The sequence below is a fragment of the Streptomyces sp. MspMP-M5 genome (assembly GCF_000373585.1).
Lineage (GTDB): Bacteria > Actinomycetota > Actinomycetes > Streptomycetales > Streptomycetaceae > Streptomyces.
Genome location: NZ_KB891853.1, coordinates 1 through 230686, shown reverse-complemented (window position 1 = coordinate 230686; position 230686 = coordinate 1). Strand labels below are relative to the sequence as shown.

The window sequence follows — 230686 nt, the reverse complement described above, 5'->3', positions numbered from 1 at the left end:
CAGGACAAGAAGATCGTCCTGCACTGCAAGACCGGCGTCCGCTCCGCCGAGGTCCTCGCGGTCCTGAAGTCCGCGGGCTTCGCCGACGCGGTGCACGTCGGCGGCGGCGTGATCGGCTGGGTCAACACCGTCGAGCCGGAGAAGCCCGTCTACTGAGCGGCGCAGCCGCCCCCTGACGCCCGAAGGCGCCGGTCCGCACGACGACGGACCGGCGCCTTCCCGTATACCGGCCGCGCCGGCGCCGGGCCGCCCTCAGATCTCGCCCTTGCGGGTCAGGAAGGTGAACGCCATCCAGCCCGGCAGCACCGGCAGCCAGAAGACCATCAGCCGGAACAGCAGCACCGCCGGCAGCGCCGTCTCGGCCGGCAGCCCGCCGAAGGTCAGCGCACCGATCAGCGCGGCCTCCACGGCGCCCACGCCGCCCGGGGTCGGGGCCGCCGAGCCGATCGCGTTGCCCGCCAGGAAGGCCACCGCGATACCGGCGTAGCTGATCTGGTCGCCGCCGCCGAACGCCCGGATCGAGGCGTCCAGGCACATCACGTTCGCCCCCGTCAGCAGCAGCATCCCGCCGATGCCGGTGACCAGCTTCCGCGGCCGCTGGAGGATGTCCAGCATCCGCGGCACCACCCCGGCGAACAGCGACCGCAGCCGGGTCACCACGAACTTGCGCAGCACCGGGACCGCGGTGACGACCAGGACCAGCACCGCCACCGTCAGCAGACCGGCGATCACCGTCCGGGACGGCGAGATCTGCGGGGCGTGCTCGGTGCCGGTCAGATAGCCGAACGCCAGCAGCAGCAGGATGTGGCTGCCCAGCCCGAACAGCTGGGACGCGCCGACGCTCGCCACCGCCAGCCCGGGACGGACCCCGGCCCGCTGGAGGAAGCGGGTGTTCAGCGCCACCCCGCCGATCGCCGTGGGCGCCACCAGCTTCACGAAGTCGCCCGCGACCTGCGCCAGCAGCGTCCGCAGGAAGGAGACCTTCTCGGTGACGAACCCCAGCAGGCTCATCGCCGCCGCGACGTACGTCAGCCCCGAGAAGAACGCCGCGACCAGCACCCACACCCACCGGGCCTGGTTGATCACGTCGCCGAGGTTGAAGTTGGTCAGCTGCGACAGCAGGACGTAGGCCGCGAACGCGCCGGCGATCCAGCTGATCAGGATGCGCGGGCTCAGCCGCTCCAGCTTCGCCGGCTCGATCACCGCGGTCGGGCGGATCAGCAGGACCTGCCGGCGGATCTGGGCGAGCAGATCCTCCTCCAGCGCCTCCTCCGACGCCTCCTCCAGGGCCCGCTTCTCGGCGGACTTCTCGGCGTTCCGCACCGCCCGCAGCGCCTTGCGGTCCTGGGGGCGGTGGGCCTCCCGGGCCTCCCGCGCCTCCTTCGCGGCCTGCGAGGCGGCCAGTACCGCCTCCCGCTCCCGTTTGGCCCGCTCCCTGGCCAGGTGGCGCAGGGTGGCCCGGGTGGTGCGGCTGAGCGCGATCGGCTGGAGCAGCGGCAGGCTGTCGGCCACCGCGTCCGGGCCGAGCACCTCGACGGCCGCGGCCACCGCCCGCTCGGCACCGACCCGCAGCCCGCAGGTGGCGAGCAGCTGGGCGATGTCCATCCGCAGCACCACATCGCCGGCCGCGATCTCACCGCCCCGCAGATCGGTCAGCACGATGTTGCCGGAACGATCCACCAGTAGGGCGTCCCCGACCAGCCGCCGGTGCGCGATCCGCCGCGACTGGAGCGCGGCCACCTGGCGCCAGGCGCTGTGCATCAGCTCGTCGGTGATCTCCTCGTCGGCGAGCGCGTCGAAGCTGCGGCCGCCGATGTGCTCGTAGACCAGCATCACCGCGTCGGGGCCCAGCTCGGAGGTGGCGATCAGCTTGGGGGCGTTGGCCCCGGCCGCGATCGCCGCGTAGGCCAGCAGCGCCTCCTGCTCCAGTGCCTGGCGCAGTGACTGCAGGCTGCGGCGCTGGTTGATCCCGCGCAGCGACAGCCGCCGCCACACCCGGTAGAAGAAGCCCTGCGCCTGCTGCTCGCGGTCGACGACCGTGACGTCGATGGGCGGGCCGTCCTCCAGGGCGACGAGGTAGCGGCGGCCCCGGTCGGCGTGCTCGGGGTTGCCGGGGTCCTCCGCGCGCATCGTGCTGACCGGCCGGAAGCCGACCCGGCGCAGGCCCGCGAGGAGGTTCTGGCCGGTGGGGCGGACGTTGGGGGAGCCCACGGCATAGAGCGTGCCGAAGGCGACGGTCCAGCCGATGAGGACGGTCACCACGATCGCGAACGGGGTGGTGTACCGCCCGATCAGCACCGCGAACGCGTCCAGCAACAGGACGCACCACATCGCCACCCGCCAACGGGGGCGCCGGGACATCCCCACCGCCGTCATATAGGCGATCACCGGCGCCAGATAGCTGTGCACCGGCGCGGAGAGCGCCCCGTTGGCCAGCGGCTGGGTGAGCGCGCTGCGGATCGAGGCGGGGGCGGCCTCGGCCACCCACAGGTCGGTGGCGAGCGACACCCCGTGCGCCAGCACGGCGGCCAGCACACCGTCCGCGATCCGCAGCCCGTCCCGTTTGATCAGGCGCTCCACGGCGTAGGCCACCGGCACGATCAGCACCAGGACGCTGGACGCCAGCCCCGCCAGGTTGATCAGCAGCGGCGGTGCCGCCCCGGCGCCCTGCCCGATGTCGTTCTTCAGGCCCTGGGTGGTGCCGTGCGCGAACGTCGCCAGCGCCAGCACCAGCGCGATCCCGGCGATGCCGAGCAGCAGCCGCAGCAGGTCGGCGGGGCGGTGCACCCGCGCGGGCAGCAGCGGCTCGTCCACTGCGAGCCGGTCGACATGGAAGTCGCCGGTGTCCTGGGGGACGCCCTCGGGGCGGCGCGCACCGGTGCGGGGCGCGCCGTCGGCGGTCTTGTGGTGCTCCAGCGGCTCGTCCGGCGGCTGGTCGCCCTGGTCGCTCACCGGGGTCCGCCCCACGGGCTCCTGCCGCTCGGGCGCCGTGGGCCGGCCCGGCCTCGCGGACGCCTCGGGTCGTTCGGCCTTCTCGATCGTGCTCGCCTTTTCGGTAGCGGAAGCCGTCGCCGGCGTCCGTTGCTGCTTCCCCTGATCCGCCGCCCGCGGCCCTTGCGGCTGCGCGGTCCCTGCGGTCGGTCCCGGGGCGGTGCCGGCTGCCAGCACATCAGGGGCGCCCGCCTCCCGCGGAGGCGCCGCACCCTGCTGTTCGGCCGTCTCTTCTTGATCTCGTATCACCAGTCACCGTCCGGAAGATGGTGGCACGGCCGTCCGGTCCGAGGAGGCATCAGGGTGCATTTGGGGGCCAGCGGAAACGGAACCGCGACCACCGCACACGGTCTCCGCACCCTCCGAGGCCGACCCGGCCGGTGCGGGACCAGGCGTCCAAGCCCATTGTCGGTGCTGTGCGGCAGGATGGGCCGAATGAAGGGGACCGGAGACACGGAGAGGGCCGGCGCCGCCGGCGACCGGGCCGCCCCGGACGGCCCGGCGGAGGCCGTCGTGGAGCTGCCCGACTACGCCGAGCGGGTCCTCGGCGTCGCCGAGCTGATCCCGCCCGGCAAGGTCATGACGTACGGGGACGTCGCCGAGTGGCTCAAGGACGAGGAGCACCCCCAGGGGCCGGCGCCCGGCGGCCCGCGGCAGGTGGGGCGGGTGATGGCCCTCTACGGCGGGGCCGTGCCCTGGTGGCGGGTGGTGCGCGCGGACGGCGTCCTGCTCCCCGGCAGCGAGCTGCGTGCCCTGGCCCACTACCGCGACGAGGGCACGCCGCTGAAGGGGGCGTCGGCGGCGGCGATCGATGGGGCCGCGGGGCCCCGGACGGAGTCCGGGGAAGCGTCGATGAGGGGCGGTGGTCGGGCGACGGGCGGGCGCATACCGAGGATCGACATGCGGCGGGCGCGCTGGGACGGCGGCGACGAAGGGCGGGGCGCGCCTTAGAGGCCGAGACGGGCGCCGGGGTTCGGGACCAGACCCTGACCCCTGGTGCGCCCCGGCGGTCCGGGGACGGCTCCCCGACCCGGTACGGTCGGAGACCGCCGTTCCGGACGCGGCCCGTCGCCGGTGCCCGGACGGCTCCGCCCCGACGCCCGACGGCCCGGCGGCCCCGCAGGCCCCGGCCGGCACCCGCACCACCACCCGCACCTCCCTCCCAGGACCGGCGATCCACGTGAGTTCCTCCCTTCCGGCCGTTCCGCCGGCGCAGCCCCGCGAAGGCGCGCGGCGGGACGCCCCCGGCGCGTACCGCCTGGTGCGCACCCCGCCGGAGCGGACCGCGCCGCCCGTCCTGGACGCCGGCCAGCGCGCCGTGGTGGCACACCGGGACGGCCCGCTGCTGGTCCTCGCCGGCCCCGGCACGGGCAAGACCACGACCCTGGTGGAGTCCGTGGTGCGCCGCATCCGGGACGGCGGCGACCCCGAGCGCATCCTCGTCCTCACCTTCAGCCGGAAGGCCGCGGTCGCCCTCCGCGACCGGCTGGCGGCCCGCCTGGCCGACCACGGGGGCGCCCCCGGGCCGTCCGCCGGGTGCCGGCCGGGCGTCCCCCAGGCCACCACCTTCCACTCCTTCTGCTACGCCCTGGTCCGCGCCCATCAGGACGCCGACCTCTTCGCCGACCCGCTGCGGCTGCTCTCCGGCCCCGAGCAGGACCTGGTCGTCCGCGAGCTCCTGGAAGGCCAGGCGGAGCTGGCCGGCGCCGGCCGCGCCCGGGCGGGCTGGCCGGACGAGCTGCGGGCCTGCCTGACCACCCGTGGCTTCGCCGACGAGGTCCGCGCGGTGCTGGCCCGCAGCCGGGAACTGGGCCTGGGTCCGGACGCGCTGGGCGCCTTCGCCCGCCGCACCGGCCGCCCCGACTGGCAGGCCGCAGCCGCCTTCCTCGCCGAGTACCTCGACGTCCTGGACGCCCAAGGGGTGCTGGACTACGCCGAGTTGGTGCACCGCGCGGTACTGCTGGCCGAGCGCCCGGAGGCCGCGGCCCGGCTGGCCGACACTTACGACGCGGTCTACGTCGACGAGTACCAGGACACCGACGCCGCCCAGGTACGGCTGCTGCAGGCGCTCGCCGGCCACCGGGGCGCACCGGCCGCCCCCGGTTCCCCGGGCCGTACGCTGCTCGCCTTCGGCGACCCGGACCAGTCGATCTACGCCTTCCGCGGCGCCGACGTCAACGGCATCCTCGACTTCCCGGAGACCTTCCGGCGCGCCGACGGCACCCCCGCCCCGGTGGCCGTGCTGCGCACCTCCCGCCGCTCTGGCGCCGACCTGCTCGCCGCCACCCGGCAGATCACCCGCCGGATGCCGCTCACCCGTCTCCCGGCAGACGCCGTGCGCGCCCACCGGGAGCCGGCGCCCGTCCAGGAGGGCGGCCGGGCCGAGGTCTACACGTACCCGACCCCGGGCGCGGAGCTGGACAACATCGCGGACCTGCTGCGCCGCGCCCACCTGGAGGAGGGGGTGCCCTGGCGCGAGATGGCCGTCCTGGTCCGCGCCGGCGGGCGCTCGATCCCCACCGTGCGCCGGGTGCTGACCGCCGCCGGGGTCCCGCTCGACATCGACGGCGACGACCTGCCGCTCCGCCACGAACCGGCGGTCGCCCCGCTGCTGACCGCCCTGCGGGTGGCCGCGGGGGCATCCGCCGTGCCCTCGGGCGCCCGCGCCACCCCCGCCGAGGCACCCGGCGCGCCGTATCCGCACGACGGGGACGGGGGCCCCGCCGCCCCGTTGGACGTCCCGGGCGATCACCTAGGCACTGACGCGGTGGACGCGGCGGACGAGGCCCCGGACGACACGGTGGACGACGCCCCGGACGCTGCCTCAGACGGCGCGGCCGCCCTCGCCATCGACCCCGAGACCGCCATCGACCTGCTGACCTCCCCCCTGGGCGGCATGGACGCCGCCGACCTGCGGCGGCTGGGCCGGGCGCTCCGCGAGGAGGAGCGGGCGGCCGGCCGGGCCCTGCCGCCGCCCTCCGACGAGCTGATCGCCCGCGCGCTGGCCGAGCCCGAGCGCCTGGTGGCCCACGACCCCCGCTACGCCCGCGGCGCCCAGCGGCTCGGCCTGCTGCTGCGCAAGGCCCGGGAGCTGCTCGCCGGCGGTGGGACGGCCGAGGAGGCGCTGTGGGAGCTGTGGGACGGCACCCCCTGGCCGGGCCGGCTGGAGCGGGCCGCCCGGCGCGGCGGGGCCGCCGGCCGCAACGCCGACCGCGATCTGGACGCGGTGGTCGCCCTGTTCGAGACGGCGGCCCGCGCCGAGGAGCGCACCGGCGGCCGCGGCGCCCGGAACTTCCTGGAGGAGCTGGACGCCCAGGACATCGCCGCCGACACCCTCACCCGCCGTACGGTCCGCCCCGACGCGGTGCGCCTGATGACGGCGCACCGCGCCAAGGGCCTGGAATGGCGCCTGGTGGTGGTCGCCGGAGTCCAGGAGGGCCTCTGGCCCGACCTGCGCCGGCGCGGCTCGCTCCTGGAGGCGGACCGGATCGGCCGGGACGGCCTGGCCGAACCGCTCACCCCGGGCGCCCTGCTCGCCGAGGAGCGCCGGCTGTTCTACGTGGCGGCGACCCGGGCCCGGGAGCGCCTGGTGGTCACGGCGGTGAAGGCCGCGGCCGACGACGGTGACCAGCCGTCCCGGTTCCTGACCGAGCTGGGCGTCACCCCCCAGGACGTCACCGGGCGCCCCCGCCGCCCCCTGACGGTCGCCGCGCTCGTCGCCGAGCTGCGGGCCACCACCGTCGACCCGGAGGCGTCGCCGGCGCTGCGCGACGCCGCCGCCCGGCGGCTGGCCAGACTGGCCGCCCTGCGCGACGACGACGGGTACCCCCTGGTGCCGGCCGCCCATCCGGACAGCTGGTGGGGCCTGCACGAGCCCACCCACAACGCCGTCCCGCTGCGCGACCGCGACCGCCCCGTACTGCTCTCCGGCAGCGCCCTCGGCCAACTCGCCGACGCCTGCGCCCTCCAGTGGTTCCTGGGCCGCGAGGTGAAGGCCGACGCCCCGGCCACCGCCGCCCAGGGCTTCGGCAACGTCGTCCACGTCCTCGCCGACGAGGTCGCCTCCGGCCGCACCCCGGCCGACCTGTCCGTCCTGATGGCACGGCTGGACTCGGTGTGGGACGCGCTCGCCTTCGACGCGCCCTGGAAGTCCCGCCAGGAGAAGGACAGCGCCCGCGCCGCCCTGGAGCGCTTTCTGCGCTGGCACGTCATGGAGCGCGAGACGCTCGGCCGGGACACCGTCGCCACCGAGCACGGCTTCGACGTCACCCTGGAGGCCGGCGCCTACGAGGTCCGCATCCGCGGCAGCATGGACCACGTCTCGCGGGACGCCCAGGGCCGCGCCTACGTCGTCGACTTCAAGACCGGCAAGCAGAAGCCCACCGGCCCCGAGGTCGCCCGCCATCCGCAGCTCGCCGTCTACCAGCTCGCGGTCCGCGAGGGCGCCCTCGACGACGCCTTCGGCGGCGACCGGCCGGAGCCGGGTGGCGCCGAACTGGTCCACCTGCGGCTGGGCGCGCCCCGCAAGGAGGGCGGCGACGCGCTGCCGGCCGTCCAGGCGCAGCCCCCGCTCGACGGCGACTGGGTCGGCGAGCTGCTCGCCACCGCCGCCGGCCGCGTCCTGGAGGAGCGCTTCACACCCACCACCGGCGCGCACTGCACCCACTGCGCTTTCCGGGCCTCGTGCAGCGCCCAGCCGGAGGGCCGGCAGATCGTGGAGTGACCGCCGTCCGCCCGTGCCCGCGCCGACCTGCGCGGACACCGCTCGCGCGGGCGTTGTCGGTGGCGGCCGTTACGGTGGCGGTTGTGTCAGCTCGTATCACCGACCCCGAGCAGCTCAAGGAGCTCCTCGGCATCCCGTTCACCCCGGAGCAGACGGCGTGCATCACGGCCCCGCCCGCCCCGCAGGTCATCGTGGCCGGAGCCGGTTCCGGCAAGACCACCGTGATGGCCGCGCGGGTGGTGTGGCTGGTCGGCACCGGCCAGGTCGCCCCGGAGCAGGTCCTCGGGCTGACGTTCACCAACAAGGCGGCCGGCGAGCTGGCCGAGCGCGTCCGCGCCGCCCTGCTGGCGGCCGGCGTCACCGACCCCGATCCGCTCCCCGAGGGGGCCGCGGGGGCCGCAGCCGCCGAGCCGCCCCTCGGCGAGCCGCGGATCTCCACGTACCACGCCTTCGCCGGCCAGCTCCTCAAGGACCACGGCCTGCGCATCGGCCTGGAGCCCAGCGCCCGGCTGCTCGCCGACGCCACCCGCTTCCAGCTCGCCGCCCGCACCCTGCGCGCCGCCCCCGGCCCCTACCCGTCGCTGACCACCTCGCTGCCCACCCTGGTGGAGGACCTCCTCGCGCTCGACGGCGAGCTGGCCGAGCACCTCGCCGAGCCGGCCGCCCTGCACGCCCACGACACCGCCCTGCTCGCCTCCCTGGAGGGCGCCAAGCTCAGCAACGCCGACCTCCGCAAGGTCCCCGAGGCCGCCCGCGGCCGGCTGGAGCTGCTCGACCTGGTCGGCGCCTACCGCCGCGAGAAGCGCCACCGCGACCTGCTGGACTTCGGCGACCAGATCGCCCTCGCGGCCACCCTGGCCACCACCCGCCCCGAGGTCGGCGCCCTGCTCCGCGACGAGTTCCGGGTCGTCCTCCTCGACGAGTACCAGGACACCTCCGTCGCCCAGCGGCTGCTGCTCTCCGGCCTCTTCGGCGCCGCCGGCACCGGGACCCCCACCGGGCACGCGGTCACCGCCGTCGGCGACCCCTGCCAGGCCATCTACGGCTGGCGCGGCGCCTCCGTCGCCAACCTCGACGACTTCCCCGCCCACTTCCCGTTCGCCGACGGCACCCCCGCCCGCCGCTTCGCCCTCAGCGAGAACCGCCGCAGCGGCGGCCGCCTACTGGACCTCGCCAACCGCCTCGCCGCCCCGCTGCGCGCCATGCACGCCGGCGTCGAGGCACTGCGCCCGGCCCCCGGCGCCGAGCGGGACGGCATGGTCCGCTGCGCCCTGCTGCCCACCCAGGCCGAAGAGCTCAGCTGGCTCGCCGACTCCGTCGCCCACCTCGTCCGCACCGGCACCCCGCCCGGCGGGATCGCGGTCCTGTGCCGCACCGCCGCCGACTTCGCCCGTATCCAGGGCGAGTTGGTCGCCCGGGACGTCCCGGTGGAGGTCGTCGGCCTCTCCGGGCTGCTCCACCTCCCCGAGATCGCCGACCTGGTCGCGGTCTGCGAGGTCCTCCAGGACCCGACGGCCAACGCCTCCCTGGTCCGCCTGCTGATCGGCCCCCGCTGGCGGATCGGCCCCCGCGACCTGGCCCTGCTGGGCCGCCGGGCCCGCGCGCTGGCCCGCACCTCCCGCGGCGGTTCCGCCGGGGACGACCCCGAGCGGCGGCTCGCCGAGGCCGTCGAGGGCGTCGACCCGGCCGAGACGGTCTCGCTCGCCGACGCGCTCGACACCTTCCTGGAGTCCGGCGGCACCGACGACGGCCTGCCGTTCTCCCCGGAGGCCCGGGTCCGCTTCGCCCGCCTGGCCACCGAACTCCGCGACCTGCGCCGCTCGCTCGCCGACCCGCTGATGGACGTGCTCCACCGGATCCTCGCCGTCACCGGCCTGGAGGTCGAGCTGTCCGCCTCGCCGCACGCCCTGGCCGCCCGCCGCCGGGAGACGCTGGGCGCCTTCCTCGACCTCGCCGCCGGGTTCGCCGCCAAGGAGGGCGGCGCCGCCCTCGACGGCGAGGCGACCCTGCTCGCCTTCCTCGGCTTCCTGCGCACCGCCGTCCAGTTCGAGAAGGGCCTGGACAGCTCGCTCCCGGGCGGCGAGAACACCGTCAAGGTGCTCACCGCCCACAAGTCCAAGGGGCTGGAGTGGGACGTCGTCGCGGTGCCCGGCCTGGTGAGCCGGCAGTTCCCCAGCGAGCAGGCCCGCGAGTCCTGGATCGGCCGCGCCAAGGTCCTGCCGCACGCCCTGCGCGGCGACGCCGCCACCCTGCCCGAGGTGGCGGAGTGGACCGCCCGCGGCGTCAAGGACTTCAAGGAGGCGATGAAGCAGCACCAGGAGACCGAGGAACTCCGCCTCGGCTATGTCACCTTCACCCGTCCCCGCTCCCTCCTCCTCGGCTCCGGCCACTGGTGGGGCCCCACCCAGAAGCGCCCCCGCGGCCCGTCCGCCTTCCTGACGGCGCTGCGCGAGCACTGCGAGGCCGGCCACGGCGAGATCGAGGTGTGGGCCGACCCGCCCGAGGAGGGCGCCGAGAATCCGGCCCTGGCCGAGTCCGCCGCCGAGCAGCCCTGGCCGCTGCCGCTGGACCCGGCCGCCATGGCCCGCCGCCGCCGGGCCGCCGCCACCGTCCGCGCCCACCTCGCCGCCCACGCTCCCGCCGCCTCGGCTCCGGCCCCCGCATACGACCCGGAGTGGCCGCCGCCCCCGGACGACGAGGACTGGTCCGCCGCCTACGAAGACGCGCCGTACGACGACCCGTTCGACGACCCGTTCCACGACGAGCCCCCGTATGCGGACGCCCCGTATGCCGAGCCCGCATACGGCGAGCCTCCGTATGACAAGCCCCCGTACGGCGAGCCTCCGCAGGACGGGACGCCCCAGGACGAGGCGCCCCAGGACGAGGCGCCCCACGACGACGTCCCCGCCGCCTCCGCCGCCTCAGCCCCGGCCCCCCGCCTCATCGCCCAGCGCTCCGCCGAGCCCGATCCGGCCGCTCTCGCCGCCGGCCCCGGCCTCGGTCCCGGCCTTGTCCCCGCCCCCGCCGCCCTGCCGGAGCAGGGGCCCTTGGCGCTGCTCCCCGAGGAGCGCCGCACGGCCGCGTCCTGGGACCGCGATCTGGAGGCGCTCGCCGCCGAGCTGCGCAGCTCCCGCGCCCGGGTCCGCGACGTCCCGCTGCCCGCCTCGCTCACCGCCACCCAGCTGCTCCACGTCGCCGCCGACCCGGACGGCTTCGCCCGCGAGCTGGCCCGCCCGATGCCGCGCCCGCCGCAGCCCGCGGCCCGCCGCGGCACCCGCTTCCACGCCTGGGTCCAGTCCCGCTTCGAGACGCTCCCGCTGCCGCTGCTCGGCCCTGATGAGCTCCCCGGCGCCGAGCCCGGCGAGGACGCGGAGATCACCGACGAGCAGGACCTGGCGGCCCTGAAGGAGGCGTTCGCCCGGACCCCGTACGCGCGCCGTACCCCGTTCCGGGTGGAGGTCCCGTTCCGGATGACGCTCGCCGGGCGGGTGATCCGCGGCCGGATCGACGCGGTCTACCGCGAGCCCGGCCCGGACGGCGACCGCTTCGAGATCGTCGACTGGAAGACCGGCCGCCACCTCCCCTCGGGCGCCGGCGGCGCGGACCCGCTCCAGCTGGCCGTCTACCGCCTGGCCTGGGCCGAGCAGCACGGCCTGGCCCCGTCCGAGGTCGGCGCCGCGTTCCTCTTCGTCCGCACCGGCGAGGTGGTCAGACCCGCCCGCCTGCCGGGCCGCGACGGCCTCGAACGGATCCTGCTGGGCGAGACCCCCGGCCGGTATCCCCCGGAAGGCCGATAGGCTCGGTCGTATGAGCCCCACCTCGGACAACGCCGTCCGCGCGTACATCACCACCCACCGCGACGCCTTCCTCGCCGACCTCGCGGAGTGGCTGCGCATCCCCTCCGTCTCCGCCGACCCCGGCCGCGCCGGCGAGGTGCGCCGCAGCGCCGAGTGGCTCGCCGGCAAGCTCGCGGAGACCGGCTTCCCGGTGACCGAGGTGTGGGAGACCGGGGGACTGCCCGCGGTCTTCGCCGAGTGGCCCGCCGGCGACCCGACCGCCCCGACGGTGCTCGTCTACGGCCACCACGACGTCCAGCCCGCCGCCCGCGAGGACGGCTGGCACACCGACCCGTTCGAGCCGGTGACCGTCGACGGCCGCCTCTACGCCCGCGGCGCCGCCGACGACAAGGGCCAGGTCTTCTTCCACACCCTGGGCGTCCGCGCCCACCTGGCGGCGACCGGCCGCACCGCCCCGGCCGTCAACCTCAAGCTGCTCATCGAGGGCGAGGAGGAGTCCGGCTCACCGAACTTCCCGGCCCTGGTCGCGCGCCACGCCGACCGCCTGGCCTGCGACGCGGTGATCGTCTCCGACACCGGGATGTGGTCCGAGGACACCCCCACCGTCTGCACCGGCATGCGCGGCCTGACGGACTGCCAGATCGACCTGTACGGCCCCGACCAGGACATCCACTCCGGCTCGTTCGGCGGCGCGGTGCCCAACCCGGCCACCGAGGCGGCCCGCCTCGCCGCCGCGCTCCACGACGACGACCGCCGGGTCGCCGTCCCCGGCTTCTACGACGGCGTGATCGAACTCACCGAGCGCGAGCGCGAACTCCTCGCCGAGCTGCCCTTCGACGAGGAGCGCTGGCTGCGCACCGCCCACTCGCACGCCACCCTCGGCGAGGCCGGCGCCACGACCCTGGAGCGCATCTGGGCCCGCCCCACCGCCGAGGTCAACGGCATCGGCGGCGGCTATCAGGGCCCCGGCGGCAAGACCATCGTCCCGGCCTCCGCCCAGCTGAAGCTCTCCTTCCGCCTGGTCGCCGGCCAGGACGCCGAGGCCGTCCAGCAGGCCGTCCGCGCCTGGGTCGCGGACCGGCTCCCGGCCGGCATCCGCCACGAGATCACCTTCTGGGGCGCCACCCGCCCCTGCCTGACCCCGCTCGACCACCCGGCGCTCCAGTCCGTCGTCCGCGCCATGGGCCGGGCCTTCGGCACAGAGATCCGCTTCACCCGCGAGGGCGGTTCGGGCCCGGCCGCCGACCTCCAGGACGTCCTCGGCGTCCCGGTCCTCTTCCTGGGCATCTCGGTGCCCTCCGACGGCTGGCACGCGCCGAACGAGAAGGTCGAACTCGACCTGCTGATGAAGGGCGTCGAGACCGCCGCGCACCTCTGGGGCGACCTGGCGGACACCTGGCGCCCGTCCTGACCGCGCGCACCGCCGTACCGCTCCGCGCTCGCAGGCCGCAATGCAGCAATCACCCACGCCACAGGGGGAGTTGGAAACAGCAGTGACCACCTGGACCGACCACACGGCCGACCGGCCGATCACCTTCAGCGCGCCGAGCGGAATCGACCGCTCCGCCCATCACCGCCTCGACGAGGCATGGCTGGCGGCGGCCTGGAGCCACCCGACGACGCGGGTCTTCGTCGTGTCCGGGGGGCAGGCGCTGATCGACGACACCCCCGACGGCCGCACCGAGCTGATCATGACGCCGTCCTTCGAGGCGCCGCTGACCGAGGCCCACCGCTACTACCTCGGCACCGACGAGGACGGCGTCAGCTACTTCGCCCTCCAGAAGGACTCACTGCCCGGCCGCATGGACCAGTCCGCCCGCGCCGCCGGCCTGCGCGAGGCCGGCCTGCTGCTCTCCCCCCGGGACGCCGGCCTGCTCGTCCACGCCGTGGCGCTGGAGAACTGGCAGCGGATGCACCGCTTCTGCTCCCGCTGCGGCGAGCGGACGGTCATCGCCGCGGCCGGCCACATCCGCCGCTGCCCGGCCTGCGGCGCCGAGCACTACCCGCGCACCGACCCGGCCGTGATCATGCTCGTCACCGACGACCAGGACCGCGCCCTCCTCGGCCGCCAGGTCCACTGGCCCGAGGGGCGCTTCTCGACCCTCGCCGGCTTCGTCGAGCCGGGCGAGTCCATCGAGCAGTCGGTCGCCCGCGAGGTCTACGAGGAGGCCGGGGTCGTCGTCGGGGACGTCGAGTACGTCGCCAGCCAGCCCTGGCCCTTCCCGTCCAGCCTGATGCTGGGCTTCATGGCCCGCGCCACCTCCGCCGAGATCCGGGTGGACGGCGAGGAGATCGAGGAGGCCCGGTGGTTCTCCCGGGACGACCTCGACGCCGCCTTCGCCTCCGGAGAGGTCCTCCCGCCCTACGGCATCTCCATCGCCGCCCGCCTCATCGAGAGGTGGTACGGCAAGCCGCTGCCCAGGCCGTGACCCCCGTGGCCCCGGGCAGGACAGGGCCGCCGGCCGGCTCCCTCACGGACCGGCCGACGGCCCGGCTCTGCGCGGTGCGCCGGGCCCTCAGGCCGCGGCCACCTTCTCCTTGACCTGAGCCAGGGACGGGTTGGTCAGCGTCGTGCCGTCGGCGAAGAGGACGGTCGGCACCGTCTGGTTGCCGCCGTTGGCCTTCTCCACGAACGCCGCGGACTCCGGGTCCTGCTCGATGTTGATCTCGGTGTAGGCGATGCCCTCGCGGTCCATCTGGCTCTTCAGCCGACGGCAGTAACCGCACCAGGTCGTGCTGTACATCGTCACAGTGCCCGCCATGCGTCCCAGGCTCCTTAGCTCGGTCTCGATCGTGATCATGTGCCACGCGCGTCGCTCCGACACCGTGGCACCAACCACCACAACGCCCACCCGGCCCGGACCATTCCCGGCGCCCGCCGCCCCGCACCGCCGTCCCCGTCCGGCAGCGGCCGCCCCCGCCGTCCCCAGCCGGGCACACCGGTACGACCGGTCCCCGGGCGGTGTGGACGGCTTTCCCGGCAACCCCGGCGAACCTGGCAGCATGGCGGGGTGACAGCAGCAACGGACGCCACCCTCTTCCCACAGGTCCCGGCGACGGCCGACGCGGTGCTCGACGGGCTCGACCCCGAGCAGCGCGAGGTCGCCACGGCCCTGCACGGACCGGTGTGCGTCCTGGCCGGCGCCGGCACCGGCAAGACCCGCGCCATCACCCACCGCATCGCCTACGGCGTCCGGGCCGGCATCCTCCAGCCCGGCAGTGTGCTCGCGGTCACCTTCACCGCCCGCGCGGCCGGCGAGATGCGCGGCCGGCTCCGGCAGCTCGGCGCGGCCGGCGTGCAGGCCCGCACCTTCCACTCCGCCGCCCTGCGCCAGCTGCAGTTCTTCTGGCCCCGGGCGGTCGGCGGCGAGCTGCCGCGGCTGCTGGACCGCAAGGGCCCGCTGGTCGCCGAGGCCGCCGCCCGCTGCCGCCTCCGCCTCGACCGCAACGAGCTGCGCGACGTCACCGGCGAGATCGAGTGGTCCAAGGTCACCCAGACGGTGCCGGCCGACTATCCGGCCGCGCTCGTCAAGGCCGGCCGCGAGGCCCCCCGCGACCCCGCCGAGACCGGCCAGATATACGCCACCTACGAACAGCTCAAGCGGGACCGCGGCACCATCGACTTCGAGGACGTGCTGCTGCTCACGGTCGGCGTGCTCCAGGACCGGCACGACATCGCCGAGCAGGTCCGCGCCCAGTACCAGCACTTCGTCGTCGACGAGTACCAGGACGTCAGCCCGCTCCAGCAGCGGCTGCTGGAGCTGTGGCTGGGCGACCGCGACAGCCTGTGCGTGGTCGGCGACGCCAGCCAGACGATCTACAGCTTCACCGGCGCCACCCCCGACCACCTCCTCGACTTCCGCATCCGCCATCCGCAGGCCACGGTCGTCAAGCTCGTCCGCGACTACCGCTCCACCCCCCAGGTCGTCCACCTCGCCAACGGCCTGCTCGCCGGTGCCCGGGGCCGCGCCGCCGAGCACCGCCTGGAGCTGGTCTCGCAGCGCGAGCCCGGCGCCGAGCCGGTGTTCACCGAGTACGCCGACGAGCCCGCCGAGGCCGAGGGCACCGCCCGCCGGATCCGCGACCTGATCGCCGCCGGCGTCCCGGCCGGCGAGATCGCGGTCCTCTTCCGCATCAACGCCCAGTCCGAGGTCTACGAGCAGGCCCTCGCCGACGCCGGCGTGCCCTACCAGCTGCGCGGCGCCGAGCGGTTCTTCGAGCGGCCCGAGGTCCGCGAGGCCGGCGTCAAACTGCGCGGCGCGGCCCGCTTCGGCGGCAACGACACCCTGCTCGCCGGCGCGGCCGGCCTGCCTTCCGAGGTCCGCGCGGTGCTCAGCGACATGGGCTGGACCGATCAGCCGCCGGCCGGGTCGGGCGCGGCGCGCGACCGCTGGGAGTCCCTGGCCGCCCTGGTGCGGCTCGCCGAGGACTTCGCCCGGGCCCGGCCGACGGCCACCCTCGCCGACCTCGTCGCCGAGCTCGACGAGCGGGCCGCCGCCCAGCACGCCCCGACCGTCGAGGGCGTCACCCTCGCCTCGCTGCACGCCGCCAAGGGCCTGGAGTGGGACGCGGTGTTCCTGGTCGGCCTCACCGAGGGCATGCTGCCGCTCCACCACGCCCGCACCGACGAGCAGATCGAGGAGGAGCGCCGGCTGCTCTACGTCGGCATCACCCGCGCCCGGCGCCATCTGGCGCTGTCCTGGTCGCTGGCCCGCTCGCCCGGTGGCCGGCCCTCGCGCGGGGCCAGCCGCTTCCTCGGCGGCCTCCGGCCCGGCTCCCGCGCGGCCGGGCACCGCCACGGCACGGGCGCGACCGGCGGCGTCGAGCGCGGCAGCGGCTCGGCGGCCCCCGGCCGGCCCCGCCGGACGCACCGCAGCCCGGCCCGCTGCCGGGTCTGCCACCGTACGCTGACCGACCCCGGCGAGATGAAGCTGATGCGCTGCGAGGACTGCCCCTCGGAGCTCGACGAGGCGCTCTACGAGCGGCTCCGGGACTGGCGTGCCGACCAGGCCGCCCGCACCCGCCAGCCCGCCTACTGCGTCTTCACCGACAAGACCCTGATGGCCATCGCCGAGGCGGTTCCGACGGCCGCCGAGGACCTCGCCGTCATCCCCGGCGTCGGCCGCCGCAAGCTCGACCGCTTCGGTGCCGACGTACTGGCGATCTGCGCCGGTGAGGAGCCTGACGGGGAGCCCGCAGGGGGCGCCGCGGGGGGCGTGGAGAGCGCCGCGGAAAACTCGTCGAAAAAATAGTTTGCGCCCGCGGAGCGCATCCCCATAGCCTTCGGAAGCAGCGGAGACAACGGAACTTCCGAGATCCGATGGATCCGTGCTGTACTTGAACACCCCGGACCGGGTATTCCCGGTCCCCCGAGACGCCGAGAGGAGGCGAGCCCAGTGATCAGCTTCATCGAGACCAACAAAATGACCGATCTCTCGGTCGTCGCCCCCTGCGCTCTCGGCATCTCGCTCCTTGGCACCGGTCTGTCCGGCTCCGGCCGTCCGTCCGGTACCGAGGTCGCGCGTCCCGACGCCCTCGCCGTCCCGACGGCGGGCGAGCGCATCGCGCGACCGACCGAGGCACCCGCGGCAGCGGTAGCGACGGCGGCGAACGCCCTTGCCTTCGCGACGGCGGCCAATGGTGCCGAATCCCGGAAGCAGTACCCGTCCCAGCACGCCATGTGGGCCTACCGCGGCCTCGAACCCTGGAGAGATCCAGCCTGATCGGCGATCAGGTCGGCACCTTCCAGGGCCGCGGAACCCACACCGGGATCCGCGGTCCTTTTGTTTTGCCCAACGCGCCCGCCACCAGCCGGGCCGGAACAGACGAGGAACACACCACCGTGCAACTCCAGACGCACACCCCGTCCGCCACCGACCTGATCCCTCCGCCTGACCTCCAGGAGAACCCCTTGTTGCCCCTCACCGAGCTCGACGACGAGATCGACCGCCTCGGCACCGCCGTACCCTGCCGCACCTACGACCCCGAGGTCTTCTTCGCCGAGTCCCCGGCCGACGTCGAGTACGCCAAGACGCTGTGCCAGACCTGCCCGGTGCGCGAGTCCTGCCTGGCCGGCGCCAAGGAGCGCCGCGAGCCCTGGGGCGTCTGGGGCGGCGAGCTCTTCGTCCAGGGTGTCGTCGTGCCCCGGAAGCGTCCGCGGGGCCGTCCGCGCAAGAACCCGGTCGTGGCATGAACACCGCGCGCACAGGAACGATCGACCGTCCCGTCACCCGGGACCCCCGGAAGCAGGACCCCACGATGAACCCGACTTTCACCGAGACCACCACCCCCGCGAACCCCGGCGCCCTCGCGTCGCGCCAGAACAGGAACCTCGCCATGCAACTCATGCCAGAAGCCCTGGCCCGGGCCCATGTGGAACAACGCCTGCAGGAGGCCGAGTCCGAACGCAGGGGGCATCGGCTCGCCGCCGCGCGGCGGATGCAGCGGCGCGCCGAGCGCGCGTCGCTGCGTGCCCGCCGGGCGCTGGCCATGGCCGTGATGCAGTGACCGGGCACACCCGCACCGCACACTGAGGCGCCGTCAGCACGGGGCCCGTCCGACCGGACGGGCCCCGTGCTGCGTTGCGTCCCGATTCACGACGGCTGCGGGGATATCGTCGGATGGTGGACCAGAAGACGCATCAACAGGCGGAGTTGGCCTCCGACGCCACGGTCTGCGCGCGCTGCGGCGCAGTGGCCGAGGACGCCCCACCGACCTGGACCTGCTCGGTCGAGAACGGCGAGCGCCGGTACTTCTGCGACCGCTGCGCCCGGGACAACATCCGTGCCATCGAGGGCCGGCTGGACTCCAGCTGGTGGTGAGGGTCAGGCCGGACTCCCCGCCGCGCTCCCGGCGGAGCTGTCCGCGCCCGGCTCCTCCCTGCCCGCTTCCTCCGGGGCCGGGTCCTCCTCGGCCGTGTCGGGCAGGAACCCCGGCATCCACGTCTCCAGCTCGTCGCGCAGCCGCACCGTGGCCCCCAGCTGGCACAGCACCCCGATGGTGCTCAAGGTCACACGGTGGATCAGGAGGTAGGCGGGCGGCAGATTGAGCTGCCTGCCCAACTGGTGTGCGGGGGAGCGCGGATCGCCGATCCGGGCCCCCTGCCGGCGCATCCAGCCCCGGGAGAAGGCGAACGCGTCCACCTGCGCGGGCTCGATGATCGGCAGCAGATACTCCAGCACCGCCTCCGGATCCAGCTCGACGGACTCCTTGACGAAGCCCTCCTCGCACAGCATGCGGTAGACCGCCTCCGCCTCGCCGTCCAGCGTCATCCGCAGCGCGGTGCCGATCGTCGGCGGCAGCCCGTCCGGCAGCCGGTCGACCGTGCCGAAGTCCAGCACACCCAGCCGCCACCCGGACACCGGACCGTCCGGCTCCGCCCCGGGCAGCAGCCGGAAGTTGCCCGGGTGCGGATCGGCGTGCAGCAGGCCGGTGCGCGCCGGACCGGAGAAGAGGAAGTGCGCCAGCAGCTGCCCGGCGCGGTCGCGCTGCTCCTCGGTGCCGTCGGCGATCACCTCGGACAGCGGCACCCCGTCCAGCCACTCCGTCACCAGCACCTGGTCGCTCTGGTGCACCACGGCCGGCACCACCACGTCCGGATCGCCGGCGAACTCCGCGGCGTGCGCCCGCTGGGCCTCGGCCTCCAGGGCGTAGTCCAGCTCCTCCGAGACCCGATCGCGCAGCTCGGTGATGAGCGGTTTGACGTCCATCCCCGGGATCAGCGGGCCGAGCAGCCGCGCGAACCGGCTGAGCTGCGCCAGATCCGACAGCAGCGCCGGACCCGCGCCCGGATACTGCACCTTGACGGCCACCTCCCGGCCGTCGTGCCACACCGCCCGGTGCACCTGCCCGATCGACGCCGCCGCGGCCGGCTTGTCCTCGAACTCCTCGAACAGCTCCCGCCAGTCCGCCCCGAGCCGCTCGGCCAGCACGGCGTGCACCGTGCTCGCCGGCAGCGGCGGCGCCGCCTCCTGAAGCTTCGTCAGCGCCGCCCGATACGGACCGGCGATCTCCTCGGGCAGCGCCGACTCGAAGACGGACAGTGCCTGGCCGAACTTCATCGCACCGCCCTTCAGCTCGCCGAGCACCTTGAAGAGCTGCTCCGCGGTGCGCTGTTGGAGCTCCCGGCCGACGATCTCGGCGGATCTGCCGCCGAGCCGTTTGCCCAGGCCCCAGGTGGCACGGCCGGCGAACCCCAGTGGCAGCGCGGCCAGCTTGACGGTCCGGGTGACCGCCTTGCGGGGAAGATCAGACATGCGCCCCTCCAACTCACACCGTCCCCTACCGGGGTTACCCCGTCATTGTTGCGTGTCGCGGCCGCGGAACCGAGGCGTCCACCGTGCCCCGTACGGCGGCGGCACCGCAGCAGCAGTCCGGATGCGGGGCGATCCGCACCGTCCGCACGCTCGCACACGGCAGCGGGAGCTCCATCCGCGCCCCCACGCAGGGCGGCGGCTCGCCGTCGAGGAACGCCAGCGCCTGGACGGCGGCGAGCCCGGCGACCGCCGTCGCCAGCGCGGCGTCGCAGGCCGGCACCGCCGGCGTACCGCGCCCCGAGCGCCACTGCGCGAGCAGCCGCGGCCAGGCCGGCTCGGCGTCCGTGCGCCGGAGTTCGTCGCAGCCGGCGCAGGCCGAGACACCGGGCACCACGAGCGGGCCCACCACTCCCGTGCCCTCCAAAACTCCCGCGTAGAGATGCGGGATGCCGGCGGTGAGGAGCGGTTCGGCGAGCACCGGATCGGGGGCGTAGGCACCGAGGCCGTCGCGCGGGGCGAGCACCATGAGGGAGACACCGGGCTCGCCGGACTCGGTGACGGGGCCGCCGGGGCGGCACCGGCGGCTCCACGGGGAGGACTCCCGGACCAGCCGCCGCGCGGCCTCGTCCCGCCGCTCGCCGATCTGACCGGCCGTCGGGCCGCCCGGGACGACGTCCCATGGCGCGACGGTGCCGCCGTCCACCACGTCCACCCGGCCTACCCCCGAGGCCGCCAGCAGCGCCGCGATCTGGGTGCCCACCCGTCCCGCGCCCTTCACCTTGACCCGGACCGTCCGGCGCACCCCTATCTGCGCGAGCGGCCCGGCGGCCGCCCCGGACTGGCGCACCGAGAGCGCGGCCAGATCCGCCCGCAGCCGTGCGACGGCCCGGTCGTCCGGCGGCGCGGCACCGCCCGCCGGCCCGCCCGCCGCCGGGGCCTCCAGCAACCCCGCCGCGCCGAGCCGCTCCACCACCCCACGCGCCCGCTCCGGCGTGACATCCAGTGCCGCGGCCTCGTCGAGCAGCTGCGGCAGCGAGCGGGTGCCGTCGAGCAGTTCGAGGAAATAGCCGGTCGCCACATCGACCGGACCGACCACCCGGGCATGGGCCGGCGTCACGCCGAACCGCACCGTCTCCCGGTCCCGCCAGCCGCGCCGCAGCGCGGGCTTGAGCATCGGATGCATCTCATCCGCCCCCGTTCGTTTCGTCCGGCCCCCAGCATGCGCCGGAACCGCGCCGGACACGGAAGTTATCCACAGGCCCCGGGCATTCGTCGTACAAACCCGTGCACGCCGGGGGCGTTCAGGTGGCGAACCATCCGAGGGTCGGGACTTCGCACAGCGCCAGCGGGTAACGTCGGGCGCGTGCCCGCCGACCCTTCCCCGCGCGGATCCGGGGAGACGCCCCTGCGCCGCGCCGCCGACCGCCCGCGCCGGGCCGACCCGAGCCCGCCGGCCCGCCCGGTCGAGGTGCGTCGCAGCACCCGGCGGCGCCGGACGGTCTCCGCGTACCGCGAGGGCGACCGCACGATCGTCCTGATCCCGGCCCGGATGTCGCAGGCCGAGGAGCAGCGCTGGGTCTCGGTCATGCTGGACAAGCTCGCCGCGCAGGAGAGCAAGCGGATGCTGGGCGACGGCGAACTGGCCGAGCGCGCCGAGCGGCTCTCCGCGCAGTACCTCGACGGGCGGGCTCGTCCGGAGACGGTCCGCTGGGTCACCAACCAGAACACCCGCTGGGGCTCGTGCACCCCGGCCGAGGGCAGCATCCGCCTCTCGCACCGCCTCCAGGGCATGCCCGAGTACGTCATCGACTACGTCCTGCTGCACGAGCTGGCGCACCTCCTCGTACCCGGCCACGGGCCCGAGTTCTGGCTGCTGCTGGAGCCGTATCCGCGCACCGAACGGGCGCGCGGCTATCTCGAAGGCGTGGTGGCCGCCGACCGGCTGCCGCATCTGCCCGCCGCCCGCCGGCGCTGACCGGACCCGGCCGTTCCCCGGCGCGCCCCGGGGCCGCCCGCCGCCGGCGTCAGCGGTTAGCCTGGCGTGGGTACGGACTTGACGCGAGCGGGGGAGGGGCGCAGCCCATGGCCAGGGAATTCCAGCGCGGCCACAAGGCCAGGCTTGCCGATCTGACGGCGGAACGGGACCTGTACGTCGGGGTGCGGATCGCCGGCCCCGGTTTGAGCTTCGACATCAGCTGCTTCGGACTGGACGGCGACGAGCGGCTCTCCGACGACCGCTACTTCGTCTTCTTCAACCAGCCCGTGACGCCCGAGGAGGCGGTCCGGCAGCTCGGTCCGCAGGACGGCGACACCGACTCCTTCCGCGTCGCCCTGGACCGCGTCCCGCCGCACATCCGGAAGCTGACCTTCACCGCCGCCCTCGACGGCGCGGGCCAGATGGCGCAGATCGGCCCCGGTTTCCTGCGCATCGTGGCCGGCGGCCAGGAGGTGGCCCGGTATCCCTTCACCGGCGGGGAGTTCAGCACCGAGCGCGCCGTGATGCTCGGCGACCTGTACCTCAAGGACGTCTGGCGGTTCGCCGCGGTCGGCCAGGGCTTCGACGGCGGACTGGAGGCGCTGCTGACGAACTTCGGCGGCGAGGTCCTGGAGGAGGGCGACGAGGCCGCCGAGCCGCCGGCGCCGCCCACCGCCGCGCAGGGCGCGCCCGACTTCCCGCTGCCGCCGCCGGCCCCGGCGCCCGCCCCGTCGGCCGCGCCGCCCGTCTCCGCCGCGCCCGCCGCCCCGGCTCCGCCGGTGCCCACCGCCCCGGACCCGCGCGCCCCCGCGCCGGCGCATCCGCAGCAGACCCCGCCCCCGGTGCCGCAGCCCGCCGCCGCGCAGATCCACAGCGCGCCCACGGTCGTGGCGCCGCTGGTGCCGCCCGGTGGCCCGGTGCCGCCGCCGGGCGTACCAGGTCCGCCGCCCCCGCCGCCCCCGGCACCGGGCATGCAGGGGCCGCCGCCCCCGCCCCCTTACGGCCACCAGCCGCCGCCGGCCCCCTACGGGCAGCAGCCGCCCCCGCCGCCGCAGTACGGTCAGCAGCCTCCGCCGCCGCCTCCGTACGGGCAGCAGCCGCCTCCGCCCCCGTACGGCCAGCAACCCCCGCCGCTTCCCGCTGGATACGCCGCGCCCCAGGGGCAGCCGGTGCCGCTCCCGCCGCCGCCCGCTCCGTACGGGCAGCCGGGGCAGCAGCAGCCGGGAGCCCCGTACGCCCCGTATCCGGGGCAGGGCGCGCCCCTCCCCGAGGAGCCGGGCACCCACGGCGCGCCACCGCAGGACGATCCCCGCCGGGACCGCTGACCGACGCGCCCGCATCCCCCGCACGGGAAGTCCCCCGCACAGGAAAACGGCGCCCGCCCCAACACGAGGGGCGGGCGCCGTTTGTGACGATGCGTCAGGAGTGCGCGGCCAGCAGTGCCCGGGTGTCCGCCACCAGGCGCACCACCGAGTCGTCGGCGACCGCGGGCACCTCGTCGTAGCCGAACCACCGCAGGTCCAGCGACTCGTCGCTGATCGCCGCCACCGCGTCCGCGGGCGCCAGCGCGGCGTACTGGACGTCGAGATGCTCTGCGCAGGGCGTCCGGTGGCGGTCCAGCCGCACCGGTGCGTCACCCAGCAGCGTCAGCCCGTGCGCGATTCCGGACTCCTCACGTGCCTCGCGCAGCGCCGCGTCGGCCAGCGAGGTGTCCTCGGGCTCGCAGTGGCCGCCCATCTGCAGCCACATCTCCAACTTGCGGTGCAGGGTGAGCAGTACGCGCCCGCCCACCGGGTCGATCACCAGCGCACTGGCCGTCAGGTGCCCGTCCTTGCACGGCTTCCACATGCCGTCCTGATGGGCCGCGAGATGGTCCAGATAGGCCAGCCGCAGCTGTTCCTGGCCGGGCGAGGGCGCGGGCCACTCCTTTAGCACCCGCGCCGCGTCCGCGTGCAGGCTCACCGGGTGCCGTCGCCCTTGCCCTCGTCCTCGGGGCCGCGCGGGCCGCCGTCGGCCGGGCCGGAACCCTCGGCGCCGGCGTCCCCGCCGCGCTTGGTGAGGTCCGGGCCGCCGCCGCTGGCCGCCTCGCCCAGCATCTTGTCGAGCTCGGAGAAGTCCGCGTGCTCGCGGTGGACGAAGCCGTCCGGGTCGTCCAGATCCCCCGCCGTCGGCAGCATGTCCGGGTGCTCCCACAGGCCGTCGCGGCCCTCCAGGCCCCGGGCGTCCGTCAGGGAGGCCCACAGCCGCGAGGCGTCCCGCAGGCGGCGCGGGCGCAGCTGGAGCCCGATCAGCGTGGAGAACGTCTGCTCGGCCGGACCGCCGGTGGCCCGGCGCCGCCGCAGCGTCTCGCGGAGCTTGTCCGCGGACGGCAGGTGCGGCTTGGCGGCGGCGTGCACCACCGCGTCCACCCAGCCCTCGACGAGCGCCAGCGCGGTCTCCAGACGGGCCAGCGCGGCCTTCTGCTCCGGGGTGTCCTCGGGCTGGAACATGCCGCCCTGGAGGGCGTTCTGCAGCTCCTCGGGGTGCTGCGGGTCGATCTGGCCGACCATGTCCTCCAGCTTGGTCGTGTCGACCTTGATGCCGCGCGCATAGCCCTCGACGGCACCGGACAGATGCGCGCGCAGCCACGGCACATGGGCGAAGAGCCGCTGGTGGGCGGCCTCGCGCAGGGCCAGATAGAGCCGCACCTCCTCCTCCGGGACGCCCAGTCCGGCGCCGAACGCCGTGACGTTCGCCGGCAGCAGCGCCGCCTTGCCGGCCGGGCCCAGCGGCAGCCCGACGTCGGTGGAACCGACGACCTCGGAGGCCAGCACACCCAGCGCCTGCCCGATCTGGGCGCCGAACATCGCGCCGCCCATGGAGCGCATCATCCCGAGCAGCGGGCCGGCCATGGCCTGCATCTCCTCGGGCAGCACCTCGCCCATCGCCGCCCCGACCCGCTCGGCGAGCGGATCGACCAGGTCCTTCCACACCGGCAGGGTCTCCTCGACCCACTCGGCGCGGCTCCAGGCCACCACCGAGCCGGAGCCCGACGGGAGCGACGTCACCCCGTCCAGCCACAGGTCCGCCAGGCGCACGGCCTCCTGGACCGCCGTCCGCTCACCGGAGGAGACGCTGGCGTCCTTGCTGCCGTCCTCGGCGCCCTGCGCGACGGTCTGCCGCGCGATGTCCTTGGCCATCTCCCAGTTCACCGGGCCGCCCTCGTAGGAGAGCATCTGGCCGAGCCGCTGGAAGGCGGCGCCGAGATCGCCGGGGTTCATCTGGCCGCCGGGTCCCCCCATGCCGCCGAAGAGCGCGGCGAACGGATTGTCCGCGGCGCCGCTCCCGCCGCCGAACCCGAAGGGGTTCGCGGGGCCCTGGCTACCTCCCTGGCCGCCCTTCTGCTTGCCGTTGTCGCCGTCCTCCGGCTCCTCCGGCGGAAGGCCGAATCCGAATGGGGTGTCACTCACGGGTTTCCTCGGCTCGTAGGGCCGCCGGCCCTACGCCGACGGCGGCTGCCCGACATCACCTCCAGCGTAGACACTCGCCCCGCCTCGGGGCTCGGTGCTTCGCTGTCCCGGTGGCTGCGGCAGGATGGATGCCACCTGGTGCGGATGCGTTCGACGCGCCCGCACTGAAGACAACCGCTGGAGACGCCCGGTGAGTTCCCCAGATCCGACCGTTCGCGCAGCGCGAAACGCTGCCGCCACAGCCGAACAGGCAGACCGCAGCCCGGCCGGCGCCGGCCGGCCGCTGCGCCGCCCCGTCGTCGCCGTCACCGGAGCCGCCTCCGGGGTCGGCGCGCTGCTCACCCGTGCCCTGGTCGCGTCCGACGAGGTCAAGGAGGTGGTGGCCATCGACGAACGGCCCGGTGACGTCGCCGAGGCCCAGTGGCACGTCCTGGACGTCCGCGATCCCGCCATCGCCGACAAACTCCGCGGAACGGACGTCGTCGTCCATCTCGCCCTCGACCTCGACCTGGAGACCGACGCCGCGGCCCGCACCGCCTACAACGTGCGCGGCACCCAGACCGTGCTGACCGCCGCCGCGGCCGCCGGCGTCCACCGGGTGGTGCTGTGCACCTCCGCCATGGTCTACGGGGCGCTGCCCGACAACGACGTCCCGCTCGCCGAGGACGCCGAGCTGCGCGCCACCGCGGACGCCACCGGGGTCGGCGACCTCCTGGAGATCGAGCATCTGGCGCGCCGCGCCCCGCGCGCCCACCCCGGCCTGAACGTCACCGTGCTGCGCCCCGCCGTCCTGGTAGGCGGTACCGACACCGCGCTCACCCGCTACTTCGAGTCGCCGCGCCTCCTGGTCGTCGCCGGCTCCCGCCCGGCCTGGCAGTTCTGCCACGTGGAGGACCTGGTCGGCGCCCTGGAGTACGCCGCGCTGGAGAAGGTCGAGGGCGAGCTGGCGGTGGGCTGCGACGGCTGGCTGGAGCAGGAGGAGGTCGAGGAGCTCTCCGGTATCCGGCGCATGGAGCTGCCGTCCTCGGTGGCGCTGGGGGCCGCCGCCCGGCTGCACCGGATCGGCCTGACGCCGTCGCCCGCCGGGGACCTCGCCTACACCATGCACCCCTGGGTGGTCAGCGGCAGCCGGCTGCACGACGCGGGCTGGCGGCCCCGGTGGACCAACGAGGAGGTCCTCGCCGAGCTGCTGGCGGAGGTCGCCGGCCGGCACACGGTCGCCGGCCGCCGGCTGGGCCGCAAGGACGCCACCGCCGCGGGCGCCGCCGGCGCCACCGTCGCGCTCCTCGGTACCGCGGCCCTGGTCCGCCGCGCCCGCAAGGCCCGCCGCCGCATCTGACGCCACCGGGCCACCGGCCGCCGGCGCGCCCCGACCGGACCGGCCCCGAGGCCCGACGCCTGTACGAGCCTCCATACGGGGCCTCGGACGCCCGGTGGAATCGGCCATTTCCCGGTGCCTGCCCGGTGCGGCACGATGGGACCATGTCTGGCACGCACTCCCGGCCCTCCACCGACCGCGACCACCCCGGCGAGCAGGGCGCCGCAGACCCGATCCGGCTCCTGGAGATCCGCGACACCCCCCTCTCCGTGGACGAGGTCTTCGCGGCCGTCGGGGACCGTGCCGCGGGCGGCACCGCCCTCTTCGTCGGCACCGTCCGCTCGCACGACGGCGGCGCGGACGTCGACGGCCTGGGGTACTCCGCGCACCCGTCCGCCGCGGCGGAGCTGCGCCGGGTCGCCGAGAAGGTCGTCGCCGACCACCCGGTCCGCGCGCTGGCCGCCGTCCACCGTGTGGGGGATCTGGCCATCGGCGATCTGGCCGTGGTCGTGGCGGTCTCCTGCCCGCACCGCGCCGAGGCGTTCGCGGCCTGCCGCACACTTATCGACGACCTCAAACACGAGGTGCCCATCTGGAAGCACCAGACCTTCTCGGACGGCACCGAGGAATGGGTGGGGGCGTAAGCGCCCCCTCTTCCGGGGGTGGTGGTCGGGCGACGGGAGGGCGGGTGGGGGCGTAAGCGCCCTCTTCTGGGGGTGGTGGCCGGGCGGCGGGAGGGCGGTTCGGGGCCTGACGGTCCGCGCCCCGCGACCGAACCGGTACCTCGGGTTCCGGTTGCGTAACCGGCTCCCCGGCACCAGCGTTGACGTGGCGGATGGTTAATCTGCTTATGTGTCGATTCGTGGGCGCGCAAGGTGTAGGGAGGTCCCCATGGGAGCGCTCCTCTGGCTGCTGATTCCGGTGCTGGCCGGACTGGTCGCCGCGCTGTGGAGCAGCTGGGCCATGCGCAACCGCCGGAGCGGGGACATCGCCGAGCTGGCCGGCTACGCACGGTTCCGCGCCGCGATGGAGAAGCAGCACCTCGCTCCCGCCCCCGCCGCGGCCGCCCCCGAGCACGCCTCGGATCCGGTCTGACGCCTCCAGCCCGGCGCGGCCCGGCGCCGATCCCCGTACGGACGGCCCCGCGGGCCGGTTGTCATACCCGTCCCGTACTGTCGTTCCATGCCACGCCGCACCGCGACGCTGCTCGCCTCGACCCTGATGCTGATCGCGCTGCTCTGCGCCGGGGTGCTGATTCCCGTCCCGTATGCCGAGATGTCGCCGGGGCCGACGGTCAACACCCTCGGTGACCACAACGGCGAGCCCGTCCTCCAGATCGGCGGCGGCCGGAAGACGTACCAGACCTCCGGCCATCTGAACATGACCACGGTCCGCGTCACCGGCCCGGACTACCGCATGAACCTCCTCGAGGCGGTCTACGGCTGGCTGGACCCGAGCAGCGCGGTGGTGCCGCACCGCACGCTCTACCCCGAGGGGCAGACGGCCCAGCAGGCCGACCAGCAGAACGCCGAGGAGTTCACCCAGTCCCAGGAGAGCGCCAAGGCCGCCGCCCTCCGGCAGCTGCACATCCCGGTCGCCAGTCAGACCGTCGTGGGCGCCGTCGTCAAGGACAAGCCGGCCGACGGGCTGCTGCACGCCGGCGACGTGATCAGGGCGGTGGACGGCAGGAAGGTCCAGCAGGCCGGCGACGTGGCCGCGTTCGTCACCCGGCACAAGCCGGGGCAGAAGGTGGTCTTCACCGTCATCCCCGCCAAGGAGGCGGCCGCCGCGGAGAAGCAGGGCAAGGAGCCCGAGGGCCCCGGCAAGCAGGTCGCGCTCACCACGGCGGCGGACGGCGGCCGGGCGGTCGTGGGCATCCAGGCCCAGGTGGACCACATCTTCCCGTTCCCCATCGACGTGAAGCTCGCCGACGTCGGCGGCCCCAGCGCCGGGCTGATGTTCGCGCTCGGCATCGTGGACAAGCTCACCCCCGGCGGCAATCTGACCGGCGGCCGGTTCGTGGCGGGCACGGGCACGATCGACGACCAGGGCAAGGTCGGCCCGATCGGCGGCATTTCGATGAAGACGATCGGCGCGCGGGACAAGGGCGCGGAGTTCTTCCTGACGCCCAAGGACAACTGCGCGGCCGCCGCGAAGGACACCCCCGCCGGACTCCGGCTGGTCAAGGTCGACACCATAGGGGACGCGGTGCGGGCGCTGGCGAAGATCCGCACGAACGACCTGGCCGGCCTGCCGAGTTGCAGCCCGGCAGGCCGGTAGCGGAAGCAGGAGCGGGAGCGGCGGGCCCGGCCGGCCCGCCGCGCGCTTACTCCTCCTCGAAGGTGGCCGCCAGCGCGTCCGCGAGGCCGGGGACCAGCGACCTGCCGGTCAGCACCTCGGAGGTGGAGTCCTTCGCGCGCAACCGCAGCGCCGACTCGCGGGAGCCGTCCCGGAGGACGGCCACCGTCATCCGCACCTCCTGGCGCTCGGGGTGCTCGGCGACCCACTTGGCGAGCTGCTGCTCGGTCATGCCCGCCGGCTCGGCATCCTCGGCGGACGGCGGCAGCATCAGGCGCTCCACGGTCAGCGCGCAGCCGACCACGGCGTCGGGCCAGGCGATGGTGGCGAGGAACTCGTCCAGCGGGGCGCCGGCCGGGATCTCGTCCTGTTCGATGGGGGTCAGGGAGGTGTCGGTGGACTCCTCGATGCCCAGCTGGGCGGCGAGCGAGGGCTCCTGTTCCCGGAGCTTCGCGGTGTCGACGAGGGCGAACAAACGGGCGGGCTGGTCCCAGCCGAGGCCGGCGGCGTACTCGTCGATCTCGAGTACCGCGCGGGTCAGCGGGTCGGCGGCCAGGGGGGTGCCGTCAACGGGGAGGTTGGTCATGCCCAACATCGTGCCTTGAACACCCCGGAAATCGGGAACCGAGTAAAGCCGTCGTAAGTTGCATCACTGGGTCCTAGTATCGCCGGGCCTGCTCTCCACACGACAGCAAACTTCGAGGTGCGCACCTTGGCTTTCCAGATGCCGGACCGCGGCGGAGGCCCTTCCGGGCCACGGATCAGAGTCGGCCGACCGTCGCGGCGGTTCAGGACCCTGCTCATGACGTTGGGCGTACTGGCCGTGCTGGCCATGCTCTTCGTGATGTTCTCGGGATTCTGGACCGACTGGCTCTGGTACCGCTCGGTCCACTTCTCGTCGGTCTTCACCACCACCCTGTGGACCAAGATCGGGCTCTTCTTCTCCTTCGGCGTCGTGATGGCGGTCGCCGTCGGCGTCAACATCTGGCTGGCGCACCGGCTGCGGCCGCCGCTCAGCGCGATGTCCATGGAGCAGCAGAGCCTGGACCGCTACCGCATGGGCATCGCCCCGTTCAAGAAGTGGGCGCTGGTCGCGATCACGGCGGTGATCGGGCTGATCGCCGGGGCCTCCGCCTCCGGTGAGTGGCGCACGTGGCTCCAGTGGATCAACGGCGTCCCGTTCGGCACCACGGACCCGCAGTTCCACAAGGACGTCTCGTTCTACGCCTTCGATCTGCCGTGGTACCGCTTCCTGTTGAGCTTCGGCTTCGCCTGCGCGGTGCTGTCCCTGGTGGCCGCCGTGCTCACCCACTACCTCTACGGCGGGCTGCGGCTGACCAGCCCCGGCTCGCGGGCGACCGCCGCGGCCACCGGTCACCTCTCGGTGCTGCTGGGCATCTTCGTCTCCCTGAAGGCGGTCGCGTACTGGCTCGACCGGTACGGCCTCGCGGTGAAGTCCAGCGGCCTGAAGTCGGCCGACAACTGGACCGGCCTGCGCTACGTCGACGCCAACGCCTACCTGCCGGCGAAGACCATCCTGTTCTTCATCGCGGCGATCTGCGCGGTGCTGTTCTTCGCCACCCTGTGGCGGCGCACCTGGCAGCTGCCGGTGATCGGCTTCGGCCTGATGGTGCTCTCCGCCGTCCTGATCGGCGGGCTGTACCCGGCGATCGTCCAGAAGTTCCAGGTCCAGCCGAACGAGCAGGCCAAGGAAGCGCCGTACATCAACAAGAACATCAAGGCGACCCGGGACGCGTACGGCATCCAGGACTCCGAGGTGACGCCCTACAAGGGCAACTACAAGCCGGCCTCCAAGGAGGACGCCCAGCGGCTGCGCGACGAGGCCGACAGCACCGCCAGCATGCGGCTGCTCGACCCGAACGTGGTCTCGCCGGCCTTCCAGCAACAGCAGCAGGTGCGGTCCTACTACCAGTTCCCGTCCACCCTGGACGTCGACCGGTACAAGGACAAGGACGGCAAGGAGCAGGACACCGTCATCGGCCTGCGCGAGCTGAACATCGCCGGCATCCCCGAGCGCAACTGGATCAACGACCACTTCAAGTACACCCACGGCTACGGCGCGGTCACCGCCAAGGGCACCGAGACCGCCGACGGCGGCGGCCCGCAGTACACCGAGTCCGACCTGCCGACCAAGGGCCAGCTCCCGACGTACGAACAGCGTGTCTACTACGGCGAGAAGACCACCCAGTACTCCATCGTGGGCGGGCCGCAGAAGGAGCTGGACTACTCCGACGACAGCGGCGAGAAGGGCTACCGCTACCAGGGCAAGAGTGGGGTGAGCCTGTCCAACCCGATCAACCGCGCCGCCTACGCGGTGGCGTTCGGGGAGCCGCAGATCCTCTACTCCGGCGCCATCGGGGACAAGTCGCGGATCCTGTACAACCGCACGCCCAAGGAGCGCGTCGAGTCCGTCGCCCCCTGGCTGACCATCGACGGCGACGCCTACCCGGCAGTGATCAACGGCCGGATCCAGTGGATCGTGGACGCGTACACCACCAGCAACGGCTACCCGTACGCCTCGCGCACCACCCTCGGGGACAGCACCGCCGACTCGCTCACCAACGGCCAGCGCGCGGTGGTGGCCCAGCAGAACCAGGTCAACTACATCCGCAACTCCGTCAAGGCCACGGTCGACGCGTACGACGGCACGGTCAAGCTCTACCAGTGGGACGACAAGGACCCGGTCCTCAAGACCTGGATGAAGGCGTTCCCCGGCACGGTCGAGAAGAAGAGCGAGATCAGCCCGGACCTGCTGTCCCACCTGCGGTACCCGCAGGACCTGTTCAAGGTGCAGCGCCAGCTGCTGACCACGTACCACGTCACCGACCCGGGCACCTTCTACACCGGTTCGGAGCGCTGGCAGATCCCCAGCGACCCGACCACCAAGTCGGGCAACGCGGTGCCGCCGTACTACCTCAGCATGAAGATGCCCGACCAGAAGGACCAGGCGTTCTCGCTGACGACGACCTTCACGCCCAACAAGAAGGACAACCTGGGCGCCTTCATGGCGGTCGACGCGGACGCGACGAGCCGCGACTACGGCCGGATCAGACTGCTGAAGCTGCCCGCGCAGACACCGGTGCCGGGCCCGCAGCTGGCCCAGTCGAAGTTCAACTCCGACCCCACGATCGCCAACGAGCTCAACATCCTCAAGAAGTTCGGCGACTCGGAGATCGAGTACGGCAACCTGCTGACGGTGCCCCTCAACGGCGGTCTGCTCTACGTCGAACCGGTCTATCTGCGCGGCGCCAACACCAACTACCCGCTCCTGAAGAAGGTGTTGGTGAGCTACGGCGACAACAAGCCGGTCCTGGAGAACAGCCTCAAGGACGCGCTCGACGTGGTCTTCGGCAAGAAGGCGCCGAGCACCGGCTCGCAGAACCCGCCGCCCGGCGGCGGGCAGACCGGTGAGCAGCCGCCGCCGGCCGACAAGACCGTGCAGCAGGCCCTGGCGGACGCCGAGAAGGCGTACGACGAGGGCGAGAAGGCGCGGGTGGCCGGCGACTGGGCCGCGTACGGCGAGGCCCAGAAGAAGCTGAAGGCCGCGCTGGACCAGGCGGCCAAGGCGTCCGAGAAGGGCGGCAAGTCGGGCGGCTGAGCCGCCGGCGCGGACCCCGTGGCCCGGTGGCCGCCGGCGTGAACCGGCGGCCACGGGGGCCGGGTGTCAACCGCGGTCCCCGCGACGTGATACGTTGGAGTCACAACGACGCGGGGTGGAGCAGCTCGGTAGCTCGCTGGGCTCATAACCCAGAGGTCGCAGGTTCAAATCCTGTCCCCGCTACTGAAGACCAAGGCCCGGATTCCTTGAATCCGGGCCTTCGTCATGCGTTCGGGTCAAAGCTGATCAGGGGCGGGTCGGACAACCCATGTGGGAAAGCTGTGTGCTTGAGTTTGGCATGTCGCCGTGTCGGGAAGTCGACAAACCGCTGAAGTGACCTCACTGGCTGCGGTATACCAGGTGTACGCGGGTTACAGGTGATGCGACGATGGTTCTTATGGGGGACAAGGCAAGGTTGTTGGAGACGGACCGGTTTGTGCAGGCGCCCGACGACGGGCGCGATTCCGAAATGTCGATGGACGCGATGGAGGCCGACGGCACGGCCGAGGCGTCCGACGCGGTGACCGAGTCCGGCTACCGCCGCGCCGCCGAGGCGGGCGACGCCGCCGCCATGAGCGCGCTGGGGGCGATGCTGCTGCGCCGCGCCGACCTCGACGGCGCCGAGCCGCACCTTCGTTCCGCGGCCGCCGCCGGTGACCGGGCCGCGGCCAACAACCTCGGCGTCCTCCTCCACCAGCGGGGCTACGCCGAGGAGGCCGCAGGCTGGTGGCGGATCGCCGCCGTCGCCGGCTCCGCCGCCGCCGCGCACGCCCTGGGCCGCCACTACCGCGAGCGCGGCGACGAGCCGGCTGCCGAGTACTGGCTGCGCCAGTCCGCCGAGTCCGGCCACTGCCTGGGCGCCTACGCCCTCGCCGACCTCCTGGAGCACCGCGGCGACATCGGCGCCGAGCGCTGGTTCCGGGCCGCCGCCGAGCGCGGCCACCGCGAGGCCGCCTACCGCCTCGCCCGGCTCATCGAGGACGGCCGCGACGCCGACCGCCGCACGACGCCCGCCTACGGGGAGCTGAAGCAGCAGGCCGAGGTCGAGCAGTGGTACCGCCAGGCCGCGGCCCGCGGGCACCGGCGGGCCGCGCTCCAGCTCGGCGCGCTACTGGAGGAGCGCGGCGACGTCCAGGAGGCCGGCCGCTGGTACCTCTCCGCGGCCAAGGACGGCGAGGCCCGCGCCGCCTGCGCGCTGGGATTCCTGCTCCGCGACGCCGGGGACGAGGAGAGCGCCGCGGAGTGGTGGCGGCGGGCCGCCCAGGACGGCGACGGCAACGCCGCCAACGCCCTCGGCGCGCTGCACGCGGACCGCGGCGAGCCGCAGACCGCCGAGCGCTGGTACCGCGCCGCCCTGGATGCCGGCGATGTCAACGGCGCCTACAACCTCGGCCTGCTCTGCACCGAGCAGGGCCGGCCCGGCCGGGGCGAGCAGTGGTACCGCCGCGCCGCCTACGCCGGGCACCGCGAGGCCGCCAACGCGCTGGCCATCCTGCTGCTCCAGCGCGGCGACGCGTCCGGGGCCGAGCCGTGGTTCTCCAAGGCGGCCGAGGCGGGCAGCGTGGACGCCGCGTTCAACCTCGGCATCCTGTTCACCGGCCGCGGCGAGGAGCGGCTGGCGCGCTCCTGGTACGAGCGGGCGGCCGCCGCCGGGCACACCGACGCGGCGCTCCAGGTCGCCATAGCGCAGCTGCGCGACGGCGACCTCCGGGAAGCGGAGGGCAACCTCCGCTGCGCGGCCGGCGGCGGCAGCACCGAGGCGGCGTTCCGGCTCGCCGATCTTCTCGACCGGCGGTCCGCGGAGGCGGACGGCGAGCGGTCCGAGGACGAGGAGAGCCGGCAGTGGTACGAGCGCGCGGCCCGGCAGGGGCACCGCCGCGCCCAGGTCCGGGTTGGCATGTTCGCGGCGGCCCGCGGTGACGCGGTCGAGGCGGCGACGTGGTACCGCGCGGCCGCCGAGGCCGGCAGCCGCAACGGCGCCTTCAACCTCGGCCTGCTGCTGGCCCGCGAGGGCAGCCTGCCCGAGGCCGCCCTGTGGTGGCAGCGCGCCGCCGAGAGCGGCCACGGCCGGGCGGCGCTGCGGCTGGCGCTGATCGCCGCCCGCCGCGGGGCGCTCACGGAGGCCCAGCGCTGGTGTGCGCGGGCGGTGGAGCTGGGCCCGCCCGAGGTGGCGGAGCGGGCGGCCCGGCTGCGGACGGCGCTCCAGGAGGAGCTGAGCGCATGACGGCCGGCCGGGGGCACTGATCCCGGCACCCGGGGCCCGGTCCACTGGACCGGGCCCCGGGCCGTCCGGAGCCGTCCGGAACGAATTTGCGCTGGTCGTCGGCGTGGGGTTAGAGTTGAGACACAACGACGCGGGGTGGAGCAGCTCGGTAGCTCGCTGGGCTCATAACCCAGAGGTCGCAGGTTCAAATCCTGTCCCCGCTACTGAAACCGAAGGCCCGGATCCTCAGGATCCGGGCCTTCGGCATATCCGGGCGGGCAGACGTGCGGCGAGGGCAGCAGCCCCCGGGCCGTAAGTGCGGCCGCGGGGGCTGGTGGCGTCGGCTGCGGCCCGGACGGGGGTCCGGGGCCCGGATCAGGACTGACCGCTGCAGTTGGGGCAGATGCCCCGGTACGTCACGGTGACCTCGGAGACCTGGAAGCCGTAGCGCTCCGGTTCGGGCAGCGCGGAGAGCGGGTCGCCGTGGAGGTGTACATCGCGGATCGTCCCGCAGCGCGAGCAGACCAGGTGCTGGTGGTCGTGGTGGGCGTTGGGGTCGTAGCGCTTGGCGCGGCCGTCGGTGCTCACCTCGATCACCTCACCGAGCGAGACCAGCTCGCCCAGGGTGTTGTAGACCGTCGCGCGGGAGATCTCGGGGAGCCGTTCGGACGCCTTGGCGTGCACCTCGTCGGCGGTGTAGTGGACGTGGTCCCCGTCCAGCACCTCGGCGACGACGCGGCGCTGCGCGGTCAGCCGCCAGCCGCGGCCCCGGAGTCGTTCCAGCAGGTCACTCATGCCAATCACCTATCAGTCAGATAGTCACCAGGGTAGCAGCGGTCGTCCATCGCCGGATCGGGTACGGGTTTCGGACTCTTCTTGACTTAGACAATGTCCAATGTAGGATCGGGTACGGCGCAAGGCCAAGGGCAGGTGTACGGACAAATCAGGAGGCGCACGTGTCGGTAGAGACCACCACCGGACCGCTGACCACGGAGGCCGGAGCCCCGGTCGCGGACAACCAGAACAGCGAGACGGCCGGCGTCGGCGGCCCCGGACTGATCCAGGACCAGCTCCTGATCGAGAAGCTCGCGCACTTCAACCGCGAGCGCATACCGGAGCGCATCGTCCACGCCCGTGGTGCCGGCGCCTACGGCACCTTCACGGTCACCGCGGACGTGACGAAGTACACCCGCGCGAAGTTCCTCTCCGAGATCGGCAAGCAGACCGAGGTGTTCCTGCGGTTCTCGACCGTCGCCGGCAGCCTCGGCGCGGCCGACGCGGTGCGTGATCCGCGCGGCTTCGCGCTGAAGTTCTACACCGAAGAGGGCAACTACGACCTCGTCGGCAACAACACCCCGGTGTTCTTCATCAAGGACGCCATCAAGTTCCCCGACTTCATCCACACCCAGAAGCGCGACCCGTACACCGGCTCGCAGGAGGCGGACAACGTCTGGGACTTCTGGGGCCTGTCGCCCGAGTCCACCCACCAGGTGACCTGGCTGTTCGGCGACCGCGGCATCCCCGCCTCGTACCGTCACATGGACGGCTTCGGCTCGCACACCTTCCAGTGGAACAACGACGCGGGCGAGGTCTTCTGGGTCAAGTACCACTTCAAGACCGACCAGGGCATCCGGAACCTCACCCAGGACGAAGCCAACCGGCTCGCCGGCGAGGACCCGGACAGCCACCAGCGCGACCTGCGCGAGTCCATCGAGCGCGGCGACTTCCCGACCTGGACCGTCCAGGTGCAGATCATGCCCGCGGCCGAGGCGGCCGGCTACCGCTTCAACCCGTTCGACCTGACCAAAGTCTGGCCGCACGCGGACTACCCGCCGATCGAGATCGGCAAGCTGGAGCTCAACCGCAACCCGGAGAACATCTTCGCCGAGGTCGAGCAGTCGGTCTTCGCCCCGCACCACTTCGTGCCGGGCATCGGCCCGTCCCCCGACAAGATGCTCCAGGGCCGCCTCTTCGCGTACGGCGACGCCCACCGCTACCGCGTCGGCATCAACGCCGACCACCTGCCGGTCAACCGCCCGCACGCCACCGAGGCGCGCAGCCACGGCCGGGACGGCGCGCTCTACGACGGCCGCCACGGACGACAGAAGAACTACGAGCCCAACAGCTTCGGCGGCCCGGCCCAGACCGGCCGGCCGCTGTGGCAGCCGCTCCCGGTCACCGGTGACACCGGCGAGACCGCGGCGCCCTCGCACGCCGAGGACGACGACTTCGTCCAGGCGGGCAACCTCTACCGCCTGATGTCGGACGCGGAGCAGCAGCGCCTGATCGACAACCTGGCGGGCTTCCTCGCCAAGGTCTCCCGCGACGAGATCGCCCAGCGCGCGATCGAGAACTTCCGCAAGGCGGACGCGGACTACGGCAAGCGACTGGAGGCTGCCGTCCAGGCTCTTCTTCGCGCCTGAGCCGGCGCCGCTTTCGCGGAGGTGGTTGATCTCCGTGGGGGTTGCTCAACTGGCGCTGCCGTAAAGGCCGGAGAGGCCGGATGCCAAGGGGCTCCGGCCTCTCTGTGCGCCTGCCCGCCGGTACGCCCGCGCGGGCGCCCCGGGGAGCGGTCACGCCGCCGCCGGTGTCCGTTCGGAGACGTCGGACCAGCAGCGCATGATGTCGCGGACCGAGACGATGCCGACCGGTTCGCGGTCGTCGAGGACGACGAGGTGGCGGAAGCCGCCGCGCACCATGGCGCCCGCCGCCTCGTCCAGGGTCCAGTTCGGGGTCGCGAAGACGACGTCGGTGGTGGTGTGGCTCTGGGCGGTCTCCCGGTCGGGGTTCTCGCCCGCGCCGAGGGAGTCGAGGATGTCGCGCTCGGTGAGGATGCCGATGCCGTAGGTGTCGCTGTCGAGGACCACGGCCGCGCCGATGCGGCGGGCCGCCATCAGTCGCGCCGCCTGGCGGAGGGTGTGAGCCGGCCCGATGGTGAGGACCATCGTGCTCATGGCGTCTTTGACGAGCATGGGCATGAAGGTGAGCCACCTCCTTGGACGTGCGTGAAATTGCGAAATGATTCACAAGTTCACAAACTGGGGGGTTCTCATGTTCACATGCCCCCGGTCGCACAACAAGGGGCAGATGCTGGACGCCAGTCCGAACATCTGCCCCTGTGCAGGTCGGCGGGGTTGTGCGGCGGGCCGGGCGGCCGTTTTTCGCCCGGTGGTGGTCAGCTCCGGTCGTCGCCGAGGTAGGCCAGCAGGTCCTCGTGGAGCAGGCCGTTGGAGGCCGCGGCGTTGCCGCTGTGCGGACCGGGCCGGCCGTCCAGACCGGTGAAGCGCCCGCCGGCCTCCTGGACGATCACCGCGCAGGCCGCCATGTCCCACAGCGACAGCTCCGGCTCCGCGCAGATGTCGACCGTCCCCTCGGCGACCATCATGTAGGGCCAGAAGTCGCCGTAGGCCCGGGTCCGCCAGCAGTCGCGGGACAGGTCGAGGAAGCCGGAGAGTCGGCCGCGCTCCTCCCAGCCGGTCAGCGAGGAGTAGGCGAACGACGCGTCCTGGATGCGGCCGACCTCGGAGGCGTGCAGCCGGGCCGCGGAGGTCAGGCTGCGGCCGGTGAAGGCGCCCAGGCCCTCGGCGGCCCACCAGCGGCGGTTCAGCGCGGGGGCGGAGACGAGCCCGACCACCGGCCGGTCGCCGCCCTCGCCGCGCTCCATCAGGGCGATCAGGGTCGCCCACACCGGCACCCCGCGGACGTAGTTCTTGGTGCCGTCGATCGGATCGATGATCCAGCGGCGCGGCCCCGAGCCCTCGCTGCCGAACTCCTCGCCCAGCACCGCGTCCCGCGGCCGGGCGCGCTGCAGCTGGGCGCGGATCAGCTCCTCGGCGGACTTGTCCGCCTCGCTGACCGGGGTCATGTCCGGTTTGGTCTCCACCTTGAGGTCGAGGGCCTTGAACCGTTCCATGGTGGCGGCGTCGGCGGCGTCCGCCAGGACGTGCGCCAGGCGGAGATCATCGTGATAGTCGGGCATGTGCGAACAGTATCCACTGGTATGCACGGGAGCCACAGGGCCATGCCGTGGCCTCCGGGTGGTCTCCGGCGGATGTCGGCCGGGGCCGCCGCCGAGCCGTCCCGGGGTGCCCGAGCGGGCCTTGACAGTCCCTGACGGCGCGTCAATTCTGTGATCTGGGCCACTGTTCAAGTGGAGCCAGGAGGTGGCCGATGCCCTCGGTGCGCGAGGCCCTGCTGGACGCGGCGTACGCGGCGCTGCTCACCCGGTCCTGGACGGCAGTCCGGATGGTGGAGGTGGCGGCCGCCGCCGGGGTGTCCCGGCAGACGCTCTACAACGAGTTCGGCAGCAAGGAGGGGCTGGCCCACGCCCTCGTCCGCCGGGAGACCGAGACGTATCTGGCCGGGGTGGAGCGGGCGCTGGCCGCCGACACTGCCGGCGCGGCGGCCGACGAGGGCGCCCGGGTCGCCGCCGCGGCCGCCTGGACGCTGCGGAGCGCGCGGACGAACCCGCTGGTCAGGGCCGCGTTGACGGGATGCTGGGGGGACCGGCTGCCGGCCGGTCAGGACGGGCCCGCCGAACTGCTCGGCCGGTTCCGCGACCGGGCGGTGGCGGCGCTGGCGCCCGGCCGGCCCCGGGAGGAACTGCCCGCCCTGGACGCCGCCTGCGAGACCGCGGCCCGTCTGGCGCTGTCGTGTGTGGTCGCCCCGGTGGAGCCCGCCGCGGTGCGGCCGCCGGCCGACGTGCGCATGGCGGTGCCCCGGCAGCGGAGCCGGCGGCGGGGGACGGAGGCCGAGAGCGAGGAGGTCGCCCGGCTGGTGCGGGGCGCCTTCGCCGGGCTCACGGGCGGTGCGGGCGCCCCGGGGGCGTCAGTGCGCCGAGCCGGACAACTGGAGCCCGATCACCCCGACGATCACCAGCGTGATGGAGACGATCTTCAGCGTGGAGACCAGGTCGCCGAGGAAGACCATGCCGTAGATCGCGGTGCCGGCCGCGCCGATGCCGGTCCAGACCGCGTACGCCGGGCCGACGTCGAGCTTGCGCAGCGCCATCGTCAGCAGGCCGAAGCTGCCCAGGGCGAAGGCCGCGAAGGCGAGGGTCGGGTAGAGGCGGGTGAAGCCGTGCGAGAGCTTGAGGCAGACCGCGAAGCCGGTCTCCAGCAGACCCGCCACCACGACCAGCAGCCACGCCATTTCCCATTGCCTCCGTCAGCTCGGTGACTGCTTCAGCCGGGCGACCTGTCACGACCGGATCGGACCGGAGGGGACCGGAGGGGACCGGTCCCGGTGTGAAGGTGATTATGCCCGTGCCCCGGACGGGCGGCAGGGGGATTGGCCCGATCAGTCGCCCTCGCGTCGCTCACGGGTGGACAGCAGCCGGCGCAGGGAATACAGGCGGGCCGGTTCGGCGTGCCCGCCGGCCACCCACGCGTCCAGCGCGCAGTCCGGCTCGTCGTGACTGCACGCCCGGGGGCACTCGGCGGTGCCGGGCTCCAGGTCCGGGAAGGCGTGGATGACCCGGGACGGATCGATGTGGGCCAGCCCGAAGGACCGCACGCCCGGGGTGTCGATGACCCAGCCGGCGTCGCCGGGCAGCGGCAGGGCCAGCGCCGACGTGGTGGTGTGCCGGCCGCGGCCGGTGACCGCGTTGACGTGGCCGGTGGCCCGGCGGCGCTCCGGCACCAGGGCGTTGACCAGGGTCGTCTTGCCCACCCCGGAGTGCCCCACGAACGCCGTCATCCGGCCGGTCAGCTGCTCCCGGACCCGCTCCGCGGCGCTGCCGTCGGCCAGCTCCTCGCGGTTGGTGACGACGTACGGCACGCCGAGCGCGCCGTAGGACTCCAGCAGCGCGTCCGGTGCGGCCAGGTCGGACTTGGTCAGCACCAGCAGCGGGTCCAGCCCGGCGTCGTAGGCGGCGACCAGGCAGCGGTCGATCAGCCGGGGCCGCGGCTCGGGGTCGGCGAGCGCGGTGACGATGGCGAGCTGGTCGGCGTTGGCGACCACCACCCGCTCGTACGGGTCGGTGTCGTCGGCGGTCCGGCGCAGCGTGGAGCTGCGCGGCTCGACCCGGACTATCCGGGCCAGGGTGTCCCTGGCGCCGCTGAGGTCGCCGACCACCGCGACCCGGTCGCCGACCACGGCGCTCTTGCGGCCCAGCTCGCGGGCCTTCATCGCGGTGACCTTGCGGTCGTCGATCAGGCACGTCAGACGGCCCCGGTCGACGGTCAGGACCAGGCCCTCGCGGGCGTCCTCGTGCTTGGGGCGGATGTTCGTCCGCGGCCGGTTGCCCTTGCGGTTGGGCCGGACGCGGACGTCGTCCTCATCGGGGTTCTTGCCGTAGCGGCGCATGGTGCGGCGGCCCTCACGCTCTCCGGGCGGGGGCGGACGCCGGATCGAGCATCTCCGTCCACAGTGCGGGGAAGTCGGGCAGGGTCTTGGCGGTGGTGGCGACGTTCTCCACCTCCACGCCCTCGACGGCCAGGCCGATGACCGCGGCGGCGGTGGCCAGCCGGTGGTCCTCGTAGGTGTGGAAGATCCCGCCGTGCAGCGGACGGGGCCGGATGTGCAGGCCGTCGGCGGTCTCGGTGACGTCGCCGCCGAGTTCGTTGAGCTCCTTGGTGAGCGCGGCCAGCCGGTCGGTCTCGTGCAGCCGCAGGTGCGCCACCCCGCGCAGCGTGGAGGGCGAGTCGGCGAGCGCGGCGACCGCGGCGATGCCCGGGGTCAGCTCGCCGACCTCGCCGAGATCGACGTCGATGCCGTGGATCCGGCCGCTGCCGGTGAGGGTCAGGCCGTCCTCGGTCAGCTCGCAGGAGCCGCCCATGGCCGTGAAGATCTCGCGCAGCGCGTCGCCGGGCTGGGTGGTGTGCTCGGGCCAGTCCGGGATGGTGACCCGGCCGCCGGTGACCAGCGCCGCGGCCAGGAACGGCTGGGCGTTGGAGAGGTCCGGCTCGACGACCAGGTCGCGGCCGAGCAGGGCGCCGGGGGTGACCCGCCAGACGTTCGGCTCGCCGCCCGCCTCGGGGGTGTCCACCTGGGCGCCGACGCTGCGCAGCATGTCGACGGTCATCCGGATGTGCGGCATCGAGGGCAGCGCCGCGCCGACGTGCCGGACCTCGACACCTTGGTTGAAGCGCGGCGCGGACAGCAGCAGGGCGCTGACGAACTGGGAGGACGAGGAGGCGTCGATCTCCACCGCGCCGCCCTCCAGGGCGCCGCCGCCGAACACCGTCATCGGCAGCGCGCCGCGGTTGTCGTCGTCGATCCGGGCGCCCAGGGCGCGCAGCGCGTCGATGACGCCGCCCAGCGGGCGCTCGTAGGAGCGCGGGTCGCCGTCGAAGCGGATCGGGCCGTCGGCGAGCGCGGCGACCGGCGGGAGGAAGCGCATGACCGTGCCGGCGTTGCCCACGTCGACGGTGGCCGGGCCGTGCAGGCCGGCGGGGATGATCCGCCACGCCTCGCCGCCGGAGGTGCCGGCGGAGCTGGAGGAGGCGGTCTCCTCGATGCCGACGCCCAGGGCGCGCAGCGCCTCGGCCATCAGCAGGGTGTCCCGGGAGCGCAGCGGGCGGCGCAGCCAGCCCGGTTCGGAGGACAGGGCGGCCAGGACCAGGCCGCGGTTCGTGACCGATTTGGAGCCGGGCACGGTGACGGTCGCATGGACCGCCCCGGGGGCGACGGGGGCAGGCCACAGGGCGGGGAGGGCGGGGCTCTCGGTCATGCCCTTACTTTAATGGCTGGACAAGGGTGCCGATCTTGATCAAAAGCGGCGCAACCTGTGCGAAACACGGCTCTCGTGGTGCAACCGCAGGCAGTGGGCCTCTCCGGGGCAACAGGGGCCACACCGACATACGGAATGTGGGTTACCGGATGCCACCGGTCCGGACATCCGCTCCTCATATGCCGAGCAGCCAGCGACCGCCGCCCATCAGGGAGCACACCGTCACCACATGGAAGAAGCCGAGCCAGACACCGGCCGGGACATGGGTGAGCCGCGCGAGCTGGTCCGGGTCCGAATCCACTGCTCCGCCGCGCCGCCGCTTCCCCTGGAGTTCGAACGGCGGCCGCACCCCGCCCAGCAGCAGGAACCACACCACCGCGTACGCGAACCCCGCCTGCACCTCGGGTGCCGTCAGCCACGACACCAGGAGGAAGGTGCCGCCCGCCAGCACGACGGTGAGCACGCCATAGGCGTTGCGGATCATCACCAGCATCGCCAGCAGCAGCGCGGTGGCCCCCCACAGCAGCGCCGTGGTGTGCCCGGCGGCCAGCAGCGCGGCGCCCGCCAGACCGAGCAGTGAGGGGGCGAGATAGCCGGCCGCGGCGGTCAGGACCATGCCCAGACCGTGCGGTTTGCCGCGCGAGACGGTCAGACCCGAGGTGTCCGAGTGCAGCCGGATGCCGTCCAGGCGGCGGCCGGTCAGCAGGGCGATCAGCCCGTGGCCGCCCTCGTGCGCGATGGTGACGGCGTTCCGCGACAGCCGCCAGGCGGTGTGCGGGACGACCGCGCCCAGGGCCAGCACGCCGGTGACGATCACCAGCCAGAGCGACGGGCCGGGCTGGGCCGAGAAGACCCGGTCCCAGACGTCGGTGTAGTGGTGGGTGTCCATGCTCTCCGCGTCTCCCTTCGGCGTGCATGGCAGTGTGGCATGCATGTGCGGTAGGTATGCGGCGAGCCGACAGGCCGAGGAACTGGTGGAGGATTTCGGTGTCCAGCACTGGGAGCCGGCCGAGACGTTGGCGCCCAACTGGAACATCGCCCCGACCGACAGCGTCCGGGTCGTACTGGAACGCCCCCTCAAGGGCGCGGCCGCCGCCTCCTTCCCGCCCGGCCCGGTGCGTCAGCTGCGGACGCTCAGGTGGGGACTGGTCCCGTCGTGGGCGAAATCGCCCGAGGGCGCCGCGCGGATGATCAACGCCCGGTCCGAGACGGTGCACGAGAAGCCGTCCTTCCGGCAGGCGTTCGGGGCCCGCCGCTGCCTGATCCCCGGGGACGGCTACTTCGAGTGGGTCACCGGCGCCGACGAGCGGCAGCTGGAGGAGCAGGGCCGGAGGAAGCGCCCCCGTAAACAGCCGTACTTCGTCACGCCCGCGGACGGCTCGGTGATGGCGATGGCCGGGCTCTACGAGTTCTGGCGCGACCGCACGCTGCCCGCCGACCACCCGCTGGCCTGGTGGGCGACCTGCACGGTCGTCACCGTCGAGGCCGAGACCACCCCGCTGGCCGGGGCCGACGGCGGCGAGGGCCCGCGGGCGCTCGCCGACATCCACCCGCGGATGCCGCTGGTGCTGCCGCCGGACCGCTGGGACGCCTGGCTCGACCCCTCCCGCACCGACCCCGACGAGCTCCGCGCGCTGCTGGCCCCGCCGCCGCCCGGGCTGATGCGGGCCTTCCCGGTCCCCACCGGCGTCAGCAACGTCCGCAACAACGGGCCGGAGCTGGTCACCGAACTCGACGGACCCGAGGTCGGCACGCTGTTCTGACCGGCCGGGCGGGCCGCGCTGCCGGCCCCGGCCCGCCCCGGGCAGGATGGGCGTATGAGTACGAGGGCGAACGAGAGCGAGACGGTCGCGACGCCGGCGGGCGAGGCCCGGATCTCCTGGTACCGCGACGCCGAGCCGGCCCGGGCCGTGGTCGCCGTGAGCCACGGCGCGGGCGGCGGCATCGAGGCCCGCGACCTGCGCGCCCTGGCGGCCGCGCTGCCGGCCCGCGGCTACACCGTGGCGCTGGTCGAGCAGCCGTGGCGGGTCGCCGGCAAGAAGGTGGCGCCCGCGCCGAAGACGCTGGACGCCGGGTGGACCGCGCTCTGGCCGGCGCTGGAGAAGCCCGGCCTGCCGGTGGTCGCGGGCGGCCGGAGCGCCGGTGCCCGGGTGGCCTGCCGGACGGCGCGCGAGCTGGGCGCGCACGCCGTGCTCGCGCTGAGCTTCCCGCTGCACCCGCCGGGGAAGCCGGAGAAGTCCCGGGCCGGGGAGCTGACCGGCGCCGGGGTGCCGACCCTGGTCGTCCAGGGCGGGCGGGACCCGTTCGGGCGGCCGGCGGAGTTCCCCGCGGGCACCGTGCTCACCGAGGTGGCCCACGGCGACCACGGCTTCGCGGTGCCGAAGTCGGCGGGGGTGAGCGAGGCGGAGTCGATGGCGGTGCTCACCGGCGCGGTGGTGGCGTGGCTGGACGGGATGTTCTGCTGACGGCGTCGAGGGGCCCGGCGAGCGGCGCGGACACGAGCGGCCCGGACGTGCGCGGAAATGGCCTGCCCGGCCGGGAATGATCCGGACCGGCGCCGCTGTTGTGCCAGGCGAAGGCAGTGGAGTACAGCCAGCGTGCACGAGGAATGGGAGTCCGCCGCATGGGAATCGCTTGCCCGGCCCGCCCGGCCACCGACCTGCAGTGGCCGCAGATGCAGGGGGCGCAGTCAGCCCTGGCTGGAGCGGCGGCGGCACCGGATCGTCGTCTATTCTCCGAATCGAGAGGGACCGCGGCGGCAGCCGCGGGATCCGCCACGGTGTTGGAGGAGGTGGGTCCGGTCACCGGAACCGACGCAGGTACCGACGGCTCGGCTGCGGAGCAGACCGGAGGCCGGACGGAGAGCGACGCCGAGCGCAGCGCGCGCTTCGAGCGGGACGCCCTCGTCTTCCTCGACCAGATGTACTCCGCCGGCCTGCGCATGACGCGCAATCCGGCCGACGCGGAGGACCTGGTGCAGGAGACGTATGCCAAGGCGTACGCGTCCTTCCACCAGTTCCGCGAGGGCACCAACCTCAAGGCATGGCTCTACCGGATCCTCACCAACACCTTCATCAACTCCTACCGCAAGAAGCAGCGTGAGCCGCAGCGCAGCGCCGCCGACGAGATCGAGGACTGGCAGCTCGCCCGCGCCGAGTCCCATATGTCGACGGGTCTGCGCTCCGCCGAGTCGCAGGCGCTGGACCACCTCCCCGACTCGGACGTGAAGGCCGCGCTCCAGGCGATCCCCGAGGAGTTCCGGATCGCCGTCTATCTCGCGGACGTCGAGGGCTTTGCGTACAAGGAGATCGCGGACATCATGGGGACACCCATCGGCACGGTGATGTCCCGTCTCCACCGCGGCCGGCGCCAACTGCGCGGCATGCTGGAGGACTACGCCCGCGAGCGCGGGCTGGTCCCGGCGGGGGCGTCCGCCCAGACGGAGACCGCGGGGACGCCGGAGTCGCACGACCGGAAAGGCTCAGGATCATGAGCTGCGGAGAGCCGCACGAGAAGGACTGCTCAGAGGTCCTTGACCACCTTTACGAGTATCTCGACCGGGAGATGCCGGCCGGGGAGTGCGCCGATTTCCAGGTCCATCTCGACGAGTGCTCGCCGTGCCTGGAGAAGTACGGCCTGGAGCAGGCGGTCAAGAAGCTCGTCAAGCGCTGCTGCGGACACGACGACGTGCCCGCGGACCTCCGGTCCAAGGTCATGGGCCGGATCGAGCTGATCCGGGCCGGCGAGACCGTGCCCGAGGTGAGCGTCCTGGACCAGGCCCGGCACGAACAGGCCCAGCGGGAGCGGGCGGCGGAGGCCCGGGACGCCGCCGGAGCGCCCTCGAAGGCCGACGCGGCCGGTACGGCCGGCAACACCGCGCACGCCGAGTAGGCGCCCGCACGGCTCCGTCTCCGTGCGGCGGCGCGCCCACGCGTCGAACGGGCGCGCGGTTCCCTCACTCCTCGGAGTGAGGGGCGGGGCGATCCGTCCCACTCGATCCGCTGATGCGCCTTCTCCGGCGCCCCGGCCCCTCTATTCTCGCCGGACCCCCGCGGTGCGCGGCCTCCCGCCGTGACGGCGGGTGCGTCGGGCTGGGGGCCTCCCCGCCCAGCGACGGCTCGGGGAGGGCGAGGAGGGCGCGATGCGGGAACTTCCGGCGGCCGCGCGGCTGTTCATCGGCTGTGCCGCCCTGGCCGCGGCGTTCTGCGCGGCCCCCGCGGTCCGGCTCGGCGCCGCCGCCCCCTGGACCGGCGCGCTGGCCCTCGGCGCCCTCCACGGCCTGTGCGAGCGGATGCGCCGCTGTCCGCTGACCGACGGCCCCGTGCGGCGCGACACCGGCCCCGACCCCGCGCCCGGGACGTTTCCCCCGGGCTGGGCCACCCCCGTCGTTCTTGCCGGATCCTTCCTGCTGCCGCCGCCGCTGGCCGCCCTGGCCGCCGTACCGGGCGCCCTGCTCGCCCCCGCCGCCCGGCCCTGGCCGGCCGCCCGCCGGGTCTGGCACACCGCCGAACTCGCCCTCGCCGCCTGGACGGCCGCCCAAGTCTTCCGGGCCGCCGGCCCCGCCGCACCGGCCGCGGCCCCCTTCCCGCAGCTGCTGGTGCCGGCGCTGGCCGCGGCCGGTGCCTTCTGCGCCGTGCTGATCGGGCTCCGCGGCGGGGTGCTGGTCCTCGCCGAACGGCATCCGGCGCACACCGCCTGGCGCGGCCCGGCGGCCCGGCTGCCGGTCCCGCACCTCGTCCACGGCCTGACCGGGCTGATGATGGCGGTGCTCTGGCACAGCGCGTACGGGCCGCCGGCGGCGCTGCTGGTGCTGCTGCCGGTGCACCTGTCCTGCTGGGCGTCCGCGCAGTACCAGCGCGAACGCGCCGCGCACCAGGCCACCGTCCGCGCCCTGGTGCAGGCCGTCGACATCAAGGACCGCTACACCCGCGGGCACAGTGAACGGGTCGGCCGGGCCTCGGTGCTGATCGCCCGGGAACTGGGCATGGCGGAGGACCGGCTGGAGGTGCTGCGGTTCGCCGGGATCCTGCACGACGTCGGCAAACTCGGCGTCCCCACCCGGGTGTTGCGCAAGGACGGGCCGCTGACCCCGGAGGAGCGCCGGGTCATCGAGCTGCACCCCGAGTACGGCCATGAGATCGTCCGCGGTATCGGCTTCCTGGGCGAGGCGCGGGCGGCGATCCTCCACCACCACGAGCGGATGGACGGCAGCGGCTACCCCTATGGCCTGACCGGACATCAAATTCCGGAGTGCGCACGGGTGGTGGCGGTCGCCGACGCCTTCGACGCGATGACCTCCACCCGCTCCTACCGGCGCGCCCGCCCGGTCCCCGCCGCGGTCGCCGAGCTCCGCCGGTGCGCCGGGACCCAGTTCGACCCGCGGATGGTCCGGGCGCTCGCCGCCGCCCTCGACCGGCACGGCTGGCGGCCGGAGCAGGTGACCGCGGGCGGGCAGCGGGCACCGGATCCGGTCCCGGCGGGGCGCGGAAACGTCCCTCCGGCCCGGGTCCGGCGGCCGGGCGCGGGCCGCGGCGCCGCCCGATGAGCCGCCGCGCGACCGCCTGGGTGCACGGGCCGGCCGCCGTACTCGCCTGCTGGGGCCTGGGCCACACCCTGTGGCACGGGATCACCGCGCCGCGCACCGCGCTGGCCTTCGGGGCGCTGATCGCGGCCGGCGAGGCGGTGCGCCGGATCCCCGCCCGCCCGGCCGCGGCGGCGCCGTGCCCCGGCCTGCGGGAGGGCGCCCCGCTCGGCGCCGCCGGGGCGCTCGGCTATGCGCTGCTCGACGCGGCCGGCGGCGGCCCGGCCGGGCACGGGGTCCCGCAGACCGTGGCGGTGGTGGTGGCCGCCGGGCTCGTCGGACTGGTCCCGTATCTGGCGCGCGGCGGCGGGCCGGCGTGGGACCCGCCGGCCCGCCGGGTGCTGACCGTCGGGTTCGCCGCCACCTGCTGCCAACCCCTGTGCCACACCGGCGCGTTGGACGGCTGGGGAGCCGCCGGCCCGCTCCGCCTGCTCTGGCTGGCCGTCCTGCTGGCGCTCACCGCGCTGTGCGACGCGGTGCTGGCGGCCGCGCTGGCCCGGGCCCGGACCGGCTGGCCGTACGGGCCGCTGCTGCGCGACGAGTTGCGGGCGCTGTCCGGCATCGGCACCGCCATCTGCGCCACCGGCGTGGTGATCGCGCTGGCCGTGGCCGCCGCCGGGCTGTGGGCGCTGCCGGTGTTCTGCCTGCCGCTGCTGCTCACCCAGATCGCCTTCCGCCGGTACGCGGCGGTGCGCGCCACCTACCGCCAGACCATCGCCTCCCTGGCCCGTGCCACCGAGATCGCCGGCTGCACCCCGCCCGGCCACGCCCGCCGGGTCGCCGCGCTCAGCCGCGAGGTCGGCCGTGAACTCGGGCTCGGCGGCCCGGACTTGGACGTCCTGGAACACGCCGCCCTGATGCACGACATCGGCCAGCTCTCGCTCGTCGACCCGGTGCCGGACGGTGCCACCGCACCGCTGCCGCCCGCCGAACAGCGCCGGATCGCGCTGCTGGGCGGCGCCGTGGCCCGGCAGACCGGCGCCCCGCCGGAGGTCGCGGTGATCGTCGAGCGGCAGGCCGATCCGTACCGCGAACAGCCGGTCACCGCCCGTATCGTCCGCACCGTCAACGCCTACGACGACCTCGTGGCGGCCGCCGCCGGGCCCGCCGGGCGGCTGCGCGCCCTGGAACGGCTGCGGCTGGCCACCGCCCGGGACCATGAGCCCGCGGTCGTCGCGGCGCTCGCCCGGGTGCTGGCGCGCGGCGGCCGGGCGGGCTGAGCGCGAGCGGTGCGCGCGCCGGGGCGCGGAACGGCTTCGCGCGCCCCGGTACGGGCTCCGTACACCCTTGCCGCGTGGTGTTCCCGGCCCGTCCACCGCCTGGGAACCCATGGGTAATGAGCGCCCCACGAGATGGGCATGGTTGGATGCGAAGGGAGCCCCCTGAAAGGGGGTTCAGGGGGTCGGCGCAGGGCATGAGCCGCACGGGGGCGCAGCACACCAGGCTGAGCCCGACGGCAATCTGTGGCAGGTTGTCGAGTGGGCCCCCAGAAGGCCCCGGGCGCCGCCCGGGACGCCTCCGGAGCGGCACAAGAGCAACCAGCAGGCGGGAATCGTGAAGATCTTCGGCAAGGTCCGGCACCGGCCCTCCGCCTCGTGGCGGCAGGCGACCGACCGCGCTTTCACGCTGATCGGCGACGGCCGTTACGAAGACGCGGGGGCGCTGCTGACCCGCGCGGCGGACATGGAGCCCTGGCTGTCGGAGTCCTGGTTCAACCTCGCGCTGCTGCACAAGTTCCGGCACGACTGGGAGCAGGCCAGGGCCGCCGGACTGCGCGCGGTGGCGCTGCTGGACCGCGAGACCGGGGCCCCCGACTGGTGGAACGTCGGCATCGCCGCCACCGCCCTCCAGGACTGGCCGCTGGCCCGCCGCGCCTGGCAGGCGTACGGCCTGAAGGTCCCCGGCGAGGGCTCGCCCACCGGGGAGCCGCGGGGCATGGCGCTGGGCAGCGCCGCGGTCCGGCTCTCGCCCGAGGGCGAGGCCGAGGTGGTCTGGGGCCGCCGTCTGGACCCGGCCCGCATCGAGGTGCTCTCCATCCCGCTGCCGTCCTCCGGGCGGCGCTGGGGCGAGGTGGTGCTGCACGACGGTGTCCCGCACGGCGAGCGGACCACCACCGGCGCCGACGGCGAGACCCGGACGTTCCCGGTCTTCGACGAGATCGAGCTGTGGGCGCCCTCGCCGGTGCCCACCTGGGTGGTGCTGCTGGAGGCCGCCACCGAGGCCGACCGGGACGCGCTGGAGCAGCTGGCGGCCGACGCCGGCTTCGCCGCGGAGGACTGGTCGTCGTCGGTGCGGCTGCTGTGCCGGATGTGCTCGGAGAGCCGGATGCCCAGCGACGAGGGCGACGGCGAGCACCTGGACCCGCACGACCACAGCGAGCCGGGCCATCCCGGCCCGCTCGGCCACCGCACCGCCGGCTCCGGGTCGCTCTGGGTCCCCGAGCGGGAGTGCGGCATCGCGGCGCCCGCGGCCCTGGTGCGCGGCCTCCTGGACGGCTGGGTCGCGGACAGCCCGGACACCCGCGAATGGCGCGATCTCGAAGAGGTCTGCTGACGTCCGGCCGCCGGGCCGGTGGCCGGTGGCGGCCCGGGGTGCGCCGGCCGGGCCCTGGCGGCGGCCGGGTCCCCGTAGGCTTGGGGCGTCACCCGAGGGTTTTGCAGGAAGGCATACGGCGGAGATGGCCCAGCAGGACAGCGATCAGCAGCAGAGCGTCGCGTTCGTCGACGACGTCACGGACGCCAAGGAGCGCGAGGCGGCCCACCGGGAGCGCGGCACCTCCCGTCCGATCACCGTGGTCGGCAACCCGGTCCTCCACAAGGAGTGCAAGGACGTCACGGAGTTCGACGACGAGCTGGCGCAGCTGATCGACGACATGTTCGCCAGCCAGCGCACCGCCGAGGGCGTCGGCCTGGCCGCCAACCAGATCGGCGTGGACCTCAAGGTCTTCGTCTACGACTGCCCGGACGACGAGGGCGTCCGGCACGTCGGCGCGGTCTGCAACCCCGTCCTGGACGAGCTGCCGGCCGCCCGCCGGGTGCTGGACGACTCCAACGAGGGCTGCCTGTCCGTCCCCGGCGCGTACGCCGAGCTGCCCCGCCCCGACTACGCGGTGGTCCGCGGGCAGAACGCCCAGGGCGAGCCGATCGTGGTCGAGGGCACCGGCTACTTCGCGCGCTGCCTCCAGCACGAGACCGACCACCTCTACGGCTACCTCTACATCGACCGGCTCTCCAAGCGGGACCGCAAGGACGCGCTGAAGCAGATGGCCGAGCGGGAGCCCCGCTACCCCGTCGTCCCCAACGACTGACGCGTCCGGGACGGACGGGGCGACCGGGGAGCCCGTCAGGCGGTGCCCTGGTAGGCGGCCCAGACCTGCGGCGGGAGCGAGGTGCCCAGCCCGGTGTCGGGGCCGCCGACGCCGTTCAGGGGCAGCAGCTGGGGGGCGCCCGGCTTGTTGCGGAACAGGGTGATCGCGGTGGTGGGCTCGGCGCCTTCCCCGTCGCCGGGAGCCTGCTCGGCGCGCACGCCGGAGCCGGCCCCGGCGCCCGGCCCGGGGCCCCAGTCGAGGGCGCCGGACCGCGGCGGGGTGCCGACGAACCACGCCGACTTCATCCGGTCCCCGGCCTCGGTGGACGCGGCCGCGACCGGCTGCCGCACCGGCTTGCCGCCGGGCCCGCCCAGCGCCCGCCAGCCCAGCCCCGACAGGGTGTTGGTCATCTCCTGCGCCACCGCCGGCGTCACCACCCGCCGGGGCTCGGGACGCTCGAATCCCGCCACGCTCCCGCCCTGGTAGGTCATCTTCGCGACCGCGTACGGCTCGGCGTGCAGCCCGCCGTCGGCGAAGGTGGTGTACGCGCTGGCCAGCCGGACGGCGCTGGGCGCCGAGGTGCCCAGCGGGAAGGTCTGCTCCAGCTGCGCCAGGCTCTCCTTGCGCAGCCCGAGGCCGAGCGCCAGGTCCCGGATCCGCGCCAGCCCGAGCTGCTTCCCGGCCTGGACGAACGGCACGTTCGCGCCCTGCATCAGGGCGCCGCGCAGCTCCTCGGCCCGGCTGGGGGCGTCCATCGGGCGCGGCTGGTCGCCGTACTGCTCGGCCTCCTGCTGGAGGGCCGCGGCCAGCACGAACGGCTTGAAGGCGGAGCCGGCCGGGACCGCCGTGGTGTCCGCGTTGTTGCTGAAGTGCCGGGTGGCGTCCGCGCCGCCGTAGAGTGCCACGATCGCGCCGTCGCCGGGGCGCACCGAGGCCGCGCCGAATTCCGCGTAGGTGTCCTCGGCGCGGTTCTTCGGGTCGAGGTTCTTTTCACGGACCTCGTCGACCGCCTTTTCCAGGCGGCGGGTGCGCTGTTTGTCGAAGGTGGTGTGGATGCGGTAGCCGCCGCGGGCCAGATCCTTGTCGGTCAGCCCGGTGGCGCTCTTCACGAACTTGTTGGCGATGTCGACGAGATAGCCGATCTGGCCGGCCTGGCTGGTGGGCTTGGCCACCGGGCGCGGCTCGGGGAATTCCCGGTACTCCGCCCGTTCCTCCTTGCTCATCGCGCCGGTGGCGACCAGCCGGTCGAGTATCCACTTCCAGCGGGCCTCCGCTCGCTGGTGGTTGGCCTTGCTCAGCCCCGGGTCGTACTGCTCGGCGCCCTTCAGTAGCGCGGCCAGCAGCGCCCCCTGACTGGGGTTCAGGTTCTTGGCGTCGATGCCGTAATAGGCGTGCGCGGCCGCCTGGATGCCGTTCGAACCGCGCCCGAACCAGCTGGTGTTGAGATAGCCGCGCAGGATCTCCGCCTTCGACTTCAGGTTGTTGACCTTCAGTGCGATGACGAATTCCTTCACCTTGCGGGTGGCGGTCTGGTCCGGCGAGAGATACGTGTTCTTCACGTATTGCTGGGTGATGGTCGAACCGCCCTGGGTGTCCCCGCCGGAGACCATGTTCACCGCGGCCCGGGCGATTCCCGTGAGCGAGACCCCGTGGTCCTCGTAGAAGGTGGCGTTCTCCGCCGCTATCACCGCGTTCTGGACGTGTTTCGGCACCTTGTCGAGGGAGATGTTCTGCCGGTTGACGGCGCCGACGCTCACCATCTGGCTGCCGTCCGCCCAGTAGTAGACGGTGGCCTCGCGGGCCGCCAGGGCATTCTCGTTGGGGATGTCGACCGTGGCGTAGACGAACGCGAACAGCCCCGCCAGACAGGCGAGGCCGAACGCGAACGTGCCCAGCCACAGGCGCCACGACGGCAGCCAGCGGCGCACCCCCTTGCGGCCCAGACGGGGGTAGTCGATGTACCGGCGACTGCTTTTCCTGCCCTCCATATCCGGGTAGATGTGGTGGGCAGGCTTCCGGTTGCCGCTCCGGCCGCCCGCTAATCGAACGCTCACATTCGGCGGGCGGCCGGAACGGCAGGTCCGGCGGCCGGGATCAGAAGTCGTCGTCGAACGAGACCGAGCCCTCGACGGCGACCTGGTAGGCCGAGGCGCGCCGCTCGAAGAAGTTGGTCAGCTCCTGGACGTTCTGCAGCTCCATGAAGGAGAACGGGTTCTCCGAGCCGAAGACGGGCGGGAAGCCCAGGCGGCGCAGCCGCTGGTCGGCGACGCACTGGAGGTACTCGCGCATCGACTCGGTGTTCATGCCGGGCAGGCCGTCACCGCACAGGTCGCGGGCGAACTGCAGCTCGGCCTCCACCGCCTCCTTCAGCATGTCGGTGACCTGCTGCTGGAGCGCGTCGTCGAAGAGGTCGGGCTCCTCCTCGCGGACGGTGTCCACCACGGAGAAGGCGAACTCCATGTGCATCGACTCGTCGCGGAACACCCAGTTGGTGCCGGTGGCCAGGCCGTGCAGCAGGCCGCGCGACCGGAACCAGTAGACGTACGCGAAGGCGCCGTAGAAGAAGAGGCCCTCGATGCACGCCGCGAAGCAGATGAGGTTGAGCAGGAAGCGGCGGCGGTCGGCCTTGGACTCCAGGCGGTCCAGCTTGTCCACCGAGTCCATCCACGTGAAGCAGAACTCGGCCTTCTCCCTGATGGACGGGATGTTCTCCACGGCCGCGAAGGCGGCGGCCCGGTCGTCCGGGTCGGGGAGGTAGGTGTCCAGCAGCGTCAGATAGAACTGGACGTGCACCGCCTCCTCGAAGAGCTGCCGGCTCAGGTAGAGCCGCGCCTCGGGGGAGTTGATGTGCTTGTACAGCGTCAGCACCAGGTTGTTGGCGACGATCGAGTCGCCGGTGGCGAAGAACGCCACCAGGCGGCCGATGAGGTGCTGCTCGCCCGGGGAGAGCTTGGCGAGGTCGGCCACGTCGGAGTGGAGGTCGACCTCCTCCACGGTCCAGGTGTTCTTGATCGCGTCGCGGTAGCGGTCGTAGAAGTCCGGGTACCGCATGGGACGCAGGGTCAGCTCGAAGCCCGGGTCGAGGAGGTTCTTCTTGCCGTCGGTGGTGGCGGTGTGCGCGGCCGCGGCGTTCTTTTCGGGGGAGGGGTGGGACATTACTGGCATGCCTCGCAGGACTCGGGGTTTTCCAGGGAGCAGGCGACCGCCTCGGGATCGGTCACCGGAAGCTGCGCGGGAACGGACGCGGCGCGGGCGGACTGGGCGATCCGGGTCGCCGGCCGCGAGCGCAGGTAGTAGGTGGTCTTGATGCCGCGCTTCCAGGCGTAGGCGTACATCGAGCTGAGCTTGCCGATGGTCGGCTGTGCCATGAAGAGGTTGAGCGACTGGCTCTGGTCCAGGAACGGCGTGCGGTCCGCGGCCATGTCGATCAGGGCGCGCTGCGGGATCTCCCAGGCGGTGCGGTAGCGGTGCCGCACGTCCTCGGGGATCCAGGCCAGCTCCTGGACGGAGCCGTTGGCCTCGCGGAGCGCGTCCCGGGTCCGCGCGTCCCACAGGCCCAGCTCCTTGAGCTCCGCGATCAGGTACGCGTTGACCTGAAGGAACTCGCCGGACAGCGTCTCGCGCTTGAAGAGGTTGGAGACCTGCGGCTCGATGCACTCGTAGACGCCGGCGATCGAGGCGATGGTGGCCGTCGGCGCGATGGCCAGCAACAGGGAGTTGCGCATACCGGTCGTGGCGATACGGGTGCGCAGCGCCGCCCAGCGGTCCGCCCACCGCGGTTCGGCGTTCGGGTAGTGGTCGGGGTGCAGCACACCGCGCGCCGTGCGGGTCGCGGACCAGTTCTCGTGCGGGCCGTGCCGCTCGGCGAGGTCGGCGGACGCCTCGTAGGCGGCGAGCATGATCCGCTCGGAGATGCGCGTCGACAGCTCCCGGGCCTCGGCCGAGTCGAACGGCAGCCGCAGCCGGAAGAAGACGTCCTGCAGGCCCATCAGGCCCAGACCCACCGGCCGCCAGCGGGAGTTGGAGGCGGCTGCCTGCTCGGTCGGGTAGAAGTTGATGTCCACGACCCGGTCGAGGAAGGTCACCGCGGTGCGGACGGTGGCGTCCAGCTTCTCCCAGTCCATCGCGCCGTCGGCACCGAGGTGCGCCGCCAGGTTGACCGACCCCAGGTTGCAGACCGCGGTCTCCCCGTCGTCGGTGACCTCCAGGATCTCCGTGCACAGGTTGGAGGAGTGCACGACCCGGCCGGGCTCGGCGGTCTGGTTGGCGGTGCGGTTGGCGGCGTCCTTGAACGTCATCCAGCCGTTGCCGGTCTGCGCCAGGGTGCGCATCATCCGGGAGTACAGCACCCGCGCCGGCACCTGCTTGAGGGCCTTGCCCGCGGCCTCCGCGGCCCGGTAGGCGGCGTCGAACTCCGCGCCCCACAGGTCGACCAGCTCGGGCACGTCCGAGGGGGAGAACAGCGACCAGTCCGCGTCCGCCTCCACCCGGCGCATGAACTCGTCCGGGATCCAGTGCGCGATGTTGAGGTTGTGGGTCCGGCGGGCCTCCTCGCCGGTGTTGTCCCGCAGCTCCAGGAACTCCTCGATGTCGGCGTGCCAGGTCTCCAGGTAGACGCAGGCCGCGCCCTTGCGACGGCCACCCTGGTTGACCGCCGCCACCGACGCGTCCAGGGTGCGCAGGAACGGCACGATGCCGTTGGAGTGCCCGTTGGTGCCGCGGATCAGCGAACCGCGGGCGCGGATCCGGGAGTACGACAGCCCGATGCCGCCGGCGTGCTTGGAGAGCCGGGCCACCTGGTGGTAGCGGCCGTAGATGGAGTCCAGCTCGTCCAGCGGGGAGTCCAGCAGATAGCAGGAGGACATCTGCGGGTGGCGGGTGCCGGAGTTGAAGAGCGTGGGGGAGGACGGCAGGTAGGACAGCGTGCTGGTCAGCCGGTACAGCTCGGCGACGTCCGCGAGCGCCCGCGCGGAGTCGTCCTCGGCCAGACCGCAGGCCACCCGCAGCAGGAAGTGCTGGGGCGTCTCGATCACCTTGCGGGTGGTGGGGTGGCGCAGCAGATAGCGCGAGTGCAGGGTGCGCAGCCCGAAGTACCCGAACCGGTCGTCGGCGCCGGCCGCCAGCGCCCCGTCCACCAGCGCGTCCAGCTCCGCGGCGTGCGTGCCGGCGAACTCGGCGGTGCGGTCCGCGATCAGGCCCTCCTGGTGGCCGACCGCGATCGACGCGGAGAAGGAGGTGGCGCCCTGCCCGGCGGCCTCCTCGGCGATGGCGAGGGTGAGCAGGCGGGCCGCGAGCCGGGAGTACTGCGGCTCGTCACCGATCAGCCCGGCCGCGGCCTCGATGGCCAGCGACCGCAGTTCGGCCTCGTCGGACCCGGGGTGCCGGCCGCGCAGCGCGGCGGCGGCCACCTTGCCGGGGTCGGTCGCGGTCAGGTCCGCGGTCAGCTCGGTCAGCGTGCGCAGCAGGGCGACGCCCGGGCCGTCCTCGTGCGCGGGAGGCGTGGCCACCACGGGCTGCACGACCTCGGCGTCTGACGCGGGCTCCGTTGGCGCGATGGTCACCTGATGCTCTCCCTCACTCGGCGGGGGCCGGGAGGGGCGGTGGCGCGACGGGAGCCGTGCGGGCAAGGGGGCACCCCACGGCGAACCGGGGGTGCGCGGGCCGGCCGCGCGGCGTCCAGTCGGCCCACCCCTCGGGGCCCGGACGTATCGACGCCGCACCGATGGCGGTGCGGGCGTACCGTCGGCAGGTCCTCGGACTCGGGAGCGGGGCGCCGGGCACGTGGGGACGGCCCGTGGATCACGCTCACACACCGTTGCGGGACAGTTCCGGATTCGCACCGGATTCCCCTGCGGCGACAGCGAGGACGAGCATACATCTTGTGTCGCTCCCCGCGTGCACCCCCACATCTTGTGTCGCCGCCTCATATCATTCCCACAGATGTGCGAGGCCCCGACCTGCCGGAGGCCCCCCGGAACGCCTCTGGAGGGCCCTCACAGCGCCCCTGGCGGGACCTCGCAACGCCCCTGGACGGCTTGGCTCTTCGAACCCCCCTCAGGCCAGCTCGCGGGCGAACGCCCACAGGGTGAGCCCGGGGACCGGCTCCCAGTCCCGCCCGGCCGCCCGCGCGAACCCCAGCCGCCCGTACAGCCGGTGCGCCGGCAGCAGCTGCCGCTGGCTCGACAGCACCATGCCCCGCAGCCCCAGCGCCCGCGCCCGGTCCAGGCAGGCCCGCACCAGCGCCTCCCCGATGCCGCGCCCGCGCCCCTCGGGACGCACCGCCAGCATCCGGAACTCGCCCTCCCCGGGCCCGGCCAGCTCCGCGTACGGACTCCCGTGCGCCGCGAACGTCACCGCGCCCAGCACCGTCCCGTCCGTCCCGTCCACCCCGTCCGTGGCCACCAGCACCTCGGCGTGCGCCGCCCGGTGCGCCACGTTCCGCAGCACCGCCGCGTACGGATCGTCCCCGCCGCGCAGCAGTCCGTCGGCCAGATACACCTACGTCACCAACTCCCCGACCGTCGCGAACTCCGCCTGGCGTATGGGCCTGATCGTGATGTCCATGGGACCAGTGTGGCGTGGGCAACGGGCGTGTGCGGACGCGGTGTTGAGCGCGAACGCCACTGTCAGCGGCCGTCGTTATGGTCGGTGATGGCTGTTGTTCCATCCGCCCGCTCTCCGGAAGGAGGAGGTTCCATGCCCCCGCCCGCCGATCGGCCGCTGCGCACACCCACCGAGCAATTCGAGGAGACGGCCCGGATACACGCCCGCGAGGAGCAGGGCGCATGGCTGGAGTTCGTCAACGGGCGGACGAGGCCCAAGGCCCGGACGGACGGAAACCGCGGAATCGCCGTCGAGTGGCTGACGCGCGGCGCTCTCGCGCACCGTCCCGAGCTGTGGCTCCACCCGGCCCAGGGGCTCAAGGCGCAGCCGTGCCGCAGCGATCGGGTCCGGGCGGACGGCGCGCTCGCCCCCGGCGAAGCCTTCGCCCGCCAGGGCGAATGGGTGGACCCGGAGCCGGTGTTGATGGTGGCCGAGATCACGGCGTACGACCCGGAGACCGACCGGTGCTCCCGAGAGGAGAAGCCCGCCGTGTACGCGGCGACCGGTATCCCGGTCTATCTCCTGGTCGACCGGGAGGCGCGGGAGTCGATCGTCCGCAGTCGACCGCGCGGCGCGCGGTACGCGGAGGTCCGCACCGTGCCGTTCGGCGAGCGGCTCTTCCTTCCGTCTCCCGTGGGTATGGCGTTCGACACCCGGCGGCTGAAGGACTGCGCCCCCCGGCCGCGCGCGTCCCCGTACAGCGCAGGGCCGCCGCGTCCCGCAGGGGAGTGCGGCGGCCCTGTTCGTGGGCGGTGGAGCGTCAGTGCCCCGCCGGTGCCCCCGCCGTCGCCGGGGGCAGGTCGGCGGTGACGCCCTTGTCGCCGAGGTCGGCGGTGTAGTCGTCGGGGGAGGTCTCGTCGGTGCCCTCGGGGGCCTTGAGGGCCTTCAGGACGAGCGTCAGGACGACCGTCACCACGACGTTCAGGACGAAGGCGGTGAGGCCGATGTAGCCGATCTGGCCGATGCCGGGGATCTCCGCGCTGGAGCCGCCGAAGTGCTTCTGGGTCGGGCTGGCCACCCCGTATGCCGCGAGGGTGCCGTAGACCATGCCGAGCGCCCAGCCGGCCAGCAGCGCCCAGCGGTGGAACCAGCGGGTGAAGAGGCCGCCGACCAGTGCCGGCATGGTCTGCAGGATCCAGATGCCGCCCAGCAGCTGGAAGTTGATGGCGACGGTCTTGTCCATGGTGAGGACGAAGGCCAGCGCCCCGACCTTGACCAGGAGGGAGACCAGCTTGGCGACCTTGTGCTCCTGCTCGGGCGTGGCGCCCGGCTTGAGGAAGTCCTTGTAGACGTTCCGGGTGAAGAGGTTGGCGGCGGCGATCGACATGATCGCGGCCGGCACCAGCGCGCCGATGCCGATCGCGGCGAACGCCACGCCTGCGAACCAGCTGGGGAACATGTCCGCGAAGAGCTGCGGGATCGCCAGCTGTGCGTTGCCCCGGGTGTCCGTCCCGGCCTTGAGCGCCATGAAGCCGAGCAGCGCGAGGAAGCCCAGCATCAGGGAATAGAGCGGGAGGATGGTGGTGTTGCGGCGGATGACGTTGCGGCTGCGCGAGGAGAGCGTCGCGGTGATCGAGTGCGGGTACATGAACAGCGCCAGCGCCGAGCCGAGCGCCAGCGTGGCGTACGCCCACTGGGCGTTGGGGCCGCTGGTCAGTTCGCCGCGCGGTTTGCCGGTCGGCCCGTGCTGGGCCAGGGCCTTGCCGGCCGTGTGGAAGATCTCGCCGAAGCCGCCCAGCTTGATCGGGATGTAGATGATCGCCACCCCGATGACGAGGTAGATCAGCCCGTCCTTGACGAACGCGATCAGCGCCGGCGCCCGCAGCCCCGAGGAGTAGGTGTACGCGGCCAGCACCGCGAACGCGATCAGCAGCGGCAGGTCCTTGACGAACCAGTTGGCGTGCTCGCCGCCGCCGACGCCCATGACGTCCAGGACGGCCTGGATGCCGACGAGTTGGAGCGCGATGTACGGCATCGTGGCGAGCAGCCCGGTGAGCGCCACCGCCAGCGACAGGCCCTTGGAGCCGAAGCGGCCGCGGACGAAGTCGGAGGTGGTGACGTACCCGTGCCGGTGCGAGACCGACCACAGCCGGGGCAGGAAGGTGAAGATCAGCGGGTAGACCAGGATGGTGTACGGGACGGCGAAGAAGCCGGACGCGCCCGCCGTGTAGATCGCCGCCGGCACCGCCACGAACGTGTAGGCGGTGTAGAGGTCGCCGCCGAGCAGGAACCACGTGACCCAGGTGCCGAAGCTGCGCCCGCCCAGGCCCCATTCGTCGAGGTTGGCGGACTGCTCGGCGCGGCGCCAGCGCGCGGCCAGGAAGCCCATGACCGTGACGGCGAGGAAGAAGAAGACGAAGACGGCGAGGGTCACGCCGTTGACGCCCCGGGAGGCGGCGGCGAGGGTCGTGACGGAGGTCGTCATCGGGCCGCACCGCCCTTGCGGGCGCGCTGCTCACGCCGGACGAGCCGGTAGGCCAGGGACGTCAGCGCCGTCGAGATCAGCACCCACGCCATCTGGTACCAGTAGAAGAACGGGACCCCGATCAGCGTCGGCTCGATCCGCGCGTACGAACTCACCCACAGCATCGCGACGAACGGAGCGAGCAGACACAATCCGGCCACCACGCGTGTGGGGGTGACGACCGGTCTGCGGTCCGGTGGTGCGGCGTTCTCGGCCATGACCGTGGCTCCCGTCCCTGGTGAACTCGGTGAATTCCGGTGGGTGATCGGCTGGAAATCTAAGCCAGGGCCGTGGCACGCGTCACTAGCCGTCCGCATATCGGTACGACACCGTTGCCGTCGGTACGACACCTCTGCCGTGGGGGAGTTGGGCCGGCCCGGCGCCCGGACGGGCCCGGTGGGAGGGCGCGGGCGGCTCAGTCCGCCGGTCGCTGGAGGCGGGCGACGAACTTGTAGCGGTCGCCGCGGTAGACCGAGCGCACCCACTCCACCGGCCGTCCCTGGGCGTCCAGGGAGTGCCGGGAGAGCATCAGCATCGGCAGCCCGACGTCGGTGCCCAGCAGACCGGCCTCGCGCGGGGTGGCCAGCGAGGTCTCGATGGTCTCCTCGGCCTCGGCCAGCCGCACGTCGTAGACCTCGGCCAGCGCGGTGTACAGGGACGTGTACTTGACGAGGTTGCGGCGGAGCGCGGGGAACCGCCGGGCCGACAGATGGGTGGTCTCGATCGCCATCGGCTCGCCGCTGGCCAGCCGCAGCCGCTCGATGCGCAGCACCCGGCCGCCGGCGGCGATGTCCAGCAGCCCGGCCAGCCGGTCGTCGGCGGTGACGTAGCCGATGTCCAGCAGCTGGGAGGTCGGCTCCAGGCCCTGGGCCCGCATGTCCTCCGTGTAGGAGGTCAGTTGCAGCGCCTGGGAGACCTTGGGCTTGGCGACGAAGGTGCCCTTGCCCTGGATGCGCTCCAGGCGGCCCTCGACGACCAGTTCCTGGAGGGCCTGGCGCACCGTGGTGCGGGAGGTGTCGAACTCCGCGGCGAGGGTGCGCTCGGGCGGCACCGGGGTGCCCGGCGGCAGGGTCTCGGTGATCTCCAGCAAATGCCGCTTGAGCCGGTAGTACTTGGGCACCCGGGCGGTCCGTGCGCCGCCGCCGTTCTCGGCGCTGCCCGCCTCGGTGTCCATGACCCGCCTCTCCGATGCCTGTCGTGCTGCCGTCACCGGCTCCTCCGTACGTAGCGGCTCACATCGTGGCACGGACGGGATGCCCATGCGCCGGCGCGGGTCCCGGCCCGTCAGATGTCGGTCCGGTAACGGACCTGACAGCGACTCTTATACACCCTTGACACCCCTAAAGGTCTAGGCCAAGCTGCGAGAACTGGTCTAAACCATTAAAGCCAAACCCGTCCTCGAGGGGGAGAGCGCGATGAAGCGTGGGCTCATAGCGGCGACCGCGGTCGCGGGAATGCTGGTGAGTGTCGCTGCCTGTGGGTCGAGCAGCGGAAATGCGGGTGCCGACGGTTTCAAGGGAAAGAAGCTGACCGTCTGGGTGATGTCCGGATCCAATCCGGCGCAATGGACGAAGCAGGTCTCCGAGCAATTCCAGAAGAAGACCGGCGCCACCGTGGAATTCAAGGTCCAGCAGTGGAACGGCATTCAGCAGAAACTGAGCACCGCGCTCTCCGAGGACACCCCGCCGGACGTCGTCGAGATCGGCAACACCCAGACCGCCGCCTACGCCAAGGCCGGTGCCCTGGCCGACCTCGGCGACCTGAAGAAGGAGATCGGCGCCGACTGGAACGACGCCTTCAACAAGGCCGCGACGGTGGACGGAAAGCAGTACGCGCTGCCGTGGTTCGCCGGCAACCGCGTGGTGATGTACAACAAGAAGATCTGGGCGAAGGCCGGTATCACCAAGACCCCGGCCACCCGCGCCGAGCTGTTCCACGACTTCGAGGCCATCAAGCAGAAGACCGACGCCGAGCCGCTCTACCTGCCCGGCCAGAACTGGTACTTCCTCGACGGCCTGACCATCGGCACCGGCGCCCAGCTGGTGAAGAAGGAAGGCGGCAAGTGGGTTTCCAATTTCGGTGACCCCAAGGTCGCCAAGGCCATGGACATCTACCGGCAGTACCAGGCGTTCAGCACCGCCCCGAAGAACAAGGACGAGGCCACCCCGCAGCAGGCCGAGATCTTCGCCAAGGGGAAGACCGGCGCCCTCATCGCCATGGGATACGAGGCCGCCACCGCCATCAAGACCAATCCGGCCATCAAGGACGACATCGGCTTCTTCACCATTCCGGGGGAGAGTGCCGGAAAGCCCGAGGGTGTCTTCCTCGGCGGCTCCAACTTCGCGGTCGCCGGAATGGGCAAGAACCAGGAACTCGCCAAGGAATTCCTCAAGGTCGCGCTCTCCAAGGACAACGACGCCCAGATGGTCAGGGAAGCCGGCTGGACGCCCAAGTCCCCGGCCCTGACCGGCGCCGCCAAGGGCAACCCGGCCGCCACGGCCGCCGCCCCGGCGGCCGAGAAGTCCGGCGGCACCACCCCGCTGATCCCGCAGTGGGCCGCGGTGGAGAACGTGCCCAACCCGATCAAGAACTACATGACCGCGGTCCTGAACGGTAAGGCCCCGGCCGACGCCGCCAAGGACATCGAGTCCGAGCTCAACGCCCGGCTCGCCAAGCAGTAGCCGGCCACCGGACGCGTACGGGCCCGGCCGGGCCGCCCGGCCCCCGCCCGTACGCCCGGACACCGGCCGCGGCCGCCGGCACCGCGCCGGGCCGGCACCGCGCCGGGCCGGCACCCCGCGGGGCCGGCGGCCGCCTCCACACGCACCACAGGCGCAACCACGGGAACGAGGGGACCACACGCTCATGGCAGTGCAGCTCGACGAAGCGGCGGGGAGGACCGCGCCGCGGACCGGCAAGGGCGGCGCACCGCCCGCCCGGCGCGGCCCCGGCGCCCGGCGGGCCGCCCGCGGCGCGCCCTACCTGCTGCTGCTCCCGGCCCTGCTCGCCACCGCGGTCTTCCTCGGCTGGCCCCTCGTCCGCAACCTGGTGCTCTCCTTCCAGAACCTCAACATGAAGGAGCTGATCCAGCACCTCACCGACTGGCAGGGGCTGGGCAACTACCAGGAGGTCCTGGGCAGCGGGCAGTTCTGGCGGGTCACCGTCCGCACCATCGCCTTCACCGCCGTCAACGTCGTCCTGATCATGGTGCTCGGCACCCTGCTCGGACTGCTGCTGGCCCGGCTCGGCACGAAGATGCGCCTGGTGCTGTCGGTGGCGCTGGTGCTGGCCTGGGCGATGCCGTCGATCGCCGCCACCACCGTCTTCCAGTGGCTCTTCGACTCCCGCTACGGCGTCGTCAACTGGCTGCTGGACAACCTCGGTTGGCACTCCATGGCCCGCTACGACTGGGTCGGCACGCAGCTGTCCACCTTCTTCGTCATCACCGTCCTGATCGTCTGGCAGTCGCTGCCGTTCGTGGCCCTCAACCTCTACGCGGCCACCACGACGATCCCCAAGGAGCTCTACGAGGCGGCCCGTATGGACGGCGCCGGCACCTGGAAGATCTTCACCTCCGTCACCTTCCCCTTCCTGCGGCCCTTCTTCCTGGCCACGACGTTCCTCGAAGTCATCTGGGTCTTCAAGGCGTTCCCGCAGATCTTCGCCATCAACCAGGGCGGCCCCGACCGGCTCACCGAGACGCTGCCGATCTACGCCTTCACCGAGGGCGTCGGCAACCTCCACTTCGGGATGGGCGCCGCGATCTCCGTCCTGACCATCGTCGTGCTGCTCGCCCTCACCGCGTACTACCTGCGCCTGACGCTCAAGCAAGAGGAGGACGCGCTGTGAAGCGCTCACTCGCCGGCCGGATCTGGCCCAACGCGACCGCCGCCGTCCTCGCGCTGCTCTTCGTCTTCCCCGTGTACTGGATGTTCGCCACGGCCTTCAAACCGGCCCGGGACATCCTCAGCGAGGACCCGGTGTGGGTCCCCTTCCACGGCACCCTCGAACACTTCGCGACCGCGGTGAACGCCCCCGACTTCTGGCGGCTGGTGGGGAACTCCGTCCTGGTGACCGTGCTCGCCGTCGGACTGTCGCTGGTGATCGCGCTGTGCGGCGCGTTCGCCCTGGCCCGGATGCGCTTCAAGGGCCGCAAAGGCATCCTGCTGACCTTCATGGTCGCCCAGATGGCACCCTGGGAGGTCATGGTCATCTCGATCTACCTGATCGTCCGGGACGCCGACCTGCTCAACAGCCTGCTGCCGCTCACCTTCTTCTACATGCTGATGGTGCTCCCCTTCACCCTCCTGACGCTGCGCGGCTATGTCGCCGCCGTCCCCAAGGAGCTGGAGGAGTCCGCGATGGTCGACGGCTGCTCGCGCCGCCAGGCGTTCGTCAGGGTCGTCCTGCCGCTGCTGGCCCCCGGCCTGATGGCCACCTCCCTCTTCGGCTTCATCACCGCCTGGAACGAGTTCCCGCTCGTGCTGGTGCTCAACAAGGAACCCGGCACCGGCACCCTGCCGCTGTGGCTCTCGCAGTTCCAGACGCAGTTCGGCGACGACTGGGGCGCCACCATGGCCGCCGCCTCCCTCTTCGCCCTCCCGATCCTCGTCCTCTTCCTGTTCCTGCAGCGCAAGGCCGTCGGCGGTCTCACCTCCGGCGCAGTGAAGGGATAGCCCATGGCCACCGTCGTCCGCTCCGCCGACACCCTCACCCGGGACGCGCTCGCCGTCCTCCAGCCCGGCTTCACCGGCACCACCGCACCGGACTGGCTGCTGCGCCGCCTCGACGAGGGCCTGGCGACCGTCGCCCTCTTCGGCCGCAATGTGCACACCCCCGCCCAACTCGCCACGCTCACCGGACAGTTGCGCGCGATCCGCGAGGACCTGCTGATCGCCATCGACGAGGAGGGCGGCGACGTCACCCGCCTCGAAGTGCGCGGCGGCTCCTCCTTCCCCGGCAACCTCGCGCTCGGTGCCGTCGACGACACCCGGCTGACCCGCGACGTCGCCCGCGAACTCGGCCGCCGGCTGGCCGACTGCGGCATCAACGTCAACTGGGCGCCCTCCGCCGACGTCAACTCCAACCCCGCCAACCCCGTCATCGGCGTCCGCTCCTTCGGCGCCGACCCCGAACTCGTCGCCCGGCACACCGCCGCCTACGTCGAGGGGCTGCAGTCCGCCGGCGTCGCCGCCTGCACCAAGCACTTCCCCGGCCACGGCGACACCGCCACCGACTCCCACCACGACCTCCCCCGCATCAACGCCGACCTGGCGACCCTTCAGGAACGCGAACTGGTGCCGTTCCGCGCCGCGGTGGCCGCCGGCACCCGCGCCGTGATGAGCGCCCACATCCTGCTGCCCGCCCTGGACGCCGAACGCCCCGCCACACTCAGCCCGGCCGCCCTGCACGGCCTGCTGCGCGCCCCCGTCACCGAGGGCGGCCTCGGTTTCGACGGCCTGATCATCACCGACGGCATGGAGATGCGGGCGATCTCCGCCACCTACGGCCTCGCCCGCGGCAGCGTCCTGGCCCTCGCGGCCGGGGCCGACGCGATCTGCGTCGGCGGCGGCCTGGCCGACGAGGGCACCGTGCTGCGGCTCCGCGACGCCCTGGTGCACGCCGTCCGGGAGGGCGAACTGCCCGAGGAACGGCTCGCCGACGCCGCGTCCCGCGTCCGCACCCTGGCCCGGTGGACCCGGAACGCCGCCACGGGGGAGGGCGCCGCGCCGGCCCCCGGAATCGGCCTGACCGCCGCCCGCCGCGCCCTCCGGCTGACCTCCACCACCCCGCACGAGCCGCTCACCGGCCCCGTGTACGTGGCCGCCTTCACCCCCCTCGCCAACATCGCCGTCGGGGACGAAACCCCCTGGGGCGTCGCCGCCGAACTGACCCGGCTCCTCCCCGGCACCCGGACCGCCGCCTACACGGCCGAGGACGCCGGGGCCGGCCCCCGCGCCCTCGTCGACACCCTGCTCACCACCGCCGGCGACCGCCCCGTCGTGGCCGTCGTCCGCGACCTGCACCGCCACCCGTGGATGGCCGACGCCCTGCACACCCTGCTGGCCGCCCGCCCCCGCACCGCCGTCGTCGAGATGGGCGTCCCCCAGGCCCCGCCCCAGGGCACCCCGCACCTCGCCACCCACGGCGCCGCCCGCGTCTGCGCCCAGGCCGCAGCAGAAGCCCTCACGGGCCAGGCGCCATAGGCGACGAACCGCCTCCGGCACCCCTGCCGACGCTTCCCCCGACATCAGATCCCGCCCGGACGGACTGCCCTCCGGCCCCTCGGCCCCCGCCCCGAGGGGCCGGCCCGCAACGTCAACTCCCCGCCCGGGCGGGCCAGTCCTCCGGCCTCGGTACCAGCCCCGTACGGGCCGGCCCGCAACACCAACTACCCGCCCGGAGGGGGACTGCCCTCCGGCCTCGGCCCCGCCCCGAGGGGCCGGCCCTTAGCCGTCGGCTGCCCGCCCCGGCAGAGCAGCAGCCCCCGACGCCGGCTCCCTGCCCGCGAAGGGGAACCCGATGAGGGCAGCCCCGAAGGGCAAGGCAGTCCCCGAAGGGCAGGGCAGCCCCCCGAGGCGGGCAACCACCCCCCCCGACAGGCAGCCGTTCCGGCGGGCCGTGCGTCCGCACCGGCTGCCCCCGACGGGCGTCGCGCCATGGCTGCGGGGCGCCGCCCGGCGGGGCGGGGCGACGAGGGCCCGCACCCGCGCCGCTCCCGCCAGGGCCCGGCACCGGTACGGGCCCTCGGGCCGCGGCGTCTCCCGTCAGAGCCCCTGCCACGCCGGCTTGGCGGCGTAGGTCGCGCGGAAGTACTCGGCCAGCTTCAGCTTGGAGGCCGCGGCCTCGTCGACGACCACCGTCGCATGCGGGTGGAGCTGCAGCGCCGAGGCCGGGACCAGCGCGGCGACCGGGCCCTCCACGGCCTGGGCCACGGCGTCGGCCTTGCCCTCGCCCGTGGCGAGCAGCACCAGATGGCGGGCCTCCAGGATGGTGCCGATGCCCTGGGTGATGACGTGCTGCGGTACCTCCTCCGGGCTGTCGAAGAAGCGGGCGTTGTCCTCCCGGGTCTGCCGGGTGAGGGTCTTGATGCGGGTCCGCGAAGCCAGCGACGAGCAGGGCTCGTTGAAGCCGATGTGCCCGTCGGTGCCGATGCCGAGCAGCTGGAGGTCCACCCCGCCGGCGTCGCGCAGCGCACTGTCGTACGCCTCGCAGGCGGCCTGGACGTCCTCCGCCGTGCCGTCCGGACCCATGAACGCGCTCTGGTCGAGCCCCAGCGGCTCCACCACCTCGCGCAGCACCACCGAGCGATACGACTCGGGGTGCCCGGCGGGCAGGCCCACATACTCGTCGAGCTGGCAGATCCGGGCCCGCGAGGCGTCCACCGCACCGGCCCGGACCTTCGCCGCCAGGGCCTCGTAGACGGGCAGCGGGGTCGAGCCGGTGGCCACGCCGAGCAGCGCCTCGGGCTTGCGGCGCACCAGGGCGGCGATGGCCTCCGCGATGAGCTCGCCGCCTGCGGCGGCGTCCGGGACGATGACAACTTCCACGCTTGGCCTGCCGTTCTGAAGAATGGGCTATGTGGTATAGACCAATCTAGCAGAGGCGGGCATACGCCACCCCGTGGCACCGCTGAACAAAAACGCACGTTTTCCCCACCGCACCCCGTCGCCCCGATGACCGGGCCAATGACCGGGCCGGTGACCGAGCGCGCCTGGTCCGGTGCGGGCGCCCGCATCGGGACCCGCCGGCGGGATGCCGCCCCGTCAGAGCAGCGCGCCGCCGCTGCCGTCTATCCACTGGCCCGTCACCCACCGGCTGTCGTCCGAGGCGAGGAACGCCACGATGTCGCCGATGTCGGTCGGGTCCGCCACCCGCCCCAGCGGGGAGCGCGCGCCGGTCGCCGTGCGCGCCGCGGCGTTGTCCTCGCCGCGCAGCCAGGCGGCGTTCATATCGGTGTCGACCGCGCCGGGGGCCACGGTGTTGACCGTGATGCCGCGGGGGCCGAGCTCCAGCGCCAGCGAACGGGTCAGCACGTCGACCCCGCCCTTGGACATCGCATAGGCGAGCAGGTCGGACTTGGCGGCGGTCTGCGTCAGTCCGGTGGAGACATTGACGATCCGTCCGCCGTCCCGCAGCCGGGACAGCCCCTGCTGGATCACGAAGAACGGCGCGGTGGCGTTGACCGCGAAGAGGTGCTCGAGGTCGTCGCGCGTGATCTCGCCGAAGGGGCGCAGCGTGCCGTCCAGCGCCTTGTTGATCCCGGCGTTGTTCACCAGGATGTCCAGTCCGTCGGCCTGTTCGTCGAACGCGGCCCACAGCGTCTCGGCGTCCCCGGGCACCCCCAGCTCCGCGCGCAGCGTGAACGCCTCGCCGCCCGCCGCCTCGATCGCCGTGACCGTCTCCTTCGCCGCCGTCGCATCGCTCCCGTAGTGCACGCCGACCCGTGCCCCGTCCCGTCCCAGCCGCTCCGAGATCGCCCGGCCGATTCCCCGGCCGCCGCCCGTCACCAGCGCCGTCCTGCCGCTCAGTGCACCCATCGCGAACCCTCCCCTTCGTCTGTGCGCCCGTGCGTCCGATCCGCACGCGCACTCGGTCGTCCGGCGAGCCATTTCTGTAGTGCTCGCTACAGAAAAACCGTAGCACGCGTTTCTTATCGACCGCTATAGAATTCACTCCATGGTGGCCAAGGAGACCAAGCAGCGCGGCCGGCCCCGGGCGTTCGACCGGGAGACGGCCTTGGAGAAGGCGATCCGCTCCTTCTGGGAGCACGGCTACGAATGCACGTCCATCGCCGACCTCACCCGTGAGATGGGGATCAGCGCCCCCAGCCTCTACGCCGCCTTCGGCGACAAGCGGGCCCTGTTCGACGAGGCGATCGCCGTGTACGGACAGCTGTATGGCGGCTTCATCTCCCGCGCGCTGGCCGAGGAGCCGACCGCCCGCCGCGGCGTCGAGCGGGCCCTGCGCGAGGCCGCGGCCGAGTACACCGTCCCGGACCGCCCGCGTGGCTGCATGGTCATCAGTGCCGCACTCAACACCGGGCCCGCCTCCGCCGAGGTCGCCGCGTCCCTGCGGGAGAAGCGGCAGGCCAACGTCCGGGAGATCGCGCAGGCGATCCGCGCCGACATCGCCGCCGGCCGGCTCCCCGTCGACGCGGACGCCACGGCGCTCGCCGAGTACGTGAGCGCGATCCTCGCGGGGATGTCGCAGTCCGCCCGGGACGGCACGGACCGCGCGACGCTGGAGGCGGTCGCCGAACTGGCGATGCACGCCTGGCCGTCCAAGGGGGAGGCGTCCAGGGCGGCGGCCCCGTAGGGGAAGCCCCCGAAACACCCGCGGGCCGCGGCGCCGGGACAGGACCCTCAACCTGTCCGGCACCGCAGCCCGGAGCTGACATCGGCCGGCCCCGTACTACGGGCGGGAGGTGCCCCCTGTGCGGTCGGGGGCACGGCCCCGCCCCGGGACCGGTCGATCGGAGGCCCGGGCGCAGTCAGGGCAGAGAGCGCCGTGGGCCTCGATCCGCCCTCCTGTGCGGGGAGAGCGGAAGCTTCTGCACTCCGGTTCCTCCCGGAGTGTGCCGCACCCCACATTCTGGACTAGACCATTCTTCTCTGTCCATGGCCGTGCAGGCACAACACATACCGTACGCCGGTAGGCTCCGAGGTGTGCCCTCGATGAACGATCTCGTACGCCAGCACGCCGCCCTGAGCGACTCCGACCTGGAGTGGCTCCATCTGCTGGTCTCGGAGTGGCAGCTGCTCTCCGACCTCTCCTTCGCCGACCTCGTCCTGTGGGTCCCCACCCTCGACGGCACCCGTTATGTCTCGGTCGCCCAGATGCGCCCCAACACCGGACCGACCTCCTACCAGGACGACATGGTCGGCCACCTCGTCCCCCGGGGCCGCCGCCCGATGCTGGACTCCGCCCTGGACGAGGGCCGCATCGTGCGCGAGGGCGACCCGGAGTGGCGCGAGGAGGTGCCGGTGCGGGTCGAGTCCATCCCGGTCCGCCGCGAGGGCCGGGTGCTCGGGGTGATCGCCCGCAACACCAATCTGCTGACCGTGCGGACCCCCAGCCGGCTGGAGCTCACCTACCTCCAGAGCGCCTCCGACCTGGCCCAGATGATCGCCGCCGGAACGTTTCCCTTCCCCGGCCAGCAGGTCGACATGGACGCCTCACCGCGCGCCGGCGACGGCCTGATCCGGCTCGACGCCGACGGCGTCGTCCAGTACGCCAGCCCCAACGCGCTCTCCGCCTACCACCGGCTCGGCCTCGCCGCCGACCTCGTCGGCCACCACCTCGGCCAGGCCACCGCCGAACTCGCCCCGGCCCGCGGCCCGGTGGACGAGGCACTGGTCAAACTGGCCAGCGGCTGGGCCCCGCGGGAATTCGAGGTCGAGGGAAACGACGGGGTGATCCAATTGCGGGCCATCCCCCTCAAACCCAAGGGCACGCATATCGGTTCGCTGGTTCTGCTGCGCGATGTGACCGAACTGCGGCGCCGCGAGCGGGAACTGATCACAAAGGACGCCACCATCCGGGAAATCCACCACCGGGTGAAGAACAATCTCCAGACCGTCGCCGCCCTGCTGCGGCTGCAGTCCCGCCGGATGGAATCCGCGCGGGGCCGCGAGGCACTCGACGAGGCCGTGCGCCGGGTCGGCTCGATCGCGATCGTGCACGAGACGCTCTCCCAGACGCTCGACGAACGCGTGGAGTTCGACGAGATCGCCGACCGGGTGCTCGCCATGGTCGCGGAGATCGCCCCGGGCAAGGTGACCCCCCGCCGTACCGGACGCTTCGGCATCCTGGACGCCGAGGTGGCCACCCCGCTGTCGATGGTGCTCACGGAGGTACTGCAGAACGCCCTGGAGCACGCCTTCGAGCAGGAGCAGCACGGCACGGTCGAGGTCGCCGCGGTCCGCGGCGGCAGCCGCACCGAGCCCCGGCTGCTGGTCACCGTCCAGGACAACGGCCGCGGCCTGCCCGAGGGTTTCGATCCGCACCGCGCCGGCAACCTGGGCCTGCAGATCGTACGGACCCTGGTGGAAGGGGAGTTGGGCGGCACGTTCGACATGGTCCGCCGCCCCGAGGGCGGCACCCGGGTGCTCCTCGACATCCCCGTACGCGCCGAGAAACAGCACTAGGGCGTTGCCCTGAGGGCCAGGGGCCAGGGGCCGCCCGCCGGGCGGGGTCCGGGAGGGCCCCGGACAGCAACAAGCCCCGGACCGACTTCGGTCCGGGGCTCAAAGCTATTGCGATGCGATTACGACCGGGTCTCAGCTCCGGGCAGGCATCGAAGGTACTGCGCGCTGCGGCTCTCGGGGGCCACGGGGCGGCTGGCTCAGGCGCTGGCGTTGCGCGCCCGGTTGCGAGCTGCACGGCGCTTCATCGCGCGGCGCTCGTCCTCGCTCAGACCACCCCAGACGCCCGAGTCCTGGCCGGACTCGAGCGCCCACTGCAGGCACTGCTCCATGACGGGGCAGCGGCGGCAGACGGCCTTGGCTTCCTCGATCTGCAGCAGCGCGGGACCGGTGTTGCCGATGGGGAAGAAGAGCTCGGGGTCTTCTTCGCGGCAAACGGCGCGGTGACGCCAGTCCATGGCTGCTCCATCTCCTCGTATGACGGGAACGTGCTTGTGAATGTGAACGCTTTCACGAATCCCTCCACAAGGGAAGGGCCGAAAGCCAGTCAAGGACTGGTGCGGTCCTGTGGGATGAGGAGGAGGATTCGGGCTCTCAAGGGGGCCGGTAGAGCGGCCGTCCCGATCGCCATGAAGAGACTCGCAAACCTCGGCGGCGGATACAACCCCTTCCGGAAACTTTTTTTTGATTCCTTGGTGTCGCCTAGCTCACAGCCGTCATTCCAGGGGGTGGAAGCCAGCCTAAACGTTCGAGTGAAAGGACTTTAGGCCCTACTGCTCACACAATCACACGCAGTGCACGGCGAACGCCTGTGAACGTCACACTCGTCCGCAGTCCCAGATGGTCACCGTCCATCTGAAACGGCAGTGGAACCTGCGAATGCAAGGTGAAGTCCGTCAGGTCGTGGAGGGAGAGGACGTGCTTGCCCCGTGGGCCGCGCTCCGGTGTCGACGCCAGGAGCTGGGAGGCATAACGGGTCACCGCCGGCACCGAGAACTTGTCCAGCGCGAAGAGGTCCAGCGCGGTGTCGAAGGACGCCTCGGGGGAGGGGTAGATGGGGCGGTTGCCCAGGTACGACCACGGGGCGGTGTTGCAGATTATGGACATCGTGAGGTTCTCGGTGACCTCTGTGGTGCCCGGCTCCGCACCCGGTCGTTCGAGCGTGATGGCGCCCCGGCGACGGTTGGCCTCGCCGAGGAACTGCCGGACGACCTGGCGCACGTACAGGGAGTGCGTGGACCGCTTGCCGCGCTCGCGCTGCTGCTCGACCCGGCCGACCACGCCCGCGTCGAAGCCGAAGCCGGCGCAGAAGGTGAACCAGCGGGCCGGCACCCCCTCGTCGGGGCTGCCCGGGGTGCCCGAGGCCAGGCCCAGGCCCACGGTGCGCTCGCTGCGGTCGCGCAGCGCGTCCAGCAGGGCGCCGGTGGCCTCCACGACGTCGTTGGGCAGGCCCAGGGCGCGGGCGAAGACGTTGGTGGAGCCGCCGGGGACCACCGCGAGCCGGGGGTGCGACTCGGGGTCGGGGCCGGTCGTCAGCAGGCCGTTGACGACCTCGTTGACCGTGCCGTCGCCGCCGAGCGCCACCACCAGGTCGGTCTCCCCGCCCTCGGCGGCCTCCCGGGCCAGGTCGCGGGCGTGCCCGCGGTACCGCGTCTCGGCGACCTCCAGCTTGAGATCGCTGGCCAGTGCGTGGGCGAGTACTTCACGGGTACGGGCACTCGTGGTGGTTGCAGCGGGATTGACCACGAGAAGTGCGCGCATGTGCAGCAGCGTACCTACCTGCCGGTACCGGCCTCACTCCCGTGCCGGGTGCGGGCGCGACCGGCGCGCGGGGCCCGGCGCTACCCTGCTGGGGTGACCAGTCAGCAGAAGCAGTCCCCGAAGCGAGCCGCCGGCGCCCCCGCGGTGCCCGAGCCGGACGGCCCGCGGCCCGCCCGGCTGAGCGCCGCCGCGGCGCTCACCGCCGTCGAGGGGCTGGCGCTGGCCGCCCTCGGCGCGTACATGCTGATCACCGGCCTGGTCGGGGCGCCGGACAGTCCGCAGCAGGCGGAGATGGGCGGGGTGACGATCCTGGCGCTGGCGGTGCTGCCGCTGGTCGCCGCGCGGGGGCTGTGGCTGCGCCGGCGGTGGAGCCGGGGGCCGTCGCTGATCACCCAGATCGTGGCGCTGCCGGTCGCCTGGACGCTCGTCAAGGGCGGCGGCGCGCTGATCGCCGGCGGGGCCGCGCTGGCGGTGGCGGCGGTGGTCGTACTCGTCCTGCTGGTCAACCCGACGGCGACGGCGGCCCTCGGCATCGGGCCGCGCGAGACGCCGTAGGACGCAGGACGCCTTAGGACAGGGGCGGCGGGCGGGGGAGGTCCGTAGGGGAGGGGCGAACGGATCCCGTAGGGGATGCGAGCGCCCCCTGTGGGGCCACAACGGGGCCGGGCGGCGGGATATTCCGCGGAGCCACGGAGCCGAAGGGGCGCGGAGTCGAAGGGCCGAGGAGCGGGGCGGCACGGTGCTCCCGGGTGGGGACGGGGTCCCCTGGGGGCGGGGACGCGGCCGGTGAGCGGGGGACGCGGCCGGTGAGCGGAGCGGAGAGCGTGCCCACGGGGAGGGCGCCGAGAGGGTTTCCGCAGGGTGGGGCGGAGAGGGTTCCCGTGCCCCACCAGGGGTGGGGGAACCTGCGCCCCACCGGGGCGGGTCACTCCTCTACGAGGAGTTTGTCGCGGAGTTGGGCCAGCGTGCGGGCCAGTAGGCGGGAGACGTGCATCTGGGAGATGCCGACCTCCTGGGCGATCTGCGACTGGGTCATGTTGCCGAAGAACCGCAGCAGCAGGATCTTCTTCTCGCGCGGCGGGAGGTCCTCCAGCAGCGGCTTGAGGGATTCGCGGTACTCCACGCCCTCGAGTGCCTCGTCCTCCGCGCCGAGGGTGTCGGCGACCGCGGGGGACTCGTCGTCGGTGTCCGGGACGTCGAGCGAGAGGGTGCTGTAGGCGTTCGCCGACTCCAGGCCCTCCAGCACCTCCTCCTCGGAGATGCCCAGGTGCTCGGCCAGCTCGTGGACCGTGGGCGCCCGGCCGTGCCGCTGGGACAGCTCGGCGGTCGCGGTGGTCAGTGACAGCCGCAGTTCCTGGAGGCGGCGCGGGACCCGGACCGCCCAGCCCTTGTCGCGGAAGTGCCGCTTGATCTCGCCGACAACGGTGGGCGTGGCGTAGGTGGAGAACTCCACGCCGCGCTCCGGGTCGAAGCGGTCGACCGACTTGATCAGGCCGATCGTGGCGACCTGGGTCAGGTCGTCGAGCGGTTCGCCGCGGTTGCGGAAGCGGCGGGCCAGGTGCTCGACCAGCGGCAGGTGCATGCGCACGAGGGTGTTGCGCAGCTCGGCGCGCTCCGGGGAGCCGTCGGGCAGCTTGCGCAGCTCGTAGAACATCGCCCGGGCGCCGCCGCGGTCGTGCGGATCCTCCGGCGCCGGGGAGTGCCGCTCCTCGGGCCGGTCGCCGGCAGCCGGCGGAACCTGCCGGTCCGCCTGCCGGCCCTGCTGCTCGCTCTGCTCCATATGGTCCGCCCGCTCTGCCTGCTCCGCCGCGTCCAACCGGCCGCCGTGGTCGTCCGCGCCCATCGGGTGCGGCTGGGCATGCTGCCCGGGGATGACCGCGCCCGCCGCCATCCTCGCGCCGCGTTCGAGATCTTTCACGGGGCCCCCTGTTCGGTCATGACGGTCCGGGACCGGCGCCGCGCTCCTTGTACAGACTGATGGTGACCGTGCGGTCCTCGGCGACGCTGGAGTCGACCTTGCCGGCCAGTGCCGAGAGCACCGTCCAGGCGAAGGTGTCGCGCTCCGGAGCGCGGCCGTCGGTCGTCGGGGCCGACACCGTCACCTGCAGCGCGTCGTCGATGAGCCGGAAGACGCAGCTGAGGACGCTTCCGGGGACGGCCTGTTGCAGCAGGATCGCGCAGGCTTCGTCGACCGCGATGCGCAGATCCTCGATTTCGTCGAGGGTGAAGTCCAAGCGGGCTGCGAGACCGGCGGTGGCCGTACGCAGCACGGACAGGTAGGCACCCGCAGCGGGCAGACGGACTTCCACGAAGTCCTGAGTCCCGGGCTCGCCTGCGATCTGGGACACCCTCACCTCCAAGGTGGCACAAGCTGGTAGAGCTGGAATGCGTGCCGAAGCTCTTGCGCTTCGGGTACTTCACGTACTTCGGGTGTCCGTGCCGGACGGCTCTCCCGCGAGGTGCAAGGAGAACGATCCGGCGCGGCTCGTGGTTCGGCTGTGACGCTATCGCGATCCGCGGGCCGGTGTCGCCCGGAAGGAGCAGGGCAGCCGTCCGGACGACGACCACCGGCTCGCCGACGGCGCGTCTGTTACAGAGTGTAAAACCTCGGGCACGGACAGTGGTAGGGGTCGATGCCTCCAAATCAAGGCCGATTACGCTCCGTTGGCGGGCGCGGTGTCCGCGAGCGCGTGCGGCGCATCTCCAGTGAGCCGGAAGACCGTCCATTCGTCCATGGGCTGGGCACCGATCGACCGGTAAAAACCGATGGAACGGTTCGTTCCAGTCCAGGACCGACCACTGATCTTTCCGTGCCGTGCACTGCGCAACCGCGCTGCACCGTGTGTCACGGCCCCCAGGGACTGGGGTCGATCACCTGGGCGCGAACGAAGCGGGAACCATGCCTCAATCGACACTCATCCGGCCGTCGTCCTCTACCTACGGCTTTCTCATGATTCGCATGTGTCCGATTCCCTGGAGGGCCAGGAGGCTGACTGTGTGCAGCGGGCCCGGGAGCTGGGCCCTCTCCGCCCCGAATCGCCGACCCGCCGCACTGTCTTGGGTGTCCCGCTGTACGTCACCAACGCCGTGACCGCCGGGATCGTGTGGGGACTTCCGCGCGACCGCGTGATGGTCGTCATGTGCGCCGGGACGTGACCCTAGGGCGCTTCTGACGGATCTGTCTCAGCAAGGCGTAAGGGAAAGGGAGCCGAATCCGCTGTGGGTTCGGCTCCCTCTTCGTCGTCTCGGCGACGACCACGGCCCGGCGACCCTTCAGGCTTTGTGCCGTTGGAATCACGCGCGGAAGTCCAGTGCGGAGGGCGCGGCGGCTCGGCGGAGACGGGTGTCCAGGCGGAGGCCGGAGGTCCGGCACCCCGGAGACTTGGGTTAGGGCGGTGCTGGGCAGCCGCTGGTCGCAGCAGCGCGAAGGGCGGCCCGGTCTTGTCGACCGTGGCCGCCCTCGCGTGCCGAATCAGCGGGCGAACTTGGCGTACTCGTCGAAGTCGATCTTCTTGTCGCCGTTCTCGTCGGCCATCCGCACGATCACCTTGACGTTCTCGTCCGAGACCTTCCCGCTGCCGTTCTGGAGAGACGCCTTGAATTCGTCAGCAGTGATGAATCCGTCTCCGTCGGTGTCGATCTTGTTGAAGTCTGCGCGCTTGTCGGCACTCATCTGGGGTCTCCCTCACATCGCAGATACTGGTCGTGGGTTAACGATCAACCGCACGTGGCAGGCACGGGCATATCGATCGGTGTTCGGGTGAACCGTGGCGGCTGGTCAGCGGACCTGGAAGCCGGGCTCCGAGAGGCGGCGTGCCGGCCCCTGGGCAGAGCCCCCTTTCAGTCTGGGCGGAATCCGAGGCGTGACAGCGGCTCGGAATCTGTACGGGTTCCAAGGTCGTCAGAGGGGACCGAGTGCACCACACTCGGCGGTTGACCTACGGAGATGCCTCACAAACGGCATGGCTCAAGCGCCACTGACGCAGGTTTCAGCCCAAGCCCGGAAGCCGGAAGAATTGCTGAGCCTGCCCAATGCGCCTTCCTGCGATTAGCCGACCTTGTCTCCCGAGCGGGCGAGCATGAGCCCTCGGTGCGTCTCAAGGTGTGTTGCGAACCGGGGCAATGTGGCGGGCAGTTCGCGCCGGGCCGCATCCTGCGCCGCTACCGCCGTGGCCTCGTCTCCGAGCCGGGCGGCGAGCAGCGAGACGAAGACGTTCATGTGCCACCACGGCACGGCGTATCCCGCTGCTCTGCGGCCCTGCGGGCGGGGCTTCTTACGGCGGTGATCAATGGAGAGTTATGCCTCGTCGGCCAGCCTTTCCAGGGCGTCACTCGTGAGTCGGTACGTCGTCCATTCCTCTTGGGGGTGGGCGCCGAGCGACTTGTAGAATCCGATGGCAGACACATTCCAGTCCAGGACCGACCACTCGAAACGCCGGTAGCCGCGGGTCACGCAGATCCGGGCGAGGGCCGCCAGCAGTGCCTTGCCGTGGCCGCCGCCGCGTGCCTCGGGGCGGACGTACAGGTCCTCCAGGTAGACACCGTGCGTGCCCGTCCACGTCGAGAAGTTGCGGAACCACAGGGCGAAGCCGACCGGCTCGCCGGCGTCCTCGGCGATCAGCGCGAAGACGGCCGGCTGCGGGCCGAACAGCGCCTCCTTCAGCTGCGGTTCGGTGGCCTGCGCGGCCTCGGGGGCCCGTTCGTAGGCGGCCAGTTCGCCGATCATGGCGAGGATGACGGGGACGTCGTCGGGCACGGCTTCGCGGATCATGCCGCAAGGCTAGACGGGCGCACCGAAGCGCTCCGTGGGGGTCCGTCGCATCCCGTGGGGCCGGTTCAGACCAGTGCCTCGTCGACGAAGCACCAGCGCCAGGAGGCGCCTGGTTCGAATGACCGCATCACGGGATGGCCGGTCTCCTCGTAGTGCCCGGTGGCGTGCCGGTACGGCGAGGAGTCGCAGCAGCCGACGTGCCCGCACACCAGGCAGAGCCGCAGCTGCACCGGGTGGCTGCCGGCGGCCAGGCACTCCAGGCACGTCTCGCTCAGCGGGGCCGGCTCGCCGTGCGGGAGCTCCGGTACGTGCGTGCACTCGTTCATGCCGGGACCCCGATCCGCCCGGCCGCGCATGTGCGAGGCGGGCACCCTTCCATGACTCGCTCGCTGCACTCGCTCATGATGGCCAGGTTAGATCGCCGGGACGGCCGGCGGGGGACGTTGGGGACGGTGCGGGCGTGAATGTGATGCCGCTGTTGCTGCTGGTCGCGGGCAGTGCGGGGGTCGCCGGGCTGGCGCGGCGCACTCCGGTGCCGGCGCCGCTGCTGCTGGTCGCCGCGGGGCTCGGCGCCTCGTATCTCCCCGGTATCCCGGACTACACCCTCAACCCGCACATCGTGCTGCCGCTGCTGCTGCCCCCGCTGCTGCACACCGCCGCCCTGGAAGCCTCCTACCTGGACCTGCGGGCCAATCTGCGGCCGGTGGGGCTGCTCTCCGTGGGCTATGTGCTGTTCGCGACGCTCGCCGTGGGATACGCGGCCTACCTCGTCGTGCCGGGCCTGCCGCTGACCGCCGCACTCGTGCTGGGGGCCGTCGTCGCGCCGCCGGACGCCGTCGCGGCCACCGCGATCGCCCGCAGGCTGGGCCTGCCGCACCGGATCACGACGATCCTCCAGGGCGAGTCGCTGGTCAACGACGCCACCGCGATCACCGCGTACAAGGTGGCGCTGGCCGCCGCGCTGGGCACCGGCGCCACCTGGGGCGAGGGGCTGAAGGAGTTCGCCGTGGCGTCCCTCGGCGGCGTCGGGGTCGGCCTGGTGCTGATGGTGCCGCTGCACTGGCTCCGCCGCCGGCTGCGCGAGTCGGCGCTCCTGGAGAACACCCTCTCGCTGCTCATCCCGTTCACCGCGTACGCCGCCGCCGAGCAGGTCGGGGCCTCCGGGGTGCTCGCCGTCGTGGTCGTCGGCCTCTACCTGGGGCACCGCTCCTGGCAGGTCGACTTCGAGACCCGGCTCCAGGAGGAGGCCGTGTGGAAGATGGTCTCCTTCGTGCTGGAGTCCGCGGTGTTCGCACTCATCGGGCTCCAACTGCCGGTCGTGCTGCGCGGCCTGGGGGAGTTCAGCACGGCCCAGGCCCTCGGGTACGCGGCGGTGGTGTTCGGCGTCGTGGTGCTGGCGCGCTATGCGTGGGTCTTCCCCGCGACGTACCTGCCGCGGCTGCTGTCGGCCCGGATCCGGACCCGCGAACCGGACACCACCTGGAAGGCGCCGGTCGTCGTCGGCTGGGCCGGGATGCGCGGGGTGGTCTCGCTGGCCATCGCCTTCTCCGTCCCGGCGACGGTGCACGACGGCGGCCCCTTCCCGGCCCGCACCCTGGTGCTCTTCCTGACCTTCACCACCGTCATCGGCACCCTGGTCGTCCAGGGGCTGACGCTGCCGCCGCTGATCCGGGCGCTGCGGCTGCCCGCCCCGGACGCCCAGGCCGAGACGCTGGCCGAGGCACAGGCGCAGAACGAGGCGTCGCGGGCCGCCGAGGCCCGGCTCGACGCCCTGCTCCAGGACGAGCGCAACGCCCTCCCGGGGCCGCTCGCCGACCGGCTGCGCAGCGTCCTGGAGCGGCGCCGCAACGCGGTCTGGGAGCGGCTGGGGGCGGCCAACGAGGTGACCGGGGAGTCCGCCGACGACACCTACCGGCGGCTGGCCCGGGAGATGATCGACGCCGAGCGGCGGGTCTTCGTCGAGCTGCGGGACGCCCGGCGGATCGACGACGAGATGATGCGGACGCTGCTGCGGCGGCTGGACCTGGAGGAGGCGGCCGCCTACCGGGAGGGCCCGTCGTGACCCGTCGGACACGCCCTACGGGGAGCCGGTGACGACGGCGGCGACGGTGCTGCCGGACGGGAAGGCGCCCCGCTCGGCCAGGGTGGTCAGGGCGAGCAGTAGCTTGGCGACGTAGACCCGCTCGACGGGCAGGCCGTGCCGCTGCTCGAAGGCGTCGGCGAACGCGTCGAGTTCGGGGGTGCGGCGGGCGTAGCCGCCGCAGTGGAAGTCCGCCGCCAGCGACCAGTCGCCGCGGACGCCGCCGAAGGCCGCCCGCTGGAGGTCGGCGACCGTCTCGTGGAGGAAGTGCGGGCTGCCGCCCTTGAGGACGGGGACGCCCAGCGCCCGCTGACCGGGGCCGAGGCCGGCGGCGAGCCCGGCCAGGGTGCCACCGGTGCCGCAGGCCACCCCGATGGTGTCCGCGTGCCCGCGCAGCTCGTGGCCCAGCTCCGTGCAGCCCTGCGCGGCCAGGGCGTTGCTGCCGCCCTCCGGTATGAGCCGGAAGGCGCCGAAGTGGTCGCGGAGGGCGGCCAGGACGTCCGGGTCCGTCTTGCGGCGGTAGGTGGCGCGGTCGACGAAGTGCAGCCGCATCCCGTCGGCGGCGCAGCGGGCCAGCGACCAGTTGAGCGGGGCGCCGGCCAGCTCGTCGCCGCGGACCACCCCGACGGTGGCGAGGCCGAGCAGCCGGCCGGCGGCGGCCGTGGCGCGCAGGTGGTTGGAGTAGGCGCCGCCGAAGGTGAGCAGCGCGCGGTCGCCCGCCTCGGCCGCGGCCCGCAGATTGGGCGCCAGCTTGCGCCACTTGTTCCCCGGGAGGGCGGGGTGGATGAGGTCGTCCCGCTTGAGCAGCAGGCGGACGCCGCGGCGGGCGAAGGGCGGGTCGTCGACCTCCTGGAGGGGGGAGGGGAGACGGGGGCGGAGTATCCGGGGATCGGGGTGGGTCACAGGGCGCGGGAGGGGAGCGGAGGGGAGGGGAGGGGGCGGGGACGGGGGTGCGTGGGCCGGGCGGGCCGTCAGCCGTGGAGGAAGCCGTCGCCGTGGGTGCTGATGTGGGCTTCGAGGGCGGTGAGGGCGCTCTGCGTGGCCTCGGGGGTGCCGCTGCCGCGGCGCTCGGCGTAGTAGGCCGCGCCGAGCTTCCTCAGCAGGTCGTTGCCCGCGCGCTGCTGCTGCAACTCGTCGACCTTCTGCTTGCCTTGGGCCAGACCCTGCTTCGCCTGCTCCTTGGCGCGGTCGAGAAACCCTGACATTGCTGCCTCCCTGGCGTACGGGCCGGTGGGCCCGGTCGGTGTCGGTTGCGTATGGGATCAACGGCGGGGACGGCCGTGGGGTTCCCGTGCCAGGCTGGGGGATGTGGGCGAGGAGCGCGACATGGGTGAGCCGGTTGGCGCAGCCGGGGCGGACGGCGGCCGGGCCGCTCCGGGACCGTACGGGGAGCGGGCCTCGCGGGTGCCGGGGGCGGTGCTGTGGCGCACCACCACGGTGCCCGGCGCGGGGCCGGTGCTGCCCGATGGCTGCACCGACCTGATCTGGGGCGCGGGGCGGCTGCTGGTGGCCGGGCCGGACACCGGGCCGCAGGCGCCCGGCGGCGCGGTGCCGGGCGGGACGCGCTGGGTGGGGCTGCGGTTCGCGCCCGGCCAGGGACCGGCGGTCTTCGGGGTGCCGGCCCACGAACTGCGGGACCGGCGGGTGCCGTTGGAGGACCTGTGGGGCGCCCGGCGGGCCCGGGAACTGGCGGAGCGGGCGGCGGCCGGCGCCCCCGGGGCGGTGCTGGAGGAGGCCGCGCGGGACGCGCTGCGGGCGGCCGGACGGTGGGCCCCCGGGGCCGCGGCCCGGGGCGAGCTGCCCGGCCGGGACGGGCGGACCGCGGCGATCGTGTCCGGGCTCGGGCACGGCCGGCCGGTGGCGGAGGTGGCCCGGCTGGCCGGGATGGGCGAACGGCGGCTGCACCGCCACAGCTTGGCGGTCTTCGGATACGGGCCCAAGACGCTGGGCCGGGTGCTGCGGCTGGTGCGGGCGCTGGAGCTGGCCCGCGCCGGCGTCCCCTACGCCGAGGTCGCGGCGCGCGCCGGCTACGCGGACCAGGCCCATCTGGCACGCGAGGTGAAGTCGCTCGCGGGGGCTCCGATGGGGGCGCTCCTCGGGCCGGGTTAGCGTGTCCCGTATGGACTACCAGGCCGTTCTCGAGGAGGTAGCGGCCTATGCGAGGCCGTTCGTGGGGCGCGGGCACGTCGCCGACTACATTCCCGCGCTGGCGGAAGTGCCCCCCGACCGCTTCGGGATCGCCGTGGCGGACATCAACGGCGAGGTGTACGGGACCGGCGACTGGGAGGTCCCGTTCTCGGTCCAGTCGATCTCCAAGGCGTTCTCGCTGGCGCTGGTGATGGCCGGGTCCCACGGGGACGACGACATCTGGCAGCGGGTCGGGCGCGAGCCCTCGGGGACGGCGTTCAACTCCCTGGTGCAGCTGGAGTGGGAGAACGGCATTCCGCGGAATCCTTTCATCAACGCCGGCGCGCTGGTGGTGACGGACCGGCTGCTGACCATGACCGGCGACGCCAGCACCTCGATGCTGGAGTTCCTCCAGGCCGAGAGCGGCAACCCGGAGCTGGCGTTCGACCAGGCGGTGGCTGGTTCGGAGGCCGACCACGGGGACCGCAACGCGGCGCTGGCGCACTTCATGGCGTCGTTCGGCAATCTGGAGAACCCCGTGCCGAGCGTCATCGAGCACTACTTCTGGCAGTGCTCGATCGAGATGTCCTGCCGGGACCTGGCGGTGGCCGGCGGCTTCCTGGCCCGGCACGGGCTGCGGGCCGACGGGAGCCGGCTGCTGGAGGCGCGCGAGGCCAAGCGGATCAACGCCGTGATGCTGACCTGCGGCACGTACGACGCGGCCGGCGAGTTCGCCTACCGGGTGGGCCTGCCGGCGAAGAGCGGCGTGGGCGGCGGCATCGTGGCCGTCGTGCCGGGCCGCTGCACGCTGTGCGTGTGGAGCCCGGGGCTGGACGCCCGGGGGAACTCCGTGGCCGGGATGGCGGCACTGGACCACTTCACGACGCTCACCGGATGGTCGGTGTTCTAGGCGCTGCCACGATGGGCCGGCGCCGGGGCGCGGGGGCTCCGGCCGGGTGGGCTGGCGTTGTGGGCCGGGGAGCGGCGGCGCATGGTGGGCGGTAGGAGGTGCACCTGCCATGGAGCATGAGATGCGCGCTGAGTATGCGGAGGGCGTGCTGCCGCACGAGGACACCCCGGTCAGGAAGTGGCACATGACCCGGGTGGGCTCGACCGTCGCGATGTGCGGCCAGCCGCTGGCCCCGGCGGCCGCCACCCAGTCGGCCGGCGCGTGGGGGACGGCCCAGGCCCAGCCGTTCTGTCGCACCTGCGGCGTGATGTACCTGGAGGAGCACCCGCAGGACACCGAGTGACCGGCGGCCGGGCCGTCCCCGCTCCGGCCGAACGGGACGGGGACGGCCCGGACGGTCAGGTCAGCGGGGCGAAGAGGTCGACGCCGCGCCCGTCGGGGTCCTGCACGACGGCGTAGCGCTGGCCCCAGTCGGCGTCCCAGGGCGCCCGCTGCCCCGTATGGCCGGCGGCGGTGAGGTCCGCGTACACGGCGTCGACGTGGGCGGCGTCCGTACAGGCGAAGGCAAGACCGGTGTGCGTACCGGGCGGGGGCGGCGTCCAGGCGGGGTCGAGGGAGCGGGCGGTCTCGTGGGTGTCCCACATCAGGCGGAGGCCGCCGGGGAGCCGCGCCTCGGCGTGCGGGGCGGTGCCGGCGACGTCGGGGACGGCGACGCCCAGCCGCCGGTAGAAGGCAAGGGAGGCGGCCAGGTCGGCCACGACCAGGGCGATCGCGTCGAGGCGGGGTATGGGTGCGGTGTTCATGGCGGCGAGCCTAGGAGCGGCCGGCGGCGGCCGTCTTGAACGAATCGGACGCCGCCGGGCCGGGCCGCCGCCGGGCCCGTCAGGGGCAGCGGACGACCTGGCCGGCGTAGGAGAGGTTGCCGCCGAAGGCGAAGAGCAGCACCGGCGCGCCGGGCGGCACCTCGCGGCGGGCGACGAGCTTGGCGAGGGCGAGCGGGACCGAGGCGGCCGAGGTGTTGCCGGAGTCGACGACATCGCGGGCGACCACGGCGTTGACCGCGCCGAGGCGCTCCGCGACCGGCTCGATGATCCGCAGGTTGGCCTGGTGCAGGACGACGCCGGCCAGCTCCTCGGGACGCAGCCCGGCCCGCTCGCAGACCTGGCGGGCGATGGCCGGGAGCTGCGTGGTGGCCCAGCGGTAGACGGTCTGGCCCTCCTGGGAGAAGCGGGCCGGGTTGCCCTCGATGCGGACCGCGTTGCCCATCTGGGGGACCGAGCCCCACAGGACCGGGCTGATCCCGGGCTCGGCGGAGGCGGTGACCACCGCGGCGGCGGCGCCGTCCCCGACCAGGACGCAGGTGGAGCGGTCCGTCCAGTCGACCACGTCGGTGAACTTCTCCGCGCCGATGACCAGGGCGTTCGTCGCCGAGCCGGCCCGGATGGCGTGGTCGGCGGTGGCCAGCGCGTGGGTGAAGCCGGCGCAGACGACGTTGAGGTCCATCGTGGCCGGGGCGGCCATGTCCAGACGGGCGGCGACCCGGGCCGCGGTGTTGGGGCTGCGGTCGGTGGCGGTGCAGGTGGCGACCAGCACCAGGTCGATGTCCCCGGCCGCCAGGCCGGCGTTGGCCAGCGCCTTCTCCGCGGCGGCGGCCGCCATCGCGTCCACCGTCTCGTCCGGGGCCGCGACATGGCGGGTGCGGATGCCGACGCGGCTGCGGATCCAGGCGTCGTCGGTGTCGACGATCCGGGCGAGGTCGTCGTTGGTGAGCACACGGGAGGGCTGGTAATGGCCGAGGGCCAGGATGCGCGACCCGGTCATGAGGTCCTCTGGGGTACGTGGAGCGGGCGGTACCCGGACAGTCTCGCCGGTCGGCGGCGGCGGACGGGTGTGCGAACCGCCAACGTTCGGCGCCGAGAACTGGAGGCTTCCGACGCGTGACCGTCCCGCACCGGGCCCGACGACGCACGGGGCGCGGCCGGAGCCGATGCGGGACGGCGGGTGCTCAGGACAGGGCGCGGAAGCGGCGCAGGCGGAGGCTGTTGCCCACCACGAAGACCGAGGAGAAGGCCATCGCGGCGCCCGCGATCATCGGGTTGAGCAGGCCCGCGGCGGCCAGCGGCAGCGCGGCGACGTTGTAGCCGAACGCCCAGAAGAGGTTGGCGCGGATGGTGCCGAGGGTGGCCCGGGCGAGCCGGATGGCGTCCGCCGCCGCGCGCAGGTCGCCGCGGACGAGGGTGAGGTCGCCGGCCTCGATGGCGGCGTCCGTGCCGGTGCCCATCGCCAGGCCCAGGTCGGCCCGTGCCAGCGCGGCCGCGTCGTTGACGCCGTCGCCGACCATGGCGACCGCGCGGCCCTCGGCCTGGAGGCGCGCGACGACGGCCACCTTGTCCTCCGGCAGCACCTCGGCGATCACCTCGTCGATGCCGACCTCCGCGGCGACCGACTCGGCGACGGCCCTGTTGTCGCCGGTCAGCAGGACCGGGGTCAGGCCCAGCGCGCGCAGCCGGCGGACCGCCTCGGCGCTGGTCGGCTTGACCGCGTCGGAGACCACCAGCACCGCGCGGGCCGCGCCGTCCCAGCCGACCGCGACCGCGGTGTGCCCGGCCCGCTCGGCCGCGTCCCTGGCGGCGGCCAGGGCCGGCGGCAGCGGCTGGCCGCGGTCGGTGAGCAGCCGCTCCCGGCCGACGAGGACGGCGTGCCCCTCGACGGAGCCGCGCACACCCAGGCCGGGGATGTTGGCGAAGTCCTCGGGGACCGGCAGGGCGCCGGCCGGCTCGGCCTCCTGGGCGGCGGTGGCGACGGCGCGGGCGACGGGGTGCTCCGAGGAGTGCTCCAGCGCACCGGCCAGGCGCAGCGCCCGCGCCCGGTCCACCCCGTCGGCGAGGTGGACGCCGGTGAGCGTCATCGCGCCCGTGGTGACGGTGCCGGTCTTGTCCAGGACGACGGTGTCGACGGTGCGGGTGGTCTCCAGCACCTCGGGGCCCTTGAGCAGGATGCCGAGCTGGGCGCCGCGGCCGGTGCCGACCATCAGCGCGGTGGGCGTGGCCAGTCCCAGGGCGCACGGGCAGGCGATGATCAGCACCGCGACCGCGGCGGTGAACGCGGCGACCGCGCCGTGGCCGGTGCCCAGCCAGAGGCCGAGGGTGGCCAGGGCCAGCACGATGACGACGGGGACGAAGACCGCGGAGATCCGGTCGGCGAGCCGCTGCGCGGCCGCCTTGCCGTTCTGCGCGTCCTCCACCAGCCTGGCCATCCGGGCCAGTTGGGTGTCCGCGCCGATCCGGGTCGCCTCCACGACCAGCCGGCCGCCGGCGTTGACGGTGGCGCCGGTGACGGTGTCGCCGGCGGCGACCTCCACGGGCACGGACTCGCCGGTCAGCATCGAGGCGTCCACGGCGGACGAGCCCTCCGCCACCCGGCCGTCGGTGGCGATCTTCTCGCCGGGCCGGACGACGAAGCGGTCGCCCACCCGCAGCCCGTCGACCGGGATGCGGACCTCCGTCCCGCCGCGGAGCACCGCCACGTCCTTGGCGCCCAGCTCCAGCAGGGCGCGCAGGGCGGCGCCGGCCTTCCGCTTGGCGCGGGCCTCGAAGTACCGGCCGGCCAGGATGAAGGTGGTGACGCCGGCGGCGGCCTCCAGGTAGATGTTGCCGGCGCCGTCGGTCCGGGCGATGGTCAGCTCGAACGGGTGGGTCATGCCGGGCATCCCGGCCGTCCCGAAGAACAGCGCCCACAGCGACCAGCCGAAGGCGGCCAGGGTGCCCAGCGAGATCAGGGTGTCCATGGTGGCCGCACCGTGCCGCAGATTCGTCCAGGCGGCCCGGTGGAACGGCCAGGCCCCGTAGGCCACCACCGGGGCGGTCAAAGTAAGGGACAGCCACTGCCAGTTGGTGAACTGGAGCACCGGCACCATCGCCATCAGGACCACGGGGACGGAGAGCGCCAGGGAGACCAGCAGCCGCTGCCGCAGGGCGGCGAGCGGCGCGTCCGCCGCCTCCGGCCCGTGGCCGGCCCCGGTGGCGTCGGCGTCGGCGGGTTCCGGGGCGGGCGGCCGGGGCGCCGCGGCGGTGTAGCCGGTCTTCTCCACCGTGGCGATCAGGTCGGCGGTGGCCACGCCGCTGCCCTCCGCGAGCGTCACCTGCGCCCGCTCGGTGGCGTAGTTGACGGTGGCGGTGACCCCCTCCATGCGGTTGAGCTTCTTCTCGACGCGGGCGGCGCACGAGGCGCAGGTCATCCCGCCGATCTCCAGCTCGACGACAGGCCCGTCGATCGCGGTGGTCATGTCGGTTGTGCCTCCTCTTCGCGGGGCCGTGGGCACGGGTGGCGGCCGGCGACGTGTCCCCTCCGCCGACCCCGTCAACACTTTACCCCCCTGGGGTATTCCTGGGGGTGGAGATCGCTGTGATGTCCGTCCCGCCGGGCCCGGCCGGCCCGGCTGCCCGCAGCGCCCGCTCCGCCGTCGTCCGCAGATACGCGGTCAGCTCGGCCGGCTCCTGCACCGTGAACTCCCGGCCCAGCAGCATCAGTCGCATCGCCAGCCACTCCAGCGAGTCGGGTGCGCTGCGCCAGCGGCAGCTGTCCTCGTCGAGCGGCTCCACCTCGCCCGCCGGGCCGCCGAGCCGGGCGGCCACCTCCGCGGCCGGCCCGTACACCGTCACCACCGCCCGGTGGGTGGCCGCCGTCGCCGCCATGCCGCGCATCCGCTCCCGGACGTAGGCCCCGGCGTCGGCGGCCGGCAGTGCGCGCGGCGGGGTCCGCACACCGGTGGCGAACGGCTCGCTCAGCCGGTCCACCCGGAAGATCCGCCAGTCGTCCCGGTCGTTGTCGAACGCCACCAGGTACCAGCGGCGGCCCGCCGCGACCAGCCGGTGCGGCTCCACCAGGCGCCGGCCGAGGTCGCCCGCGCCGCCGCGGTAGCCGAACCGCACCCGCTCGTGGTTGGCGATCGCCGCGGCCAGCACCGTCAGATGCTCCGGGTCGACGGTCGGGCCGTCGCCGGCCGGCATCGGGACGGTGGCGGTGCCCAGCGTGCCCACCCGCCGCCGCAGCCGGGCCGGCAGCACCTGCTCCAGTTTGGCCAGCGCCCGGACCGACGCCTCCTCGATGCCCGCGATGGTGTGCCCCGCGGTCGAGCGCAGGCCCACCGCGATGGCCACCGCCTCCTCGTCGTCCAGCAGCAGCGGCGGCATGGCGGTGCCCGCCGCCAGCCGGTAGCCACCCTCCGCGCCCAGCGTGGCGTGCACCGGGTAGCCCAGCTCGCGCAGCCGCTCGATGTCCCGGCGGATGGTCCGGGTGGTCACCCGCAGCCGCTCGGCCAGCTCCCGGCCGGGCCACTCCCGGGGCGTCTGGAGCAGGGACAGCAGGTTCAGCAGACGTGCCGATGTCTCACTCATGGCACGATGATGGCCCAGGAAATAGGACGGGAACTGTCCTAGACGGGCTCTAACGTCGAGGACGTCCGGGACGGCGCGCGCCGTCAGCGCAGCGCCCGCCGTCCCGTGACGTCCCTCCGCTCACCACCGCACCGCCAGGAGTTCCGCATGCCCCCGTCCGACCCGACGCCCGCCGCGCCGGCCGTCGACGCCCCCGCGTCCGCCGGCCGCAGACGCTGGGCGGCCCTCGCCGTCCTCCTGACCGCCGGCTTCATGGACCTGGTCGACGCGACCATCGTCAACATCGCGCTGCCCAGCATCCGGCAGGACACCGGCGCCGGCTTCGGCACCCTGCAGTGGGTCACCGCCGGCTACGCGCTGGCGTTCGCCATCGGACTGATCACCGGCGGCCGGCTCGGCGACATCCACGGCCGCAAGAAGCTCTTCCTGCTCGGGATGGGCGGCTTCACCGTCGCCTCCGCGCTGTGCGGGCTGGCCGCCGACCCGGCGATGCTGGTCGCCGCGCGGGTGCTGCAGGGCGCGATGGCGTCGCTGATGGTGCCGCAGGTGCTGGCGATCATCCATGTGACCTTCCCGGCCCACGAACGCGGCAAGGTCTTCGGGATGTTCGGCGCGGTGATCGGCCTCGGTGCGGTCTGCGGCCCGCTGATCGGCGCCCTGCTCACCCAGGGCGACCTCTTCGGCCTGGAGTGGCGCCCGATCTTCCTGATCAACCTCCCCGTCGGCGTCGCCGGGATCGTCCTCGGCCGCCGTTTCGTCACGGAGTCCCGGTCGGATGCCGCGCTCCGCCTCGACCTCGTCGGCACCGCGCTGCTCACCGCCGGCCTGCTGCTGGTGCTCTACCCGCTCACCCACGGCCGCGAGGCCGGCTGGCCCGTCTGGGGCTTCGTCGCCATGGCGGCCGGCCCGCCGGTGCTCGCCGGGTTCGTCCGCTACGAGCGGTACAAGGCCCGCAAGGACGGCTCGCCGCTGGTCGAACTCTCGCTGTTCCGGATCCGGAGCTTCGCGGCGGGCGTCGGCGTCCAGCTCACCTTCGGCGTGGCCAGCGGCCTGTTCTTCCTCATATGGACGCTGCACATGCAGCTCGGCCTGGGCTGGGGCCCGCTGCACGCCGGCCTGACCGGGCTGCCGTTCTCCCTGGCCTGCTCCGCCGCGGCGGGGCTGTCCGTCCAGAAGCTGGTGCCGCGCTTCGGCCGCGCGGTGCTCCAGGGCGGCGCGGTGATCATGCTCGCCGGCGCCCTGCTCTACCTCTGGCAGGCCGACCACTACGGCACCGCCCTGCGGTCCTGGCAGATGGGCCCGGTGATGGTCCTGATGGGCGTCGGCATGGGCCTGATCGTGGCGCCGCTCACCGACGTGGTGCTCTCCGAGGTGCCGGCCCGGCACTCCGGCTCGGCCTCCGGCATCTTCAATACCACCGGCCAGATGGGCATGGCGCTCGGTCTGGCGCTGTCGTCGGTGGCGTTCTTCGGCGCGGTGGACGGCCCCGGCGGGGCGGGCTTCGTCACCGCCACCACGCACTCCCTGTGGTGGATCGCCGGCGGGCTGCTGCTCGTCCTCGCCCTGCTGTTCCGGCTGCCCCGGCGGGCCCGGGCGGTGAGCCCGCCCCAGGAGGAGGCCGCGGCACCCGCCGAAACGGTGTCCGACCCGGCTGCGGCCGACCGGCCCGCCCTCGTCCCCTGACGCACGCGCGGGGCGCACGCCCTGGGGCGCGCGGGCAAATGAACGGCACGGCCCGTACCACGACGGGGTGCGGAGTGCGCAAAATGACGCCCCGGCCGTACCCCTCGCGCGCCCCCACGGGCGATACTGGCCGGGTGTCGATGATCAGCAACCTCCGCAAGGCCGTCCGGCTGCCGCAGCCGCGCGCGGGCGGGGTGGACCTCAGCCACCCCGCCCGCTCGCCGCTCGGCACCGCCGTGGTGAACTGCGCGGTCTATGTCTCCGGAGTGCGCCAGGACGGCCACCAGCCCGCCGAGGAGGCGATCCGGCAGGTCCGGCGGACCGGCGACGGCTTCGTGTGGATCGGCCTGCACGAGCCCTCCGAGGTCGAGTTCGCCGGCGTCGTCGAGCTGTTCGGGCTGCACCCGCTCGCCGTCGAGGACGCCGTCCACGCCCACCAGCGCCCCAAGCTGGAGCACTACGACGACTCGCTGTTCACCGTCTTCAAGACCGTCCGCTACGTCGAGCACGACCAGCTCACCGAGACCAGCGAGGTCGTCGACACCGGCGAGATCATGGTCTTCACCGGCGCCGACTTCGTGATCACGGTGCGGCACGGCGGCCACGGCTCCCTGGGCCCGCTGCGCGAGCAGCTGGAGCGCGACCCGGACCAGCTCGCGCTCGGCCCGTCCGCGGTGCTGCACGCCATCGCCGACCTCGTCGTGGACGACTACCTCGACGTCGCCGCCCATGTCCAGGACGACATCGACGACGTCGAGAGCGAGGTCTTCTCGGTCCGCGGCAGCCGCGGCGCCGACCGGATCTACCAACTCAAGCGCGAACTCCTGGAGTTCAAGCGGGCGGTGGTCCCGCTGGACCGTCCCCTCCAGGAGCTGGCGACCCGCTCCCTGCAGTTCGTCGACCCCCGGACCAAGACCTACTTCCGGGACGTCGCCGACCACCTCGACCAGGTCCGCGAGCGGATCACCGGCTTCGACGAACTGCTCAACTCCATACTCCAGGCCCACCTCGCCCAGGTCGCCAACGCCCAGAACGAGGCGATGCGCCGGATGTCCGCCTGGGCCGCGATCCTGGCCGTCCCCACCATGGTCACCGGCGTCTACGGCATGAACTTCGAGTACATGCCGGAGAAGAGCTGGCCGTTCGGCTATCCGCTGGTGATGGCCGTGATGGTGGGGGTCTGCTGGCTGATGCACCGCGGCTTCAAGCGGAACGGCTGGCTGTAGGGCGTGTCCGGTGCCCCGGGTGGGGCGCGGCCCCGGGAGGGAGCCGCCCCGGGGGCTCAGTGTCCCGTGACGTGCCGGGGCCGGGCGGCGCCCAGTCCCACCGCCACCTGCGGCACCAGCAGCACCAGCAGTACCACCAGCGGACCGGCCCAACTGCCCGAGGCGTCATGGACGGCGCCCAGCACCGCCGGGCCCGTGGCGGCCAGGATGTAGCCGAAGCACTGGGCCATGCTGGAGAGTTGGGCGGCGTGCCGGGTGTCCGGGGCGCGCTGGACGATGAACAGCAGCGCCAGGCTGATCGCCGCCCCCTGGCCCAGCCCCAGCAGCGTCATCCACAGGTACGCGCCGCCGACCGGCGCCGCCCACATCCCGGCGAAGCCCGCCGCGCACAGCACCGCGCCCAGTGCGGCCAGCGTGCCGGCCCGCAGCCGCCGGCCGACGATCACCGGCGCCAGGAACGAGCCCGCGATCCCCAGCAGCGAGGAGAACGACAGCATCCAGCCGGCGTCGCCCGCGCTCGTCCCGGCGTCCTCCAGCATCGTCGGCAGCCAGGCGGCGGCCGCGTAGTAGCTCAGCGACTGCAGCCCCATGAAGCCCGTGACCTGCCAGGCCAGCGGCGAGCGCCACAGGCCGCGGACGGGGTGGGCGGCCTGCCGGGCGGCGGCCTCCGACACTCGCGTACGGGCCCGGACCTGCGGCAGCCAGACGAGCAGCGCCAGCGCCGCCAGCGCACCCCAACAGGCCAGCGTGGCCTGCCAGGAGAGCCCGGCGGCCTGCTGCACCGGGACGGTGATGCCGGCCGCCAGTGCCGCGCCGCCGAACAGCGACATCGAGTAGAGCCCGGTCATCAGGCCGGTCCTCGCCGGGAAGTCCCGCTTGATCAGGCCCGGCAGCAGGACGTTGGCGACCGCGATCCCGGCGCCGATCACGACCGTCCCGGCGAACAGCGCCACCACCGAGTCCAGCAGCCGCAGCCCGGTGCCCAGGCAGATCAGCGCCATGGTGCAGAGCAGCGAACGCTCCATGCCCAGGCGTCGGCCCAGCCGCGGGGCGACCGGTGCCAGCAGTCCGAAGCAGAGCAGCGGCAGCGCGGTCAGCAGGCTGGTGGCGGCCGCCGACATCCCGCTGGCCGCGCGGATGGTGCCGGCCAGCGGGGAGACCGCGACCAGCGCGGGGCGCAGGTTCAGGGCGAGCAGGACGACGCCGATGCCGAGGTAGAGGGCGCGGCGGCCGGTGGTGCCGGCCGGGTCCTGCCCGGTCCCGTCCGCCGCCGCGGCCCGTTCGGCCGGCCGCGGCGGCGCCTCCGGTATGCCCGATGCCGGTCCGTTCGTCATGGCTGGGTGTCCTCCCGTGTCCCGTCGTTTCCGTGCGTGCCGGCGTCCGGCGTGGTCTCGTCGGCACCGCCGCGGTCGTCGGCCGGGTCGCGCAGTACGGCGGCGGCCTCGGCGAGGTGCGCCAGGGACGCCCGCTCGGCGGCTTCCGGATCCCGGGCCTCGATGGCGTCGACGATCGCGGTGTGCGCGTCGAACTGGCTGCGGACCGCGTCGGGCAGCAGCGGCGTGCCGACCACGGCCGCCACGGCGTCCCGCAGCGCGTCGCCGAACTGCTCGTACAGCTCGGCCAGCAGGCTGTTGTGCGCGGCGGCCGCGACCGCCCGGTGGAAGCGCAGGTCCGCCTCGACGAACCGGTCGACGTCGCCGGTGTCCCAGGCCCGGTTGCGCACCGCCAGCGCCTCCCGCAGCGCGGCCAGGTCCTCGTCCGTGCGGCGCTCGGCCGCGTAACGGGCGGCGTCCCGCTCCAGGCACGAACGGACCTCGTACGCCTCGAGGTTGGCGGCCCGGCGCAGCCGGCGCTGGACCGCGGCGCCGAAGCCGCTGCGGGCGCGGACATACGTCCCGTCGCCCTGCCGCGGCTCCAGCATCCCGGTGTGCACCAGGGCGCGGACCGCCTCGCGGACGGTGTTCCGGCCGACGTCCAGCTGGGTCACGAGCACCGGCTCGGCCGGGATCTTCGCGCCGACCGGCCACTCGCCGTCGGCGATCAGCCGCTCCATCTGCTCGATGACCAGCTCGACGAGGCTGGTGCGGGCGGTACTGCGCAGCGGCATCGGCGCCGTCCTCTCGTCCGCGTTCCGCGGGTCTGCGTCCGCCGGTGCCCGCCGGCGGGGCACCTTGCATCCTCCGATGATTCCACCGGTGATGGGAACATCCCATGTTTAGCGGTGTCAAATGGCGGGGCTTAGCCTGAGGGCGGTGACGCCCCTCGACGGACCGGGCCGGACACGCAGACAGGGAGAGCCGCGGACGATGGACGAGCGAGCCCGCCGGCCGCTGCCCTGGCAGGGCGAGTGGCCGGTGATCGGCGCGGTGGCCGTGGGCGGTGCCCTCGGCGCCACCGCCCGTTACGGCGCCGGCCTGCTCTGGCCGACCGCCGACACCGCCTTCCCCTGGACCACACTCGTGATCAACGTCGTGGGCTGTGCGCTGATGGGCGTCCTGATGGTGCTGATCGCCGAGGTGTGGACCGCGCACCGGCTGCTCCGGCCGTTCCTGGGCACCGGCATTCTCGGCGGCTTCACCACCTTCTCCACCCACGCCGTGGACATCGAGCGCCTGGTGTCCGCCGGACGGCTGCCGCTCGCCCTGGCCTACCTCGCCGGCACCCTGCTCGCCGCACTGGCGGCGGTGGCGCTGGCCGGGGCCGCCACCCGGGCGCTCCTCGGACTGCGGCGGCCGGCATGACGGACCGCGCCGCGCACCCACCGACGCCTCCCGCCGGGAGCCCGGCCCTGCGGATGACCGTCCTCGTCGGCGAGCAGGACGTCTGGCACCACCGGCCGCTCTACACGGAGATCGTGCACCGCGCCCACGCCGCGGGGCTGGCCGGGGCGAGCGTCTTCCGCGGGGTCGAGGGCTTCGGGGCCAGCTCGCTGATCCACACCCAGCGGCTGCTGTCGCTCAGCGAGGAACTGCCGGTGGCGGTGGTCGTGGTGGACACCGAGGAGCGGGTGCGGGCGTTCCTGCCGCAGCTGTCCGAACTCCTCGCGGGCGGGGGCCTGGTGACCCTCGACCCGTGCGAGACGATCGCGTTCCGGGGCCGGGCGGACCGCACCGCCGGCGGGGAGGACACACAGGCGTGAACTGGCTGCTGGTGGTGGCCGGTGCCATGGTCGGGGCACCGCTGCGCTTCCTCACCGACCGCTTCGTCCAGGCCCGGCACGACACCGTCCTGCCCTGGGGGACGTTCGCCGTCAACGTCGTCGGCAGCCTGATCCTCGGCCTGCTGACCGGCGCGGCCGCCGCCGGTGCCGCCGGCCCGCACACCCGACTCCTGCTCGGCACCGGCCTGTGCGGGGCCCTGACGACGTACTCGACGTTCTCCTACGAGACCCTCAGGCTGACCGTCGACGGGGCGCGCCGGTACGCCGTGCTCAACGTCGTGCTGAGCCTGGTGGCCGGACTGGCCGCCGCCTTCGCCGGCGTCGCCCTCGGCCGGGCCCTGTGGTCCTGACGCCGGCGGCCGGCCCGACTCCCGTACACACGCGAGCGGTGGGGCTCGGGGAGGAGCCCCACCGCAAGGGCGGACGTACGGATCGTCAGGGCTGGTGGGGGGTACGGAGCCGGCCGCCAGGTACCGGCACCGTCAGCCCCGGACCGCCGCCTGCCCGGCCACCGTCAGCCCGGCCGGGGGACGGCGGGCCGACCGCCGTGCCGCGTTCAGGGGCCGGGTCAGCCGCCGAAGCGGGCGCCGGCCAGGCCGTTCGTCCAGAGCTGGTCCACCTTGGCCCGCTCGTTGGCGTCCGGCTGGGTGTTCTGGCAGGACGGGCCGGGCCCGCCGCCGGACATCAGCTCGCTGCAGGGGCCCTCGTAGTGGTCCGGCAGGCCCAGCACATGGCCGGTCTCGTGCGCCACGATGCGGGTGCGGTTGTACTGCTGGGCCTGGGTGTAGTCGATGAAGACGAAGCCCTTGCCGTGGCCGTCGGTGCTGGCGTACGAACCGCGCGGGTCGTTGCCCTCCTTGTACTGGAAGTCGCCGCCGCTGCCCTGCTGCAGCTTGACGTTCTTGACGGCGCCGTTCCATATCGAGGCGCTCTGGGATATCTCGTTCGCGAAGGTCGGGGCGGCGCTCGCGTCGTAGGTGACGGTCACCGACTTCAGGTGCGGGTTGGCCTTCAGCTTGGCCCTGGCCGACTTCATGACGGCGTCGAAGAACGCCTTGGTGTCCGCCTTCTCCTTCGCCGAACCGGTGTAGGCGGCGATGGAGGCGGGGGTGCTGTGGTGGGAGGGGGAGGGCGCGGCGGGGGTGGTCGCCGACACCGGTGCGGCCGCGGCGAGCGCGGCGGCGAGGCCCAGACCGAGCGCAGCCGACAGCGCCGTCTTGGGAGATCTCATGTGGGGGGCTCCTTAATTTCCGAGGGGCCGTACGGCCGCCGTGTGGGGCGGCGGCCGGGGCCCTGCGGATTTCTTGGTGCCGTTGAGTGTGGACGGAGTTCACCCGTGGGACGGAGATGCCAGGTGGCGATAGCCCGAACCAATACCCCCGGTGGCGGTGGGCCAACGTGCTGGTGAAGAGCCGGAGTTCACAGCGGCCGAAGAGGCTGGTGTGAGCCGCGCCCGCGCGTTTATGCTCCCGGCGTGGAGCTAGAGGTAAGGCATCTTCGCGCCCTGTGCGCCATCGCCGACACCGGCAGCGTGCGCAAGGCGGCCCGCCAGCTGGGGATGACGCAGCCCTCCCTGACGACCCAGCTCCACCGCATCGAGAAGGCCCTGGGCGGCCAGCTCTTCTTCCGCGAGCCGACCGGCAGCCGCCCCACCCCTCTCGGGCACTCCGTGCTCTGCCGCGCCCGCCCGATAGTGGCCGAGATGCGGGCGCTTGTCGAGGACATCGCCTCGGTCTCGGTCAGGGAGGAGGGCACCCGGCTGCGGATCGGCAGCACCAACAGCCCGGCCGTCGCGGGCTGGTTGCGCCGGCTGCGTGCCCGGCTGCCCGAGACCGACACCACGATACGTACCGATGTGTCCGCCAACGCCCTGCTCCACATGGTGGCGATGGGGCAGCTGGACGCGGCCTTCGTGCACGAGGTCGAGGGTGCCCCGCTGCGCGTCCCCGACGGCGTGGCGGAGTACGAACTCCTCGCCCGGGAGCCGCAGTTCATCGCCCTGGCGGAGAGCCACCCGGCGGCCGGGCGCGGCGTCGTCCGGGTCGCCGACCTGGCCACCGACCAGTGGATGGTCGACCCGACGGTGGACGGCGAGTGGGCCGGGCTGCGCCGCATCTGGGCCGCCGCCGGCATCAACCCCCGGGTGGTGCACGGCGACTACCTCACCGCCGTGGACCTCGTCATGGCCGGCGAGGTGGTCACCCCCTGCCAGCCCACCGCCCGTTCCCGCCCCGGCATGGCGATCCGCCCGCTGCACGGCGACCCGCTGGCGGTCCGGCTCTTCATGGCCTGCCGCGCGGACGGCCCGCCGGCCGCCACCGCCCGCGACCTGTTCGCCGACCTCACCGCCGCGTACACGGAGATCGCCTGGGCCAGCGAGGCGTACCGCGACTGGCTGGTTCGGCACGGCGGCATGCTGACCTCCGGCGGCTGAGGCGTCAGGGCCCTATAGCCCGGGGCTATCGACGGCCCGCACAACGACCGCACCCGGCCCGCAAGGGCCGCCGGGTTGCGGCGGTTCGCGGACCGGGTGCGGTCAGGGGACCAGGCGATCGGGAGGACCGCAGGTCGACGGCGCGGGGCCGGGCTCAGCCCTTCTTGGTCTCCCAGAAGATCTTGTCGATCTGGGCGATCAGGTCCAGGGCCTTCTGGCCGGTGGCCGGGTCGTTCGAACCCTTGGCGGCGCTCAGGGCCTTGAGGGTGTCGTTGACCAGCTGGTGCAGCTCCGGGTACTTCTCGAAGTGCGGGGGCTTGAAGTAGTCGCTCCACAGCACCGAGACGTGGTGCTTGGCCAGCTCGGCCCGCTGCTCCTTGATCAGGACGGCGCGGGTGCGGAAGTCCGGGTCCTCGTTGGCCTGGTACTTCTCCTGGACGGCCTTGACCGACTCGGCCTCGATGCGGGCCTGGGCCGGGTCGTACACGCCGCAGGGCAGGTCGCAGTGGGCGCTGACCTTCACCTTGGGGGCGAACAGGCGGGAAAGCATGTTCAGTCCTTCCTCGTGATCGTCTTCTCACGTGCGAGATTACTCGGTACGGGAAGGCTTTTCTCGGGTGCCCCGGGGGTCTTAGGGCAAAAGTCCGGTGCCGGGACGGGACTGATGGAGGATGGTCCGGTGAACGTCGCAAGGGGGCTGGACCGGGAGGTAGGGATGCCGGAGCGGGTGCGCGAGCCGGAGCGGGCGGGCGGTGGCGGCGCGGAGCCGGTGCGGGGCGGGCCGCTGCGGGCCTTCGGGCTCGCGGAGGTCTACAACCCGTCGATGGTGCCCACGCTCCGACCGGGCGACCAGCTGGTGGTCCGGTACGGGGCGGTGGTGCGCCCCGGTGACGTGGTCGTGCTGCGGCACCCGTTCCGCCAGGACCTGCTGATCGTCAAGCGCGCGGTGGAGCGGCGGGACGGCGGCTGGTGGGTGCGCGGGGACAACCCGTACGTGGAGAACGACAGCCGGGAGTTCGGGGCGGTCCCCGACGAGCTGGTGATCGCCCGGGCCTGGCTGCGGGTGCGGCCGCCGCGCGGCCTTCAGCGCTCGCCGCGGGCGGTGCTCGCCTGGGCGTTCTCGGCGGTGCGGCCGCTCTCCAGGCGTTTGCGGGCGCGGTAGGCGGCGACGTTGGCGCGGGTGGCGCAGCGGTCGGAGCAGTAGCGCCGGGAGCGGTTGGTCGAGGTGTCCAGGTAGGCGTTGCGGCAGGGCTTGGCCTCGCAGATGCCCAGCCGGTCCACGCCCAGTTCGGTGAGGTGGAAGGCCAGACCCATGCAGGCGGTCGCGGTGAAGCCGGCGGTGGCGTTGGCGGCGTGATCGGCGATGTGCATGTGCCACTTCGGACGGCTGTCGTCGTCGCGGAACTCGTGCCCGGAGATCTGCGGGCTGACCGGGAACTCCATCATCAGCGCGTTCAGCAGGTCCACGGCGAGCACCTCGTCCCCGCGGTCGGCTGCCTCGAAGACGGCACGCAGCCGGGAACGGACCGTGCGCAGCCGCGTCACATCGCTCTCGGTGGCCCGCCGGGCGGCCTGCTTGGCCGGCCCGAACAGCTCCCGAACCGCCTCGACCGAGGTCAGGGTGTCCCCACCACGCTCGGGCTGCTCGGTATTGACCAGCCGCACGGCGTAGTCCGAGTAATAGGCCAGTTCCACGTGTGTTCCTTACGGCGCCAGGCGTAATGGGTCTCGTTGCTACGAGGGTATTACGCCGATGCCGTGCTTGGCTTGCCCCCCACGTTGTCGGCTTCCCCGCCGGTCCGCTGCGCTTGGCTGGCTTCCCACGTTGCCGGGTTCCCCGCCGTGGTGCCTGGCGGCGAGCCGGTCCGCTGCGCGGGGCTGTTGGGTGCGGTGACGGGCCTGCGGGGGTGGTGTGCCGGACTGCTTCGCTTTACGTCCGGCACACCACCCCCTCCGGCCCGTCCCCTCCCGTTGGGGGTTATGAAGACGGTGGGTGGGGGCTGACCTCAGTGGTCCCCTGCCGGTCGTCTACCAAGGGGATCCGCCTGTCAGTAGGGCCGCCCATCAGTCCGGAGCCCGCAGGGACCCACCGGGACGCGCGCCCCAACTGGCTTGGAATCCACCCTCCAACGGGAGGGGACGGGTCGGAGGGGCAGGGGGTGTGTCCGGACGTAAAGCGAAGCAGTCCGGACACACCCCCTGCCCCGGAGGCCCGGCACCGCGGCCGAAAGCCCCGCGCAGCGGACCGGCAACGCGCCGCAGGCGCAAACGGCCGGCGCCGCCAGGCGCAAGAAGGCGAACCCCTACGGCGGGAAAGCCGACAACGTGGGAAGCAAACCTCAAAGCACCTTCGAGAGGAACGACTGGGTCCGCTCGTGGCGAGGGTTGGTGAGGACGTCGCGTGGATGGCCGGATTCGACCACCACGCCGTCGTCCATGAAGACCAGTGAGTCGCCGACCTCGCGGGCGAAGCCCATCTCGTGGGTGACCACGACCATCGTCATGCCGTCGGCGGCCAGGTCCTTCATGACGTCCAGGACGTCACCGACCAGCTCCGGGTCGAGGGCCGAGGTCGGCTCGTCGAAGAGCATCAGCTTCGGCTCCATGGCCAGCGCCCGGGCGATCGCCACCCGCTGCTGCTGGCCGCCGGAGAGCTGCGAGGGGTAGTTGCCGGCCTTGTCGCCGAGCCCGACCCGTTCCAGCAGCGCCGCCGCCCGCTCCCACGCGGCCGCCTTGGACTCGCCCTTGACCTGGACCGGCGCCTCCATGATGTTCTCCAGCGCGGTCATGTGCGGGAAGAGGTTGAAGCGCTGGAAGACCATGCCGATGTCCCGGCGGCGGGCGGCCACTTCGCGGTCGCGCAGCTCGTAGAGCTTGCCGTTCTGCTCGCGGTAGCCGACCAGTTCGCCGTCGACCGACAGCCGGCCGGCGTTGATCTTCTCCAGGTGGTTGATGCACCGCAGGAACGTCGACTTGCCGGAACCGGACGGGCCGATCAGGCAGAAGACCTCCCCGGGCGCGACCTCCAGGTCGATCCCCTTGAGGATGTGCGCGGTGCCGAAGGACTTGTGGACGCCCTCGGCCTTGACCATCGGGACGGCGGCCTTGCCGGAGCCGGTCTCCGCGGCCGGGGCCTCGGCCTTGACCGTGCTCTTCTTCGTGGCCTTCTCCGTGCTCTCGGCCGTGCTCTCGGACGCGGCCTTCTCCGCCGTCTTCTGCGCGGCCTTCTTCGTGGCCTTGCCGGAGTTCTCGTTCGTGCTCATGCCGCACCTCCGGCGCGGTTCGGGCCGGCCAGCTTCGCCTTGAGGCGCTGGAACGGGGTGGGCGGAAGCTGACGGCTGGAGCCGCGGGCGTAGTAGCGCTCCAGGTAGTACTGGCCGATGCTGAGCACCGTCGTGGCGATCAGGTACCAGGCCGCGGCCAGGATCAGCATCTCGACGACGACACCGGAGTCCCGGCCCACGTTCTGCGCGGCCTGCAGCAGGTCGTAGTACTGGACGGCGATGACCAGGGACGAGGTCTTGAGCATGTTGATGACCTCGTTGCCGGTCGGCGGCACGATCACCCGCATCGCCTGCGGCACGATGATCCGGCGCAGCGTCCTGCCGTGGCTCATGCCCAGCGCGTGCGCCGCCTCGGTCTGGCCCTCGTCGACGGCGTTCAGGCCCGCCCGGCAGATCTCGGCCATATATGCGGCCTCGTTGAGACCGAGGCCGAGCAGCGCGCACAGGAACGGGGTCATGAAGTCCGACCACTCGTCCTTGTAGATCGGCATGATGTCGATGTACTGGAAGACCAGGCCGAGGTTGAACCACAGGAAGAGCTGGACGTAGACCGGGGTGCCGCGGAAGAACCAGATGTAGAACCACGACACCGACTTGGTCACCGGGTTCTTGGACTGCCGCATGACCGCCAGGATCACGCCCAGCACGATGCCGATCACCATCGACAGCACGGTGATCCACAGGGTGTTGCGCAGGCCCTTGAGGATGTCCGCGTTGAACATGTACTCCGGTATCGCGCCCCAGTTGACCTTCCCGGAGGCGAAGGCCCGGACGAGCAGCGCCAGCAGCCCGATGACGACGAGCGCGGCGACCCAGCGCCCGTAGTGGCGGACGGGTATGGCTTTGATGGGCTCGGGCTGGGTCGGCGGAGCGGCCGCCGGCGGCTCGGCCGGCTTGTCGACGTCAACTGACACGGAGAAAAGCCTTTCAGCGGGTGGCGGGAGAGGCGTGGGGGGCCGCGCGGAGCGCGCCGGCGGGGCGGAACCGGGCGCCGGCTCAGGTACCGCCGTTGATCTGCACTTCCTTGACCGCGGCGTCCTTGACGTTCCACTTGGCCAGGACGCCGTCGTACGCGTGGTTCTTGATCACCAGCTCCACGGCCGCCTTGATCGCGTCGCGCAACTGCGTCTGCCCCTTGGGGACGGCGATGCCGTAGGGCGCCGCCTTGAGCGGGGCACCGCCGACCGTCTGGAAGTCGTTGCCGCCGCCGGAGACCTTCACCGCGTAGGCCGCGACCGGGTAGTCGCTGGAGACCGCGTCCACCCCGCCGGTCCGCAGCCGGGTCTGGGCCTCGGAGTCGTTGTCGAACGCCTCGATGGAGATCGGCTGCTGGCCGCCGTCCTCACATGCCTTGGACTTGTCCTTGGCCAGGTCGTGGGAGACGGTGCCGCGCTGCACGGCGAGTTTCTTGCCGCACATGGTCTCCCAGCCGTCGATGCCCTTGGTCTTGCCCTTCTGGGTGTAGAGCGAGACACCGACGTTGAGGTAATCCACGAAATCGACGCCCTCACCGATCTTCTTGCCGGTGCTGGAGTCGATGCCCTGCTGCCGGTCCTTGGTGTCCGTCATCGCCGACATCGCGATGTCGTAGCGCTTGGACTTCAGACCGCCCATGAGGGTGTCGAAAGTGGCGTTGTTGAAATTGAGCTTGATGCCCAATTCCTTGCCGATCGCCGCCGCGAGATCCGGATCGATGCCCTCCACCGCGCCGTTCGAGCGGAACTCCACCGGCTTGTAGGTGATGTCCGAGCCGACCTGCAGCATCGCCTTGTCCTGGACGTCCTTGGGGAGCCTGTTGAAGAGCGGGGCGTGCGGATTCCGGTTCTTGGCCGCCTCCCGCCGGGCGATCGCCGCGTCCGTCTGGTCACCGCAGGCGCTGAGCAGCAGCAGCGATGCGGTGACCGTGGCTATCGCGGCGGCGGTCCGGACGGACCTGCCGGCCGCCGCGCGACGGGTGATGTCTGCGGTCATGCGGATCCTCCTGCGGGTGGGTGACCGACGTGCCAGTGTGGGCAGCCGATGTGCTGGTGAGAAGGGGATGTGCACACACCTTTGGGCACCTTTGGACCTCGCGCCCTCGGTCGGTGACGGGAATCTTGCCATCCGGACTCCGGTATTCGGACTGCCGTTCAGGTCAAAATCGGATAACGGACGGAGCGGGGCGCTTCCCGGCCTTGCGGGGCGAGGAAACCGCGGCCCGGTGGCACGGCGGAACGCTCCGTGAGCGCGGTGGTGTCTCGGAATTCGGACAGTCCTGGGGGATCTTCGGCGTTTTTCGCCAATCCGTCGCTATTGTCGGGGAGCTGTGTACCGGCAGGTAACGAATCTGACTCGTCGCCGCGCGCGCCCGTCCGGTAGAAAGGTTCGTTACACCCCTCATCCGGGGCTCGGGGCGCGTGTGCGGCGCGCCCGGCGTCCGTACCTCCCCCCGCGCGGCGGCCATCCGCCGCACAGGGCACGGGCGCGGTGCCCGCCCACTCCTCAACCAGGGAGTGGCCAACCCTCAACAGATTTACGACAAAGGGGTCAGAGAACAGTGGCAGCGGAGATCGTCAATCCTCGCGGCGACAGCGAGACGGGCGCGGAAGACGGCGCGGACGGCACGTCCGGCGAACTCTTCGACCCGGCCTTCGCGCTGCATCGCGGCGGCAAGATGGCCGTCCAGGCAACGGTGCCGGTCCGGGACAAGGACGACCTGTCCCTCGCGTACACGCCGGGCGTCGCCAAGGTGTGCAGCGCCATCGCCGAGCGGCCCGAGCTCGTGCACGACTACACATGGAAGTCCCAGGTCGTGGCGGTGGTCACGGACGGCACCGCGGTGCTGGGCCTGGGCGACATCGGACCGGAGGCATCCCTTCCAGTGATGGAGGGCAAGGCCATCCTCTTCAAGCAGTTCGGCGGTGTGGACGCGGTCCCGATCGCGCTCGCGACCACCGACACCGACGAGATCGTGGACACCGTCGTCCGCCTCGCGCCCTCCTTCGGCGGCGTGAACCTGGAGGACATCTCGGCGCCCCGGTGCTTCGAGATCGAGCGCAAGCTCAAGGAGCGCCTGGACATCCCGGTCTTCCACGACGACCAGCACGGCACCGCCGTGGTCACTCTCGCCGCGCTGCGCAACGCCGCCAAGCTCACCGACCGGGCGCTGGGCGAGCTGCGGGCGGTCATCTCGGGCGCCGGCGCGGCCGGGGTCGCCATCGCCAAGATCCTCGTCGAGGCGGGCATCGGGGACGTGGCGGTCTGCGACCGCAAGGGCGTCGTCTCCGCCGACCGCGGCGACCTCACGGACGTCAAGCGCGAGCTGGCCGGCTTCACCAACAAGGCGGGCCTGACCGGCTCCTTGGAGGAAGCGCTGGACGGCGCCGACGTCTTCATCGGCGTCTCCGGCGGCACGGTGCCGGAGGAGGCGGTGGCGAAGATGGCGAAGGAGTCGATGATCTTCGCGATGGCCAACCCCAACCCGGAGATCCACCCGGACGTCGCCCACAAGTACGCCGCGGTGGTCGCCACCGGGCGCAGCGACTTCCCGAACCAGATCAACAACGTGCTGGCCTTCCCGGGCATCTTCGCCGGCGCCATGCAGGTGCGCGCCTCGCAGATCACCGAGGGCATGAAGCTCGCCGCCGCGGAGGCGCTGGCCGCCGTCGTCGCCGACGAGCTCAGCGCGGACAAGGTCATCCCCTCGCCGTTCGACGAGCGGGTCGCCCCGGCCGTCACCGCGGCCGTCGCGGCCGCCGCCCGTGCGGAGGGCGTCGCCCGGCGCTGACCTCACCTCGCCGGAGACCGCCGACGGGCCGGACCGGCACCCCTCGCGGGTGCGGGCCCGGCCCGTCGGGCATCCGGCCCGGCCCGCCGGGCATCTGTGGCGACGGCCGGAAATGCGGGGGGATTCCGGACGCCCGCGGCCCGGCGAGGCGGCGCGTGTCACACCCGTGCCCGCTGTCGCGGCGCGCCCCCGCGGCCTACTTTGGGATCATGTTTGCTGCCTACGCCGCCCGTATCGACCGCGACCAGCCGCTGAACGGCCTCGAACTGGGGGAGCGCCCGGCCCCCGCCGCCCGCCCCGGCTGGACCACCGTCGACGTCAAGGCCGCCTCCCTCAACCACCACGACCTGTGGACGCTGCGTGGTGTCGGGATCACCGAGGAGTCGCTCCCGATGATCCTCGGCTGCGACGCCGCCGGCATCGACGAGCACGGCAACGAGGTCGTCCTGCACTCCGTCATCGGCCAGACCGGCCACGGCGTCGGCCCCGACGAGAAGCCCTCCATCCTCACCGAGCGCTACCAGGGCACCTTCGCCGAGCGGGTCACCGTGCCCACCTGGAACGTCCTCCCCAAGCCCGCCGGCCTGTCCTTCGCGGAGGCCGCGTGCCTGCCCACCGCCTGGCTGACCGCGTACCGGATGCTGTTCACCAACGCCGGGGTCCGGCCCGGGGACAGCGTGCTGGTCCAGGGCGCCGGCGGCGGGGTGGCGACCGCCGCCATCGTCCTGGGCGCCGCCGCGGGCCTGCGGGTCTTCGCCACCAGCCGGGACGAGAGCAAGCGCAAGCGCGCCGTGGAGCTGGGCGCCGAGGCGGCGTTCGCGTCCGGCGAGCGGCTGCCCCGGCGGGTGGACGCGGTGATCGAGACGGTCGGCGCCGCCACCTGGTCGCACTCCATCAAGTCGCTGCGGCCCGGCGGGACTCTGGTCATCTCGGGCGCCACCAGCGGCTTCACGCCCAAGAGCGGGGAGCTGAACCGGATCTTCTTCCTGGAGCTGAAGATCGTCGGCTCGACGATGGGCAGCAAGGAGGAGCTGGCCGGACTGCTGAGCTTCTGCGCCGCCAAGGGCATCCGGCCGGTGATCGACTCCACCCTGCCGTTGGACCGGGCACGCGAGGGCTTCGCGAAGATGGCCGAGGGGGAGCTGTTCGGGAAGGTCGTGCTGACGGTGTGACGGCACGGGTGCAGGGGTGCAGGGGTGTGTCGTGTGCGGGGAGAGGGCGAGGTCGTGCGGATTCTGCGGGCCGACGGGCGGGTGGCCGTGCCGTGGCGCAACGGCGGCGGGCTCACCCGCGAGGTCGCGGCCCATCCGCCGGGCGCTGACTGGGATGCCTTCGCCTGGCGGGTGAGCCTGGCGGAGGTGACCCGGGACGGGCCGTACTCCCCGCTTCCCGGCGTCCGGCGCATCCTCACCGTCGTGGCCGGCGCCGGGCTGGAGCTGACGGTGGGCGGCGTGGTGCACCGGCTCCCCGGCCGCCACCGCCCGTTCGCCTTCTCCGGCGCCGCCGCCACCGACTCCCGGCTGCTCGACGGCCCGGTCGTCAATCTGAACGTGATGGTCCGCGAGGGCCGGACGGCGGCGGGCGTGGAGATGGTGCGCGGCAGCCGGGAGCTGGCGGGGCCGGGGACCGCGGTGGTGGTCGCGGTGGACGGCGACGCGCTCCTGCTCGGCGGCGCGGCGGCGGGGGAGCCGGCCGTCCGGCTGGGACGGTACGACGCGGCCGTACTGGAGCCGACGGACGCCGGGGCGGCGCCGGTGGTGCTGCGGACGGACGGGGTGGCCGCGCTGATCGAACTGCACTGATCGAGCTGCGCCGATCGTGCTGTCCGACGTCAACGGGCCTGTGGAGACCGGACGTTGACCAGGGTCCGGTAGGGGCGGTAGCAGGCCGCGGGTGGGACGGCCGGGCCGTCGGCTGCCGGCCTGGCCGGGTCGTTCGCCGCCGGGTGTCCGACGGGGACGGTGGGGACAGCGGGTACGACGGTGACGCCGGGCAGGTCCGCGATCGCCGCCGCCAGCCGCTCCGCGGTCTCCCCGGTGCGGAAGGACCGGAAGGCCGAAGCGTCCGCCCACGCCCCGAAGTTGAGCACCCGGCTGCCGTCGGGGGCGAGGTGGAAGTGGGCACCGAGCAGTCCGGGGACCCGAGCGCGGTCCAGGAGGTCGATGAGGGTGTCGGCGAGGGCGCGCTGGGTGTCCGGGCCGGTGGTGGCGAAGGCCGGGGTGGTCACGAACGCGGGCCGGGGCGCGGCGGGGTCCTCGGGGACGTGGCTGCGGTAGTGGCGGTAACGGGTCGGGCCGGGGCGGCGGATGCCCGGGACGGCCTCGTCGATCGGGTCGATGGCCGCGGGGCGCCGGGTGCGCACCCACTCCCGGTGGGCCTCGTCGTCGGTCCACTGCGCGTAGTTGAGGACATGACTGCCGTCGGTGCTCAGAAAGGTGGCGAGCGCCAGCATTGCGTCGGGGCGCGGCTGGTGCTCCCAGGCGTCGAGCACCGCGTCCGCCGCGGGTTGCTGGAAACGGGCGGCCGGTACGAGCCAGGGGCTGACGAGGACGGTGGCCGCGTCGGGGCGGCGGACGTCGGGGAAGTCGGAGAAGTCGGCGGTGGGCGGCATGCGGGCTCCCTGGTTCGGGTCGGTGAACAGGAGCCTCGCCCCTCAAGTGCGGTTGAGGTCAAGGGGGTTGGGGGGGGGAAGAGGGAGCGGGTAGTGGCAGCTCCCTGGGGTATCCGGGGCGAGGAGTGCCCCGTTCACTCCTCGCCCCGGGGGGGGGACCGCCGCACCGAGCGGCTATGCCTCCGGCCCGGACCGGCGCAGCAGTCCTCCGATGTGGGTGGCGGCCGCCGCCAGCCGGTGGCGGGACTCCGCGAGCTGTTCCGCGGTGACGCCGTGGTCGCGGGCGGCGTCCCGCAGATCGTCGCGGAAGCGGTCCAGCAGGCGGTCGAAGTCGCGGGCCGGATCGCCGCTGTCGGGCTCGGCGGCCCAGGCGGGCGCGGGCGCGGCCGCCGCCGACGGCGTGCCCGTCGGGGCCTCGGCCGGGGCCTGCGTCGGAACCTCCTCGGCCTCCTTGGTTTCCTTCGTCAGGTCGATCCGTTCGACCGCGATGTGGGGGCCGTCCTCGGTGCCGGTGTGCTCCGCGCGGCCCGCGCCCTCCTGCGCGGCCGGGGTCGGCTCCTCCGCAGGGCCGGTGCCCGACGCGCCGTTCGTGTAGCGGCCGACCTCGCGGGATACCTCGCTCAGCGCGTCCCGCACCGCCGCCGACCAGTCGCCGGAGCGCACCGCTTCCTGGGTGTGCTCCTGGACCTGCCTGATGACGCGCTGGACCTCCTCGCGGGCGAACACCTGGGCGTCCCGGGCCTGTTTGCGGGCCCGCTGGGCCTCCTGCCGGGCGCGGCGGCTCTCCTCCTTGGCGCGGCGGGCCTGTTCCTTCCACTCCTCCTTGGCGCGCCGGAACTCCTCCTTCGCCTGCCGCCAGGCGTCCTTGTCGCCGAACGCCGCGTCGAAGTAGTCCGAAGCCTCCGGGAACGGCCGCCCACCGGGCGCGGACCGGCGCCCGCCTTTCCCGGCGCCCGCCCGGGCCTGCTGGGCGGCCTCCCGGACCTCCCGGCGCAGATCGCGCGCCGAGCCGCTGACGTCCTTCCGGATGTCGGAGGCGAGGGCCGCCACCGACTCCCGGATCTCCAGCTCCAGTTCGGCGAGTTCACCGCCGCGGTCGGCCAGCTCGGCGCGGCCGGCGTCGGTGATCGAGTAGACCTTGCGGCCGCCCTCGGTCGTGTGCGTCACCAGGCCCTCGGCCTCCAGCTTGGCCAGCCGCGGGTAGACCGTGCCGGCGGAGGGGGCGTAGAGGCCCTGGAAGCGCTCCTCCAGGAGGCGGATGATCTCGTAGCCGTGCCGAGGGGCCTCGTCGAGCAGCTTGAGGAGGTAGAGGCGCAGGCGGCCGTGGGCGAAGACGGGGGGCATGCTCAGAGCACCTTCTTCCCGGCGGGCGGGGTCGTGGAGGAGGAGGCGCCGCCAGGTCCGTGGACGGGGCTGCCGTCGGCCGGGCCGTCCGGCTCCTCGTAGGCGGGGCGGCGCAGCAGGGAGAGGGCGCCGGAGACTGTCGTGGCCTTGAGGCGGCCGGTGCCGGCGCCCAGCGAGCCGGTGATCCGCTTGGTGCCCCACTGGCCGGTGACCCGCAGGTCGGCGAAGGCGTTGGTGACCACGCCGGTGCCGGTGTTGGCGTCCACCTCGGCGTCGGCCGGGTCGGGCAGCCGGATGGCGATGTCGCCGGAGACCGTGCTCAGCTCGATCTCCGCGCCCGCCCCCGGGTCCAGATCCAGGACCATGTCGCCGCTGACGGTCTCGGCGCGCACCGCGCCGACGATGCCCTCGACGACCGTCAGATCGCCCGAGACGGAGTGGAACGTGAGGTCGCCGGTGAGGGCCTGCGCCTCGACGCTGCCGGAGACGGTCTCGGCGCGGACCGGGCCGGAGAGGCCGACGAGGGTGCTGTCCCCGCTGACCCCGCGCAGCTCCGTGCGGCCCGCGACACCCGAGACGACCGTGGTGGCGCCGACCACCCCGACCTCGACGCGGGTGCCGGCCGGCACCGTCACCGAGACCACCGCGCCGCGGTGCCAGCCCTTGCGCTCCAGGAACTTCAACAGGCCCTTCCAGGGCAGGTCGTCGTACCCGACGGTGAGGGTGCCGTCCTCGCAGGAGACGGAGACCGGCGGGCCGTGCAGCTCGGACACCTCCACCCGGGCCGGCCCGGCCTCGGAGGTGCCGACGACGTTGACGGTGCCGCCCACCAGGCGCACGGCGAGGGTGGCGACGGGCTCCTCGATCTCCAGCGTGCGGGATGCGGAGACCGTCCACTCGGTCCGGGCTGACATACCTGGCCTCCCCTGGGTAGGCAGACAACGCAACATATCGCGTCTTCGATAGACACGATATATCGCAGTCCGCCGGAGTCAAGCGGCTCCGACCCTGATCCGGCCCTGATCCGGCCCCGTCCCGTTCCCTAGGTGACGGCCGGACGGCAGGCAGCCCGCCCGTCGCCCGGCCCCCGCCGACCGTCGTCCATCCGCCCTACTCGTCGTCCTCGTCGTCCAGCCGGGCCAGCCAGGTGGCCAGCCGCTCCACCGGAACCTCGAAGTCCGGGTTGAGGTCGACGAACGTCCGCAGTTGCTCGGCCACCCACCCGAGGGTGACCTCCTCCTCGCCGCGCCGGCTCTCCAGCTCCTCGATACCGCGGTCGGTGAAATACACGTGCTCTCCAGCAGGTCAATGGGACAGTGCGGCCAGGATAGGCAGCCGCGCGGACCGCCCGTGCCACGGGCCGGGGACGCCCCCGCCGAGGCCCGCCGATGCCCGCCGGCCCCGGGAACCCCGAAGGGCCCGCCCCACCCGGAGGTGGGAACGGGCCCTTCGCGGACCGTGCTCAGCGGTGCCGGACGCTCACGCGTCGAAGACCTCCGCCAACAGCTGGGCCTGCTCGGCCTGGTGCCGCTTGGCCGAGCCGACCGCCGGCGACGAGCCGTGCGGCCGCGAGATGCGGCGCAGGCGCTCACCGTGCGGGACGTCGGCGCCGACCGCCAGGTCCAGGTGGTCGATCAGGTTGAGACCGAGGAACGGCCAGGCGCCCTGGTTCGCCGGCTCCTCCTGCGCCCACAGGTACTTCCCGGCGTTCGGGAACTTCTTGATCTCCGCCTGGAGTTCGGCACCCGGCAGCGGGTACAGCCGCTCGATGCGGACCAGTGCGGTGTCGAAGGCGCCGCGCTTCTCCCGCTCGGCCTCCAGGTCGTAGTAGACCTTGCCGGAGCAGAAGACGACCTTGCGGACGTCCTCGGCCTTGACCGTGGCGTCGCCGATGACCGGGCGGAAGCCGCCGGTGGTGAACTCCGCCGTCTTCGACGCCGCCGCCTTCAGACGCAGCATCGACTTCGGGGTGAAGACGATCAGCGGCTTGTGGTGCGGGTTGTGCACCTGCCAGCGCAGCAGGTGGAAGTAGTTCGACGGGAGCGTCGGCATCGCGACGGTCATGTTGTTCTGCGCGCACAGCTGGAGGTAGCGCTCGATCCGGGCCGAAGAGTGGTCCGGGCCCTGGCCCTCGTAGCCGTGCGGGAGCAGCAGGGTGACGCCGGACGTCTGGCCCCACTTCTGCTCCGCGGAGGAGATGAACTCGTCGATGACGGTCTGCGCGCCGTTGGCGAAGTCGCCGAACTGCGCCTCCCACATGACCAGCGACTCCGGACGCGCCAGCGAGTAGCCGTACTCGAAGCCCATCGCCGCGTACTCGCTGAGCAGCGAGTCGTAGACGTTGAAGCGGGCCTGGTCCTCGGACAGGTACAGCAGCGGCGTGTAGTCCTCGCCGGTCTTGCGGTCGATCAGCACCGCGTGGCGCTGGCCGAACGTGCCGCGGCGGGAGTCCTGGCCGGCGAGCCGGACCGGGGTGCCCTCCATCAGCAGCGAGCCGATGGCCAGGGTCTCGCCCATGCCCCAGTCGATCGTGTCGTCCTCGATCATCGCCGCCCGGCGCTGCAGCTGCGGCAGCAGACGCGGGTGGACGGTGATGTGGTCGGGGATGTTGACCTGGGACTCGGCGATCCGCTTGACGACCTCCTGGGAGATCGAGGTGTCCACGAAGACCGGGAACTCGGCCTTCGGCTGCGGCACCTCCGGCGCGGTCGGGGTCGTGGTGGCGTCGCGGACCTCGGTGAAGACCTTCTCCAGCTGGCCCTGGAAGTCCTGGAGCGCCTGCTCCGCCTCTTCGAGGGTGATGTCGCCCCGGCCGATCAGCGACTCGGTGTAGAGCTTGCGCACCGAGCGCTTCTTGTCGATCAGGTCGTACATCAGCGGCTGGGTGAAGGCCGGGTTGTCGGTCTCGTTGTGGCCGCGGCGGCGGTAGCAGATCAGGTCGATGACCACGTCCTTGTTGAACGCCTGGCGGAACTCGAAGGCCAGACGGGCCACGCGGACCACGGCCTCCGGGTCGTCGCCGTTCACGTGGAAGATCGGGGCCTCGATCATCCGCGCCACGTCCGTCGCGTACATCGACGAGCGCGAGGACTCCGGGGCGGCGGTGAAGCCGACCTGGTTGTTGATCACGACGTGGACGGTGCCGCCGGTGCGGTAGCCGCGCAGCTGCGACATGTTCAGCGTCTCGGCGACCACGCCCTGGCCGGCGAAGGCCGCGTCGCCGTGCAGCTGGATCGGCAGGACGGTGAAGTCCGTGCCGCCCTTGTTGATGATGTCCTGCTTGGCGCGGGAGACGCCCTCGACGACCGGGTCCACGGCCTCCAGGTGGGAGGGGTTGGCGGTCAGCGAGACCTTGATCTGCTCGCCGTCCAGGCCGGTGAAGGTGCCCTCGGCACCCAGGTGGTACTTCACGTCGCCGGAGCCGTGCATCGACTTCGGGTCGAGGTTGCCCTCGAACTCGCGGAAGATCTGCGCGTAGGACTTGCCGACGATGTTGGCGAGGACGTTGAGGCGGCCGCGGTGGGCCATGCCGATGACGACCTCGTCCAGGCGGGACTCGGCCGCGGAGTCGATCACCGCGTCGAGCAGCGGGATGACGGACTCGCCGCCCTCCAGCGAGAACCGCTTCTGGCCCACGTACTTGGTCTGCAGGAAGGTCTCGAACGCCTCGGCGGAGTTCAGCCGGCGCAGGATGCGCAGCTGCTCGTCGCGCTCCGGCGACTTGTACGAGCGCTCGACCCGGTCCTGGATCCACTTGCGCTGCTTGGGGTCCTGGATGTGCATGAACTCGATGCCGGTGGTGCGGCAGTACGAGTCGCGCAGCACGCCGAGGATGTCGCGCAGCTTCATCATGGACTTGCCGGCGAAGCCGCCGACCGCGAACTCCCGCTCCAGGTCCCACAGGGTGAGGCCGTGCTCGGTGATGTCCAGGTCGGGGTGCTTGCGCTGGTGGTACTCCAGCGGGTCGGTGTCGGCCATGACGTGGCCGCGGACCCGGTAGGAGTGGATCAGCTCGAAGACCCGGGCGGCCTTGGTGACGTCGTCGTCGTGGGAGGCGTCGATGTCGCGCAGCCAGCGGACCGGCTCGTAGGGGATCCGCAGCGACTTGAAGATGTCGTCGAAGAAATCGTTCTCGCCGAGCAGCAGCTGGCTCATGATCCGCAGGAACTCGCCGGAGGCGGCGCCCTGGATCACCCGGTGGTCGTAGGTGCTGGTCAGCGTCATGACCTTGGAGACGCCCAGCTTGTTCAGGGCGTCCTGCGAGGTGCCCTGGAACTCGGCCGGGTAGTCCATCGAGCCGACGCCCATGATCATGGACTGGCCCGGCATCAGACGCGGCACCGAGTGGACGGTGCCGATGCCGCCGGGGTTGGTCAGCGACGCGGTGACGCCGGTGAAGTCGTCCATGGTGAGCTTGTTGTCCCGGGCCCGGCGGACGATGTCCTCGTACGCCTGCCAGAACTCGAAGAAGCTCATGGTCTCGGCCTTCTTGATGGCCGCGACCACCAGCTGCCGCTCGCCCTTCGCCTTGACCAGGTCGATCGCCAGGCCGAGGTTGATGTGCGGGGGCTTGACCAGCGTCGGCTTGCCGTCCTTCTCCGCGAAGGAGTAGTTCATCGACGGCATGGCCTTGAGGGCCTGCACCATCGCGTACCCGATGATGTGCGTGAAGGAGACCTTCCCGCCGCGGGCGCGCTTGAGGTGGTTGTTGATGACGATGCGGTTGTCGAACAGCAGCTTCACCGGGACCGCGCGGACGGACGTGGCCGTCGGCAGCTCCAGGGACGCGCTCATGTTCTTCGCGACGGCCGCCGAGGGGCCGCGCAGCGTCACGAGCTCGGGGCCCGCGGGGGCCTCGGCGGGCTGCTTGGCAGCCGGCGCCGGCTTCGCCGCGGGCTTCGCGGGAGCGCTCTTGGCGGGCGCGGGCGGTGCGGCAGGTGCGGGCTTCGCCGGGGCCGCCGGCTGGGCCGCAGGGGTAGCGGGGGGCTTCGGCGCGGCCGCGGGGGCCGGGGCCGACGGAGCCGGGGCGGGGGACGCGGCCTCCGCGGGCTTGGCCGGCGCGGTGGCCCCGCCCGGCTTGTAGTCGGCAAAGAAGTCCCACCAGGCTCGGTCTACCGAGTTCGGGTCCTGGAGGTACTGCTGGTAGATCTCATCGACGAGCCACTCGTTGGGCCCGAACGCGGCAGCGGGATTCTTCCCCTGCTCGCCCTCGGTGGAGACACTCGCACTGTTGGGGGACTGTAGCGACACGGCGGCAACCGCCCTCTTCCGCTTCCTAAGGTGGTGGACAGCGGGAATAAAGGCTACGCCTCTTGTGACCTTTGGTGCAGTCCGGGAGGGTCACTCGTCGCGCACGTCACATTCACCGAAGGGTTTCAGGGCCTGACATGGCGGGAAACACACGGAGTTTGCCCGTGTGCGGGTAGCGCTCATCGCCGAAACACCCCGGAATGAGTGCTCCCACCACCGACCCTACGTCAGCCCGCGTCAGCTCCGGGATGACTCCTGCCCCGGAAGAGTGACCCGGATCCGGCAACCCCGGGGTGATTCGGCCACCCCGATCCGCCCGCCGTGCAGGTCCACCGCCCAGCGCGCGATCGCCAGGCCCAGCCCCGTGCCGCCGTCGGTGCCCGGACCCGAGGGGCCCGGCCCGCCGCGGTTGAACCGCTCGAAGACCCGGTAGCGCTCCGACGCCGGGATGCCCGGGCCCTCGTCCTGCACCTCCAGCACCAGGCCCTCCGGCCCGTCGCCGCGCCGGGCCCGGACCGTGACCCGGCCGTGCCGCGGGCTGTGCTTGATCGCGTTGTCGATGAGGTTGGCCACGACCTGGTGCAGCCGCTCGGCGTCGGCGTACGCGGTCAGCTCCGGCGGGGAGACATCGAGGTGGAGGTGGACGTCCGTACGGGTGTGGGTGCCGGAGCCGGCGAGTCCGGAGAGGGTGGCGGCGCCGCGGCTCATATTGGCCTCCTTGAGCACCCCCGAGAGGTACGGCCAGACCTCGAAGCGCCGGGCGTGCAGCGGCACCACGCCGTTGTCCAGCCGGGAGAGGTCCAGCAGGTGCTCCACCAGCCGGCCCAGCCGCTCGGTCTGCTTCAGCGCCGTCCGCATGGTGTCGGAGTCCGGCTCGCAGACACCGTCGACGACGTTCTCCAGCACCGCGCGCAGCGCCGCGATGGGGGTGCGCAGCTCGTGCGAGACGTTGGCGACCAGTTCCTTGCGGTGGGTGTCCACCGCCTCCAGGTCGGCGGCCATGCGGTTGAAGGCGTCGGCGAGGTCGCCGAACTCGTCGCGGCGGTCCGCGCGCACCCGGCGGGTGTAGTCGCCGTGCGCCATCGACCGGGTCACGTCCGTCATCTCGCCGAGCGGGGCGGTCAGGCCGGTCGCCACGAACTGGGTGATCAGCAGCGAGGCGATGATCGAGAAGACCGTGATCACCCGCAGCTCGGTGGCCGAGTGCATCGCCACGAACACCAGCAGTGTGGTGATGATCACCGACACGATCACCAGCGCGCCGAGCGCCGCTTTGACCGAGCGGTACGGGTCCAGCGGCCGCAGCGCCTCCCAGACCCGGTCCCACAGGGCCCGGACCCTGCCGGAAGTCAGCCGCCACCCACCGCCGGTCATGCGGGCGGGGTCTCCAGGGCGTAGCCGACGCCGTGGACGGTGCGGATGCGCTCGGCGCCGATCTTGCGGCGCAGTGCCTTGATGTGGCTGTCGACCGTCCGCGTGCCCGAGGCGTCCGCCCAGTCCCAGACCTCGGCCAGCAGCTGCTCGCGGGAGAGCACCGCGCGCGGGGTGTTCGCCAGGCAGACCAGCAGGTCGAACTCGGTGGGGGTGAGGTGGACGTCGGTGCCGCGCACCCGCACCCGGCGCTGGGCGTGGTCGATCTCCAGCTCGCCCAGCCGCAGGATGCCGCTGCGCGGGGTGTGCGCGGCCAGCGCGGCCCGCTCGACCCGGCGCAGCAGGACGTGCACCCGGGCGGCCAGCTCCCGCATGGAGAACGGCTTGGTCATGTAGTCGTCGGCGCCGACGCCGAGGCCGACCAGCATGTCGGTCTCGTCGTCGCGGGCGGTGAGCATCATCACCGGCACCGGGCGCTGTGCCTGCACCCGGCGGCACACCTCCAGGCCGTCGAAGCCCGGCAGCATCACGTCGAGGACGAGCAGGTCCGGCTGCCACGCCTCGGCGGTGTCGACCGCGGCCGGGCCGTCGGTGGCCGTCTGCACCTGGAAGCCCTCGGCGCGCAGGCGGGCCGCGATGGCCTCGACGATCGTCGGATCGTCCTCCACGACCAGGACCCGGCGCTGGGCGCCCGGCGTGGCCGCGGTGGTGCCGCCCTGGGTTGTCTGAGTCTGGTCCATCGCCCGCCCCTGCATGTGCCCTGCGTGGTCGCGTCTTGCTGGGCAGCAGCGTAAGGGCATGATGTGACAGTCGGCTACGCGCCCTACGCGGACCGGAGCGCCAGGTGGACGACGTCCGGGACTCCTCGGGCAACAGGGATCTCTTCGGTCCGTACGCCCTCGAAACCGGCATTTTCCAGCGCCCGTTCGAACTCCGGCGACGGCTGGGCCGACCACACGGCGAGCACTCCGCCGGGGGTCAGGCGGTCCCGGCAGGCGGCCAGTCCGGCGGGGGAGTAGAGGTTGTCGTTGTCCTCGGTGACGGTCCAGTCGGGGCCGTTGTCGATGTCCAGGCACAGGGCGTCGTAGGTGAGTTGGCCGCCGTCCGGGCGCAGGTGCGCGACCAGGTCGGCGTGCCGGATCTCGGTGCGCGGATCGGCCAGCGCGGCCCCGGAGACCGCCGCCAGCGGGCCGGAACGGTGCCAGTCGATCACCGCCGACTCCCGCTCCACGACGGTGATCCGGCCCCAGCGCGGCTGGGCGGCGGCCCGGGCCAGCGAGAAGCCCACGCCCAGTCCGCCGATCAGTACGGAGGGGGCCTCGCGGTCCGGCGGCAGGGTGGCCAGCGCGGCGTCCACCAGCAGTCGTTCGGAGCGGCCGTCGGAGGTGTCCATGAGAAAGCAGCCGTTGGCGATGATCTCGTACACCGGGCCGCTTCCCCCGTGTCCCGTAAGGGAGTTGGGGGCGTCGGCGGCCGGGTTCCGCTGCCGCAGCACCACCTCTCCGTAGGGGCCCTCGCGGCGGTCGAGGGTGCGTACGGCCGGCTCGTCGCCGGCGGTCGGAAGCCAGGGGTGAACGGGAGCCATGCGGCCATCTTGGCCAACGCCGGGCGGCCCGGTCCAACGGCCGCCACGCCGGACGCGGGGCATCACGCGGAGGTTGAGGGCTGTGAGGGATATCACTCACACAGCTGACTCATGGGTTGGCCGTGCAGAGTGGGCCGCGGACAGTGCGCGGGTGGCGGAAGGGACCGGCGATGGCGAGTGCGGTGGAGGCGGCCGGCGGCGCGCCGGCCTCGGAGGGGGTGGGCGAGGGCGCTCCGGTGCTCCTGCCCGGCGTGCCCCGGCAGCGCGGGGGCGCGGCCGCGGCCGAAGCCCCGGTTGCACCGGCCGCACCGGCCACTCCGGTCGACCCGCCCGCATCGGCCGCAAAGTCCGGCCGCCGCTGGACGGGCCCGCGCCTCCGCCGGCTGCTCCCCACCCCCACCGGCACCCCCTTCACCTTCTGCTACGCGCTGCTGCTCGTGGGCACCTCGCTCTACGCGGAGCACGGCGACCCCTCCGTGGTGTCCGCGCTGCTCCAGGGCTCCAGTACGGACGTGGTGCACCTCACCCAGGCACCACTGCTGGTGCTGGTCGCCAGCGCCCTGTGGAGCGCCGGCGGACTCGCCTCGGGCTATGCCGCGGCCTTCCTCTTCGTGCTGACCGCGCTGGAGCGGCGGATCGGCGGGGTGCGCACCGCGGCGGTCTTCTTCGGCGGGCACGTGCTGGCCACCCTCGCCACCGAGGTGCCGATCGCCTTCTCGGTCGCCGCCGGGGGCCTGCCGGACAGCTCGCTGCACCGCCTCGACTACGGCATCAGCTTCGGCGTGATGACCTGCCTCGGGGCGCTCGCCGGACTGCTGCCCGCCTGGGCGCGCTGGCCGCTGCTGGCCGTCGGCGGCTACCAGGCGCTGAGCGGCCTGCTCGCCTACGTGGACCCGGTGACCGACTGGGGCCATCTGCTCTCGTTCGTCCTGGGCGTCGCCGCCTGGCCGCTGCTCCACCACTGGCGGCGGCAGCGCACCGGCCCCGCGCCCCTGCCGGGCGACCTGGGGCATCCGGCACTGCGGGCGGCGCGGGTGCCGTAGGGGCCGGGGCACGGTACGGCCTGCCCGGGTCGGCGCCCCGCGTCGCGTCCGCGGGCCGCCCGGGCGAGGTGCCGGGTGCCGGTCGCGGAGAATGGAGGTCTTCGCGGGTGCCGTGACGAAGGGGCCCGCCGGTCGCAGGAGCAGAGAAGAACCGTGCCGCACGAGCGCCGCCGCCCCGCCGGGGACCGTCCCTCCGCCCCGCCGCAGAGCCCGGACGGCCCGGACGGCCCGGACGCCGCCCGGCTCCCGCTGCTCTCCGACTGCGGGAACTGCTTCGGCCTGTGCTGTGTGGCGCTGCCGTTCGCGCGGTCGGCCGACTTCGCCCTGGACAAGGAGGCCGGGCGGCCCTGCCCGAACCTCCAGGCCGACTTCCGTTGCGGCGTCCACCGGGACCTGCGGCAGCGCGGCTTCTCCGGCTGCACGGTCTTCGAGTGCTTCGGTGCCGGGCAGAAGATCTCCCAGGTCACCTTCGAGGGCAAGGACTGGCGGACCGCGCCGGAGACCGCCCGGCCGATGTTCGACGCGTTCGCCGTGATGCGGCAGCTCCACGAACTGCTCTGGTACCTGACCGAGGCGGTCGCGCTGTCTGCTGCCCGCCCGGTCCGCGACGAGCTGCGCGCCCTCCTGGAGAAGACCGAGCGGCTGACCCTGGGCACCGCCGAGGAACTGGCCGCACTGGACGTCGCCGCCCACCGCGGCGCGGTCAACGTCCTGCTGCTGCGGGTCAGCGAGCTGGTCCGGGCGAAGGTCCCGGGCCGGAAGAAGGAGCGGCGCGGCGCGGACCTCATGGGGGCGCGGCTCAAGGACGCCGACCTCAGGGGTGCGAACCTGCGCGGGGCGTATCTCATCGCCGCCGATCTCCGGGGCGCCGACCTGCGGTCCGCGGACATGATCGGCGCCGACCTCCGGGACGCCGATCTGCGCGGCGCCGACCTCACCGGCAGCATCTTCCTGACGCAGGCCCAGGTGAACGCCGCCCGGGGCGACGCGGCTACCCGGCTGCCGCGCGGCCTGCGCCGCCCCGGCCACTGGTAGCCCCGGCCCGCCCTTCTCCCTTCTTCACCCCCTTCCGCGGTCTCCCTTCCGGCCGGGGCCGCATGCCTACGACCGACCCCTGCGCCCCACGCGCCTTGCCCCGTAACCGAGTTGCCCGCGCCTGATCGCTCACAGCGAACACGTCTCGGGGAACAACCGCGGGGCGTTCAGCATTGAGTGGGTAAAGCTCAACTTGCTTGCCGAAGGGGAGATCATGACTGCTGAGTCTGCTCGGTCGACGGAGTCCACACCGCTCACCCTGCCCGTGCTGCCCCTCGACGACGAGGTCGTCCTGCCCGGCATGGTGGTGCCCCTGGATCTGTCCGACGCCGAGGTGCGTGCCGCGGTGGAGGCCGCCCAGGCCGCCGCCCCGCCAGGCGGCAAGCCCCGCGTGCTGCTGGTCCCGCGGATCGACGGGACGTACGCGGCGATCGGCACGCTCGGGCGGATCGAGCAGGTCGGACGGCTGTCCGACGGCGACCCGGGAGCCCTCATCCGGGGCCTGGGCCGGGTCCGGATCGGCGCCGGCACCACCGGCCCGGGCGCCGCCCTCTGGGTGGAGGGGACCACCGTCGAGGAGCAGGCCCCCGACCCGCTCCCCGGAGCCGTCGCCGAACTCGTCACGGAATACAAGGCGCTGGCCACCAGCTGGCTGCGCAAGCGCGGCGCCTGGCAGGTCGTGGACCGCGTCACCGGCATCGACGACGTCCCCACGCTCGCCGACAACGCCGGGTACCTGCCGTTCCTGACGAGCGAGCAGAAGCTCCAGCTGCTGGAGACCACCGACCCGGTCGCCCGGCTGAAGTACGCCACCGAGGTGCTCCGCTCCCACCTCGCCGAGCAGGACGTCGCCGAGTCCATCGCCAAGGACGTCCAGGAGGGCGTCGAGAAGCAGCAGCGGGAGTTCCTGCTGCGCCGCCAGCTGGAGGCCGTCCGCAAGGAGCTGCGCGAGCTGAACGGCGAGAAGTCCACGGACCCGGCCGACGAGCCCGACGACTACCGCGCCCGCGTGGAGGCCGCCGACCTGCCGGAGAAGGTCCGCGAGGCGGCCCTGAAGGAGGTCGACAAGCTGGAGCGGGCCAGCGACCAGAGCCCCGAGGGGAGCTGGATCCGCACCTGGCTCGACACCGTCCTGGAACTCCCCTGGAACGAACGCACCGAGGACGCCTACGACATCGCCGGCGCCAAGGAGGTCCTGGACGCCGACCACGCGGGCCTGGCGGACGTCAAGGAGCGGATCACCGAGTACCTGGCCGTGCGCAAGCGGCGGTCGGAGCGCGGGCTGGGACTGGTCGGCGGGCGCCGCGGAGGCGCCGTGCTGGCGCTCGTCGGGCCGCCGGGCGTCGGCAAGACGTCGCTGGGGGAGTCCGTGGCGCGGGCCATGGGGCGGAAGTTCGTCCGGGTCGCGCTCGGCGGCGTCCGGGACGAGGCGGAGATCCGCGGCCACCGGCGCACCTACGTCGGAGCGCTCCCCGGCCGGATCGTGCGGGCCGTCAAGGAGGCCGGTTCGATGAACCCGGTCGTGCTCCTCGACGAGATCGACAAGGTGGGCTCCGACTACCGGGGCGACCCGGCCGCCGCCCTCCTGGAGGTGCTGGACCCGGCGCAGAACCACACCTTCCGGGACCACTACCTGGAGGTCGAACTGGACCTCTCCGACGTGGTGTTCCTGGCCACCGCCAACGTCCTGGAGGCCATCCCGGAGCCGCTGCTGGACCGGATGGAACTGGTCCGGCTGGACGGCTACACCGAGGACGAGAAGGTCGTCATCGCCCGGGACCACCTGGTGCCGCGCCAGCTGGAGCGGGCCGGCCTGGCGCCCGGCGAGGTGACCGTGGCCGACGACGCGCTGCGCAGGCTGGCCGGCGAGTACACCCGCGAGGCGGGCGTACGGAATCTGGAGCGCTCGATCGCCAGGCTGCTGCGCAAGGTGGCCGCCCGGCACGAACTGGGCGAGCAGGAGCTGCCGTTCACCGTCGGCGCGGACGCGCTGCGCCCGCTCATCGGGCGCCCGCACCACACCCCGGAGTCGGCCCAGGACCCGGCCGAGCGGCGGACCGCGGTGCCCGGCGTCGTCACCGGCCTCGCGGTCACCGGCGCCGGCGGCGACGTGCTCTACATCGAGGCGTCGCTGGCCGACCCCGAGACCGGCGCCTCCGGGCTGCAGCTGACCGGCCAGCTGGGCGACGTGATGAAGGAGTCGGCGCACATCGCGCTCTCCTTCCTGCGCTCGCACGGCGCCGAACTGGAGCTACCGGTGGGCGATCTGAAGGAGCGCGGCGTCCATCTGCACATCCCGGCCGGCGCCATCCCCAAGGACGGCCCCAGCGCCGGCATCACGATGACCACCGCGCTGGCCTCGCTGCTGTCGGGCCGCCAGGTCCGCCCGGACGTCGCGATGACCGGTGAGGTCTCGCTCACCGGCCGGGTGCTGCCGATCGGCGGCGTCAAGCAGAAGCTGCTGGCCGCGCACCGGGCCGGCATCACCACCGTGATCATCCCCAAGCGCAACGAACCGGACCTGGACGACGTCCCGGCCGAGGTCCTCGAAGCGCTTCAGGTGCACCCGGTGGCGGACGTCCGGCAGGTGCTGGAACTGGCCCTGACCCCGGCCGCGAACGGGCAGCGGCCCGAGTTCCCGGTGGCGGCGTAGACGGGGCGCGGACCGCGGAGGCCGGCCCGGGAGTCTCCCGGGCCGGCCCGCCGGTCAGCGGTCAGCCGTTGGCCAGCGCCTGGAGCCGGTCGTAGGCCCCGTTGAAACTGTTGTGGTCGCCGACCGTCGCACCGGTCGAGGTGTACTGCCAGATGGTGTGGAAGCCCCAGCCGCCCGGGAGTTCGCCGACCGAGGAGCCGTAGCGCGGCACCCACAGCGGATTGATCGCGCCGAACGCGCCGGAGTTGCCGGTGCACTGCTTCCACCAGCTGGTGGAGGTGTAGATCACGGCGTCCCGGCCGGTGCGCGCCTTGTAGGTGGCGAACCAGTCCTTCATCCAGTTCACCAGCCCGGACGCGCTCAGCCCGTAGCACGTCGAGCCGTAGGGGTTGTACTCCATGTCCAGCGCGCCGGGCAGCGTCCTGCCGTCCTTGGACCAGCCGCCGCCGTGGTCCACGAAGTAGTTGGCCTGGGCCGCGCCGCTGGAGGTGTCGGGCGTGGCGAAGTGGTAGGCCCCACGGATCATGCCGACGTGGTAGGAGCCGTTGTACTGCTGCGCGAAGGACGGGTTGGTGTAGCTGGTGGACTCGGTGGCCTTGACGTAGGCGAACTTCACGCCGCCGTTCCACAGCGTCGACCAGGCGACGCTGCCGTTGTGGCTGCTGACGTCCACGCCTTCGACGGACCCGGTCAGCGAGGGCAGCGGCGGCAGCGGGCCGCCCTTCCTGCCCTCGTGCCTGGCGATCTGGGAGCCGGCCCAGTCCTTTTCGGGGTGGGTGGGCTCGGGCGCGCGGTGGGGGGCCGCGGCACCGGCCGTACCGGGCAGGCCGACGAGGGTTGCGGTCGCGAGAAGGGCACCGGCCACGAGTGCGCGGGAGCGCGGGGAACGGTGCGGGGAGCCGGATCTGAGCACGGGCATGTACTGCCTCCGTGGATCTCGGTGGATCTCGGTGCGGTGACTTCGCGGAGAAGTGACCTTGAGGGGGGAGGTACGGGCGTACTGGCGCCCACACGTTTGGTGTGGTCATGCCATAAATGACGGTACGCGCGTAGACCCCCGTGGCAAAAGGGGGGCGCGGGCTGCCGTTGGTCTCATCCTGCGAAATACTGTCCCAACTGCGGTTCCGCACGGACGGGAAAGAAAATTTCAGCCGGACGGAAACGTGGGGCGAACACGGCGGGGGGAATTGCTGGACATGCGGACAACGCGGGAAGGGCGCTGACGTGCACGACACCGGAGCCGGCGGTACCACCTCGGATGGCGAGCCGATGGGTGTGGACCCCGCATTCCTGTCCCTGGAACGGGAATTGGCGGTATTCCTGCGCCGCGCCCGCGCCTCCTCCGGCGAACTCGCCCGCGAGGTCCACCCCGACCTCGAACCGGCCGCCTACGGGCTGCTGGTGCGGCTCGCCGACGCCGGCTCCCAGCGCGCCACCGACCTCGCGGCGTACTTCGGCGTCGGCAAGGCGACGATAAGCCGCCAACTGCACGCGCTGGAGCGGCTCGGGCTGGTCGCCCGGGCGCCGGATCCGGCCGACGGCCGGGCGGTGCTGGTGCGGATCACCGACGAGGGGCGGGGGCGCTTCAACCGCGTCCGTACGGCGCGCCGCGCCCGCTACGCCCGTCGGCTCGCCTCCTGGGAGCGGGCCGAGGTCGCGGAGCTGGCGCGGTTGCTGCATCGGCTGAATGCGGAGCAGGAGGGGGAGGAGGGGTAACCCCCTCCTGGACCCGTGCCCCGGCGGGCGCCGGGCGCCCGGGTGCGAGCCCCCGGCCCCTGGCCTCCTGGCCCCCGTGCTTGGCCTCCGGGCCCCGGTGCTTGGCCTCCGGGCCCCGGTCGTCTGTGGTGGCGGGGCCGGGGGCTCCGGGGCTTGTTGCCGGACTGCTTCGCTTTACGTCCGGCAACAAGCCCCTCCGCCCCCGGCCCCTTCCGTCGGATTGCGGGCTGCTGGGCGGTGGTTGGTACCTCTTGTTGTCGGTTGGTGGGCCGTTCCGTCAGTCACATGGTGCTCCGCCCCGACGCCTCCCGTCGGTTGCCGGCCCCGCCGGACCTTCACCCGTCGCCGGTGCGGTGGTGTTACGGCGCCACGTGGATCACCGCCGCGTCGTCCCGGGGCTTGCCTCGGGGGTGGGTGGTGCATTGCGGGTCGGCGGCCTCCAGTTGTCGTACGCGGTCGATGAGTGACTGGGGGCCGGAGTTGGCGACCAGGGTGGCGCACTCGTCCCAGTCGCCCGCGTGGAAGACGTCCACCCAGCGGCCGGCGCCGTCGGTCAGTGCCGTGAGTGAGCGGACGGTGGCGCGTGGGGTGGTGCCGGTGAGTGCGCGGGAGGCGACGGAGGGGTCGGCGGCCGCGGTGAAGAAGCCGCCCTCGGCGTTCCGTAGGGCCTCCACCGCGCGGATGTACTCCCGGGCCGCGGCGGCGCGTTCGGCCGAGCCGGGGGGCAGGGTCCGGACGGCCGCGCGGCGGGCGCGGACCGCGGGCGGGAGGTCGTCGAGCCGGGTGTCCCGTACCGGATGCACCGAGCCGTCCGCCTTCTCCAGGAGCAGTACGGAATCGGACAGCACCAGGTGTTCCACGGTCTCCCGGGACCAGCGGGCGGCGACCACCGTCGCCTGCGGCGTGCGGGGGTGAGAAAGGTCACAGGTGGTGCGGTGCGCTTCGGCCGTTCTCGCGACGGCGGCGGCGAGCGCCTCAGTCAGCGTCATATCGCGGTGTGAAACCGACAGTTCGAGCATTGTGCCCCCGAGTCGCGCGGTGAACCACGGCACGGAATGGACACAGCCGAAGTCCCCCTCCGGCGGGGTCACCCCGTCCAGGAGGACCAGGGCGCCGCCCTCCCCGGATGCCGGCAGGGCTACCGACACGTAGTCCTCGTTGGGGCGTTGGGGATCGCCCGGCTCGGTGGCGAGTTCGATGCGCATGCGGGAAAGTCTGCCGGAGGTGGCCGAAAAGGAGCGGTGGCCGGCGGCCGCGGCGGGGGAAGAGTGGCGGCGGGCTCACGGGGCCCGGGGGGCGTGGGGCCGGATGCGGGCGCGCATCCTTTCAGGACCGCCACGCATCTCCAAACCCATCCGGGGGTTGCGCGAGGTTGCGGCCGAAACTGCCGCCGCACGGAAGTTGATGGCCAAACTCCGATTGTTGTTCACTCGTTCAGGTGGCCGGACATGTGTTGCCGGGCCACTGCGCGGCGCCGATGGAATGGTCGATTCCCGGAGCAACCGGGGTGGTCAGGACGTTCGTCGCGACGCGCAGAGCCGGGCTGTTCCCCTTTCGCGGAACGGTGCGCTGCCGCGGTCGTCGCGCAGACTCGCCTCGCGAACGGTGGGCGGACCGGGTCCGCGGCGCCGGCACGGCGTGGGCAGGCGAGACAGGAATGCGAGCAGCGGTGCGGAAGAAGCGGCTTCGGGGCGGCGCAGGGAAGCCGGGGTCACCGGCCGGACCGGTCTCGGTACCGGGCACGGGATCCGGTGCGGGACCGGGCGCGGGCGGCGGCACGGACGGCTCGGGACGGCGTCCCGCGCGGGTCCGCAACCGGCTCATGGGAGCCGTCGTCGTGGTCGCCGTCGCCGTCCTGGGAGCCGGCGCCCCCGCCCTGATGACCGCCGCCGGCAACGCCCACGACAGCCAGCACCTGGTCGACCTCGCCGGGCTGAACGCACACGCCGTCACCCTCGCCCACACCCTCGCCGACGAGCGCGACGCGATGACCGCGTACGTCGCCGGCGGCCGCACCGGCCGCAACGTCACCCAGGCCCCCACCGACGACCAGCGCGCCCAGGTCGACCGGCAGATCGACGAACTGCGCGGCCAGGCCCAGGGCGTGGCCGGCGACACCGGCGCCTTCGCCGCCGCCGACAAGCTCCTCAAGCAGCTCGCCGACACCCGCCAGACGGCGCTCTCCGGACCCGCCACCGCCGACCAGGTCTACGACGCCTACAGCGAGGCCGTCGCGGCGCTCGGCGCGATCGGCGACGACATCGCCCGCGGCCTGCCCGCGCGGGCCGACGGCGGGGCCGCCGACACCCGGGCGCTGCCCGCCCTCGGCCGGGCCGTCGACCAGGCCGCCGGCACCCGGGCGCTGCTGCTCGCCGGACTCAAGGCGGGCGGCGCCCAGCCCCGGCTGACCGCCGCCGCGCAGGTCGCCCACCTCCGCGAGCAGGGCGCCCTCGGCGACTTCCACCAGATCGCGAGCCAGAGCGCCCGGGACCGCTTCCAGCGCACCGTCAACGGCACCGACGTCGACACCGCCGAGCGCTACCTCACCCGGCTCACCGACCAGCCCTTCCTCGACTCCGCGGACATGGCCCTCAGCCGGCGCCGGGTACAGGCCGCGCTGACCGCCCGGGTCGGCCTGATGCGCGGCGTCGAATCGGCCGTCGCCACCGCCGAGATCCAGCGCCTGGGCCGGCTGCGCGACGACGATGTGACGGCCCTGGAGATCGCCGTCGGCCTGGAGGGCCTCTGCCTCCTGGTGGCCGTCGGCACGGCCGTCTGGGCCGCCCGCACCATGACCCAGCCGCTGGCCGCGCTGCGGCTCGGCGCCAAGCGGCTGGCGGCCGACCCCGGCCACGAGGAGCCCATCGACTACAAGGGCCGCAACGACGAGTTCGCCGCCGCCGTCCGGTCCGTCAACGCGCTGCACACCCAGGTCGCCGACACCGCCCGGCGCGCCGCCGAGTGGGAGGCCGAGCGCAAGCGGCTGGTCGGCGGGCGGCAGCGGCTGGTCGCCGAGCGGGAGGCCCTCCAGGAGCAGGCGGAGGTCCTCAAGGAGGAGGTCGCCGCGCTCGGCGAGCGGCTGGCGGTGCTGCGCACCGGCGTCCACGGCCGGTTCGTCAACCTCTCGCTGCGCACCCTGGGCCTGGTGGAGCGCCAGCTCGCCGTCCTGGAGTCCCTGGAGGAGAGCGAGCAGGACCCGGAGCGGCTGGACACCCTCTTCAAGCTGGACCACTTCGCCGCGCGGATGCGCCGCAACAGCGAGAACCTGCTGGTCCTGGCCGGTGCCGAACAGCACGGCAGCAGCCACCCCGGGCCGGTGCCGCTGCTGGACATGCTGCGCGCCGCGGTCAGCGAGATCGAGCGGTACGAGCGGGTGCGGATCACCTCGCTGCCGCCGCACGCCCAGGTCGCCGGGTTCGCCGCCGACGATCTCAGCCACCTGGTCGCCGAACTCCTGGAGAACGCCACCGCGTTCTCCCCGCCGGACGCCCATGTGGAGCTGTCCGGCTGGCTGCTGGAGAGCGGCGAGCTGATGCTCTCGGTCGAGGACGAGGGCATCGGGATGACCGCGGACCGGCTGGCCGAGGTCAACGAGCGGCTCGCGGACGCCGAGGCCGCGTCCACCTCCGAGACCGTGGACGAGGCGCTGGGCCTGGGCCTGTACGTGGTGGTGCGGCTGGCCGCCCGGCACGGCGTGCGGGTGCAGCTGCGCGACCGCGCGCAGGGCGGGGTCGCCGCCGTCGTCGTGCTGCCCGGCTCGATCCTGCCGAACCGCCCGGCGCCGGTGCCGCCCGCCCGCTCGGCGGTTACGGGCGCGTCGTCCGCGCCGGCCCTCCCGGGCTCGGTCGCGGAGGCCAACTCCAACACCCTCCAGACCCGGCCGAACCGGCTCGACCCGGCGGAACCGCCGGCGGCCCCCGAGGCCGAGCCCGCCGCGGCGGTGCTCGCCCCGGCCGCCGAGCCCGCGCCGGAGCCCGTCCCCGAGCGGCGGACGGCCGGCCGGCGCGGGCTCGCCGCCGACCCGTTCGTCGCCGCGGCCGAGCGCGCGATCGACGCGGCGGGGCTGGGCCGCCCGGCCCCCGAGGAGGCAACCGAACCGGCGGCAGCGGCGGAACGAGCGGCGGAACGGGCTGAAGCAGCGGAAGCGGCGGAACGGGCGGAGGAAGCGGCTCCGGTGGCGGCACCGGACCCGGTGGAGGCGGCGGAACTCGCGGAACCCGCCGCAGCCGAACCCGCCGAACCCGCGGAGGCCACGGAACCTGCGGCATCTGCCGAACCCGCCGCCCCCGCCACCCCGGTCGTACCGCCCCAGGCCCAGGCCCCCTCACAGGCCCCCTCCCAGACCCCGGCCACGCCGCCCGCCGCCCCGGCGTCCGCGGCGCAGCCCGAACCGAGCCCGTACGGACCGCAGTCGGCCGGCCCGTACGCCACCGGCGAGCACACCCGTCCCGGGGAGAACCCGCCGCCGGCCGGGGGCGGGTCCCCGGCCGAGGGCGCCCCGGCCGTCCCGGCGCCCGGGAAGGGACGGCACGCCGCCCCGGCGCCCGCCGTCGCCGACCCGTACGCCATCGGGCCGGACCAGCACACCCGCCCGGCCCCGGAGCCCGCCGCGGCCCCGGAACCAACACTCCCGGGCCAGGCGTCCCAGGGGGAGGAACACCGGGCGCCGGCACCCGGCACGCCCCGGCCCCAGCGCCGGACCAGCACCGGGCTGCCCAAGCGCACCCCGAAGAACGTGGCGCAGAAGCAGGCGCCCACGGCGCCCCGCAGGACCGGCGCGGCCAACGCCGAGGACCTGCGCCGCCGGCTCGGCGGATTCCAGCAGGGCGCGCGGGAGGGCCGCCGCGAGGTGGCGGCCGAGATCGCGGACCGTACCGCGGAGCAGACCATCCCACTGAAGGACACCGACGGAGCGGGGGCCCCGGGAGACAGCCATACCGGCGAGGAGGCACGCGATTGAAGGCGCAAGCGCCCACGGCGCATGGACAGGGACTGAGCACCCAGGCACGTAACCTGCACTGGCTGCTGAGCAATCTGGTCGACGAGGTGCCCGGCATCCACTCGGTCGCGGTGGTCTCCTCCGACGGTCTGCTGCTGCTCTCCTCCGACCCCGAGCGGGCGGCGGCGGGCACCGTGGCGCACGCCGGCGACGACGGCCCCCAGGGGTCCAGCGCCGACCTCGCCACCATCGTGTCCGGCCTCGGCAGCCTCACCAACGGGGCCGCGCAGCTGATGGACGGCGGAGCGGTCAAGCAGACGATGGTCGCGATGGACGAGGGCAGCCTGTTCGTGATGTCGATCAGCGACGGCTCGCTGCTCGGCGTGCACGCCACCTCCGACTGCGACATGAGCACCATCGCCTACCACATGGCCCTCTTCGTCGGCCGGGCCGGCCATGTCCTCACCCCCGAACTCCGCACCGAACTCCGCAAGTCGATGGAGAACGCCCAGTGAGCGAGCGAAGCCGGCGAACCGAAGACCGGTGCGTGCCGCGTGCATACGAGGCCGAGCGAGCCGAGCGAGCCGAGCGAAGCGAGGTCCCGGCATGAGTTCCCGTCCGAAACTCCCCGTGCGCGGCGGGGACCGCAAACCCGCGCGGGTCCGGCCGTACTCGCTGACCGGCGGCCGGACCCGGTTCGGCCATGTGCTGCTGGTCGAGACGTTCGTGGCCGCGCTGGAGGCACCCGAGGAACGCCGCGAGCTGACCGCCTCGTCCGGCGCCGGCTGGCTCGACCGCGTGATGCCGGAGATGCGGGCGATCGTCGAGCTGTGCCGCCGGATGCGCTCGGTCGCGGAGATCTCCGCACTGCTCAAGATGCCGCTGGGCGTGGTCCGCGTCCTGCTCAGCGATCTCGCCGACCAGGGAAAGATTCGCGTCTACGGCACCGGGCACGGCACCGGCCGGCCCGACCGCGCGCTGCTCGAAAGGGTGCTGAGTGGACTTCACAGGCTCTGACACGATAGCGGCCGGGACGGCACCGGCCGCCGGCCCCGCGGCCCCGGCCGCACCGGCCGCCGCCGACGAAGCGGGGCTGCAGAGCTGGCAGATGGACCGGACGCAGGCACCGGTCGCCACCAAGATCGTGGTGGCGGGCGGCTTCGGCGTCGGCAAGACCACGTTCGTCGGATCGGTCTCGGAGATCACCCCGCTCAGGACCGAGGCGGTGATGACCCAGGCCAGCGAGGCGACCGACGACCTGTCGGCGACGCCCGAGAAGACCACGACCACGGTCGCCATGGACTTCGGCCGGATCACCCTCGACCAGGAACTGGTGCTGTACCTCTTCGGCACGCCCGGCCAGCAGCGCTTCTGGTTCATGTGGGACGACCTGGTGCGCGGCGCGATCGGCGCGGTCGTGATGGCCGACACTCGGCGGCTGGAGGACTGCTTCCCGGCGCTGGACTACTTCGAGAGCTGCGGACTGCCGTACATCGTCGCGGTCAACCACTTCGAGGGGACCGAACGCTACGAGGTGGACGACGTCCGGGACGCGCTGACCGTCCCGCCGGAGGTGCCGGTCGTGGTGATGGACGCCCGGCGCCGGCCCACCGTCATCGAGTCGCTGCTGGCGCTGGTCGGCCACGCGCTGGACGTCACCCCCGAATAACCCCTGCCACCCCCCAGCTCCCCGAACCGCAGGAACAGAGAAGAGCCCCGCCATGCGGAAGATACTCATCGTCGGAGCCGGCCAGTCCGGTCTCCAGCTCGCGCTCGGCCTCCAGTCCCAGGGCTACGAGGTCACCCTGATGTCCAACCGCACCGCCGACGAGATCCGCTCCGGCCGGGTGATGTCGACGCAGTGCATGTTCCACACCGCCCTCCAGCACGAGCGCGACCTGGCGCTCAACTTCTGGGAGAACCAGGCCCCGCGCATCGAGGGCCTGGGCGTCTCGGTCGCCGCCCCCGGCAGCCACGAGGCGCCCGGCGGCACCCAGCGGGCCATCGACTGGGTCGGCCGGCTCGACGGCTACGCCCAGTCCGTCGACCAGCGGGTCAAGATGGCCGGCTGGCTGGAGACCTTCGCGCAGCGCGGCGGCCAGGTCGTCATCCACGGCGCGGCCGTCTCCGACCTGGACTTCTTCGCGCAGCGCTACGACCTGACGCTGGTCTCGGCCGGCAAGGGCGAGCTGGTGTCGATGTTCGGCCGGGACGCCGCCCGTTCGCCGTACGACGCCCCGCAGCGCGCGCTGGCCGTCGCCTACGTCCACGGCATGGGCCCGCGCCCGGAGCACCCGGAGTTCGACGCGGTGCGCTGCAACCTCGTCCCCGGCGTCGGGGAGCTGTTCGTGATGCCCACGCTGACCGTCACCGGCCGCGCCGACATCCTCTTCTGGGAGGGCGTCCCCGGTGGCCCGGTGGACGCCTTCCAGGGCGTACGGGACCCCCGCGAGCACCTGGCGCTCACGCTGGAGCTGATGAAGACGTTCCTGCCGTGGGAGTACGAGCGCAGCGCCGACGTCGAACTGACCGACGCCAACGGCACACTGGCCGGCCGCTACGCCCCCACCGTCCGCAACCCGATCGGCCGGCTGCCCTCCGGCGGCCTGGTCCTGGGCGTCGCCGACGTGGTGGTCGCCAACGACCCGATCACCGGCCAGGGCTCCAACTCGGCGTCCAAGTGCGCCGCGGCCTATCTCGCGGCCATCGTGGAGCACGGCGAGAAGCCGTTCGACGCGGAGTGGATGCAGGCCACCTTCGACCGCTACTGGCAGACCGCCCGGCACGTCACCAAGTGGACCAACGCGATGCTGGCGCCGCCGCCGGAGCATGTGCTGAACCTCCTGGGCGCCGCGGGACAGCTCCCGGCGGCCGCCGACCGGTTCGCCAACGGCTTCGACGACCCGTCCGACTTCGAGAACTTCTTCTTCGAGCCGGAGAAGACCGCCGCCTACCTGGCGTCGCTGACCGGCTGACCCCGATACGGCCGTGAGGCCGGCGGGTCGAACGGCCGGTGGGCCGAGAGGCCGGCGGACCGTGCGACGGCCCGCCGGCCGCTCACCGTTTCTCCCGTTTCCCCCGTTCCGTCGCCCCTGTCGCCCTCGTCGCCCCCGTAGTCAACGCCGCCTGCGCCAGGGCCACTTGGGGCCGCCGCCACCGGCCCGGCCCTCCGGGGCGTAGGCGTACTGCCAGCCGCGCGGCAGCCCCAGCCGGCCCGGGGGACCGGGCACCCGGCGGTACAGGTGCACCGCCGGCGGCCGCCCGTCGTCGCGGGGGACCGGGATCTCGTAGGTCTTCGGGGGCAGGCCGGTGGGTCCCACCAGGACGGGAAGGATCCGGCCGTCCAGGGGACCGCCGACGAAGAGGGTGTTCTCGCTGCGCACCGATCCAGTGTCACAGCAGGTGGGCGGCCTCGCTCACCACGGGCAGGATCCGGCGCGCCAGGTCGCCGGCCGGGCCGTCGGCGGACTCGCCCTTCAGCGCCGCCCGCATCACCCGGGCGGTCTGCGGGTCCCGGGCCGCGGTGGCGGTCAGCAGCGCGACGAAGTGGTCCACCAGCCAGTCCCGCAGCTCGTCGAGGGCCGGCCGCTTGTCCTCGTCGAGCCAGATCAGCGAGGCGGCCTCAACGGCGGTGATCCACATCCGGACCGTGGTGCGCAGCCGCGGGCCCGGTTCCGGCTCGCCGAGGTGGCGCAGGATCTGCCCGGCCGCGGCGCGCCGGACCTCGTCCACGATGGCGGTCGTCCGGGACGTCTCCACCACGCTGCCGCCCTGGAGCAGCGCGCTGAACCCGGCGTCGTGCTGGTCGACGAAGGCGAGGTAGCGGTCCAGGGCGTGGCCCAGCCGCCGGGTGAGCGGGCCGGTCTCCGGCTCCGCGAAGCACCGCTCCAGCTCGTCGGCGGCACTGCGCAGCGCGGCCTCGTACAACTGCTGCTTGCCGCCGGGGAAGTAGCGGTAGACGAGCGGCCGCGAGACCTCGGCCGCGGTGGCCACGTCGTCCAACGAGACGTCCTCCGGCGCGCGCTGGGCGAACAGGCCCAGCGCGGCGGCCAGCAGCTGGCTGCGGCGCTGCTCCACGCTCAGCCTGCGGTAGGCGGGTCTCGGTACTGCTGGGGCGGTGCCGCTGCCGTTCATGAACAGCAGCGTAACCGCCGGGGTTTCGCAGTCGCACAGGCGCTCGCCCCTCGACGGGGTCCGGGTACGCATCGACGGGTGCCGGGCGCGAAGTTCACGCCAGCAGCCCCGAGCTGCGCCACAGCCGCCGCCCCACCCCTCGCAGTACCCCTATCTCGTCCAGGCTGTGTCGATGTGCGGCTCCGCCGCGTGGCNGTCAGGCGCTTCGCGGGTGTGGTGCGCGGTGTCAGGCCAGCAGCCCCGAGCTGCGCCACAGCCGNCGCCCCACNCCTCGCAGTACCCCTATCTCGTCCAGGCTGTGTCGATGTGCGGCTCCGCCGCGTGGCTGTCAGGCGCTTCGCGGGTGTGGTGCGCGGTGTCAGGCCAGCAGCCCCGAGCTGCGCCACAGCCGNCGCCCCACGCCTCGCAGTACCCCTATCTCGTCCAGGAAGTCCGTCAGGCGCCGGGCGCCGTTCTGCATGACCTCGCGGCGGTGGCCGCTGGCCCGTACCTGGGCCAGGGCGGCCCGCTTGTCCAGGCCGGCATTGGTGTAGACCTCGGGGTTGACGAAGGCGACGGCGAAGACCCGGGCGAACTCACCGGAGGTGACCCGGGTGAACTCCTGCGACCACTTCGGCGCGGTCACCATCTGCCGCCGCAGCTCCTCCCGCGCGTACCGCACATGGCGGGCCTCCTCCACCACGTGGATCCGCGTGACGCCCCGGACCAGCGGCTGCACCCGCTCGTCGGGGAAGGTCAGCCGCTGCATCCAGTCCAGGACCTCCTCGCCGAGCAGGGTCGCGGTGAAGGAGCCCGGGGTGGTGGAGATCGTCTTGAAGAGCCGGCCGAGGTTCCGGTGCACCCGGCCGACCGGGTACCAGGGCGTGTCGCCGCGCGAGATGAGCCGGGCGAACATCTTCGAGTGCCGGCACTCGTCCTCGATCTCGGTGAGCGCGTAGCGGACGTGCGCGCTGGTCGCCGGCTTGTCGTAGATGTGCCGGACGAGCAGCTGCATCAGGATGATCTCGAACCAGATGCCGAGCGAGGCGAGCGCCGCGGCCTCGTGCTGGGAGAGCAGGATCCGCTGCTCCTCGCTCATCCGCCGCCACATCGGGGTGTCGTACAGCGAGACCAGCTCCGGCGGCCAGAACCACTTGCCCTCCTCGAAGGGCGCGTCCCAGTCGAGTTCGGTGTCCGGGTCGAAGGAGTGCCTGGCGGAGGAGGCGAGCAGCCGCTCGGCGATCTGCTCCCGGTCCTTGAGCAGCCCGAGGGCGTCACGCAGGACGTCGATGTCCGCCTCGGTCATTGCGGTGGACGCGCTCGTCATGGCTTTGACATACCTCACAGTCGGGGTTACCCGCGGTCACATGCGGCTGCCTCTTATGAGACTGCGTGTCAGCAAGGACGTCAATCCCTTCTGCGCGACTTATTGACCCGCCGGTAAGAAGCGTGTGAATCTGCCAACTGCCCGGCCGTTTCGAGGCGTTCGCCGGGCGGAGGAGGCGAGGCGCCGTGTCGACCCGAGAGCTCTACGTGCAGGACCCGGGCGATGACCTGTGGACCGTGCCGGCCACCGGCGCGGCCCGCTTCACCTGGCAGGCCATGTATCCCGGGGAAACGAACGGCTCCGGACGCGAACGGCTGCTGGCCCTCTACCAGAAGGGCAAGGACAAGCAGTGGGACGCCACCACCCGGATCGACTGGGACCTGGAGGTGGACCCCAGGGACCCGCTCGGCACCCCCGACGACGCCATGGCCCTGTACGGGACGAAGTACTGGGACCGGATGACGGAGCAGGACCGCGGCGACCTCCGACAGCACTTCGCCGCCTGGCAGTTCAGCCAGTTCCTGCACGGCGAGCAGGGCGCGATGGTGTGCGCCGCACGGATCGTGGAGTCCGTCCCCGACCTCGACGCCAAGTTCTACTCGGCCACCCAGACCATGGACGAGGCCCGGCACGCGGAGATCTACGGCCGCTTCCTCAAGGACAAGATCGGGATGCTCTACCCGGTCAACGACAGCCTCAAGGCCCTGCTCGGCGACACCCTCGCCGACTCCCGCTGGGACATGCCCTACCTCGGCATGCAGGTGCTCATAGAGGGGCTGGCGCTGGCCGCCTTCGGCATGATCCGCGACACCACCACCAAGCCGCTGCCGAAGCAGCTCCTCGCCTACGTCATGCAGGACGAGGCCCGGCACGTCGCCTTCGGCCGGATGGCGCTGCGCGACTACTACCGGCAGCTCACCGACGCCGAGCTGCGCGAACGCGAGGAGTTCGTCATCCAGGGCTGCTACCTCATGCGCGACCGGCTGCGCGGCACCGAAGTCCTGGAGAACTTCGGCATCCCGCCGGCCGAGGCCGCCGAGTTCACCGAGCGCTCGGAGTTCCTCCAGCTCTTCCGGAAGCTGCTGTTCAGCCGGATCGTCCCCTGCGTCAAGGACATCGGCCTGTGGGGCGAGCGCCTCCAGCGCGCCTACGTGGACCTCGGCGTCTTCGAACTGGGCGACGCCAACCTGGACCTGCTGATGGCCCAGGACGAGGAACTCGCCGAGCGGCTGGACGCCGAACGCTTCGCCACCGAGGAAGCGGCCCGCACCGCCGAGGTCGCCGACACCATCGCCCAGGGCGCCACCGCGGACTGACCCGCGCGCGCCCGCGCCCCGGGGCTCCCGTCCCCGGCACCACGGACGACGCGGGGCCCACCTACCAGGTCGGCCCGCCGCTCCCGCACTCACCCCGCCGGAGGCACGCCCGGAAACCCGGCCACCTCACCCCGCCAGAAACCCGGCCAACTCCCCGTCCAGCACCGCCGACCGCAGCTCCGGCAACGCGTGGTGCCCCACCCCCGGCACCGTCACCACCCGCACCCCCGCCAGCGTCCGCCCCGCCGTCTCCGCGACCCGCCGCGCGTCGTGCACCCTGCTGCCCCCGGCCGGCACCACCAGCGCGGGCGGCGCCGCGGCCCCGAGCCGGCCCGCCTCCGGCCGCGGCCCGGTGACCGGCCGCCCCCGGAACTCCCGGCCGCCCACCCCCATCAGCCGCACCACCTCCGGCGCCACCCCCGGCCCCCCACGGCACTCCCACGCCAGGAACCGCCGGGCCGCGGCCTCACCGGGCGCCACCAGCAACGGCACCGCCCGCACCAGATACGACACCCGGAAACCCCCGAAGCACTGCGTCGGGTCGAGCAGCACCAGCCGTGCCACCCGGTCCGGCGCGTGCACCGCGTAACTCAGCGCGATCCAGCCCCCGTACGAGTGCCCCAGCAGCGCCGCCCGTTCGACCCCGAGCGCCGCCAGCACCCCGTCCAGCCAGGCCATCAGATCGGCCGGCCGGCGCAGCGGACGGCCGCCGGGCACGCTCAGCCCGGGCCCGCCCATCAGGTCCACCGCGTAGACCCGGTGCGTCCGCGCGAGACCGCCCACCCGCGCGTACCAGACGGCGGAGGTCGTCCCGCCACCGCTGAGCAGCACCAGCGGCGGCCCGCCCAGCGGCCCACAGGCATTGACTCGCGTAACGCCGAACTCCGTCTCCACATCGACCGGTTCGACCGCCACCGGCCACAGCCCCAACGCCGCCGCGTAGGCGGCCCGAAAGGCCGGCGATGCCGGAGATGCCGAGGGCGCCGAAGAGGCGTCTTCGGGGCGGGACTTCGCATTCACGGCACGCCTCCGCGGCGGTAGGGGAACACGGGGGCAGGCGACGGCAGTCACCTCGCCCGGCAAGTATCCCGCTCGCGGACGCGGAGTTCGCCTTTCACCGCCGCCCCGACCGCGCCAGCCACCGCCCCTCGTGCCGGGACACCTCGATCGGCCGTCCGAAACAGGCCGTCATCCGCTCACCCGTCAGCACCTCCGCCACCGGGCCGAGCGCCTGCACCCGCCCCTCGCGCAGCAGCACGGCCCGCCCGATGGCCGGGGACAGCTCCTCCAGATGGTGTGTGACCGTCACCGTCGCCAACTCCGGCCGCCCCACGGCCAGTCGGTGCAGCGCGTCGATCAGGTCCTCCCGGGACGGCAGGTCCAGCGCGTTGAACGGCTCGTCGAGCAGCAGCAGCGACGGTTCGGCCATCAGCGCCCGGGCGATCAGAATACGGGCCCGCTGGCCGCCCGAGCAGACGCCGAACGGCCGGTCCGCCAGCTCCTTGCACTCCAGCTCGGTCAGCAGCTCATCGGCCCGTTCCCGGGTCGCCCGGTCGTACTTCCGCCACAGCGGCTGCACGGTGCCGGTCGCGCCGGTCAGCACCACCGTGTGCGCGGTCGCGTCCGGCGGCACCTTCTGCGCACCGGACACCAGGCCGATGGCGGCGCGCAGTTCCCGCACGTCCACCCGGCCGAGCCGGTGGCCGAGCACCTCGACGGTGCCGACGGTCGGGAACATCAGCGCGCCGATCAGCCGCAGCACGGTGGTCTTGCCGGCGCCGTTCGCACCGAGGAGTGCCCAGTGCTCACCCGCGCGCACCGTCCAGTCGATGTCGTCCAGGATGACCTGACCGGTGGTGTAGCGGCGGACGCCGACACCCGACAGCGCGGCGATCACCCGCCCCGCTTTGGGGAGTTGCGGTCCGGCGGGCCGGGCGGTCGAGGACGGGGACGGAGGTGGGGAGGGACACGGAGACGACGGTTCCGAGGGCTGCGTGCGAGTCATCGCGGCAGATTAGCTGCGTACGACACCTTTCCGTGCAGCCGTCCGATGCGTGGAACCGCGCGCGCCACTTCCGGCCACGAGCCACCGGGCGCGGCCCACCGGCCACCGGGCCAGGCCCCCGGCCGACGGGCCCGCCGCCGCCCCTCCGGTCCCCGTCCCCCCCTCATCCCCCTCATCCCTCTCACCCCAACCCCAACAACCCCCGCACCCGTGCGTACTTGGCCGTCAGCCTTTCGCGCGTGGCCGCGTCCAGGGCGGCCAGCCGTGCCGGATCGGCGTTGTGCGCCAGATCCGCCTCCTTGACCAGCAGCGCACCGGGCGTGGCCAGAATGCGCGCGGTGTACTCCTCGACCGGCTCCCCGGGTCGCTTGGTGACCGCCAGGACCATCGCCTTCGTCGCCTCGTCCAGCGCCGCCCCGGCCAGCCACCCGGCGCTCACCGCCCCGTCCTCGACCGCGTCGTGCAGCCAGGCCGCGGCGATCTGCGCCGCGCTGCCGCCGCGCGCCCGCACCCCGGCCGCGACCGCCGCCAGATGCTCGGCATACGGGCGGCCCGCCTTGTCGGTCTGCCCCTCGTGCGCCCGCCGGGCCAGCGCCTCCACCTCGGCGAGCGAGAGCCGCGACGCCCCCACGGGAACCCCTTCCGCATCAGAAGCCCCAGCCATGGCCATACCCATACCCACACCCATACCCATGGCGCCATTGTGACGGCGCATCCACTCCCGCAGCTCCCGCCCCATCAGCCACCCCGTCCCCCACCCTCACCGCAACCCCGCCCCCATCACCGCCCGTGCGATCGGTCCCGCGCTGCCGCCCCCGCTGATGTCCGCGCGCTCGGCCTCCGCGTCCTCCACGACCACCGCCACTGCCGACAGCGGCTCGTGGTTCCGCCGGTCCCGCACCCAGGCGACGAACCAGGCGTACGGCGTGCCCTCATTGCCGACGCCGTGCTGGGCGGTCCCCGTCTTGCCGCCCACGAGGTACCCGTCGATCGCCGCGGTCCGCCCGCTCCCGTGCTCGACGACCTCCGTCATCATCTCCTGGAGCTGCTCGGCGGTGGCCGGATCCATCACCTGCCGGGTGGGCCGCCGCGTTCCGGGCGTGACCAGCACCCCGCCGGCGTCGGTCACCCGCTGGACGAGGTACGGGGGCGTCAGCTGGCCGTCGTTGGCCACCACGGCCGCCACCATCGCCATCTGCAGCGGGGTGGCGGCGGTGTCGTACTGGCCGATCGAGGAGAGCGCCAGCTGCGCCGGGTCCATCCTGGTGTCGAAGGTGCTCGGCGTGACGGGGGAGGGGATCCGCAGCGCCCGCTCGTTGAAGCCGAACCGCTCCGCCGCCTCGGCCATCCCGCGCAGCCCGACGTCGACGCCCAGCCGTGCGAAGACGGTGTTGCAGGAGAGCCGGAACGCCTCCCGCAGCCCCACGTGCGCGCAGCCCTCGGTCGGATTGCCCAGGGGGGTGCGGGTGTCCGGCAGGGTGTACGGGTCGGGCACGTCCAGCGGCGCGTCGATGTCCTTGACCAGCCCGGCGTCCAGCGCGGCCGCCGCGGTGACGACCTTGAAGACCGAACCGGGCGGATAGGTCTGCCGCAGCGCCCGGTTGAGCATCGGCCGGTCCGGCGCCCCGTTCAGCCGCCGCCAGGCAGCGGCCACCGACCGGCCGTTCCCGGACAGCACCCCGGGGTCGTACGACGGCGAGCTGACCAGCGCCAGGACCCGCCCGGAGCGCGGCTCGACGGCCACCACCGCGCCCTTCCGGCCGGCCAGCCCCCGGAACGCGGCGCGCTGCATCGCCGGGTCGATGGTGGTCTCGACCCGGCCGCCCGGCGGCCGCCGGCGGATCAGTCGGTCCCACCACGGGAACGGGGTCAGCCGGCGGTCGGTCCCGGCGAGGACGCCGTCCTCGGTGTGTTCCAGCAGCGAGGTGCCGTACGTCTGCGAGGCGTAGCCGGTGACCGGCGCGTAGAGCGGGCCGTCGGTGTAGGTGCGCTCGTAGCGCAGCCGCCCGCCGCTGTCCCGCGAGCCGGTGACCGGGCGGCCGCCGACCAGCACCGCGCCCCGCGGCTGGGCGTACCGGGCGATCTCGCCCCGCCGGTTCGCCGGGTTGCCGGCGTAGCGGTCCGCCTCGACGACCTGCACCCGCACGGCGTTGACCAGCAGCGCCGCCAGCAGCAGGAAGGAGAACGCGGCGGTGTGCCGGATGGCGCGGGTCACCGGAGCGCCCCGAGGGCGTCCGGGGCGGCGCGGGCCGGCCGGGCGGGGGCGTCGGGCCGCGGACCCCGCGCCCGGTCGCTGATCCGCACCAGCAGCGCCACGATGATCCAGTTGGTGACCACCGACGACCCGCCCTGGGCCAGGAACGGCATCGCCATCCCGGTCAGCGGGATCAGCCCCATCACCCCGCCCGCGATCACGAACACCTGGAGGGCGGGCAGCACCGCCAGCCCGACGGCCAGCAGGCTGCCGAACGCGTCGCGCAGCGCGAGCGCCGTCCGGAAGCCGCACACCGCCGGCAGCGCGTACAGCAGGAGCAGCGCGCTCAGCCCGGCCAGTCCCAGCTCCTCGCCCAGCGTCGCCAGGATGAAGTCCGACTTCCGCGCGAAACCGATCAGCGACGAGTGCCCCTGCCCCAGGCCCGTCCCGAACGTCCCGCCCGCGGCGAACGCGAACAGCGACTGCGCCAGCTGCCCGGGCCCTCGCCCGGCCGCGATCCCGGCGAACGGATGCAGCCAGTCCTGCACCCGGCCGTGCACATGCGGCTCCAGCATCCCCACCGCCGCCGATCCGGCCGCCGCCAGCAGCACCCCCACCGCGATCCACCCGGCCCGCCCGGTGGCCACGTACAGCAGGACCACGAAGACCCCGAAGAACAGCAGCGAGGTTCCCAGGTCCCGTTCGAGCACCAGCACCCCGACGCTCACCAGCCAGATGGCGACGACCGGCGCGAGCACCCTCCCCCAAGCTCTCAACTCCTCCCCCACTCTCAACTCCGTTCGAGCGGGGGGACCCCCATGCGCAGGGGGACCCCCATGCGCAGGGGTACCCCCATGCGCAGGGGGTGCCCCTGCCCCCTTCGCCGGCAGCCGCAGCCGCCGCACCACCTTCCCGGCGTGCGCCAGCGCCTCCCGGTTGGCCGCCAGATACGCCGCGAAGAACACCGTGATCAGCACCTTGGCGAACTCGCCCGGCTGCAGTGAGAATCCGGCCGCCCGGATCCAGATCCGCGCCCCGTTGACCGCCGGGAAGAGGATCGGCGCCACCATCAGGGCCAGCGCCAGCCCCGCGCACCCGTAGGCGCACCGCTGCAGCGCCCGGTGGTCCCGCAGCACCGCCACCACCGCGATGAACAGCGCCACACCCACCGTGGACCACACCAACTGGGCGGGCGCGGCCCGGTCGGCCGGCGTCTCCAGGTCGAGCCGGAAGATCAGCACCAGCCCGAGCCCGTTGAGCAGCACCGCGGTCGGCAGCAGCAGCGGATCGGCGTACGGCGCGCCGAACCGCACCACGAGGTGCGCCAGCAGCGCCAGTCCGCCCAGGCCCGCCGCGTACCGCAGCGCCCCGGCCGGCACCGCGTGCGCCCGCGCCGCCCCCACCGCCAGATAGCCGCAGACGCTGATGAGCACGGCGCCTGCGAGGAGGGCCAGTTCGACGCCCCGCCTCTTGGGCCGCGGCGGCGCCGGCGGTGCGGCCCCCGCCCACCCGCCGCCCGCCGCCCTCGCCCGCACCTCGGCCGCATCAGCCCCGTCCGACCCGTCCGCCACATCCACCACCGCAACGTAGCAAGCAAAATGCCGCAATTCGCCTATATCGCCCGCAGGTGCCACGGTCGTCGCGGTGACACCCGCCACTTCCCGGCCCCGGACCATCTCCCTAGGGCCTGTGTCGGAAGTCCCGTCTGCCCCGCGACGCCCGGCACGCGCACTCGCTGCGTTGTCGGGCTCGCCCCGATACGCCCAGTATCGGGGCGACCCTCCGCCTTGCGATTGCACGCACCGGACGCCGCGGGGCCGCCCTTCGGGCGAACGACGGGACTTCCGACACAGGCCCTAGGGGAAGAATCAGGGGCCTGACAGGAGTGGGTCCCGGCTGTTCCGTGAACGAGGCCAACGGCAGGTTTGTAAACTCGGTCAGAACGAAAAGCAGAAGGCCGAGCTCGTCACGCTGATGCGGACGACCGATCGCACCGGTCGACGCCATGGACACACGCCATGGCGCCGCACGCGAGGGGCTGTGGCGTACGACACCGAGCACGCCAGTGAAGGTCCCGCGCCGTTTCGGCCCACGGGGGCGGCCGAGCGCGGGTGACCGTCCCCCGCGACGAAAGGCAGTATGAGCGCCATGACGACCCTCCGTTCCCGGATCTTCGCCTGGGCCGGCCGCCTCTACCTGGCGAGAACGAGAAAGAAGGGCTTCGACCTCTCCCGGATGTCCTTTCTGCCGGACTCCGTCCTGATGCCGCTGCGCCGCGACGGCCTCGACCCGGTGCCCGACCTGGCCGCCGTCCGCGAACGCGCACCCATCAGCAGGCTCCCGGTCCCGATAGCCGCCAACGTCTGGCTGGTCACCGGCTACGACGAGGCCAAGGCGGTGCTCGGCAAGGCCGACGCCTTCAGCTCCGACTTCACCAACCTCGTCGGCAAGGCCGGCGCCGGCGCCGAACAGAACCCCGGCGGCCTCGGATTCGCCGACCCGCCGGTGCACACCCGCCTCCGCCGGCTCCTCACGCCCGAATTCACCATGCGCCGCCTGAACCGGCTCACGCCCCGCATCCACGACATCGTCGAGGAGCGCCTCGACGCCATGGAGAAGGCCGGCCGCGACGGCGACCCGGTGGACCTCGTCGCCGCCTTCGCCCTCCCCATCCCCTCCCTCGTCATCTGCGAGCTGCTCGGCGTCCCCTACGAGGACCGCGACGACTTCGAACGCCTCAGCGCCGCCCGCTTCGACCTCTTCAGCGGCGCCAACGCCTCCTTCGGCGCCATATCCGAATCGCTCTCCTACTTCCGCGAGGTCGTCAAGAAGCAGCGCGCCAACCCCGGCGACGGCCTGCTCGGCATGATCGTCCGCGAACACGGCGACTCGGTCACCGACGAAGAACTGGCCGGCCTCGCCGACGGCGTCCTGACCGGCGGCTTCGAGACCACCGCCAGCATGCTCGCGCTCGGCGCCCTGGTCCTCCTCCAGGACCCGGAGCACTTCGCCGCCCTCAAGGACGGCGACGACGCGGTCGACCGCTACGTCGAGGAGCTGCTGCGCTACCTCACCGTCGTCCAGGTCGCCTTCCCCCGCTTCGCCCGCGAGGACCTGGAGATCGCCGGCGTCCAGATCTCCGCCGGCGACGTCGTCCTGTGCTCCCTCAGCGGCGCCGACCGCGACGCCGAACTCGGCCCCGACATGGAACGGTTCGACCCGCACCGCCCCAAGGTCCCCTCCCACCTCGCCTTCGGCTACGGCATCCACCGCTGCGTGGGCGCCGAACTCGCCCGCATGGAACTCCGCGCCGCCTACCCTGCCCTGGTCCGCCGCTTCCCCACCATGCGCCTCGCCGTCCCCCCGGAGGCCCTGTCCTTCCGCAAACTCTCCATCGTCTACGGCCTGGACTCCCTGCCGGTGCGCCTGGACGACTGACCCCGGGGCGGGCGGCCGCTCCGCCCGCCGGACGCCGCATTGTCAGTGCGTGACCGTACGGTTACGCACATGAGGGACGAAGAAACGCTGCGCGCCCACCAACTCCTGGGCGCCTCGTGCGGATTGCGGCCGGTACTCCCGGAGGAGGGGCGGCGGAGGTACTGGCTGCTGGACGCCGGCGGTTCGCCCGTCGGCACCCGCCCACCCGCCCGAACGAGACGCCCACGGCCGCCCACTCGCCCCCCGGTACCGACCTCCCGTCGGCTCTCAGCCACCGCTCCCCAGTCGCCAGTTACCCGTGGAACCTGCCGCATCGTCTGCCGTTTCCCCGGGGGACGTCCGCCTCACTCGTCCCGTCCGACCAGTGGTCTACGCAGACGCGCCCCGGCCACCGACCCTCCCCCTATGGGGGTTTCAGAAGACCGGCCACACCGCCTCGGCGGCACACCGTCCCGTTGCCCGCAGACCCGTTGCCCGCGCTGGGGATTGCCGTGCGACCGGGTCCCGACGCTCGAACACGAGGAGATCCTGCTGGAACCGGACATGACGCCGCTCGCCCACACGGTGCCGCCGGACCACCGATGGATCGAGCTGTCCGACGGGCAGGTGGCTCTCTACGGCGTCTGCCCGCCGGTTCCCGACCAGCGGTGCCGCATCGAGCACGAGCTGGCCTGCCCGGCGCTACCGCCGCCGGACCCCTGGTGCCGGCTGACCGCGCTGCGCCACGAGAACGCCCGCCGAGCCGCCCGCCGGCCACCCCCGCAGCAATGCCCGGACACCGTCTGACGCCCCGACCCGTCCCGACCTCACCGGCACACACAAAAAGACCCCGACCTCAGCGTTTCCACTGATGGCGGGGTCTTCCGGCACTTCATTCGAAGTGCCCCCGGCAGGATTCGAACCTGCGCACACGGCTCCGGAGGCCGTTGCTCTATCCCCTGAGCTACGGGGGCTTTCCTACCGCTCGTTGCGGCGACGGGTAGAACACTACCAGCTCCGATGGGGTGGTCATGAACGCTTTGTGGGGCGGGCGTCGGCGGCGGTCCGGGCGGCCAGGGAAGGGTGCCCTTAGCGCATGCCGCGGGTGCGGTGGCGGCGGTCGCCGAAAGGTCCCCCGCACGGGGGCGGAAGTGGGCAAAACCGGGACGCAGCCGCAGATGCACGCCTAGTCTCATGGTGTGCCTGGCTTGTCCGGTCGGATCCTTGTGGTCGATGACAACAAGGTGATCCGGCAGTTGATCAGGGTCAACCTTGAGCTGGAGGGCTTCGAGGTCGTGACCGCGGCTGATGGTGCCGAATGTCTGGACGTCGTGCACCAGGTGAGACCCGACGTCGTCACCCTCGACGTGATGATGCCGCGGCTGGGCGGACTGCACACCGCGGCGCGGCTGCGTTCCGATCCGCGGACGTGGGACATCCCGATCGCCATCGTCAGTGCCTGCGGTCAGGGCGAGGTGGACAACGGGGAGCCGGTGGCCATCGACGCCTATCTGGCCAAGCCGTTCGAGCCGACGGAGCTGGTGCGCACGGTGGGGATGCTGGTGCGCGAGGGGCGGCAGCAGCGCGACGATCTGCCGAGCCGCGCGCCGGGCCGAGCGCCGCGCGGCGAGCCGGGAAGCGAGGGGGAACGGGCCGCGGGGTGACGGCGCCGCGCCCCGGTCCCGGGCCCCGTTGTCCACAACGCGAAACCCGTTGGCCCAGGTGCCCCCCTTCTCCCATACGCTTGGCGTGTGACCCCGGCCGAGCTCTCCCGCACCGTTCTGCACTCCGTGCGCGGTGCCGTTGCGGAGTGCGAGCTCTCCGTGCCCGTGCCGGCGCGGATCGTGGTGCAGCCGCCGCCGCGGCCCGGGTGCGGGGACTACGCCTCCAATGTGGCGCTCCAGCTGGCGAAGCAGGCGGGGCGGCCGGCGCGTGAGGTGGCGGAGATCCTGCGCAGGCGGCTGGCCGGCAGCGCCGGGATCGCGCGGGTCGAGATCGCCGGGCCGGGATTTCTGAACTTCCATCTGGGCGACGGGGCGTCGGCCGGTCTCGTGCGCGAGGTACTGGCCCGGGGCGAGCGCTACGGCGCGCCGGCGGCGTCCGGTGCCGCGGCGGGAGCCGGGCCCGGGCGGCTGGCCGAGCGCCCGGCGCGTTACGCGGGGGAGTGGGCCGCGGCCCGGGAGAGCGTCGTGCGGGAGGTGCTGGTGCGGCTCGGGCGGGACGACGCCCGTGCCGGGACGCCGGCGGCCGCCGGTCGCGCGGAGCTGGCCGGGCTCGTCGCGCGGCTGGGCGCCGACGAGGCGCGTTGGGCGCTGCTGAAGCCCGCGGCGGCGGACCCGGTGCGGCCGCCGGCGCGGCCGGTGCAGCACGAGGACAACCCGCGGTTCCGGGTCCAGTACGCCCACGCGCGCAGCCGCGCGATGGTGCGGAACGCCCGCGAGCTGGGTTTCGCGGGGGAGCCGGGGGACGTGACGGGCGACGCCGGCCACGGGGACGTACGGCTTCTCCAGGCGCTGGAGAGCTGTCTCGCGACGTATCCGACGGCCGTCGCGACGGCGGCACGGAGTTGCGCGCCGGACCGGCTGGTGCGTCATCTGGAGGCCACCGCGGACGCCGGTCTGCGCTGGCAGGAGGAGTTTCCGCCGCTGCCCGCCGGCGAGCTGAAACCCTCGGCCGTGCACCGCGCCCGGGTGGCCCTCGCCGAGGCCACCGGGACGGTGCTGTGCAACGGCCTGCACCTGCTCGGCATCTCTTCTCCTGAACATGTCTGATCCGCACCCCCTGAGTCTGGAAATGTCTGATGTACGCGTCCGAACACCCGCGGAGCGCGCCGAGGACTGCCCCGGTCAGGACCTCTGAACGATCTTGAGGGGACCGTTTCCGTTATGAGCCGTTCCGCACACCCCGCAGGGCCCCGGCATGGCGACGTACTGCCCGAGGGGCACTACGCCGGGCCGCCCGCCGATCTCAACTCCCTTGACCCGCGGGTCTGGTCCCGCACCGTCCGGCGCGACGCCGACGGCGCGGTGACGGTCGGCGGGCTGTCCGTGACCGCGCTCGCCGAGGAGTTCGGCACCCCGGCGTACTTCCTCGACGAGGAGGACTTCCGGGCGCGCTGCCGGGCCTGGAAGGACGCCTTCGGACCGGACGCCGACGTCTTCTACGCGGGCAAGGCGTTCCTGTCCCGGGCCGTCGTGCGGTGGCTGAACGAGGAGGGCCTCGACCTCGACGTCTGTTCGGGGGGCGAGCTGGCCACCGCGCTGGCCGCCGGAATGCCCGCCGAGCGCATCGCCCTGCACGGCAACAACAAGAGCACCGAGGAGATCACCCGGGCCGTCGAGGCCGGCGTCGGACGGATCGTGCTCGACTCGTTCCAGGAGATCGTGCGGGTCGCGCACATCGCCCAGCGGCTCGGCAGGCGGCAGCGGGTGCAGATCCGGGTGACCGTCGGCGTCGAGGCGCACACCCACGAGTTCATCGCGACCGCCCACGAGGACCAGAAGTTCGGCATCGCGCTGGCCGGCGGCCAGGCCGCCGAGGCGGTGCGCCGGGCGCTGCGGCTGGACGGGCTCGAACTCATCGGGATCCACAGCCACATCGGGTCGCAGATCTTCGACATGGCCGGCTTTGAGGTCTCCGCCCGAAGGGTGGTGCAGCTGCTCGCCGAGGTGCGCGACGAGCACGGCGTGGAGCTGCCGGAGATCGACCTCGGCGGCGGCCTCGGCATCGCCTACACCTCGGACGACGACCCCAGGGAGCCGCACGAGATCGCCAAGGCGCTGCGGGAGATCGTCGGCCGCGAGTGCGAGGCGGCCGGGCTGCGGGTGCCGCGGCTCTCGGTCGAGCCGGGCCGGGCGATCGTCGGCCCGACCGCCTTCACGCTCTACGAGGTCGGCACGGTCAAGGAGCTGGAAGGGCTGCGGACGTACGTCTCCGTGGACGGCGGGATGTCGGACAACATCCGCACTGCGCTCTACGACGCGGAGTACAGCGTGGTGCTGGCCTCCCGGACGTCGGACGCGGAGCCGATGCTCTCGCGCGTCGTCGGCAAGCACTGCGAGAGCGGCGACATCGTCGTCCGCGACGCCTTCCTGCCGTCCGACGTGGCGCCCGGCGACCTGCTCGCGGTGCCCGCCACCGGTGCGTACTGCCGGTCCATGGCGAGCAACTACAACCACGCGCTGCGGCCGCCGGTGGTGGCGGTCGCGGACGGTGCGGCCCGGGTCATCGTCCGGCGGGAGACGGAGGAAGATCTCCTGCGGTTGGATGTCGGGTAGGCCGGATCGCCGGGTCCGGGCCCCGGATGAAATAAATGTCTCGGCATCCGGACGAACGGCGGAAACGGCCGTCCGGTGCGTGAGACTGGTGCATGACCAGGAAACTGGTGTGTGACCGGGCATGAAACTGCTGGATCGAAGAAAAGACGAGGTCGAATGATGCGTACGCGTCCGCTGAAGGTGGCGCTGCTGGGCTGTGGTGTGGTCGGCTCAGAGGTGGCGCGCATCATGACGACGCACGCCGACGACCTCGCGGCCCGCATCGGCGCGCCGGTGGAGCTCGCCGGGATCGCCGTCCGCCGCCCGGAGCGGGTGCGGGCCGGGATCCCGGCCGAGCTGATCACCACCGACGCGACCGCGCTGGTCAAACGCGGCGACATCGACGTCGTCATCGAGGTGATCGGCGGCATCGAGCCGGCCCGTGGCCTGATCACCACCGCCTTCGAGCACGGCGCGAGCGTGGTGTCGGCCAACAAGGCCCTGGTGGCCGCCGACGGCGCGGCGCTGCACGCGGCGGCCGAGAAGCACAACGCCGACCTGTACTACGAGGCGGCGGTCGCCGGCGCGATCCCGCTGGTGCGGCCGCTGCGCGAGTCGCTCGCCGGCGACAAGGTCGACCGCGTCCTCGGCATCGTCAACGGCACCACCAACTTCATCCTCGACAAGATGGACACCACCGGCGCCGGCTACAGCGAGGCACTGGACGAGGCCACCGCACTCGGGTACGCCGAGGCCGACCCGACCGCCGACGTCGAGGGCTTCGACGCCGCCGCCAAGGCCGCGATCCTCGCCGGGATCGCCTTCCACACCCGCGTCACCATCGACGACGTGCACCGCGAGGGGCTGACGGAGGTCACCGCCGCGGACATCGCCTCCGCCAAGCGGATGGGCTGCACGGTCAAGCTGCTGGCCATCTGCGAGCGGGCCGCGGACGGCGCCTCGGTGACCGCGCGGGTGCACCCGGCGATGATCCCGCTGACCCATCCGCTGGCCTCCGTGCGCGAGGCGTACAACGCGGTCTTCGTGGAGGCCGACGCGGCCGGCCGGCTGATGTTCTACGGTCCCGGCGCGGGCGGCGCGCCGACCGCCTCCGCGGTCCTCGGCGACCTCGTCGCGGTCTGCCGCAACAAGCTCGCCGGTGCCACCGGGCCGGGGGAGTCCGCGTACACCGCGCTCCCCGTGAGCCCGATGGGCGAGGTCGTCACCCGCTACCACATCAGCCTCGACGTGGCCGACAAGCCGGGCGTCCTGGCGCAGGTCGCGACGGTCTTCGCCGAACACGGCGTGTCGATCGACACGGTCCGTCAGCAGGGAAGGGACGGCGAGGCCGACCTCGTCGTCGTCACCCACCGAGCGACCGACGCGGCCCTGTCGTCGACGGTCGGGGCACTGCGCGAGCTGGACACCGTCCGCGGTGTCGTCAGCATCATGCGGGTCGAAGGGGAGTAGAGGAACCCATGTCTGCCAATTCCACCGTGACCACCGCGAACGGTCAGTGGCGCGGAATCATCGAGGAGTACCGCGACCGGCTGCCGGTCGGCGAGACGACCGAGGTCGTCACCCTCCGCGAGGGCGGTACGCCGCTGGTACCGGCCCAGGTGCTGTCCGAGCGCACCGGCTGCGAGGTGCACCTCAAGGTCGAGGGCGCCAACCCCACGGGCTCGTTCAAGGACCGCGGGATGACGATGGCCATCACCCGCGCCAAGGAGGAGGGCGCCAAGGCCGTCATCTGCGCCTCCACCGGCAACACCTCCGCCTCGGCCGCCGCCTACGCGGTCCGGGCCGGGATGGTCTGCGCGGTGCTGGTCCCGCAGGGCAAGATCGCGCTCGGCAAGATGGGCCAGGCGCTGGTCCACGGCGCGAAGATCCTCCAGGTCGACGGAAATTTCGACGACTGTCTGACGCTGGCCCGGGGCCTCTCGGAGAAGTACCCGGTCGCACTTGTGAACTCCGTCAACCCGGTGCGGATCGAGGGTCAGAAGACCGCCGCCTTCGAGATCGTCGACATGCTCGGCGACGCCCCGGACATCCATGTGCTGCCCGTCGGCAACGCCGGCAACATCACCGCCTACTGGAAGGGCTACCGCGAGTACGCCGCCGACGGCCTCGCCGCGCGCACCCCGCGGATGTGGGGCTTCCAGGCGTCCGGCAGCGCCCCGATCGTGCGCGGCGAGGTCGTGAAGGACCCGCACACCATCGCCACCGCGATCCGGATCGGCAACCCCGCCTCGTGGGAGTTCGCCGAGCGTGCCCGGGACGAGTCCGGCGGCCTCATCGCGGACGTGACGGACCGTCAAATCCTGGCCGCCTACCGCCTGTTGGCCGCCAAGGAGGGCGTCTTCGTGGAGCCCGCCTCGGCCGCCTCGGTCGCCGGTCTGCTCAAGGCCGCCGAGGAGGGCAGGGTGGACCCCGGCCAGCGGATCGTCTGCACGGTCACCGGCAACGGCCTCAAGGACCCCGACTGGGCGGTGGCCGGCGCGCCGCAGCCGGTCACGGTCCCGATCGACGCCGACGCCGCCGCCGAGCGGCTCGGCCTCGCCTGACCGGCCCGGACGCCCCTCCGGACCTGCGACGACGTGCGGGGGCGACGGCCGGGCCGGCCGTCGCCCCCGCGTACCGCGCACGTCGCGGCACGCCCCGGCAAACGCTGCAAACACTGCAAATGCGGTGTCGGGGCGGAGGACGGTGCGCGACACGCATCGTGCGCCTCCTGTGCGCCCTATGTCGCGACAGAACCTTCCTTCGATAGGCTGGCAGCAACTCCCCTCCCCACGGCATAACGCAGTGGTGTGCAGGGCAGGTCAGAACAGACCCCACGAGCCGTCCCGGCACCTCGGCAACGCGGTGCTGCGCTCGGGGGCAGTACCGCAGCATCAACCAAGGAGAGTCATCGAGCGATGGCCGGTCCCGCGTTCCGCGCCGCCGCCGTCCGGGTGCGCACCCCCGCCACCAGCGCCAATCTCGGCCCCGGCTTCGATGCCCTGGGACTTTCCCTGGGTCTGTACGACGACGTCGTGGTGCGGGTCGCCGACTCCGGCCTGCACGTCGACATCGCCGGCGAGGGCGCCGGGACGCTGCCGCGCGACGAGAGCCATCTGCTCGTACGGGCCATGCGCACCGCCTTCGACCTGCTCGGCGGGCAGCCGCGCGGCCTGGAGATCGTCTGCGCCAACCGCATCCCGCACGGCCGCGGCCTGGGCTCCTCCTCCGCAGCCATCTGCGCCGGCATCGTCGCCGCCCGCGCCGTGACCATAGGCGGCGAGCAGAAGCTCGACGACGCCGCGCTGCTGGAACTCGCCAACGAGATCGAGGGCCACCCCGACAACGTCGCCGCCTGCCTGCTCGGCGGCTTCACGCTCGCCTGGACGGACACCGGCACGGCGCGGGCGATCCGGATGGATCCGGCCGATTCCATCGTTCCGGTGGTCTTCGTGCCCGGCAAACCCGTGCTGACCGCGACCGCCCGCGGACTGCTCCCGCGCACCGTCCCGCACGGGGACGCCGCGGCCAACGCCGGCCGCGCGGCACTGCTCGTCGAGGCGCTGACCAGGCGCCCCGAGCTGCTGCTCGCCGCGACCGAGGACCGACTTCACCAGGACTACCGCGCCCCGGCGATGCCGGAGAGCATGGCCCTGGTGAACCGACTGCGCGCGGACGGCGTCCCCGCAGTCATCTCCGGTGCGGGCCCCACGGTGCTCGCACTGGTCGAAGAGGCGGCGGCCGAAAAGGTCGCGGCGCTGGCGGGCGAGGGGTGGGCCGCCAACCGGCTGACCCTCGACGCGGCCGGTACGTGTGTGCTGCCGCTCGCCGGGTGATCGCACCGAGCGATCACCGATCGCCGGTCTTGGAGAGGGGGAATGTTTGTTGGATCCGGTAGTGTTAACCTCAAGTCAGTACTCGACGCCAGTGTGGCGCGGTGCTTCGTGTCCCCCATCGGGACCACTTTCTTCCGGGAGCCTCCCCAACTGCTTGGAGCTTTTGTCCTGAGCAGGAGTGAGCACGCTCCGGAATCGGCGTGACGACAAAAGACACACCCCAGATCTTCACGCCGAAGCCATGAATTGATCTTTCCGCCGTATCCGGCGGACCACCGCCCCGGCCCGGTCCGCAAGACCTAAGGACCCAGCCGGACAGCACAACCGGTCGCCGAGCCAGACAGGCCGACGCCCGCTCCAGGGAAGGACCCTTCGTGAGCGACACCACCGATCTGATGGGCGCGCGCACCGATGGCAGTGCCACCACGCCCGCCACGGACGCTCCCGCCGCGCCTGCCACCACGCGGCGCCGCCGTTCCGGCACCGGCCTTGAGGGCATGGTCCTGGCAGAGCTGCAGCAGATTGCCTCCGGCCTCGGTATCAAGGGCACCGCGCGGATGCGCAAGAGCCAGCTGATCGAGGTCATCAAGGAGAAGCAGGCCGCCGGCTCCGGGACCGCCGCCAAGGCCGACGCCCCCGCAGACACCGAGACCAAGCCCAAGCGCCGTACGACCTCCAAGGCCCGCACCGGCGAGGCCGGTGCCGAGCCCGCGGCGAAGACCGAGAAGGCCGCCAGGACGGCCAGGACCGCGGAGAAGGCCGGGGCCCAGCAGCAGATCGACATCCCCGGCCAGCCCTCGCCGCAGGGCAGCGCCGCCGAAGAGGCGCCGGCCGGCGAGCGCCGCCGCCGTCGGGCCACCGCCCCCGCGGGCAGCCCGGACGCCGAGGTCCGCACCGAGGCCAAGGCCGAGGCCGCCACCGCGGTCAAGACCGAGGCCCGGACCGAGACGGTCGCCCCGCAGGAGACCGGCGAGGGCCGGCCCGCCAAGGGCGCCGACCGCCAGGAGCGCGGGGACCGCCAGGACCGCGGCCAGAAGGGCGAGCGCGGCCGGCGCGACCGTGACCGGGACCGCGACCGCCGCAAGGGCGACGCGGGCGACGGCGGCCAGGGCGGCAACCGCCAGCGGGACCGCCGGGACGCCGACGAGGAGGACTTCGAGGGCGGCCGGCGCGGTCGGCGCGGCCGTTACCGCGACCGCCGCGGGCGCCGTGGCCGCGAGGACTTCGCCGGTGAGCCGCAGTTGGCCGAGGACGATGTGCTGATCCCCGTCGCGGGCATCCTCGACATCCTCGACAACTACGCGTTCATCCGGACCTCCGGCTACCTCCCCGGCCCGAACGACGTCTACGTCTCGCTCGCCCAGGTCCGCAAGAACGGCCTGCGCAAGGGCGACCACGTCACCGGCGCGGTGCGCCAGCCCAAGGACGGCGAGCGGCGCGAGAAGTTCAACGCGCTGGTGCGCCTGGACACCGTCAACAGCATGGCGCCCGAACAGGGCCGCCAGCGGCCGGAGTTCGGGAAGCTGACGCCCCTTTACCCGCAGGAGCGGCTGCGCCTGGAGGGCGAGTCGGGCGGGCTGACGACCCGGATCATCGACCTGGTCACCCCGATCGGCAAGGGCCAGCGAGGGCTGATCGTGGCCCCGCCGAAGACCGGCAAGACCATGATCATGCAGGCGATCGCCAACTCGATCACCCGCAACAACCCCGAGTGCCACCTGATGGTCGTCCTCGTCGACGAGCGTCCGGAAGAGGTCACCGACATGCAGCGGTCGGTCAAGGGCGAGGTCATCTCCTCGACCTTCGACCGCCCGGCCGAGGACCACACCACCGTCGCCGAGCTGGCCATCGAGCGCGCCAAGCGGCTCGTGGAGCTGGGTCACGACGTGGTCGTGCTGCTGGACTCCATCACCCGCCTGGGCCGCGCGTACAACCTCGCGGCGCCCGCCTCCGGCCGCATCCTGTCCGGTGGTGTCGACTCGACCGCGCTCTACCCGCCGAAGCGCTTCTTCGGCGCCGCGCGCAACATCGAGGACGGCGGTTCGCTGACCATCCTGGCCACCGCGCTGGTCGAGACCGGCTCGCGGATGGACGAGGTGATCTTCGAGGAGTTCAAGGGCACCGGCAACCTGGAGCTCAAGCTCGACCGCAAGCTCTCCGACAAGCGCATCTTCCCCGCGGTGGACGTGGACGCGTCCAGCACCCGCAAGGAAGAGATCCTGATGGGCAGTGACGAGCTGTCCATCGTCTGGAAGCTGCGCCGGGTGCTGCACGCGCTGGACCAGCAGCAGGCCATCGAGCTGCTGCTGGACAAGATGAAGCAGACGAAGTCCAACGCGGAGTTCCTGCTCCAGATCCAGAAGACGACGCCGACCACGGGCAACGGCAACGACTGACGCCCGCGGCCGCGCCGCACGTCGCCCGGGCCCCCTCACCCACCGTGGTGAGGGGGCCCGGGCGCTTTCCGTGCCGGGTGTGACCCGCGTCGCGCGGCACTGTGCCCCGCTTGAGACCTTTCGCACAGATCCGTACCGCGCAGACGGATTCCGCCGGACCGCGCGCCGCGACAAAAGCCCTGGTGAGAGCCGCCTCCGCGGCTCTGCGGCGGTCCCGTGCGCCCCGTTCTTCTAAGAAAACGCTCATAACGCGCTGTGCAACCCTTCCGGTCGGCCTCCCGTCTGACTGGGCGATCGACCGCCTGCGACAGGGCGACGGCGGGGCGCAGTCGACGACGAAGGACTGAGGAACACATGGCGCACAACGACGGGCCCGCGCGGCCGGCCGGGGACCGCGGCCGTTCCCTACGTGCCACCGGACGGCGGCGCAAGACCCCCACCCGGCGCCGCCGGGCCCTCACCACCGCGCTGTGCGCGCTGGTCGGCGTCGTCCTGCTCGGCGGCGCCGGGCTCGGCTACCTCTACTTCAAGTTCAACGGCAACCTCAAGGGCGTCGACATCAACGCCGCCCTCGGCAAGGACCGTCCGCAGAACGTCGACAACGGCTCCATGGACATCCTCGTCATGGGCTCCGACTCGCGCTCCGGCAAGAACTCCTCCTACGGCCGGGACGAGGGCGGCGCCCGCTCCGACACCGCGATGGTCGTCCACGTCTTCAAGGGCCACCAGAAGGCCAGCGTCGTCAGCATCCCCCGGGACACCCTGGTCACCCGGCCCGACTGCGCCGACAACGGCCGGACCGTCCCCGGCCAGCGGCGGGCGATGTTCAACACCGCCTTCGAGGTCGGCGGCCCGGCCTGCGCCGTCAAGACCGTCGAGTCGATGAGCGGCATCCGCATGGACCACTTCGTCGAGGTCGACTTCACCGGCTTCAAGAAGCTCATCGACGCCCTCGGAGGGGTGCAGATCACCACCACCAAGGCGATCGACGACAAGTACAGCCACCTGCACCTCAAGCCCGGCACGCACACCCTCGGCGGCGAGGACGCCCTCGGCCTCGTGCGCACCCGGCACGGCGTCCCCGGCGGCGACGGCAGCGACCTGGGCCGCATCCAGCTCCAGCAGACCTTCGTCAAGGCACTGATGAAGCAGGTCCGCAGCGTCGGCGTGCTCTCCAACCCGGGCAAGCTCTACAACATCGCCGACACCGCCACCAAGGCCGTCACCGCCGACACCGACCTCAACTCCGTCACCGCGCTGACCGGCCTGGCCAAGGAACTCGGCGGCATACCCTCCGACGGCATCGACATGGTGACGCTCCCGGTGACCTACGACCCGGTCAACCCCGACCGGGTGCTGCCGCTGGCCACCCAGGGCCGCATGGTCTGGGACGCACTCCGCCACGACCAGGCCATCCCCAAGTCCGCGATCAAGGGCTCGGCGGGTGACAAGGGCGGCACGTCCCACTACGTCAAGTAGCCGTACCCCGGCCCGTCGCCCGCCCGCCGGCCCTCGGGAACGCCGGACAGGCGGGCGGGGAATAGCTCCGGCCGTACCCCGGTTTTGGGAGATACGGCCAGTGCTGGCAGACTGGACCGTCGGCCCCGGTTCACGTGACGCAATCCGCGCCACGACCCGGTGCACTCCCGAACCTAGGAGAATCCCTTGAAGCGCGACATCCACCCGGAGTACGTCGAGACCCAGGTCAGCTGCACCTGTGGCGCGTCCTTCACCACCCGTAGCACCGTCGCCGGCGGCACCATCCGCGCCGACATCTGCTCCGAGTGCCACCCGTTCTACACGGGCAAGCAGAAGATTCTGGACACGGGCGGCCGCGTGGCCCGCTTCGAGGCCCGCTTCGGCAAGTCCGCCCAGGCCGCCAAGAAGTAGCGACCCGCAAGGCGCCGGTCTCCGGTCGCCCCCGGATCAGGGGGGACCGGACCGGCGTCTTTGTCGTCCGTACCCTCTGCCCGCCCGGCCGGGGGACGCCCGCCGCACCGCGGCAGTGGGGCACAGCCGCCCCGGGAAGCCACACCAGCAGTCAGCAGAGGAACACACGATGTTCGAGGCGGTCGAAGAACTGGTCGGCGAGCACGCCGGCCTCGAAAAGCGGCTGGCCGACCCAGCGGTCCACGCGGACCAGCGCGAGGCCATGCGGCTCAACAAGCGCTACGCCGAGCTGACCCCGATCATCGCCGCCTACCGCTCCTGGAAGCAGACCGGCGACGACATCGGGACCGCCCGGGAACTGGCCGCGGACGACCCGGAATTCGCCGACGAGGTCAAGGAGCTGGAGGCCCGCCGCGAGCAGCTCACCGAGAAGCTGCGGCTGCTGCTCGTCCCGCGCGACCCCAGCGACGACAAGGACGTGATCCTTGAGGTCAAGGCGGGCGAGGGCGGCGAGGAGTCCGCGCTGTTCGCCGGCGACCTGCTGCGGATGTACCTGCGGTACGCCGAGCGGGCCGGCTGGAAGACCGAGATCCTCGACGCCAACGAGTCCGACCTCGGCGGCTACAAGGACGTCCAGGTCGCGGTGAAGACCAAGGGCGGAGGCGGCGCCACCGAGCCCGGGCAGGGCGTCTGGGCGCGGCTGAAGTACGAGGGCGGGGTGCACCGCGTCCAGCGGGTGCCCGCCACCGAGTCGCAGGGCCGCATCCACACCTCCGCGGCCGGCGTGCTGGTCACGCCCGAGGCCGAGGAGGTCGAGGTCGAGATCAACGCCAACGACCTGCGGATCGACGTCTACCGCTCCTCCGGCCCCGGCGGCCAGTCCGTCAACACCACCGACTCCGCGGTCCGGATCACCCACCTGCCCACCGGCATCGTGGTCTCCTGCCAGAACGAGAAGAGCCAGCTCCAGAACAAGGAGCAGGCCCTGCGCATCCTCCGCTCGCGGCTGCTGGCCGCGGCCCAGGAGGAGGCCGAGCGGGAGGCGTCCGACGCCCGGCGCAGCCAGGTGCGCACCGTCGACCGCTCGGAGCGCATCCGCACGTACAACTTCCCGGAGAACCGCATCTCGGACCACCGGGTGGGCTTCAAGGCGTACAACTTGGACCAGGTGCTCGACGGCGAGCTGGACCCCGTCATCCAGGCGTGCGTCGACGCCGACGCGGCGGCCAAGCTCGCCGCCGCCCAGTAAGACCGCAAGACCCAGGACGTATCGGCTGGAGGACCAGTGCCGCACGATTCCGGGGGACGCCCCCCGAGCTCCCGATCGTTGCTGCTCGCGGAGGTGGCCCAGGCCACCCAGCGGCTGGCCGACGCCGGCGTACCCTCGCCGCGTTTCGACGCGGAGGAGCTGGCCGCGCATGTGCACGGCGTCAAGCGCAGCCAATTGCACACGGTCGCCGACGCGGACTTCGACGCCCGCTACTGGGAGGCCGTCGCCCGCCGCGAGGCGCGCGAGCCGCTCCAGCACATCACCGGCCGGGCGTTCTTCCGCTACCTCGAACTCGCCGTCGGGCCAGGGGTGTTCGTGCCCCGCCCGGAGACCGAGTCGGTGGTCGGCTGGGCCATAGACGCGGTGCGCGCCATGGACGTCGTCGAGCCCCTGATCGTCGACCTGTGCACCGGCTCGGGGGCGATCGCCCTCGCCCTGGCGCAGGAGGTCCCCCGCTCGCGGGTGCACGCCGTGGAGCTCTCCGACGACGCCCTGGGCTACGCCCGCAAGAACGTCGAGGGGTCCCGCGTCGTTCTCCACCAGGGCGACGCGCTCACCGCGCTCCCCGAGCTGGACGGGCAGGTCGACCTGGTGATCTCCAACCCGCCGTACATCCCGCTCACCGAGTGGGAGTACGTCGCCCCCGAGGCCCGCGACCACGACCCGGAGCTGGCGTTGTTCTCCGGCGAGGACGGCCTGGACACCATCCGGGGCATCGAGCGGACCGCACACCGCCTGCTGCGGCCCGGCGGCGTGGTCGTCGTCGAGCACGCCGACACCCAGGGCGGGCAGGTGCCGTGGATCTTCAACGAGGAGCGGGGCTGGGCCGACGCGGCCGACCACCCCGACCTCAACAACCGGCCCCGATTCGCCACCGCGCGCCGGGCGACGCCATGAACCGCACCGCCCCGGCGCCCGAGGCAGCCGATGCATCCGCTTATTCGTTCCGCGTAACCGTTCCGCACGAGGAGGACCGCTAATGGCACGGCGATACGACTGCAGCGACGCGACCGACCGCGCGACCGGCCTGCGTGAGGCCGCCTCGGCCGTCCGCCGCGGCGAGCTGGTCGTGCTGCCGACCGACACCGTCTACGGCATCGGCGCGGACGCCTTCAGCCCGGAGGCCGTCGGCGACCTGCTGGAGGCCAAGGGCCGCGGCCGGGGCATGCCGTCCCCGGTCCTGGTCGGGTCCCCCAACACCCTGCACGGCCTGGTCACCGAGTTCTCCGAGCAGGCGTGGGAGCTGGTCGACGCGTTCTGGCCGGGGGCGCTCACCCTCGTCGCCCGGCACCAGCCGTCGCTGACCTGGGACCTCGGCGAGACCCGCGGCACGGTCGCGGTCCGCATGCCGCTGCATCCCGTCGCGATCGAACTGCTCACCGAGTTCGGCCCGATGGCGGTCTCCAGCGCCAACCTCACCGGCCATCCGTCGCCGCAGGACTGCGACGCCGCCCAGGAGATGCTCGGCGACTCCGTCTCCGTCTACCTCGACGCCGGCCCGACCCCGGCCGCCGTGCCGTCCTCGATCGTGGACGTCACCGGCCCGGTGCCGGTGCTGCTGCGCGAGGGCGCGATCAGCGCGGAGGAGCTCCGCAAGGTCGTACCCGAGCTCGAGGTGTCGCATTGATGCCCCCGCCGCAGGGGCGTGGCATAGCGGGACGAGGCGACGAACCCCTCCTCGTCCCGGCGGACCCCGCGCCCTGCTTCCGGATCCTCCACGTCAGCACCGGCAACGTCTGCCGCTCGCCGATCACCGAGCGGCTGCACCGCCATGCGCTGCAGGAGCGGCTGGGCACCCCGCAGGCGGTCCGCGGCTGCGGGCTCCTCGTGGAGAGCGCGGGCACCTGGGGCCATGAGGGCGCCCCCATGGAGGCCCACGCCGCCACCGTCCTCGCCGACTACGGCGCGGACCCGGCCGGCTTCATCGGCCGCGAACTGCTCGACGAGCACGTCATCCGCGCCGACCTGGTGCTCACCGCCACCCGCGACCACCGCGCGCAGGTGATCTCGATGGGGCACTCCGCCGGCCTGCGGACCTTCACCCTCAAGGAGTTCAACCGGCTGGTTCGCGCCATAGATCCGGCCACCCTGCCGGCGCCCGACCCCGGCCTGCCCGACGGCGGACTGGTCGAGCGGGCCCGTGCGCTGGTCGGCGCGGCCGCCGCGCTGCGCGGCTGGCTGCTGGCGCCCAACCCGGAGTCCGACGAGGTCCACGACCCCTACGGCGCGCCGATCACGTTCTTCCGCTCGATCGGCGACGAGATCAACCGCGCGCTCGACCCGGTCGTCACCGCCCTCACCGGGGTCCCGGCACCGGCGTAACCACCCCGGGGAACGGCCCTGGAGGGCCCTCTGCGGCCCGTGGGCCGGCCCCGGGCCCCCGACGCCCCACCCGTCGCGCCCGAACCCCCTGCCGCGCCTACATTGGGATTGGGGCCTGCCCGGGAGCACGAGGTCCGGACGGGCCCTGGGGGCACGTGCGACGTGCCCTGGTCCCCGTACGAGGCCCGGAGCCAGCGATGCCCGCCACCACCGCGTCATCCCGCCGTACCTCCGCCACCGGCCGCGCCCCGGCCGACCGCGCCCGGACCGCCGAGGCGGCCGAGACCGCGGAGCGGCAGGCGCGGACCGCCGCCCGCGACGAACTGACCCGCCCGCCCGGCTCACCGGACTTCGCCACGCTGCTGGACCAGGACCCGGAGATCGCCGGCGTCCTGCTGGCCGAGAGCGCCCGGCAGAGCGAGGGGCTCCAGCTGATCGCCGCCGAGAACTTCGTCTCGCCCGCGGTGCTGGCCGCCCTCGGCTCCCCGCTGGGCAACAAGTACGCCGAGGGCTATCCGGGCGCCCGGCACCACGGCGGCTGCGAGATCGTGGACCTCGCCGAGCGGATCGCGGTGGAGCGCGCCAAGGCCCTGTTCGGCGCCGAACACGCCAACGTCCAGTCCCACTCGGGGTCTTCGGCCGTGCTGGCCGCCTACGCCGCCCTGCTGCGCCCCGGCGACACCGTCCTGGCGATGTCCCTGCCGCACGGCGGGCACCTCACGCACGGCTCGCCGGCCAACTTCTCCGGCCGCTGGTTCGACTTCGCCGGCTACGGCGTCGACGGCGAGAGCGGGCTGCTCGACTACGACGCGATCCGCGCACTGGCCCGCGAGCGCCACCCCAAGGCCCTGGTCTGCGGCTCGATCTCCTATCCGCGGCACATCGACTACGCCGCGTTCCGCGACATCGCCGACGAGACCGGCGCGTACCTGATCGCCGACGTGGCCCATCCGATGGGGCTGATCGCGGGCCGCGCGGCGCCCAGCCCGGTCCCGTACGCCGATGTGGTGTGCGCCACCACCCACAAGGTGCTGCGCGGGCCGCGCGGCGGGATGATCCTGTGCCGGGCCCGGCTGGCCGACCGCATCGACCGTGCGGTGTTCCCGTTCACCCAGGGGGGTGCTCAGATGAACGCGGTCGCCGCCAAGGCCGTGGCCTTCGCGGAGGCCGCCACGCCCGCGTTCCGCGGCTATGCGCAGCAGGTGATCGCCAACGCCCGGGCGCTGGCCGACGGGCTGGCCGCGGAGGGCCTGGCGGTCACCACCGGCGGCACCGACACCCACCTGATCACCGCGGACACCGCGGGGCTCGGCACGGACGCGCGCACCGCCCGCGGCCGGCTGGCGGCCGCCGGGATCGTGCTGGACACCTGCGCGCTGCCGGGCGGCGGGCGGTCCGCGCGGTCCGCGCCGTGCCCGACCGGGATCCGGCTGGGCACCGCCGCGGTGACGACCCAGGGCATGGGGGAGGCCGAGATGCACCGGATCGCCGAGCTGATCGGGGCGGCGCTGCGGGAGGAGGGCGCGGTGCGCGCGGCCGTCGCGGGACTGGTCGGCCGGTTCCCGCCCTATCCCGATCGGTCCTGATCCGCCCGGTCCGCGGAACCGCCGGCCGGGGCCCCGGCGTCCTCTCGGGTATTCCCCGTGTTCACGGCCCGGGGGCGGACGCGCATAAGGTGTGGGGCTGTGATGGCCAGCTATCTCGATGGGGCAGCCCGTGCGTGAATACCTGCTGACGCTGTGCGTCACTGCCGCGGTGACCTACCTGCTCACCGGCCCGGTGCGGAAGTTCGCGATCGCCGCCGGTGCCGTGCCGGAGATCCGCGCCCGTGACGTGCACCGCGAGCCGACCCCCCGGCTGGGCGGGATCGCGATGTTCGGCGGGCTGTGCGCGGGGCTGCTGGTGGCCGGGCACCTGACCAACCTCAAGAGCGTCTTCGAGACCAACGAGCCCCGCGCGCTGCTCTCCGGCGCCGCGCTGATCTGGATCCTCGGCGTGCTCGACGACAAGTGGGGCGTGGACGCCCTGGTCAAGCTGGGCGGCCAGATGATCGCCGCGGGCGTGATGGTCCTCCAGGGCCTGACGATCCTCTACGTCCCGGTCCCCGGCATCGGCACCGTCGCGCTGACCCCGATGCAGGGCACGCTGCTGACCGTCGCGCTGGTCGTCATCACCATCAACGCGGTGAACTTCGTCGACGGCCTGGACGGCCTGGCGTCCGGCATGGTCTGCATCGCCGCGGCCGCGTTCTTCATGTACACGTACCGGCTCTGGTTCGGCTACGGCATCGAGGCGGCGGCGCCGGCGACGCTGTTCTCGGTCGTCCTGATGGGCATGTGCCTGGGCTTCCTGCCGCACAACATGCACCCCGCGCGGATCTTCATGGGCGACTCCGGCTCCATGCTGATCGGCCTGGTGATGGCGGCCGGCGCGGTCTCGCTGACCGGCCAGGTCGACCCCGACCTGCTCAACCAGAAGGCCGGCGGTCTGCGCGAGGCCACCCATGCGATGGTGCCGGTCTACATCCCGCTGCTGCTGCCGCTGACGATCATCGCGGTGCCGGTCGCGGATCTGATTCTGGCCATCGTGCGGCGGACCTGGAAAGGCCAGTCGCCGTTCGCCGCGGACCGCGGGCACCTGCACCACCGCCTGCTGGAGATCGGCCACTCCCACAGCCGCGCGGTGCTGATCATGTACTTCTGGTCGGCGCTGATCGCGTTCGGCGCGGTGGCGTACTCGGCGAACGACGCCAGCATGTGGATCGTCCTGGGCATCGTGCTGCTCAGCGCCGTCGGCCTGGTGCTGCTCCTGCTGCCGCGCTTCACCCCGCGGGCCCCGCTCTGGGCCGAGCGGCTGGTGCCGCCGCGCTACCGCCGGGTCGTCCGGGCGGTCGCCGGCACGGCCGCGCCGGGGGCGGAGACCGCGGGCGGCACGGCCGACGAGGCGGCGGGGGAGGATCGCCGGCCGGCCGTTCCGGCCGGGATCCACGGCGCCACGGCGATCGGCGACCGGTCACGTTTCGTGGACCGCCGGAAGGCGGGGAGTCATCACTGAGAGGGTCCGGGGTCGCCCGAACGTGCGTCGGGAATCGGGATGGTTGAACCCATACCAGACAAACGACGGCCCGTCAGTGCACCTATGGGCGCCGTCACTCTCAGGTGTGACAGGATCCACACGGACCAGGTAAAGACCTCATCAAATAGTTTGTGATACCGTTCACGAAACCCGGCGGCAGAGCCGAAGGGCCGTAGTGCGACGGTCCCTTGGCCTCAGGTTCTCCCTCAGGCCGGGTCTACGCTCGTCCCTGACGACACACCCCCACCCAATGCCGGAGCGCCACCATGCAGTCGAATGACGCCCGACTCCTTCTTCACGCCGCCGTGCCCACCGTTGCCGCCGGCGCCGTCGCCGTCGCCGTGAGCGGTCTGGTCGCCGGCGTCACGGGAGCGATCGGCGGCGTCGTCGGCACCGTGCTGGTGCTGCTGGTGATGGGGGCCGGCCTCTTCGCCCTGCAGCAGACCGCCAAGAAGCTTCCGCAGCTGTTCCAGATGATGGGCCTGCTGCTGTACACGGTGCAGATCCTGTTCGTGTTGGTGTTCCTCATCGCCTTCAAGGACACAACTCTCTTCGACACCAAGGCATTTGCGTTCACCCTGCTCGCAGCCACCCTCGTATGGATCGCCGCCCAGACGCGCGGACATATGAAGGCGAAGATCCTGTACGTGGATCCCGACTCCGCGAAGGCCGAGACGGCCGAGACGGCGGGGTCGCCGACGTGACACGTAGGGCCGAGATAAACGGCCTCACGCGGGCCTGCTATCGTCCGGTGCCAACTGCGGCGCTGATGGCGCAGGCGGCTGAGCTCCCGGAGTCCACGAAGCGGACCGGGAAGTTCTCGCGGCCGATGCCTGTGATCCGGTCCGGCTCTGCGCCGACCAGCCGCCCCCCAATCCGTAAGACCAGTCCAGTGCCGCTCCGTGGCTCAACGCCGCGCCGACACAACGAGGTTGCCGTACCTATGCGCCACGCTGAAGGAGCTCGCGGTGAGTGCTGACACGATGCTCGCCTTCGAGACCGACTGCCACATCTTTTCCGGGTGCGGCTTTGATGCTCCCGGGCTCCATAACTTTGTCTTCGAGCCGCTCTTCAAGATCGGCGGCTTCGAGTTCAACAAGCCGATGCTGCTGGCACTGCTCAGCACGGTCGTCGTGGTGTGGTTCTTCTGGGCTGCATTCGGCCGGGCGAAGGTCGTGCCCGGGAAGCTCCAGATGATCGGCGAGGCGGGCTACGACTTCGTCCGCCGCGGGCTCGTCTACGACGCGCTGGGGAAGAAGGAAGGCGACAAGTACGTCCCCTTCATGGTCTCGCTGTTCTTCTTCGTGTGGATCATGAACCTGTGGTCGATCATTCCGGTCGCCCAGTTCCCGGTGACGTCGATCATCGCTTTCCCCGCGGGCCTCGCCGCGATCGTCTACATCCTGTGGGTCTTCCTCACCTTCAAGAAGCACGGCTTCGTCGGCGCCTTCAAGAACTTCACCGGCTATGACAAGTCGCTCGGCTGGGTCCTGCCGCTGCTGATGGCCATCGAGCTTCTCTCGAACCTCATCATCCGGCCGTTCACCCACGCGGTACGACTCTTCGCGAACATGTTCGCGGGCCACCTGCTGATCGTGATGTTCACCGTCGCGAGCTGGTACCTGATGAACGGCATCGGCTTCGCCTACGCCGGCGCCTCGTTCGTCATGACCCTCCTGATGACGGCCTTCGAGCTGTTCATCCAGGCCATCCAGGCGTACATCTTCGTCCTTCTGGCCTGCAACTACGTCCAGGGCGCGCTCGCCGAGCACCACTGAGCACCCCGCCTCCCACCCCAACAGCTGTCCGGTGGCCAACCCCCACCGGTCCGTGAAACGAGAAGGAAGTAACGGCATGTCCGCTGCTCTCGAGATGGTCAACCACCTCGCCGCCGCTGGCGACTTCGATCACAACGCCAAGACCACCCTGGTTGGCAACGTCGCGTCGATCGGTTACGGCCTCGCCGCCATCGGCCCCGGCGTCGGCGTCGGCATCATCTTCGGTAACGGCACCCAGGCCCTGGCCCGCCAGCCCGAGGCCGCCGGCCTGATCCGCACCAACCAGATGATGGGTTTCGCCTTCTGTGAGGCGCTCGCCCTGATCGGCATCGTCATGGGCTTCGTCTACAAGTAAGCCGAAGCCGCATCGACTATCCATTCAGACGGAAGGCACTGATGTGAACGCCCTGAACTTGGCGGTGGAGGTTCCCGAGAACCCCCTCGTCCCGCCGATTCCGGAGCTGGTCATCGGCCTGATCGCTTTCTTCATCGTCTTCGGCTTCCTCGCCAAGAAGCTCCTCCCGAACATCAACAAGGTTCTGGACGAGCGCCGGGCGCAGATCGAAGGCCGTATCGAGGATGCCGAGGCGACTCAGGCCGAGGCGCAGCAGGTTCTCGCGGACTACCGGGCCCAGCTCGCCGACGCCCGCCACGAGGCCGCGCGTCTGCGCCAGGAGGCGCAGGAGCAGGGCGCGACGCTCATCGCCGAGATGCGCGCCGAGGGCCAGCGGCAGCGTGAGGAGATCATCGCCGCCGGCCACGCCCAGATCGAGGCGGACCGCAAGGCGGCCGCCCAGTCGCTGCGCCAGGACGTGGGCAAGCTCGCCACCGAACTGGCCGGCAAGCTCGTCGGCGAGTCCCTCGAGGACCACGCCCGGCAGAGCCGGACCATCGACCGCTTCCTCGACGACCTCGAGGCCAAGACGGCGTCGGACGTGACGAAGGCTGAGGCCGGCCGATGAATGGAGCGAGCCGCGAGGCACTCGCCTCCGCACGCGAGCAGTTCAACGCGCTGACGGACAACACCTCCGTCGACGCGGCGAACCTCGCCGAGGAGCTGGCTGCCGTCACCGCTCTGCTCGACCGCGAGGTGTCGTTGCGTCGGGTCCTCACCGACCCGGCGCAGCCCGCCGAGGCGCGGGCCGAGCTGGCCCGGCGGCTGCTCGGCGGCCAGGTCGGCGAGGCCACGCTCGACCTGGTGACCGGAATGGTCCGGGCCCGCTGGTCGCGCTCGCGCGACCTGCCGGACGCGATCGAGGAGCTGGCCTACAGCGCCGACCTCGTCGCGGCCCAGCGGGACGGACGGCTGGACGACGTCGAGGACGAGCTGTTCCGGTTCGGCCGGATCATCGCGTCCAGCGCCGAGCTCCGCCGCGCCCTCACCGACCGGAGCGCGACGGTCTCCGCCAAGACGGAGCTGCTGCACACGCTGCTGGGCGGCCGGGCCAACCCGGTCACCGAGCGGCTGGTGATCCGTCTTGTCGCACAGCCGCGGGGCCGTAGCCTGGAGGCAGGGCTCGACGCCCTCTCCAAGCTGGCGGCGGCCCGCCGGGACCGGATGGTCGCGGTGGTCACCTCCGCGGTGCCGCTCAGCGACGGACAGCGGCAGCGCCTCGGCGCGGCACTGGCCGCACTGTACGGACGGCAGATCCACCTGAACCTCGACGTGGACCCCGCGGTCCTCGGCGGCGTCCAGGTCCGGATCGGCGACGAGGTCATCAACGGGACCATCGCGGACCGCCTCGACGAGGCAGCCCGTCGGATGGCCGGCTGACCCAGCCACCAACTCAAGAGCTGCACACCCGGCGGCCGGACACCGGACCCGCCGGACCGACAGGTCCGGCCGTGGTCCGGACGACGCCCCGGAGAACAGCACCAGCACGACGGCGGCCCGAGTTGGGCCGTAAGCGGAAAGCCCGTGGGGGACGAGCCCCCGGACACCGCACGTAACTTCGGGCCCAACAAGGAGAGCAGGGAACCCAGATGGCGGAGCTCACGATCCGGCCGGAGGAGATCCGGGACGCACTGGAGAACTTCGTCCAGGCGTACAAGCCGGACGCGGCCTCGCGCGAAGAGGTCGGGACGGTCAGCGAGGCCGGCGACGGCATCGCGAAGGTCGAGGGTCTGCCCTCGACCATGGCGAACGAACTGCTGAAGTTCGAGGACGGCACCCTCGGCCTCGCGCTGAACCTCGAAGAGCGCGAGATCGGTGCGGTCATCCTCGGCGAGTTCAGCGGCATCGAGCAGGGCCAGCCGGTGCAGCGCACCGGCGAGGTGCTCTCGGTCGCCGTGGGCGACGGCTACCTGGGCCGCGTCGTCGACCCGCTGGGCAACCCGATCGACGGCCTCGGCGAGATCGAGACCGAAGGCCGCCGCGCCCTTGAACTGCAGGCCCCCGGCGTCATGGTCCGCAAGTCGGTCCACGAGCCCATGGAGACCGGCTACAAGGCCGTCGACTCCATGGTGCCGATCGGCCGCGGCCAGCGTCAGCTGATCATCGGCGACCGCCAGACCGGCAAGACCGCCCTGGCCGTCGACACGATCATCAACCAGCGCGACAACTGGCGCTCCGGCGACCCGAAGAAGCAGGTCCGCTGCATCTACGTCGCCGTCGGCCAGAAGGGCTCCACCATCGCGTCCGTGCGCGGCGCGCTGGAGGAGGCCGGTGCCCTGGAGTACACCACCATCGTCGCCGCCCCGGCGTCCGACCCGGCGGGCTTCAAGTACCTCGCGCCCTACACCGGCTCGGCCATCGGCCAGCACTGGATGTACCAGGGCAAGCACGTCCTGATCATCTTCGACGACCTCTCGAAGCAGGCCGACGCCTACCGCGCCGTCTCCCTGCTGCTGCGCCGCCCGCCGGGCCGCGAGGCGTACCCGGGCGACGTCTTCTACCTGCACTCGCGTCTGCTGGAGCGCTGCGCCAAGCTCTCCGACGACATGGGCGCCGGCTCGATGACCGGTCTGCCGATCGTCGAGACCAAGGCCAACGACGTCTCGGCGTTCATCCCGACCAACGTCATCTCCATCACCGACGGCCAGTGCTTCCTGGAGTCGGACCTGTTCAACGCCAACCAGCGTCCGGCACTGAACGTCGGTATCTCGGTCTCCCGCGTCGGTGGCTCGGCCCAGCACAAGGCCATGCGCCAGGTGTCCGGCCGCCTCCGTGTGGACCTCGCCCAGTACCGCGAGCTGGAGGCGTTCGCCGCCTTCGGTTCCGACCTGGACGCGGCCTCCAAGGCCCAGCTGGGCCGCGGTCAGCGCATGACCGAGCTGCTCAAGCAGGACCAGTACGCGCCGATGGCCACCGAGGACCAGGTCATCTCCATCTGGGCCGGCACCAACGGCAAGATGGACGACGTGCCGGTCGCGGACATCCGCCGCTTCGAGCGCGAGCTCCTCGACCACCTCCGCCGGGAGAAGAAGGACCTGCTGACCAGCATCCGCGAGGGCGCCAAGATGTCCGATGACACCATCGGTGCCATCTCGGACGCCGTCGACGCCTTCAAGCGGCAGTTCGAGACCTCGGACGGCAAGCTGCTCGGCGAGGACACCCCCGCCACCGGCAAGTGACGACGGAAGGGACCTGATCCATGGGAGCCTCGCTCCGGGTCTACAAGCGTCGTATCCGCTCCGTCTCCGCGACCAAGAAGATCACCAGGGCGATGGAGATGATCGCCGCCTCGCGCGTCGTCAAGGCGCAGCGCCAGGTGGCGGCATCGACGCCGTACGCCAGTGAACTGACCCGCGCGGTGACCGCGGTTGCGACGGGTTCGAACACCCAGCACCCGCTGACCACCGAGACGGAGCAGCCGTCCCGGGCCGCGCTGTTGCTCATCACGAGCGACCGCGGTCTGGCCGGTGCCTACTCGTCCAACGTCATCAAGACCGCGGAGGCGCTCACCAAGCGCCTCAAGGCCGAGGGCAAGGAGGTCGACACCTACATCGTCGGCCGCAAGGGTGTGTCGTACTACGGCTTCCGCGAGCGGAAGGTCGTGGAGTCGTGGACCGGCTTCACCGACAGCCCGAACTACGGCGACGCCAAGAAGATCGCCGCCCCGCTGATCGAGGCGGTCCAGAAGGACACGGCCGAGGGCGGGGTGGACGAACTCCACATCGTCTACACCGAGTTCGTCTCGATGATGACGCAGAACGCGCTGGACGACCGTCTGCTGCCGCTGTCTCTCGACAAGGCCGCCGCGGAAGAGTCCGAAGAGAAGTCCAAGGGCGAGATCCTCCCGCTCTACGACTTCGAGCCGTCGGCCGAGGACGTCCTGGACGCCCTGCTGCCGCGGTACGTGGAGTCGCGGATCTACAACGCGCTGCTGCAGGCCGCCGCCTCCAAGCACGCCGCCACCCGGCGTGCGATGAAGTCGGCGACCGACAACGCGGAAGACCTCATCAAGTCGCTCTCGCGGCTTGCCAATGCGGCCCGCCAGGCCGAAATCACCCAGGAAATCAGCGAGATCGTCGGCGGCAGTGCCGCACTGGCCGACGCGACCGCGGGGAGTGACTGACAACTATGACCACCACTGTTGAGACGGCCGCTGCCACGGGCCGCGTCGCCCGGGTCATCGGCCCGGTCGTCGACGTGGAGTTCCCCGTCGACGCGATGCCGGACATCTACAACGCGCTGACCGTCGAGGTCGCCGACCCGGCCGAGGCCGGCGCCACCAAGACCCTGACGCTCGAGGTCGCACAGCACCTCGGCGAGGGCCTGGTCCGGGCGATCTCCATGCAGCCCACCGACGGCCTGGTCCGCCAGGCCACGGTGACCAACACCGGCAACGGCATCACCGTGCCGGTCGGGGACATCACCAAGGGCAAGGTGTTCAACACCCTCGGTGAGATCCTCAACAAGCCGGAGGCGGCTTCCGAGGTCACCGAGCGCTGGCCGATCCACCGCAAGGCCCCGTCCTTCGACCAGCTCGAGTCGAAGACCGAGATGTTCGAGACCGGCATCAAGGTCATCGACCTGCTGACCCCGTACGTCAAGGGCGGCAAGATCGGCCTGTTCGGCGGCGCCGGCGTCGGCAAGACGGTGCTCATCCAGGAGATGATCTACCGCGTCGCCAACAACCACGACGGTGTCTCCGTGTTCGCCGGTGTCGGCGAGCGCACCCGTGAGGGCAACGACCTCATCGAGGAGATGACCGACTCCGGCGTCATCGACAAGACCGCGCTGGTCTTCGGCCAGATGGACGAGCCCCCGGGCACCCGTCTGCGCGTCGCGCTGGCCGGCCTCACCATGGCCGAGTACTTCCGCGACGTCCAGAAGCAGGACGTGCTGTTCTTCATCGACAACATCTTCCGCTTCACCCAGGCCGGTTCCGAGGTCTCGACCCTGCTCGGCCGCATGCCCTCCGCGGTGGGCTACCAGCCGAACCTGGCCGACGAGATGGGTCTCCTCCAGGAGCGCATCACCTCGACCCGCGGTCACTCGATCACCTCGATGCAGGCGATCTACGTCCCCGCGGACGACCTGACCGACCCGGCCCCGGCGACGACCTTCGCGCACCTCGACGCGACGACGGTCCTCTCCCGTCCGATCTCGGAGAAGGGCATCTACCCGGCGGTCGACCCGCTGGACTCGACGTCCCGGATCCTGGACCCGCGCTACATCTCGCAGGACCACTACAACTGCGCCTCGCGCGTGAAGTCGATCCTGCAGAAGTACAAGGACCTCCAGGACATCATCTCCATCCTGGGTATGGACGAGCTCAGCGAGGAGGACCGGCTCACGGTCTACCGCGCCCGCCGGATCGAGCGCTTCCTCTCCCAGAACACCCACGTGGCGAAGCAGTTCACCGGTGTCGACGGTTCGGACGTGCCGCTGGACGAGTCGATCGCGGCCTTCAACGCGATCGCCGACGGCGAGTTCGACCACTTCCCGGAGCAGGCGTTCTTCATGTGCGGTGGTCTCGAGGACCTCAAGAACAACGCCAAGGAGCTTGGCGTCTCCTGACCCGTGCTCCCGGACCGGGGGCGGCCCTGGCCGTCCCCGGCCCGTACGACCACTAGTATTTGACCCAACATCTGCCACACCAGGCAGGTGGAGACCCGAGGAGCCATCGTGGCTGAGCTGCACGTCGAGTTGGTCGCCGCGGACCGGCAGGTCTGGTCCGGCGAGGCCAGCCTGGTCGTCGCGCGCACCTCGTCGGGCGACATCGGCGTCATGCCCGGACACCAGCCGCTGCTCGGCGTGCTGCAGTCGGGCCCGGTGACGATTCGTACGACCGGCGAGAGCGGGGACGGCACCGTCGTCGCCGCGGTGCACGGCGGTTTCATCTCGTTCGCCGACAACAAGCTGTCTCTGCTCGCGGAGATCGCCGAGCTGTCGGACGAGATCGATGTCCAGCGTGCGGAGCGGGCCCTGGAGCGGGCGAAGTCGGATGCTGACGCAGCCGCCGAGCGCCGCGCCGACGTCCGGCTGCGCGCGGTGGCGGGCGCTCACTGAGCTCCGTCACCGTCGAGATCGATCCTCAGCCGCGGGCTGCCCGGAGTTCCGGAGCGGTCCGCGGCTGAGGCAATGCAGGTGCGTTTCCCTGCCCCGGACCCCGTCCGGGGCCACCCCCACCGAGGCGAGGAGGTCGGTCGAGATGGTCCTCGCTCTGCTTGTGAGCGGCGCGGTCGTGCTGCTGGTCCTGCTGGGGCTGTTCGTCTTCGGACTGAGGCGACGGCTCATCCAGCGACCCGGCGGCACCTTCGACTGCAGCCTGCGCTGGAACGTGCCGGAGGACGAGCCCAGCGGCAAGGGCTGGATCTACGGCGTGGCGCGGTACAACGGCGACCGGATCGAGTGGTTCCGGGTGTTCTCGTACGCGCCCCGGCCCCGTCGCCTGCTGGAGCGCTCCGCCATCGAGGTGCTGGCGCGCCGCACCCCACAGGGCGAGGAGGAGCTCGCGCTGCTCTCCGACTCCATCGTGCTGGCCTGCGCCCACGGCGGCGTCCGCGTCGAACTGGCGATGAGCGAGGACGCCCTCACCGGCTTCCTCGCCTGGCTGGAGGCGGCCCCGCCGGGGCAGCGGGTGAATGTGGCGTGAGGCCGGAATAGCGCCCGCCTCCCGACCGTTGTGGCCCCGCAGGGGGGCCTCGCGTCCCCTACGGGATCCGTTCGGCCGGCCCCTACGGTGCCCCCACTGCCCCCCACCGCGCCCCTAAGGTGCCTCCACCCCCAACTCCTGGGCCAGGACGGCTGCTTGGAGGCGGCTGCGGAGCGCGAGCTTGTTCAGCAGTCGGCTGACGTGGGTCTTCACGGTGGCCTCCGCCATCGCCAGGCGCAGCGCGATATCGGCGTTCGACAGCCCCTCGCCCAGGCATCCCAGCACCTCCCGCTCGCGCGGGGTCAGCGCGTCCAGGACCGCCGGGTCCGGGGCCGTCCGGTCCCGCGACGGCCGGGCCGTCGGCCGCGTCCGGGCGAACTCGGCGATCAGCCGCCGGGTCACCGCCGGCGCGATGAGCCCCTCGCCGGACGCCACCGTGCGCACCGCGCCGAGCAGCGTCGCCGCGTCGCTGTCCTTGAGCAGGAAGCCCGCGGCGCCCGCGCGCAGCGCGCCGAAGACGTATTCGTCCAGGTCGAAGGTGGTCAGCACCAGGACGTCGGCCAGTCCCTCCTCGGTGATCCGGCGGGTGGCCGAGACCCCGTCCAGCCGGGGCATCTGGATGTCCATGAGGACGAGATCGGGGCGCAGCGCGCCGGCCAGCCGGACCGCCTCCTCGCCGTCCACGGCTTCCCCGGCGACCTCGATGTCGGGTGCGGTCCCCAGGATGAGGACCAGCCCGGCCCGTACGGCGGACTGGTCCTCGGCGACCAGGACCCGGATGGGCCGCGCGGCGGCGCCGGTCATCGTTGCTCTCCCTTCCCGGTGGCGGGCAGTGCCGCCCGTACCAGCCAGACGCTTCCGTCCGGCCCGCCTTCGGGGCCGGCGTCGAACTCCCCGCCCAGTAGGGCGATCCGCTCCCGCATGCCGGTCAGCCCGGCCCCGGAGCCGGGCGCGCGGGGCCCCGGTCGGTCGGCGTACGGGCTGCGGACGGTGACGGTGAGCGCCCCGCCGGCGCCGTGGGCGATCCGCACCCGGACCTCGCCGGGCGCGGCGTGCTTGAGCGCGTTGGTCAGCGACTCCTGGACGATGCGGTACGCGGCCAACTCGACCGGCGCGGACGGCTTTTCGGTGCCCGCCCCGGCCGGCCCCCGGCCGTCGTCCAGGACGAACTCCAGGCCACTGGCGGCGCCGTTCGCACGGGCCTGGGCGACCAGTGCGGCCAGCCCGTCGAGGGTGGGGGTGGCCGCCGGCCCGTCCCCGGTGGTGTTCGCGTCCCGCAACAGGCCGATGAGCCGGCGCATTTCGGCCAGGCCCTGGACGCTGTTCTCGCGGATCACGCCGAGCGCGGCCCGGGTCGCGTCGGGCTCGTCGAGGGTCTGCGCGGCGGTGGCGTGGATGGCGATCGCGGACAGGTGGTTGGCGACCAGGTCGTGCAGTTCCCGTGCCATCCGGGCGCGTTCGCCGGCCACCGCCTGGGTGCGGTCCATCTCGGCCAGCAGCGCGGTCTGTTCGGCCCGCAGCCGGGCGGCCTGCGCGGCGTCCCGGTGGTCGCGGATGATCAGGCCGGTCCAGGCCGGGGCCACGGTGACCAGCGCGATCACGATGCCGATCAGGACCACCTGCGGGCTGTGCCAGAACACCGCGGTCACGGCGGTGGCGAGCACCGTCAGCAGCACCGAGGCCACCGGGATCCGGCGGGCGGCGGCCGGCGGACCGTAGAGCACCGCGGCATAGACCACGTCGGTGAACATCAGGACGGTGGCGGCCAGTGTGCCGGCGCAGGAGTCCAGCGCCAGCGCGGGCAGCGCCAGGGCCAGCGCGGCCAACGGGGCGGTCCGGCGCAGCAGTTCGGCGGCGGCCATCACGGTGAGCGCGAGCAGGGTCAGTGCCGGGGGCAGGCCGAGCAGCGGCGGTCCGCCGTACAGGCCGAGCGCCCACAGCATCAGCCCGCCGGCCAGTCCGCCGCCCGCGGCGAGCACGTCATGCCGGTGCGGCCGGGCACACGCGACGGGGGAGGGGGCGTTCACCCCTCCATCAAACACGGCGGCGGCGCCGGCCGTCGCCACGGCGGGGAGACGGACCGTGCCGGGCGCCCCGTGACCCGGCCTCCTACATCGAAAGTCGCAGCCGGAATCGTCGCCGCAGACGACGGACCGGGCACCGGCGGCTGGGAGGCTGGAGGGGACCGGCCGCTCGGACGGCCCCGGACCTCCCGGAGCCGCCCGGTACGGGGAGCTGCCGGAGAGGAGGGACCGCCGTGGTCGTCACGCTGATCATCGCCTGTGAGGTCGGCTTCTGGGTGCTGCTCGCCGTCGGCCTGGCGCTGCGCTATCTGGCGCGGATGCCGAAGACGGGGGCGGCGGTGCTGCTGCTGGAGCCGCTGCTGGAACTGGTGCTGCTGATCGTCACCGCGATCGACCTGAAGAACGGCGCCGCCGCCGATTGGAAGCACGGCCTGGCCGCCCTCTACATCGGCTTCACCGTCGCCTACGGCCACCACACGATCAAGTGGGTCGACCGGTACGTCGCGCACCGCTTCGCCGGTGGTCCGCCGCCGGTCAAGCGGTACGGAAGGGAGCGCTTCCGGTACGAGGTGACACTGTGGCTGCGCACGGTGCTGATGGCCGCGGTGGCGGCCGGGCTGCTCCAGGGCGCGATCTGGTACGTCGGCGGCGACGGCGACGTCTCGTCGCTCCGGAGCTCGCAGGCGGCGGGCCTGCGCCTCGTGGTGATCCACGGGGTGATCACGCTGACGTACCTGATCTGGCCGAAACAGCGGCCCAAGGACCGGGCCGCGCCGGACGAGACGCCGGCCCGGCGCGCAGCGAAGATCCTGCGCTAGGTCGCTTCTGACGGAGCCGGGCCGGAGCCGCGCCGGCGTGGGGCTGGGCCGCGCCGGTGCCGGACTCCGCTCAGCGCTCGCCGCCCGGCACCCACAGCACGTCCCCGGTCTCCTTGTTGGCCGTGCGGGCCAGGATGAACAGGAGGTCGGAGAGGCGGTTGAGGTAGGTGGCGGTGAGCGGGTTCATGGTCTCGCCGTACTGCTCCAGGGCCGCCCAGGTGGAGCGCTCGGCCCGGCGGACGACGGTGCACGCCTGGTGGAGCAGGGCGGCGCCGGGGGTACCGCCGGGGAGGATGAAGCTGCGCAGCTTCTCCAGCCCTTCCAGGAAGCGGTCGCAGTCCGCCTCCAGCTTGTCGACGTAGGACTGCTCGACGCGCAGCGGCGGGAACTTCGGGTCCGCCACGACCGGGGTCGACAGGTCGGCGCCGACGTCGAAGAGGTCGTTCTGCACCCGCAGCAGCACCGCGGTGATCTCCTCCGGCAGCGCGCCGAGGGCCAGCGCCACGCCGATCGCCGCGTTGGCCTCGTTGGCGTCCGCGTACGCCGCGATGCGGGCGTCGGTCTTGGCGGTCCGGCTCATGTCGCCGAGCGCGGTGGTGCCCTTGTCTCCGGTACGGGTGTAGATGCGGGTCAGATTCACCATACGAGGGAGACTACGCCGCGGCCCGGCGGACGGCCCGGCCGCGCGGGGCCCGCGACGGTGCCGCCCCGCGCGGGCCGAGGCGGTCGCCGCGGGCTCGCCACGGAGGGCACCGTCGAGGGCTGCACCGGGGCGTTCGCCCTGCGGGACGGGACGGGACGGACGGTGGCGGCGCCCGGCCGAAAGCCCCTCAACTACTTACCGGGGGCGGCCGGCTGACGGCCTTCCGGGTGCGCGCCGCAGCCCGTGGGTGTGATGTCTTCCTTTGGAGACGTGACGCGCATCTCTTCCCCGCCAATCGATCGCCGGTGACCGCTAACGTCACTCAGGACCGTCAAATGCACAGGGTGTGAGGGGACAAGCAGTGGCAAAGAAGCTTGCCGTCATCGGCGCCGGACTGATGGGTTCCGGAATCGCGCAGGTCTCGGCCCAGGCCGGCTGGGACGTCGTCCTCCGCGATGTGACGGACGAGGCGCTGGCCCGCGGCAAGGGCGGCATCGCGTCCTCCTTCGAGAAGTTCGTCGCCAAGGGCAAGCTGGAGGCGGCCGCCGCCGAGGAGGCGCTGGGCCGTATCACCACCACCACCGACCTGGACGCGGTCGCCGACGCGGACGTCGTCGTGGAGGCGGTCTTCGAGAAGATCGAGGTCAAGCGGGAGATCTTCCAGGCGCTGGACAAGCTCGCCAAGGACGACGCGGTGCTGGCCTCCAACACCTCCGCGATCCCGATCACCAAGATCGCCGCGGCCACCGCCCGGCCCGAGCGGGTGGTCGGCACCCACTTCTTCTCGCCGGTGCCGATGATGCAGCTCTGCGAGCTGGTGCGCGGCTACAAGACCAGCGACGAAACCCTCGCCGCCGCCCGGGAGTTCGCCGAGTCGGTCGGCAAGACCTGCGTGGTGGTCAACCGCGATGTGGCCGGCTTTGTCACCACCCGGCTGATCTCGGCGCTGGTCGTCGAGGCCGCCAAGCTCTACGAGTCCGGCGTGGCCAGCGCCGAGGACATCGACATCGCCTGCAAGCTGGGCTTCGGTCACGCGATGGGGCCGCTGGCCACCGCCGACCTGACGGGCGTCGACATCCTGCTGCACGCCACCGAGAACATCTACACCGAGTCCCAGGACGAGAAGTTCGCCCCGCCGGAGATCATGCGCCGCATGGTGGACGCCGGCGACATCGGCCGCAAGAGCGGCCAGGGCTTCTACACCCACTGATACCGCGTCAGGGCTGTACTCCGACGGGGTCACCCGCCGGGGTGATTTCGGTATCGGTTCGCTTACAGACGGCAACTTCGCCGTATGAGAGGCAGTCAGTTCGGTAGACGACAATGCACCACAACCCATGACATCGGGGAGCGCATATGCACATCAGGGGCGACCACGCCGAGCTGGTCGTCGGGGGCCGCCTCGACGTCCGCAGCGCGGCGGACGCCCGCACGGCCCTGCACGCCGCCGTGGACTCCGGCCGGGGTGATCTGGTGCTGGACCTGACCGAACTGGACTCGTGGGACGCCACCGGCCTCGGCGTGATCATGGGCGTGCACCGCCGGGCCGGCCGCAACAACCGCCGGCTGGTGCTGCGTGGGGTGCCGCCGCAGATGCAGCGGCTGCTGGTCGCCACCCGGCTGCACCGCATCCTCGCCATCGAGGGCGGGATCGAGGCGGAGTCGCTGCCCCGGGTGTGAGGAGCGGGGCGGTGGACGGGGAGGTGCCCGTCCCCGCTCCGTGGCCGCCCCCCGCCGGGGCCGCAGCGGGCGGCGGGGGCGGCTCGGATCGCTGGGATGGATCGGGAGGAATGCCGCAAGACGTGCATTTCCGCTGATCTGGTGTCGTTCTCGTCAAGGTGCCGCCCCGGCTGTGCCCCCGGCCCGGGATCGGTCTATGGTTCGGTTGTCCGCCGTGTGTCATCATCCGCGGCGGGGTACCGGACCAGACGCGACGGCTGAGGAGATCCGCCGGAGCCGGGGGAGTGCGGACGGCCGGAAGCACCGACGGCACGCACATTCTGGAGAGCTTGCAGCATGGACCCGAACACCCACCCGGGCCCCGAGGAGCACGGCGAGCAGGCCGGTACGGCCGGTCCGCCGGCCCCCGAGTCCGCCGGCCGGCAGGCCGGATCCGGCGGCCTCGCCCGCGTCGTCCGGCTCGTCTCGGGCAACTACCTCGTGACCGTCAACCCCGTCGACGGCTGTGAGATACAGCCCTGCCCGCCCGGCGAGCGCCCCGCCCCGCCCGAGAAGCTGGACGCCCAGGAGCGCGCCGCCGCGGCCCGCGCCGCCCAGCCGCCGGTGCCCTCCGGACCGGTCTCGTTCGCCGGCCACGAGATCCCCCTCGAAGAGCGGGACGAGGACATCGCCCGGCTGGAGCGGCTGCTCTCCCGCGGCCGCTCGGTGCGCGTCACCGGCCCCGCCGGCTCCGGCCGCACCCGGCTGCTGGACGCGGTCGCCGGCCGCGTCGCCGACCTCGCCCCGGACGGCGTGGTGCGGCTCTCCGGCTACCACCGCACCGTCACCGACGTCCTGTACGCCCTCTTCGCGGCCGTCTACCGGGCCCCGCAGCACCGCCCGGAGCGGCCCGAGCTGCTGCGCCTGCTCGGCGGCATCGGCGCGGTCGTCGTCCTGGACGACCTGGAGTTCGGCGGCGCCGCGCTCGACGAGCTGCTGGACGCCACCCCCGAGTGCGCCTTCCTCCTCGCCGCCACCCCCGACGTGCCCGCGCCCAGCGCCGGCGCGCACGTCGAGGAGGTCTTCGTCGGCGGGATCGGCAAGGATGCCGGCCGGCGGCTGCTGGAGCGCGCCCTGGACCGCCCGCTCACCAAGGACGAGACGGCCTGGGCCGCCGACCTGTGGTTCGAGTCCGAGGGGCTGCCGCTGCGCTTCGTCCAGGGCGCCGCCCTGCTGCGGCAGCGCGACAAGGCCCGGATCGAACCGGGCGCCCTCGACGACGGCTACGGCCTCTTCCCCGAGGACGGCACGGCCGACCCGGAGCAGCGCCCCGAGGTCCCGCTGCCGGCCGTCGGCGAGGCCGCCGCGCCCGCCCCGCTGCTCGCCGAACGGCTCGGCGCCGCCGCCCAGGAGACCCTTCGCTTCGCGGTCGCCCTCAACGGCGAATTGCCGCACCAGGCCCATCTGCCGGCCCTCACCCAGGACACCCACGCCGACGCCGCCCTCGGCGAACTGCTCGGCTGCGGCCTGATCAGCCCGGCCGGCGGGCACTACCGCCTCGCCGCCACCGTCCAGGAACAGCTCACCGCCGCCGGCTACGCCGAGGGCGCCCCCGCCCGGGCGCACACCGCGGCCCAGCACTACGCCTGGTGGGCCGGGCACCCCTCGGTCACCCCCGAGCGGGCCGCCGCCGAGTCCGACGCGGTGCTGGCCACCATGGGTGTGCTGACCGGCAGCCGGGAGAGCGGCCACCCGGCCGCCGCGGTGCTGCTGGCCCGCACCGCCGCGCCCGCGTTCGCCGCGGCGCTGCACTGGAGCGCCTGGGAGCGCAGCCTGCGGCACGGCCAGGAGGCCGCCCGGCTGGCCGGCGAGGTCGCCGAGGAGGCGTACTTCCACCACGACCTGGGTGTGCTCGCGCTGTGCAGCGGCAACGTCGACCGGGCGCGCGCCGAGCTGGAGGCGTCCATCGGGCTGCGCGGGGTGCTCTCCGACCGCGACGGGGCGATCGCCGGACGGCGGGCCCTCGCCCTGGTCATCGACCGGTCCCGGGCCGCCGCGGCGAACGCGCCGACGACGCTGCTGGCGGCCGTCGCCCCCGCGTCCGGCGACGCCGGGGCCGCCGCGGCGGATGCCACGGACGCGCCGGAGCCCCGCGACCCGGCCGCCGGACCGGCCGGCGAGGCGTCGCCCGACGCCGTCTCGACCGCCAAGCTGCACGCCGTCGTCCGCCCCGAGGGGCCGGCCGGCACGGCCACCACCCGGACCGCCGGGTCCGCCCCGGCCGCCGCCGGCCTGGCCACCCCGTTCGACCAGGGCGGAGCGGCGGCGCCGCGCGACACCACCGCCGCGCTCCCGCTCGCCGCGGCCGGCAAGTCCGGGAAGGCCGCGCACGGCGCCCACGCCGCGAAGCCCGGCACGGCGGGCAAGGCCGCCGCGGCCGGCGCCGGCGGGGGACTCGGGCGCGGCATCCGCCGCACCGGCCGCCGCAACCTCCTCGCGGTCGCCGCCGGAGTGGTACTGGCCGGCGTGCTCGGCACCGTCGTCACCCTCGGCATGACCTCCGACAACTCCGGCCGGCACGACGACAAGGTCACCACCGACCAGTCCCCGGCCGCCGGCGGCGACGCGCAGGAGCCGGCCCAGGAGCCCGGCACCGGCGCCGGCCTGCCGCCCACCCGGTCCGGCACCACCCGGCCCGGCACCCCGGGCACACCCGGCCACCGGGCCACCACCTCGCCGTCCGCCCCCGGCACCACCGGTGCCCCCAGCGGCCCCGGCACCCCGACCGGCGGCCCGACCTCCGCCAGCGGCGGCCCCACCTCGCCCACCGGCCGCCCCACCCACCCCACGCACAAGCCCACCGACACCCCCACCCACCCCACGCCGACCGGGCCCACCGGCACCCCCGACCCCACCCCGACCGGCAAGCCCACGGTCACCCCGACCGGCGAGCCATCGACGCCCTCCGGCGGCAGCTCGGGCGGCAGCCCGTCCGGCAGCAACTCCGCGGTGGCACCGTCCACCAGCAACGGGAGTGCCGACGACACCGGCGCGCCGTCCGCGGGCCGGCCGGCATCCGGCCAGTCGGCATCCGGCCAGGGCACTCCGGCCGGCTGACGCCACCGGCGCCCCGTACGCCCCACCCGGCACACGACGCAACGCGCGACGGCCCGGTACGGACCGCCCGCCGAAGAGGCGGACGACTTCCGTACCGGGCCGTCGCGGTGCGGCCGGCGCGGCCGGTCAGAACAGCCGCAGCTTGTCGTCCTCGATGCCGCGCAGTGCGTCGTAGTCCAGCACCACACAGCCGATGCCGCGATCGGTGGCCAGCACACGGGCCTGCGGCTTGATCTCCTGAGCTGCGAAGACGCCCTTCACCGGGGCCAAGTGCGGGTCGCGGTTGAGGAGTTCGAGATAACGGGTGAGCTGCTCCACACCGTCGATCTCACCGCGCCGCTTGATCTCGACGGCGACGGTCTGCCCGTCGGCGTCCCGGCACAAGATATCCACCGGGCCAATGGCAGTGGGGTATTCACGCCGAATAAGCGAGTAGCCCTCGCCCAGTGTCTCGATCCGGTCGGCGAGCAGCTCCTGGAGGTGGGCCTCCACCCCGTCCTTGATGAGGCCGGGGTCCACACCCAGCTCGTGCGAGGAGTCGTGCATGACCTCCTCCAGGGTGATGATGAGCTTCTCGCCGCCCTTGTTCTCCACCGTCCAGACATTGCCGTCCCCCTCCTTGAGGGAGCAGGGCGGGGACATCCAGTTGAGGGGTTTGTAGGCCCGGTCGTCCGCGTGGATGGACACGGAGCCGTCCGCCTTCACCAGGATGAGGCGGGGCGCGGAGGGCAGATGGGCGGTGAGCCGGCCCGCGTAGTCCACGGAGCAACGGGCAATGACGAGACGCATGGTGCGCCACGCTACTCGAATCGGGGCCGCCGACGCGATTCGCCCCCGCACCGGGGTCTCTTTACGGCGGAAACCCCCGCACCCCCGGCGCCCGGGCATGGCCGGTTGTATGTGCAATCTCCTGGTGCGGGCCCCTTGCGCGGCATACCGTTGACGCGGGGGGTCGTGAGGCGAACACGCTCTGTCGCGAATTCCCCTTGTCCCATCCATGAGGCCCCACCTGTCCCGGCGGGGCCGCGAGAGGAGAACCTCATGTCGCTCGACGTCTCACCGGCCCTCCTCGAACAGGCCGAGCGAGGCGAGGTCGACGAAGCCGTGTTTGTCGACTGCGTCCGGACGTCCCTGCCCTACGCGTGGGGGATGATCAGCTCTCTGGTGGACCGGCTGAAGGCGGACGGCGGAGAGTTCGCCGACAACCAGACGCCGCCGCCGGACGAGCAGGCGCGCGGCCAGCTGCTCCGCGCACTGGCGAGCAACGCCATCCGCGGCTCGTTGGAGCGTCACTTCGGTGTGCGCCTCGCCTTCCAGAACTGCCACCGGGTCGCGGTCTTCCCGCTCGACCCGGCCGCCGACGACCGGCTGGCCCGCTTCACGTCCATCCGCGGCCAGTTGCTGAACCAGTCGCCCGAACTCCGCGACTGCTGATCGGAGTTGCTGCCGCTGAGCGGGCCGGCCGGAGCACCCTCCGGGGCCGTGCACCGGCGGCAGCACCACCGACCAGACGTGCCGCACGCCACGCCCCGCTCCCACCCCGGCGGGGGCGGGGTCACACCAGCTGCGGCAGCACCTCGGCACCCAGCCGCCGGACGTTCTCCTCCGTGGCCGCCAGATCGCCCGAGCCCTCCACCAGCAGCGCGAACCGCCTGATGCCCGTACGCTCCGCCGTCGCCGCCAGCCGGTCCGCGCACAGCTCCGGAGTGCCGACCGGATGCAGCGCGCACAGCAACTCCGTGTACGCCAGCGGATCGCGCATCGACCGATACCGGCCGTCGACCGTCACATGCGCCCCCAGGCCCTGCCGCAGCCAGCCCGGCATCGCCTTCGTCAGCGTCTCCACCGCGGCCGCCCGGCCGTCCGCGATCTGCACCACGCCCGCCGAGACATGCTCTGCCGCGGCCACCTCGACCGGATCGCGGCCGGCCTCCAGCGCCGCCGACCGCCACAGCGCGACCATCTCCGCCTTCTCCTCGTCGCCGCAGTGCATCCCCAGCAGCATCGGCAGCCCGCGGGCCGCCGCCAGCCTGACCGACGACGGGGAGGTGCAGGCCACCACCACCGGCGGGCCGGCCAGCAGCCCGTCCGGGTCGTCCGGGTCGGCCAGCGCCTCGGCCGACCGCGGCACCACCGCCACCTCCCGGAACGCATAGCGCTCACCGCACGCCCCCACCCGCGGCTCGCGCAGCCACCGCAGCAGCAGATCGAGCGACTCCGGGAAACCGCGGTCGTACGCCGCCAGACCGGAGCCGAAGACCTCCAGATCCACCCAGGGACCGCCCCGGCCCACCCCGAGCGTGAACCGCCCCTCCGAGGTCAGGTGCAGCAGCGCCGCCTGCTCGCCGAGCGCCACCGGATGCTGGGTCGGCAGCACACTGACCGCCGTCCCGACCCCGATCCGGCTCGTCCGCCCCAGCAGCAGCGCGGCCAGCGTCGCCGCCTGCGGGCAGACCCCGTACGGGACGAAGTGGTGTTCGGCGAGCCAGACTTCGTGGAGTCCGGACTGCTCCGCGACCTGTGCGGAACGCACCGCGCGGTGCAGTGCTTCCCCCTGCCCCTGACCGGGGAACTGGGCGGCCAGGATGAAAGCCCCTACGCGCATCGCTCTCTGCCTCCTTGCAGCCGACGCGACCCCCTCCTCACCCGGCAACAACGGGCGACACGTGCCCAGGGCACGGCCTGACGCGAAATTTCCAGATGATCGCAGAAACGTGACGGCGGGCGTTTGCCCCTGACCGTGCCGCGTACGCTGGTGACAGCCCTCCCCCAGCTCTCGACCTGCCGAGGTGTGCCGTGTCCCCGCGTCGAAACCGCCAAGGCGGTGCGAACCGCCCCGACCACGCAGCCCGCGCGGACCACCCGGGGCTCGGCCGCTACGGACTGGAGACCACCGAGGAATGGCGCGGCGAGGACTGGGTGGTCCGGCCGGTCGGCGCCGCCGGCGCGGCCAAGCACTACCGCTGCCCCGGCTGCGACCAGGAGATTCCGCCCGGCGTCCCGCACGTCGTCACCTGGCCCCGGCACGGCGACGTCGACGACCGCCGGCACTGGCACAAAGCCTGCTGGAACGCACGGAACCGCCGGAGCGCACGGCTCCAGCGGTCCCGAAATGCCCCCCGATACTGAGGCGTTACACGTCGCGCCGCTCCTGGACGACGAAGGCCGCGCCCAGCGCGACCGCGGTGACGCCGGTCAGGATCCACAGCGGGGTCCAGCCCTCCGGCCCGCCGTCGGTACCGAGGAACGGCATGCCGTACAGCGTCGCCAGCGAGTTGGGCACCGAGTAGGTGATCAGCCCCTTGGCGAGCCACGCCAGGCTCGATGCGCCGATCATGAACACCGCGAGCAGCATCGGCAGCATGACCACCCCGAACATGGCGCTGATGGCGCCCGCGGAGTGCCGCAGCAGCGAGCCGACCGCCATGGCCAGCAGGCCGAGCATCGAGACGTAGAGTCCGGCGCCCACCGTGCACCGCAGCCACTCGCCGACCGTCGGCTCCCGGCCGTCCAGCATGCCGGACAGGGCGAGCGACACGAGCGTGGTGGACACCGTCGTGATCACGAAGGCGAGCGCGAAGAAGACGATCGCCTTGGCGGCCAGCACCCGGGCCCGGCTGGGGCAGGCGGTCATGGTGGTCCGGATCATCCCCGTCCCGTACTCGGACGAGATCACCAGCACGCCGAGCGGGATGATGCACAGGGTGCCCAGCATGACGCTGAAGAAGCCGTAGCCGATGCCGAGGCCGACCTTGTGGCCCGACAGGGCGGTGGCGGTCAGCAGGCCGATGCCGACGATCAGGGCCACCATCACGCCCAGCGTCCACATCGTCGAGCGCACCGAACGGATCTTGGTCCACTCGGCGGCCAGCGCATGGCCCAGGTGGGTCGGGCGGACGGGTATGGGGGAGACGTAACCGGCGCCGCCCGCCTGCCAGTTGGCCGCGGCGGGCTGCTGCTGCGGGTGCGGCGGCTGCTGCGGGGCCGGTGCCTGCGGCGGCTCCTGGGGCTGCTGTGGGGGCTGCTGCGCCTGCTGGGACTGCGGGGGCGCGGAGACGGTGAGCATCATCGTGCCGGCCTCCTTACCCGGTCCGCCCGGTCCGCCCGGCCCGTGCGCCGCCAGCGGCCGCGGCTCGGGGTGGCCACCGGCCGGCGGCTGCGCCTGGAGCAGCATCGTGCCGGCCTCCTTGGCGGGCCCGGGCTGCGGCTGCGCCTGCAGCATCATCGTCCCCGGTTCCCCGGCGGGGGAAGGCTGTTCGGCGGGCGGCTGCGGCGACGCGGGCGGCATCGGCCCGGCGGTGGGCGCGGGCCCCGTGACGGGGGCGGGCACCGGAGCGGCGGGCGGAGCGGCGGGCGGAGCGGCGGGCGGCATCGGCTGCCCGCCGGGCTCCGGCGCGGGCTCCGGCTGCGGCTGGGGCTGCGGCTGCTGAGGGCTGGTCATCGGACGTCCTGGGTGTGCGGCGTGGGCTGGGCGGCGGATGGGGGTTCCCCCTGCTCGAACGGAGTTGAGAGCTTGGGGGCGGCGGGCGGCGCCGGCGGCTGCTGCCCGTACGGGTGCGGTGCGCCGTACGGAGCGGGTGCCCCGTAAGGGTGACGCTGCGGCGGCGGCACGGCGGCGCCCGGCACCGGGGCGGGCCCGGCGGGCGGCGCGTACGGGCCCGGCTGCGCGTACGGGTTCGGCGGCGGCGCGGACGCCCCGGGCGGTACCTGACCCGGCCCGCCCGGCTGCCCCGGCACATACCCCTGGGGCACCTGGGCGCCCTGGGGAGCTGCGCCCGGCGGCGGGTATCCGCCCGGCGCCGGCTGGAATCCGGTCCGCTGGTCGGCCGTCGAGCGGTAGTCGACGGCCCCCTGCGTCATCCGCATGTACGCCTCCTCCAGCGACGCCTGGTGCGGCGACAGCTCCCACAGCCGGACATCGGCGGTGTGCGCCAGCTCGCTGATCCGCGGCAGCGGCAGCCCCGTCACCCGCAGCGCCCCGTCCGCCTCCGGCTCCGCCCGGCCGCCCGCCTCGGCGACCGCCGCGAGCAGCTTCTCGCGCTGCTCCAGCGCACCGTCCGGCGTCCGGACCCGCGCGAAGTCCGCGGAGTTGGCCGAGATGAAGTCCTTCACCGGCATGTCCGCGAGCAACTGCCCGCGGCCGATCACGATCAGGTGCTCCGCGGTCAGCGCCATCTCACTCATCAGGTGCGAGGAGACGAAGACCGTACGGCCCTCCGCCGCCAGCTGCTTCATGAGGTTCCGCACCCACAGGATGCCCTCCGGGTCCAGGCCGTTGACCGGCTCGTCGAAGAGCAGCACCTGCGGATCGCCGAGCAGCGCCGCCGCGATGCCCAGCCGCTGGCCCATGCCCAGCGAGAACCCCTTCGACCGGCGGTTGGCCACCTCCTGCAGACCGACCACCCCCAGCACCTCGTCGACCCGCCGGGCCGGAATGCCGGACAGCTGCGCCAGCGACAGCAGATGCGCCCGCGCACTGCGCCCGCCGTGCACCGCCTTGGCGTCCAGCAGCGCACCCACCTGGCGCGGCGCGTTGGGGGTCTGCCGGAACGGGCGGCCGCCGATCGTGGCCCGGCCCGACGTCGGGGCGTCGAGGCCCAGGATCATCCGCATCGTCGTCGACTTGCCGGAGCCGTTGGGCCCCAGAAAGCCGGTGACGGTGCCCGGACGCACCTGGAACGACAGGTTGTGCACGGCCGTCTTGGGCCCGTAGCGCTTGGTCAGGCCGACTGCCTCGATCATTCTCCGCCCCTCGCGAGATGGTCGGGGCAGAGGCGCCCTCGTGCCCCCGTGAGGGTTATGAGGCTATCGGGGTGTTGACGGTTCCCGCCAAAAGCCGGGGCGGCGGCCGGCGGTCCCGCGCCGTCAGGCGTCCCGCCGGTTCAGCAGCAGACAACCGGCCAGCAGCGCGGCCACCGTCCACCCCACCATGATCGCGAAACCGCCCCAGGGCCCGTACGGCGCGTCGTCGCCGACCGGCGTGACCACCTGCATGATCCGCGAACCCGCCTGGTCCGGGAGATAACGGCCCACCTTCCGGGTCGCCGACACGTTCGCCAGGATGTTGGACACCAGGAAGAAGAACGGCATCAGGATGCCCAGCGACAGCATCGGACTGCGCAGCATCGTGGCCACCGCCATCGAGAACAGCGCCATCATCGTCATGTACAGCCCGCCGCCGATCACCGCCCGCAGCACCCCCGGATCACCCAGGTACGCCCGGTGCTCGCCCAGCGCAGCCTGCCCCACGAAGAACGTCGCGAAGCTCGTCACCATCCCGACCACGAGGACCAGCGCGGTGGCCACCGTCAGCTTGCAGAAGAGGAACACCCCGCGCTGCGGCACCGCCGCCAGCGACGCCCGGATCATCCCGGTGCTGTACTCGTTCGACACCACCAGCACCCCGAACACGATCATCGCCAGCTGCCCCAGCCCCATCCCGGCGAAGCTGATGTTGGTCGGATCGAAGGCGAACCTCCGCTCGGCCGGCATCGAGTCGAAGTCCTTCCGGGCCAACGTGCAGATCAGCACGCCCACCACGAGGGTCACCACCACCGCCACACCCAGCGTCCACACCGTCGACCGCACCGACCGGATCTTCGTCCACTCCGACCGCAGGCCCTGCCCGACCACCGCCATCCTCAGCTCCTCCTCCGGTGCCAGTCCTGCCCCCGACCGCCCGGCGGCGGCCCACTCGAGAACGCCTCCTGCGGCACCGCCGGCCGCGGCGGCCCCCCTCCCCGGGGCACCCCGCCCGGCCCGGCACGGTGCGCGTGGTACTGCACCGCGCCCGCCGTCAACTGCATGAACGCCTCCTCCAACGACGCCTGTTGAGGACTCAGCTCATGCAGCACCAGCCGGTGCGCGGCCGCCAGTTCACCCAGCCGCTCCGCCGGCACCCCGTCCACCTCCACCGCGCCCTGCGGCCCCGCCACCGCCCGGACGCCCTCCCCGTACAGCACCTCCAGCAACCGCTCCCGCTCCGGACACCGCAGCCGCACATACGACCGCGAGTTCTCCCGGATGAACTCCGCCATGGACGTGTCCGCCAGCAGCCGCCCCTGCCCGATCACCACCAGATGCTCCGCCGTCAACGCCATCTCGCTCATCAGATGCGACGACACGAACACCGTCCGCCCTTGCGAGGCGAGCGTCTTCATCAGATTCCGGATCCACTGGATGCCCTCCGGATCCAGCCCGTTGACCGGCTCGTCGAACATCAGGATCCGCGGATCGCCGAGCAGCGCCGCCGCGATCCCCAACCGCTGCCCCATCCCCAGCGAAAAACCCTTCGACCGCCGCCGGGCCACCGACGTCAACCCCACCAGATGCAGCACCTCCGCCACCCGCGACGACGGAATGCCGTTGCTCTGCGCCAGACACCGCAGATGGTTCACCGCGCTCCGCCCGCCGTGCACCGCCCGCGCGTCCAGCAGCGCCCCCACATACGTCAGCGGATTCCGCAACTCCCGGTAGTGCCGCCCGTCGATCCGCACCGAACCGGCCGTCGGATTGTCCAGACCGAGCACCATCCGCATGGTGGTGGACTTCCCCGCACCATTGGGACCGAGGAAGCCGGTGACGATGCCCGGCCGCACCGTGAACGTCAGCCCGTCCACCGCGACCGTGTCGCCGTAGTGCTTCGTCAGCCCCGCCAACTCGATCATGCACAGCACGCTAGGCGCGCCCCCGGACCCCCGCCACCGGGACGCGCCGCCCGGAGGACCGCCCCCGCCCCCCCCGCACGACCGTGCCCCCGCACCGCCACAACGGCGATACGGGGGCACGAACGGACTGCCCGAAACCTTCCGGCGCGTCAGCGGCTCTGCTGGGCCGGCACCCCGCGGGTCACCGACTCCTCGTCGCCCGGCGCACCGGCCGCGGCCACCGCCGCACCCGTCAGCGTCGCCAGCATCTCCCGGACGTTGGTCAGCTGCGCGTTGATCGAGTCGCGGCGGTTGGTGAGCGCCGCCAGCTCCCGCTCCGATTCGCTGCGGATCCGGTCGGCCTTGGCATTGGCGTCCGCCACGATGTCCTCGGCCTGCCGCTGCGCGGTCTCCACCGTCTGCCGGGCCCGGCGCTCCGCGTCCGTCCGCAGCTTCTCCGCCTCCAGACGCAGCTGCTCCGCCCGGTGCTCGATCTCCGCCAGCCGCTTCTCCGCCTTCGCCTGACGCGACGCCAGATCCCGCTCGGACTGCTCGCGGCGCTTGGCCAGATTCGTCTCGAAGTCCGCGGCGGCCTGCGCGGCCTTGGCGCGGGTCTCCTCGAAGAGGGCGTCCGCCTCCTCGCGCTTGGACTGGGCGTCCTTCTGCGCCTCGGCGCGCAGCGAGGCCGCCTCGCCCTTCGCCTTCTCGACGATCCGGGAGCCCTCGTCCTCCGCCTTCGCCTTCCGCTCCACGGCGAACTGCTCGGCGTCGTTACGGACCTGCTGGGCGGCCGACTCGGCCAGCTCGCGGTGCTGCTCGGCGGCCCGACGGGCCTCCTCGCGCAGCTCCTTGGCCTCCTCCTCCGCCAGGCGGAGGATCTTCTCCACGCGCGCCCCGAGGCCCGCGTAGGAGGGTTCGGCGTCGGTGACCTGAGCCTGGGCGTTCTGCGTCTCGAGGTGCAGCTCCTCGATGCGCTTCTCCAGCGAGGTGATACGGGCCAGCGCACTGTCGCGGTCCGCGACCAGTTTCGTAATGCGGTCATCCACCTGACCGCGGTCGTACCCACGCCGCACGAGCTCGAAGCCGAAGGGGGAGGAAGTGTCGCTCATGGGGTTCCTGTCGAAAGAGACCGGTGAGGTGATAAGGAGAATCCTAGGGGCCTTAACGGCGTGTCATCGAGCCATTGCGCGTTTGAAGTGGAGAATGACCCCTCATTTGAGTGGCTACCCTTCAGACGGCTTGCCACTCGAACGAGTTGTCCCGGCCCCCGCGGCGGCCTTCACCGCCCCGCCCTTCCCGTCCCCGCCCTGCGCAGGCACCTCGAACGACTCCAACGCCTCCAGCACGTCCTGGACACGGGAGATCTCGGTGTTGATGTCCTGCTGACGGCGCGCCAGCACCTCCAGCTCGCGCTTGCCCTCCGCCACGATCCGCGCGGCCTCCTCCTTCGCCTCGGCCCGCATCCGCTCCGCGTCGCGCACCGCCTCGGCCTTCTTGTTCTCGGCCTCCTTGATCAGGCCCTCGGCCTTCTTCACCGCCGCGATCCGCACCTTGCTCGCCTCGCTGTTGGCGTCCGCCATCAGCTTGTCGGCCTTCTCCTCGGCCTCCACCTGCTGCGCGGTCGCCTGCGCGATCAGCTTGTCCACCCGCTCGCCGGCGTTCTTCATCGCCTCCGCCGACTCCCGGCGGGCCCGCTCGTGCAACTCCTCGACCTCGGCCTCGACCCGGACCCGCAGCTCCTCCCCGCGCTCCCTTATGGCCGTCGCGTCCCGCCGCGCCTCGCTCAGCAGCGTGTCCGCGTCCGTACGGGCCTTCTCCACCCGGGCGTTGCCCTCGGCCGTGGCCTCCATGACGATCCGGTCGGCCTCCTTGCGCGCCGCCCCGACCATCGCGTCGGCCTGCTCCTCCGCGCCCGTCGCCGTCTTCAGCGCCTCCTCCTGCGCCTTGGCGACCAACTCGTCGGCCTGCTCCGCCGCGTCGCCCCGCCGCTTCGCGGCATCCTTGCGCGCCTCGTCCAGCAGCCGGTCCGACTCCTCCTGCGCCTCGGCACGCAGCTGCTCGGCGGCCTCCTCCGCATCCGCCCGGACCTTCGCCGACTCCGCCCGCGTCCGCGCCGCGTGCTCCTGCGCCGCCGTCACGGTCTCCGCGGCCTCGGCCCGCAGCCGATCCGCCTCCGCCGTCGCCGTCGCGACCATCCGGTCCGCCTGCTCACGGGCATCGGCCCGGGCACGGTCCGCCGCCCGCTCCGCCTCCGCGGTCCGCTCCGCCGCCTCCGACCGCAGCCGCTCCGCCTCGCCGGCCGCCTCCGCGACCAACTCGTCGGCCTGCGCCGCCGCCTCGGCCCGGGTCCGGTTCGCCGCCGCACGCGCCTCGTCGGCCGTCTGCTCGGCCTGGGCACGGGCACTCTCCAGCGCCTCGGCCGCCTCGGCCCGCAGCCGCTCCGCCGCCTCGGTGGCCTCCGCCACCATCCGCTGCGCCCGCTGCTCACCCTCGGCCCGCAGCCGCTCCGCGGCCTCCTGACCCTCCCGCACCGCGCGATCCGCGTCGTCCTGCGCCGAAGACGTCAGCTCCGCCGCCTCGGTGACGATCCGCTCGGCCTCCGTACGGGCCTCGCCCAGCAGCCGCTCCGACTGCTCCGCCGCCTCCGACCGCATCCGGTTCGCATCGCCGCGCGCCTCGGCCCGCGCCCGCGCCGCGTCCTGCTCCGCCGACGCCAACGCGTCCGACGCGTCCGTACGCAGCTGCTGCGCCTTCGCCGTGGCGTCCCCGACCAGCTTCCCGGCCTTCGCCGTCGCCTCCGCGACCAGCCGCTCGGCCTCGGCCGTCGCCTCCGACACCAGACGGTCGGCCTGCTCCGCGGCCTCCGACCGCGCCGCGTCGGCGTCCCGGCGCGCCCCGTCCAGGAGCCCGTCCGCCTCCGACCGCAGCTCCTCCGCCTTCGCGGTGGCCTCCGCGACCAGCTCCTCGGCCTCGGCCGTCGCCTCCGACACCAGACGGTCGGCCTGCTCCGCGGCCTCCGACCGCGCCGCGTCGGCGTCCCGGCGCGCCCCGTCGAGCACCCCGGCCGCCTCCGACCGCAGCCGCTCGCCCTCCTCGATCGCCTCCGAAACCGTCCGCTCGGCAAGCGACTTGGCGGCCTCCGTCGCCTCCTGCGCCTCCCGACGCACCCGCGCCGCGTCCTCCGACGCACGCTCCCGCTCGGCGTAGGCATCCGCGCGGACCCGGTCCGCCTCCTCCTGCGCCTCGGTCCGCGTCCGCTCCGCGGCATGCTCCGCCGCCGAACGCAGCCCCGCGATCTCCTCGTTGGCCTGCTCGTGCAGCCCCGCCACCGCGTCCCGCACCTGCTGCGCGGTCTGCTCGGCCGCCGCCACCAGCTCCGCCGCCCGCCGGTCCGCCTCCTCGACCAGCCGCTCGGCCTCCGCCTGCGCCTCGCCCACCCGCGTACGGGCCGACGCCAGCAACTCCTCGCTCTGCTCCCGCGCGGCCGTCCGCTCCTGGTGCGCCTCCTCACGCGCCTCCGCCAGCAGCTGCTCGGCCTCCCGACGCCGGCGCGCCGCCTCCTCCTGCGCCTCGGCCAGCGCCTCCGCCGCCTCCGCGCCCGTACGCTCCGCGGCCGCAGCCGCCTCCGCACGCACCCGGTCCGCGGTCTCCTGCGCCTCCGCCTTCAGCCGCTCGGCCTCCGCCGCGGCCTCGCTCCGCAGCCGCCCCGCCGCCGCCTCGGCCTCCGCACGCGCCGCCGACGCATCCCCGGCCGCCTCCTCGCGCAGCCGCTCGGCCTCCTCCTCGGCCTGCTGCTGCAGCGACCGGCGCCGCTCCGCGGCCTCCGCCTTGAGCCGGGCCGCCTCCTCCTGCGTCTCCCGCCGCAGCCGCTCCGCCTCGGAACGCGCCTCCCGCAGCGACTCCTCCGCCGCCGCCAGCTTCTCCTCGGCCTCGGCCCGCAGCCGGTCCAGCTCCGCCTGCGCCTCCGCCCGCCGCTCCTCGGCGGCCTCCTCGGCCTCGGCCCGCAGCTTCGCCGCGCTCTGCTCCGCCTCGCCCGTCAGCTCCTCGGCGGCCTGCGTACCCTCCAGCAGCAGCTGCTCGGCCTCGTCACGAGCCCGCTCCAGCGCCTCCTCCGCCTGCCGACGCAGCGCCGCCGCCCGCTCGATGGCCTCCGTCCGCACCCGCTCGCTCTCCGCGACCGCGCCCGAACGGGTCTCCTCCGCATCCGACTTGGCCTTCGCCAGCAGCTCCTCGGCGGTCCCGGCCGCCTCCTCGATCTGCTGAACCGCCTCCCGGCGCGCCTCACCACGAATCCGCTCGCCCTCGGCGACCGCATCCGCCCGCAGCTGCTCCGCCTCACCGCGCAGCCGCCGCGCCTCCTCCTGGAGCTCGGCGGTCTTGGCGCGGTACTCCTTGGTGTCGTTCTTCGCCGCGCCCTTGAGCTGCTCGGCGGTGTCGTGCGCCTCCTCGCGCAGCCGGTCCGCCTCCGCCTCGGCCTCCCGACGCAGCCGCTCCGCCTCCTCGGCGGCGGCCTTCGTCGTGGCCTTGGCGTCCTCCGCAGCCTTCGACACCATCTCCTCGGCGGACCGCGCGGCCTTCGCCAACTGCGCCGCGGAATCCTCCGCCGCCTTCGACCGCGCCGCCTCCTGCGCCTCCGAAAGCAGCCGCTCCGACTCCGCCCGGGCATCCGCCCGCAGCTGCTCGGCCTCCGCCTTCAGCGCCTCGGCCTCCTTGGTCGCCTCGGCCACCAGCCGGGCCACCTCCGCCTTGGCGGTCCGCGCGCGCTGCTCGTTCTCCGACTCCGCGGTCGACAGCCGCTTCGCCGCCGACTGCTGCGCCTCCTCCAGCAGCTTCTCCGCCTCGGCCCGCGCCTCCCGCAGCGCGCCGTCGGCCTCCCGCACCCGCTCCTCGGCGGCCCGCGTCAACTCGGCCGCCAGCCGGCGCGCCTCCTCCGACTCCGTCCCCGCAGCCGAGCGCAACTGCTCCGCCTGGTCCGTCGCCTCCTGCGCCTGGCTCGACGCGGCGTTCAGCAGCCGCTCGGCATCCGTCCGCGCCCGGCGCAGGATGGACTCCGCCTCGGCACGGGCCTCCTCGGCGGCCGTCCCCAGCCGCTCCCGGGCCCGGTCCGCGAGCCGCTGCGCCTCGGCGCGCGCCGCCGCCAGCGCCTGCTCGGCCTCCGCCCGCGACTCCTCCATCAGCCGGCGCGCCTGGGACTCCGTACGGGCCCGCAGCTGCTCCGCCCACGCCACGTTCTCGTTGACGTGCGACTCGACCGTCTGACGGCGCTCGTTGAGCTCCTCGTCCAGCCGCTGGCGGCGGTTGACCGCCTCGGCATGCAGCTCGGCCTCCATACGGGCCTGCCGCTCGGCGGACTCCTGCAGCAGCCGCTGGGTCTGCGCCCGCGCCTCGCGCAGCTCCCGCTCGGCGTCCGAGCGCAGCTGGTCGGCCTGGATCTGCGCATTGCGCAGCAGCTGTTCGGCCTGGTGACTGAGATTGTCGTAGGCAGGCCGGGAGGCGAGGTTGCGCCGCGCCTCGTGGAGCTTGGCGCGCAGCACCTCGACCTGATACCCGAGGTCGTCGGCGTGCTGGACGGCCCTGTCCCGCTCGGTCTTCAGCCGCTCCATCTCGGCTTCGAACTGCGAGAGGTGGTCGGCCTCAGCCCACTGACGCTCCTGGCGCTCGTTGCCCCGCACTGCGCGGTCCCATCCGTCCCCTGGTCATGGCGGCGGCCGGCTCCGGCCCTGCGGCGCAGGTTCCGCACACCCCACGGTGTACCGAACTCGCGCCCTTCGGAGCTGACCCTTCCGAAGAAATGGTGTCAGATCATCGGCAGAGTATGGACCGAGCCCCATTCCCGTTCCCCGGCCGAAGCTGCACTCTACCGGCCGGGGAAGCGGAAGGTCAGTGGTCAGTCGCGTCCGGAGGCGCCGCGGTGACGAGTTCGGTCAGCACACCGTGGCAGTCCTTGGGGTGCAGGAAGGTGATCCGCGACCCCATCGAACCGCGCCGCGGCTGGTCGTAGAGCACCCGGACACCCTTGCCGCGCACGGCCTCGGCGTCACCGTCCACGTCCTCCGTGCCGAACGCGATGTGGTGCACCCCCTCGCCGTTCTTCGCCAGCCACTTGCCCACCGCCGAGTCCTGGCGGATCGGCTCCAGCAACTGCAGGTACGAGGCGCCGCCGTCCGGGGTCTCGTTGATTTTGAGCATCGCCTCGCGGACCCCCTGCTCCTCGTTGACCTCGGTGTGGAACACCTCGAAGCCATACGTGGCACGGTAGAACTCGACGGTCCGGTCGAGGTCGGAACAGGCGATCCCGATGTGGTCGATTCGCGTCAGCATGGCTCCAGTGCACCGCTCGCACGGCTGGTTACGCAACGTGCGCGCGATCACACCCGCTTGCCGGTGACCCGGCGACTACCCCTCAGTACATTGACGGGAACCCTCGTTAACTTCCCTGCAAAGGAAGGCCGCATCGTATGTCTGCAACGAACGGCACCACCTCCGTGATCGTGGCCGGGGCGCGCACCCCCATGGGCCGCCTGCTCGGCTCGCTGCGCAGCTTCTCCGGGGCCGACCTCGGCGGAGTGGCCATCAAGGCGGCGCTGGACCGCGCGGGGATCGGCGGCGACCAGGTCCAGTACGTGATCATGGGGCAGGTGCTGCAGGCCGGGGCCGGGCAGATCCCGGCGCGCCAGGCCGCGGTCAAGGCCGGCATCCCCATGAACGTCCCCGCACTGACCGTCAACAAGGTCTGCCTCTCCGGCCTCGACGCCGTCGCCCTGGCCGACCAGCTCATCCGCGCCGGCGAGTTCGACATCGTCGTGGCGGGCGGCCAGGAGTCCATGACCAACGCCCCGCACCTGCTGCCCAAGTCCCGCGAGGGCTTCAAGTACGGCGCGGTGGAGATGCTCGACGCGATGGCCCACGACGGCCTCACCGACGCCTTCGAGGGCATCGCGATGGGCGAGTCGACCGAGAAGCACAACACCCGCCTCGGCCTGGGCCGGGCCGAGCAGGACGAGATCGCCGCGCTGTCCCACCAGCGGGCCGCCGCCGCCCAGAAGAACGGCCTGTTCGAGGCGGAGATCACCCCCGTGGAGATCCCGCAGCGCAAGGGCGACCCGGTGCTCTTCAGCAAGGACGAGGGCATCCGCGCCGAGACCACCGCGGAGAGCCTCGGCAAGCTCCGCCCGGCCTTCGCCAAGGACGGCACGATCACCGCGGGCAGCTCCTCGCAGATCTCCGACGGCGCCGCCGCCGTGGTCGTGATGAGCAAGGCCAAGGCGCAGGAGCTGGGCCTGGAGTGGATCGCCGAGATCGGCGCGCACGGCAACGTCGCCGGCCCCGACAACTCCCTCCAGTCGCAGCCCTCCAACGCCATAAGGCACGCGCTCGCCAAGGACGGCCTGGACGTCGCCGACCTCGACCTGATCGAGATCAACGAGGCGTTCGCGGCGGTCGCCGTGCAGTCAATGAAGGATCTCGGGGTTTCCCCGGAAAAGGTGAATGTCAACGGTGGTGCCATCGCGCTGGGGCACCCGATCGGCATGTCCGGCGCCCGTATCGTGCTGCACCTCGCGCTGGAACTGCGCCGGCGCGGCGGCGGGATCGGCGCGGCCGCCCTGTGCGGGGGCGGCGGCCAGGGTGACGCGCTGATCCTCCGCGTACCGGGCAAGTGACGGGCCCGCGCGCCGGACGGCAGCCGGCGCGCGGCGCGGGAGCAGCGCGTACCAGCCAGTGAGTCGAGGTCGAAGGAGCCGAGCGCGATGGTGGACGTCCCCCAGCTGGTGGAACAGGCCCGGCAGGGCCGCCCGAGGGCGGTGGCCCGGCTGATCTCCCTCGTCGAGGGAGCGGCGCCGGAGCTGCGCGAGGTGATGGCGACGCTGGCGCCGCTCACCGGCGGCGCGTACGTGGTCGGGCTCACCGGCTCGCCCGGCGTCGGCAAGTCCACCACGACGTCCGCGCTGGTCAGCGCCTACCGCAAGGCCGGCAAACGGGTCGGCGTGCTCGCCGTCGACCCGTCCTCGCCGTTCTCCGGCGGCGCCCTGCTGGGCGACCGCGTGCGGATGTCGGAACACGCCTCGGACCCCGGCGTCTACATCCGCTCGATGGCCACCCGCGGCCACCTCGGCGGGCTGGCCTGGGCCGCCCCGCAGGCCATCCGGGTGCTGGACGCCGCCGGCTGCGACGTGATCCTGGTGGAGACCGTCGGCGTCGGCCAGTCCGAGGTCGAGATCGCCTCCCAGGCCGACACCAGCGTGGTGCTGCTGGCCCCCGGCATGGGCGACGGCATCCAGGCCGCCAAGGCCGGAATCCTGGAGATCGGTGACGTCTACGTCGTCAACAAGGCCGACCGGGACGGCGCCGACGCCACGGCGCGCGAGCTGAACCACATGCTGGGCCTGGGCGAGGCCCGCGCGCCCGGTGACTGGCGGCCGCCGATCGTCAAGACGGTGGCGGCCCGCGCCGAGGGTGTCGACGAGGTCCTCGAAGCCCTTGAGAAGCACCGCGCCTGGATGGAGGAGCACGGCGTCCTCGCGCGGCGCCGGCTGGCCCGCGCGGCCCGCGAGGTCGAGACGATCGCCGTCACCACGCTGCGCTCCCGCATCGGCGACCTGTCCGGCGACCGCCACCTCGACGCGCTGGCCGAACGCATCGTCGCCGGCGAGACGGACCCCTACCGCGCAGCGGACGAACTGGTGGAGGGGCTGACGAACGGGGGGTGACGGGGGCCGGGCGGCGGCCGGGGGCCGGCCCTCGCGCGTTGCGGCGGCGGCGATCTGTGCAATCGGTCAGGGGTTGCCGCGGTGTTTGCGGAGGTGTTCGGCCACGGGGGCGAGGGAGGCGCGGAGGGCGTCGAGGTCGTCGGCGCTGAAGAGGTCGATGAAGTGGCGGCGGACCGAGGCGACATGGTGCGGGGCGACGCGGCGCATCGTCTCCCAGCCCTGCTCGGTGAGGACGGCGTAGAGGCCACGGCGGTCCGACTCGCAGCTCTCGCGGCGCACGAGGCCCGCGTTCTCCATGCGGGTGATCTGGTGCGAGAGGCGGCTCTTGGACTGCAGGGTGCTGGCGGCCAGGTCGCTCATCCGCAGCCGGTGGTCCTCGGCCTCGGAGAGGTTGACCAGGATCTCGTAGTCGTTGTTCGTCAGGCCGAACGGCTGGAGATCGCGCTCCAGTTGGTGCATCAGCAGTCTGCTGACGTCCAGATGGGTGCGCCAGGCGCGCTGCTCCTGGTCGGTCAGCCAGGGAGTGTCGCTGTCGGTCGTCATGGATGAATTCTACCCGTGAAAGTTGAATAATGAATTAGTCATGGCGTGTGACGTTTGACGTTGCGTAAGGCGCCAGGCCGGGCCCCGCCGTTGGTCAGACGTTCGAGGTCACCGTCCGCAGACTACCGTTCACAGCCCGAAGCGGCGCTGGAGGCCCCCCAGGCCACCGGGCAGCTGCGGCAGTTGTGAGCCACTTTCCGGCGCCTGGACGCCACCGCCCGGGACGCCCTCCTCGGTGGGCGGCGCGCCCGTCGGCCGCTCCGCCATCAGCTGCTCGGTGGACTGGAGCAGCACCGTGCCGGCGCCGGTGAACTCGAACTGGTGCTCCTCGCCGGAGGCGCCGCCGAGGCCGGTGTGGGCGCGCAGGCCGCCCAGGAATCCCCGCAGGTACCGGTGGTCGTAGTGGTGGCAGGGGGAGGGGCAGTCGGCCCAGCCGACGAGGGCCTGCGGGTCCACCCGGATCGGCGGTTCGGCGAAGACGACCGGGCCGTTGGAAGCGGCCACGAACTTGCCGGTGCCGATGAGGGTGAGGAAGCCCGGGATGATCGACTGCTTCAGGGAGAGAGATGGCTGAAACGCGAGCACGTTGCCCGAGCGAACAGTGAGGTTGCCCTCATCCAGGTCGTAGGAGTTGATGTCGAAGGACCGGTCTGCGAGGAGCATCTTTCCGCGGCCCTCGGCGACCACCCAGTCCGCGGCGTGCAGTGGCGAATGGAAACTCGCGGCGATCAGGCGGTCCAGGCGGCCGTATCCGATGCCGTGGAAGTCGATCTGCCCGTAGTAGGCGATCATCTTCCCCTTCTGGAGGAACCACCGGCCGTCGAGGTCGACGCTGAAGGCGTACGGGTTGACGTTGTCGTCGGCGGGGAGGGTGTGGACGTCGTGGATCACGGGACCGGTCACAGCTTCTCCTCCGACGCCTGTACGAAGACGGTGCCCTGGCCGGACAGTTCCAGCTGGAACGCCTCGCCCGAGCCGCGGCCGATCATCTCGCGCCAGCCGATCGCGGTGGACAGGCGGTTGCGGACGTCGCCGCGGTGGGCGACATACGCCTGCGGGTCGACGTGGACGGGGCGCTGCGGGGTGATCGGCAGCTCGATGACGCCGCCGTGCGCCATCACCGCGGCCGAGCCGTGGCCCTTCAGGGTGGTGGTGAACAGGCCCTGGCCGGTGACCTGTCCGCGCACCATGCCCATCACGCCGCCCTGCGCGCCCATGAACATCGTGCCCTGGGCGAGCGAGCCGTCGAAGGCCAGCAGGCGGTCGGCCTCCACGTAGAGCGTGTCGCCGGTGAGGTCGACGACGTGGACGTGGTGGCCGCCGTGGCCGAACATGACCGTGCCACTCCCCTCCACGGTCATCAGGGGCGTCGCCTCGCCGGCGATGCGGCGGCCGATCATGGAGCCGAGGCCGCCCTGGCCGCCCTGGATGTCGGGGGTGAAGGCGACCTCGCCGCGGTAGGCGAGCATCGCGCCGCGCTGGCTGAACAGCCGCCGGCCGGGGGTGATCGTGGCCTGCACCATGCGGGAGTTGACGGCCGTGAACGGCATCAGACCTCACCGCCCACGGTGTTGCGCTCGCTGGGCTGCACGTAGACCAGTCCCTCGCCCTCGAAGCGGATCTGGAACGCCTCGCCGGAGCCCTCGCCGAGGAAGGTGCGGAAATTCACTCCGGACTGGAAGTGCTGCGTCAGCCGCCCGGTGTGCGCGACATACGCGCCCGGGTCGACCTGGAGGGGGTACTGCGGGGTGACCCGCAGCACCACGGCCGGGCCGTCGGAGAGCAGCGCGGCCTGTCCGTGGCCCTCCACGGTGGTGGTGAACAGGCCGTTGCCCTGCGAGGCGCCGCGCAGGCCGGTGAACGTCGTGCCGGTGTGCAGCGTCGCCTCCGTGCACAGCAGGTTGCTCGCCTCCACGAACAGCTTCTCGCCCTGGAGGCCGACGAGGTTGATCTCGCTCGCGCGGTCGGCGAAATAGCAGGTGCCCTTGCCCTTCACCTCCATCACCGTCATCTGCTCACCCGTCAGCCGCCGGGTGACCATGCCGCGCAGCCCCTCGCCGCCGCCGGTCATCTTCTTGAAGGTCATGGTGCCGTCGTACGCGACCATCGCGCCGTTCTTCGCCTTGACGGCGTCGCCGGTCAGGTCGACGGCGAGCACCTTGCTCCCCTGGAGCCGAAACTGAGCCACGGATCAGACGGTAGTCGGCGGGGGCGGGCCGGGACAGGGCTTTCGTCCCGGAGCCGACCCCGACCTTTGTCCCTGATCGTTCCCCGAGGCCGCGCCGATCGCCGTGGCGGCCGGTGCGGGCGGACCGCCGCGGACCACCGCCCCCGGCGCAGTGATCGCCGGCGCGGCTGTAACAATGGGGCGGGATGCTTGTGAACTCTTGCACAAGCATCCCGCTGCGCAAGCAATGTCCGCTGCGCAAGCAATGTGACGCCTCCCCTCCGCCCGAACGAGGTTCCCGTGGACATCAAGACCGCCGCCGCCCTGCACCGACTGCGCCTGGCATCCATCCCGGAGGCGCTCTCCTTCCCGGCGCTGCTGATATTCGGCACGGGCTTCCGGATCTTCCTGGGCTACGACAAGCTCGTCATGCCCCTCGGCCTGCTGCACGGCATCCTGTTCACCATCTTCCTGGTGCTGCTCCTGGACGCCTGGAACCGCACCAAGTGGCCCTTCAAGCGGGTCGCGTTCCTCTTCGTCCTCGCGGTGCTGCCGTTCGGCGGCCTGTACGCGGACAAGGTGCTCAAGCGCGAGGAGGCGGCCCAGGTGATCGCCGCCCGGGCCCGCCGGGAAGGCACGGTGAATGCATGATTGTCGCCTTCTCCGTGAGCCCGCTGGGCGTCGGCGAGGACGTCGGCGAGTACGTCGCCGACGCCGTCCGGGTCGTCCGCGAGTCCGGTCTGCCCAACCGCACCGACGCCATGTTCACCTCGATCGAGGGCGAATGGGACGAGGTCATGGACGTCGTCAAGCGCGCGGTGGCCGCCGTCGAGGCGCGCGCCGGGCGGGTCTCGCTGGTGCTGAAGGCCGACATCCGGCCGGGCGTCACCGACGGCCTCACCTCGAAGGTGGAGACCGTCGAGCGCCATCTGGCCCGGGACACGCAGGGCTCCTGACGGGCCCGGCCGTCAGCCGCCGGCCAGGAGGGCGATGCCCAGCGGCGTCCGCTCGTAGCGCACCTGGTGTCCGTGCCGGCGCGAGGTCAGCAGTCCGGCGTCGCGCAGTACGGACAGGTGTGCCGAGACCGACGAGGGGGCCAGGCCCAGCCGGTGGGCCAGCGCCGAGGTCGTCGCCGGCGCGTCCAGGGCGGTGAGCACCGCGGCCCGGTTGGCGCCCAGCAGGCGCGCCAGTGCCGGGCCGCCGGACGGCTCCTGCCACAGCCCGCCGATGCCGCGCGCCGGATAGATCACGGTCGGCTGCCACGGCGGGTCGAAGCCGCTGATCACGTCCGGCCACACGAAGACGCTCGGCAGCAGCAGCACACCCCGGCCGTCGAGGTCCTGCAGCTGCGCGAAGTCCGTACGGGTGCGGACGGTCAGCGTGCCGTCGTCCGACCAGGACAGCCGGGGATGCAGATCGGTGAACAGGCGGCGCAGGCCGCCGCTGGCCAACTGGTGCGAGCGGTAGGCGATTTCGGCCTCCAGCAGAGCCCGCAGTCGGGGCCAGTCGGGCGCCACCAGGGCCTCCCAGGCCCGTTCGGTGAGGTCCGCCAGCTCCCGCACCGCGCGCGCCGGGTCCGCCAGCGCCGCCCGGCCGCGCGGCGACTGTGCCGCACCGGGCGTACAGGCCAGCGACTTGGCCATCTCGGCACGGGCCAGGGCCGGATCGGTGGCCCGCAGGCGCGCCAGTTCGGCGGCAAAGTCCGCCAGCGGCACCTCGGGCGGCCGGCCCAGGAAATCGGGCGTGTAACCGGGGCGCGGGGACGGCATGAACAGCCACAGCGGCGACAGGTCCAGCCCCGCCGCCCGCTCCCGCATCCGCCGCAGCCACGGCAGGTGGTAGCCGTGCCGGTCGGTGCGCCGCAGCGTCCGCAGCGCCTCGTGGGTCTCGCACAGCGGCGAGATCGCGAACCGGATTCGCAGCAGGTCGTCCGCGCCGAAATGCAGCTCCAACGGCACCGCCGGGCCCTCCCCTCCCCAGGATTCGGCTGGAGCCGAAACACTACGGGTCCCGGGGCGGCCCCGGCAGCCTGGCGCCATGCCGACGCCTTCCGGGCCCGCACGACCGGGCCCCGCTGCCGCCTGCCCGCCCGCCCCCGGCCCGTCCGGCGCCGCCGGGCCCGCCGGCACGGGTTACCGCGCGGTCTTCGCCGTCCCCGAGTTCCGCCGGGTCTTCGCCGCCCATCTGCTCTCCTCCCTGGGCGTGGTGGTCTGCGAGCTCGCGCTCTCCGTCCTCGTCTACCGGCTCACCGGCTCGCCGCTGCTCAGCGCGTTGACGTTCGCGCTCGGCCTGCTGCCGTACGTCGTCGGCGGCACCCTGCTGTCGGCCGTCGCCGACCGGTACCCGGCCCGCCGCGTGCTGGTCTGCTGCGACGCGGTGTGTGCGGCGGCGGCCGCGGTGATGGTGCTGCCCGGGGTGCCGGTGGCGGTCCTGCTGGGGCTGCGCTGCGTGATCGCGGCGGTCGCGCCGGTCTTCGCCGGCACCCGGGCGGGGACGCTCGGCGAGATCCTCGGCGAGGGCGACCTGTTCGTCCTGGGGCGCTCGCTGATCCGGATCGTCAACCAGGGCGCGCAGCTGGCCGGGTTCGCCGCCGGGGGGCTGCTGCTGGCCGCCGTGAAGCCCGGGGCGGTGCTCGGGATCACCGCGGCGACGTTCACCGCCTCGGCGCTGCTGCTGCGGCTGGGGACAACCGCCCGCCCGGCGCGGGGACACGGGGGTGGCGCGCTGCTGGGCGCCTCGGTGGCCGGCGTCCGGCGGCTGCTGGCCGACCGGCGGGTCCGGGCGCTGCTGCTGCTCACCTGGGTGCCGCCGGCGGTCGTGGTCGTCCCCGAGGCGCTGCTCGTCCCGTACGGGGACCAGCTGGGCGTGGGGCCGGCCGGGCAGGGGCTGCTGATGTGCGGGATGCCGGTCGGGGCGGTGGTCGCCGAGACCCTGGTGGGGGCGCTGCTGGGGCCGCGGGCCCGGGAGCGGCTGACCTTCCCCATGGGGGTGTTCGCGGTGCTGCCGTCCCTGGGGTTCGCGGCCCGGCCGTCGCTGGGCTGGGCCCTGGTGCTGCTGGTGCTGACCGGCACCAGCATCTCGTACAACTTCGGCGTCGACCGGTGGTTCGTCGCCGCGGTCCCCGAGGAACTGCTGGGGCAGGCGATGACGGTGATGCAGGCGGGCCGGATGACGCTCATGGGGTTGGCGATGGCGCTGGCCGGGGTGGCCGCGCAGTACGCGCCGCTGCCGGCGGTGATGCCCGCCGCGGGGGTGCTGGGCGCCGTCGCGGTCCTGGCGGTGATCGCCGTGGTGCGGCGCTCCGGGGCCCACGGGGAGCGGGGGCGGACCACTTCATGAGACCGAAAGTTGAGACAGTGCTGACCAGCATATGACCGCCGGGTAGGGTCGGAAGCGTGCCGAAGCCGCTCAGCCTTGCCTTTGACCCGATCGCTCGCGCCGACGAACTCTGGAAGCAGCGATGGGGCTCCGTGCCCTCCATGGCCGCGATCACCTCGATCATGCGGGCCCAGCAGATCCTGCTGTCCGAGGTGGACGCGGTGGTCAAGCCGTACGGGTTGACCTTCGCGCGCTACGAGGCGCTGGTGCTGCTGACCTTCTCCAAGGCGGGCGAACTGCCGATGTCGAAGATCGGCGAGCGCCTCATGGTGCACCCGACCTCGGTGACCAACACCGTCGACCGGCTGGTGAGGTCGCAGCTGGTCGCCAAGCGGCCCAACCCCAACGACGGCCGGGGCACCCTGGCGTCCATCACGGAGAAGGGGCGCGAGGTGTGCGACGCGGCCACCCGCGACCTGATGGCGATGGACTTCGGGCTGCGCGCGTACGACGCCGAGGAGTGCGCGGAGATCTTCGCGCTGCTGCGGCCGCTGCGGGTGGCGGCGGGGGATTTCGAGGACCGGGCCGAGGCCGCGGAGTAGCGTTAGCGCGGGTCATCGCGCTGGTGCCGCGCGCCTGCGCGGGCGGTCCGTCCGGAGCGCTCGCCCGGCGCCGGGTGGTTGCGTCCTCCCCGCCGTCGCGGGGTTTCGGCGAGCGGTTACTCTCGTCGTCATGAGAAAGAGCGTGCTGACCCGCTACCGGGCCATGGCCTATGTGACCGCCGTCATGTTGCTCGTCCTGTGCGCCTGCATGGTGTTCAAGTACGGCTTCGGGATCGGCAAGGACCTGACCCTCGTCGTCGCCCAGGTCCATGGCGTGCTCTACATCATCTACCTGATCTTCGCCTTCGATCTGGGCTCCAAGGCGCGCTGGCCGTTCGGCAAGCTGCTGTGGGTGCTGATCTCCGGGACGATCCCGACGGCCGCGTTCTTCGTGGAGCGCAAGGTGGTCCGCGAGGTCCAGCCGCTGCTGGTGAAGACCGCGCCGGAGCCGGTCGAGGTCTGACGGCGGCCCGGCCGCGTCCCACGCGCCTCTCCCTTGCGGGAGGGGCGCGTTTGTGCTGGTGGGGGTGGGTGGGCGGAGGCCGTGGGGGGCTGCCGGGGCGGTCGGCCGGGCTGCCGGGTTTTCGGCGTGCGGGTGCCGGGCATCCCCCCGGCCGGGGGTAGGTGCGACCCTTACGGGGCGCACCCCGTGGAGCCTCCGGGCCCGCGTTCGGGAGGGCTCAGGGGCGTTTCCGGGGGCGTTTCAGGGTCGTTTCCCATCGACAGGTAGTAGGACGTCCTAGTAAATTCGTGGGCATGGACGCTGACGCGATCGAAGAGGGCCGCCGCCGCTGGCAGGCCCGGTACGACTCCGCCCGGAAGCGGGAGGCCGACTTCAGCACGCTCTCCGGCGATCCGGTGGAGCCGGTGTACGGTCCGCGCCCCGGCGACTCGGTCGAGGGCTTCGAGCGGATCGGCTGGCCGGGGGAGTACCCGTTCACGCGCGGCCTGTACGCGACGGGCTACCGCGGCCGGACGTGGACGATCCGCCAGTTCGCCGGCTTCGGCAACGCCCGGCAGACCAACGAGCGCTACAAGATGATCCTCAAGGCCGGCGGCGGCGGCCTCTCGGTGGCGTTCGACATGCCGACGCTGATGGGGCGCGACTCCGACGACCCGCGCTCGCTCGGCGAGGTCGGCCACTGCGGCGTCGCCATCGACTCGGCGGCCGACATGGAGGTCCTGTTCCAGGACATCCCGCTCGGCGACGTCACGACGTCCATGACGATCAGCGGCCCGGCCGTTCCGGTGTTCTGCATGTACCTGGTCGCCGCCGAACGGCAGGGCGTCGATCCGGCGGTGCTCAACGGCACGCTCCAGACCGACATCTTCAAGGAGTACATCGCGCAGAAGGAGTGGCTCTTCCAGCCGGAGCCGCATCTGCGGCTGATCGGCGACCTGATGGAGCACTGCGCGCACGGCATCCCCGCCTACAAGCCGCTGTCGGTCTCCGGCTACCACATCCGGGAGGCCGGTGCGACGGCCGCCCAGGAGCTGGCGTACACCCTCGCCGACGGCTTCGGCTACGTCGAGCTCGGCCTCTCCCGCGGGCTGGACGTCGACACCTTCGCGCCCGGCCTGTCCTTCTTCTTCGACGCGCATGTGGACTTCTTCGAGGAGATCGCCAAGTTCCGCGCCGCGCGCCGGATCTGGGCCCGCTGGATGCGCGACGTCTACGGCGCCCGCAGCGAGAAGGCACAGTGGCTGCGGTTCCACACCCAGACCGCCGGCGTCTCACTGACCGCCCAGCAGCCGTACAACAACGTGGTGCGTACGGCGGTGGAGGCGCTGGCCGCGGTGCTCGGCGGCACCAACTCCCTGCACACCAACGCCCTGGACGAGACGCTGGCGCTGCCCAGCGAGCAGGCCGCGGAGATCGCGCTGCGCACCCAGCAGGTGCTGATGGAGGAGACCGGCGTCGCCAACGTCGCCGATCCGCTGGGCGGTTCGTGGTACGTGGAGGCGCTGACCGACCGGATCGAGGCGGACGCGGAGAAGATCTTCGCGCGGATAACGGAGCGCGGGGCGCGGGCGGTGCCCGACGGTCAGCACCCCATCGGCCCGATCACCTCAGGCATCCTGCGCGGCATCGAGGACGGCTGGTTCACCGGCGAGATCGCCGAGTCCGCGTTCCGTTACCAACAGGCCCTGGAGAAGGGCGAGAAGAGGGTCGTCGGGGTCAACTGCCACGAGGGCTCGGTCACCGGCGACCTGGAGATCCTGCGGGTCAGCCACGAGGTCGAGCGGGAGCAGGTGCGGACCCTCGCCGAGCGCAAGGCCGCCCGCGACGACGCCCGGGTGCAGGCCGCGCTGAAGGAGCTGCTGGCCGCCGCCCGCGGCGACCGCAACATGATCGGGCCGATGCTGGACGCCGTCCGCGCGGAGGCGACCCTCGGCGAGATCTGCGGCGCGCTGCGCGACGAGTGGGGGACGTACACCGAGCCGGCGGGCTTCTGACGCCGTCCGCCGTCCGTCCGCGCGGCGGGGCGCCGGGCCGTCCCGTCACCCCGCCGCGGCCGGCTCACCCCGCCTCGGCGGGCGGCTCCGCGCCCCGCATCCGCAGGCGGAAGAGCGCGCCGCCGCCCGGCGCCTGCTCCGCGGTGAGCTCGGCGCCGTGCGCGCGGGCGATCTGCCGCGCCATGGCCAGGCCGAGGCCCGAGCCGGGCAGGGCGCGGGCGGCCCGGGCGCGGTAGAAGCGGTCGAAGACGTACGGCAGGTCGTCGGCGTCGATCCCGGGACCGTGGTCGCGGACGGTGAGGTGCACCTCGTCCGCCACGGAGGCGAGTTCGGTCTCCACGGGGCCGCCGGGCGGCGAGAACTTCGCGGCGTTGTCCAGGAGGTTGGACAGCAGCCGGGTCAGCCGGGCGGGGACGCCGGGGAGCGCGGTGGCCGCCGCCTCGGGGGCGATGCGGAGGGTGAAGGCGACGTCCGGCCAGTGCTCGCGGGCCGCGGCCACCGCGTGCTCCAGCAGGGCGGCCGGGCGGACCTGTTCGAGCAGCGGCCGGGGCTCCTCGTCACGGGCCAGCTCGATCAGGTCGTTGACGAGGGTGGTGACCTCGCGCAGCTGGCGGGCCAGTGCCGCGGACGCCCGGTCGCGCTGACCCTCCGTCAGACGGTCGCCGCGGGCGAGGAGTTCGGCGTTGGTGCGGAGCGCGGTGAGCGGGGTGCGCAGTTCGTGGGAGGCGTCGGCGACCAGGCGGCGCTGGGCGGTGACGGACTGCTCCAGTTCGCCGAGCATGGTGTTGAAGCTGGCCGCGAGCCGGGTGACCTCGTCCTCGTGGCCGGGCGGCCCCGTCGGGAGGTCGATGCGGTGCCGGGGGTCGCGGGTGGTGGCGATCCGCTCCGCGGTGGCGGTCAGCCGGGCGACCGGGGCCAGGCCCGTACGGGAGACCCAGTAGCCGAGGCCGGCGGCCAGCAGGACGCCCGCGCCGCCGACCGCGGCCAGCGCCCAGGCGGCCTGCCGCACCCCGCGTTCGACGGTGTCGGAGCGCAGGGCGACCTGGAGGGCCTCGTCCCGGTGGGGGATGCGGGTGGTGAACATCCGGACGGGGTGCCCGGCGACGGTGACCTCACTGTAGTAAGGCCGGCGGTGGCCGGCGGCCACCTCGCGGGCGGCCGGGTGGACCGGCAGGACGTACCGGCCGCGGGCGTCCCTCTGGGGGTCGGCGGGCACGATCTGGGCGCAGGGGGTGGCCGGGTACTGGCAGGAGGCGTCGCCCGCGGTCGGGCCCCAGTCGCGCATCCGCTGGAGGAGCTGGGTGGCGGTCTGCGCCACGTTGAGGTCGAGCTGACGGGTCATCTGGACGCGGATGACGAGGAACGCGGCGGCGCAGACGCCGACCGCGACCAGGGCGACCGCGGCGGAGGCGGCCAGCGCCAGCCGGGTGCGCAGCGGACGGCGGCGGACCCAGCGGCCGCCCAGGCGGCGCCGGCCGGTCATACCGCGCCCTCGCCGTACGCCCGGTCCGCGCCCGCGTGCGTGCCCGCGCCGGCGCCTGCGTACGGGTGCGCCGAACGGCCCCCGGGGACGGTCCCGTTCACGTGCCCTCCGGCCGGTCCAGGCGGTAGCCGATGCCGTGCACGGTGTGCACCAGCCGGGGCTCGCCGCCGGCCTCCAGCTTGCGGCGCAGATAACCGATGTAGACGGCCAGGGAGTTGGAGTCCGGGCCGAAGTCCCGGCCCCAGACCCGCTCCAGGATCGTCTCCCGCGGCAGCACCTGGCCGGGGTGCTGGAGCAGCAGTTCCAGCAGGGTGTACTCGGTGCGGCTGAACTCCAGCGGCCGGGCGCCGCGGTGGCCGCTGCGGGTGGCGGGATCGACGACCAGGTCGGCGAAGGCCAGCCGGGAGTCGTCGGCCGCGGCGGCCGCGGCCCGCCGCAGCAGGGCGCGCACCCGGGCGATCAGCTCGTCCAGGGCGAACGGCTTGACGAGGTAGTCGTCGGCGCCGGCGTCCAGGCCGTCGACACGGTCGCTGACCGCGTCCAGGGCGGTCAGGACCAGGATCGGGGTGCGGTCGTCGAGGGCGCGCAGCCGGCGGCAGACCGCCAGGCCGTCCAGCACCGGCATCATCACGTCGAGGACCAGCGCGTCGGGCTGCCAGGTGGCGACCTCGGAGAGCGCGGCCAGGCCGTCGGCGGCGCCGCGGACCTCGTAGCCCTCGACGGCGAGTCCGTCGGACACGGCGGCGCGGACCTCCGGTTCGTCGTCGACGACCAGGATCCGGGGTGCGGCCGGCGGAGGGTTCTCGGGCGCGGGTGCGGGGCGTGCGGTCATGGATCCAGGCTCCCAAACGGTGTCTTAGAACGTTCTTAAGGCGGCGGACGAGCGTGGCGGCCATGCGCACACCACTCTCGGTCGTGATCGGTGCGGGCGGCACCGGCGGCCACATCTATCCCGGACTCGCCCTCGCCGACGCGCTGCGCCGGGCCGTGCCGGACGCGGTGATCTCCTTCGTGGGGACCGACCGCGGTCTGGAGACGCGGCTGATCCCGCAGGCCGGCTACCGGCTGCACACCGTCGACATGATCCCCTTCGACCCGTCGCTGGGCGCCCGACGCTATCTGCTGCCGGCCGCGCTGCTGCGGTCGGGCGCCCAGTGCCGGGCGATCCTGCGGGCGCAGGGCGCCCAGGTCGCCGTCGGGATGGGCGGCTACCCGAGCGCCCCGGTGATCGTCGGCGCCCGGATGGCGGGACTGCCCAGCCTGATCCATGAATCCAACGCGGTGCCCGGCCGGGCCAACAAGTTCGCCGCCCGGCTCACCCCGCACATCGCCCTGGCCTTCGACCGCAGCCGCCCCCACCTGGCGGGCGGCGAGCGGGCCGAGACGGTGGGGATGCCGCTGTCCGGGCCGCTGGCCGGGCTGGACCGGGCGGCGCTGCGGCAGGCCGCCCGCCGGGCTCTGGGCATCCCGGAGGAGGCGCGGCTGCTGCTGGTCAACGGCGGCAGTCTGGGCGCCGCCCGGCTCACCGAGGCCGCCGTCGGGCTCGCCGGCCGCTATCTGGCGCGGAACCGGATGCGGCTGCTGATCAAGACCGGGCCGGCGGCGCTGGACGGCGCCCGCGCGGCCCTGGAGGCGAACAGCGGGGCGGCGGTCGCCGCGGCGGTGCCGTACCTGGACCGGATGGACCTGGCGTACGCGGCGGCCGACCTGGTGCTCTGCCGGGCCGGCTCGGCGACCGTCGCCGAACTGGCCACCATCGGGATGCCGGCCGTCCTCGTCCCGTATCCGCACGCACCCGGCGACCACCAGACGCACAACGCCCGGGTGCTCTCCGACGCCGGGGCGGCGCTGCTGCTGCCCGACGCGGAGGTCACCGCCGACCGGCTGGACGCGCTGGTCACCCCGCTGCTGGCCGATCCGGTCCGGCTGGCCGCGATGGGCGCGGCCGCCGACCCCGGTACGCACGCCCACGCCGCCGACCTGCTGGCCGCCCGCACCCTGGCGCTGGCCGGCCACCCCCACCCCTCCCACCTCGTCGCCACCCTGAAGGAGTCAGCATGAGCAGCACGCACAGCATCGTGTCCCGGTCGTGGGCCGGACGGAAGGTCCTGGTCACCGGGGCCGAGGGGTTCATCGGTTCGACGCTGGTCGATCTGCTCGTGGAGGCGGGCGCCGAGGTGCGCGCCTTCGTCCACTACAAGCCGTACGCGGAGAAGGGGAATCTGGCGCGCTACCTGGTGCCGGGCGGCCCGGTCGAGATGGTCGCCGGCGATGTGCGGGACGCCGGCCGGGTGATGGACGCCGTCGCCGGCTGCGACACCGTCTTCCACCTGGCCGCGCTGATCGGCATCCCGTACAGCTACGACTCGCCGGGCGCGTACGTGCAGACCAACGTGGTGGGCACGGAGAACGTCGCGGAGGCGTGCCGCCGGCACGGCGTGCGGCGGATGGTGCACACCTCCACCAGCGAGGTGTACGGGACCGCGCTGACCGCGCCGATCGCTGAGGACCACCCGCTCCAGCCGCAGTCGCCGTACTCCGCCTCGAAGATCGGCGCGGACATGATGGCGCTGTCGCACTGGCACGCCTTCGAGCTGCCGGTGACGGTGGTGCGGCCGTTCAACACCTACGGGCCCCGGCAGTCCGCCCGGGCGGTGATCCCGACGATCCTGGCCCAACTGCACGCCGGTGCCCGGCAGATCAGGCTCGGCTCGCTCACCCCGACCCGGGACTTCACGTTCGTCACCGACACCGCGGCCGGGTTCCTGGCGCTGGCCGACTGCGACCGGGCGCTGGGGCAGGTCGTCAACCTCGGCAGCGGCCGGGAGATCGCCATCGGGACGCTGGCCGAGGCGCTGATCGCGGCCACCGGGCGGGACGCGGAGGTGGTGGTGGACGCCGCGCGGCTGCGGCCGTCGGGCAGCGAGGTGGAGCGGCTGCTGTCGGACAACTCCCGGGCCCGGGAGTGGGCTTCGTGGGAGCCGCGGGTCTCGCTCAAGGAGGGCCTGGCGCGGACGTCGGAGTGGGTGGCGGAGCATCTGCACCTGTTCCGCGCGGACCGCTACCAGGTGTGAGGCGCGCCGGGTCAGGGCTCCAGCGCGGCCAGCCCGGCCAGCAGGAGTGTGGTGAACCGCCGGGCCCAGTCGGCGTCCACGGGCTCCGCGCTCACCAGGAGCCGGTGGACGACGGCCCCGGCGATGACGTCGAAGATCAGGCCCACGGTGCACTCGGCGGCCTGTGCGCCGTCGGGTCCGCCGGCGTCCGGCGGGAGTTCGCCGCGGGCCTGCGCCCGGGAGCGGCCCAGCAGTACCAGCCGCTTCTGCCGGTCGACGATGGCCGAGCGGATCCGCTCGCGCAGCGCGTCGTCGGTGGTGGACTCGGCGACCACCGCCATCAGCGCGGTCTTGGTCTCGGGCCGGGCCAGCAGGGCGCCGAACTGCAGCACCACGCCCTCGATGTCCAACTGCAGGCAGCCCCGGTCGGGGAGTTCCAGCTCGTCGAAGAGGACCGCCACGGCGTCCACGACCAGTTCGCTCTTGTTGGCCCAGCGCCGGTAGAGGGTGGTCTTGGCGACGCCGGCGCGGGCCGCGACCTCGCCCATGGTGAGCCCGCCCCAGCCCACGTCGACGAGGGCGGCGCGGGTGGCGTCGAGGATCGCGTGATCGGTCTCGACGCTGCGGGGGCGGCCCGGACGGCCTTTCGGAGGGCGGGCGGACTGGTGCATGCGGGCGACCATACCGGCCGGTAGGCGAGCGGGCGCCGGTCCTGCGCCGCCCTCCGTGAGGGAGATCACCTGCCGGCGGGCGGGATGCGGTTCCGGGCGGGGGCGGCCCCGAGTTACGCTACGACCCGTAGCGAAAGAGTGATGACCACTGGCCGTGGGTGGGGACCCATTGGCCGCGCACGCACCGGCCCTTCGGGGCCGCCCGTCGGGCACCGGAACCCGGGAGCGCGCCGCATTCCAGCGGGGCGTACCGGAGGACGCGGGCCCGCTTTCCGGATCACTTTCCGGAACCGGCCGCTCAGGGGGGAGGATGGACCCATGCAGCCACGCAACATGTCCATGAGCGGAGTCGTCGATCTCGCCGCGGTGAAGGCGGCCGGCGAAGCGAAGCAGAAGGCCGAGCAGGCCCGTGCCGAGGCCGCCCGCACGGGCGCGGCGCCGGCCGCCGCCGGCGGCCCCCTGGTGTTCGACGTCGACGAGGCGGGGTTCCAGCAGGACGTCCTGCAGCGGTCCACCGAGGTCCCGGTCGTCATCGACTTCTGGGCCGAGTGGTGCCAGCCGTGCAAGCAGCTCGGGCCGCTGCTGGAGAACCTCGCCGCGGAGTACGCCGGCCGGTTCGTCCTCGCCAAGATCGACGTCGACGCCAACCAGATGCTGTTCCAGCAGTTCGGGGTGCAGGGCATCCCGGCGGTGTTCGCGGTGGTCGCGGGCCAGCCGATCCCGCTCTTCCAGGGCGCGGTCCCCGAGGCGCAGCTGCGGCAGGTGCTGGACCAGCTGGTGCAGGTCGCCGAGCAGCAGTTCGGCATCGTGGGCGCGCCGGTCGCCCCGGGGGCGGACGAGCCGGAGCGCGCCGAGGCCCCGCAGCAGCCGGCCGGTCCGTACGACGCGGCGCTGACCGCGGCGGCCGAGGCCCTGGACGCCGGTGACCTCGGCGGCGCCGTCCGCGCCTACCGCAACGTCCTCTCCGACGACCCGGCCAACCCCGAGGCCAAGCTCGGGCTCGCCCAGGCCGAACTCCTGGAGCGGGTGCAGGACCTGGACCCGCAGGCGGTCCGCCAGGAGGCCGCGGACGCGCCGGCCGACGTCCGGGCGCAGATCCGGGCCGCCGACCTGGATCTGGTGGGCGGTCATGTCGAGGACGCCTTCGGCCGGCTGGTCGAGACCGTGAAGCGGACGGCCGGGGAGGACCGGGAGACCGCGCGGGTGCGGCTGCTGGAGCTGTTCGAGGTGATCGGCCCGGACGACCCGCGGGTGACGAAGGCACGCACCGCCCTGGCGCGCGTCCTGTTCTGATTCCGGGCCGGGTTCCCGAACGGCGCCGCCGCGGCGCCGACTTACTCTGCGCTCCGGCGCTTTCCGGCAGATTTCCGTCCCGTCCGGTTCTGTCCCGCGGCAACTCCCGCGGGCGGGCCCGGCAAACGGCGCAGCGGCCACGCTTTACCGAAACTTGGTAAACGTGGCCGCTGTTACTTGGAGTAAGTCCCGACGGCCAACTTGCCGCGCTCTGCCCCTAATTGCCCCTTGTAAGGGCGTCGTCAGGTGCGACGCTGCGTGCCCAGTCGATCTCTGTGTGTCGTGGCGTGGTTACCGGTCCGTTACCCGCAAGTAACGAGGGCCTTGTGCGGCGGCCTGGAATGCACGACGATCGGCCACGCTCGGTCCATTCCCGCAGCCCGGCATCCGGTCGGCGCCGCGGGGTACTTGGGTCCCCACCGGGTCGGTCGGCGGCAGTGGCGCCGGCCGTGGACAGGGGGGTCCCTGCCGTCGGCAGGGCCTGTCCGGTGAGGTTGCGCGAGAGCGTGGCCAGTGGTTGTCGCTCGGGGGTGATCGCCGGTATTCGGAAACACACTGTGCCTCCGAGACGGGCGCTCTCCTTCCCGAGGACGTAGCACTTCTCCCATCCCAGGTACGGCCGGTCCCAACCGGGGCGGCGGGTACCGGAGATGTACGTCCGAGAAGGAGGAAAGTCATGGAGTCCCTGACTCGCGGCGGGACCAGATGGAAGCGGTTCGCCGTCGTCATGGTGCCGAGCGTGGCGGCCACCGCCGCGATCGGCGTCGCCCTCTCGCAGGGTGCCCTGGCGGCGTCGTTCAGCGTGTCCGGCCAGCAGTTCAAGGTGAGCACGGACCGGCTGGACGGCGAGGGTTTCGTCCAGTACGGCGCGGTCGACGCCCAGAAGAACGGCAAGAACGTGCCGGTCGCGGTCTCGGCGTTCTCCAGCGCCAAGATCCACAACCTGTGCCAGTCCGTCGTCGTGCCGGTCCCGGTCTTCGGCGATGTGTCGATGAAGCTCCAGGCGGGCGGCGGCGATCCGGTCGAGGCCAAGAACCTCTACATCGACCTGGACCAGCTGAACGCGGACGCGACCTTCAACAACATCAACATCGGTGTTGCGGCGGGTTCCTCGTCCAAGGGTCCCGGCATCAAGAAGGGCGACAAGGCCGACCCCGGTTCCTTCGCCCAGGAGGCCGACACGGCCACGCTGACCCACGTCCATCAGCGTGCCTGGGCCACCACGGCCGGCACCTTCAAGCTCAGCGGCCTGAAGATGAGCGTCGCCAAGGGCAAGAGCGAGTGCTACTGAGGCGCTGACGTGCGGGCACGGGACGGCGGCCGTACGGCGTGAGCCGTTCCCCGTGCCCGTACGCCGGGTAGCGCTGAAGTGCTCTCAGAACCACCGAAATGCCAGTCCCGAGGAGCCGGACGACATGAGTGACTGGAGCAGGGGGGTCTCCCGGGCCGGAGGCCGGGGGAGAGCCGACGACAGGTACGCGCGGCGCGGATGCGGGTCCGCCGATCGCAGGGAGGCCGCCGCATGAGCGCGGAGCAGCAACCACAGCCGACCGGGTCCTTCGGGCGGAAGCGGCAGGCGTTCCGGGAGTGGCGCGGGCAGCGCCCGTTCTGGGGCGGTCTGCTGACCCTCCTGGCCGGCGTCCCGATCATGTACATCCCCTACGCGAACCTCACCATCGGGTCGCTCACGGTCCGCATGGCGACCACGGCCGGCGCCGGCTCGCTGATCATCGGCGTGCTGCTGGTCGTGCTCGGCCTGACCATGTGGTTCCAGCCGGTGTCCCGGGTCTTCGCGGGGGTCGCGGCGATCCTGCTCGCCCTGGTCTCCCTGGTCGTCTCGAACTTCGGCGCCTTCCTGATCGGCTTCCTGCTGGGGCTGATCGGCGGTGCGCTGGGCGTCTCCTGGGCGCCGGGCCGGCCCGCGCAGAGCGCGGACGGGCCCGGCGAGCCGGACCGTGTCGTCGGGCCCGTGGTCACCACGGGCCCCGCGCCGGCCGGCGGTCCCGGGTTGGGCAACGGACTGGACAGCCTGTCAGGAACGAGCCCGACCAACGGAACGAACGGGAGGCACCGTGCCGGGTGACGAGCTGCACGTGGGGGCACCCCCGCCGGAGGCAGGGGGATCGGGCGCGGCCTCCGGGGCGGCGGGCGACTCCCCGCGGCGTACGGGGAGCGGGCCCCGGCACGCGGCGCCCAGGAAGCCGCTGCTGACCCGCCTGCATGTGCCCGCGGGCAAGGCGATCGCCATCGCCGCGATGCCGTCCGCCGTCCTCATGGGCATGGGGCTGACGCCCCAGATGGCGATCGCCAAGCCGGCACCGCCCCAGAGCCCCTTCCGGGGCGGCCCCTGCGTCACCGCCCCGGACACCTCCGGGCAGGACGCCAAGGCGAAGGACGGGGCCAAGGACGGCTCCACGGACACGAAGGACGCCAAGGGCGGCAAGGACGCGGCGAAGGGCTCCGGCAAGGACGCCGGGGGCGGCACGCCGTCCGCCGCACCGTCGGCCTCGCCGTCGCCGTCGCCCTCGGCCGCCAAGGACACCGCGGGCGGCTCGCCGTCCCCGTCCGCCTCCGCGACCCCCTCGCCCGCCGCCTCGCCGGAGAAGAAGGACGACGGCGGGCTCCTGGGCGGCATCGGCGACGCGCTCGGCGGTCTCTTCGGCATCCACAAGAAGAGCGACGAGCCGTCGGCCGCGCCGAGCCCCTCGCCCTCCGCATCCGCCACCAAGGCGCCGTCGCCTTCGCCCACCCCGTCGGCGTCATCGTCCAAGAGCGGGTCGTCGCAGGACTCCGGGCCCGGTCCGGACGAGGTCACCAAGCCGGTCGGCGACGCGCTCAAGGACCCCTCGAAGGCGGTCAACGACACCGTGCACGGCGCCGTCGGCACGGTCGACAACGCCCTGCCCGGCGGCGGGCTCGACGGCAAGGACGCCTCCGGCAAGCCCGGCTACCCCTGCGTCGTCGAGAACAAGCAGCAGGGCAAGGACGAGCAGACGCCCGCCACCCTGCCGGACCTGCCCTGGCATCTGGAGTCCAGCGGGCTGACCCTGCGCGGTCTGGACTACGTCGGCGTCGTCAACGTCACCACGCAGAACGGCCACACCAAGCAGGCCCTGAAGTTCACCGCGGACAGCATCGACATCGGCGACCTGCACCAGATCGTCGACGACCCGGCGTCCGGCAAGCACTACCACGTGCGGTCCACGCCGGGCTCCACGTCCACCATCCGCGGCGGCAAGGTGACGCTCTACACCGAGCGGCTGCAGGGCAACCTCTTCGGGCTGATCCCGATCGTCTTCGACCCCGAGCACCCGCCGCCGCTCAACGTCCCGTACGCCTACTTCAGCAAGGTGAAGCTGGACCAGGCGGGCCAGTTCGGCGGCAACCTCCACGTCCCGGGCATGCAGGTGTCCATCGAGGACTGACCGGCCCGGCAGTTCTTCCGGGAGCCGCCAAAACGGCGGTGGGCCGCCCCCGACCAGGGGGCGGCCCACCGCCGTCGGTGCGTCCGGGGCGGCGCGTCAGGCGCGTCCGCCGCCGAGGTGGTGCACCCGGACCATGTTGGTGGTGCCGGGGACGCCGGGGGGCGAACCGGCGGTGATCAGCATGGTGTCGCCCTCGTTGTAGCGCTTGAGCTTGAGCAGCTCGGCGTCGACCAGGTCCACCATCGCGTCGGTGTTGTCCACGTGCGGGACGACGAAGGAGTCCACGCCCCAGCTCAGGGTGAGCTGGTTGCGGGTGGCGAGGTCGGTGGTGAAGGCCAGGATCGGCTGGGCGGCGCGGTAGCGGGAGAGCCGGCGGGCGGTGTCACCGGACTTGGTGAACGCCACCAGCGCCTTGCCGTCGAGGAAGTCGGCCATCTCGCAGGCCGCGCGGGCCACCGCACCGCCCTGCGTGCGCGGCTTCTTGCCGGGCACCAGCGGCTGCAGGCCCTTGGAGAGCAGCTCCTCCTCGGCCGCCTCGACGATCTTCGACATGGTCTTGACGGTCTCGATCGGGTACTGGCCCACCGACGACTCGGCGGAGAGCATCACCGCGTCGGCGCCGTCGAGGATGGCGTTGGCGACGTCGGACGCCTCGGCGCGGGTCGGCCGGGAGTTGGTGATCATCGACTCCATCATCTGGGTCGCCACGATCACCGGCTTGGCGTTCCGCCGGCACATCTCCACCAGGCGCTTCTGCACCATCGGGACCTTCTCCAGCGGGTACTCCACCGCCAGGTCGCCACGGGCCACCATCACCGCGTCGAAGGCCATCACGACCTCCTGCATGTTGGCGACCGCCTGCGGCTTCTCCACCTTGGCGATGACCGGGACCCGGCGGCCCACCTCGTCCATGACGCGGTGCACGTCCTGGACGTCCTTGGCGTCCCGCACGAAGGACAGCGCGACCATGTCGCAGCCCATGTGCAGCGCGAACTTCAGGTCCTCGATGTCCTTCTCGGACAGCGCCGGGACGTTGACCGCCGCGCCGGGGAGGTTGATGCCCTTGTGGTCGGAGATGACCCCGCCCTCGATGACGATGGTGCGCACCCGCGGGCCGTCGACCTCGACGACCTGGAGGGCGACGTTGCCGTCGTTGATCAGGACCGGGTCGCCCTTGGAGACGTCGCCGGGCAGGCCCTTGTAGGTGGTGCCGCAGATGTGCTTGTCACCGGGGACGTCCTCGGTGGTGATGACGAACTCGTCACCGCGCACCAGCTCCACCGGGCCCTCGGCGAAGGTCTCCAGGCGGATCTTGGGGCCCTGGAGGTCGGCCAGCACGCCGACGGCGCGGCCGGTCTCCTCGGCGGCCTTGCGGAGGCGGTGGTACCGCTCCTCGTGCTCCGAGTGGGTCCCGTGGCTCATGTTGAAACGGGCCACGTTCATACCGGCCTCGATCAGCGTCTTCAGCTGCTCGTAGGAGTCGACGGCGGGGCCCAGGGTGCAGACGATTTTGGAACGGCGCATGTCTCGATCCTATCGGTTTGTTTCGGAGCGGAATATTTCGCTCTGCTTCACAGGCCCTTCAGCCGAGGAGAGGCAATGCGGGCGGAGCGGGCGGGCCCGCCCGCTCCGCCCGCGGGCCGGCCTCCGGCTAGGAGGTGACCAGGGCGTATGTCTGCCGGGCGATCTCCAGTTCCTCGTCGGTGGGCACCACGGCGACCGCGACCCGGGCGTAGTCGGGCGAGATCAGCCGCGGCTCGTCGGACCGCACGGCGTTGAGCGAGGCGTCCACCGCCATGCCCAGCTCCTCCAGGCCGGCGACGGCGGCGGCCCGGACCGGGGCGGCGTTCTCGCCGACGCCCGCGGTGAAGGCCACCGCGTCGACCTTGCCGAGCACCGCGGTGTAGGCGCCGATGTACTTCTTCAGCCGGTGGATGTAGATGTCGAAGGCGAGCGCGGCCTGCTGGTCGCCCTCGTCGATGCGGCGGCGGATCTCCCGCATGTCGTTGTCGCCGCACAGCCCGATCAGGCCGCTCTTCTTGTTGAGCAGCTCGTCGATCTCGTCGGTGGACATCCCGGCCACCCGCTTGAGGTGGAAGGTCACCGCCGGGTCGATGTCGCCGGAGCGGGTGCCCATGACCAGGCCCTCCAGCGGGGTCAGGCCCATGGAGGTGTCCACGCAGCGGCCGCCCCGGACGGCGGAGGCGGAGGCGCCGTTGCCCAGGTGCAGCACGATCACGTTGACGTCCTCCGGCGCCTTGCCGAGGAGTTCGGCGGTGCGGCGGGAGACATAGGCGTGCGAGGTGCCGTGGAAGCCATAGCGGCGGATGCGGTGGGCGTCGGCGGTGGCCACGTCGAGGGCGTAGCGGGCCGCGGCCTCCGGCATCGTGGTGTGGAAGGCGGTGTCGAAGACCGCGACCTGCGGCAGGTCGGGGCGCAGCGCGCGGGCGGTGCGGATGCCGGTGATGTTGGCCGGGTTGTGCAGCGGGGCGACCGGCACCAGCCGCTCGATCTCCTGGAGCACCGCGTCGTCGATCACCGTCGGCGCGGTGAACTTCAGCCCGCCGTGCACCACCCGGTGCCCGATCGCGGCCAGTTCCGGGGAGTCCAGGCCGAGGCCGTCGGCGGCCAGCTCGTCGGCGACGGCCTTCAGCGCGGCCTGGTGGTCGGCTATCGGGCCGGTGGTCTCGCGGGTGGCGCCGCCGGCGGCCAGCGGGGTGTGGGCCAGGCGCGAGGTCTCCTCGCCGATCCGCTCGACCAGGCCGACGGCGAGGCGGGCGCCCGCGGCGGAGCCGTCCGCCGCCTCCGCCATGTCGAGCAGCTGGTACTTCACCGACGACGAGCCGGAGTTGAGGACGAGGACGCGGGTGGCGTTGGCAGTCATGAAGGGGCTTTCCGGTGGGGAGGGGTCAGGCGGTGTGGCCGGCGCCGGGCTGGGCGCCCTGGGCCTGGATCGCGGTGATCGCGACGGTGTTGACGATGTCCTGGACGAGGGCGCCGCGCGAGAGGTCGTTGACCGGCTTGCGCAGGCCCTGGAGGACCGGGCCGACCGCCACCGCGCCGGCGGAGCGCTGGACGGCCTTGTAGGTGTTGTTGCCGGTGTTGAGGTCCGGGAAGATCAGCACGGTGGCCCGGCCGGCCACCTCGGAGTCCGGCAGCTTGGTCCGGGCGACCGCCGCGTCCACCGCCGCGTCGTACTGGATCGGGCCCTCGACCAGCAGGTCCGGGCGCCGCTCGCGGACGATCTCGGTGGCCTTGCGGACCTTGTCGACGTCGGCGCCGGAGCCGGAGGTGCCGGTGGAGTACGACAGCATCGCGATCCGCGGCTCGACGCCGAACTGCGCGGCGGTGGTGGCGGACTGGATGGCGATGTCGGCCAGCTGCTCGGCGTTCGGGTCCGGGTTGACCGCGCAGTCGCCGTAGACCAGGACGCGGTCGGCCAGGCACATGAAGAAGACCGACGAGACGATCTGCGCGCCGGGCTTTGTCTTGATGATCTCGAAGGCGGGCCGGATGGTGGCGGCGGTCGAGTGCACGGCACCCGAGACCATGCCGTCGGCCAGGCCCTCCTGGACCATCAGCGTGCCGAAGTAGGAGACGTCCGCGACCATGTCGTAGGCCAGCTCGTAGCCGACGCCCTTGTGGGCACGGAGGGTGGCGTACAGCTCGGCGAACCGCTCGCGCAGCGGCGAGGACTGCGGGTCGATGATCTGGGCGTCGGCCAGGTCGATGGCCAGGTCGGCGGCGCGCTTGCGGATCGCCTCCTCCTCGCCCAGCAGCGTCAGGTCGCAGACGTCGCGGCGCAGCAGCACGTCGGCGGCGCGCAGCACCCGCTCCTCGGCGCCCTCGGGGAGCACGACCCGGCGGCGGCCGGCGCGGGACCGCTCGATCAGCTCGTGCTCGAACATCATCGGCGTGACCCGGCCGGAGCGGGCGACGGAGATCTTGTCGGTCAGCTCGGCGGTGTCCACGTGCCGTTCGAAGAGGCCGAGCGCGGTCTCGGCCTTGCGCGGCGAGGCGGCGTTCAGCTTGCCCTCGATGGCGAACAGCTCGGCGGCGGTGGGGAAGGAGCCGCCGGGGACGGAGACCACCGGGGTGCCGGGCGCCAGGCGGGCGGCCAGCGCCATGATGTCGGGGCCGGGCCGCTCGTCGAGGGTGAGCACCACACCGGCGATCGGCGGGGCGCCGGCGCTGTGCGCGGCGAGCGAGCCGATGACGAGGTCGGCGCGGTCCCCGGGGGTGATCACCATGCAGCCGGGGGTGAGCGCCTGGAGGAAGGTCGGCAGCATCGCGCCGCCGAAGACGAAGTCCCGGGCGTCCCGGGCGAGCCCGGAGTCGTCGCCGAGCAGCACCTCGGCGCCGAGCGCCTGCACGATCTGGCCGACGGTCGGCGCGGAGAGCGAGCCGTCCTCGGGGAGCGCGTAGCAGGGCACCGGCAGACGGGCGGCGAGCCGCTCGACGACGGCGGTGCGCTGCTCGGGCGCGACGCGGTTGACGACCAGCGCGACGACGTCGCAGCCCAGCGAGTCGTAGGCGCGGTAGGCGTTGCGGGCCTCGGCGCGGACCGACTCGGCCTCCTGGCCCTGGCCGCCGACGACGGGTATCACCGCGGCGCCGAACTCGTTGGCCAGCCGGGCGTTGAGCGCCAGTTCGTCCGGCAGGCTGGTGTCGGCGTAGTCCGAGCCGAGGACCAGGACGTACTCGTAGTCGCGGGCCACCGCGTGGAAGCGGTCGACGAGCCGGGAGACCAGCTCGTCGGTGCCGCGCTCGGCCTGGAGGGCGGCGGCCTCGGCGTAGCTGATGCCGTAGACCGTCTCGGCGGGCTGGGCGAGGCGGTAGCGGGCCCGCAGCAGATCGAACAGCCGGTCGGGCCCATCGTGGACCAGGGGGCGGAACACCCCCACCCGGTCGACGTGGCGGGTCAGGAGCTCCATCACTCCCAGCTCGACGACCTGGCGGCCGTCGCCGCGGTCGATACCGGTCACGTACACGCTGCGCGTCACGCGTGGTCTCCGTCCCTCTCGATGGCCGCGAGGCTCCGAGCTCGCGGTTTTCCCTGCTCACAAGGTCAAAATCGGCCGTTATTGTGGCCTTGCCCCTCTTGACAATACCTGCGCGGGTGGCTAGGTCGCTCTTCCAGTTTCCCTGTGGAGGCCGGTGCGGGGACAGTGGGGGTGGTCCCGGCGCACGGCCGGGGCGGGCCGGGGTGGGACCGGGCGACACGTGAAACAATCGGACCGGCTCACACGAACCGACAGCGAGCACAGGAGACACAGCACGATGCGTATCGGAGTCCTCACCGCGGGCGGCGACTGCCCGGGCCTGAATGCTGTGATCCGGTCCGTCGTCCACCGCGCCCTCACCGGCCACGGAGACGAGGTCATCGGCTTCGAGGACGGCTTCAAGGGACTGCTCGACGGCCGCTTCCGCAAGCTCGACCTGGACGCGGTCAGCGGCATCCTCGCCCGCGGCGGCACCATCCTCGGCTCCGCCCGCCTGGAGCGCGCCCGGCTGCGCGAGGCGTGCGAGAGCGCCAAGGACTTCTCCCGCGAGTACGGGATAGACGTCCTGATCCCGATCGGCGGCGAGGGCACCCTCACCGCCGCCCGGATGCTCGCCGACGCCGGCATGCCCGTCGTCGGCGTCCCCAAGACCATCGACAACGACATCTCCTCCACCGACCGCACCTTCGGCTTCGACACCGCCGTCGGCGTGGCCACCGAGGCCATCGACCGCCTCAAGACCACCGCCGAGTCGCACCAGCGGGTCATGGTCGTCGAGGTCATGGGCCGGCACGCGGGCTGGATCGCGCTGGAGTCCGGCATGGCCGGCGGTGCCCACGGCATCTGCCTGCCGGAGCGCGAGTTCGACGTCAACGACCTGGTGAAGATGGTGGAGGAGCGCTTCGCCCGGGGCAAGAAGTTCGCCGTGGTCTGCGTCGCCGAGGGCGCCCACCCGCTCGCCGGCACCATGGACTACAAGAAGGGCGCCATCGACCAGTTCGGCCACGAGCGGTTCTCCGGCATCGGCACCGCGCTCGCCCGCGAGCTGGAGCGGCGCCTGGGCAAGGAGGCCCGCCCGGTCATCCTCGGCCACGTCCAGCGCGGCGGCACCCCCACCGCCTACGACCGGGTGCTGGCCACCCGCTTCGGCTGGCACGCCGTCGAGGCCGCGCACCGCGGCGACTTCGGCCAGATGACCGCGCTGCGCGGCACGGACATCGTCATGGCGCCGCTGGCCGACGCGATCACCGAACTCAAGCGGGTCCCGGCGAACCGCATGGACGAGGCCGAGTCGGTCTTCTGAGGCGTTCCGGGGCGCGCCGGGACATTCCGGGGCGTCCCGGCGTTACGTCAAGACGTCGCGGGCGGCGCACCGTTGGGTGCGCCGCCCGTTGTCCGTCACTGGCGCACGGTCCAGTGGTCGTCCGCGCCCGCCTGGACGAACTTCAGCGGCGGGCACAGGAAAGCCTCCGGATCGGGGTCGGTCTCCGTCCACGGCGAGTCGGACGGACCCGCCGGCTTCCAGGCGCCGTTGCTGCGCAACCGCACGGCGCTGCTGTCGAAGACCGTATGCCGCGCCTCCGTGCAGTAATACCCCTCGTTGGTGGCCGGGTTGACGCTCGCGTAGATCTCGAACATGTCCCAGCCGTGGTCCAGCCCGCTCCGGTCGGCGCCCGACTGCCGGAACAGCAGGTCCCAGGCGGCGGTGCGGTAGTTGTAGAGGTAGGCCGACCAGCGGTTGGCGGCCGCGTCGTCCCGCACCATCTGCACGCTGTACGCGGCCGGTCCGCCGTTGCCGGGGGTGTAGTTCTTCAGGAAGGCGTCGTCGAGGGGGACGGTCTTGGCCGGGCCGACGGTCCCGCACCAGTCCCACGCCCAGATCTCGTTGCCGGTGCTGGTGTACGCGGTGACCACTTCCATGCAGGAGTTCTGGGCCTTGGTGGTGGGCGCGTAGGTGACGTTGTCCGCGTCGGTGACCGTGTAGGACGGGTCGACGGTGTGGGTGGCCATGATGCCGTCGTGCGTGCCGGGTTGGGGGAAGACGCCCCACCAGTTGTGGGTCACCTGGCCCTGCCGGGGAGCGGATGCGGCCGGCCGGCCGCCGGGGAGCCGGGGGTGGTGCGTCCACGCCGGGCCGGACACCGCGCGGCGCCCCGCCAGGAACGTACGGACGGCGCGCTCGCGCCCCGCTGTACGGGCCGGTGTGCGGGCCCCGGTGACGACGCCGGTGTGCGGGGCCGTGGGGGAGGGCGGTGCGGTGGTCCGGGCCGTGGCCGGGTGGGTGGTGGCGGTGGCCGGGGCGGCCGGCGTCAGCGCCAGCAGCGCGGTGAGGGCCGCGGCGGTGACGGCGAGGGCGGCGAGGTGCGGCCGGGGTCTGGTTCCGGAGCCGGTGCTGAGTCCGGGGCTGTCCATGCATGTCCTCCAGGGACCTGTGGGGGGGGCGGCCCGAGCCGGTCCGGGCGTGCCCGGCCGGCCTGCGCCGGCGGGCGTGCGCCTGTGCTGGACTGGACCAAGTGGGCCTAGGGGAATGTCCATGACAGGCCCTCGGGTGTCAAGGCATCCGGCAGAGAGGTCGCGTCCCGCCCTGCGGTCCCGCAACGCCCGTGCGCCCGTCCTCAACGCCCGTGCCCCCGCCCTCGGTTGAGGAGCGGGGGCACGGGCGCCGGGTGACGGGTGGGCGCAGGGGCTACTGCGCGCCGATGGCCGCCAGCATGTTCAGCCGGGCCGCCCGCCGGGCCGGCCACAGCGCCGCCAGCACCCCGACGACCAGGGCGATCAGCAGGAACAGGCCGAGCCGGCCCCAGGGCAGCACCATGGCGTAGGTCGGGAAGGACGAGCCGACCAGGCTGCCGCCGGCCCAGGCCAGGAAGACGCCCAGGCCCATGCCGAGCACCGCGCCGAAGAGCGAGATGACCACCGACTCCAGCCGCACCATCTGCTTGATGCCGCCGCGGGCCAGGCCCACCGCGCGCAGCATCCCGATCTCCCGGGTGCGCTCGAAGACCGACATCGCCAGGGTGTTGACCACGCCGACCACCGCGATGAGCACGGCCATGCCGAGCAGTCCGTAGACCATGTTCACGATGGTGTCGATCTGCCCCGCGGTCTCCTTGCGCAGCGCGTCGCGGTCCTGGACCTTCAGCAGCGGGCTGTCGCCGAGCGCCCGCCGGATCTCCCTGGCCAGCTCGGGGGAGCCGCCGCCGGCCGCCTTGACCAGCAGTTCGTCGTCGCGGAGCCGGTCCAGGTGCGGATCGACCAGGGCGGTCGCGGCGAAGGAGGAGCCGAGCACCTCGTTGTCCGCGTAGACGGCGGCGATCTTCAGCCGGGCCTTCTTCTTGTCGTAGAACTCGACGTTCAGGGTGTCGCCGGCCTTCCAGCCGCGCTCCTTGGCCTCCTTCTGCGAGACGGCGATGCCGCCGGCTTTGACGGCGCCCAGCGAGCCCTGGGTGAAGGTCAGCTGCGTGAGCTTGCCGATCTGGTCGAGGTCGGTGCCGTGGACGTAGCCGAAGCCGCCGCCCGGCCCGGCGCCGGGGTCGGGGTCGGTGGTGAAGCCGGTGCCGCGCAGCGGGGCCGTCGCCTCGACGCCGGGGACCTGCGCCACCTTGGCGGACAGCTTCGGGTCCAGCCCGACGTAGGTGGAGGTCTTGACCTGGTAGTCGGCGGTCAGCCCGCGGCCGGCCATCTTGTCCATCGCGACCTGGGCGGAGTGCCCGGCGACGGTCATCCCGGTGATCAGGGTCAGGCCGATCATCAGCGCCGAGCCGGTCGCCGCCGTCCGCCGCGGATTGCGCAGGGCGTTCTCCTTGGCGAGCCGACCGGTGACGCCGAAGAGGCGGGTGGTGACCGCGCCGGCCAGGGAGACCAGCGGCCGGGACAGCAGCGGGGCCAGGATGATCACGCCGGTCAGGGTCAGCGCCGAGCCCGCCATGGCGATCGGCAGGTCGTCGCCCGAGGTCAGGGTGGAGACCCAGAGCATCACCGCGACACCGGCGGCGGTGACCAGCGCGCCGAGGACGTTGCGGACGACGAGGCTGCGCGGGGCCGGCGGCGCCTCGACGGTGCTGAGCGCCTCCACCGGCGCGATCCGCGCCGCCTTGCGCGACGGGAGCCAGGCGGCCAGCACGGTCACCAGCACCCCGACGCCGAGCGAGGCGAGCACCGCGGCCGGGCTGATGACCACCGGTCCGTCCGGGAAGCCCGCTCCGCCTGCGTCCAGTACGGCCCGCAGCCCCACCGCGATCCCGGTGCCCAGCGCGAAGCCGACGACCGACGAGACCAGCCCCAGCAGACCGGCCTCGGCGAGCACCGAGCGCACGACCTGCCGGCGGGAGGCGCCCACCGCGCGCAGCAGCGCGATCTCGCGGCTGCGCTGGGAGATCAGCATGGTGAAGGTGTTGGCGATGATGAAGACGCCCACGAACAGGGCGATCCCGGCGAACGTCAGCAGCGTCTTGCTGAGCGCGCTGTTCTGCTCGGCGATCAACCGGGCCTGCTCGGCGGCCAGTTCGCGTCCGCTGGTGGCCTCGGCGCGCTTGGCCGGCAGCAGCTTGCGGACCTCGGCGGTCAGCGCCCGCTGGTCGGTGCCGGGGGCGGCCGCCACCACCAGCTCGTCGTACTGGCCCGGGTGCAGATACAGCCGCTGCGCGGTGGCGGTGTCGAACAGCGCCAGGCTGCCGCCCGCGGTCACCGCCGGGTCGTCGGTCGCCACGATGCCGACGAGCTTCTTCGTCAGCACCGGGCCGTCGGTCGCGAAGCGCACGGTGTCGCCGAGCCGCACACCGGCGGCCTTCGCGGTGCTCTCGGCCAGCGCGATCTCGTCGCCGGAGGCCGGGCCGCGGCCCGCGACCAGGGGATAGCGGTCGTCCTTGCCGTCCTTGCCCGGCTGGTAGTTGACGGCGCGGTTCTGCCAGCCGTTGCCGATCGGCTCGCCGTCCCGGCCGGCCAGCGTGGCCTGGCCGGTGACGTCGGCGCGCACGGACGCCACGCCCGGCAGGGCGCGGATCCGGTCGGCCAGCCGCTGGTCGAGGGCGGTGGCCCGCTTGCCGTCCTTCCCGGGACCGGGGCCGGTGTCGGGGTCCGAGGTGGCCTTGACGGAGACGGCCACGTCCTTGAGGTTCCGGGCGGAGGCGTTCTTGACGGCCTCGCCGACGGTGTCGCTGAAGATCAGGGTGCCCGCGACGAAGGCGACGCCGAGCAGGACCGCGAGCGCGGTCATCAGCAGCCGGGCCTTGTGCGCGAGGACGTTGCGCAGGGCGGTGGTGAACATGGTGGTTGTCAGTCCTGGGTACGGGGCCGGGCCCGGAAGGGGCGGCCGACCGGGTCGGCTCGTGCGGCGCCTGGGGCCGGGTGGGCGGTGCGGGCGCGCGTCAGCTCGTGCGGCCCGCGGTCTCGAAGCGCCGCATCCGGTCCAGCACGGCGTCCGCGGTCGGGTCGGCGAGTTCGTCGACGATCCGGCCGTCCGCGAGGAAGACCACCCGGTCCGCGTAGGCGGCGGCGACCGGGTCGTGGGTGACCATCACCACGGTCTGGCCCATCGCCCGCACCGACTCCCGCAGGAAGCCCAGCACTTCGGCGCCGGAGCGGGAGTCGAGGTTGCCGGTCGGCTCGTCGGCGAAGATGATCTCCGGCTGGGCGGCCAGCGCCCGCGCCACCGCGACCCGCTGCTGCTGGCCGCCGGAGAGCTGGGCCGGCCGGTGCTTCAGCCGCCCGGACAGGCCCACGGTCTCCACGACCCGGCCGACCCACTCCCGGTCCGGGCGGCGGCCGGCGATGTCCATCGGCAGCGTGATGTTCTCCAGCGCGGTGAGCGTGGGCAGCAGGTTGAACGCCTGGAAGATGAAGCCGATCCGGTCCCGGCGGAGCCGGGTCAGCTGCTTGTCGCCCAGCGTGGCCAGCTCCACGTCCCCGATCCGGGCGGAGCCGGAGGTGACCGAGTCCAGCCCCGCCATGCAGTGCATCAGGGTGGACTTCCCGGAGCCGGACGGGCCCATGATCGCGGTGAACCGGGCCCGGCCGAACTCCACGTCGACGGAGTCCAGCGCGACCACCCGGGTCTCGCCGTGGCCGTAGACCTTGCTCAGGCCGGTGGCCCGGGCGGCGACGGCCGCGGCGGTGCGGGCGGGGGTGGCGGGATGGGGGACGGCGGCGTGTGGCACCACAACTCCTGGGAGGCGGAAAGGGATGGGGACAGCGTGCAAACGCTCCCTCCATCCTCGATGCCGCAGGTCAGCCCGTCTTCGGCCGCAGGGACCGAAAGCCGGACCGGCCGGAAGTGCGACACCCGCCGACGACGTCATCCTCGGGACGGACGGCCGTCCGCCCGCAGACCGACGGGCCGCCCCGGAGCCGCCCCGGAGCCGGGCCGGGTCGGGGGCCGGGCCGGGTCAGTGACGGGTGTCAGAGTGCTGACTCGCCGACCCGCCGCCAGAACTCCGCCAGGACGCCGTCGAGGAGGTCCCGGCCCGCCCGGCCGGCCTCGTCCGCGGCGTCCCCGCCGGTCCAGCTGAGCGACGCGGTCATCCGCGCGTGGTACTCCTCGTGCAGCCCCTGGAGCGCCTTCTGCAGCTGCTCCTTGGGCAGCGGCGCGACCTTGCCGACCGGCCGGACGTAGCCCTGCCACCGGGTGGTCGCCGCACTGGTCAGCAGCTCGACGAGGCGGTCCTCCCGACCGGTGAAGCGGACCAGTGCGGGCAGCGGCAGCGCCAGCTCGGCGGCGAGCGCCGCCGCCTGCCGGTCGGTGCCGGTCCACCGCCCGCCGGCCTCCAGCCGCTCGTACGCCGCCTGATCCATGCCGATCCGCAGCGCCAGATCGGCGGGCGCCAGACCGAGCGCCATACGGAATTCGCGGAGGGTTCCGGGGGCGCCGAGGAGTTCCGCCGGGGCGCACCACAGGGCGCCGGCCAGCGCGGCCAACTCGGCCTCGGTGGGGGCGCTCTCGCCCAATTCCCAGGACGCCACCGCGGCCGGTTCCCTCCGCATTCCGTAGGCGGCCCAGATTCCGTAGGCGACATGCGCGTGGGTCATGCCGAGGGCCTCGCGCAGCCGGCGGGCGGCGGCGGCGTTGAAAGGGGGCCTGCGCGCATCCCCGTCGTGCGTGTTCACCGGCACACGGTAAGTGACGAGGTGGCCCGGTACCTATCGTGTGGATATCCAAGTTTGCGGGTTGGAGGAAACTACGGGGTATCCGCCGAGGTTCGGTCAGCTTTCGGCGGTTTCCCGCCGAAATCGCCCTGCAAGGCCACTGGCCAGGCGTTTTACGCGCCGCGGCCGGCCACGGGGAGACCAGGATGTTGCAGAAGGATCACCGGTGTCGAGTACCCGGCCGGGAATGCGGCGAGTTCCCGGAGTTCTCCGAGTTCCCGGATTTCTCCGAACGCGGTCGCACCGTAATTCCCGAAGGCGGTAATTCCAGGAGGCCGCGATCCCCGAAAGCTCCGATCCTCGAAGGTCGTGATTCCCGATGGCCGTGATTCCCGAAAGGCGTGAAAACGCCGGCCGGCCCCGGGAGTTGCCCGGGCGAAAGCGGCCACATGAGCGGGACGAGGAAATTCCCTCACCTCGTGGTGGAGGTACGGACCGCGCCGCCGAAAGGCCCGCAGGTGTCAGCGGGCCGACCAGCGGTAGCGCAGCTCCGGCCGGCCGACCTGGCCGTACTGCGGGGCGCGGGCGGCCCGGCCGCTCTCCACGAGGTGCTCCAGGTAACGGCGCGCGGTGATCCGGGAGATGCCCACGTCCGCGGCGGCCTGGGTCGCGGTCAGCCCGTCGGCGGCGGCCCGCAGCGTATCGGTCACCGCCCGCAGGGTGGCCGCGGTCAGTCCCTTGGGCGGCGCGGCCGGCCGCGGGGCGCGCAGCGCCGCCAGCGCCCGGTCCACCTCGTCCTGCCCGCTGGCCTCCCCGGTGGTGGCGCGGAACTCGGCGTAGCGCAGCAGCCGGTCCCGCAGGGTGGCGAAGGTGAACGGCTTGAGCACGTACTGGACGACGCCCAGCGAGACGCCCTCGCGGACCATCGCCAGATCGCGGGCCGACGTCACCGCGATGATGTCCGCGGCGTGCCCGGCCGCGCGCAGCGTCCGCACCAGCTGAAGCCCGTGGCCGTCCGGCAGGAACAGGTCCAGCAGCAGGAGATCGACCGGGTGGTGGTCGAGGTGGCGGCGGGCGCCGGCCCCGGAGTGCACGGTGCCGGACACCGCGAAGCCCGGCACCCGCCCCACGTACAGCGCGTGCGCGGCGGCGGCGACCGGATCGTCCTCGACGACCAGCACCCGGATCGGCTCGTCGCTCACCGCGGGACACCTTCCGCGGCCCGCAGCGGCAGCCGCACGGTGAACCGCGCGCCGCCCTCCGCCCCCCGGTCCAGCCGGATCGTGCCGCCGTGCCGCCGCACCGCCTGCCCGACCAGGGCCAGGCCCAGCCCGCGGGCGCCGGCGGCAGGTTTCTCGCTGGTGCAGTCCTTGGTGCTCCAGCCGCGCCGGAAGACCCCCTCGGTGGCGTCCGCGGCGATGCCCGGCCCGTTGTCCACGACGCACAGCAGCAGTTCGCCGCCGTCCGCCCGGGCGGTGACCCGCACCTGCGGCGGGGCGCCGGGCCCCTGGGGCGGGGCGGCGGCGTCCAGGGCGTTGTCGACGAGGTTGCCCAGCACCGTGACCAGGTCGCGGGCCGGCAGGTCCGGCGGGATCACCCCGTCGTCGATCCGGCTGTCCTCGGTCAGCACCAGCTCCACGCCGCGCTCGTTGGCCTGGGCCGCCTTGCCCAGCAGCAGCGCGGCCAGCACCGGTTCGGCGACCGCGCCCACCACCCGGTCGGTCAGCGCCTGCGCCAGCTCCAGCTCGGCGGTGGCGAAGGTGACGGCCTCCTCGGCCCGGCCCAGTTCGATCAGCGAGACCACGGTGTGCAGCCGGTTGGCCGCCTCGTGCGCCTGCGAGCGCAGCGCCTCGGCGAAGCCCCGTACGGAGTCCAACTCGCCGGAGAGCGCCTGGAGTTCGGTGTGGTCGCGGAGGGTGACGACGCTGCCGCGGCGCTGACCGCCGGAGACCGGCGCGGAGTTGACCACCAGCACCCGTTCACCGGTCAGATGCAGGGCGTCGACCGTCGGGCCGGGCGCCAGCAGCGCCTCGGTCAGCGGCTCCGGCAGCCCCAGCGCGGCGACCGGCCGGCCGACCGCGTCCCCGGTCAGCCCCAGCAACTCCCGCCCGCCGTCGTTGATCAGCGCCACCCGCCCCGCCCCGTCGAGCATCAGCAGCCCCTCGCGGACGGCGTGCAGCGCGGCCTCGTGGTAGTCGTACATCCGGGCCAGCTCCGCGGCGTTCATCCCGTGGGTGTGCCGGCGCAGCCGGGCGTTGACCACGTACGTGCCCAGCCCGCCCAGTGCCAGCGCCGCCGCGGCCACCCCGGCCAGCGCCAGGACCTGGTCGCGCAGTTGCTGGCTGATCGTGGCGATGGTGATCCCGGAGCTGACCAGTGCGGTGATCCGGCCGCCCCGCCCGGGGTCGCGGACCGGCGCGACGACCCGCACCGACGGCCCGAGCACGCCCATATGGGTCTCCGGGAAGATCTCGCCGCGCAGCGCGGGCCCGATGTGGCCGAGGTACTTCCCGCCGATCGCGGACGGCTCCGGATGGGTCCAGCGCGTCCCGTCCGGCGCCATCACCACGACGAAGTCGACGCCGGCGTCCCGCCGCAGCCGCTCGCTGTACGGCTGGAGCGCGGCGGTCGGGTCCTTCGTGCGGGCCGCGGCCACCACGGCCGGGGAGTCGGCGACGGCGGTGGCCGCCGCGGTCGCCTGCCGCCGCGCGGTCTCCTCCGCCTGCCGCCCGGCACTGACGTAGGCGAAGACCGCGCAGCCCAGGACCACCGCCGCCACCAGGACCACCTGCACGGCGAAGAGCTGCCCGGCCAGACTGCGGGGGCCGCGCAGCCGCCGTGACGGGCGGAGACGGGGGAGGCGCATACGGAACAGTCTGCCCGGTCACTTTTACGTGAACGAAACGTACGCAAGGGTGACGGGTGCCACACCGCCCCTGCATAGTCGCCGGGACTCGTTGTGCGCCGCGAGCCGGGCCGCGAAAGTGGCGCAGAACCGTGGCTCCAGTCAGAAAGGTAGGGCAGCCGTGGCTGCACAGACCCCGCCGTCCGGGGGCGCCGCCGAGGACACCCGGCCGGCCAAGCGGGACCGGACGCACTTCCTCTACCTCGCCGTGATCGGCGCCGTGCTGCTCGGCATCGTCGTGGGCCTGGCCGCCCCCGGCTTCGCCGTGGCGCTCAAACCGCTGGGCACCGGCTTCGTGAACCTCATCAAGATGATGATCTCGCCCGTCATCTTCTGCACCATCGTGCTCGGCGTCGGCTCGGTCCGTAAGGCGGCCAAGGTCGGCGCGGTCGGCGGGCTGGCCCTGGGCTACTTCATGGTGATGTCCACCGTCGCGCTGGCCATCGGCCTGCTCGTCGGCAACCTCCTGGACCCCGGCTCCGGCCTGCACCTGACCGACGCGCTCCGGCACGCCGGCCAGGCCCAGACCGCCGGCGCCCACGAGACCACCACCGACTTCCTCCTCGGCATCATCCCGACCTCCCTGGTCTCCGCCCTCACCCAGGGCGAGGTGCTCCAGACCCTGCTGGTGGCGCTGCTGGTGGGCTTCGGGCTGCAGGCGCTCGGCCCGGCGGGCGAGCCGGTGCTGCGCGGCATCGGCCATGTCCAGAAGCTGGTCTTCCGGGTGCTGTCGATGATCATGTGGGCGGCGCCGGTGGGGGCCTTCGGCGCGATGGCCGCGGTCGTCGGTGCCACCGGCCTGGCCGCGCTGAAGTCGCTCGCCGTCATCATGGCCGGCTTCTACGCGACCTGCCTGCTCTTCGTCGTCGTGGTGCTCGGCACGCTGCTCCGGCTGGTCGCCGGGGTGAACGTCTTCCGGCTGCTCGCCTACCTCGGCCGGGAGTTCCTGCTGATCCTGTCGACCTCCTCCTCGGAGTCGGCGCTGCCCCGGCTGATCGCGAAGATGGAGCACCTGGGCGTGAGCCGGCCGGTCGTCGGCATCACCGTCCCGACCGGCTACAGCTTCAACCTCGACGGCACCGCCATCTACCTCACCATGGCCTCGCTGTTCGTCGCCGAGGCGATGGACAAGCCGCTCTCGCTCGGCCAGCAGATCTCGCTCCTGGTCTTCATGATCATCGCCTCCAAGGGGGCGGCCGGGGTCACCGGCGCGGGCCTGGCGACGCTGGCCGGCGGCCTCCAGTCGCACCGGCCCGAACTCGTCGACGGCGTCGGCTTGATCGTCGGCATCGACCGCTTCATGAGCGAGGCCCGCGCCCTGACCAACTTCGCCGGCAACGCCGTGGCCACCGTGCTGATCGGCACCTGGACCAAGGAGATCGACCGGGACCGCGCCACCGAGGTGCTGGCCGGCCGACTGCCGTTCGACGAACGCACGCTGACCGCCGACGCCCACGGTGCGCCGCCCGGCACCGGCACCGGCACGGCCGACGGCACCAGGACGTCCGCCGCGGTCTGACACCCCGGACGCGCAGGAGGGGAGAAGGGGCGGGTGCCACGGGCGCCCGCCCCTTCGGCGTACCGCGGGCGGCGGCCGGCCCGCTCTCAGGCGGGCAGCAGCCAGACCGTGGCCAGCGGGGGCAGCGCCGCCGCGATCGAGGTGCGGCGGCCGTTCCAGGGCACCGGCTCGGTCTTCAGCGGGCCGGAGTTGGCGACGCCGCCGCCGCCGAAGCGCGGGGCGTCGGTGTTGAGGACCTCCCGCCAGGCCGGCACCTCGCCGGGGACGCCCAGCCGGTAGCCGTGCCGGACGACGGGGGAGAAGTTGGTGACCGAGAGCAGCGGAGATCCGTCGGCCCCGTAGCGGAGGAAGGAGAAGACGTTGTCGTCGGCGGCGCCCGAGTCGATCCAGGAGAAGCCGCCGGGGTCGGTGTCGCGCTCCCACAGCGCGGGCGTGGCCGCGTAGCGGCGGTTCAGCTCGCGGACGAGGTCGCGGACGCCCCGGTGGTCCGCCGCCGCCTCGTAGGACGGGTCCAGCAGCCACCAGTCCGGGCCGTGGCTCTCCGCCCACTCCGCGCCCTGGGCGAACTCCTGCCCCATGAAGAGCAGTTGTTTGCCCGGGTGGGCCCACATGAAGCCCAGGTACGCGCGGTGGTTGGCGCGCTGCTGCCACCAGTCGCCGGGCATCTTCGACACCAGCGCCCGCTTGCCGTGCACCACCTCGTCGTGCGAGATCGGCAGCACGTAGTTCTCGGAGTAGGCGTAGATCATCGAGAAGGTCATCTCGCC

Annotated in this window: 200 protein-coding genes, 3 tRNA genes, 5 pseudogenes and 1 riboswitch (1 of these 209 cut by a window edge); of the genes and pseudogenes, 113 read left to right on the top strand and 95 right to left on the bottom strand. The window is 73.0% G+C overall.

The annotated features are described in order from the left end of the window. Positions 1–156, top strand: partial view of an adenylyltransferase/sulfurtransferase MoeZ gene (gene moeZ, locus B073_RS0101040; RefSeq protein WP_018536235.1) — the 3' end only. It extends 1023 nt beyond the left edge of the window; only the last 156 of its 1179 coding nucleotides appear in the window; its start codon lies beyond the left edge, outside the window; its stop codon occupies positions 154–156. Positions 157–252: 96 nt separating this feature from the next. Here moeZ and B073_RS0101035 read toward each other — a convergent pair whose 3' ends face one another. Beyond that, positions 253–3240, bottom strand: a complete 2988-nt coding sequence (locus tag B073_RS0101035) for a lysylphosphatidylglycerol synthase transmembrane domain-containing protein (RefSeq protein WP_026246924.1) — start codon at positions 3238–3240, stop codon at positions 253–255. A 186-nt stretch (positions 3241–3426) separates the two neighbouring features. Here B073_RS0101035 and B073_RS0101030 point away from each other — a divergent pair, with 186 nt between their 5' ends. From B073_RS0101030 to nudC, 5 genes are all read left to right on the top strand, one after another. Then, a complete protein-coding gene (locus tag B073_RS0101030; RefSeq protein WP_018536233.1) occupies positions 3427–3942 on the top strand; it encodes an MGMT family protein in 516 nt (171 codons plus the stop codon). 229 nt (positions 3943–4171) lie between these two features. Continuing rightward, positions 4172–7714: an ATP-dependent helicase gene (locus B073_RS0101025; protein ID WP_018536232.1), complete on the top strand. Its 3543-nt coding sequence runs from the start codon at positions 4172–4174 to the stop codon at positions 7712–7714. 83 nt (positions 7715–7797) lie between these two features. Next, positions 7798–11511, top strand: coding sequence for an ATP-dependent DNA helicase (locus tag B073_RS0101020; RefSeq protein WP_018536231.1), 3714 nt, complete (start codon positions 7798–7800; stop codon positions 11509–11511). 10 nt (positions 11512–11521) lie between these two features. Then, positions 11522–12922, top strand: a complete 1401-nt coding sequence (locus B073_RS0101015) for a dipeptidase (protein ID WP_018536230.1) — start codon at positions 11522–11524, stop codon at positions 12920–12922. 82 nt (positions 12923–13004) lie between these two features. Continuing rightward, complete coding sequence (gene nudC / locus B073_RS0101010; protein ID WP_018536229.1) at positions 13005–13940, top strand: NAD(+) diphosphatase; 936 nt, start codon at positions 13005–13007, stop codon at positions 13938–13940. 87 nt (positions 13941–14027) lie between these two features. Here nudC and B073_RS0101005 read toward each other — a convergent pair whose 3' ends face one another. Continuing rightward, positions 14028–14273, bottom strand: a complete 246-nt coding sequence (locus tag B073_RS0101005) for a mycoredoxin (RefSeq protein ID WP_018536228.1) — start codon at positions 14271–14273, stop codon at positions 14028–14030. A gap of 249 nt (positions 14274–14522) precedes the next feature. Here B073_RS0101005 and B073_RS0101000 point away from each other — a divergent pair, with 249 nt between their 5' ends. From B073_RS0101000 to B073_RS38785, 5 genes are all read left to right on the top strand, one after another. Then, on the top strand, positions 14523–16763 hold the full coding sequence (locus B073_RS0101000; protein ID WP_018536227.1) for an ATP-dependent DNA helicase UvrD2: 2241 nt from the start codon (positions 14523–14525) through the stop codon (positions 16761–16763). Between the two features lie 144 nt (positions 16764–16907). Further along, positions 16908–17234 carry a hypothetical protein gene (locus B073_RS46170; RefSeq protein ID WP_018536226.1) on the top strand — a complete coding sequence of 109 codons (327 nt, stop codon included), beginning with the start codon at positions 16908–16910 and terminating at the stop codon, positions 17232–17234. 119 nt (positions 17235–17353) lie between these two features. After that, a complete protein-coding gene (locus tag B073_RS0100990) occupies positions 17354–17704 on the top strand; it encodes a WhiB family transcriptional regulator (protein WP_026246923.1) in 351 nt (116 codons plus the stop codon). Further along, a complete protein-coding gene (locus tag B073_RS0100985) occupies positions 17701–18018 on the top strand; it encodes a hypothetical protein (protein ID WP_018536224.1) in 318 nt (105 codons plus the stop codon). Before B073_RS0100990 ends, B073_RS0100985 begins: the two co-directional genes overlap by 4 nt. Before the next feature lie 113 nt (positions 18019–18131). Then, on the top strand, positions 18132–18332 hold the full coding sequence (locus tag B073_RS38785) for a hypothetical protein (RefSeq protein ID WP_018536223.1): 201 nt from the start codon (positions 18132–18134) through the stop codon (positions 18330–18332). 3 nt (positions 18333–18335) lie between these two features. Here the strand turns inward: B073_RS38785 and B073_RS0100975 are convergent, their stop codons facing one another. Next, the gene (locus B073_RS0100975) at positions 18336–19766 is read right to left on the bottom strand and encodes an ABC1 kinase family protein (protein WP_018536222.1); all 1431 of its coding nucleotides are present in this window, start codon (positions 19764–19766) and stop codon (positions 18336–18338) included. A gap of 34 nt (positions 19767–19800) precedes the next feature. After that, on the bottom strand, positions 19801–20940 hold the full coding sequence (locus tag B073_RS0100970; protein ID WP_018536221.1) for a ThiF family adenylyltransferase: 1140 nt from the start codon (positions 20938–20940) through the stop codon (positions 19801–19803). A 189-nt stretch (positions 20941–21129) separates the two neighbouring features. Here B073_RS0100970 and B073_RS0100965 point away from each other — a divergent pair, with 189 nt between their 5' ends. Together B073_RS0100965 and B073_RS38780 are read left to right on the top strand one after the other, a co-directional pair. After that, positions 21130–21741, top strand: a complete 612-nt coding sequence (locus B073_RS0100965) for a SprT-like domain-containing protein (RefSeq protein WP_018536220.1) — start codon at positions 21130–21132, stop codon at positions 21739–21741. 107 nt (positions 21742–21848) lie between these two features. Next, positions 21849–22982, top strand: a pseudogene (locus tag B073_RS38780) (TerD family protein); the annotation flags it as partial. Between the two features lie 178 nt (positions 22983–23160). Here the strand turns inward: B073_RS38780 and B073_RS0100955 are convergent. Both B073_RS0100955 and B073_RS0100950 read right to left on the bottom strand, forming a co-directional pair. Continuing rightward, positions 23161–23703 carry an NUDIX hydrolase gene (locus B073_RS0100955; RefSeq protein ID WP_018536218.1) on the bottom strand — a complete coding sequence of 181 codons (543 nt, stop codon included), beginning with the start codon at positions 23701–23703 and terminating at the stop codon, positions 23161–23163. Continuing rightward, positions 23700–25190: a zinc-dependent metalloprotease gene (locus tag B073_RS0100950; RefSeq protein WP_018536217.1), complete on the bottom strand. Its 1491-nt coding sequence runs from the start codon at positions 25188–25190 to the stop codon at positions 23700–23702. Before B073_RS0100950 ends, B073_RS0100955 begins: the two co-directional genes overlap by 4 nt. Before the next feature lie 190 nt (positions 25191–25380). Between B073_RS0100950 and B073_RS0100945 the strand changes: the two genes are divergently transcribed. From B073_RS0100945 to B073_RS0100930, 4 genes are all read left to right on the top strand, one after another. After that, a complete protein-coding gene (locus B073_RS0100945; protein ID WP_018536216.1) occupies positions 25381–26529 on the top strand; it encodes an SDR family oxidoreductase in 1149 nt (382 codons plus the stop codon). A 143-nt stretch (positions 26530–26672) separates the two neighbouring features. Continuing rightward, positions 26673–27152 carry a molybdenum cofactor biosynthesis protein MoaE gene (locus B073_RS0100940; RefSeq protein ID WP_018536215.1) on the top strand — a complete coding sequence of 160 codons (480 nt, stop codon included), beginning with the start codon at positions 26673–26675 and terminating at the stop codon, positions 27150–27152. A 247-nt stretch (positions 27153–27399) separates the two neighbouring features. After that, positions 27400–27603 (top strand): hypothetical protein, encoded by a 204-nt coding sequence (locus B073_RS0100935; protein WP_018536214.1) that lies wholly within the window; start codon positions 27400–27402, stop codon positions 27601–27603. A gap of 87 nt (positions 27604–27690) precedes the next feature. After that, positions 27691–28788: a PDZ domain-containing protein gene (locus tag B073_RS0100930; protein WP_018536213.1), complete on the top strand. Its 1098-nt coding sequence runs from the start codon at positions 27691–27693 to the stop codon at positions 28786–28788. Between the two features lie 46 nt (positions 28789–28834). Here B073_RS0100930 and B073_RS0100925 read toward each other — a convergent pair whose 3' ends face one another. Continuing rightward, a complete protein-coding gene (locus B073_RS0100925; protein WP_018536212.1) occupies positions 28835–29392 on the bottom strand; it encodes a PPA1309 family protein in 558 nt (185 codons plus the stop codon). 138 nt (positions 29393–29530) lie between these two features. On the opposite strand from B073_RS0100925, the gene B073_RS0100920 reads away from it, so the two are divergent. From B073_RS0100920 to B073_RS0100905, 4 genes are all read left to right on the top strand, one after another. Next, on the top strand, positions 29531–32425 hold the full coding sequence (locus B073_RS0100920) for a UPF0182 family protein (protein ID WP_078507844.1): 2895 nt from the start codon (positions 29531–29533) through the stop codon (positions 32423–32425). Positions 32426–32534: 109 nt separating this feature from the next. Further along, a tRNA-Met gene (locus B073_RS0100915) sits at positions 32535–32608 on the top strand. A gap of 205 nt (positions 32609–32813) precedes the next feature. Then, positions 32814–34649, top strand: a complete 1836-nt coding sequence (locus B073_RS0100910) for a tetratricopeptide repeat protein (protein ID WP_199788076.1) — start codon at positions 32814–32816, stop codon at positions 34647–34649. Positions 34650–34778: 129 nt separating this feature from the next. Then, positions 34779–34852: transfer RNA gene (locus tag B073_RS0100905), tRNA-Met, on the top strand. Between the two features lie 151 nt (positions 34853–35003). Here B073_RS0100905 and B073_RS0100900 read toward each other — a convergent pair. Next, the gene (locus B073_RS0100900; RefSeq protein WP_018536209.1) at positions 35004–35423 is read right to left on the bottom strand and encodes a Fur family transcriptional regulator; all 420 of its coding nucleotides are present in this window, start codon (positions 35421–35423) and stop codon (positions 35004–35006) included. Between the two features lie 161 nt (positions 35424–35584). On the opposite strand from B073_RS0100900, the gene B073_RS0100895 reads away from it, so the two are divergent. Next, positions 35585–37051, top strand: coding sequence for a catalase (locus B073_RS0100895; protein WP_018536208.1), 1467 nt, complete (start codon positions 35585–35587; stop codon positions 37049–37051). Between the two features lie 150 nt (positions 37052–37201). On the opposite strand, the gene B073_RS0100890 is transcribed toward B073_RS0100895, so the two are convergent. Both B073_RS0100890 and hisN read right to left on the bottom strand, forming a co-directional pair. Beyond that, positions 37202–37600, bottom strand: a complete 399-nt coding sequence (locus tag B073_RS0100890) for a cyclic nucleotide-binding/CBS domain-containing protein (protein ID WP_018536207.1) — start codon at positions 37598–37600, stop codon at positions 37202–37204. Between the two features lie 203 nt (positions 37601–37803). Continuing rightward, positions 37804–38607 carry a histidinol-phosphatase gene (hisN, locus tag B073_RS0100885; protein ID WP_018536206.1) on the bottom strand — a complete coding sequence of 268 codons (804 nt, stop codon included), beginning with the start codon at positions 38605–38607 and terminating at the stop codon, positions 37804–37806. Between the two features lie 191 nt (positions 38608–38798). On the opposite strand from hisN, the pseudogene B073_RS43435 reads away from it, so the two are divergent. Then, positions 38799–39296 (top strand): annotated as a pseudogene (locus B073_RS43435) (TetR/AcrR family transcriptional regulator); the annotation flags it as partial. A gap of 159 nt (positions 39297–39455) precedes the next feature. On the opposite strand, the gene B073_RS0100875 reads toward B073_RS43435, so the two are convergent. From B073_RS0100875 to B073_RS0100860, 4 genes are all read right to left on the bottom strand, one after another. Continuing rightward, complete coding sequence (locus B073_RS0100875) at positions 39456–39779, bottom strand: DMT family transporter (RefSeq protein ID WP_018536204.1); 324 nt, start codon at positions 39777–39779, stop codon at positions 39456–39458. Between the two features lie 147 nt (positions 39780–39926). After that, positions 39927–40934 (bottom strand): ribosome small subunit-dependent GTPase A, encoded by a 1008-nt coding sequence (gene rsgA / locus B073_RS0100870; protein WP_018536203.1) that lies wholly within the window; start codon positions 40932–40934, stop codon positions 39927–39929. A 13-nt stretch (positions 40935–40947) separates the two neighbouring features. Then, a complete protein-coding gene (gene aroA / locus B073_RS0100865) occupies positions 40948–42300 on the bottom strand; it encodes a 3-phosphoshikimate 1-carboxyvinyltransferase (RefSeq protein ID WP_018536202.1) in 1353 nt (450 codons plus the stop codon). A 175-nt stretch (positions 42301–42475) separates the two neighbouring features. Next, positions 42476–43189: a M50 family metallopeptidase gene (locus B073_RS0100860; RefSeq protein ID WP_018536201.1), complete on the bottom strand. Its 714-nt coding sequence runs from the start codon at positions 43187–43189 to the stop codon at positions 42476–42478. A gap of 43 nt (positions 43190–43232) precedes the next feature. Here B073_RS0100860 and B073_RS0100855 point away from each other — a divergent pair, with 43 nt between their 5' ends. From B073_RS0100855 to def, 8 genes are all read left to right on the top strand, one after another. Next, the gene (locus B073_RS0100855) at positions 43233–44063 is read left to right on the top strand and encodes an SOS response-associated peptidase (RefSeq protein WP_026246922.1); all 831 of its coding nucleotides are present in this window, start codon (positions 43233–43235) and stop codon (positions 44061–44063) included. Positions 44064–44117: 54 nt separating this feature from the next. Then, a complete protein-coding gene (locus tag B073_RS0100850; protein WP_018536199.1) occupies positions 44118–44765 on the top strand; it encodes an alpha/beta family hydrolase in 648 nt (215 codons plus the stop codon). A gap of 326 nt (positions 44766–45091) precedes the next feature. Next, positions 45092–45793 (top strand): sigma-70 family RNA polymerase sigma factor, encoded by a 702-nt coding sequence (locus tag B073_RS0100845; RefSeq protein WP_026246921.1) that lies wholly within the window; start codon positions 45092–45094, stop codon positions 45791–45793. Beyond that, positions 45790–46191: a mycothiol system anti-sigma-R factor gene (gene rsrA / locus B073_RS0100840; RefSeq protein WP_018536197.1), complete on the top strand. Its 402-nt coding sequence runs from the start codon at positions 45790–45792 to the stop codon at positions 46189–46191. The genes B073_RS0100845 and rsrA overlap by 4 nt, the downstream gene beginning before the upstream one ends. A 250-nt stretch (positions 46192–46441) precedes the next feature. Continuing rightward, positions 46442–47845, top strand: a complete 1404-nt coding sequence (locus B073_RS0100835; RefSeq protein ID WP_018536196.1) for an HD-GYP domain-containing protein — start codon at positions 46442–46444, stop codon at positions 47843–47845. Beyond that, the gene (locus tag B073_RS0100830; RefSeq protein WP_037810632.1) at positions 47842–49101 is read left to right on the top strand and encodes an HD-GYP domain-containing protein; all 1260 of its coding nucleotides are present in this window, start codon (positions 47842–47844) and stop codon (positions 49099–49101) included. The genes B073_RS0100835 and B073_RS0100830 overlap by 4 nt, the downstream gene beginning before the upstream one ends. Before the next feature lie 334 nt (positions 49102–49435). Next, positions 49436–50434, top strand: a complete 999-nt coding sequence (locus B073_RS0100825; RefSeq protein ID WP_018536194.1) for a tetratricopeptide repeat protein — start codon at positions 49436–49438, stop codon at positions 50432–50434. A 124-nt stretch (positions 50435–50558) separates the two neighbouring features. Then, positions 50559–51188: a peptide deformylase gene (gene def, locus B073_RS0100820; protein ID WP_018536193.1), complete on the top strand. Its 630-nt coding sequence runs from the start codon at positions 50559–50561 to the stop codon at positions 51186–51188. Between the two features lie 35 nt (positions 51189–51223). Here the strand turns inward: def and B073_RS0100815 are convergent, their stop codons facing one another. From B073_RS0100815 to B073_RS38775, 4 genes and pseudogenes are all read right to left on the bottom strand, one after another. Beyond that, positions 51224–53176: a transglycosylase domain-containing protein gene (locus tag B073_RS0100815; protein ID WP_018536192.1), complete on the bottom strand. Its 1953-nt coding sequence runs from the start codon at positions 53174–53176 to the stop codon at positions 51224–51226. A gap of 106 nt (positions 53177–53282) precedes the next feature. Further along, a complete protein-coding gene (locus B073_RS0100810; protein WP_018536191.1) occupies positions 53283–54344 on the bottom strand; it encodes a ribonucleotide-diphosphate reductase subunit beta in 1062 nt (353 codons plus the stop codon). Beyond that, complete coding sequence (locus B073_RS0100805; RefSeq protein ID WP_018536190.1) at positions 54344–56749, bottom strand: ribonucleoside-diphosphate reductase subunit alpha; 2406 nt, start codon at positions 56747–56749, stop codon at positions 54344–54346. Before B073_RS0100805 ends, B073_RS0100810 begins: the two co-directional genes overlap by 1 nt. Before the next feature lie 187 nt (positions 56750–56936). After that, positions 56937–57037, bottom strand: a riboswitch (cobalamin riboswitch). 205 nt (positions 57038–57242) lie between these two features. Next, positions 57243–57752: pseudogene (locus B073_RS38775) on the bottom strand (GNAT family N-acetyltransferase). Between the two features lie 132 nt (positions 57753–57884). On the opposite strand from B073_RS38775, the gene B073_RS38770 reads away from it, so the two are divergent. Further along, positions 57885–58601 (top strand): Uma2 family endonuclease, encoded by a 717-nt coding sequence (locus B073_RS38770; protein WP_018536187.1) that lies wholly within the window; start codon positions 57885–57887, stop codon positions 58599–58601. Here B073_RS38770 and mctP read toward each other — a convergent pair. From mctP to B073_RS0100780, 3 genes are all read right to left on the bottom strand, one after another. Further along, positions 58552–60216 (bottom strand): monocarboxylate uptake permease MctP, encoded by a 1665-nt coding sequence (gene mctP, locus B073_RS0100790; protein WP_018536186.1) that lies wholly within the window; start codon positions 60214–60216, stop codon positions 58552–58554. The genes B073_RS38770 and mctP overlap by 50 nt on opposite strands. Further along, a complete protein-coding gene (locus B073_RS0100785; protein ID WP_018536185.1) occupies positions 60213–60473 on the bottom strand; it encodes a DUF3311 domain-containing protein in 261 nt (86 codons plus the stop codon). The genes mctP and B073_RS0100785 overlap by 4 nt, the downstream gene beginning before the upstream one ends. 197 nt (positions 60474–60670) lie before the next feature. After that, a complete protein-coding gene (locus B073_RS0100780) occupies positions 60671–61429 on the bottom strand; it encodes a GntR family transcriptional regulator (RefSeq protein WP_018536184.1) in 759 nt (252 codons plus the stop codon). A 241-nt stretch (positions 61430–61670) separates the two neighbouring features. On the opposite strand from B073_RS0100780, the gene B073_RS0100775 reads away from it, so the two are divergent. The 4 genes from B073_RS0100775 (at position 61671) to B073_RS0100760 (ending at position 66461) form a co-directional block, all read left to right on the top strand. Then, complete coding sequence (locus B073_RS0100775) at positions 61671–62936, top strand: extracellular solute-binding protein (RefSeq protein ID WP_037810630.1); 1266 nt, start codon at positions 61671–61673, stop codon at positions 62934–62936. 184 nt (positions 62937–63120) lie between these two features. Next, positions 63121–64104, top strand: coding sequence for a carbohydrate ABC transporter permease (locus tag B073_RS0100770; protein ID WP_018536182.1), 984 nt, complete (start codon positions 63121–63123; stop codon positions 64102–64104). Next, entirely contained in the window at positions 64101–64931 is an 831-nt protein-coding gene (locus B073_RS0100765) for a carbohydrate ABC transporter permease (protein WP_018536181.1), read from the top strand. The genes B073_RS0100770 and B073_RS0100765 overlap by 4 nt, the downstream gene beginning before the upstream one ends. Positions 64932–64934: 3 nt before the next feature. Beyond that, entirely contained in the window at positions 64935–66461 is a 1527-nt protein-coding gene (locus tag B073_RS0100760) for a glycoside hydrolase family 3 protein (RefSeq protein ID WP_018536180.1), read from the top strand. A gap of 561 nt (positions 66462–67022) precedes the next feature. Here the strand turns inward: B073_RS0100760 and nagB are convergent. Then, complete coding sequence (nagB, locus tag B073_RS0100755; protein WP_018536179.1) at positions 67023–67805, bottom strand: glucosamine-6-phosphate deaminase; 783 nt, start codon at positions 67803–67805, stop codon at positions 67023–67025. Between the two features lie 216 nt (positions 67806–68021). Beyond that, entirely contained in the window at positions 68022–68795 is a 774-nt protein-coding gene (locus B073_RS0100750; protein WP_018536178.1) for an SDR family oxidoreductase, read from the bottom strand. 139 nt (positions 68796–68934) lie between these two features. Between B073_RS0100750 and B073_RS0100745 the strand changes: the two genes are divergently transcribed. Together B073_RS0100745 and B073_RS0100740 are read left to right on the top strand one after the other, a co-directional pair. After that, positions 68935–69573 carry a TetR/AcrR family transcriptional regulator gene (locus B073_RS0100745; RefSeq protein WP_018536177.1) on the top strand — a complete coding sequence of 213 codons (639 nt, stop codon included), beginning with the start codon at positions 68935–68937 and terminating at the stop codon, positions 69571–69573. 359 nt (positions 69574–69932) lie between these two features. Next, entirely contained in the window at positions 69933–71405 is a 1473-nt protein-coding gene (locus B073_RS0100740) for a sensor histidine kinase (RefSeq protein WP_018536176.1), read from the top strand. A gap of 197 nt (positions 71406–71602) precedes the next feature. On the opposite strand, the gene B073_RS0100735 is transcribed toward B073_RS0100740, so the two are convergent. Next, positions 71603–71860, bottom strand: coding sequence for a WhiB family transcriptional regulator (locus B073_RS0100735; protein ID WP_003983230.1), 258 nt, complete (start codon positions 71858–71860; stop codon positions 71603–71605). Between the two features lie 319 nt (positions 71861–72179). Beyond that, positions 72180–73163, bottom strand: a complete 984-nt coding sequence (locus B073_RS0100730) for a diacylglycerol/lipid kinase family protein (protein WP_018536175.1) — start codon at positions 73161–73163, stop codon at positions 72180–72182. A 93-nt stretch (positions 73164–73256) separates the two neighbouring features. On the opposite strand from B073_RS0100730, the gene B073_RS0100725 reads away from it, so the two are divergent. Next, on the top strand, positions 73257–73718 hold the full coding sequence (locus B073_RS0100725; RefSeq protein WP_018536174.1) for a hypothetical protein: 462 nt from the start codon (positions 73257–73259) through the stop codon (positions 73716–73718). A gap of 370 nt (positions 73719–74088) precedes the next feature. Here the strand turns inward: B073_RS0100725 and B073_RS0100720 are convergent, their stop codons facing one another. The 3 genes and pseudogenes from B073_RS0100720 to B073_RS47445 form a co-directional block, all read right to left on the bottom strand. Further along, positions 74089–75054: an RNA polymerase sigma factor SigF gene (locus tag B073_RS0100720; protein WP_018536173.1), complete on the bottom strand. Its 966-nt coding sequence runs from the start codon at positions 75052–75054 to the stop codon at positions 74089–74091. Between the two features lie 43 nt (positions 75055–75097). Further along, positions 75098–75511 (bottom strand): anti-sigma regulatory factor, encoded by a 414-nt coding sequence (locus B073_RS0100715; protein WP_018536172.1) that lies wholly within the window; start codon positions 75509–75511, stop codon positions 75098–75100. Positions 75512–75817: 306 nt separating this feature from the next. Next, a pseudogene (locus B073_RS47445) lies at positions 75818–75965 on the bottom strand (GNAT family N-acetyltransferase); the annotation flags it as partial. Between the two features lie 159 nt (positions 75966–76124). Here B073_RS47445 and B073_RS0100710 point away from each other — a divergent pair. Further along, entirely contained in the window at positions 76125–76319 is a 195-nt protein-coding gene (locus B073_RS0100710; RefSeq protein WP_018536171.1) for a hypothetical protein, read from the top strand. A 316-nt stretch (positions 76320–76635) separates the two neighbouring features. Here B073_RS0100710 and B073_RS0100700 read toward each other — a convergent pair whose 3' ends face one another. The 4 genes and pseudogenes from B073_RS0100700 to B073_RS0100685 all read right to left on the bottom strand — a co-directional run bounded on the left by B073_RS0100700 (position 76636) and on the right by B073_RS0100685 (position 78260). Beyond that, entirely contained in the window at positions 76636–76836 is a 201-nt protein-coding gene (locus B073_RS0100700) for an EF-hand domain-containing protein (RefSeq protein ID WP_018536170.1), read from the bottom strand. A 378-nt stretch (positions 76837–77214) separates the two neighbouring features. Continuing rightward, positions 77215–77415 (bottom strand): annotated as a pseudogene (locus B073_RS0100695) (XRE family transcriptional regulator); the annotation flags it as partial. Positions 77416–77460: 45 nt separating this feature from the next. Continuing rightward, on the bottom strand, positions 77461–77934 hold the full coding sequence (locus B073_RS0100690; RefSeq protein WP_018536168.1) for a GNAT family N-acetyltransferase: 474 nt from the start codon (positions 77932–77934) through the stop codon (positions 77461–77463). 65 nt (positions 77935–77999) lie between these two features. Beyond that, on the bottom strand, positions 78000–78260 hold the full coding sequence (locus B073_RS0100685; protein ID WP_018536167.1) for a UBP-type zinc finger domain-containing protein: 261 nt from the start codon (positions 78258–78260) through the stop codon (positions 78000–78002). Between the two features lie 143 nt (positions 78261–78403). Between B073_RS0100685 and B073_RS0100680 the strand changes: the two genes are divergently transcribed. Next, positions 78404–79996, top strand: a complete 1593-nt coding sequence (locus B073_RS0100680) for a Na+/H+ antiporter (RefSeq protein ID WP_018536166.1) — start codon at positions 78404–78406, stop codon at positions 79994–79996. 15 nt (positions 79997–80011) lie between these two features. Here the strand turns inward: B073_RS0100680 and B073_RS0100675 are convergent, their stop codons facing one another. Continuing rightward, positions 80012–80917, bottom strand: a complete 906-nt coding sequence (locus B073_RS0100675; RefSeq protein ID WP_018536165.1) for a 1-aminocyclopropane-1-carboxylate deaminase/D-cysteine desulfhydrase — start codon at positions 80915–80917, stop codon at positions 80012–80014. 68 nt (positions 80918–80985) lie between these two features. Further along, complete coding sequence (locus B073_RS0100670) at positions 80986–81219, bottom strand: hypothetical protein (protein ID WP_018536164.1); 234 nt, start codon at positions 81217–81219, stop codon at positions 80986–80988. 121 nt (positions 81220–81340) lie between these two features. Here B073_RS0100670 and B073_RS0100665 point away from each other — a divergent pair, with 121 nt between their 5' ends. The 3 genes from B073_RS0100665 to B073_RS0100655 all read left to right on the top strand — a co-directional run bounded on the left by B073_RS0100665 (position 81341) and on the right by B073_RS0100655 (position 83394). Further along, complete coding sequence (locus tag B073_RS0100665; protein WP_018536163.1) at positions 81341–82123, top strand: helix-turn-helix transcriptional regulator; 783 nt, start codon at positions 81341–81343, stop codon at positions 82121–82123. A gap of 10 nt (positions 82124–82133) precedes the next feature. After that, the gene (locus B073_RS0100660) at positions 82134–83051 is read left to right on the top strand and encodes a glutaminase (RefSeq protein WP_018536162.1); all 918 of its coding nucleotides are present in this window, start codon (positions 82134–82136) and stop codon (positions 83049–83051) included. Between the two features lie 109 nt (positions 83052–83160). Beyond that, positions 83161–83394 (top strand): hypothetical protein, encoded by a 234-nt coding sequence (locus B073_RS0100655; RefSeq protein WP_018536161.1) that lies wholly within the window; start codon positions 83161–83163, stop codon positions 83392–83394. Between the two features lie 55 nt (positions 83395–83449). On the opposite strand, the gene B073_RS0100650 is transcribed toward B073_RS0100655, so the two are convergent. From B073_RS0100650 to B073_RS38765, 4 genes are all read right to left on the bottom strand, one after another. Next, positions 83450–83854 carry a VOC family protein gene (locus B073_RS0100650; RefSeq protein ID WP_018536160.1) on the bottom strand — a complete coding sequence of 135 codons (405 nt, stop codon included), beginning with the start codon at positions 83852–83854 and terminating at the stop codon, positions 83450–83452. 79 nt (positions 83855–83933) lie between these two features. After that, positions 83934–84872: a beta-ketoacyl-ACP synthase III gene (locus tag B073_RS0100645; protein WP_018536159.1), complete on the bottom strand. Its 939-nt coding sequence runs from the start codon at positions 84870–84872 to the stop codon at positions 83934–83936. 184 nt (positions 84873–85056) lie between these two features. After that, positions 85057–87336 carry a heavy metal translocating P-type ATPase gene (locus B073_RS0100640; protein WP_018536158.1) on the bottom strand — a complete coding sequence of 760 codons (2280 nt, stop codon included), beginning with the start codon at positions 87334–87336 and terminating at the stop codon, positions 85057–85059. 82 nt (positions 87337–87418) lie between these two features. Beyond that, entirely contained in the window at positions 87419–88447 is a 1029-nt protein-coding gene (locus B073_RS38765; protein WP_018536157.1) for a helix-turn-helix transcriptional regulator, read from the bottom strand. Positions 88448–88594: 147 nt separating this feature from the next. On the opposite strand from B073_RS38765, the gene B073_RS0100630 reads away from it, so the two are divergent. Next, a complete protein-coding gene (locus B073_RS0100630; RefSeq protein ID WP_018536156.1) occupies positions 88595–90130 on the top strand; it encodes an MFS transporter in 1536 nt (511 codons plus the stop codon). A gap of 140 nt (positions 90131–90270) precedes the next feature. Further along, on the top strand, positions 90271–91356 hold the full coding sequence (corA, locus tag B073_RS0100625) for a magnesium/cobalt transporter CorA (RefSeq protein WP_018536155.1): 1086 nt from the start codon (positions 90271–90273) through the stop codon (positions 91354–91356). A 56-nt stretch (positions 91357–91412) separates the two neighbouring features. Here corA and B073_RS0100620 read toward each other — a convergent pair whose 3' ends face one another. Together B073_RS0100620 and B073_RS0100615 are read right to left on the bottom strand one after the other, a co-directional pair. Further along, positions 91413–92690: a CynX/NimT family MFS transporter gene (locus B073_RS0100620; RefSeq protein WP_018536154.1), complete on the bottom strand. Its 1278-nt coding sequence runs from the start codon at positions 92688–92690 to the stop codon at positions 91413–91415. Beyond that, complete coding sequence (locus B073_RS0100615; protein ID WP_018536153.1) at positions 92687–93463, bottom strand: FadR/GntR family transcriptional regulator; 777 nt, start codon at positions 93461–93463, stop codon at positions 92687–92689. The genes B073_RS0100620 and B073_RS0100615 overlap by 4 nt, the downstream gene beginning before the upstream one ends. Before the next feature lie 199 nt (positions 93464–93662). Between B073_RS0100615 and B073_RS0100610 the strand changes: the two genes are divergently transcribed. From B073_RS0100610 to crcB, 3 genes are read left to right on the top strand one after another with little or no spacing between them, the layout of a single operon-like run. Further along, a complete protein-coding gene (locus B073_RS0100610; RefSeq protein WP_018536152.1) occupies positions 93663–94097 on the top strand; it encodes a fluoride efflux transporter FluC in 435 nt (144 codons plus the stop codon). After that, complete coding sequence (locus B073_RS0100605; RefSeq protein ID WP_051093875.1) at positions 94094–94495, top strand: DUF190 domain-containing protein; 402 nt, start codon at positions 94094–94096, stop codon at positions 94493–94495. The genes B073_RS0100610 and B073_RS0100605 overlap by 4 nt, the downstream gene beginning before the upstream one ends. Next, positions 94492–94866, top strand: coding sequence for a fluoride efflux transporter CrcB (gene crcB, locus B073_RS0100600; protein ID WP_018536150.1), 375 nt, complete (start codon positions 94492–94494; stop codon positions 94864–94866). The genes B073_RS0100605 and crcB overlap by 4 nt, the downstream gene beginning before the upstream one ends. 218 nt (positions 94867–95084) lie before the next feature. Here the strand turns inward: crcB and snpA are convergent, their stop codons facing one another. Further along, positions 95085–95747 (bottom strand): snapalysin, encoded by a 663-nt coding sequence (gene snpA / locus B073_RS0100595; protein WP_018536149.1) that lies wholly within the window; start codon positions 95745–95747, stop codon positions 95085–95087. A 243-nt stretch (positions 95748–95990) separates the two neighbouring features. Between snpA and B073_RS0100590 the strand changes: the two genes are divergently transcribed. Then, on the top strand, positions 95991–96950 hold the full coding sequence (locus B073_RS0100590; RefSeq protein WP_026246918.1) for a LysR family transcriptional regulator: 960 nt from the start codon (positions 95991–95993) through the stop codon (positions 96948–96950). A 154-nt stretch (positions 96951–97104) separates the two neighbouring features. On the opposite strand, the gene sodN is transcribed toward B073_RS0100590, so the two are convergent. After that, complete coding sequence (gene sodN, locus B073_RS0100585; protein ID WP_018536147.1) at positions 97105–97500, bottom strand: superoxide dismutase, Ni; 396 nt, start codon at positions 97498–97500, stop codon at positions 97105–97107. 165 nt (positions 97501–97665) lie between these two features. Here sodN and sodX point away from each other — a divergent pair, with 165 nt between their 5' ends. Beyond that, the gene (gene sodX, locus B073_RS0100580) at positions 97666–98112 is read left to right on the top strand and encodes a nickel-type superoxide dismutase maturation protease (RefSeq protein WP_018536146.1); all 447 of its coding nucleotides are present in this window, start codon (positions 97666–97668) and stop codon (positions 98110–98112) included. Here sodX and B073_RS0100575 read toward each other — a convergent pair. The 4 genes from B073_RS0100575 to B073_RS0100560 form a co-directional block, all read right to left on the bottom strand. Beyond that, positions 98034–98645, bottom strand: coding sequence for a CGNR zinc finger domain-containing protein (locus B073_RS0100575; RefSeq protein ID WP_018536145.1), 612 nt, complete (start codon positions 98643–98645; stop codon positions 98034–98036). The two genes, sodX and B073_RS0100575, sit on opposite strands and share 79 nt — an antisense overlap. 644 nt (positions 98646–99289) lie before the next feature. Continuing rightward, complete coding sequence (locus B073_RS0100570) at positions 99290–100042, bottom strand: amino acid ABC transporter ATP-binding protein (protein WP_026246917.1); 753 nt, start codon at positions 100040–100042, stop codon at positions 99290–99292. Positions 100043–100209: 167 nt separating this feature from the next. Beyond that, on the bottom strand, positions 100210–101148 hold the full coding sequence (locus tag B073_RS0100565; protein ID WP_018536143.1) for an amino acid ABC transporter permease: 939 nt from the start codon (positions 101146–101148) through the stop codon (positions 100210–100212). Positions 101149–101230: 82 nt separating this feature from the next. Then, positions 101231–102205, bottom strand: a complete 975-nt coding sequence (locus tag B073_RS0100560; RefSeq protein WP_018536142.1) for an ABC transporter substrate-binding protein — start codon at positions 102203–102205, stop codon at positions 101231–101233. A 565-nt stretch (positions 102206–102770) separates the two neighbouring features. Here B073_RS0100560 and B073_RS0100555 point away from each other — a divergent pair. From B073_RS0100555 to B073_RS0100545, 3 genes are all read left to right on the top strand, one after another. After that, positions 102771–104000 carry an NAD(P)-dependent malic enzyme gene (locus tag B073_RS0100555; RefSeq protein ID WP_018536141.1) on the top strand — a complete coding sequence of 410 codons (1230 nt, stop codon included), beginning with the start codon at positions 102771–102773 and terminating at the stop codon, positions 103998–104000. A gap of 209 nt (positions 104001–104209) precedes the next feature. Continuing rightward, a complete protein-coding gene (locus tag B073_RS0100550) occupies positions 104210–105172 on the top strand; it encodes a zinc-binding dehydrogenase (protein ID WP_018536140.1) in 963 nt (320 codons plus the stop codon). Between the two features lie 54 nt (positions 105173–105226). Further along, positions 105227–105802, top strand: a complete 576-nt coding sequence (locus B073_RS0100545) for a HutD family protein (RefSeq protein WP_018536139.1) — start codon at positions 105227–105229, stop codon at positions 105800–105802. A gap of 29 nt (positions 105803–105831) precedes the next feature. Here B073_RS0100545 and B073_RS0100540 read toward each other — a convergent pair whose 3' ends face one another. The 8 genes from B073_RS0100540 to B073_RS0100505 form a co-directional block, all read right to left on the bottom strand. Then, entirely contained in the window at positions 105832–106611 is a 780-nt protein-coding gene (locus B073_RS0100540) for an antibiotic biosynthesis monooxygenase (protein WP_018536138.1), read from the bottom strand. A gap of 174 nt (positions 106612–106785) precedes the next feature. Then, positions 106786–107955: a PadR family transcriptional regulator gene (locus B073_RS0100535; protein WP_018536137.1), complete on the bottom strand. Its 1170-nt coding sequence runs from the start codon at positions 107953–107955 to the stop codon at positions 106786–106788. A 2-nt stretch (positions 107956–107957) separates the two neighbouring features. Beyond that, on the bottom strand, positions 107958–108869 hold the full coding sequence (locus B073_RS0100530) for a DUF4097 family beta strand repeat-containing protein (protein ID WP_018536136.1): 912 nt from the start codon (positions 108867–108869) through the stop codon (positions 107958–107960). A gap of 196 nt (positions 108870–109065) precedes the next feature. Then, complete coding sequence (locus B073_RS0100525; RefSeq protein ID WP_018536135.1) at positions 109066–109245, bottom strand: DUF6104 family protein; 180 nt, start codon at positions 109243–109245, stop codon at positions 109066–109068. Between the two features lie 189 nt (positions 109246–109434). Continuing rightward, positions 109435–113205, bottom strand: coding sequence for a multifunctional oxoglutarate decarboxylase/oxoglutarate dehydrogenase thiamine pyrophosphate-binding subunit/dihydrolipoyllysine-residue succinyltransferase subunit (locus B073_RS0100520; protein ID WP_026246916.1), 3771 nt, complete (start codon positions 113203–113205; stop codon positions 109435–109437). Between the two features lie 237 nt (positions 113206–113442). Next, positions 113443–114579, bottom strand: a complete 1137-nt coding sequence (locus tag B073_RS0100515) for a HAMP domain-containing sensor histidine kinase (RefSeq protein WP_018536132.1) — start codon at positions 114577–114579, stop codon at positions 113443–113445. Continuing rightward, positions 114576–115316 carry a response regulator transcription factor gene (locus B073_RS0100510; protein ID WP_018536131.1) on the bottom strand — a complete coding sequence of 247 codons (741 nt, stop codon included), beginning with the start codon at positions 115314–115316 and terminating at the stop codon, positions 114576–114578. Before B073_RS0100510 ends, B073_RS0100515 begins: the two co-directional genes overlap by 4 nt. 83 nt (positions 115317–115399) lie before the next feature. Then, positions 115400–116161: a hypothetical protein gene (locus B073_RS0100505; RefSeq protein ID WP_018536130.1), complete on the bottom strand. Its 762-nt coding sequence runs from the start codon at positions 116159–116161 to the stop codon at positions 115400–115402. 170 nt (positions 116162–116331) lie between these two features. Between B073_RS0100505 and B073_RS0100500 the strand changes: the two genes are divergently transcribed. From B073_RS0100500 to lon, 3 genes are all read left to right on the top strand, one after another. Then, the gene (locus tag B073_RS0100500) at positions 116332–117204 is read left to right on the top strand and encodes a rhomboid-like protein (RefSeq protein WP_018536129.1); all 873 of its coding nucleotides are present in this window, start codon (positions 116332–116334) and stop codon (positions 117202–117204) included. A 153-nt stretch (positions 117205–117357) separates the two neighbouring features. Next, complete coding sequence (locus tag B073_RS0100495) at positions 117358–118239, top strand: pentapeptide repeat-containing protein (protein ID WP_018536128.1); 882 nt, start codon at positions 117358–117360, stop codon at positions 118237–118239. A gap of 214 nt (positions 118240–118453) precedes the next feature. Next, complete coding sequence (gene lon, locus B073_RS0100490; RefSeq protein WP_026246914.1) at positions 118454–120892, top strand: endopeptidase La; 2439 nt, start codon at positions 118454–118456, stop codon at positions 120890–120892. A gap of 61 nt (positions 120893–120953) precedes the next feature. On the opposite strand, the gene B073_RS0100485 is transcribed toward lon, so the two are convergent. Next, the gene (locus B073_RS0100485; protein WP_018536126.1) at positions 120954–121811 is read right to left on the bottom strand and encodes a lysozyme; all 858 of its coding nucleotides are present in this window, start codon (positions 121809–121811) and stop codon (positions 120954–120956) included. A 305-nt stretch (positions 121812–122116) separates the two neighbouring features. On the opposite strand from B073_RS0100485, the gene B073_RS0100480 reads away from it, so the two are divergent. After that, entirely contained in the window at positions 122117–122608 is a 492-nt protein-coding gene (locus tag B073_RS0100480) for a MarR family transcriptional regulator (protein WP_018536125.1), read from the top strand. A gap of 359 nt (positions 122609–122967) precedes the next feature. On the opposite strand, the gene B073_RS0100475 is transcribed toward B073_RS0100480, so the two are convergent. Further along, positions 122968–123813 carry a hypothetical protein gene (locus B073_RS0100475; protein WP_018536124.1) on the bottom strand — a complete coding sequence of 282 codons (846 nt, stop codon included), beginning with the start codon at positions 123811–123813 and terminating at the stop codon, positions 122968–122970. A 617-nt stretch (positions 123814–124430) separates the two neighbouring features. On the opposite strand from B073_RS0100475, the gene B073_RS0100470 reads away from it, so the two are divergent. From B073_RS0100470 to B073_RS0100450, 5 genes are all read left to right on the top strand, one after another. Beyond that, positions 124431–127568, top strand: coding sequence for a nitrate- and nitrite sensing domain-containing protein (locus B073_RS0100470; RefSeq protein ID WP_018536123.1), 3138 nt, complete (start codon positions 124431–124433; stop codon positions 127566–127568). Further along, complete coding sequence (locus B073_RS0100465; protein WP_018536122.1) at positions 127565–128062, top strand: roadblock/LC7 domain-containing protein; 498 nt, start codon at positions 127565–127567, stop codon at positions 128060–128062. Before B073_RS0100470 ends, B073_RS0100465 begins: the two co-directional genes overlap by 4 nt. A gap of 91 nt (positions 128063–128153) precedes the next feature. Further along, positions 128154–128564, top strand: a complete 411-nt coding sequence (locus B073_RS0100460) for a DUF742 domain-containing protein (protein ID WP_026246913.1) — start codon at positions 128154–128156, stop codon at positions 128562–128564. Positions 128565–128655: 91 nt separating this feature from the next. Further along, the gene (locus B073_RS0100455) at positions 128656–129216 is read left to right on the top strand and encodes a GTP-binding protein (RefSeq protein ID WP_234024978.1); all 561 of its coding nucleotides are present in this window, start codon (positions 128656–128658) and stop codon (positions 129214–129216) included. A 52-nt stretch (positions 129217–129268) separates the two neighbouring features. Beyond that, a complete protein-coding gene (locus B073_RS0100450; protein ID WP_018536119.1) occupies positions 129269–130522 on the top strand; it encodes a styrene monooxygenase/indole monooxygenase family protein in 1254 nt (417 codons plus the stop codon). A 141-nt stretch (positions 130523–130663) separates the two neighbouring features. Here B073_RS0100450 and B073_RS0100445 read toward each other — a convergent pair whose 3' ends face one another. The 3 genes from B073_RS0100445 to B073_RS0100435 all read right to left on the bottom strand — a co-directional run bounded on the left by B073_RS0100445 (position 130664) and on the right by B073_RS0100435 (position 132966). Beyond that, positions 130664–130930 (bottom strand): hypothetical protein, encoded by a 267-nt coding sequence (locus tag B073_RS0100445; protein WP_018536118.1) that lies wholly within the window; start codon positions 130928–130930, stop codon positions 130664–130666. 10 nt (positions 130931–130940) lie between these two features. Then, positions 130941–131681, bottom strand: coding sequence for a TetR/AcrR family transcriptional regulator (locus B073_RS0100440; RefSeq protein ID WP_199788075.1), 741 nt, complete (start codon positions 131679–131681; stop codon positions 130941–130943). A gap of 358 nt (positions 131682–132039) precedes the next feature. Next, positions 132040–132966 carry an AurF N-oxygenase family protein gene (locus B073_RS0100435; RefSeq protein ID WP_018536116.1) on the bottom strand — a complete coding sequence of 309 codons (927 nt, stop codon included), beginning with the start codon at positions 132964–132966 and terminating at the stop codon, positions 132040–132042. A gap of 206 nt (positions 132967–133172) precedes the next feature. Here B073_RS0100435 and B073_RS0100430 point away from each other — a divergent pair, with 206 nt between their 5' ends. Beyond that, the gene (locus B073_RS0100430) at positions 133173–134303 is read left to right on the top strand and encodes a ferritin-like domain-containing protein (protein ID WP_018536115.1); all 1131 of its coding nucleotides are present in this window, start codon (positions 133173–133175) and stop codon (positions 134301–134303) included. A gap of 126 nt (positions 134304–134429) precedes the next feature. Here the strand turns inward: B073_RS0100430 and B073_RS0100425 are convergent, their stop codons facing one another. The 5 genes from B073_RS0100425 to B073_RS47440 form a co-directional block, all read right to left on the bottom strand. After that, entirely contained in the window at positions 134430–135323 is an 894-nt protein-coding gene (locus tag B073_RS0100425; protein ID WP_026246912.1) for an alpha/beta fold hydrolase, read from the bottom strand. 94 nt (positions 135324–135417) lie between these two features. Further along, positions 135418–136200: an ABC transporter ATP-binding protein gene (locus tag B073_RS0100420; protein WP_018536113.1), complete on the bottom strand. Its 783-nt coding sequence runs from the start codon at positions 136198–136200 to the stop codon at positions 135418–135420. Between the two features lie 289 nt (positions 136201–136489). Beyond that, positions 136490–136972, bottom strand: coding sequence for an HD domain-containing protein (locus B073_RS0100415; protein ID WP_051093892.1), 483 nt, complete (start codon positions 136970–136972; stop codon positions 136490–136492). A gap of 96 nt (positions 136973–137068) precedes the next feature. Beyond that, positions 137069–138523 (bottom strand): peptidoglycan D,D-transpeptidase FtsI family protein, encoded by a 1455-nt coding sequence (locus B073_RS0100410; protein ID WP_018536111.1) that lies wholly within the window; start codon positions 138521–138523, stop codon positions 137069–137071. After that, positions 138520–140037, bottom strand: a complete 1518-nt coding sequence (locus tag B073_RS47440; protein ID WP_051093891.1) for an FtsW/RodA/SpoVE family cell cycle protein — start codon at positions 140035–140037, stop codon at positions 138520–138522. Before B073_RS47440 ends, B073_RS0100410 begins: the two co-directional genes overlap by 4 nt. 604 nt (positions 140038–140641) lie before the next feature. Here B073_RS47440 and B073_RS0100400 point away from each other — a divergent pair. Then, the gene (locus B073_RS0100400) at positions 140642–141940 is read left to right on the top strand and encodes a cytochrome P450 (protein WP_018536109.1); all 1299 of its coding nucleotides are present in this window, start codon (positions 140642–140644) and stop codon (positions 141938–141940) included. 405 nt (positions 141941–142345) lie between these two features. Then, positions 142346–142726 (top strand): DUF6083 domain-containing protein, encoded by a 381-nt coding sequence (locus B073_RS0100395; protein WP_106731736.1) that lies wholly within the window; start codon positions 142346–142348, stop codon positions 142724–142726. A gap of 95 nt (positions 142727–142821) precedes the next feature. Here B073_RS0100395 and B073_RS0100390 read toward each other — a convergent pair. Beyond that, positions 142822–142893: transfer RNA gene (locus B073_RS0100390), tRNA-Arg, on the bottom strand. Positions 142894–143118: 225 nt separating this feature from the next. Between B073_RS0100390 and B073_RS0100385 the strand changes: the two genes are divergently transcribed. The 25 genes from B073_RS0100385 to B073_RS0100265 all read left to right on the top strand — a co-directional run bounded on the left by B073_RS0100385 (position 143119) and on the right by B073_RS0100265 (position 169785). Next, complete coding sequence (locus B073_RS0100385; protein ID WP_063740829.1) at positions 143119–143583, top strand: response regulator; 465 nt, start codon at positions 143119–143121, stop codon at positions 143581–143583. Positions 143584–143670: 87 nt separating this feature from the next. After that, a complete protein-coding gene (nrtL, locus tag B073_RS0100380) occupies positions 143671–144690 on the top strand; it encodes an ArgS-related anticodon-binding protein NrtL (RefSeq protein WP_018536106.1) in 1020 nt (339 codons plus the stop codon). A 114-nt stretch (positions 144691–144804) separates the two neighbouring features. Then, positions 144805–146196: a diaminopimelate decarboxylase gene (gene lysA, locus B073_RS0100375; protein ID WP_018536105.1), complete on the top strand. Its 1392-nt coding sequence runs from the start codon at positions 144805–144807 to the stop codon at positions 146194–146196. Between the two features lie 156 nt (positions 146197–146352). Next, complete coding sequence (locus tag B073_RS0100370; protein WP_018536104.1) at positions 146353–147645, top strand: homoserine dehydrogenase; 1293 nt, start codon at positions 146353–146355, stop codon at positions 147643–147645. A gap of 8 nt (positions 147646–147653) precedes the next feature. After that, the gene (gene thrC, locus B073_RS0100365; protein ID WP_051093874.1) at positions 147654–148739 is read left to right on the top strand and encodes a threonine synthase; all 1086 of its coding nucleotides are present in this window, start codon (positions 147654–147656) and stop codon (positions 148737–148739) included. Between the two features lie 354 nt (positions 148740–149093). Next, positions 149094–150011, top strand: coding sequence for a homoserine kinase (gene thrB, locus B073_RS0100360; RefSeq protein WP_018536102.1), 918 nt, complete (start codon positions 149094–149096; stop codon positions 150009–150011). 374 nt (positions 150012–150385) lie between these two features. Continuing rightward, entirely contained in the window at positions 150386–152407 is a 2022-nt protein-coding gene (rho, locus tag B073_RS0100355) for a transcription termination factor Rho (protein WP_018536101.1), read from the top strand. A gap of 354 nt (positions 152408–152761) precedes the next feature. After that, positions 152762–153886: an LCP family protein gene (locus B073_RS0100350; protein WP_018536100.1), complete on the top strand. Its 1125-nt coding sequence runs from the start codon at positions 152762–152764 to the stop codon at positions 153884–153886. Positions 153887–154072: 186 nt separating this feature from the next. Next, positions 154073–154297, top strand: a complete 225-nt coding sequence (rpmE, locus tag B073_RS0100345) for a 50S ribosomal protein L31 (protein ID WP_018536099.1) — start codon at positions 154073–154075, stop codon at positions 154295–154297. Between the two features lie 169 nt (positions 154298–154466). Further along, positions 154467–155546 carry a peptide chain release factor 1 gene (prfA, locus tag B073_RS0100340; protein WP_018536098.1) on the top strand — a complete coding sequence of 360 codons (1080 nt, stop codon included), beginning with the start codon at positions 154467–154469 and terminating at the stop codon, positions 155544–155546. A gap of 36 nt (positions 155547–155582) precedes the next feature. Continuing rightward, positions 155583–156464 carry a peptide chain release factor N(5)-glutamine methyltransferase gene (prmC, locus tag B073_RS0100335; protein WP_078507842.1) on the top strand — a complete coding sequence of 294 codons (882 nt, stop codon included), beginning with the start codon at positions 155583–155585 and terminating at the stop codon, positions 156462–156464. An 82-nt stretch (positions 156465–156546) separates the two neighbouring features. Beyond that, entirely contained in the window at positions 156547–157194 is a 648-nt protein-coding gene (locus B073_RS0100330) for an L-threonylcarbamoyladenylate synthase (protein ID WP_018536096.1), read from the top strand. Continuing rightward, a complete protein-coding gene (locus tag B073_RS0100325) occupies positions 157194–157889 on the top strand; it encodes a low molecular weight phosphatase family protein (protein ID WP_018536095.1) in 696 nt (231 codons plus the stop codon). Before B073_RS0100330 ends, B073_RS0100325 begins: the two co-directional genes overlap by 1 nt. A gap of 197 nt (positions 157890–158086) precedes the next feature. Beyond that, positions 158087–159475: a serine hydroxymethyltransferase gene (gene glyA / locus B073_RS0100320; RefSeq protein WP_018536094.1), complete on the top strand. Its 1389-nt coding sequence runs from the start codon at positions 158087–158089 to the stop codon at positions 159473–159475. 118 nt (positions 159476–159593) lie between these two features. Continuing rightward, positions 159594–160943, top strand: coding sequence for an MraY family glycosyltransferase (locus tag B073_RS0100315; protein ID WP_018536093.1), 1350 nt, complete (start codon positions 159594–159596; stop codon positions 160941–160943). A 287-nt stretch (positions 160944–161230) separates the two neighbouring features. Continuing rightward, positions 161231–161668: a hypothetical protein gene (locus tag B073_RS0100310; RefSeq protein WP_018536092.1), complete on the top strand. Its 438-nt coding sequence runs from the start codon at positions 161231–161233 to the stop codon at positions 161666–161668. Positions 161669–161947: 279 nt separating this feature from the next. Then, positions 161948–162742, top strand: coding sequence for a F0F1 ATP synthase subunit A (gene atpB / locus B073_RS0100305; RefSeq protein WP_018536091.1), 795 nt, complete (start codon positions 161948–161950; stop codon positions 162740–162742). A 76-nt stretch (positions 162743–162818) separates the two neighbouring features. Next, entirely contained in the window at positions 162819–163097 is a 279-nt protein-coding gene (gene atpE / locus B073_RS38755; protein WP_018536090.1) for an ATP synthase F0 subunit C, read from the top strand. A 43-nt stretch (positions 163098–163140) separates the two neighbouring features. Then, the gene (locus B073_RS0100295) at positions 163141–163704 is read left to right on the top strand and encodes a F0F1 ATP synthase subunit B (protein ID WP_018536089.1); all 564 of its coding nucleotides are present in this window, start codon (positions 163141–163143) and stop codon (positions 163702–163704) included. Beyond that, positions 163701–164516: a F0F1 ATP synthase subunit delta gene (locus B073_RS0100290; protein WP_018536088.1), complete on the top strand. Its 816-nt coding sequence runs from the start codon at positions 163701–163703 to the stop codon at positions 164514–164516. The genes B073_RS0100295 and B073_RS0100290 overlap by 4 nt, the downstream gene beginning before the upstream one ends. A 209-nt stretch (positions 164517–164725) precedes the next feature. Continuing rightward, a complete protein-coding gene (atpA, locus tag B073_RS0100285) occupies positions 164726–166315 on the top strand; it encodes a F0F1 ATP synthase subunit alpha (RefSeq protein ID WP_018536087.1) in 1590 nt (529 codons plus the stop codon). Between the two features lie 20 nt (positions 166316–166335). Then, positions 166336–167259, top strand: coding sequence for a F0F1 ATP synthase subunit gamma (locus B073_RS0100280; protein ID WP_018536086.1), 924 nt, complete (start codon positions 166336–166338; stop codon positions 167257–167259). A 5-nt stretch (positions 167260–167264) separates the two neighbouring features. After that, positions 167265–168707: a F0F1 ATP synthase subunit beta gene (gene atpD / locus B073_RS0100275; protein WP_018536085.1), complete on the top strand. Its 1443-nt coding sequence runs from the start codon at positions 167265–167267 to the stop codon at positions 168705–168707. Between the two features lie 108 nt (positions 168708–168815). After that, a complete protein-coding gene (locus B073_RS0100270; RefSeq protein WP_018536084.1) occupies positions 168816–169199 on the top strand; it encodes a F0F1 ATP synthase subunit epsilon in 384 nt (127 codons plus the stop codon). Positions 169200–169341: 142 nt separating this feature from the next. Continuing rightward, a complete protein-coding gene (locus tag B073_RS0100265; protein WP_018536083.1) occupies positions 169342–169785 on the top strand; it encodes a DUF2550 domain-containing protein in 444 nt (147 codons plus the stop codon). 114 nt (positions 169786–169899) lie between these two features. Here the strand turns inward: B073_RS0100265 and B073_RS0100260 are convergent, their stop codons facing one another. Together B073_RS0100260 and B073_RS0100255 are read right to left on the bottom strand one after the other, a co-directional pair. Next, positions 169900–170589 carry a response regulator gene (locus tag B073_RS0100260; protein WP_018536082.1) on the bottom strand — a complete coding sequence of 230 codons (690 nt, stop codon included), beginning with the start codon at positions 170587–170589 and terminating at the stop codon, positions 169900–169902. Further along, a complete protein-coding gene (locus B073_RS0100255; protein ID WP_018536081.1) occupies positions 170586–171812 on the bottom strand; it encodes a histidine kinase in 1227 nt (408 codons plus the stop codon). Before B073_RS0100255 ends, B073_RS0100260 begins: the two co-directional genes overlap by 4 nt. A gap of 230 nt (positions 171813–172042) precedes the next feature. On the opposite strand from B073_RS0100255, the gene B073_RS0100250 reads away from it, so the two are divergent. Continuing rightward, positions 172043–172627: a hypothetical protein gene (locus tag B073_RS0100250; RefSeq protein ID WP_018536080.1), complete on the top strand. Its 585-nt coding sequence runs from the start codon at positions 172043–172045 to the stop codon at positions 172625–172627. 70 nt (positions 172628–172697) lie between these two features. Here B073_RS0100250 and B073_RS0100245 read toward each other — a convergent pair whose 3' ends face one another. Further along, the gene (locus tag B073_RS0100245; protein ID WP_018536079.1) at positions 172698–173270 is read right to left on the bottom strand and encodes a cob(I)yrinic acid a,c-diamide adenosyltransferase; all 573 of its coding nucleotides are present in this window, start codon (positions 173268–173270) and stop codon (positions 172698–172700) included. A gap of 361 nt (positions 173271–173631) precedes the next feature. Between B073_RS0100245 and B073_RS0100240 the strand changes: the two genes are divergently transcribed. The 3 genes from B073_RS0100240 to B073_RS0100230 all read left to right on the top strand — a co-directional run bounded on the left by B073_RS0100240 (position 173632) and on the right by B073_RS0100230 (position 178046). After that, positions 173632–174480, top strand: a complete 849-nt coding sequence (locus B073_RS0100240) for a 3-hydroxyacyl-CoA dehydrogenase family protein (protein ID WP_018536078.1) — start codon at positions 173632–173634, stop codon at positions 174478–174480. Positions 174481–174626: 146 nt separating this feature from the next. Beyond that, the gene (locus B073_RS0100235; RefSeq protein WP_018536077.1) at positions 174627–174950 is read left to right on the top strand and encodes an STAS domain-containing protein; all 324 of its coding nucleotides are present in this window, start codon (positions 174627–174629) and stop codon (positions 174948–174950) included. A gap of 336 nt (positions 174951–175286) precedes the next feature. After that, the gene (locus B073_RS0100230; protein ID WP_018536076.1) at positions 175287–178046 is read left to right on the top strand and encodes an ATP-binding protein; all 2760 of its coding nucleotides are present in this window, start codon (positions 175287–175289) and stop codon (positions 178044–178046) included. A 126-nt stretch (positions 178047–178172) separates the two neighbouring features. On the opposite strand, the gene nucS is transcribed toward B073_RS0100230, so the two are convergent. After that, on the bottom strand, positions 178173–178835 hold the full coding sequence (nucS, locus tag B073_RS0100225; protein WP_026246910.1) for an endonuclease NucS: 663 nt from the start codon (positions 178833–178835) through the stop codon (positions 178173–178175). A 252-nt stretch (positions 178836–179087) separates the two neighbouring features. Between nucS and B073_RS0100220 the strand changes: the two genes are divergently transcribed. Beyond that, entirely contained in the window at positions 179088–179480 is a 393-nt protein-coding gene (locus B073_RS0100220) for an SCO5389 family protein (RefSeq protein WP_018536074.1), read from the top strand. Positions 179481–179601: 121 nt separating this feature from the next. Here B073_RS0100220 and B073_RS0100215 read toward each other — a convergent pair whose 3' ends face one another. Continuing rightward, complete coding sequence (locus tag B073_RS0100215; protein WP_018536073.1) at positions 179602–180651, bottom strand: LLM class flavin-dependent oxidoreductase; 1050 nt, start codon at positions 180649–180651, stop codon at positions 179602–179604. A 191-nt stretch (positions 180652–180842) separates the two neighbouring features. Here B073_RS0100215 and B073_RS0100210 point away from each other — a divergent pair, with 191 nt between their 5' ends. Further along, positions 180843–181175, top strand: a complete 333-nt coding sequence (locus B073_RS0100210) for a hypothetical protein (RefSeq protein ID WP_018536072.1) — start codon at positions 180843–180845, stop codon at positions 181173–181175. Positions 181176–181179: 4 nt separating this feature from the next. Here the strand turns inward: B073_RS0100210 and B073_RS0100205 are convergent, their stop codons facing one another. The 7 genes from B073_RS0100205 to mce form a co-directional block, all read right to left on the bottom strand. Further along, positions 181180–182487, bottom strand: a complete 1308-nt coding sequence (locus B073_RS0100205; protein ID WP_026246909.1) for an ABC transporter permease — start codon at positions 182485–182487, stop codon at positions 181180–181182. Next, entirely contained in the window at positions 182484–183788 is a 1305-nt protein-coding gene (locus B073_RS0100200) for an ABC transporter ATP-binding protein (protein WP_018536070.1), read from the bottom strand. The genes B073_RS0100205 and B073_RS0100200 overlap by 4 nt, the downstream gene beginning before the upstream one ends. Before the next feature lie 123 nt (positions 183789–183911). Next, the gene (locus B073_RS0100195; RefSeq protein ID WP_018536069.1) at positions 183912–184685 is read right to left on the bottom strand and encodes an ABC transporter permease; all 774 of its coding nucleotides are present in this window, start codon (positions 184683–184685) and stop codon (positions 183912–183914) included. Between the two features lie 2 nt (positions 184686–184687). Further along, on the bottom strand, positions 184688–185713 hold the full coding sequence (locus B073_RS0100190; RefSeq protein WP_026246908.1) for an ABC transporter ATP-binding protein: 1026 nt from the start codon (positions 185711–185713) through the stop codon (positions 184688–184690). A gap of 149 nt (positions 185714–185862) precedes the next feature. Next, complete coding sequence (locus B073_RS0100185) at positions 185863–186801, bottom strand: cellulose-binding protein (protein ID WP_018536067.1); 939 nt, start codon at positions 186799–186801, stop codon at positions 185863–185865. Positions 186802–186915: 114 nt separating this feature from the next. Further along, positions 186916–191364, bottom strand: coding sequence for a polarized growth protein Scy (gene scy, locus B073_RS0100180; protein ID WP_018536066.1), 4449 nt, complete (start codon positions 191362–191364; stop codon positions 186916–186918). Between the two features lie 208 nt (positions 191365–191572). Continuing rightward, positions 191573–192013, bottom strand: coding sequence for a methylmalonyl-CoA epimerase (gene mce, locus B073_RS0100175; RefSeq protein ID WP_018536065.1), 441 nt, complete (start codon positions 192011–192013; stop codon positions 191573–191575). Positions 192014–192177: 164 nt separating this feature from the next. Between mce and B073_RS0100170 the strand changes: the two genes are divergently transcribed. Together B073_RS0100170 and meaB are read left to right on the top strand one after the other, a co-directional pair. Further along, positions 192178–193353 carry an acetyl-CoA C-acetyltransferase gene (locus B073_RS0100170; RefSeq protein WP_026246907.1) on the top strand — a complete coding sequence of 392 codons (1176 nt, stop codon included), beginning with the start codon at positions 192178–192180 and terminating at the stop codon, positions 193351–193353. Between the two features lie 87 nt (positions 193354–193440). Further along, complete coding sequence (meaB, locus tag B073_RS0100165) at positions 193441–194400, top strand: methylmalonyl Co-A mutase-associated GTPase MeaB (RefSeq protein WP_018536063.1); 960 nt, start codon at positions 193441–193443, stop codon at positions 194398–194400. 66 nt (positions 194401–194466) lie between these two features. Here the strand turns inward: meaB and B073_RS0100160 are convergent, their stop codons facing one another. From B073_RS0100160 to B073_RS0100145, 4 genes are all read right to left on the bottom strand, one after another. Beyond that, on the bottom strand, positions 194467–194943 hold the full coding sequence (locus B073_RS0100160) for a MarR family winged helix-turn-helix transcriptional regulator (RefSeq protein ID WP_018536062.1): 477 nt from the start codon (positions 194941–194943) through the stop codon (positions 194467–194469). A 129-nt stretch (positions 194944–195072) separates the two neighbouring features. After that, positions 195073–195846, bottom strand: coding sequence for an AIM24 family protein (locus B073_RS0100155; protein WP_018536061.1), 774 nt, complete (start codon positions 195844–195846; stop codon positions 195073–195075). Beyond that, positions 195843–196493: an AIM24 family protein gene (locus tag B073_RS0100150; RefSeq protein WP_018536060.1), complete on the bottom strand. Its 651-nt coding sequence runs from the start codon at positions 196491–196493 to the stop codon at positions 195843–195845. Before B073_RS0100150 ends, B073_RS0100155 begins: the two co-directional genes overlap by 4 nt. Next, a complete protein-coding gene (locus B073_RS0100145; protein WP_026246906.1) occupies positions 196493–197131 on the bottom strand; it encodes an AIM24 family protein in 639 nt (212 codons plus the stop codon). Before B073_RS0100145 ends, B073_RS0100150 begins: the two co-directional genes overlap by 1 nt. 279 nt (positions 197132–197410) lie before the next feature. Here B073_RS0100145 and B073_RS0100140 point away from each other — a divergent pair, with 279 nt between their 5' ends. Next, positions 197411–197761, top strand: a complete 351-nt coding sequence (locus B073_RS0100140) for a DUF3817 domain-containing protein (RefSeq protein WP_018536058.1) — start codon at positions 197411–197413, stop codon at positions 197759–197761. Continuing rightward, entirely contained in the window at positions 197758–198066 is a 309-nt protein-coding gene (locus B073_RS0100135; RefSeq protein WP_018536057.1) for an MTH1187 family thiamine-binding protein, read from the top strand. The genes B073_RS0100140 and B073_RS0100135 overlap by 4 nt, the downstream gene beginning before the upstream one ends. A 12-nt stretch (positions 198067–198078) precedes the next feature. Here B073_RS0100135 and B073_RS0100130 read toward each other — a convergent pair whose 3' ends face one another. Then, a complete protein-coding gene (locus tag B073_RS0100130; protein ID WP_018536056.1) occupies positions 198079–199068 on the bottom strand; it encodes an ArsR/SmtB family transcription factor in 990 nt (329 codons plus the stop codon). 79 nt (positions 199069–199147) lie between these two features. Here B073_RS0100130 and B073_RS0100125 point away from each other — a divergent pair, with 79 nt between their 5' ends. The 4 genes from B073_RS0100125 (at position 199148) to B073_RS0100110 (ending at position 203487) form a co-directional block, all read left to right on the top strand. Then, the gene (locus B073_RS0100125; RefSeq protein WP_018536055.1) at positions 199148–200449 is read left to right on the top strand and encodes an MFS transporter; all 1302 of its coding nucleotides are present in this window, start codon (positions 199148–199150) and stop codon (positions 200447–200449) included. A gap of 56 nt (positions 200450–200505) precedes the next feature. Beyond that, entirely contained in the window at positions 200506–201030 is a 525-nt protein-coding gene (locus B073_RS0100120; RefSeq protein WP_026246905.1) for a MarR family winged helix-turn-helix transcriptional regulator, read from the top strand. Positions 201031–201160: 130 nt separating this feature from the next. Continuing rightward, positions 201161–201493 (top strand): DUF3817 domain-containing protein, encoded by a 333-nt coding sequence (locus B073_RS0100115; protein WP_078507840.1) that lies wholly within the window; start codon positions 201161–201163, stop codon positions 201491–201493. Between the two features lie 293 nt (positions 201494–201786). Next, positions 201787–203487 (top strand): acyl-CoA mutase large subunit family protein, encoded by a 1701-nt coding sequence (locus tag B073_RS0100110; protein ID WP_018536052.1) that lies wholly within the window; start codon positions 201787–201789, stop codon positions 203485–203487. 64 nt (positions 203488–203551) lie between these two features. Here the strand turns inward: B073_RS0100110 and B073_RS0100105 are convergent, their stop codons facing one another. Together B073_RS0100105 and B073_RS0100100 are read right to left on the bottom strand one after the other, a co-directional pair. Then, positions 203552–204970, bottom strand: a complete 1419-nt coding sequence (locus B073_RS0100105; RefSeq protein WP_018536051.1) for a HAMP domain-containing sensor histidine kinase — start codon at positions 204968–204970, stop codon at positions 203552–203554. A 97-nt stretch (positions 204971–205067) separates the two neighbouring features. Then, positions 205068–205802 (bottom strand): response regulator transcription factor, encoded by a 735-nt coding sequence (locus B073_RS0100100; RefSeq protein ID WP_018536050.1) that lies wholly within the window; start codon positions 205800–205802, stop codon positions 205068–205070. A gap of 62 nt (positions 205803–205864) precedes the next feature. Here B073_RS0100100 and B073_RS0100095 point away from each other — a divergent pair, with 62 nt between their 5' ends. Then, entirely contained in the window at positions 205865–207031 is a 1167-nt protein-coding gene (locus B073_RS0100095; RefSeq protein WP_018536049.1) for a UDP-N-acetylglucosamine--N-acetylmuramyl-(pentapeptide) pyrophosphoryl-undecaprenol N-acetylglucosamine transferase, read from the top strand. Then, positions 207028–208044: a GDP-mannose 4,6-dehydratase gene (locus tag B073_RS0100090; protein WP_018536048.1), complete on the top strand. Its 1017-nt coding sequence runs from the start codon at positions 207028–207030 to the stop codon at positions 208042–208044. The genes B073_RS0100095 and B073_RS0100090 overlap by 4 nt, the downstream gene beginning before the upstream one ends. Positions 208045–208055: 11 nt before the next feature. Here the strand turns inward: B073_RS0100090 and B073_RS0100085 are convergent, their stop codons facing one another. Beyond that, positions 208056–208694, bottom strand: a complete 639-nt coding sequence (locus B073_RS0100085) for a TetR/AcrR family transcriptional regulator (RefSeq protein WP_026246903.1) — start codon at positions 208692–208694, stop codon at positions 208056–208058. Between the two features lie 318 nt (positions 208695–209012). On the opposite strand from B073_RS0100085, the gene B073_RS48670 reads away from it, so the two are divergent. The 4 genes from B073_RS48670 (at position 209013) to B073_RS0100065 (ending at position 213412) form a co-directional block, all read left to right on the top strand. Further along, a complete protein-coding gene (locus B073_RS48670; protein ID WP_018536046.1) occupies positions 209013–209987 on the top strand; it encodes a tetratricopeptide repeat protein in 975 nt (324 codons plus the stop codon). 676 nt (positions 209988–210663) lie between these two features. Next, a complete protein-coding gene (locus tag B073_RS0100075; protein WP_018536045.1) occupies positions 210664–211278 on the top strand; it encodes a DUF6230 family protein in 615 nt (204 codons plus the stop codon). Positions 211279–211509: 231 nt separating this feature from the next. Continuing rightward, positions 211510–212070, top strand: coding sequence for a DUF6114 domain-containing protein (locus tag B073_RS0100070; RefSeq protein ID WP_018536044.1), 561 nt, complete (start codon positions 211510–211512; stop codon positions 212068–212070). Then, complete coding sequence (locus B073_RS0100065; RefSeq protein ID WP_037810621.1) at positions 212060–213412, top strand: hypothetical protein; 1353 nt, start codon at positions 212060–212062, stop codon at positions 213410–213412. Before B073_RS0100070 ends, B073_RS0100065 begins: the two co-directional genes overlap by 11 nt. 96 nt (positions 213413–213508) lie before the next feature. On the opposite strand, the gene pyk is transcribed toward B073_RS0100065, so the two are convergent. The 3 genes from pyk to pta form a co-directional block, all read right to left on the bottom strand. Next, positions 213509–214936 (bottom strand): pyruvate kinase, encoded by a 1428-nt coding sequence (gene pyk, locus B073_RS0100060; RefSeq protein WP_018536042.1) that lies wholly within the window; start codon positions 214934–214936, stop codon positions 213509–213511. 127 nt (positions 214937–215063) lie between these two features. After that, entirely contained in the window at positions 215064–216296 is a 1233-nt protein-coding gene (locus tag B073_RS0100055; protein ID WP_018536041.1) for an acetate kinase, read from the bottom strand. A gap of 25 nt (positions 216297–216321) precedes the next feature. Then, complete coding sequence (gene pta / locus B073_RS0100050; protein WP_018536040.1) at positions 216322–218415, bottom strand: phosphate acetyltransferase; 2094 nt, start codon at positions 218413–218415, stop codon at positions 216322–216324. 277 nt (positions 218416–218692) lie between these two features. Between pta and B073_RS0100045 the strand changes: the two genes are divergently transcribed. Further along, the gene (locus B073_RS0100045) at positions 218693–219718 is read left to right on the top strand and encodes an ATP-dependent 6-phosphofructokinase (protein ID WP_018536039.1); all 1026 of its coding nucleotides are present in this window, start codon (positions 218693–218695) and stop codon (positions 219716–219718) included. 95 nt (positions 219719–219813) lie between these two features. On the opposite strand, the gene B073_RS0100040 is transcribed toward B073_RS0100045, so the two are convergent. From B073_RS0100040 to B073_RS0100015, 6 genes are all read right to left on the bottom strand, one after another. Beyond that, positions 219814–220827 carry a hypothetical protein gene (locus B073_RS0100040; RefSeq protein ID WP_018536038.1) on the bottom strand — a complete coding sequence of 338 codons (1014 nt, stop codon included), beginning with the start codon at positions 220825–220827 and terminating at the stop codon, positions 219814–219816. A gap of 274 nt (positions 220828–221101) precedes the next feature. After that, positions 221102–223681: an ABC transporter permease gene (locus B073_RS0100035; protein ID WP_018536037.1), complete on the bottom strand. Its 2580-nt coding sequence runs from the start codon at positions 223679–223681 to the stop codon at positions 221102–221104. Between the two features lie 100 nt (positions 223682–223781). Continuing rightward, positions 223782–224570 (bottom strand): ATP-binding cassette domain-containing protein, encoded by a 789-nt coding sequence (locus B073_RS0100030; RefSeq protein ID WP_018536036.1) that lies wholly within the window; start codon positions 224568–224570, stop codon positions 223782–223784. A gap of 241 nt (positions 224571–224811) precedes the next feature. Continuing rightward, entirely contained in the window at positions 224812–225522 is a 711-nt protein-coding gene (locus B073_RS0100025) for a helix-turn-helix domain-containing protein (RefSeq protein ID WP_018536035.1), read from the bottom strand. A gap of 494 nt (positions 225523–226016) precedes the next feature. Then, complete coding sequence (locus B073_RS0100020; RefSeq protein WP_018536034.1) at positions 226017–226697, bottom strand: response regulator; 681 nt, start codon at positions 226695–226697, stop codon at positions 226017–226019. Then, a complete protein-coding gene (locus tag B073_RS0100015; RefSeq protein WP_018536033.1) occupies positions 226694–228361 on the bottom strand; it encodes an ATP-binding protein in 1668 nt (555 codons plus the stop codon). The genes B073_RS0100020 and B073_RS0100015 overlap by 4 nt, the downstream gene beginning before the upstream one ends. 160 nt (positions 228362–228521) lie before the next feature. On the opposite strand from B073_RS0100015, the gene B073_RS0100010 reads away from it, so the two are divergent. After that, positions 228522–229919 (top strand): C4-dicarboxylate transporter DctA, encoded by a 1398-nt coding sequence (locus tag B073_RS0100010; protein ID WP_018536032.1) that lies wholly within the window; start codon positions 228522–228524, stop codon positions 229917–229919. Positions 229920–230005: 86 nt separating this feature from the next. Here B073_RS0100010 and B073_RS38750 read toward each other — a convergent pair. Beyond that, positions 230006–230686, bottom strand: a 681-nt coding sequence (locus B073_RS38750; RefSeq protein ID WP_018536031.1) for an alpha amylase C-terminal domain-containing protein, incomplete at its 5' end; no start/stop codon positions are given.

Bases quoted from the DNA above. Each gene is read 5' to 3' on its own strand.
- B073_RS0101030 (WP_018536233.1), top strand. From the start codon at position 3,427: ATGAAGGGGACCGGAGACACGGAGAGGGCCGGCGCCGCCGGCGACCGG.
- B073_RS0101015 (WP_018536230.1), top strand. From the start codon at position 11,522: ATGAGCCCCACCTCGGACAACGCCGTCCGCGCGTACATCACCACCCAC.
- B073_RS0101005 (WP_018536228.1), bottom strand. From the start codon at position 14,273: ATGGCGGGCACTGTGACGATGTACAGCACGACCTGGTGCGGTTACTGC.
- B073_RS0100985 (WP_018536224.1), top strand. From the start codon at position 17,701: ATGAACACCGCGCGCACAGGAACGATCGACCGTCCCGTCACCCGGGAC.
- B073_RS38785 (WP_018536223.1), top strand. From the start codon at position 18,132: ATGGTGGACCAGAAGACGCATCAACAGGCGGAGTTGGCCTCCGACGCC.
- B073_RS0100975 (WP_018536222.1), bottom strand. From the start codon at position 19,766: ATGTCTGATCTTCCCCGCAAGGCGGTCACCCGGACCGTCAAGCTGGCC.
- B073_RS0100970 (WP_018536221.1), bottom strand. From the start codon at position 20,940: ATGCTCAAGCCCGCGCTGCGGCGCGGCTGGCGGGACCGGGAGACGGTG.
- B073_RS0100940 (WP_018536215.1), top strand. From the start codon at position 26,673: ATGTCTGGCACGCACTCCCGGCCCTCCACCGACCGCGACCACCCCGGC.
- B073_RS0100935 (WP_018536214.1), top strand. From the start codon at position 27,400: ATGGGAGCGCTCCTCTGGCTGCTGATTCCGGTGCTGGCCGGACTGGTC.
- B073_RS0100930 (WP_018536213.1), top strand. From the start codon at position 27,691: ATGCCACGCCGCACCGCGACGCTGCTCGCCTCGACCCTGATGCTGATC.
- B073_RS0100925 (WP_018536212.1), bottom strand. From the start codon at position 29,392: ATGACCAACCTCCCCGTTGACGGCACCCCCCTGGCCGCCGACCCGCTG.
- B073_RS0100920 (WP_078507844.1), top strand. From the start codon at position 29,531: ATGCCGGACCGCGGCGGAGGCCCTTCCGGGCCACGGATCAGAGTCGGC.
- B073_RS0100910 (WP_199788076.1), top strand. From the start codon at position 32,814: ATGGTTCTTATGGGGGACAAGGCAAGGTTGTTGGAGACGGACCGGTTT.
- B073_RS0100900 (WP_018536209.1), bottom strand. From the start codon at position 35,423: ATGAGTGACCTGCTGGAACGACTCCGGGGCCGCGGCTGGCGGCTGACC.
- B073_RS0100890 (WP_018536207.1), bottom strand. From the start codon at position 37,600: ATGCTCGTCAAAGACGCCATGAGCACGATGGTCCTCACCATCGGGCCG.
- hisN (WP_018536206.1), bottom strand. From the start codon at position 38,607: ATGCCCGACTATCACGATGATCTCCGCCTGGCGCACGTCCTGGCGGAC.
- B073_RS0100875 (WP_018536204.1), bottom strand. From the start codon at position 39,779: ATGGCGTGGCTGCTGGTCGTGGTGGCGGGTCTGCTGGAGACCGGCTTC.
- rsgA (WP_018536203.1), bottom strand. From the start codon at position 40,934: ATGCGCCGCTACGGCAAGAACCCCGATGAGGACGACGTCCGCGTCCGG.
- aroA (WP_018536202.1), bottom strand. From the start codon at position 42,300: ATGACCGAGAGCCCCGCCCTCCCCGCCCTGTGGCCTGCCCCCGTCGCC.
- B073_RS0100860 (WP_018536201.1), bottom strand. From the start codon at position 43,189: ATGGACACCCACCACTACACCGACGTCTGGGACCGGGTCTTCTCGGCC.
- B073_RS0100855 (WP_026246922.1), top strand. From the start codon at position 43,233: ATGTGCGGTAGGTATGCGGCGAGCCGACAGGCCGAGGAACTGGTGGAG.
- B073_RS0100850 (WP_018536199.1), top strand. From the start codon at position 44,118: ATGAGTACGAGGGCGAACGAGAGCGAGACGGTCGCGACGCCGGCGGGC.
- rsrA (WP_018536197.1), top strand. From the start codon at position 45,790: ATGAGCTGCGGAGAGCCGCACGAGAAGGACTGCTCAGAGGTCCTTGAC.
- B073_RS0100835 (WP_018536196.1), top strand. From the start codon at position 46,442: ATGCGGGAACTTCCGGCGGCCGCGCGGCTGTTCATCGGCTGTGCCGCC.
- B073_RS0100830 (WP_037810632.1), top strand. From the start codon at position 47,842: ATGAGCCGCCGCGCGACCGCCTGGGTGCACGGGCCGGCCGCCGTACTC.
- def (WP_018536193.1), top strand. From the start codon at position 50,559: ATGGCCCAGCAGGACAGCGATCAGCAGCAGAGCGTCGCGTTCGTCGAC.
- B073_RS0100815 (WP_018536192.1), bottom strand. From the start codon at position 53,176: ATGGAGGGCAGGAAAAGCAGTCGCCGGTACATCGACTACCCCCGTCTG.
- B073_RS0100810 (WP_018536191.1), bottom strand. From the start codon at position 54,344: ATGTCCCACCCCTCCCCCGAAAAGAACGCCGCGGCCGCGCACACCGCC.
- B073_RS38770 (WP_018536187.1), top strand. From the start codon at position 57,885: ATGCCCCCGCCCGCCGATCGGCCGCTGCGCACACCCACCGAGCAATTC.
- mctP (WP_018536186.1), bottom strand. From the start codon at position 60,216: ATGACGACCTCCGTCACGACCCTCGCCGCCGCCTCCCGGGGCGTCAAC.
- B073_RS0100785 (WP_018536185.1), bottom strand. From the start codon at position 60,473: ATGGCCGAGAACGCCGCACCACCGGACCGCAGACCGGTCGTCACCCCC.
- B073_RS0100780 (WP_018536184.1), bottom strand. From the start codon at position 61,429: ATGGACACCGAGGCGGGCAGCGCCGAGAACGGCGGCGGCGCACGGACC.
- B073_RS0100775 (WP_037810630.1), top strand. From the start codon at position 61,671: ATGAAGCGTGGGCTCATAGCGGCGACCGCGGTCGCGGGAATGCTGGTG.
- B073_RS0100770 (WP_018536182.1), top strand. From the start codon at position 63,121: ATGGCAGTGCAGCTCGACGAAGCGGCGGGGAGGACCGCGCCGCGGACC.
- B073_RS0100760 (WP_018536180.1), top strand. From the start codon at position 64,935: ATGGCCACCGTCGTCCGCTCCGCCGACACCCTCACCCGGGACGCGCTC.
- B073_RS0100750 (WP_018536178.1), bottom strand. From the start codon at position 68,795: ATGGGTGCACTGAGCGGCAGGACGGCGCTGGTGACGGGCGGCGGCCGG.
- B073_RS0100745 (WP_018536177.1), top strand. From the start codon at position 68,935: ATGGTGGCCAAGGAGACCAAGCAGCGCGGCCGGCCCCGGGCGTTCGAC.
- B073_RS0100740 (WP_018536176.1), top strand. From the start codon at position 69,933: ATGAACGATCTCGTACGCCAGCACGCCGCCCTGAGCGACTCCGACCTG.
- B073_RS0100735 (WP_003983230.1), bottom strand. From the start codon at position 71,860: ATGGACTGGCGTCACCGCGCCGTTTGCCGCGAAGAAGACCCCGAGCTC.
- B073_RS0100730 (WP_018536175.1), bottom strand. From the start codon at position 73,163: ATGCGCGCACTTCTCGTGGTCAATCCCGCTGCAACCACCACGAGTGCC.
- B073_RS0100720 (WP_018536173.1), bottom strand. From the start codon at position 75,054: ATGGCGGCGGGCGCGGTCATCCCCGGGCAGCATGCCCAGCCGCACCCG.
- B073_RS0100700 (WP_018536170.1), bottom strand. From the start codon at position 76,836: ATGAGTGCCGACAAGCGCGCAGACTTCAACAAGATCGACACCGACGGA.
- B073_RS0100690 (WP_018536168.1), bottom strand. From the start codon at position 77,934: ATGATCCGCGAAGCCGTGCCCGACGACGTCCCCGTCATCCTCGCCATG.
- B073_RS0100685 (WP_018536167.1), bottom strand. From the start codon at position 78,260: ATGAACGAGTGCACGCACGTACCGGAGCTCCCGCACGGCGAGCCGGCC.
- B073_RS0100680 (WP_018536166.1), top strand. From the start codon at position 78,404: ATGCCGCTGTTGCTGCTGGTCGCGGGCAGTGCGGGGGTCGCCGGGCTG.
- B073_RS0100670 (WP_018536164.1), bottom strand. From the start codon at position 81,219: ATGTCAGGGTTTCTCGACCGCGCCAAGGAGCAGGCGAAGCAGGGTCTG.
- B073_RS0100665 (WP_018536163.1), top strand. From the start codon at position 81,341: ATGGGTGAGCCGGTTGGCGCAGCCGGGGCGGACGGCGGCCGGGCCGCT.
- B073_RS0100660 (WP_018536162.1), top strand. From the start codon at position 82,134: ATGGACTACCAGGCCGTTCTCGAGGAGGTAGCGGCCTATGCGAGGCCG.
- B073_RS0100655 (WP_018536161.1), top strand. From the start codon at position 83,161: ATGGAGCATGAGATGCGCGCTGAGTATGCGGAGGGCGTGCTGCCGCAC.
- B073_RS0100650 (WP_018536160.1), bottom strand. From the start codon at position 83,854: ATGAACACCGCACCCATACCCCGCCTCGACGCGATCGCCCTGGTCGTG.
- B073_RS0100645 (WP_018536159.1), bottom strand. From the start codon at position 84,872: ATGACCGGGTCGCGCATCCTGGCCCTCGGCCATTACCAGCCCTCCCGT.
- B073_RS0100640 (WP_018536158.1), bottom strand. From the start codon at position 87,336: ATGACCACCGCGATCGACGGGCCTGTCGTCGAGCTGGAGATCGGCGGG.
- B073_RS38765 (WP_018536157.1), bottom strand. From the start codon at position 88,447: ATGAGTGAGACATCGGCACGTCTGCTGAACCTGCTGTCCCTGCTCCAG.
- B073_RS0100630 (WP_018536156.1), top strand. From the start codon at position 88,595: ATGCCCCCGTCCGACCCGACGCCCGCCGCGCCGGCCGTCGACGCCCCC.
- corA (WP_018536155.1), top strand. From the start codon at position 90,271: ATGATCAGCAACCTCCGCAAGGCCGTCCGGCTGCCGCAGCCGCGCGCG.
- B073_RS0100620 (WP_018536154.1), bottom strand. From the start codon at position 92,690: ATGACGAACGGACCGGCATCGGGCATACCGGAGGCGCCGCCGCGGCCG.
- B073_RS0100615 (WP_018536153.1), bottom strand. From the start codon at position 93,463: ATGCCGCTGCGCAGTACCGCCCGCACCAGCCTCGTCGAGCTGGTCATC.
- B073_RS0100610 (WP_018536152.1), top strand. From the start codon at position 93,663: ATGGACGAGCGAGCCCGCCGGCCGCTGCCCTGGCAGGGCGAGTGGCCG.
- B073_RS0100605 (WP_051093875.1), top strand. From the start codon at position 94,094: ATGACGGACCGCGCCGCGCACCCACCGACGCCTCCCGCCGGGAGCCCG.
- snpA (WP_018536149.1), bottom strand. From the start codon at position 95,747: ATGAGATCTCCCAAGACGGCGCTGTCGGCTGCGCTCGGTCTGGGCCTC.
- sodN (WP_018536147.1), bottom strand. From the start codon at position 97,500: ATGCTTTCCCGCCTGTTCGCCCCCAAGGTGAAGGTCAGCGCCCACTGC.
- sodX (WP_018536146.1), top strand. From the start codon at position 97,666: ATGCCGGAGCGGGTGCGCGAGCCGGAGCGGGCGGGCGGTGGCGGCGCG.
- B073_RS0100570 (WP_026246917.1), bottom strand. From the start codon at position 100,042: ATGGTCAAGGCCGAGGGCGTCCACAAGTCCTTCGGCACCGCGCACATC.
- B073_RS0100560 (WP_018536142.1), bottom strand. From the start codon at position 102,205: ATGACCGCAGACATCACCCGTCGCGCGGCGGCCGGCAGGTCCGTCCGG.
- B073_RS0100550 (WP_018536140.1), top strand. From the start codon at position 104,210: ATGTTTGCTGCCTACGCCGCCCGTATCGACCGCGACCAGCCGCTGAAC.
- B073_RS0100540 (WP_018536138.1), bottom strand. From the start codon at position 106,611: ATGCCGCCCACCGCCGACTTCTCCGACTTCCCCGACGTCCGCCGCCCC.
- B073_RS0100535 (WP_018536137.1), bottom strand. From the start codon at position 107,955: ATGCCCCCCGTCTTCGCCCACGGCCGCCTGCGCCTCTACCTCCTCAAG.
- B073_RS0100530 (WP_018536136.1), bottom strand. From the start codon at position 108,869: ATGTCAGCCCGGACCGAGTGGACGGTCTCCGCATCCCGCACGCTGGAG.
- B073_RS0100515 (WP_018536132.1), bottom strand. From the start codon at position 114,579: ATGACCGGCGGTGGGTGGCGGCTGACTTCCGGCAGGGTCCGGGCCCTG.
- B073_RS0100510 (WP_018536131.1), bottom strand. From the start codon at position 115,316: ATGGACCAGACTCAGACAACCCAGGGCGGCACCACCGCGGCCACGCCG.
- B073_RS0100505 (WP_018536130.1), bottom strand. From the start codon at position 116,161: ATGGCTCCCGTTCACCCCTGGCTTCCGACCGCCGGCGACGAGCCGGCC.
- B073_RS0100500 (WP_018536129.1), top strand. From the start codon at position 116,332: ATGGCGAGTGCGGTGGAGGCGGCCGGCGGCGCGCCGGCCTCGGAGGGG.
- lon (WP_026246914.1), top strand. From the start codon at position 118,454: ATGACTGCTGAGTCTGCTCGGTCGACGGAGTCCACACCGCTCACCCTG.
- B073_RS0100485 (WP_018536126.1), bottom strand. From the start codon at position 121,811: ATGCCCGTGCTCAGATCCGGCTCCCCGCACCGTTCCCCGCGCTCCCGC.
- B073_RS0100475 (WP_018536124.1), bottom strand. From the start codon at position 123,813: ATGCGCATCGAACTCGCCACCGAGCCGGGCGATCCCCAACGCCCCAAC.
- B073_RS0100470 (WP_018536123.1), top strand. From the start codon at position 124,431: ATGGGAGCCGTCGTCGTGGTCGCCGTCGCCGTCCTGGGAGCCGGCGCC.
- B073_RS0100460 (WP_026246913.1), top strand. From the start codon at position 128,154: ATGAGTTCCCGTCCGAAACTCCCCGTGCGCGGCGGGGACCGCAAACCC.
- B073_RS0100455 (WP_234024978.1), top strand. From the start codon at position 128,656: ATGGACCGGACGCAGGCACCGGTCGCCACCAAGATCGTGGTGGCGGGC.
- B073_RS0100450 (WP_018536119.1), top strand. From the start codon at position 129,269: ATGCGGAAGATACTCATCGTCGGAGCCGGCCAGTCCGGTCTCCAGCTC.
- B073_RS0100440 (WP_199788075.1), bottom strand. From the start codon at position 131,681: ATGAACGGCAGCGGCACCGCCCCAGCAGTACCGAGACCCGCCTACCGC.
- B073_RS0100415 (WP_051093892.1), bottom strand. From the start codon at position 136,972: ATGGCTGGGGCTTCTGATGCGGAAGGGGTTCCCGTGGGGGCGTCGCGG.
- B073_RS0100400 (WP_018536109.1), top strand. From the start codon at position 140,642: ATGAGCGCCATGACGACCCTCCGTTCCCGGATCTTCGCCTGGGCCGGC.
- B073_RS0100395 (WP_106731736.1), top strand. From the start codon at position 142,346: ATGGGGGTTTCAGAAGACCGGCCACACCGCCTCGGCGGCACACCGTCC.
- lysA (WP_018536105.1), top strand. From the start codon at position 144,805: ATGAGCCGTTCCGCACACCCCGCAGGGCCCCGGCATGGCGACGTACTG.
- B073_RS0100370 (WP_018536104.1), top strand. From the start codon at position 146,353: ATGATGCGTACGCGTCCGCTGAAGGTGGCGCTGCTGGGCTGTGGTGTG.
- thrC (WP_051093874.1), top strand. From the start codon at position 147,654: ATGTCTGCCAATTCCACCGTGACCACCGCGAACGGTCAGTGGCGCGGA.
- thrB (WP_018536102.1), top strand. From the start codon at position 149,094: ATGGCCGGTCCCGCGTTCCGCGCCGCCGCCGTCCGGGTGCGCACCCCC.
- B073_RS0100350 (WP_018536100.1), top strand. From the start codon at position 152,762: ATGGCGCACAACGACGGGCCCGCGCGGCCGGCCGGGGACCGCGGCCGT.
- prfA (WP_018536098.1), top strand. From the start codon at position 154,467: ATGTTCGAGGCGGTCGAAGAACTGGTCGGCGAGCACGCCGGCCTCGAA.
- B073_RS0100330 (WP_018536096.1), top strand. From the start codon at position 156,547: ATGGCACGGCGATACGACTGCAGCGACGCGACCGACCGCGCGACCGGC.
- B073_RS0100325 (WP_018536095.1), top strand. From the start codon at position 157,194: ATGCCCCCGCCGCAGGGGCGTGGCATAGCGGGACGAGGCGACGAACCC.
- glyA (WP_018536094.1), top strand. From the start codon at position 158,087: ATGCCCGCCACCACCGCGTCATCCCGCCGTACCTCCGCCACCGGCCGC.
- B073_RS0100315 (WP_018536093.1), top strand. From the start codon at position 159,594: ATGGGGCAGCCCGTGCGTGAATACCTGCTGACGCTGTGCGTCACTGCC.
- B073_RS0100310 (WP_018536092.1), top strand. From the start codon at position 161,231: ATGCAGTCGAATGACGCCCGACTCCTTCTTCACGCCGCCGTGCCCACC.
- atpB (WP_018536091.1), top strand. From the start codon at position 161,948: ATGCTCGCCTTCGAGACCGACTGCCACATCTTTTCCGGGTGCGGCTTT.
- atpE (WP_018536090.1), top strand. From the start codon at position 162,819: ATGTCCGCTGCTCTCGAGATGGTCAACCACCTCGCCGCCGCTGGCGAC.
- B073_RS0100290 (WP_018536088.1), top strand. From the start codon at position 163,701: ATGAATGGAGCGAGCCGCGAGGCACTCGCCTCCGCACGCGAGCAGTTC.
- atpA (WP_018536087.1), top strand. From the start codon at position 164,726: ATGGCGGAGCTCACGATCCGGCCGGAGGAGATCCGGGACGCACTGGAG.
- B073_RS0100280 (WP_018536086.1), top strand. From the start codon at position 166,336: ATGGGAGCCTCGCTCCGGGTCTACAAGCGTCGTATCCGCTCCGTCTCC.
- atpD (WP_018536085.1), top strand. From the start codon at position 167,265: ATGACCACCACTGTTGAGACGGCCGCTGCCACGGGCCGCGTCGCCCGG.
- B073_RS0100265 (WP_018536083.1), top strand. From the start codon at position 169,342: ATGGTCCTCGCTCTGCTTGTGAGCGGCGCGGTCGTGCTGCTGGTCCTG.
- B073_RS0100260 (WP_018536082.1), bottom strand. From the start codon at position 170,589: ATGACCGGCGCCGCCGCGCGGCCCATCCGGGTCCTGGTCGCCGAGGAC.
- B073_RS0100245 (WP_018536079.1), bottom strand. From the start codon at position 173,270: ATGGTGAATCTGACCCGCATCTACACCCGTACCGGAGACAAGGGCACC.
- B073_RS0100235 (WP_018536077.1), top strand. From the start codon at position 174,627: ATGCACATCAGGGGCGACCACGCCGAGCTGGTCGTCGGGGGCCGCCTC.
- B073_RS0100230 (WP_018536076.1), top strand. From the start codon at position 175,287: ATGGACCCGAACACCCACCCGGGCCCCGAGGAGCACGGCGAGCAGGCC.
- nucS (WP_026246910.1), bottom strand. From the start codon at position 178,835: ATGCGTCTCGTCATTGCCCGTTGCTCCGTGGACTACGCGGGCCGGCTC.
- B073_RS0100220 (WP_018536074.1), top strand. From the start codon at position 179,088: ATGTCGCTCGACGTCTCACCGGCCCTCCTCGAACAGGCCGAGCGAGGC.
- B073_RS0100215 (WP_018536073.1), bottom strand. From the start codon at position 180,651: ATGCGCGTAGGGGCTTTCATCCTGGCCGCCCAGTTCCCCGGTCAGGGG.
- B073_RS0100205 (WP_026246909.1), bottom strand. From the start codon at position 182,487: ATGACCAGCCCTCAGCAGCCGCAGCCCCAGCCGCAGCCGGAGCCCGCG.
- B073_RS0100200 (WP_018536070.1), bottom strand. From the start codon at position 183,788: ATGATCGAGGCAGTCGGCCTGACCAAGCGCTACGGGCCCAAGACGGCC.
- B073_RS0100195 (WP_018536069.1), bottom strand. From the start codon at position 184,685: ATGGCGGTGGTCGGGCAGGGCCTGCGGTCGGAGTGGACGAAGATCCGG.
- B073_RS0100190 (WP_026246908.1), bottom strand. From the start codon at position 185,713: ATGATCGAGTTGGCGGGGCTGACGAAGCACTACGGCGACACGGTCGCG.
- B073_RS0100185 (WP_018536067.1), bottom strand. From the start codon at position 186,801: ATGAGCGACACTTCCTCCCCCTTCGGCTTCGAGCTCGTGCGGCGTGGG.
- mce (WP_018536065.1), bottom strand. From the start codon at position 192,013: ATGCTGACGCGAATCGACCACATCGGGATCGCCTGTTCCGACCTCGAC.
- meaB (WP_018536063.1), top strand. From the start codon at position 193,441: ATGGTGGACGTCCCCCAGCTGGTGGAACAGGCCCGGCAGGGCCGCCCG.
- B073_RS0100160 (WP_018536062.1), bottom strand. From the start codon at position 194,943: ATGACGACCGACAGCGACACTCCCTGGCTGACCGACCAGGAGCAGCGC.
- B073_RS0100150 (WP_018536060.1), bottom strand. From the start codon at position 196,493: ATGCCGTTCACGGCCGTCAACTCCCGCATGGTGCAGGCCACGATCACC.
- B073_RS0100135 (WP_018536057.1), top strand. From the start codon at position 197,758: ATGATTGTCGCCTTCTCCGTGAGCCCGCTGGGCGTCGGCGAGGACGTC.
- B073_RS0100125 (WP_018536055.1), top strand. From the start codon at position 199,148: ATGCCGACGCCTTCCGGGCCCGCACGACCGGGCCCCGCTGCCGCCTGC.
- B073_RS0100115 (WP_078507840.1), top strand. From the start codon at position 201,161: ATGAGAAAGAGCGTGCTGACCCGCTACCGGGCCATGGCCTATGTGACC.
- B073_RS0100110 (WP_018536052.1), top strand. From the start codon at position 201,787: ATGGACGCTGACGCGATCGAAGAGGGCCGCCGCCGCTGGCAGGCCCGG.
- B073_RS0100105 (WP_018536051.1), bottom strand. From the start codon at position 204,970: ATGACCGGCCGGCGCCGCCTGGGCGGCCGCTGGGTCCGCCGCCGTCCG.
- B073_RS0100100 (WP_018536050.1), bottom strand. From the start codon at position 205,802: ATGACCGCACGCCCCGCACCCGCGCCCGAGAACCCTCCGCCGGCCGCA.
- B073_RS0100095 (WP_018536049.1), top strand. From the start codon at position 205,865: ATGCGCACACCACTCTCGGTCGTGATCGGTGCGGGCGGCACCGGCGGC.
- B073_RS0100090 (WP_018536048.1), top strand. From the start codon at position 207,028: ATGAGCAGCACGCACAGCATCGTGTCCCGGTCGTGGGCCGGACGGAAG.
- B073_RS0100085 (WP_026246903.1), bottom strand. From the start codon at position 208,694: ATGCACCAGTCCGCCCGCCCTCCGAAAGGCCGTCCGGGCCGCCCCCGC.
- B073_RS48670 (WP_018536046.1), top strand. From the start codon at position 209,013: ATGCAGCCACGCAACATGTCCATGAGCGGAGTCGTCGATCTCGCCGCG.
- B073_RS0100075 (WP_018536045.1), top strand. From the start codon at position 210,664: ATGGAGTCCCTGACTCGCGGCGGGACCAGATGGAAGCGGTTCGCCGTC.
- B073_RS0100070 (WP_018536044.1), top strand. From the start codon at position 211,510: ATGAGCGCGGAGCAGCAACCACAGCCGACCGGGTCCTTCGGGCGGAAG.
- pyk (WP_018536042.1), bottom strand. From the start codon at position 214,936: ATGCGCCGTTCCAAAATCGTCTGCACCCTGGGCCCCGCCGTCGACTCC.
- B073_RS0100055 (WP_018536041.1), bottom strand. From the start codon at position 216,296: ATGACTGCCAACGCCACCCGCGTCCTCGTCCTCAACTCCGGCTCGTCG.
- B073_RS0100045 (WP_018536039.1), top strand. From the start codon at position 218,693: ATGCGTATCGGAGTCCTCACCGCGGGCGGCGACTGCCCGGGCCTGAAT.
- B073_RS0100040 (WP_018536038.1), bottom strand. From the start codon at position 220,827: ATGGACAGCCCCGGACTCAGCACCGGCTCCGGAACCAGACCCCGGCCG.
- B073_RS0100035 (WP_018536037.1), bottom strand. From the start codon at position 223,681: ATGTTCACCACCGCCCTGCGCAACGTCCTCGCGCACAAGGCCCGGCTG.
- B073_RS0100015 (WP_018536033.1), bottom strand. From the start codon at position 228,361: ATGCGCCTCCCCCGTCTCCGCCCGTCACGGCGGCTGCGCGGCCCCCGC.